At 63.5% G+C, this 224,704-nt stretch carries 223 protein-coding genes, 1 tRNA gene, 2 pseudogenes and 1 riboswitch (1 of these 227 running past the window's edge); of the genes and pseudogenes, 95 read left to right on the forward strand and 131 right to left on the reverse strand.

The annotated features are described in order from the left end of the window. Positions 1–584 carry the 3' portion of a GTPase Era gene (gene era, locus J2858_RS01750; RefSeq protein ID WP_210103026.1) on the forward strand. It extends 379 nt beyond the left edge of the window, so 584 of the gene's 963 nt are visible here — the last part of the coding sequence; the start codon falls outside the window, past its left edge; the stop codon is at positions 582–584. Positions 585–845: 261 nt separating this feature from the next. Here era and J2858_RS01755 read toward each other — a convergent pair whose 3' ends face one another. After that, positions 846–1,235 (reverse strand): hypothetical protein, encoded by a 390-nt coding sequence (locus J2858_RS01755; protein WP_210103027.1) that lies wholly within the window; start codon positions 1,233–1,235, stop codon positions 846–848. 143 nt (positions 1,236–1,378) lie between these two features. Here J2858_RS01755 and recO point away from each other — a divergent pair, with 143 nt between their 5' ends. Continuing rightward, positions 1,379–2,131: a DNA repair protein RecO gene (recO, locus tag J2858_RS01760; RefSeq protein WP_210103028.1), complete on the forward strand. Its 753-nt coding sequence runs from the start codon at positions 1,379–1,381 to the stop codon at positions 2,129–2,131. Positions 2,132–2,161: 30 nt separating this feature from the next. Here the strand turns inward: recO and J2858_RS01765 are convergent, their stop codons facing one another. Continuing rightward, positions 2,162–3,382, reverse strand: a complete 1,221-nt coding sequence (locus J2858_RS01765) for an MFS transporter (protein WP_210103029.1) — start codon at positions 3,380–3,382, stop codon at positions 2,162–2,164. A gap of 194 nt (positions 3,383–3,576) precedes the next feature. Between J2858_RS01765 and J2858_RS01770 the strand changes: the two genes are divergently transcribed. Further along, complete coding sequence (locus tag J2858_RS01770; protein ID WP_210103030.1) at positions 3,577–3,843, forward strand: hypothetical protein; 267 nt, start codon at positions 3,577–3,579, stop codon at positions 3,841–3,843. A gap of 58 nt (positions 3,844–3,901) precedes the next feature. Here the strand turns inward: J2858_RS01770 and J2858_RS01775 are convergent, their stop codons facing one another. After that, positions 3,902–4,873, reverse strand: a complete 972-nt coding sequence (locus tag J2858_RS01775) for a flagellin (protein WP_210103031.1) — start codon at positions 4,871–4,873, stop codon at positions 3,902–3,904. A 402-nt stretch (positions 4,874–5,275) separates the two neighbouring features. Here J2858_RS01775 and J2858_RS01780 point away from each other — a divergent pair, with 402 nt between their 5' ends. Then, on the forward strand, positions 5,276–5,563 hold the full coding sequence (locus J2858_RS01780; protein ID WP_210103032.1) for a hypothetical protein: 288 nt from the start codon (positions 5,276–5,278) through the stop codon (positions 5,561–5,563). Between the two features lie 86 nt (positions 5,564–5,649). Here J2858_RS01780 and smpB read toward each other — a convergent pair whose 3' ends face one another. Beyond that, positions 5,650–6,126 carry an SsrA-binding protein SmpB gene (smpB, locus tag J2858_RS01785; RefSeq protein ID WP_210103033.1) on the reverse strand — a complete coding sequence of 159 codons (477 nt, stop codon included), beginning with the start codon at positions 6,124–6,126 and terminating at the stop codon, positions 5,650–5,652. Positions 6,127–6,265: 139 nt separating this feature from the next. After that, on the reverse strand, positions 6,266–7,150 hold the full coding sequence (dapA, locus tag J2858_RS01790; RefSeq protein ID WP_210103034.1) for a 4-hydroxy-tetrahydrodipicolinate synthase: 885 nt from the start codon (positions 7,148–7,150) through the stop codon (positions 6,266–6,268). 217 nt (positions 7,151–7,367) lie between these two features. On the opposite strand from dapA, the gene J2858_RS01795 reads away from it, so the two are divergent. Both J2858_RS01795 and J2858_RS01800 read left to right on the forward strand, forming a co-directional pair. Beyond that, positions 7,368–9,434, forward strand: coding sequence for a lytic transglycosylase domain-containing protein (locus J2858_RS01795; protein WP_210103035.1), 2,067 nt, complete (start codon positions 7,368–7,370; stop codon positions 9,432–9,434). A gap of 87 nt (positions 9,435–9,521) precedes the next feature. Then, on the forward strand, positions 9,522–10,394 hold the full coding sequence (locus J2858_RS01800) for an alpha/beta fold hydrolase (RefSeq protein ID WP_210103036.1): 873 nt from the start codon (positions 9,522–9,524) through the stop codon (positions 10,392–10,394). Positions 10,395–10,624: 230 nt separating this feature from the next. On the opposite strand, the gene J2858_RS01805 is transcribed toward J2858_RS01800, so the two are convergent. The 4 genes from J2858_RS01805 to J2858_RS01820 form a co-directional block, all read right to left on the reverse strand. After that, on the reverse strand, positions 10,625–11,698 hold the full coding sequence (locus J2858_RS01805) for a porin (RefSeq protein ID WP_210103037.1): 1,074 nt from the start codon (positions 11,696–11,698) through the stop codon (positions 10,625–10,627). 888 nt (positions 11,699–12,586) lie between these two features. Continuing rightward, positions 12,587–13,618 carry a porin gene (locus J2858_RS01810; protein WP_210103038.1) on the reverse strand — a complete coding sequence of 344 codons (1,032 nt, stop codon included), beginning with the start codon at positions 13,616–13,618 and terminating at the stop codon, positions 12,587–12,589. 396 nt (positions 13,619–14,014) lie between these two features. Next, positions 14,015–14,104 (reverse strand) — tRNA-Ser (locus J2858_RS01815). 115 nt (positions 14,105–14,219) lie between these two features. Then, positions 14,220–15,437, reverse strand: coding sequence for an NAD(P)/FAD-dependent oxidoreductase (locus J2858_RS01820; protein ID WP_210103039.1), 1,218 nt, complete (start codon positions 15,435–15,437; stop codon positions 14,220–14,222). A 245-nt stretch (positions 15,438–15,682) separates the two neighbouring features. Between J2858_RS01820 and J2858_RS01825 the strand changes: the two genes are divergently transcribed. Beyond that, entirely contained in the window at positions 15,683–16,036 is a 354-nt protein-coding gene (locus J2858_RS01825; RefSeq protein ID WP_210103040.1) for a hypothetical protein, read from the forward strand. Between the two features lie 120 nt (positions 16,037–16,156). Next, positions 16,157–17,269 (forward strand): pyridoxal phosphate-dependent aminotransferase, encoded by a 1,113-nt coding sequence (locus J2858_RS01830; protein ID WP_210103041.1) that lies wholly within the window; start codon positions 16,157–16,159, stop codon positions 17,267–17,269. Positions 17,270–17,345: 76 nt separating this feature from the next. Here the strand turns inward: J2858_RS01830 and J2858_RS01835 are convergent, their stop codons facing one another. Continuing rightward, a complete protein-coding gene (locus tag J2858_RS01835) occupies positions 17,346–17,612 on the reverse strand; it encodes a sel1 repeat family protein (RefSeq protein WP_210103042.1) in 267 nt (88 codons plus the stop codon). Positions 17,613–18,119: 507 nt separating this feature from the next. Here J2858_RS01835 and J2858_RS01840 point away from each other — a divergent pair. Both J2858_RS01840 and amn read left to right on the forward strand, forming a co-directional pair. Then, the gene (locus tag J2858_RS01840) at positions 18,120–18,461 is read left to right on the forward strand and encodes a DUF2147 domain-containing protein (protein ID WP_210103043.1); all 342 of its coding nucleotides are present in this window, start codon (positions 18,120–18,122) and stop codon (positions 18,459–18,461) included. A 153-nt stretch (positions 18,462–18,614) separates the two neighbouring features. Further along, a complete protein-coding gene (gene amn / locus J2858_RS01845; protein WP_210103044.1) occupies positions 18,615–20,114 on the forward strand; it encodes an AMP nucleosidase in 1,500 nt (499 codons plus the stop codon). A 103-nt stretch (positions 20,115–20,217) separates the two neighbouring features. On the opposite strand, the gene J2858_RS01850 is transcribed toward amn, so the two are convergent. After that, a complete protein-coding gene (locus J2858_RS01850) occupies positions 20,218–21,132 on the reverse strand; it encodes a lysylphosphatidylglycerol synthase domain-containing protein (RefSeq protein WP_245365515.1) in 915 nt (304 codons plus the stop codon). A gap of 285 nt (positions 21,133–21,417) precedes the next feature. Between J2858_RS01850 and J2858_RS01855 the strand changes: the two genes are divergently transcribed. The 3 genes from J2858_RS01855 to J2858_RS01865 all read left to right on the forward strand — a co-directional run bounded on the left by J2858_RS01855 (position 21,418) and on the right by J2858_RS01865 (position 25,645). Next, the gene (locus J2858_RS01855) at positions 21,418–22,989 is read left to right on the forward strand and encodes a glycosyltransferase family 39 protein (RefSeq protein WP_210103046.1); all 1,572 of its coding nucleotides are present in this window, start codon (positions 21,418–21,420) and stop codon (positions 22,987–22,989) included. A 162-nt stretch (positions 22,990–23,151) separates the two neighbouring features. After that, on the forward strand, positions 23,152–24,144 hold the full coding sequence (locus tag J2858_RS01860) for a glycosyltransferase family 2 protein (protein ID WP_210104088.1): 993 nt from the start codon (positions 23,152–23,154) through the stop codon (positions 24,142–24,144). Next, entirely contained in the window at positions 24,125–25,645 is a 1,521-nt protein-coding gene (locus J2858_RS01865) for an ArnT family glycosyltransferase (RefSeq protein ID WP_210103047.1), read from the forward strand. Before J2858_RS01860 ends, J2858_RS01865 begins: the two co-directional genes overlap by 20 nt. 19 nt (positions 25,646–25,664) lie before the next feature. On the opposite strand, the gene J2858_RS01870 is transcribed toward J2858_RS01865, so the two are convergent. Further along, positions 25,665–27,032: an aspartate aminotransferase family protein gene (locus tag J2858_RS01870; RefSeq protein WP_348635432.1), complete on the reverse strand. Its 1,368-nt coding sequence runs from the start codon at positions 27,030–27,032 to the stop codon at positions 25,665–25,667. A 144-nt stretch (positions 27,033–27,176) separates the two neighbouring features. Between J2858_RS01870 and J2858_RS01875 the strand changes: the two genes are divergently transcribed. Further along, entirely contained in the window at positions 27,177–28,529 is a 1,353-nt protein-coding gene (locus J2858_RS01875; protein WP_210103049.1) for a glutamine synthetase family protein, read from the forward strand. A gap of 6 nt (positions 28,530–28,535) precedes the next feature. Here the strand turns inward: J2858_RS01875 and J2858_RS01880 are convergent, their stop codons facing one another. After that, positions 28,536–29,495: a diacylglycerol/lipid kinase family protein gene (locus tag J2858_RS01880; RefSeq protein ID WP_210103050.1), complete on the reverse strand. Its 960-nt coding sequence runs from the start codon at positions 29,493–29,495 to the stop codon at positions 28,536–28,538. Positions 29,496–29,761: 266 nt separating this feature from the next. On the opposite strand from J2858_RS01880, the gene J2858_RS01885 reads away from it, so the two are divergent. Then, positions 29,762–30,991, forward strand: coding sequence for an MFS transporter (locus tag J2858_RS01885; protein WP_210103051.1), 1,230 nt, complete (start codon positions 29,762–29,764; stop codon positions 30,989–30,991). A 108-nt stretch (positions 30,992–31,099) separates the two neighbouring features. Then, positions 31,100–31,513, forward strand: coding sequence for a DoxX family protein (locus J2858_RS01890; protein WP_210103052.1), 414 nt, complete (start codon positions 31,100–31,102; stop codon positions 31,511–31,513). Positions 31,514–31,546: 33 nt separating this feature from the next. On the opposite strand, the gene J2858_RS01895 is transcribed toward J2858_RS01890, so the two are convergent. From J2858_RS01895 to J2858_RS01910, 4 genes are all read right to left on the reverse strand, one after another. Further along, positions 31,547–32,173 (reverse strand): L,D-transpeptidase, encoded by a 627-nt coding sequence (locus tag J2858_RS01895; protein WP_210103053.1) that lies wholly within the window; start codon positions 32,171–32,173, stop codon positions 31,547–31,549. A gap of 118 nt (positions 32,174–32,291) precedes the next feature. Further along, positions 32,292–33,014, reverse strand: a complete 723-nt coding sequence (locus tag J2858_RS01900) for a pentapeptide repeat-containing protein (RefSeq protein ID WP_210104089.1) — start codon at positions 33,012–33,014, stop codon at positions 32,292–32,294. 133 nt (positions 33,015–33,147) lie between these two features. Then, positions 33,148–34,806, reverse strand: coding sequence for an electron transfer flavoprotein-ubiquinone oxidoreductase (locus J2858_RS01905; RefSeq protein ID WP_210103054.1), 1,659 nt, complete (start codon positions 34,804–34,806; stop codon positions 33,148–33,150). 223 nt (positions 34,807–35,029) lie between these two features. Further along, on the reverse strand, positions 35,030–35,554 hold the full coding sequence (locus J2858_RS01910; protein WP_210103055.1) for a DUF4334 domain-containing protein: 525 nt from the start codon (positions 35,552–35,554) through the stop codon (positions 35,030–35,032). Between the two features lie 200 nt (positions 35,555–35,754). Between J2858_RS01910 and J2858_RS01915 the strand changes: the two genes are divergently transcribed. The 8 genes from J2858_RS01915 to J2858_RS01950 all read left to right on the forward strand — a co-directional run bounded on the left by J2858_RS01915 (position 35,755) and on the right by J2858_RS01950 (position 44,636). Next, positions 35,755–36,021, forward strand: a complete 267-nt coding sequence (locus J2858_RS01915; protein ID WP_210104090.1) for a hypothetical protein — start codon at positions 35,755–35,757, stop codon at positions 36,019–36,021. A gap of 132 nt (positions 36,022–36,153) precedes the next feature. Then, a complete protein-coding gene (locus tag J2858_RS01920) occupies positions 36,154–36,942 on the forward strand; it encodes an SDR family oxidoreductase (protein ID WP_210103056.1) in 789 nt (262 codons plus the stop codon). Between the two features lie 162 nt (positions 36,943–37,104). Further along, a complete protein-coding gene (locus J2858_RS01925) occupies positions 37,105–38,484 on the forward strand; it encodes an efflux RND transporter periplasmic adaptor subunit (protein WP_210103057.1) in 1,380 nt (459 codons plus the stop codon). Beyond that, positions 38,481–41,615, forward strand: a complete 3,135-nt coding sequence (locus J2858_RS01930; RefSeq protein WP_210103058.1) for an efflux RND transporter permease subunit — start codon at positions 38,481–38,483, stop codon at positions 41,613–41,615. The genes J2858_RS01925 and J2858_RS01930 overlap by 4 nt, the downstream gene beginning before the upstream one ends. Before the next feature lie 197 nt (positions 41,616–41,812). Further along, positions 41,813–43,108, forward strand: coding sequence for an Hsp70 family protein (locus J2858_RS01935; RefSeq protein ID WP_210103059.1), 1,296 nt, complete (start codon positions 41,813–41,815; stop codon positions 43,106–43,108). Positions 43,109–43,178: 70 nt separating this feature from the next. Then, positions 43,179–44,054, forward strand: coding sequence for a uracil-DNA glycosylase (locus J2858_RS01940; protein ID WP_210103060.1), 876 nt, complete (start codon positions 43,179–43,181; stop codon positions 44,052–44,054). Positions 44,055–44,205: 151 nt separating this feature from the next. Then, on the forward strand, positions 44,206–44,397 hold the full coding sequence (locus J2858_RS01945; RefSeq protein ID WP_210103061.1) for a hypothetical protein: 192 nt from the start codon (positions 44,206–44,208) through the stop codon (positions 44,395–44,397). Positions 44,398–44,492: 95 nt separating this feature from the next. Beyond that, positions 44,493–44,636, forward strand: coding sequence for a hypothetical protein (locus J2858_RS01950; RefSeq protein ID WP_210103062.1), 144 nt, complete (start codon positions 44,493–44,495; stop codon positions 44,634–44,636). Positions 44,637–44,657: 21 nt separating this feature from the next. Here J2858_RS01950 and J2858_RS01955 read toward each other — a convergent pair whose 3' ends face one another. After that, positions 44,658–45,596 (reverse strand): DMT family transporter, encoded by a 939-nt coding sequence (locus J2858_RS01955; protein WP_210103063.1) that lies wholly within the window; start codon positions 45,594–45,596, stop codon positions 44,658–44,660. 270 nt (positions 45,597–45,866) lie between these two features. On the opposite strand from J2858_RS01955, the gene pepN reads away from it, so the two are divergent. Both pepN and J2858_RS01965 read left to right on the forward strand, forming a co-directional pair. Further along, positions 45,867–48,515 carry an aminopeptidase N gene (pepN, locus tag J2858_RS01960; protein ID WP_210103064.1) on the forward strand — a complete coding sequence of 883 codons (2,649 nt, stop codon included), beginning with the start codon at positions 45,867–45,869 and terminating at the stop codon, positions 48,513–48,515. Between the two features lie 227 nt (positions 48,516–48,742). After that, entirely contained in the window at positions 48,743–51,115 is a 2,373-nt protein-coding gene (locus J2858_RS01965) for a PAS domain-containing sensor histidine kinase (protein WP_210103065.1), read from the forward strand. On the opposite strand, the gene J2858_RS01970 is transcribed toward J2858_RS01965, so the two are convergent. From J2858_RS01970 to J2858_RS02070, 21 genes and pseudogenes are all read right to left on the reverse strand, one after another. Next, positions 51,039–54,035, reverse strand: coding sequence for a bifunctional [glutamine synthetase] adenylyltransferase/[glutamine synthetase]-adenylyl-L-tyrosine phosphorylase (locus J2858_RS01970; protein WP_210104091.1), 2,997 nt, complete (start codon positions 54,033–54,035; stop codon positions 51,039–51,041). The two genes, J2858_RS01965 and J2858_RS01970, sit on opposite strands and share 77 nt — an antisense overlap. A gap of 30 nt (positions 54,036–54,065) precedes the next feature. Then, entirely contained in the window at positions 54,066–55,475 is a 1,410-nt protein-coding gene (locus J2858_RS01975; RefSeq protein WP_210103066.1) for a sensor histidine kinase, read from the reverse strand. 7 nt (positions 55,476–55,482) lie between these two features. Then, a complete protein-coding gene (locus J2858_RS01980; protein WP_281067718.1) occupies positions 55,483–56,235 on the reverse strand; it encodes a response regulator transcription factor in 753 nt (250 codons plus the stop codon). Positions 56,236–56,325: 90 nt separating this feature from the next. Continuing rightward, the gene (locus J2858_RS01985) at positions 56,326–57,906 is read right to left on the reverse strand and encodes a Do family serine endopeptidase (RefSeq protein WP_210103068.1); all 1,581 of its coding nucleotides are present in this window, start codon (positions 57,904–57,906) and stop codon (positions 56,326–56,328) included. A gap of 241 nt (positions 57,907–58,147) precedes the next feature. After that, entirely contained in the window at positions 58,148–58,600 is a 453-nt protein-coding gene (locus J2858_RS01990) for a cytochrome c-type biogenesis protein (protein ID WP_245365516.1), read from the reverse strand. Between the two features lie 137 nt (positions 58,601–58,737). Next, positions 58,738–60,726, reverse strand: a complete 1,989-nt coding sequence (locus tag J2858_RS01995) for a heme lyase CcmF/NrfE family subunit (protein ID WP_210103069.1) — start codon at positions 60,724–60,726, stop codon at positions 58,738–58,740. Further along, complete coding sequence (gene ccmE, locus J2858_RS02000; RefSeq protein ID WP_210104093.1) at positions 60,723–61,172, reverse strand: cytochrome c maturation protein CcmE; 450 nt, start codon at positions 61,170–61,172, stop codon at positions 60,723–60,725. Before ccmE ends, J2858_RS01995 begins: the two co-directional genes overlap by 4 nt. Positions 61,173–61,180: 8 nt before the next feature. Beyond that, entirely contained in the window at positions 61,181–62,353 is a 1,173-nt protein-coding gene (gene ccmI / locus J2858_RS02005) for a c-type cytochrome biogenesis protein CcmI (protein ID WP_210103070.1), read from the reverse strand. A gap of 284 nt (positions 62,354–62,637) precedes the next feature. Further along, positions 62,638–63,066, reverse strand: a complete 429-nt coding sequence (locus tag J2858_RS02010; RefSeq protein ID WP_210103071.1) for a hypothetical protein — start codon at positions 63,064–63,066, stop codon at positions 62,638–62,640. A gap of 146 nt (positions 63,067–63,212) precedes the next feature. Then, complete coding sequence (locus J2858_RS02015) at positions 63,213–64,610, reverse strand: sensor histidine kinase (RefSeq protein WP_210103072.1); 1,398 nt, start codon at positions 64,608–64,610, stop codon at positions 63,213–63,215. Next, complete coding sequence (locus J2858_RS02020) at positions 64,600–65,271, reverse strand: response regulator transcription factor (protein WP_210103073.1); 672 nt, start codon at positions 65,269–65,271, stop codon at positions 64,600–64,602. Before J2858_RS02020 ends, J2858_RS02015 begins: the two co-directional genes overlap by 11 nt. A 48-nt stretch (positions 65,272–65,319) precedes the next feature. Then, a complete protein-coding gene (locus tag J2858_RS02025) occupies positions 65,320–65,574 on the reverse strand; it encodes a hypothetical protein (protein ID WP_210103074.1) in 255 nt (84 codons plus the stop codon). Positions 65,575–65,702: 128 nt separating this feature from the next. Continuing rightward, the gene (locus J2858_RS02030) at positions 65,703–65,915 is read right to left on the reverse strand and encodes a hypothetical protein (protein ID WP_210103075.1); all 213 of its coding nucleotides are present in this window, start codon (positions 65,913–65,915) and stop codon (positions 65,703–65,705) included. After that, positions 65,915–69,724 (reverse strand): baseplate multidomain protein megatron, encoded by a 3,810-nt coding sequence (locus J2858_RS02035; RefSeq protein WP_210103076.1) that lies wholly within the window; start codon positions 69,722–69,724, stop codon positions 65,915–65,917. The genes J2858_RS02030 and J2858_RS02035 overlap by 1 nt, the downstream gene beginning before the upstream one ends. Positions 69,725–70,037: 313 nt before the next feature. Then, complete coding sequence (locus tag J2858_RS02040; protein WP_210103077.1) at positions 70,038–70,478, reverse strand: NlpC/P60 family protein; 441 nt, start codon at positions 70,476–70,478, stop codon at positions 70,038–70,040. 8 nt (positions 70,479–70,486) lie between these two features. Further along, entirely contained in the window at positions 70,487–71,362 is an 876-nt protein-coding gene (locus J2858_RS02045) for a DUF2163 domain-containing protein (RefSeq protein ID WP_210103078.1), read from the reverse strand. A gap of 13 nt (positions 71,363–71,375) precedes the next feature. Then, positions 71,376–72,014: a DUF2460 domain-containing protein gene (locus J2858_RS02050; protein ID WP_210103079.1), complete on the reverse strand. Its 639-nt coding sequence runs from the start codon at positions 72,012–72,014 to the stop codon at positions 71,376–71,378. 37 nt (positions 72,015–72,051) lie between these two features. After that, positions 72,052–72,600 (reverse strand): phage tail tape measure protein, encoded by a 549-nt coding sequence (locus J2858_RS02055; RefSeq protein ID WP_210103080.1) that lies wholly within the window; start codon positions 72,598–72,600, stop codon positions 72,052–72,054. 32 nt (positions 72,601–72,632) lie between these two features. Then, positions 72,633–72,830, reverse strand: a complete 198-nt coding sequence (locus J2858_RS02060) for a rcc01693 family protein (RefSeq protein ID WP_432443228.1) — start codon at positions 72,828–72,830, stop codon at positions 72,633–72,635. 137 nt (positions 72,831–72,967) lie between these two features. Further along, a pseudogene (locus J2858_RS02065) lies at positions 72,968–73,306 on the reverse strand (gene transfer agent family protein); the annotation flags it as partial. Next, a complete protein-coding gene (locus J2858_RS02070) occupies positions 73,306–73,713 on the reverse strand; it encodes a phage major tail protein, TP901-1 family (RefSeq protein WP_210103083.1) in 408 nt (135 codons plus the stop codon). The gene J2858_RS02070 and the pseudogene J2858_RS02065, both read right to left, overlap by 1 nt. Before the next feature lie 307 nt (positions 73,714–74,020). Here J2858_RS02070 and J2858_RS02075 point away from each other — a divergent pair, with 307 nt between their 5' ends. Continuing rightward, positions 74,021–75,250: an MFS transporter gene (locus J2858_RS02075; protein ID WP_210103084.1), complete on the forward strand. Its 1,230-nt coding sequence runs from the start codon at positions 74,021–74,023 to the stop codon at positions 75,248–75,250. On the opposite strand, the gene J2858_RS02080 is transcribed toward J2858_RS02075, so the two are convergent. The 10 genes from J2858_RS02080 to J2858_RS02125 all read right to left on the reverse strand — a co-directional run bounded on the left by J2858_RS02080 (position 75,216) and on the right by J2858_RS02125 (position 81,753). Then, entirely contained in the window at positions 75,216–75,614 is a 399-nt protein-coding gene (locus J2858_RS02080) for a DUF3168 domain-containing protein (RefSeq protein ID WP_210103085.1), read from the reverse strand. The genes J2858_RS02075 and J2858_RS02080 overlap by 35 nt on opposite strands. Continuing rightward, on the reverse strand, positions 75,611–75,946 hold the full coding sequence (locus J2858_RS02085) for a phage head closure protein (protein ID WP_210103086.1): 336 nt from the start codon (positions 75,944–75,946) through the stop codon (positions 75,611–75,613). Before J2858_RS02085 ends, J2858_RS02080 begins: the two co-directional genes overlap by 4 nt. Then, positions 75,946–76,515, reverse strand: coding sequence for a head-tail connector protein (locus J2858_RS02090; protein WP_210103087.1), 570 nt, complete (start codon positions 76,513–76,515; stop codon positions 75,946–75,948). The genes J2858_RS02085 and J2858_RS02090 overlap by 1 nt, the downstream gene beginning before the upstream one ends. A 77-nt stretch (positions 76,516–76,592) precedes the next feature. Continuing rightward, on the reverse strand, positions 76,593–77,918 hold the full coding sequence (locus J2858_RS02095; RefSeq protein ID WP_245365517.1) for a phage major capsid protein: 1,326 nt from the start codon (positions 77,916–77,918) through the stop codon (positions 76,593–76,595). 4 nt (positions 77,919–77,922) lie between these two features. Further along, positions 77,923–78,495, reverse strand: a complete 573-nt coding sequence (locus tag J2858_RS02100) for an HK97 family phage prohead protease (protein ID WP_210103088.1) — start codon at positions 78,493–78,495, stop codon at positions 77,923–77,925. 65 nt (positions 78,496–78,560) lie between these two features. Next, positions 78,561–78,884 carry a DUF6107 family protein gene (locus J2858_RS02105; protein ID WP_210103089.1) on the reverse strand — a complete coding sequence of 108 codons (324 nt, stop codon included), beginning with the start codon at positions 78,882–78,884 and terminating at the stop codon, positions 78,561–78,563. A 266-nt stretch (positions 78,885–79,150) separates the two neighbouring features. Further along, on the reverse strand, positions 79,151–79,450 hold the full coding sequence (locus J2858_RS02110) for a type II toxin-antitoxin system RelE/ParE family toxin (RefSeq protein ID WP_210103090.1): 300 nt from the start codon (positions 79,448–79,450) through the stop codon (positions 79,151–79,153). After that, positions 79,450–79,713 carry a CopG family ribbon-helix-helix protein gene (locus J2858_RS02115; protein ID WP_210103091.1) on the reverse strand — a complete coding sequence of 88 codons (264 nt, stop codon included), beginning with the start codon at positions 79,711–79,713 and terminating at the stop codon, positions 79,450–79,452. The genes J2858_RS02110 and J2858_RS02115 overlap by 1 nt, the downstream gene beginning before the upstream one ends. Before the next feature lie 93 nt (positions 79,714–79,806). Beyond that, the gene (locus tag J2858_RS02120) at positions 79,807–80,985 is read right to left on the reverse strand and encodes a phage portal protein (RefSeq protein ID WP_210103092.1); all 1,179 of its coding nucleotides are present in this window, start codon (positions 80,983–80,985) and stop codon (positions 79,807–79,809) included. 120 nt (positions 80,986–81,105) lie between these two features. Further along, positions 81,106–81,753, reverse strand: a complete 648-nt coding sequence (locus tag J2858_RS02125) for a hypothetical protein (RefSeq protein ID WP_245365518.1) — start codon at positions 81,751–81,753, stop codon at positions 81,106–81,108. A 306-nt stretch (positions 81,754–82,059) separates the two neighbouring features. Here J2858_RS02125 and J2858_RS02130 point away from each other — a divergent pair, with 306 nt between their 5' ends. Beyond that, positions 82,060–82,200 carry a hypothetical protein gene (locus tag J2858_RS02130; protein ID WP_210103093.1) on the forward strand — a complete coding sequence of 47 codons (141 nt, stop codon included), beginning with the start codon at positions 82,060–82,062 and terminating at the stop codon, positions 82,198–82,200. A gap of 144 nt (positions 82,201–82,344) precedes the next feature. Here the strand turns inward: J2858_RS02130 and J2858_RS02135 are convergent, their stop codons facing one another. Then, entirely contained in the window at positions 82,345–83,877 is a 1,533-nt protein-coding gene (locus tag J2858_RS02135) for a DNA-packaging protein (RefSeq protein WP_245365519.1), read from the reverse strand. A 52-nt stretch (positions 83,878–83,929) separates the two neighbouring features. After that, the gene (locus J2858_RS02140) at positions 83,930–84,529 is read right to left on the reverse strand and encodes a hypothetical protein (protein WP_210103094.1); all 600 of its coding nucleotides are present in this window, start codon (positions 84,527–84,529) and stop codon (positions 83,930–83,932) included. A gap of 369 nt (positions 84,530–84,898) precedes the next feature. Here J2858_RS02140 and J2858_RS02145 point away from each other — a divergent pair, with 369 nt between their 5' ends. Genes J2858_RS02145 through J2858_RS02160 form a run of 4 tightly spaced genes read left to right on the forward strand, consistent with a single transcriptional unit; the run spans position 84,899 to position 89,881 of the window. After that, positions 84,899–85,423: a (2Fe-2S)-binding protein gene (locus tag J2858_RS02145; protein ID WP_210103095.1), complete on the forward strand. Its 525-nt coding sequence runs from the start codon at positions 84,899–84,901 to the stop codon at positions 85,421–85,423. Continuing rightward, positions 85,420–86,451, forward strand: coding sequence for an FAD binding domain-containing protein (locus J2858_RS02150; RefSeq protein ID WP_210103096.1), 1,032 nt, complete (start codon positions 85,420–85,422; stop codon positions 86,449–86,451). Before J2858_RS02145 ends, J2858_RS02150 begins: the two co-directional genes overlap by 4 nt. Next, positions 86,448–88,733, forward strand: coding sequence for a xanthine dehydrogenase family protein molybdopterin-binding subunit (locus J2858_RS02155; RefSeq protein ID WP_210103097.1), 2,286 nt, complete (start codon positions 86,448–86,450; stop codon positions 88,731–88,733). The genes J2858_RS02150 and J2858_RS02155 overlap by 4 nt, the downstream gene beginning before the upstream one ends. Beyond that, a complete protein-coding gene (locus tag J2858_RS02160; protein ID WP_210103098.1) occupies positions 88,730–89,881 on the forward strand; it encodes a catalase family protein in 1,152 nt (383 codons plus the stop codon). The genes J2858_RS02155 and J2858_RS02160 overlap by 4 nt, the downstream gene beginning before the upstream one ends. A gap of 276 nt (positions 89,882–90,157) precedes the next feature. On the opposite strand, the gene J2858_RS02165 is transcribed toward J2858_RS02160, so the two are convergent. Together J2858_RS02165 and J2858_RS02170 are read right to left on the reverse strand one after the other, a co-directional pair. Beyond that, positions 90,158–90,589, reverse strand: coding sequence for an endonuclease domain-containing protein (locus J2858_RS02165; protein ID WP_210103099.1), 432 nt, complete (start codon positions 90,587–90,589; stop codon positions 90,158–90,160). 502 nt (positions 90,590–91,091) lie between these two features. Continuing rightward, positions 91,092–92,582, reverse strand: a complete 1,491-nt coding sequence (locus J2858_RS02170; RefSeq protein ID WP_210103100.1) for a protein adenylyltransferase SelO — start codon at positions 92,580–92,582, stop codon at positions 91,092–91,094. A 234-nt stretch (positions 92,583–92,816) separates the two neighbouring features. Here J2858_RS02170 and J2858_RS02175 point away from each other — a divergent pair, with 234 nt between their 5' ends. Next, positions 92,817–93,452, forward strand: coding sequence for an outer membrane protein (locus J2858_RS02175; protein WP_210103101.1), 636 nt, complete (start codon positions 92,817–92,819; stop codon positions 93,450–93,452). Positions 93,453–93,568: 116 nt separating this feature from the next. Here J2858_RS02175 and J2858_RS02180 read toward each other — a convergent pair whose 3' ends face one another. From J2858_RS02180 to J2858_RS02210, 7 genes are all read right to left on the reverse strand, one after another. Next, positions 93,569–94,450: a glycosyltransferase family A protein gene (locus J2858_RS02180; RefSeq protein ID WP_245365520.1), complete on the reverse strand. Its 882-nt coding sequence runs from the start codon at positions 94,448–94,450 to the stop codon at positions 93,569–93,571. 423 nt (positions 94,451–94,873) lie between these two features. Beyond that, on the reverse strand, positions 94,874–95,080 hold the full coding sequence (locus tag J2858_RS02185; RefSeq protein ID WP_245365521.1) for a heavy-metal-associated domain-containing protein: 207 nt from the start codon (positions 95,078–95,080) through the stop codon (positions 94,874–94,876). Positions 95,081–95,146: 66 nt separating this feature from the next. Next, positions 95,147–95,581, reverse strand: a complete 435-nt coding sequence (cueR, locus tag J2858_RS02190) for a Cu(I)-responsive transcriptional regulator (RefSeq protein WP_210104099.1) — start codon at positions 95,579–95,581, stop codon at positions 95,147–95,149. Between the two features lie 8 nt (positions 95,582–95,589). Then, positions 95,590–98,175 (reverse strand): heavy metal translocating P-type ATPase, encoded by a 2,586-nt coding sequence (locus J2858_RS02195; protein ID WP_210103102.1) that lies wholly within the window; start codon positions 98,173–98,175, stop codon positions 95,590–95,592. Between the two features lie 74 nt (positions 98,176–98,249). Then, on the reverse strand, positions 98,250–99,011 hold the full coding sequence (locus J2858_RS02200; protein ID WP_210103103.1) for a hypothetical protein: 762 nt from the start codon (positions 99,009–99,011) through the stop codon (positions 98,250–98,252). A gap of 964 nt (positions 99,012–99,975) precedes the next feature. Next, positions 99,976–100,869: an NAD-dependent epimerase/dehydratase family protein gene (locus J2858_RS02205; protein WP_210103104.1), complete on the reverse strand. Its 894-nt coding sequence runs from the start codon at positions 100,867–100,869 to the stop codon at positions 99,976–99,978. Between the two features lie 1,119 nt (positions 100,870–101,988). Then, positions 101,989–102,459, reverse strand: coding sequence for a YcgN family cysteine cluster protein (locus tag J2858_RS02210; protein ID WP_210103105.1), 471 nt, complete (start codon positions 102,457–102,459; stop codon positions 101,989–101,991). 183 nt (positions 102,460–102,642) lie between these two features. Between J2858_RS02210 and J2858_RS02215 the strand changes: the two genes are divergently transcribed. From J2858_RS02215 to J2858_RS02225, 3 genes are all read left to right on the forward strand, one after another. Then, positions 102,643–104,838 carry a transglycosylase domain-containing protein gene (locus J2858_RS02215; protein WP_210103106.1) on the forward strand — a complete coding sequence of 732 codons (2,196 nt, stop codon included), beginning with the start codon at positions 102,643–102,645 and terminating at the stop codon, positions 104,836–104,838. A 73-nt stretch (positions 104,839–104,911) separates the two neighbouring features. Beyond that, positions 104,912–105,193 (forward strand): BrnT family toxin, encoded by a 282-nt coding sequence (locus J2858_RS02220; RefSeq protein ID WP_210103107.1) that lies wholly within the window; start codon positions 104,912–104,914, stop codon positions 105,191–105,193. Next, entirely contained in the window at positions 105,172–105,486 is a 315-nt protein-coding gene (locus J2858_RS02225) for a BrnA antitoxin family protein (RefSeq protein ID WP_210103108.1), read from the forward strand. Before J2858_RS02220 ends, J2858_RS02225 begins: the two co-directional genes overlap by 22 nt. A gap of 47 nt (positions 105,487–105,533) precedes the next feature. Here the strand turns inward: J2858_RS02225 and J2858_RS02230 are convergent, their stop codons facing one another. Further along, positions 105,534–105,854: a HigA family addiction module antitoxin gene (locus J2858_RS02230; RefSeq protein ID WP_210103109.1), complete on the reverse strand. Its 321-nt coding sequence runs from the start codon at positions 105,852–105,854 to the stop codon at positions 105,534–105,536. Positions 105,855–105,980: 126 nt separating this feature from the next. On the opposite strand from J2858_RS02230, the gene J2858_RS02235 reads away from it, so the two are divergent. Both J2858_RS02235 and J2858_RS02240 read left to right on the forward strand, forming a co-directional pair. Further along, positions 105,981–106,568 (forward strand): DUF1214 domain-containing protein, encoded by a 588-nt coding sequence (locus J2858_RS02235; RefSeq protein ID WP_210103110.1) that lies wholly within the window; start codon positions 105,981–105,983, stop codon positions 106,566–106,568. Beyond that, the gene (locus J2858_RS02240; RefSeq protein WP_210103111.1) at positions 106,561–107,109 is read left to right on the forward strand and encodes a DUF1254 domain-containing protein; all 549 of its coding nucleotides are present in this window, start codon (positions 106,561–106,563) and stop codon (positions 107,107–107,109) included. The genes J2858_RS02235 and J2858_RS02240 overlap by 8 nt, the downstream gene beginning before the upstream one ends. 42 nt (positions 107,110–107,151) lie before the next feature. Here J2858_RS02240 and J2858_RS02245 read toward each other — a convergent pair whose 3' ends face one another. Next, positions 107,152–107,352 carry a hypothetical protein gene (locus J2858_RS02245; RefSeq protein ID WP_210103112.1) on the reverse strand — a complete coding sequence of 67 codons (201 nt, stop codon included), beginning with the start codon at positions 107,350–107,352 and terminating at the stop codon, positions 107,152–107,154. 731 nt (positions 107,353–108,083) lie between these two features. Here J2858_RS02245 and J2858_RS02250 point away from each other — a divergent pair. Further along, entirely contained in the window at positions 108,084–109,184 is a 1,101-nt protein-coding gene (locus tag J2858_RS02250; RefSeq protein ID WP_432443229.1) for a DUF2336 domain-containing protein, read from the forward strand. Here J2858_RS02250 and J2858_RS02255 read toward each other — a convergent pair whose 3' ends face one another. After that, positions 109,185–109,523, reverse strand: coding sequence for a DUF1491 family protein (locus J2858_RS02255; RefSeq protein ID WP_210103114.1), 339 nt, complete (start codon positions 109,521–109,523; stop codon positions 109,185–109,187). A 146-nt stretch (positions 109,524–109,669) separates the two neighbouring features. On the opposite strand from J2858_RS02255, the gene J2858_RS02260 reads away from it, so the two are divergent. After that, positions 109,670–109,903 (forward strand): hypothetical protein, encoded by a 234-nt coding sequence (locus J2858_RS02260; protein WP_210103115.1) that lies wholly within the window; start codon positions 109,670–109,672, stop codon positions 109,901–109,903. Between the two features lie 36 nt (positions 109,904–109,939). Here the strand turns inward: J2858_RS02260 and J2858_RS02265 are convergent, their stop codons facing one another. Next, positions 109,940–110,920, reverse strand: a complete 981-nt coding sequence (locus J2858_RS02265; protein ID WP_210103116.1) for a peptidoglycan-binding domain-containing protein — start codon at positions 110,918–110,920, stop codon at positions 109,940–109,942. Next, positions 110,892–112,472 (reverse strand): sensor histidine kinase, encoded by a 1,581-nt coding sequence (locus J2858_RS24280; protein ID WP_210103117.1) that lies wholly within the window; start codon positions 112,470–112,472, stop codon positions 110,892–110,894. Before J2858_RS24280 ends, J2858_RS02265 begins: the two co-directional genes overlap by 29 nt. A gap of 447 nt (positions 112,473–112,919) precedes the next feature. Here J2858_RS24280 and J2858_RS02275 point away from each other — a divergent pair, with 447 nt between their 5' ends. Together J2858_RS02275 and J2858_RS02280 are read left to right on the forward strand one after the other, a co-directional pair. After that, a complete protein-coding gene (locus J2858_RS02275; protein WP_210103118.1) occupies positions 112,920–113,354 on the forward strand; it encodes a DUF5330 domain-containing protein in 435 nt (144 codons plus the stop codon). A 205-nt stretch (positions 113,355–113,559) separates the two neighbouring features. After that, on the forward strand, positions 113,560–113,994 hold the full coding sequence (locus J2858_RS02280) for a SufE family protein (protein WP_210103119.1): 435 nt from the start codon (positions 113,560–113,562) through the stop codon (positions 113,992–113,994). Positions 113,995–114,103: 109 nt separating this feature from the next. Here the strand turns inward: J2858_RS02280 and J2858_RS02285 are convergent, their stop codons facing one another. The 10 genes from J2858_RS02285 to J2858_RS02330 all read right to left on the reverse strand — a co-directional run bounded on the left by J2858_RS02285 (position 114,104) and on the right by J2858_RS02330 (position 123,039). Next, positions 114,104–115,057: a DUF6456 domain-containing protein gene (locus tag J2858_RS02285; protein ID WP_210103120.1), complete on the reverse strand. Its 954-nt coding sequence runs from the start codon at positions 115,055–115,057 to the stop codon at positions 114,104–114,106. Next, complete coding sequence (locus tag J2858_RS24285; protein ID WP_348635435.1) at positions 115,050–115,559, reverse strand: helix-turn-helix domain-containing protein; 510 nt, start codon at positions 115,557–115,559, stop codon at positions 115,050–115,052. Before J2858_RS24285 ends, J2858_RS02285 begins: the two co-directional genes overlap by 8 nt. A 669-nt stretch (positions 115,560–116,228) precedes the next feature. Beyond that, on the reverse strand, positions 116,229–116,657 hold the full coding sequence (locus J2858_RS02295; protein ID WP_210103121.1) for a MucR family transcriptional regulator: 429 nt from the start codon (positions 116,655–116,657) through the stop codon (positions 116,229–116,231). 417 nt (positions 116,658–117,074) lie between these two features. Next, the gene (gene mnhG / locus J2858_RS02300) at positions 117,075–117,413 is read right to left on the reverse strand and encodes a monovalent cation/H(+) antiporter subunit G (RefSeq protein ID WP_210103122.1); all 339 of its coding nucleotides are present in this window, start codon (positions 117,411–117,413) and stop codon (positions 117,075–117,077) included. Further along, positions 117,410–117,784, reverse strand: a complete 375-nt coding sequence (locus tag J2858_RS02305) for a cation:proton antiporter (RefSeq protein WP_210103123.1) — start codon at positions 117,782–117,784, stop codon at positions 117,410–117,412. The genes mnhG and J2858_RS02305 overlap by 4 nt, the downstream gene beginning before the upstream one ends. Further along, positions 117,784–118,257, reverse strand: coding sequence for a Na+/H+ antiporter subunit E (locus J2858_RS02310; RefSeq protein ID WP_210103124.1), 474 nt, complete (start codon positions 118,255–118,257; stop codon positions 117,784–117,786). Before J2858_RS02310 ends, J2858_RS02305 begins: the two co-directional genes overlap by 1 nt. After that, the gene (locus J2858_RS02315) at positions 118,254–119,846 is read right to left on the reverse strand and encodes a Na+/H+ antiporter subunit D (protein ID WP_210103125.1); all 1,593 of its coding nucleotides are present in this window, start codon (positions 119,844–119,846) and stop codon (positions 118,254–118,256) included. The genes J2858_RS02310 and J2858_RS02315 overlap by 4 nt, the downstream gene beginning before the upstream one ends. 18 nt (positions 119,847–119,864) lie before the next feature. Further along, on the reverse strand, positions 119,865–120,242 hold the full coding sequence (locus tag J2858_RS02320; RefSeq protein WP_210103126.1) for a Na+/H+ antiporter subunit C: 378 nt from the start codon (positions 120,240–120,242) through the stop codon (positions 119,865–119,867). After that, positions 120,242–120,661 carry a Na+/H+ antiporter subunit B gene (locus tag J2858_RS02325; RefSeq protein ID WP_210103127.1) on the reverse strand — a complete coding sequence of 140 codons (420 nt, stop codon included), beginning with the start codon at positions 120,659–120,661 and terminating at the stop codon, positions 120,242–120,244. The genes J2858_RS02320 and J2858_RS02325 overlap by 1 nt, the downstream gene beginning before the upstream one ends. Further along, positions 120,661–123,039 (reverse strand): putative monovalent cation/H+ antiporter subunit A, encoded by a 2,379-nt coding sequence (locus J2858_RS02330; protein ID WP_210103128.1) that lies wholly within the window; start codon positions 123,037–123,039, stop codon positions 120,661–120,663. Before J2858_RS02330 ends, J2858_RS02325 begins: the two co-directional genes overlap by 1 nt. Before the next feature lie 207 nt (positions 123,040–123,246). On the opposite strand from J2858_RS02330, the gene msrB reads away from it, so the two are divergent. Beyond that, entirely contained in the window at positions 123,247–123,654 is a 408-nt protein-coding gene (gene msrB / locus J2858_RS02335) for a peptide-methionine (R)-S-oxide reductase MsrB (protein WP_210103129.1), read from the forward strand. 9 nt (positions 123,655–123,663) lie between these two features. Here the strand turns inward: msrB and J2858_RS02340 are convergent, their stop codons facing one another. The 5 genes from J2858_RS02340 to J2858_RS02360 all read right to left on the reverse strand — a co-directional run bounded on the left by J2858_RS02340 (position 123,664) and on the right by J2858_RS02360 (position 126,282). Next, on the reverse strand, positions 123,664–123,966 hold the full coding sequence (locus J2858_RS02340; RefSeq protein ID WP_210103130.1) for a type II toxin-antitoxin system RelE/ParE family toxin: 303 nt from the start codon (positions 123,964–123,966) through the stop codon (positions 123,664–123,666). Continuing rightward, on the reverse strand, positions 123,963–124,226 hold the full coding sequence (locus J2858_RS02345; RefSeq protein WP_210103131.1) for a type II toxin-antitoxin system ParD family antitoxin: 264 nt from the start codon (positions 124,224–124,226) through the stop codon (positions 123,963–123,965). The genes J2858_RS02340 and J2858_RS02345 overlap by 4 nt, the downstream gene beginning before the upstream one ends. A gap of 209 nt (positions 124,227–124,435) precedes the next feature. Then, positions 124,436–124,939 carry a GNAT family N-acetyltransferase gene (locus tag J2858_RS02350; protein ID WP_210103132.1) on the reverse strand — a complete coding sequence of 168 codons (504 nt, stop codon included), beginning with the start codon at positions 124,937–124,939 and terminating at the stop codon, positions 124,436–124,438. An 85-nt stretch (positions 124,940–125,024) separates the two neighbouring features. Then, positions 125,025–125,693: a PAQR family membrane homeostasis protein TrhA gene (gene trhA / locus J2858_RS02355; protein WP_210103133.1), complete on the reverse strand. Its 669-nt coding sequence runs from the start codon at positions 125,691–125,693 to the stop codon at positions 125,025–125,027. Between the two features lie 178 nt (positions 125,694–125,871). After that, positions 125,872–126,282, reverse strand: a complete 411-nt coding sequence (locus tag J2858_RS02360) for a universal stress protein (RefSeq protein ID WP_210103134.1) — start codon at positions 126,280–126,282, stop codon at positions 125,872–125,874. 196 nt (positions 126,283–126,478) lie between these two features. Between J2858_RS02360 and J2858_RS02365 the strand changes: the two genes are divergently transcribed. Both J2858_RS02365 and J2858_RS02370 read left to right on the forward strand, forming a co-directional pair. After that, positions 126,479–127,348, forward strand: a complete 870-nt coding sequence (locus tag J2858_RS02365) for a VOC family protein (protein ID WP_210103135.1) — start codon at positions 126,479–126,481, stop codon at positions 127,346–127,348. Between the two features lie 67 nt (positions 127,349–127,415). Beyond that, positions 127,416–128,582, forward strand: a complete 1,167-nt coding sequence (locus J2858_RS02370) for an AI-2E family transporter (RefSeq protein ID WP_210103136.1) — start codon at positions 127,416–127,418, stop codon at positions 128,580–128,582. Positions 128,583–128,671: 89 nt separating this feature from the next. Here J2858_RS02370 and J2858_RS02375 read toward each other — a convergent pair whose 3' ends face one another. After that, the gene (locus tag J2858_RS02375) at positions 128,672–129,061 is read right to left on the reverse strand and encodes a DUF930 domain-containing protein (protein ID WP_210104101.1); all 390 of its coding nucleotides are present in this window, start codon (positions 129,059–129,061) and stop codon (positions 128,672–128,674) included. A 347-nt stretch (positions 129,062–129,408) separates the two neighbouring features. Here J2858_RS02375 and J2858_RS02380 point away from each other — a divergent pair, with 347 nt between their 5' ends. The 4 genes from J2858_RS02380 to J2858_RS02395 all read left to right on the forward strand — a co-directional run bounded on the left by J2858_RS02380 (position 129,409) and on the right by J2858_RS02395 (position 135,256). After that, positions 129,409–130,515 (forward strand): hypothetical protein, encoded by a 1,107-nt coding sequence (locus J2858_RS02380; RefSeq protein ID WP_210103137.1) that lies wholly within the window; start codon positions 129,409–129,411, stop codon positions 130,513–130,515. 185 nt (positions 130,516–130,700) lie between these two features. Continuing rightward, positions 130,701–132,806 (forward strand): S9 family peptidase, encoded by a 2,106-nt coding sequence (locus J2858_RS02385; RefSeq protein WP_432443230.1) that lies wholly within the window; start codon positions 130,701–130,703, stop codon positions 132,804–132,806. 308 nt (positions 132,807–133,114) lie between these two features. Then, a complete protein-coding gene (locus J2858_RS02390) occupies positions 133,115–134,818 on the forward strand; it encodes a GGDEF domain-containing protein (protein WP_210103139.1) in 1,704 nt (567 codons plus the stop codon). A 159-nt stretch (positions 134,819–134,977) separates the two neighbouring features. Then, complete coding sequence (locus J2858_RS02395) at positions 134,978–135,256, forward strand: hypothetical protein (RefSeq protein WP_210103140.1); 279 nt, start codon at positions 134,978–134,980, stop codon at positions 135,254–135,256. A gap of 47 nt (positions 135,257–135,303) precedes the next feature. Here the strand turns inward: J2858_RS02395 and dmeF are convergent, their stop codons facing one another. The 3 genes and pseudogenes from dmeF to J2858_RS02410 form a co-directional block, all read right to left on the reverse strand. Further along, positions 135,304–136,428 (reverse strand): CDF family Co(II)/Ni(II) efflux transporter DmeF, encoded by a 1,125-nt coding sequence (gene dmeF / locus J2858_RS02400; RefSeq protein ID WP_210103141.1) that lies wholly within the window; start codon positions 136,426–136,428, stop codon positions 135,304–135,306. A 60-nt stretch (positions 136,429–136,488) separates the two neighbouring features. Next, entirely contained in the window at positions 136,489–136,761 is a 273-nt protein-coding gene (dmeR, locus tag J2858_RS02405) for a Ni(II)/Co(II)-sensing transcriptional repressor DmeR (RefSeq protein WP_210103142.1), read from the reverse strand. A gap of 312 nt (positions 136,762–137,073) precedes the next feature. After that, positions 137,074–137,682, reverse strand: a pseudogene (locus J2858_RS02410) (cation transporter); the annotation flags it as partial. Between the two features lie 83 nt (positions 137,683–137,765). Between J2858_RS02410 and J2858_RS02415 the strand changes: the two are divergent. Further along, complete coding sequence (locus J2858_RS02415) at positions 137,766–138,179, forward strand: MerR family transcriptional regulator (protein ID WP_210103144.1); 414 nt, start codon at positions 137,766–137,768, stop codon at positions 138,177–138,179. 31 nt (positions 138,180–138,210) lie between these two features. Here J2858_RS02415 and J2858_RS02420 read toward each other — a convergent pair whose 3' ends face one another. Further along, positions 138,211–138,537, reverse strand: coding sequence for a type II toxin-antitoxin system RelE/ParE family toxin (locus J2858_RS02420; RefSeq protein WP_210103145.1), 327 nt, complete (start codon positions 138,535–138,537; stop codon positions 138,211–138,213). Then, a complete protein-coding gene (locus J2858_RS02425; protein WP_210103146.1) occupies positions 138,537–138,818 on the reverse strand; it encodes a ribbon-helix-helix domain-containing protein in 282 nt (93 codons plus the stop codon). Before J2858_RS02425 ends, J2858_RS02420 begins: the two co-directional genes overlap by 1 nt. A gap of 266 nt (positions 138,819–139,084) precedes the next feature. On the opposite strand from J2858_RS02425, the gene J2858_RS02430 reads away from it, so the two are divergent. Together J2858_RS02430 and J2858_RS02435 are read left to right on the forward strand one after the other, a co-directional pair. Further along, positions 139,085–139,573 carry a GNAT family N-acetyltransferase gene (locus J2858_RS02430; protein WP_432443231.1) on the forward strand — a complete coding sequence of 163 codons (489 nt, stop codon included), beginning with the start codon at positions 139,085–139,087 and terminating at the stop codon, positions 139,571–139,573. A 26-nt stretch (positions 139,574–139,599) separates the two neighbouring features. After that, positions 139,600–140,172, forward strand: coding sequence for a type 1 glutamine amidotransferase family protein (locus J2858_RS02435; RefSeq protein ID WP_210103148.1), 573 nt, complete (start codon positions 139,600–139,602; stop codon positions 140,170–140,172). Positions 140,173–140,181: 9 nt separating this feature from the next. On the opposite strand, the gene J2858_RS02440 is transcribed toward J2858_RS02435, so the two are convergent. The 6 genes from J2858_RS02440 to J2858_RS02465 all read right to left on the reverse strand — a co-directional run bounded on the left by J2858_RS02440 (position 140,182) and on the right by J2858_RS02465 (position 144,404). Continuing rightward, positions 140,182–140,520: a hypothetical protein gene (locus J2858_RS02440; RefSeq protein ID WP_210103149.1), complete on the reverse strand. Its 339-nt coding sequence runs from the start codon at positions 140,518–140,520 to the stop codon at positions 140,182–140,184. Further along, complete coding sequence (locus tag J2858_RS02445) at positions 140,517–141,335, reverse strand: CbtA family protein (protein ID WP_210103150.1); 819 nt, start codon at positions 141,333–141,335, stop codon at positions 140,517–140,519. Before J2858_RS02445 ends, J2858_RS02440 begins: the two co-directional genes overlap by 4 nt. A 123-nt stretch (positions 141,336–141,458) precedes the next feature. After that, positions 141,459–141,635 carry a CbtB domain-containing protein gene (locus J2858_RS02450; RefSeq protein WP_210103151.1) on the reverse strand — a complete coding sequence of 59 codons (177 nt, stop codon included), beginning with the start codon at positions 141,633–141,635 and terminating at the stop codon, positions 141,459–141,461. 25 nt (positions 141,636–141,660) lie between these two features. Then, positions 141,661–141,876: riboswitch (cobalamin riboswitch) on the reverse strand. Positions 141,877–141,956: 80 nt separating this feature from the next. Continuing rightward, positions 141,957–142,826, reverse strand: a complete 870-nt coding sequence (locus J2858_RS02455; RefSeq protein ID WP_432443268.1) for a c-type cytochrome — start codon at positions 142,824–142,826, stop codon at positions 141,957–141,959. A 146-nt stretch (positions 142,827–142,972) separates the two neighbouring features. Continuing rightward, positions 142,973–143,416: a c-type cytochrome gene (locus tag J2858_RS02460; RefSeq protein ID WP_210103153.1), complete on the reverse strand. Its 444-nt coding sequence runs from the start codon at positions 143,414–143,416 to the stop codon at positions 142,973–142,975. A 100-nt stretch (positions 143,417–143,516) separates the two neighbouring features. Beyond that, positions 143,517–144,404: a metallophosphoesterase gene (locus tag J2858_RS02465; RefSeq protein ID WP_210103154.1), complete on the reverse strand. Its 888-nt coding sequence runs from the start codon at positions 144,402–144,404 to the stop codon at positions 143,517–143,519. A gap of 224 nt (positions 144,405–144,628) precedes the next feature. Between J2858_RS02465 and J2858_RS02470 the strand changes: the two genes are divergently transcribed. After that, a complete protein-coding gene (locus tag J2858_RS02470) occupies positions 144,629–145,192 on the forward strand; it encodes a hypothetical protein (protein ID WP_210103155.1) in 564 nt (187 codons plus the stop codon). Between the two features lie 141 nt (positions 145,193–145,333). Here the strand turns inward: J2858_RS02470 and J2858_RS02475 are convergent, their stop codons facing one another. The 3 genes from J2858_RS02475 to J2858_RS02485 form a co-directional block, all read right to left on the reverse strand. Then, the gene (locus J2858_RS02475) at positions 145,334–145,936 is read right to left on the reverse strand and encodes a superoxide dismutase (protein ID WP_210103156.1); all 603 of its coding nucleotides are present in this window, start codon (positions 145,934–145,936) and stop codon (positions 145,334–145,336) included. Between the two features lie 225 nt (positions 145,937–146,161). Then, the gene (locus J2858_RS02480) at positions 146,162–147,037 is read right to left on the reverse strand and encodes a branched-chain amino acid aminotransferase (protein ID WP_210103157.1); all 876 of its coding nucleotides are present in this window, start codon (positions 147,035–147,037) and stop codon (positions 146,162–146,164) included. Between the two features lie 225 nt (positions 147,038–147,262). Beyond that, positions 147,263–147,421, reverse strand: coding sequence for a hypothetical protein (locus J2858_RS02485; protein ID WP_210103158.1), 159 nt, complete (start codon positions 147,419–147,421; stop codon positions 147,263–147,265). 147 nt (positions 147,422–147,568) lie between these two features. On the opposite strand from J2858_RS02485, the gene J2858_RS02490 reads away from it, so the two are divergent. After that, positions 147,569–149,122 carry a phospholipase D-like domain-containing protein gene (locus J2858_RS02490; protein WP_210103159.1) on the forward strand — a complete coding sequence of 518 codons (1,554 nt, stop codon included), beginning with the start codon at positions 147,569–147,571 and terminating at the stop codon, positions 149,120–149,122. A 37-nt stretch (positions 149,123–149,159) separates the two neighbouring features. After that, on the forward strand, positions 149,160–149,807 hold the full coding sequence (locus tag J2858_RS02495; RefSeq protein ID WP_210103160.1) for an exopolysaccharide biosynthesis protein: 648 nt from the start codon (positions 149,160–149,162) through the stop codon (positions 149,805–149,807). 22 nt (positions 149,808–149,829) lie between these two features. Here J2858_RS02495 and J2858_RS02500 read toward each other — a convergent pair whose 3' ends face one another. Next, positions 149,830–150,738 carry a LysR family transcriptional regulator gene (locus J2858_RS02500; RefSeq protein WP_210103161.1) on the reverse strand — a complete coding sequence of 303 codons (909 nt, stop codon included), beginning with the start codon at positions 150,736–150,738 and terminating at the stop codon, positions 149,830–149,832. A 135-nt stretch (positions 150,739–150,873) separates the two neighbouring features. Between J2858_RS02500 and J2858_RS02505 the strand changes: the two genes are divergently transcribed. The 3 genes from J2858_RS02505 (at position 150,874) to J2858_RS02515 (ending at position 154,104) form a co-directional block, all read left to right on the forward strand. Further along, complete coding sequence (locus J2858_RS02505) at positions 150,874–152,061, forward strand: MFS transporter (protein ID WP_210103162.1); 1,188 nt, start codon at positions 150,874–150,876, stop codon at positions 152,059–152,061. Positions 152,062–152,101: 40 nt separating this feature from the next. Next, entirely contained in the window at positions 152,102–153,139 is a 1,038-nt protein-coding gene (locus J2858_RS02510) for an aldo/keto reductase (protein ID WP_210103163.1), read from the forward strand. Positions 153,140–153,276: 137 nt separating this feature from the next. After that, positions 153,277–154,104 (forward strand): aldo/keto reductase, encoded by an 828-nt coding sequence (locus tag J2858_RS02515; RefSeq protein WP_210103164.1) that lies wholly within the window; start codon positions 153,277–153,279, stop codon positions 154,102–154,104. Positions 154,105–154,155: 51 nt separating this feature from the next. Here J2858_RS02515 and J2858_RS02520 read toward each other — a convergent pair whose 3' ends face one another. Continuing rightward, entirely contained in the window at positions 154,156–154,743 is a 588-nt protein-coding gene (locus tag J2858_RS02520) for a YqaA family protein (protein ID WP_210103165.1), read from the reverse strand. A 1,022-nt stretch (positions 154,744–155,765) separates the two neighbouring features. Then, a complete protein-coding gene (locus J2858_RS02525) occupies positions 155,766–156,224 on the reverse strand; it encodes a MarR family winged helix-turn-helix transcriptional regulator (protein ID WP_210104102.1) in 459 nt (152 codons plus the stop codon). Positions 156,225–156,426: 202 nt separating this feature from the next. Here J2858_RS02525 and J2858_RS02530 point away from each other — a divergent pair, with 202 nt between their 5' ends. The 3 genes from J2858_RS02530 (at position 156,427) to J2858_RS02540 (ending at position 158,077) form a co-directional block, all read left to right on the forward strand. Further along, positions 156,427–156,849 carry an organic hydroperoxide resistance protein gene (locus tag J2858_RS02530; protein ID WP_210103166.1) on the forward strand — a complete coding sequence of 141 codons (423 nt, stop codon included), beginning with the start codon at positions 156,427–156,429 and terminating at the stop codon, positions 156,847–156,849. A 102-nt stretch (positions 156,850–156,951) separates the two neighbouring features. Further along, positions 156,952–157,356: an MbcA/ParS/Xre antitoxin family protein gene (locus tag J2858_RS02535; protein WP_210103167.1), complete on the forward strand. Its 405-nt coding sequence runs from the start codon at positions 156,952–156,954 to the stop codon at positions 157,354–157,356. After that, a complete protein-coding gene (locus J2858_RS02540; RefSeq protein ID WP_210103168.1) occupies positions 157,316–158,077 on the forward strand; it encodes an RES family NAD+ phosphorylase in 762 nt (253 codons plus the stop codon). Before J2858_RS02535 ends, J2858_RS02540 begins: the two co-directional genes overlap by 41 nt. A 6-nt stretch (positions 158,078–158,083) precedes the next feature. On the opposite strand, the gene J2858_RS02545 is transcribed toward J2858_RS02540, so the two are convergent. Then, a complete protein-coding gene (locus tag J2858_RS02545; protein WP_210103169.1) occupies positions 158,084–158,530 on the reverse strand; it encodes a MarR family winged helix-turn-helix transcriptional regulator in 447 nt (148 codons plus the stop codon). Positions 158,531–158,596: 66 nt separating this feature from the next. Between J2858_RS02545 and J2858_RS02550 the strand changes: the two genes are divergently transcribed. The 3 genes from J2858_RS02550 to J2858_RS02560 all read left to right on the forward strand — a co-directional run bounded on the left by J2858_RS02550 (position 158,597) and on the right by J2858_RS02560 (position 160,767). Continuing rightward, positions 158,597–159,334, forward strand: coding sequence for a DUF899 domain-containing protein (locus tag J2858_RS02550; RefSeq protein ID WP_210103170.1), 738 nt, complete (start codon positions 158,597–158,599; stop codon positions 159,332–159,334). Between the two features lie 17 nt (positions 159,335–159,351). After that, entirely contained in the window at positions 159,352–160,161 is an 810-nt protein-coding gene (locus J2858_RS02555; protein ID WP_210103171.1) for a VOC family protein, read from the forward strand. A gap of 303 nt (positions 160,162–160,464) precedes the next feature. Further along, positions 160,465–160,767, forward strand: a complete 303-nt coding sequence (locus tag J2858_RS02560; RefSeq protein ID WP_210103172.1) for an alkylphosphonate utilization protein — start codon at positions 160,465–160,467, stop codon at positions 160,765–160,767. A gap of 50 nt (positions 160,768–160,817) precedes the next feature. On the opposite strand, the gene J2858_RS02565 is transcribed toward J2858_RS02560, so the two are convergent. Next, the gene (locus J2858_RS02565; protein ID WP_210103173.1) at positions 160,818–162,371 is read right to left on the reverse strand and encodes a helicase HerA-like C-terminal domain-containing protein; all 1,554 of its coding nucleotides are present in this window, start codon (positions 162,369–162,371) and stop codon (positions 160,818–160,820) included. 146 nt (positions 162,372–162,517) lie between these two features. Here J2858_RS02565 and J2858_RS02570 point away from each other — a divergent pair, with 146 nt between their 5' ends. The 3 genes from J2858_RS02570 (at position 162,518) to J2858_RS02580 (ending at position 165,820) form a co-directional block, all read left to right on the forward strand. Further along, entirely contained in the window at positions 162,518–163,486 is a 969-nt protein-coding gene (locus J2858_RS02570; protein WP_210103174.1) for a YihY/virulence factor BrkB family protein, read from the forward strand. 194 nt (positions 163,487–163,680) lie between these two features. Then, positions 163,681–164,070: a hypothetical protein gene (locus tag J2858_RS02575; protein ID WP_210103175.1), complete on the forward strand. Its 390-nt coding sequence runs from the start codon at positions 163,681–163,683 to the stop codon at positions 164,068–164,070. Positions 164,071–164,374: 304 nt separating this feature from the next. Further along, complete coding sequence (locus J2858_RS02580) at positions 164,375–165,820, forward strand: serine hydrolase (RefSeq protein ID WP_432443269.1); 1,446 nt, start codon at positions 164,375–164,377, stop codon at positions 165,818–165,820. Between the two features lie 9 nt (positions 165,821–165,829). Here the strand turns inward: J2858_RS02580 and J2858_RS02585 are convergent, their stop codons facing one another. Next, a complete protein-coding gene (locus J2858_RS02585; RefSeq protein ID WP_210103177.1) occupies positions 165,830–166,723 on the reverse strand; it encodes a LysR family transcriptional regulator in 894 nt (297 codons plus the stop codon). A 101-nt stretch (positions 166,724–166,824) separates the two neighbouring features. Here J2858_RS02585 and J2858_RS02590 point away from each other — a divergent pair, with 101 nt between their 5' ends. After that, positions 166,825–167,469: an NADPH-dependent F420 reductase gene (locus J2858_RS02590; protein ID WP_210103178.1), complete on the forward strand. Its 645-nt coding sequence runs from the start codon at positions 166,825–166,827 to the stop codon at positions 167,467–167,469. Positions 167,470–167,785: 316 nt separating this feature from the next. Here J2858_RS02590 and J2858_RS02595 read toward each other — a convergent pair whose 3' ends face one another. Beyond that, a complete protein-coding gene (locus J2858_RS02595; protein WP_210103179.1) occupies positions 167,786–168,514 on the reverse strand; it encodes a L,D-transpeptidase in 729 nt (242 codons plus the stop codon). A 160-nt stretch (positions 168,515–168,674) separates the two neighbouring features. Continuing rightward, complete coding sequence (locus J2858_RS02600; protein WP_210103180.1) at positions 168,675–169,520, reverse strand: L,D-transpeptidase; 846 nt, start codon at positions 169,518–169,520, stop codon at positions 168,675–168,677. 155 nt (positions 169,521–169,675) lie between these two features. On the opposite strand from J2858_RS02600, the gene J2858_RS02605 reads away from it, so the two are divergent. Next, positions 169,676–170,389 carry an SDR family oxidoreductase gene (locus J2858_RS02605; protein ID WP_210103181.1) on the forward strand — a complete coding sequence of 238 codons (714 nt, stop codon included), beginning with the start codon at positions 169,676–169,678 and terminating at the stop codon, positions 170,387–170,389. Positions 170,390–170,458: 69 nt separating this feature from the next. On the opposite strand, the gene J2858_RS02610 is transcribed toward J2858_RS02605, so the two are convergent. The 4 genes from J2858_RS02610 to J2858_RS02625 form a co-directional block, all read right to left on the reverse strand. After that, positions 170,459–171,406, reverse strand: coding sequence for an alpha/beta hydrolase family protein (locus tag J2858_RS02610; protein ID WP_210103182.1), 948 nt, complete (start codon positions 171,404–171,406; stop codon positions 170,459–170,461). Between the two features lie 70 nt (positions 171,407–171,476). Beyond that, positions 171,477–173,117, reverse strand: a complete 1,641-nt coding sequence (locus J2858_RS02615; RefSeq protein ID WP_210103183.1) for a cisplatin damage response ATP-dependent DNA ligase — start codon at positions 173,115–173,117, stop codon at positions 171,477–171,479. A gap of 247 nt (positions 173,118–173,364) precedes the next feature. Next, a complete protein-coding gene (locus J2858_RS02620) occupies positions 173,365–174,375 on the reverse strand; it encodes a ligase-associated DNA damage response exonuclease (protein ID WP_210103184.1) in 1,011 nt (336 codons plus the stop codon). 48 nt (positions 174,376–174,423) lie between these two features. Further along, entirely contained in the window at positions 174,424–175,932 is a 1,509-nt protein-coding gene (locus tag J2858_RS02625) for an MDR family MFS transporter (protein WP_210103185.1), read from the reverse strand. Between the two features lie 193 nt (positions 175,933–176,125). Between J2858_RS02625 and J2858_RS02630 the strand changes: the two genes are divergently transcribed. After that, positions 176,126–176,665 (forward strand): MarR family winged helix-turn-helix transcriptional regulator, encoded by a 540-nt coding sequence (locus J2858_RS02630; protein WP_210103186.1) that lies wholly within the window; start codon positions 176,126–176,128, stop codon positions 176,663–176,665. A gap of 52 nt (positions 176,666–176,717) precedes the next feature. Here J2858_RS02630 and J2858_RS02635 read toward each other — a convergent pair whose 3' ends face one another. Then, positions 176,718–178,244 carry a sensor domain-containing protein gene (locus J2858_RS02635; RefSeq protein ID WP_210103187.1) on the reverse strand — a complete coding sequence of 509 codons (1,527 nt, stop codon included), beginning with the start codon at positions 178,242–178,244 and terminating at the stop codon, positions 176,718–176,720. 483 nt (positions 178,245–178,727) lie between these two features. On the opposite strand from J2858_RS02635, the gene J2858_RS02640 reads away from it, so the two are divergent. Next, entirely contained in the window at positions 178,728–179,393 is a 666-nt protein-coding gene (locus J2858_RS02640; RefSeq protein WP_210103188.1) for a glutathione S-transferase family protein, read from the forward strand. On the opposite strand, the gene J2858_RS02645 is transcribed toward J2858_RS02640, so the two are convergent. Next, positions 179,341–179,997: a DUF2087 domain-containing protein gene (locus J2858_RS02645; protein WP_210103189.1), complete on the reverse strand. Its 657-nt coding sequence runs from the start codon at positions 179,995–179,997 to the stop codon at positions 179,341–179,343. The genes J2858_RS02640 and J2858_RS02645 overlap by 53 nt on opposite strands. A 175-nt stretch (positions 179,998–180,172) precedes the next feature. After that, entirely contained in the window at positions 180,173–181,096 is a 924-nt protein-coding gene (locus tag J2858_RS02650; protein ID WP_210103190.1) for a LysR substrate-binding domain-containing protein, read from the reverse strand. 101 nt (positions 181,097–181,197) lie between these two features. Here J2858_RS02650 and J2858_RS02655 point away from each other — a divergent pair, with 101 nt between their 5' ends. Then, on the forward strand, positions 181,198–181,419 hold the full coding sequence (locus J2858_RS02655; protein WP_210103191.1) for a hypothetical protein: 222 nt from the start codon (positions 181,198–181,200) through the stop codon (positions 181,417–181,419). Between the two features lie 35 nt (positions 181,420–181,454). Here J2858_RS02655 and J2858_RS02660 read toward each other — a convergent pair whose 3' ends face one another. After that, on the reverse strand, positions 181,455–182,078 hold the full coding sequence (locus J2858_RS02660) for a glutathione S-transferase family protein (RefSeq protein ID WP_210103192.1): 624 nt from the start codon (positions 182,076–182,078) through the stop codon (positions 181,455–181,457). A gap of 61 nt (positions 182,079–182,139) precedes the next feature. Then, positions 182,140–182,502, reverse strand: a complete 363-nt coding sequence (locus J2858_RS02665) for a DUF4406 domain-containing protein (protein WP_210103193.1) — start codon at positions 182,500–182,502, stop codon at positions 182,140–182,142. 98 nt (positions 182,503–182,600) lie between these two features. Between J2858_RS02665 and J2858_RS02670 the strand changes: the two genes are divergently transcribed. Together J2858_RS02670 and J2858_RS02675 are read left to right on the forward strand one after the other, a co-directional pair. Then, positions 182,601–183,356: a DeoR/GlpR family DNA-binding transcription regulator gene (locus J2858_RS02670; protein ID WP_210103194.1), complete on the forward strand. Its 756-nt coding sequence runs from the start codon at positions 182,601–182,603 to the stop codon at positions 183,354–183,356. A gap of 158 nt (positions 183,357–183,514) precedes the next feature. Then, a complete protein-coding gene (locus J2858_RS02675) occupies positions 183,515–183,931 on the forward strand; it encodes a hypothetical protein (protein ID WP_245365522.1) in 417 nt (138 codons plus the stop codon). 117 nt (positions 183,932–184,048) lie between these two features. On the opposite strand, the gene J2858_RS02680 is transcribed toward J2858_RS02675, so the two are convergent. After that, complete coding sequence (locus tag J2858_RS02680) at positions 184,049–185,056, reverse strand: asparaginase (protein ID WP_210103195.1); 1,008 nt, start codon at positions 185,054–185,056, stop codon at positions 184,049–184,051. A gap of 165 nt (positions 185,057–185,221) precedes the next feature. On the opposite strand from J2858_RS02680, the gene J2858_RS02685 reads away from it, so the two are divergent. Further along, positions 185,222–185,959, forward strand: coding sequence for a DUF3750 domain-containing protein (locus tag J2858_RS02685; protein ID WP_210104104.1), 738 nt, complete (start codon positions 185,222–185,224; stop codon positions 185,957–185,959). A gap of 333 nt (positions 185,960–186,292) precedes the next feature. Here the strand turns inward: J2858_RS02685 and J2858_RS02690 are convergent, their stop codons facing one another. After that, positions 186,293–187,291 (reverse strand): NAD(P)H-quinone oxidoreductase, encoded by a 999-nt coding sequence (locus J2858_RS02690; protein ID WP_210103196.1) that lies wholly within the window; start codon positions 187,289–187,291, stop codon positions 186,293–186,295. 94 nt (positions 187,292–187,385) lie between these two features. After that, positions 187,386–189,191, reverse strand: a complete 1,806-nt coding sequence (locus J2858_RS02695; RefSeq protein ID WP_210103197.1) for a bifunctional diguanylate cyclase/phosphodiesterase — start codon at positions 189,189–189,191, stop codon at positions 187,386–187,388. Between the two features lie 238 nt (positions 189,192–189,429). Here J2858_RS02695 and betI point away from each other — a divergent pair, with 238 nt between their 5' ends. Together betI and betB are read left to right on the forward strand one after the other, a co-directional pair. Then, positions 189,430–190,041 (forward strand): transcriptional regulator BetI, encoded by a 612-nt coding sequence (betI, locus tag J2858_RS02700; RefSeq protein WP_210103198.1) that lies wholly within the window; start codon positions 189,430–189,432, stop codon positions 190,039–190,041. Then, positions 190,038–191,501 (forward strand): betaine-aldehyde dehydrogenase, encoded by a 1,464-nt coding sequence (gene betB, locus J2858_RS02705; protein ID WP_210103199.1) that lies wholly within the window; start codon positions 190,038–190,040, stop codon positions 191,499–191,501. Before betI ends, betB begins: the two co-directional genes overlap by 4 nt. Before the next feature lie 202 nt (positions 191,502–191,703). On the opposite strand, the gene J2858_RS02710 is transcribed toward betB, so the two are convergent. Both J2858_RS02710 and J2858_RS02715 read right to left on the reverse strand, forming a co-directional pair. Then, positions 191,704–192,054 carry a helix-turn-helix domain-containing protein gene (locus J2858_RS02710; RefSeq protein WP_210103200.1) on the reverse strand — a complete coding sequence of 117 codons (351 nt, stop codon included), beginning with the start codon at positions 192,052–192,054 and terminating at the stop codon, positions 191,704–191,706. Positions 192,055–192,057: 3 nt separating this feature from the next. Then, the gene (locus J2858_RS02715) at positions 192,058–192,255 is read right to left on the reverse strand and encodes a type II toxin-antitoxin system RelE family toxin (RefSeq protein WP_245365523.1); all 198 of its coding nucleotides are present in this window, start codon (positions 192,253–192,255) and stop codon (positions 192,058–192,060) included. Positions 192,256–192,353: 98 nt separating this feature from the next. On the opposite strand from J2858_RS02715, the gene betA reads away from it, so the two are divergent. After that, positions 192,354–194,003, forward strand: a complete 1,650-nt coding sequence (gene betA / locus J2858_RS02720; RefSeq protein WP_210103201.1) for a choline dehydrogenase — start codon at positions 192,354–192,356, stop codon at positions 194,001–194,003. A 1-nt stretch (position 194,004) separates the two neighbouring features. Here the strand turns inward: betA and J2858_RS02725 are convergent, their stop codons facing one another. Together J2858_RS02725 and J2858_RS02730 are read right to left on the reverse strand one after the other, a co-directional pair. Further along, a complete protein-coding gene (locus J2858_RS02725) occupies positions 194,005–194,367 on the reverse strand; it encodes a type II toxin-antitoxin system VapC family toxin (RefSeq protein ID WP_348635436.1) in 363 nt (120 codons plus the stop codon). Continuing rightward, positions 194,364–194,585: a CopG family transcriptional regulator gene (locus tag J2858_RS02730; protein WP_210103203.1), complete on the reverse strand. Its 222-nt coding sequence runs from the start codon at positions 194,583–194,585 to the stop codon at positions 194,364–194,366. Before J2858_RS02730 ends, J2858_RS02725 begins: the two co-directional genes overlap by 4 nt. A 291-nt stretch (positions 194,586–194,876) precedes the next feature. Between J2858_RS02730 and J2858_RS02735 the strand changes: the two genes are divergently transcribed. From J2858_RS02735 to J2858_RS02775, 9 genes are all read left to right on the forward strand, one after another. Beyond that, on the forward strand, positions 194,877–195,428 hold the full coding sequence (locus J2858_RS02735; RefSeq protein WP_210103204.1) for an RNA polymerase sigma factor: 552 nt from the start codon (positions 194,877–194,879) through the stop codon (positions 195,426–195,428). Continuing rightward, entirely contained in the window at positions 195,418–195,924 is a 507-nt protein-coding gene (locus J2858_RS02740) for a hypothetical protein (protein ID WP_210103205.1), read from the forward strand. The genes J2858_RS02735 and J2858_RS02740 overlap by 11 nt, the downstream gene beginning before the upstream one ends. Then, complete coding sequence (locus J2858_RS02745) at positions 195,921–196,370, forward strand: periplasmic heavy metal sensor (RefSeq protein ID WP_210103206.1); 450 nt, start codon at positions 195,921–195,923, stop codon at positions 196,368–196,370. Before J2858_RS02740 ends, J2858_RS02745 begins: the two co-directional genes overlap by 4 nt. A gap of 76 nt (positions 196,371–196,446) precedes the next feature. Continuing rightward, positions 196,447–198,075 carry a DUF1800 domain-containing protein gene (locus tag J2858_RS02750; RefSeq protein ID WP_210103207.1) on the forward strand — a complete coding sequence of 543 codons (1,629 nt, stop codon included), beginning with the start codon at positions 196,447–196,449 and terminating at the stop codon, positions 198,073–198,075. 2 nt (positions 198,076–198,077) lie between these two features. Beyond that, positions 198,078–199,301, forward strand: coding sequence for a DUF1501 domain-containing protein (locus tag J2858_RS02755; RefSeq protein WP_210103208.1), 1,224 nt, complete (start codon positions 198,078–198,080; stop codon positions 199,299–199,301). 221 nt (positions 199,302–199,522) lie between these two features. Further along, positions 199,523–200,866, forward strand: coding sequence for a chloride channel protein (locus J2858_RS02760; protein WP_210103209.1), 1,344 nt, complete (start codon positions 199,523–199,525; stop codon positions 200,864–200,866). 248 nt (positions 200,867–201,114) lie between these two features. Further along, positions 201,115–202,149, forward strand: a complete 1,035-nt coding sequence (locus tag J2858_RS02765; RefSeq protein WP_210103210.1) for a TRAP transporter substrate-binding protein — start codon at positions 201,115–201,117, stop codon at positions 202,147–202,149. Positions 202,150–202,266: 117 nt separating this feature from the next. Beyond that, positions 202,267–202,806 (forward strand): TRAP transporter small permease, encoded by a 540-nt coding sequence (locus J2858_RS02770; protein WP_210103211.1) that lies wholly within the window; start codon positions 202,267–202,269, stop codon positions 202,804–202,806. Continuing rightward, positions 202,806–204,116, forward strand: coding sequence for a TRAP transporter large permease (locus J2858_RS02775; protein WP_210103212.1), 1,311 nt, complete (start codon positions 202,806–202,808; stop codon positions 204,114–204,116). The genes J2858_RS02770 and J2858_RS02775 overlap by 1 nt, the downstream gene beginning before the upstream one ends. 260 nt (positions 204,117–204,376) lie before the next feature. On the opposite strand, the gene J2858_RS02780 is transcribed toward J2858_RS02775, so the two are convergent. The 6 genes from J2858_RS02780 to J2858_RS02805 form a co-directional block, all read right to left on the reverse strand. After that, on the reverse strand, positions 204,377–205,768 hold the full coding sequence (locus tag J2858_RS02780; protein WP_245365524.1) for a GNAT family N-acetyltransferase: 1,392 nt from the start codon (positions 205,766–205,768) through the stop codon (positions 204,377–204,379). Between the two features lie 376 nt (positions 205,769–206,144). Then, positions 206,145–207,194 carry a sulfate/molybdate ABC transporter ATP-binding protein gene (locus J2858_RS02785; RefSeq protein WP_210103213.1) on the reverse strand — a complete coding sequence of 350 codons (1,050 nt, stop codon included), beginning with the start codon at positions 207,192–207,194 and terminating at the stop codon, positions 206,145–206,147. A 15-nt stretch (positions 207,195–207,209) separates the two neighbouring features. Next, a complete protein-coding gene (cysW, locus tag J2858_RS02790; protein WP_210103214.1) occupies positions 207,210–208,070 on the reverse strand; it encodes a sulfate ABC transporter permease subunit CysW in 861 nt (286 codons plus the stop codon). After that, positions 208,063–208,914: a sulfate ABC transporter permease subunit CysT gene (gene cysT, locus J2858_RS02795; RefSeq protein WP_432443235.1), complete on the reverse strand. Its 852-nt coding sequence runs from the start codon at positions 208,912–208,914 to the stop codon at positions 208,063–208,065. Before cysT ends, cysW begins: the two co-directional genes overlap by 8 nt. 105 nt (positions 208,915–209,019) lie before the next feature. Beyond that, positions 209,020–210,042, reverse strand: a complete 1,023-nt coding sequence (locus J2858_RS02800) for a sulfate ABC transporter substrate-binding protein (RefSeq protein WP_210103216.1) — start codon at positions 210,040–210,042, stop codon at positions 209,020–209,022. Between the two features lie 236 nt (positions 210,043–210,278). Next, the gene (locus J2858_RS02805; RefSeq protein ID WP_210103217.1) at positions 210,279–210,728 is read right to left on the reverse strand and encodes an RrF2 family transcriptional regulator; all 450 of its coding nucleotides are present in this window, start codon (positions 210,726–210,728) and stop codon (positions 210,279–210,281) included. 365 nt (positions 210,729–211,093) lie between these two features. Here J2858_RS02805 and J2858_RS02810 point away from each other — a divergent pair, with 365 nt between their 5' ends. The 3 genes from J2858_RS02810 (at position 211,094) to cysN (ending at position 214,413) form a co-directional block, all read left to right on the forward strand. Continuing rightward, entirely contained in the window at positions 211,094–211,837 is a 744-nt protein-coding gene (locus J2858_RS02810; RefSeq protein ID WP_210103218.1) for a phosphoadenylyl-sulfate reductase, read from the forward strand. Between the two features lie 129 nt (positions 211,838–211,966). Next, positions 211,967–212,923: a sulfate adenylyltransferase subunit CysD gene (gene cysD / locus J2858_RS02815; protein WP_210103219.1), complete on the forward strand. Its 957-nt coding sequence runs from the start codon at positions 211,967–211,969 to the stop codon at positions 212,921–212,923. Then, positions 212,923–214,413 (forward strand): sulfate adenylyltransferase subunit CysN, encoded by a 1,491-nt coding sequence (gene cysN / locus J2858_RS02820; RefSeq protein ID WP_210103220.1) that lies wholly within the window; start codon positions 212,923–212,925, stop codon positions 214,411–214,413. Before cysD ends, cysN begins: the two co-directional genes overlap by 1 nt. 357 nt (positions 214,414–214,770) lie before the next feature. Here cysN and J2858_RS02825 read toward each other — a convergent pair whose 3' ends face one another. Continuing rightward, complete coding sequence (locus J2858_RS02825; protein ID WP_348635437.1) at positions 214,771–215,796, reverse strand: LacI family DNA-binding transcriptional regulator; 1,026 nt, start codon at positions 215,794–215,796, stop codon at positions 214,771–214,773. Between the two features lie 891 nt (positions 215,797–216,687). Between J2858_RS02825 and J2858_RS02830 the strand changes: the two genes are divergently transcribed. From J2858_RS02830 to J2858_RS02850, 5 genes are all read left to right on the forward strand, one after another. Then, the gene (locus tag J2858_RS02830) at positions 216,688–217,041 is read left to right on the forward strand and encodes a hypothetical protein (RefSeq protein WP_210103221.1); all 354 of its coding nucleotides are present in this window, start codon (positions 216,688–216,690) and stop codon (positions 217,039–217,041) included. A 226-nt stretch (positions 217,042–217,267) separates the two neighbouring features. After that, the gene (locus J2858_RS02835) at positions 217,268–217,978 is read left to right on the forward strand and encodes a hypothetical protein (protein ID WP_210103222.1); all 711 of its coding nucleotides are present in this window, start codon (positions 217,268–217,270) and stop codon (positions 217,976–217,978) included. A 270-nt stretch (positions 217,979–218,248) separates the two neighbouring features. Continuing rightward, entirely contained in the window at positions 218,249–218,458 is a 210-nt protein-coding gene (locus J2858_RS02840) for a cold-shock protein (protein ID WP_210103223.1), read from the forward strand. Positions 218,459–218,637: 179 nt separating this feature from the next. Further along, positions 218,638–218,859: a hypothetical protein gene (locus J2858_RS02845; RefSeq protein WP_210104108.1), complete on the forward strand. Its 222-nt coding sequence runs from the start codon at positions 218,638–218,640 to the stop codon at positions 218,857–218,859. A 33-nt stretch (positions 218,860–218,892) separates the two neighbouring features. Beyond that, on the forward strand, positions 218,893–219,273 hold the full coding sequence (locus J2858_RS02850; protein WP_210103224.1) for a DUF6481 family protein: 381 nt from the start codon (positions 218,893–218,895) through the stop codon (positions 219,271–219,273). Between the two features lie 39 nt (positions 219,274–219,312). Here J2858_RS02850 and J2858_RS02855 read toward each other — a convergent pair whose 3' ends face one another. The 5 genes from J2858_RS02855 to J2858_RS02875 are packed head-to-tail and all read right to left on the reverse strand — an operon-like array spanning position 219,313 to position 224,574. After that, complete coding sequence (locus J2858_RS02855; protein WP_210103225.1) at positions 219,313–220,506, reverse strand: ABC transporter permease; 1,194 nt, start codon at positions 220,504–220,506, stop codon at positions 219,313–219,315. Between the two features lie 4 nt (positions 220,507–220,510). Beyond that, entirely contained in the window at positions 220,511–221,653 is a 1,143-nt protein-coding gene (locus J2858_RS02860; protein ID WP_210103226.1) for an ABC transporter permease, read from the reverse strand. Beyond that, positions 221,653–222,417: an ABC transporter ATP-binding protein gene (locus J2858_RS02865; protein ID WP_210103227.1), complete on the reverse strand. Its 765-nt coding sequence runs from the start codon at positions 222,415–222,417 to the stop codon at positions 221,653–221,655. Before J2858_RS02865 ends, J2858_RS02860 begins: the two co-directional genes overlap by 1 nt. Beyond that, the gene (locus J2858_RS02870; protein ID WP_210103228.1) at positions 222,414–223,493 is read right to left on the reverse strand and encodes an efflux RND transporter periplasmic adaptor subunit; all 1,080 of its coding nucleotides are present in this window, start codon (positions 223,491–223,493) and stop codon (positions 222,414–222,416) included. Before J2858_RS02870 ends, J2858_RS02865 begins: the two co-directional genes overlap by 4 nt. A gap of 58 nt (positions 223,494–223,551) precedes the next feature. After that, positions 223,552–224,574, reverse strand: coding sequence for a helix-turn-helix domain-containing protein (locus tag J2858_RS02875; RefSeq protein WP_210103229.1), 1,023 nt, complete (start codon positions 224,572–224,574; stop codon positions 223,552–223,554). Between the last annotated feature and the right edge of the window lie 130 nt (positions 224,575–224,704).

Genomic DNA, 224,704 nt, shown 5'->3' on the forward strand with positions numbered 1-224,704 from the left:
TTCTGGACGGGCTGAAGGATGTCCACCAGCCGAAGATCCTCGTTCTCAACAAGATCGACCGGGTGCGCCCGGAAGACCTGTTGAAGCTGGCGCAGATCGCCAATGAAAAGGTCGCCTTCGAGCAGACCTTCATGATTTCGGCGACGACCGGATCGGGCTGCACGCATCTCATGGACTTCCTGGCGAAGGAATTGCCGGAAGGGCCGTGGTACTATCCGGAAGACCAGATTTCCGACCTGCCGATGCGCCAGCTTGCGGCGGAAATCACCCGCGAAAAGCTCTTCCTGCGGCTCCATCAGGAACTGCCCTACGCCTCCCACGTCGAAACCGAAAAGTGGGAAGAGCGCAAGGACGGCTCGGTGCGCATCGAGCAGGTGATCTATGTGGAGCGCGACAGCCAGAAGAAGATCGCGCTTGGCAAGAACGGCGAGGCGATCAAGGCGATTTCCACCGCATCGCGCAAGGAAATCTCCGAAATCCTCGAGCAGCCGGTGCACCTCTTCCTTTTCGTGAAGGTGCGCGAAAACTGGGGCGACGACCCGGAGCGTTTTCGCGAAATGGGGCTGGAATTTCCGCGCGGCTGATGGGTTGGTTGGGGTGGCAAACGCCGGCCCCGCCCTTCAGGCAACTGGCCATGCTCACAATCATGGATTATGCGCCTTGCGGCCCGTTAGATTGCTGACACGGTCGTCTCATTCCCCCGGCGTCATCCTCGGCCTTGTGCCGAGGATCCATAAAGTTCAATGATATCATGGCGTTGCAGATGCTCGGGACAAGCCCGAGCATGACGGAAGAAAGCTGAAAGCTCCTTCTGCCAGCAGTCTGACGGCGTCTTGCGGCCCGTCTTACTTCTGGCGATCCATCAGCGCCTTGACCTCCAGATAGCGGCGGCGATGTTCCGGCTCGTCCTCGGTGGACGAATAGCAGGTGCTGGAGATGCAGAAGCGCGTAAGGCCGTAGGGTGGCTCGGCCTTGTTGAACTCGCATTCGATCTGATTGGTGAAATCGACCGGCTGCGGATTGTCGCGCGTCGCATAGGTGAGGCGCGCGCCGGGCGGATCGAGTTCCGGGAAGGACTGCACGACGCCGGTCGTCAGCTTGGGCGACAGGAGAAAGTTCTTCGCGACATTGACGCAGGCCTGTTCAAGCCCGGCAGATTGGGCAGATGCCGGCGGTGCGGCGACAACGATGGTCGGCATGGCGAAGAGAAAGGCGGCGGCAATGGCGTGGCGCATGGGAACTCCCTGTCTTGTTTTCGCGCCAGCAACACCCGGCACCGGCTTTTTGTTCCATGGCGCCAAGCGCCACCAGACAAATCGGTTCAATGCCGTATCGCGATGGGCTAACATGCCGATAGACTGACAGGAATTTGGCCGGCATGCAGTGGCAGGACGAAGGCATCATCATCGGCGTGCGTCGCCACGGCGAAACCAGCGTCGTGGCCGAATTGATGACGCGCACGCGCGGCCGCCACATGGGCCTGGTGCGCGGCGGACGCTCGCGCAGCATGCAGCCGGTGCTGCAGCCGGGCAACCGCGTGGAGGCGGTGTGGCGAGCAAGGCTCGACGAGCATCTGGGCGATTTCAAGCTGGAACCGGTCAATCTGCGCGCTGCCCGCCTGATGGAAAGCGCCACCGCCCTTTACGGCGTGCAGGCCATGGGCTCGCTGCTGCGGCTTCTGCCGGAACGCGATCCGCATCCGCATCTCTTCGAGGCGCTCGATCTCATCCTCGACCACATGGATGATCCGGCCGGCGCCGGCGAACTCTTCGTGCGCTTTGAGCTTGCGGTGCTGAACGATCTCGGCTTCGGGCTGGATCTTGGCGAATGTGCGGCGACGGGAACGCTGGAGGATCTGGTCTATGTGTCGCCGAAAAGCGGGCGGGCAGTCAGCCGTGCCGCCGGCGCGCCCTATGCCGACCGGCTTCTGGCGCTGCCGGCCTTTCTTGCGCCGCAGGCAAAGCGCAGCGCCGATCCGCAAAGCCTCGCCGCCGCCTTCCGCCTCAGCGGCTTCTTCCTCAACCGGCATGTCTATGAGCCGCGCGGCATCACCGAAAACGCCGCCCGCGACGGTTTCGTGCAGGCGGCGCTGAAGGCGCTTTCACGCCTTCCCGGCACGCCGCCAGAGTGAGGCTTCAGGAGTAAATCTTCGGGATGTGGCTTAGATCGCCGGCACCAGGGGCCGCTCCACCGGCCGCTCGCGGATCGGCCAGTGGACGACCGCTGCAAACAGGCCGAGGGCGACGCCGAGCCACCAGACCGCATCGTAGGAGCCAAAGCGGTCATAGAGAAAGCCGCCCATCCAGACGCCGAGGAACGAGCCGATCTGGTGCGACAGGAACACCATGCCGCCGAGCAGGCCGAGATGGCGCGTGCCGAACATGATGGCGACCAGCGCATTGGTGGGCGGCACGGTGGAAAGCCACAGCAAGCCCATGACGATGGCAAAGACGACGACGGAGGTGGGCGACTGCGGCAGAAGCAGGAAGGCCGTCACGGCAATCGACCGGGCGACATAGATCAGCGCCAGAAAGTAAGGCTTCGAATAGCGCTGGGCGATGACGCCGGCGGCGAGCGATCCGATGATGTTGAAGAAGCCAATGCAGGCCATGGCGATGACCGCATAGCGCGCGTCGATGCCGATATCGCCGAGATAGGCCGGGAAATGCGCGGTGATGAACGCCACCTGGAAGCCGCAGACGAAAAAGCCGCTGACAAGCAGGAGAAAACTCTGGTGGCCAAAGGCTTCCTTCAGCGCCCCCGCCACGCTCTGCTCGAACTGCGCCTTGCTCTGCGTGCCCGAAAGCGCATTGCCGCGCAACGGATAGGCGAGAAGCGGCACGGCGAGCATCATGACGCCCATGATGACCAGACTGTCCGACCAGCCATACAGGCTGATAAGCGTCTGGCTGATCGGCGCAAACAGGAACATGCCGGCAGAGCCCGCCGCCGTGCCGATGCCGAACGCCATGGAGCGCTGCTGTGGCGTGACATTGCGGGCAAAGGCCGACAGGATGACGCTGAACGAACCGGCGCCGATCGCCGTGCCGACCAGAATGCCGCCGCCGACATGCAGCCAGAGAGGGGCCGCCGCATGGGCCATGACGAGAAGGCCCAGCGCATAGAGCACGCCGGAAGCGGCAAGGACGCGCCCGGTGCCGTATCGATCCGCCATGGCGCCGAAAAACGGCTGGCTCAGTCCCCAGAACAGGTTCTGGAAGGCCATGGCGAGCCCGAAGGTCGAGCGGTCCCACCCCTTGTCCGCCAGCATCGGCAGTTGAAAGAAGCCCATGGCCGAGCGCGGCCCGAAGACCAGCAGCACTATCAGCGATCCGCTGGCGATGATTGGCCAGGGCAGGCCCGGCGCCGTTCTGTCCGACATTTTTTGAAGCTCCCGTTTGCGCGAACAATAGCGGAACATGCAGCGGGGCTAAAGCAAGTTTTGCTGGCGCATCCATCAGCGAAATTGATTGCAGACACGAACCGTGCCGCGCAAATACAATTTATAATTGCGTTAATGGTTGTAAATCACTATAGAGAGTGTGGGCGGATCCACTCCCACAAAAGGAAAGCCAGATGGTTTGGGTCCAAATCTATTTCAGAAATTTCAACGTGGCGCCGCTGACGCTTGGCGGAGTTGCGGTGAACGATGGCGTGGCTGTTCAGATCGACGAGCAGCCGACGCCGTGCACCTGGAACAACAATCACAGGTTCAACTACGCGGCGGGCACTTTTACCGGCAACAGCCGGCAGCCCGGCACCTATCAGATCACGCAGGCGGATGATGCGGGGCTTGTCTTCACGCCCAACGGCTCCGGCTCAAAGGTGACCTACCGACCGTGATCGCCATTGGGGGGCCGTCATCGGCCCCTCACCTTCCCGATGGCGCGTGGACCGCCGGTCAGCGGAACAGCGACAGAACGTTTTGCGGCTGGGTATTGGCGATGGAGAGCGCCTGGATCGCCAGTTGCTGCTGCGTGGTCAAGGCCTTGAGGCGGGTGGTTTCCTCGTCCATATTGGCATCAATCAGCGTGCCGATGCCGCCCTTCATCCAGTCGCGGAGTTTAAAGGTATAGTCGAGCTGGGTATCCACCCGCGACTGCACCGAACCGATGGTCGCGCCGGCATCGGCCATCATCTGCAGCATATCCTCGACAACCGTGATCATCTCGTCCAACTGGGCGTTGGTGGTGCTGCTGGTGAGCGCGATTTCCACACCCGACGTGCTGTTGCTCTGGTTGACGACCAGAACATAATTGGCGCTTGCCCCTGCGTTGATGGCAAACTGCGTGTTGGTGAAAATGCCGGCGCCGCCATTGGTACCGGTCGAGCGGTTGTCGACCAGCGTGGTGATGGTACCGTCTCGGGCCACCAGATCGAATTCGATCATATCCATGAAGACGCTGCGGTTGAGGTCGCGGTAGAAGGAGGCAGCCACCTTTGCCGTGGTGGCGGCACCATCGTTGAGCTTCAGCCAGTTGACGCCGTTGAAGCTTGCCGAATCAGTAATCGACACGAGCTGCTGTTTCAGCTGGTCGATTTCCTTGTTGACCTTTTCCTTGTCGACGCCGGGCTCTCGGGCGGCAATCAGCTTGGACTTGATCTCATCGACCACATCGATGGAGGCGGTGAGGCCGGCATAGGCGGTGTCTGCCGTGGCCGCGCCAAGATTCATCGCGTCCTGAACGGCCGCCAGCGCCTTGTCGTCGGATTTCATCGTGGCGGCAATCGACCAGTAGGCGGCATTCTGCTTCGATTGGCCGATACGCTGACCACTGGCCATCCGGTCTGCCGTCGTCTCCAGACCGCGATTGATGTCGCGCAAGGTGGCAAGCGCCGCCATGGCGCCCGTATTGGTCATGATACTCGTCATACGACACTCTACTCAAACGATACACGAACACAGGGGGGCCGAACCGGTAAAAAAACATGGTTACCGGTTCGGTAATTTGCTGATGTCCAAATTTATGCATCGCTAACCTTAATGGCCGTTTAAAGCGTAACGAGAATTCTGATCGCAGACAGGTCCGCCGTGCTCTGTGTGCTGATCAGCCCGGCACCTGCCACCTCCCCGTCGCGTGGCGGCCCGGGAGAAGAATCAATCCGGCTGATGGATATCATTCAAAACATTTGCTGGACGAATGGGTCCTTCTGCGACAATTTCCCGCAGCCGCCTCTGAGGCGACACCCGCAACCCCCAACCCATCACCGTTGCCCGCTGCCCGACCGGCAGAACGGGAACACTATTTCGTGCCTCATCGACAAGGAGTGAGCCATGCGCACGATCGACCAGACCGCAGAAATCTTGCCAGCAACCGAGACGATGCCGGGCAACCGCATCCGTCGCCTCTTTGCTTTTCCCGGCCTGTTCTGGATCGTTCGCCGCCGCACCAAGCGTAATTCGACCGTGGGGCTCAACGATTATCAGTTGCGCGATATCGGGCTTGAGGACGGCCGCGAGGGGTTTCACGACGCAAGAGACCGCGCCCGCCGGCAGGATGAACTTCTGCGCGAGGCACACCGGGCCGCATCGATGATGGCGATGGGATTTGGCGGGCGTTAAAAGGAGCCAGCTCCAAAAAACATGAAAAAGGCCGTGGGGCACATCGCACCACGGCCTTGATGATGACAGGAAAAGCGGCAGAAGCGTCAGCCGGTTTTCAAAAGCCGGCTCTTCTGCCGGTTCCAGTCGCGTTCCTTCTCGGTCTCGCGCTTGTCGTGCAGCTTCTTGCCCTTGGCCAGCGCCAGTTCCAGCTTCGCCCGACCCTTTTCGTTGAAATAGATCTTCAGCGGCACGAGCGTCATGCCCTCGCGGTTGATGCCGACGCGCAGCCGGTTGATCTCGCGCTTGTTGAGCAGAAGCTTGCGGCGTCGGCGCGGCTCATGGTTGAAGCGGTTCGCCTGCAGATATTCCGGCAGATGCGAATTGATCAGCCAGATTTCCTCGCCTTCATCGGACGCATAGGATTCGGCGATATTCGCCTTGCCGTCCCGCAGGGATTTGACCTCCGTGCCGGTCAGCACGATGCCGGCCTCGTAGGTGTCGATGATCTCGTAGTTGAAGCGCGCTTTGCGGTTTTCCGCAACGATCTTGTTTACGACGCGCTGGCTGCCCCTGGGTGCCATGGAAGCTCATCCGATCCGTCTGAGTGTCTGAGGAAGTCCGTTTGGGCCGCCGGAGCGGCCATCTTCCCCTATGTAGTGCTCCGCAGCCCCGAAGAAAAGCCGGGCCGCCAAACCGCGGCCTTTCGGCGCCGATAGGCCGTCAGTTCAACAGGCCGGCATGGCGCAGGGCGTTATCGATGGCCGCTTCCGTGGACGCTTCGAGGCTCGACATGAGCGGCGAGCGCACCGTGCGGTTCAGCCCCCGGATACGCCAGAGGGCATATTTTGCCCCGCAGACGCCAGGCTCCATGAAGATCGCCTTGTGCAGCGGCATCAGCCGGTCCTGATAGTCGAGCGCGCGCGCGTAATCACCGGCAAGGGTCGCCTGCTGGAATTCGGCACAGAGCCGGGGCGCGACATTGGCGGACACCGAGATGCAGCCGACGCCGCCATGGGCGTTGAAGCCGAGCGCGGTCGCATCCTCGCCCGAGAGCTGCACGAAAGACGGGCCGCAGGTCATGCGCTGTTCGGAGACGCGCTCGATCTTGCCGGTCGCATCCTTGACGCCGACGATGTTTGAATGGGCCTTCACCAGCGCACCCATCGTCTCCGGCGTCATGTCGATGACGGAGCGGCCGGGGATGTTGTAGATGATGATCGGCAGCGACACGGCATCGGCGATTGCGGCATAATGGGCGATCAGCCCCTTCTGCGTCGGCTTGTTGTAATAGGGGGTGACGACCAGCAGGCCGTCGGCGCCGGCCTGTTCGGCATGCTGGGCAAGCTCGATTGCCTCGCGTGTGTTATTGGAGCCGGCGCCGGCCACGACGGGCACGCGCTTTGCCGCAACCTCGATGCACAATTCGATGACGCGCTTGTGCTCCGCATGCGACAGCGTCGGCGATTCGCCGGTCGTGCCAACCGGCACGAGGCCGGTGCTGCCCTCGGTGATCTGCCACTCGACGTGAGCGGCAAAAGCATCCTCGTCCACCGCGCCTGCGTCGGTGAACGGCGTGACAAGCGCGGGCATGGACCCCTTGAACATGCGATAACTCCCGAACGACCGCTCTTCATGCTTCGGCCGTATTGTCTGATAATGTGGCGGGCACCATAGTGCGGCCAATAGGTTGAAACAAGCAGGGTCTTTCCGGTTTCTGAGCGGATCGTGATCGGGAAATCCGCCCCGCGCCGTGTTTTGGTAAGCCTCTGTTAATCATCACGTCAACTAATAGGATAGAAGAATTCTTGCCGCGGATTGAAGGATGAGAAAGTCGTTTCTGTCAGGGGGCCTGGGGCTTTGCCTTTGCGCGGGAAGTCTCGCGGCCGCACCTTTGCCGGATGGGTCCGTGCCGCTGCCGATCGAGCGGCCGGCGGCGCTGGAGCGCGTGTCCGTGCCGGAATATACTGGCTCCATATCCCGCGCGGCCGTGCGTCCCGAAGCCACGCTACCGACCACCCAGCTGAAGGCGGGCCTGGACTTTCTGTCGGCCAATGACGTTGCCAATGCGCTTGCCGTGCGCGACGGGCTTACGGAGGGATCGCTCGACCGCCATCTGATGACCTGGGCGATCGTCACCTCCGGCCTTCGCACTGTGCCCTCGCAGGAGATTGCCGCGGCCGAAAGCGAACTGCAGGGCTGGCCGGGTCTTGGCCGGCTGCGCGGCGCTTCGGAACGGGCACTGTTTAACGAGGACCCCTCGACCGGCGAGGTGCTGGCCGCCTTTGGCCGCACTGCGCCGGAAACGCCGCAAGGCGCCATTCTTCTTGCCCGCGCGCTGGTTGCGACCGGAAAAGCAGCGCAGGCATCCGCGACCCTGCGGCCGTTCTGGACGGGCTACGGCCTCGACAAGGATCTGGAGGATCGCATCCTTGCCGAATTTCTGCCGTTGATCTCGATCTCCGATCACCGGGCGCGGATGGATTACCTGATGTATCGCGGCCGCACGGCGCAAGCGAAGCGGTTTGCCGGGCTCGGCCATGCCCAGCCGCTCTACGCCGCCTGGAGCGCGGTGATCGGCAAGGCCAAAAATGCCGGTGCACTTCTTGATGCGGCCGGCTCCGGCTTTGCGCGCGATCCGGCCTACCAGTTTGCCCGCATCGAGTATCTGCGCCAGCAGGATCGCTATGCCGAGGCGGCGGCCGTGATGGAGCGGACACCGCGCGACCACAGCGAGCAGGTGAACTCCACCGAATGGTGGAATGAGCGACGCATCATCGCCCGCGGCCTTGCCGACAAGGGAGACCTCCGCGAAGCCTACCGCATCGCGGCCGGTCATGACGCCAAAAACACGGTGGATGTCGTCGACGCCGAATTTCATGCCGGCTGGTATGCGCTGCGCGGGCTGAACGATCCGGCAACGGCTGCAAAACATTTCGAACGCATCCTTTCCGCCTCCTCGCGACCGCTGTCGGCCTCGCGCGCGCTCTACTGGCTGGGCCGCGCGGCAGAACAGGGCGGCACGGGCCACGCGTCGGAATTCTACGCCAAGGCTGCCCGCTATCCGGCAACCTTTTATGGCCAGCTGGCGGCGGCACGCCTGAAGACGAAATCGATCAATGTCTCCTATCCGGTGCCGACGCCGAGCGACCGGCGGACCTTTGATGCGCGCGAGGCGGTGCGGGCGATCGACCGGCTGGATGCGAGCGGCCACAACGAGCGGGCCGACGCCCTTTACCGGGCCCTTGCCGACCAGCTGACGAGCCCCGGGGAACTCGCGATCCTCGCCGCCCGCGCCGAGCGCAATTTCAACCATGCGCTTTCGCTGCAGATCGGGAAATCGGCCTTCAACCGCGGCATCGATGTGGCGGCACTCGCCTTTCCGATCGGCGTCATTCCGGCGAGCGCCCATATCGAAGGCTCCGGCAAGGCGCTGGCCTATGCGATCGCGCGCCAGGAAAGCGCCTTCAACCCGGCCGCTGTTTCATCCGCCGATGCACGCGGCCTCCTGCAGATCCTGCCGGGCACGGCAAAGGGTGTCGCCACCCGTCACGGCATGACGTTCACACCGGCAAGGCTGACCAACGACCCCGGCTATAACGCCACGCTTGGCGCGCATTATCTCGGCGAACAGATCGACAGTTTTGGCGGCTCCTACATCCTCACCTTCATTGCCTACAATGCCGGCCCGCGCCGCGTTCCCGAATGGATCGAGCGATACGGCGATCCGCGCGGCAAGTCTCTGGACGAGGTGGTCGACTGGATCGAGCGCATTCCTTTTCCGGAAACCCGCAACTATGTGCAGCGCGTGATGGAAAACTATCAGGTCTACAAGACACGCCTTGGCCAGAGCGCCGATATCGAGGACGACCTCAGATTCGGCCGACGCTGACGCCATCCCTCAGGCGATCAAATTTGCCCTGCCCTTCCAGCCTCCGATCGGCTAGCCTTGGGGAATGGCAATGGGAGGCAGTGTGTCATGGAATGGCTGCAGCAGTATGTCACGGCCGGGGACGGCTTGAGGCTCGGCTACCGGATCTACGATGCGCGCGCCGGATCGGACGGGCTTCCCCTCGTTTGCCTTCCGGGGCTCACCCGTAACGCTCGCGACTTTCACGAGATCGCCGAAACGATTGCAGAAGATAGCGAGAAGCCGCGCCGGGTGATCGCCATCGATTACCGCGGGCGCGGCAGTTCGCAGCGCGCCACCGACCCGGCAACCTATACGCCGGTCGTCGAAGCGCAGGACCTTCTGACGGTGCTCGACAGCTGCGGCATCGACAAGGCCGCCTTTATCGGCACCTCGCGCGGCGGTCTCATCCTGCATGTGCTGACGGGTCTTGCGCCGCAGCGAATCTCTGCCGTCATCCTCAATGATATCGGACCGGAACTGGGTGTGGAGGGACTGCGCCAGATCCAGGCCTATCTGCGCTCACCGGTATGGCCGACATCCTGGGCCGAGGCGGAGGCGCTGCTGAAAAGCCTACACGGAACCGACTTCCCGGCCCTTGCCGAGGCCGACTGGAGAACCCTTGCCCACGCGGTCTATGCGGAGCGGGAGGGCGGGCTGGAGCCTGATTGCGACCCGGCGATTGCCGAGGGCTTTGCAAGTCTCGACCTCACCCAACCGCTCCCGGCGCTCTGGCCCCAGTTCGATGCCTTTCCAGACGTGCCGATGATGATGATTCGCGGTGCGCATTCAAAGCTTCTGACGCCGGAGACGGTTGCACGCATGACAGAGCACCGCCCTTCCCTCACCGTGATCACCGCATCGGGCCAGGGCCACGCTCCGCTGCTGCATCTTGGTGACCTGCCCGCCGCGATCAGAACATTTTTGTATCAGGCGAACTGATGCCCGGCGCATGAGGTCGCGGCGCCACGACGATCAGGGTGCCGAAATTGCCTTTGCATTCCTCCGTCATGCTCGGGCTTGTCACGAGCATCTCCAACGCTTTGCCTTTATTGGGCCGTCGCAACGCCGAGGATCACATCGCGGTAGGAGATAACAACAAAAAACCCGCCCTTGTGAGGCGGGTTTCGAAGTTTGGGCACTGAAGGCATCAAGCCTTCCTGAGGCTGACCTCAGAAGCCGCGCTGCAGACGGAAGAAGCCCGTCCAGGAGTCGCCGCCGCCGTTTGCACGCGAACCATCGATATCCTGATAGTTAGCAGCAATCTTGGTGGTGAGGTTTTCAGCCAGCTTGTAGTCCAGCGTTACGCCAGCGCGCCATGCATCGCGGCTGCCGGTGAAGTCGCCCGAGGAATTGACGTCAACCGTACCGAAGTACTGGAAGCCGGGGGTGATGCTGAGCTTGTCGTTGACGGCCAGAGCGTATTCAGCAGCAACCGTCCACTCGGATTCTTCGTAGTAGGCGTTTGCGCCGCTTGCCCATACAGCAGCGATGCTTGCGGTGCCGGGGCCGATCTTGGCCGAAGCGATACCACGGATTGCACCGTTTTCAGCGTCGGTGTCGTAGGAGCCGATCAGGTTAGCCGTGACCGGGCCTGCAGCAAAGCCTACCGTGCCGCTGATGCCGACATTGTTATCAGCCTTAGCAATGTATGCGCTCGGAACGCCGAGGTTGTTGAAGCTTCCCGTCACGTCGCCAGCAAGGCGGCCTTCCAGCTCTTCAGCAGCGATACCAGCGTAGAAGGCGCCAGCCGTGTAGGTGTAACGAACGGCATTGTACTGCGTCGTGTTGGACGACAGGATATCCGTTTCGCCGGACAGATCGTCATCCCACCAGCTGTAGAAGTAACCAACCTTCAGGCCAGCAACTTCGATGAAGGCCTGGTCGACGTTGACGCCGCGATCGGACGAATTGTCGGCATTGCCGCGCAGGCCAATGAAGCCACGAACGGCACCAAGTTCGGTGTCAGAGCGGGTATCGAGCTCAAGCTGAGCGCGGGTGAAGGAGTTCCAGTCTGACGTGCCCGACAGAGCGCGGCCGAAATCGGTCTGGAAACGAACGTAACCGCCGATCTTGAGGCAGGTTTCCGAGCCCGGGATGTAGAAGAAGCCGGCGCCGAAGGCGTCGCAAACACGGACATATTCCATGGGCTCAGGTTCTGCAGCCACGATGGCATCAGCGGCGTAGGAGGCGGAGCCGAACGACAGTGCGGCAACCGAGCTCAGGACGACAGCTCTAAAGTTCATGATTTTTCCTCGGGACGTTGTTTAGAAACAATCAGGTAACGAACCGTCGCCTGAATTGCTGTTATCTAACCACCGATCGCCGGACGGGGAAAATTAAAAACGTCCCGAATTTGTCGTTCCACGGTCCGCAGCAGACAATGTGTTGCGCTTTCGTGACAGAGTCACCAACGGCCGCCTTTTTTTTAGGCATCCAGCCTTATTGCAGCGCACAGTGCCGCCACATTTGCGCCTAACCTGTTAAATTCCTTAAGGATATTGTTCACCCTCAGCACATTGTGACGGCAATTCGTTCATCAATAGCGGACGCATTTTCGCAAAATTGTCAGCCGACTCGCGGGCTGCGTCTCCGGCTGCCGACTCAGTTGCACGACTCACCGGTGAGTTCAGCAAGCGGCAACGCATGCACCAGCCTCTGGCGCTCAGCCGCAAACGCATGACGTTCGTCATGCACGGCTCTCCACGCGCAACCTGCACCGCGAAGAATCGATGCCAAACACTCGACAAGATGCCATACATCCACGTGGACCCTGAACAAGAGCAAAATCCGTAAGCGTGAATTGCATAGTCCTCGCCCACGAGGTCGCAGGTGTCGGGTAAGCAAGCGTCATGGGCCTGAGGTAGCTTCGCAATGGACGCAGCCAGGCGTCTACGCGCACGACCCATTGGACACGCCGCTGCCAGCTTTTACGAATCTCAAGGGCGCCCACCAAAAAGCAGCCGATAATATTCCTCGATTTCGCCAGAGTGACGAGTTTTGGCCTACAGGCTGGCGTGAGGGCCGCCGCGCCATGGGGATTTGCGTGCGACATCCCGCCCGACGCGCCTCGATCCAAAACAAAAAGCCCGGCGTGAAGCCGGGCTTTCCGTTCATCTGATGGTTAGATCAGATTAGAATGCGCGCTGCAGGCGCAGGTAACCAGACCAGCTTTCCGAAGCGTTGTCCGGATCGAGGTACTGAACCGAAGCCTTGGCGGACAGGTTCTTGGCGAGCTGGTAGTCGAACGTCAGACCAGCCTTCCAAGCGTTGTTGTCGCCGAAGTCCGTGCCGGCAGCATTCTTCAGGCTGTCGTAGTACTGGAAGCCGGGGGTGATCTTGAACTTGTCGGTGACCTTCACAGCGTATTCAACAGCGACTGCCCACTCCGACGTGTCGTAGTAAGCGTTCGGGCCACTTGCCCATACGCCAGCCAGGCCGAGCGTGCCCGGGCCGAGGTCAGCCGTAGCGATAATGCGAACAGCGCCTTCGCTCTGGTCGGTGTCGTAGCCGCCGAGCAGCGCAACAGCAGCCGGACCGAACTTGCCACCAACGATGGCTTCGATGCCGACGTTGTTGTCGGTTTCGCCCGGACGAGCAACGCCTTCGAGTTCGTCAACAGCCACACCAGCGTATGCAGCGCCAGCCGTGTAGGTGTAACGAATGGAGTTGAATCGGGTCGTGCCAGCTGCCAGATCGTCGGTTTCGCCAGAGAGACCATCGTCCCACCAGTTGTAGTAGTAACCAACCTTCAGGCCACCGATTTCGATGAAGGCCTGATCGACGTTAACGCCACGGCTGCTGCCGTTATCCGCGTCACCACGCAGGCCGATGAAGCCGCGCAGGGCGCCGAATTCGGTGTCCGAACGGGTGTCGATTTCGAGCTGGGCGCGCGTGAAGGAATCCCAGTCCGACGTGGAAGTGGCGCTCGGCGTACCACCGTTGGAAGCGTCACGACCGATGTTCGTCTGGAAACGAACGTAGCCGCCGATCTTGAGGCAGGTTTCAGAACCCGGGATGTAGAAGAAGCCGGCGCCGAAAGCGTCGCAAACGCGAACGTATTCCATGGGCTCGGGCTCAGCAGCGACGATAGCGTCAGCAGCCTGTGCGCCAGATACTGCAGCGAGAGCTGCAGCGGAGCCGAGAAGAAGGCTCTTGATGTTCATATTGACCTCCAGTCAAAGTTTCGTAAGGGTCTGGGTTTTTTGGCTGAAGGACAGCATTCCCTGCCCCATCCCCGTCGGTTCTTTAGAAGACAACGATCCACCGCCGCTTCTGATGGTGAACATACAAGAGAGACTTACTCATGCAATCGTGAACTGAACCCGTTCCGTTCCGATGCAGATGCTTAAGAAACCCCTGTTGCGAAAAGGACACAAAAGCGTGAGGCGACGGGGAGAGAAATTTACGTTTGCTTAAGAAAGTCCTTAAGCCACAGGATGTTACGTCCGATGCGCGCTATCCGGCTTTACGGATGAGGCTCCATCATCGACGCAGCAAATCAAGATTAGGGAAAAATAGAAGAGCCGCCTTTCAAGGCGGCTTCTGCCACGGCAGTTGCGTGGCGGAGAGGATGGGATTCGAACCCACGATACCATTTCTGGTATACTCCCTTAGCAGGGGAGCGCCTTCGACCACTCGGCCACCTCTCCGGTGGGGAGGTGATTATTGCGGTCGGCCGGCGATTGCAAGGCATTTTCCGGCGTTTCGTCACAAATCCCAAAGGAAAGCCCGCAAATCCCGGTAAAGCACCGCGCCGAAAGGCTTTCAGGCCAGCAGCAGTTTCAGGTCTTGCGCCGCATCGGCCAGAATCGCCGCATCCGGCTGCCGGCCAAGCTCGAGCAGTTTCTTGCCCGTCACATAGGCTTTCGCATCATTGATGGCATCGACGGCGATGAACCGGCCCTCTCGAAAATACCAGACGGAGGCCGCCCCCTCGCGTGCGCCCGGGCGCAGGCGCGTTTCATCATATCCCTGGTTGAAGCCGGCGATCTGCAGCTTGACGTCATACTGATCCGACCAGAACCAGGGCTTGGGCAGATAAGGTGTTGCGGCACCGGCAAGCGTGGCTGCGGCCGATTCGGCCTGGTCCACGGCGTTCTGCACTGATTCGAGCCGAATCTGCGCTCCTTCATAAGGAAGACTCACGCAATCTCCGACGGCAAGGATCTGCGGATCGGAGGTGCGGGCAAACGAATCGACCGTTATTCCGTTTGCCACCTCAAGGCCGGCGGTCTTTGCCAGCATGTCGTTCGCCGTCACGCCGATGCCGACAATGACGAAATCCACGTCGAGAACCGTTCCATCGGAAAGCTCGGCGCCGCTGACATGGCCATTCGTACCGATCAGGCGCCGAAGCCCGGTCGATTCGCGCAGATCCACGCCGTGGTCCAGATGAATGGCGCGGATGATGTCGGCGGTTTCGCGGGCGGCGACGCGGTTGAGGATGCGCTCGGCCATTTCGATGAGTGTCACCTCGAGCCCCTTGTGACGGGCAACCGCCGCCGCCTCGAGCCCGATATAGCCGCCGCCGATGACGAGCACCCGGCGTCCGGCGAGCATTTCGCCGGCGAGACGGTCTGCGTCGCGCTTGTCGCGCATGACATAGACACCGTCGAGATCGCCGCCGATGGCCGCCGGCAGGGTGCGCGGCGTGGCCCCCGTTGCCAGAACCAGCGTGCCGTAATCGAGCCGCGTGCCATCCTGCAGGCGCACCGTGCGGGCGGCCCGGTCGATCTCCTCGACAAAGGTTGCAAGCCGCAACTCCACGGCATTCTCGTCAAACCAGCTTGGGGGGCGCAGCAGCAGTCTTGAAAACTCCATCTCGCCGAGGAGGTATTTTTTCGACAGCGGCGGGCGCTGGTAGGGCGGCACGGCTTCCGCGCTGATCATGGTAATGGGACGTTCGTCCTTCAGCGCACGCAACTTTGCGGCCAGCGAAAAGCCTGCCTGCCCGCCCCCGATGATCACCAGCTTGTCCGACACTGTCTTTTCTCCTTGGCAAAGCCGGTGCCGAACCGCGCGGCACATGGCGTGCACGGCCTCTGGGGTAGCGCCCTGCCCGGCCTTCGTCAACCGCGCCGCTCAAAGACAGTCAAGGCATGGAAACCACTGACAAAAACTGACCTGTTCAGCGGTATTTTATCATTCACCTTCAAGATGTATCATCACTATACGGTCAAGATCGGATCGTCGCAGTCATTGGATTGTCGCAGTCATGGGAGGGTTACATGCCCTTGAACATCGTCAGAGATACAAAACCGTTCATTCCTCATGACGAGGTGTTTGAAAAATTCGACATCGACCGCCCCGGCAAGATCATTTTCGTCGGGCATCGCCTCAGCACCGCGCAGCAGATGCGCTGCCTAGTGCGCAAGATCTCGCTGTATGGCGCCCAGCTGGAGGTGAGCCCCAGCCTCTCGGTGCCCAAAAACTTCTTCCTGGAGATCCTCGGCATTCGCGACGAGATCGGCTGCACGCTGATTCGCCGCGAAGAGGAGAAGGTGACCGTCGGCTTCAACATGCTGATCGACGCCGATTTTCTCCACCATGTGATCCGCGTGAGCTTCGATTCGAATCATTGATGCGCTGATGGGAGGCCGGTCTTGCGACGTTGGGCGAACCGCCCAGCGCCACAGCGGCCTTGCACGGGCGTCAAACGCACCTATGCTGGCGTCAGGTTTTCCTTACATCGGACGTTCAGCATGTCGGCGTTTACGCGTTTCACTCCCCTTGTCAGCCAGCTGCCCACAACCGTGCCCTTTGTCGGCCCCGAAGCCATCGAGCGCAGCCGCGGACTGAGCGTCAAGGCGCGCATCGGGGCCAATGAAAGCGGCTTCGGCCCGGCGCCTTCCGTGCTGCGGGCCATCGGCGAGGCGGCGTCCGAGACGTGGAAATATGCCGACCCGGAGAACTTTGCCCTCAAGCAGGCGCTTGCGGCGCATCTCGGCTGCGGGGCAGACAATATTGCCGTGGGTGAGGGCGTCGATTCGCTGCTCGGCCACATCGCCCGCATGATCGTTCAGGAGGGAACGCCGGTCGTCACCTCGCTCGGCGCCTATCCCACCTTCAACTTTCATGTGAGCGGCTATGGCGGCCGGCTGGTGACGACGCCTTATGTGGACGACCGCGAGGATCTCGCCGGCCTCCTCGATCTGGTGCGCCGCGAAAACGCGCAGCTGGTCTATCTGGCCAATCCCGACAATCCGATGGGAAGCTGGTGGGATGGCGAAAGCGTTGCAGCCTTTGCCAGGGCCCTGCCGGAAACCTGCCTTCTCATCCTGGACGAAGCCTATTGCGAAACGGCGCCCGCGGGCACGACGCCATCCATCGCGTCCCTTCTCGATCAACCGAACGTCATGCGCACGCGCACCTTCTCCAAGGCCTATGGGCTTGCCGGCGCGCGCGTCGGCTATGCGGTGACGACGCCGGAGAATGCAAAATCCTTCGACAAGATCCGCCACCATTTCGGCATGGCGCGGATCAGCGTGGCCGCAGCGCTTGCGGCCTTGCAGGACCAGGATTACCTCGCGGAGGTAACGGCGCGCATTGCCCGCTCGCGCGACACGATTGCCGCAATCGCGCTTGAGAACGGGCTTTCGCCGCTGCCGTCTGCCACCAATTTCGTGGCGATCGATTGCGGACGCGACGGCACCTATGCGCGTGCGATCGTCGACGGGCTGATGGACCATGGCGTCTTCATCCGCATGCCGGGTGTCGCCCCGCTCAACCGCTGCATCCGGGTGAGCACCGGGCCGGAAGCGGATATGGCTCTGTTGGCAGAGGCACTGCCGCAGGTTCTGGCCTCGCTCGGCTGAGTATCCCAAAACAGGCAAAAGCCGCGACGATGCGCGGCTTTTGAACAAGATCCGATCCGGGCGGTTGTCGCCCGGTTCAGTGCATGGTCATCCAGTCGCGGGCGGCCCGCAGCGCTTCGGCCAGCTGCATCTTCGTCATCGACTGCGACAGATCGGCGCGAAGCTCGGCCGCCCGGTCGGAGCCGCGGATGGCAGCAATGTTAAGCCACTTGTGCGCCGCCACCAGATCGACCGGACAACCGCGTCCGGTCGCATATTTCAGGCCCATGTCGCAGAAGGTCTCGGCGCGAGCTTCCGTGCCCATGGCGGTTATATCCGAATTGTTCATGTCAAAGTGTGCCATTGCGTCGATCCCTGTTTCAGTGCCTGTTGTAACGAACCCTGTTTGTCTTGCCCTTGAAGGGCGCCGTCCGGATCTGCCGTCTCTGCGGCTTTTGCGATCTTTTCGACCGGCAGGTTTTCCTGCTCGTTTGATGACTTCAGTGTGCCGCACGGGCTTCAAAATTTGTCTAAAATGCATGCTTAATTTGCTGAAAACAGAATCTAAACGGCTGGTAAACCTCGCTTTTCGTTAAACATCGCAGCCCTTGCAAATTAAGGATTTTCGGATCTGGTTTACCCGCTGTTCACCATGGCATCTTTACCCTTTGCTCACCCTGTTTTGCGCCGGGCCGACAGAGGCGAAGCGCGACACCATCGCAAAGGGCTGAAGCCACCCGCAATTCCTGTTTACCTTTACGTGAGCGTCAGCTAGCTTTTTGACGTGGGCGCTGAGACGATCTTCTGGAGGAGAGGAACGGCCACACGCGTCGATGCCGGAAGGCGGGGATGGAAAGAGAGGAGAGACGGGATGTTTCGCAAAGCAATGCTGGCCGCTGGCCTTGTCCTGGCACTGGCCCCGGTTTCGCAGGCGGCGGAGCCGATCGAGGGCAGCTGGAAAACCGCAAGCGGCGAGACGGCCGTCATCGCCCCCTGCGGCAAGTCCTTCTGCGTGACGCTGAAGACGGGCAAGTTCGCCGGCCGGCAAATCGGCCGCATGGACGGCAAGGGCAACGACTATACCGGCGAGATCACCGACCCAGAAAACGACAAGACCTATGCCGGCTCCGGCGCCGTCACCGGAAATGCGCTGAAGATGAAGGGCTGCGTGCTTGCGGTCTTCTGCAAGGCGCAGACCTGGACCAGGCTTTAAAGGCCCATCGCGGGACCCGGAAGTACAAAAGGCGTGAAGCGCGCCATGGCCGGCCTGTTGCACGGCCAGCGTCACGCAAAGCGCCATCAAAGATCCTACAAAACGACGGAAAAGCGTAATTTGCTTGTTAGCAAGAGCGCCTTATAATGCATCATGAGCAAACACATCCTGCCTTTCGCACCCGCCCACTGCATCAGCCCGGAGCCTTTCGAGGCGCAAAGCTTTGACGATCCCGTCAAGGCGGTCGATGCCCTTGCCGCCCTTTACGAGCGCAACACGGCCTTCCTGATTAGCGGCTTCGATGATCTGGCGCAGGGCGGTGCCGTGCGCGGCCGCTACCGCGCCTGCTATCCACAGGTCAGCATCGAAACCAGCAGTTTCGGCCATGTCGATTCGCGCCTGTCCTATGGCCATGTCACGGCGCCCGGCGTCTACACCACCACTATCACCCGGCCCAAACTGTTCCGCCATTACCTGAAGGAGCAACTGGGCCTTTTGATGCGCAACCACCATGTGCCGGTGACGGTGTCGGAATCGACCACGCCGATCCCCCTGCACTTTGCCTTCGGCGAAGGCGCCCATGTCGAGGCCTCGTCTTCGACGGTGCTGAACGACATGCCGCTGCGCGACCTGTTCGATACGCCCGATCTCAATACGACCGATGACCTGATTGCCAATGGCGAATATGACCAGGTGCCCGGCGAACCGGCGCCGCTTGCGCCGTTTACCGCCCAGCGCATCGATTATTCGCTGGCGCGCCTCAGCCATTATACGGCCACCAGCGCCGAGCATTTCCAGAATTTCGTGCTGTTTACCAATTACCAGTTCTACATCGACGAATTCGCGGCCTTTGCCCGCGAACTGATGGCGAACGGCGGCGAGGGCTATACGGCCTTTGTCGAGCCGGGCAATCTCGTCACCCTGCCGGGCAGCGGCACGGCACCGGAACCGATTGCCCGCCTGCCGCAGATGCCGGCCTATCACCTGAAGAAGAAGGGCCATGCCGGCATCACGCTGGTCAATATCGGTGTCGGGCCGTCCAACGCCAAGACGATCACCGACCATATCGCGGTGCTGCGCCCGCATGCCTGGCTGATGGTCGGCCACTGCGCGGGGCTTCGCAACAGCCAGCGCCTTGGCGATTACGTGCTGGCGCATGCCTATATGCGCGAGGACCACGTGCTCGACGACGACCTGCCCGTCTGGGTGCCGATCCCGGCACTTGCCGAGGTGCAGAAGGCGCTGGAGGATGCGGTGGAGGAAATCACCGGTCTTGAAGGCTTTGAGCTGAAGCGCATCATGCGCACCGGCACCGTTGCCACCATCGACAACCGCAACTGGGAACTGCGCGACCAGCGCGGACCGGTGAAACGCCTGTCGCAGGCGCGCGCGATCGCACTCGACATGGAATCTGCAACGATTGCGGCCAATGGTTTCCGCTTCCGCGTGCCCTATGGCACGCTGCTCTGCGTCTCCGACAAGCCCCTGCACGGCGAACTGAAGCTGCCGGGCATGGCGACGGAATTTTACCGCACGCAGGTGCGCCAGCACCTGAAGATCGGCATTCGCGCCGTGCAGAAACTGGCGGCCATGCCGACGGAAACGCTGCATTCGCGAAAACTGCGCAGCTTTTACGAGACGGCATTCCAGTAAGCGACGGGCGATGCCGCAAAGGCGGGGGGATCACGCCCACCCCCGTCTGCCGTTGCGAAAGACGGCACCACGCGGATGACGAAGAGGCGTGGACCCGCCGAGCCTATGGCGCGGTTTTCGTCCGCCCGGCGACCATCATCGCCAGCAGGGTTCCGGCAACGGATGTCATGATGATCATCAAATGGGCGTTGACGGCGGCCTTGCCCAGGGCCGCCATCGCCTCGCCGTCATGCGGGCTGCCGAAGGCGAGCGCACCGGCGGTGATGCCGGCTGGATAGGTTCCAACGCCGCCCGGCGCATGGAGCGGCAGGACGGAGGAAAGCTCACCGCCGAGCGCGCCGCCGAAGCCGGCGGGAACGGCAAGTCCGCCCAGAAGCACCAGCACCCAGGCCACCACGATGATCTTGACGAACCAGTTGATCAGCGTTGCGGCCCAGGCACGCAGGAAGGCGGTGGTGGTGGGCGGCAGGCCCGCCTCGATTTCCACCAGCAGCGCCTCGAGCCGTGCCGGCAGGCTGCCGTGCAACAGGCGAAACAGCGGCCTTCGGGCGGCAAAGCCGATGGCTGGCATCAGCGCAAACAGGCACCACGCCAGCCAGGCGACGGCATGCGTTGCCTGCAGCGCAAGACCGATGCCGGCCGCCGCCAGCAGCGCATGCAGGTCCAGCAGCCGCATGACCAGAAGCGCCGAACTGGCTCTGGCAATGGAAAGGCCGAATTCGCGCTTCATCAACAACGGAAAGCTCATCTCGCCGCTTCGAAAGGGCAGCATGATGTTGAGGAGGTTGTGGACCTGCACCAGCCGCAGCAACAGCCTGAAATGCCCGCCCGTCTCGCGCGGAAAATAATCGCGAATGCGCCAGGTGCGCAGCACATAGGTGACGAGGAGAAGCGCCATCGCAACCAGCGGCGTCGTCCAGCCGGTCTCCCGCCAGAGCCCGATGATCTGCTCCCAGCCAAAGAACCACTGGATGAACAGGATATAGGCCACGATGGCAATGACCGTCACGAGGGTCATCGCATGGCGCACTATCCAAGGGTTTTGGCTCGCAAGCCCATCACTCTTCATATAAAAGCCGCCTGGAATGTCAGATCGGAGATCGACGGGGACTGGCAATAGCAAAACGCCCCACCATGTATCACTGACCTTTAGGAGAAAGGCAGGGCATCGACAACTGCAGCCGCGCAGAGAGCGTGGACGGTTTTGACGCCCAAGCCGTCTTCCACCCCTGGATGCTTGCGACAAGGCCGGTGAATGCCGGATGAAGAGCCTTGTCCGCAGACGTCAAAAAGAACTGTGCTGATGAAACCTGACTTGTCTTCTCCCGCCTCCTCCGCGGACGCTTTGCCGGAACAGGCCTCTCGCCCTGCAGCCGGCGCCGGCGGTTCCGTTTCCTGGGATATCCTTCTGCCGCTGCTGCTTGCCGGCTATTTTCTGGTGAACCTGCTGGTGCGCCTGACAGTGTCCGATTCGCTGGAATACGACGAGGCCGAACAGGTCCTCGTCACGCAATGGCTGGCGCTCGGCTATGCCACCCAGCCCCCGCTCTACAACTGGCTGCAGCACCTGGTGTTTTCGATCGGCGGCATATCCATCGCCACGCTTGCCATCTGGAAGAACACCATCCTCCTGAGCCTTTACCTGATATCGTGGAAAACCGCCAAGCTGCTGCTGCCGCGCAAGGAGCATGCGGTCATCGCGACGCTCGGGCTTTTGACCATTCCGCAGGTAGCGTTCGAATCGCAGCGCGACCTCACGCACACGGTGGCCGCCATTTTCTGCGCGGTCCTCTTCCTGTCCGGCCTGTTCTTCACGTTGAAAAAACCGAGTCTCGCGAGCTATGCCGTCACCGGCCTTGCCACCGGCCTCGGGCTTCTGGCGAAATACAATTTTGCTCTTCTGCCGGCCGCCGCCTTTCTGGCGGTTCTGTCCCATCCGCAGTGGCGCCGCCGCATCTTCGACCGACGCTTCCTCCTGACCGCTGTACTGACCGTGATCGTCGTTGCGCCGCATGGCTGGTGGCTTCTGCAAAATCTCTCCGTCGCGTCGCAGGGCACCCTGTCGAAATTGCAGGACACAGGCGCGACCGCGACACGCTTCCCCTTCCTTGAGGGGCTGACCTCGCTGGTCATCGCCATCATCGGCTTTGCGGGCCTCACGATCCTCGCCTACTGGATTGCCTTCGGCCGAGATTTCGTGGCGAGCCTGCGCGCCGGCAACGACTGGACACGCTTCATCGAACGCATGCTGCTTGCCCTGGCCTTCGTTCTCATCCTGATGCTTCTCGTGACAGGCGCCGAACACATCAAGGACCGTTGGCTGGCCCCCCTGCTCGTCGTGCTGCCGCTTTACCTGACGCTGAAGCTTTCGGCCGCCGGCCGGCTTTCGGAGACAGGGGCACGGCGCTTCCTGGCGATTGCGCTCGCCGTCATGGTCATCATCCCGACCATCCTCGGCGTGCGGCTTCACCTGCCGCAATGGACCGGCTCCTACGAGAAGCTGAACTACCCCCAGCGTGAACTTGTCGAACGGCTGGTCAACGAGGTGGGCACGCGCCCAGGCCTGCTGATTGCAAACGATTCCCATATCGGCGGCAATATGCGCCTCTACCTGCCGGATGTGCCGGTCTACTCGATCTATTTTCCGGCCTTCCAGCCGAAATACGAGTTCAGCGCGCAAAGGCCGATCCTTGCCGTCTGGAACCGCCGCACGGCAGACCCGCTCACACTGCCCGACAATCTGCGCCCGTCCATCGACCGCTTTGCCGGTGCCGGCGCGCGCATGAAGACCGGCGTTGTCGACGTGCCCTACATCAACGGACGGCCGGGGGACGTGTATCACTTGGGTTACGCCGTTCTCTATCCGGCAAATTGACGATGGCCTGTGCTGGCAAGAGCGATGCTCTTGCTATACAGGGCGTCAACAAAGACGTGGTAGGCCTCGGGCGCCTGAGCCGCAGCGTGAGCCTGTGGCGGAAAGAGCAGCCCGGCGGATCAAGGAGAATGTCAGGTGCAGACAGTTGCGGAACGGGCCGGGATGCCGGCGACGGATCCTTCGGCCGTGGAGCTTTCCCTGGTGGTGCCGATCTTCAATGAAGAGGAAAGCGTCGGCCCGCTGATTGCCCGCATCGAGGAGGCCATGGCTGGCATCGCTTACCGCTGGGAGCTGATCCTCGTGGACGACGGCAGCACGGATGCCACGCTTGCCAATGCCCGCTCGGCTATCGGCCGTCCCGGCCTTGATCTGCAGGTGGTGGCGCTGCAGCGCAATTTCGGCCAGACAGCCGCCATGCAGGCCGGCATTACCCAGGCCCGCGGGCGTCTGATCGCGACCCTCGACGGCGACCTGCAGAACGATCCGCGTGACATTCCGGAGATGGTGAAGGAACTCGAGCGGCGCGAACTGGATCTTCTGGTGGGCTGGCGCAAGAACCGCCAGGACGGGCTTGTCCTGCGCAAGATCCCCTCCTGGATCGCCAACCGGCTGATCGGCCGCATCACGGGCGTGCGTCTGCATGATTATGGCTGCAGCCTGAAGATCTACCGCGGCTCGGTGATCAAACAGGTGCGTCTGATGGGCGAAATGCACCGCTTCATCCCCGCCTGGGTGGCCGGCGTCGTGCCAAGCTCACGCATCGGCGAAATGCCGGTGACCCATCACGCACGCCAGCACGGCACCTCCAAATACGGCATCTCGCGCACCTTCCGCGTCATCCTCGACCTCCTGTCGGTGATGTTCTTCATGCGCTTCAAGGCACGGCCGGGACATTTCTTCGGGTCGCTGGGGCTAGCGCTGGGTGCGCTCGCCGGTCTGATCCTCGCCTACCTGTTCGTCGACAAGTTCATCATGGGCAACAATATCGGCACGCGGCCGCTGTTTCTCGTCGGCATCATGCTGTTTCTGTCGTCCATGCAGCTGATTACCACGGGCATCCTCGCCGAAATGCTGGCGCGCACCTATTACCGAGACGAAAATTCCCTGAGCTATATCGTGAGAGATGTTTTCAGCGGTGAGCACCCGAATTCATAAATTCCTCGTCCGCCGCCCGGACATCGTCATCTGGCTTGTCCTTGGCTATTTCGTGCTGTGCGTGCTGCTGCGGGTCATCCGTTCCGACAGCCTGCAGAACGACGAGGCCGAGCAGGCCTTCCAGGCGCAGATGCTGCTTCTCGGCTATGGCCGGCAGCCACCGCTCTACAACTGGCTGCAATATGGCGTGGTCCATGTCTTCGGCCTGTCGGTGGCCACCATCTCCCTATTGAAGAACGGGCTTCTCTTTCTCTGTTGCCTGTTTTATCTCGTCGCCGCCCGCATCGTGGTGCGCGACAGGCGCCTGCCCTTCGTCGCCATGCTCGGCGTGCTGGCCGTTCCGTCGGTGACGGTCCTTGCGCAGCGTGACCTGACCCATGCGGTGGGAACGCTCTGTCTGGTCTCGCTGTTCCTGTGTGCCCTGCTCTCCGTTTTGAAGCGCCCGGGCCTCTTCGGTTATCTCGCCCTGGGCGTGACGGTCGGCTTCGGCATCATCACCAAGTACAACTTCGTCATCCTGCCGGTCGCCGCCATTCTCGCCATGCTGACCGATGCGCAGTTTCGCCGCCGCCTCTTCGATTGGCGCGTCATCCCGGCGGTTCTCATCGCAATCGCCATCGTCACGCCGCATCTGGTGTGGGTTCTCTACCACCTCGATCTTGCAACGACCGGCACCGTACAGGCCATGCACGATGGTGCATCGGGCAATGCGGCAAAGGATACGATGCGGGGTCTCATCTCGATTCTCGAATCAACGCTTGCGGGCTCCGTCCCGGTGCTCGCCCTCTTCGCGCTGGTGTTTTACCGCGATATCGGGGCCGCCTTTCGGGCGCAGAGCCGCTGGACGCGCCTCATTGGCGGCATGATCATCGCCTCGCTTATTCTGGTGGCCTTGATCGGCATCGGCTTTGGCGCCTCCAGCATCCGCCAGAAGTGGCTGTCGCCCTTCCTCCTGCTCCTGCCGCTATACCTCGTGCTGAAGTTCGATGCGATCGAAGGCGACATGCGCCAGAGCGTGGCGCGCATGGCGCCGCCGCTCCTCGGCATCGTCACCGCCTTTTCCCTCTATCTGGCGCTCAGCAACCTGATCGGCCCGCTGATCGGCGACTATGGCAAGGAACACATTCCCTACCGGTCATTTGTGGAGCAGGTCGTCAAAGAACGGGGCGAACGGCCGGCCTATGTGATCACCGACGACCTGATGCTTGCCGGCAATCTGCGCCTGCAATGGCCGGACGTGCCGGTGATCATGCCGGGCACGCCGCTTCCGGTCTCGCTTGAGTCCGCAGGTCAAAGCGGCAGCGGCCTGATCGCTTGGCCGGCGAAGGGGGGCGAGCCGCTTCCCGCATCGGCGGCCGTTCTTCTGGCGGCGCATGGCCTCATTCTCGATGCGAACGTCGGCGCTCGACAGATGGCGGTGCCCTACCTGTTCTCGCGTGGCAGGGCGACCTTTCCCTTCGGCTATGCTTTCGTAAAGCAGGCACCCTTGCCCGTTCGTTGAACCGTGGTGCTCCGCCAGCTTACCGGGAAACCGTGTCGCGCAGATGGTCGAGGCCGGCCCGCAGCGTCTCAATGATCTGGTCCACCTCGCTACGCGTGATGACGAGCGCCGGCGAGGCCAGCATGCGGTCACCGGTGGCGCGCATCACGAGGCCGTTCTCCAGGCAATGGTTGCGCACGGTCATGCCGGCGTCATCGGGCTTTTCAAAGCGCCGGCGCGTTGCCTTGTCGCTCGCAAGCTGCACGCCGGCAATCAGCCCGACCGCATCAACCGCCCCGACGACCTCGTGATCCTCCAGCGACTTGAGGGCGGCGACAAAATAGGGACCGATGTCGGTTGCCACACGCTCCACCAGGCCCTCCTCCTCGATGATGCGCAGGTTTTCGAGCGCTGCGGCGGCACAGACCGGATGGCCGGAATAGGTGAAGCCGTGGTTGAAATCGCCGGCGTCCTCGATCATCACCCGCGCAACGCGGTCGCTCACCAGCACACCGCCGATCGGCAGGTAACCGGAGGACAGGCCCTTGGCGATCGGCGCCAGATCGGGCTCGAAGCCGAAATGCTGATGGCCGAACCAGCGGCCGAGCCGGCCGAAACCGCAGATCACCTCGTCGGCCACCAGAAGGATGTTGCGCGCCTTGCAGATGCGGGCCACTTCCGGCCAGTAGCTGTCCGGCGGCACGATGACGCCGCCCGCCCCCTGGATGGGTTCGGCCACGAAGGCGGCGACATTCTCCTCGCCCAGCTCGTCGATCCGCGCCTCCAGTTCGCGGGCCATCTTCAGGCCGAATTCGTCCGGCGTCAGATCGCCGCCATCGGCATACCAGTAGGGCTGGCCGATATGGGAAATGCCCTCGATCGGGAGGTTGCCCTGCTCGTGCATGGGCTTCATGCCGCCGAGCGACGCGCCGGCAACGGTTGAGCCGTGGTAGCCGTTGCGGCGCGCAATCACATGGGTCTTCGTCGGATGGCCGAGCGTTTTCCAGTAGACGCGCGCCATGCGAAACCAGGTATCCGTCGCTTCAGACCCGGAATTGGTGAAGAAGACGTGGTTGAGGCTTCCCCCGGCATGGCCGGTGATCTTTTGCGCGAGAAGCGTGGCGGGCTCATTCGTCGTGCCGAAGAAGGTGTTGTAATAGGGCAGTTCGTTCATCTGCCGCGACACCGCGTCTGCGATCTCCCGGCGGCCATAACCGACATTGACGCACCAGAGGCCGGCAAAGGCATCCAGATATTTCTTGCCCTGCGCATCCCAGATGTGAACGCCCTCGCCGCGCGCGATGATGCGGGTGCCCTTCTCGTTCAGCTGCTTCATGTCGGAGAAGGGATGCAGATGATGGGCGGCATCGATGGCAGACAGGTTGGACAGGCTGGTCAAGGCGGTCACGGCATCCCTCCGCACATGCGCCTTTCCGCACTGAGGTGGCGGGCGATGTGCCTGATTGTAAGGCGGTTTCTGATCGGTTACGAACATGGCCTGACGACACCATGTTTGGCAAGGCTGAGCCTGCCCGACGAACCGGGGCACCGCATGACCGACACGCCTTTGTCCACACCGACCATAGCGCCCGAACCGCGCATCGAAATCCTGCTGGTCGGAATGAACGGCGACCTGCGCGGCAAGCAGATCCCGCTTTCAGCGCAGAAGAAGGTGTGGGACGGGACCGTGCGGCTGCCCTCCTCCACCCAATCGCTCGACATCTGGGGCGACGACAATGACGACATTACCGGGCTTTCGCTGACGATCGGCGATCCGGACGGGCTCTGCATCCCCGATCCACGCAGCACAGCCCCGATGCCCTGGGCGCCAGAGGGTTCGCTGCAGGTGCTGGCCACCATGCACGAGATGGACGGCAGCCCGAGCTTCATGGATCCGCGCGCCATCCTTGCCGCCATGCTCAACCGCTACAAAGCACGCGGCCTGACGCCAGTCGTGGCGACGGAGCTGGAATTCTATCTGGTGGAAGACGATTTTCGCGAGACGGGACGGCCACGCCCGCCGCAGCGCCTTACCTATCGCGGCGATCCGAACGGGTTTCAGCTCTACGACATGGGTGCAGTCGACGCGCTTGCCGACTACCTGACGACGCTGCGCGCCTGGGCAAAAGCGCAAGACCTGCCGGCCGATGCGACGACGGCCGAATTCGGACCCGGCCAGTTCGAGATCAACCTTCTCCACCGCGCCGATGCGCTGGCGGCCGCCGACGACTGCATCTACTTGAAGCGGCTTGCCGAACAGGCAGCCCGCCGGCATGACCTCAAATCCACCTGCATGGCCAAACCCTATGGCGATCATGCCGGCTCCGGCCTGCATGTGCATGCCAGCATCGTGGATGCCGACGGCCACAATATTCTGGACGCAAAAGGCGGCGAACCGGTGCGGCTCAAATCCGTCTGCGCCGGCATGCTCGACACGATGCGCGAGGCGCAGCTGATCTTTGCCCCCTTTGCCAATTCCTACCGGCGCTTCCAGCCCGGCTCGTTTGCGCCTGTCGATATCGATTGGGGTTTTGGCCATCGCGGCACCGCGATCCGCATCCCCGACAGCAACGGACCGGCAGCCCGCATCGAGCATCGCGTCGCCGGTGCCGACGCCAATCCCTACCTGCTGCTGACGGCCATTCTCGGCGGCATGCTGCGCGGCCTCGATGAAACGCTTGATCCAGGCCCCGCGACGGAACCGGGGGGCGAGCCGCCCGGCGGCCGCAAGCTGACGCATGATTTCCTGACGGCGGTCAACGAATTTTCCGCCTCGCCCTTCATCGCGGATATTTTTGGCGCCCGCTATGCGAAGCTTTATGGCGACATCAAGCGCAAGGAAGCCATCGCCTACCTGCGCACGGTGTCGGATTTCGACTATCGCACCTACCTGCCGCGGATCTGATCGCCGTCAGAGTGCTGCCGGTGCATCCGCCTGGCCTTCCTGGGCCTGAACCTGGATGCCCGGCTGCTGCGGCTGGCGCACCAGCACCTTCAGCTCGCCGGCATGGATCTTCAGAGACACATCCGGATCCATCGGCAACAGCTCGCCATCCATGACGCAGCGGATGTCCTTGTGGGCGCGCGGAAAATGCAGTTCCAGCTCCGTCACGGTCACGGCCGTTACCGCCTCATTGTCCGTCATGCGCCCGCGCAGGATATCGAAGGTCAGGCGCGCAACGCCGAGCGGTGTCAGCGCATCGGCCGTGTAGAAGCCGAGATGGCCGCCCGTGACGCTTTCGGCATACATCAGCGAATCGCCGCCGAACTCGTTGTTGGACACCGAGATGGCCGAAACCTTGCGCACGCCGCGCTTGCCTTCGGCGTTGAATTCCACCTCGAAGACCGGCGGGTTGAACATCACGCCGAGCGCGGCCCGGGCGCTCGCCCGCATTTTTCCGAGCCGCGAGGCATAGGTCATCTTGTTACGATAGCGGATCATGCGCGAATGCAGGCCGGCGGAGAACTGGTGGACGAAGCTGCGACCATTGGCGCTGGCAATATCCACCGCCAGAACCTCGCCTTCGGCCAGCACCTCCAGAGCCTGCCAGATATCGAGCGGCAGTTTCAGCGAGCGTGCAAAAAGGTTCATGGTTCCGGCCGGCACGATGCCGAGCGTCAGCCCGCTTCTCCAGGCAATGCCGGCGGCCGCCGAAATCGTGCCGTCGCCGCCGCCGGCGATCAGCCCGTCGATGCCGGGCGTGTCCGCCACCTTCTCCATCGCCTCGACCACCTCGTTACCGGCAACGACGCGGCACTCGATATCGTGGCCTCCGTCCCGGAACGCCTGTTCGGCGCGTGCACAATAAGCCTCCATGTCTGTCGTCTTGAAGGTACCGCCGTCGCGGTTGAAGATGGCAATGAGCTTCATGGCAGGGTTCCGAGTTGGCAGCGCCACAGAACGGCGCAGCCTGGGAAATGGTTGCGTCTGCCGGTCGGGGCAAGGGCCCGACAGATATAAGGCATGATCATGATAATCTCGCGATTGTCATTTCGGCTCTCCCGCACTGCAAAATAGTATGGTAGCCTTAGCAAATACTGACATATCTCTCCGGCCGCCTGCCAATTTCGGCCAGATCCCAATCACGGACAGCCCCTGAACGCCGGCCCGGCGCTCGGCTCATGCTTGCGAACACAATGACAGATATCACTGCCCCCTCCGCCACCGCTTCCGAAACGGCACGCCCCTCTGCCCCCGGCACGCTTTCGCCCCTCACCATCGCCCTGATCGAATGCGCGCTGGCCGTCGGCGGCTTCGGCATCGGCACGGGCGAATTCGCCATCATGGGCCTGCTTCCGGATGTCGCCGATACCTATGGCGTCACCATCCCGCAGGCGGGCCATGTCATCACCGCCTATGCGCTGGGCGTGGTCATCGGTGCGCCGGTGATTGCGGCGCTTGCCGCGCGGCTCAGCCGGCGCACCCTGCTGCTGATGCTGATGTCGCTGTTTGCGCTGGGCAATATTCTGAGCGCGGTTGCGCCGGAATTTTCCAGCTTCACGCTTCTGCGCTTCATCTCCGGCCTGCCGCACGGCGCCTATTTCGGCGTGGCGGCGCTGGTTGCGGCCTCCATGGTGCCGCCGAACCGGCGGGCGCGGGCAGTCGGCCGCGTCATGCTGGGGCTCACCATCGCAACACTTGCCGGAACGCCGGTTGCCACCTTTGCCGGCCAGATGCTGAGCTGGCGGGCCGCCTTCCTGCTGGTCGGCGGCATCGGGCTTGTGACCATGGCGCTTCTCTGGTTCTTCCTGCCGCAGGACAAGGTGCAGGAAGGGGCAAGCATCCGCCGGGAACTCGGGGCGCTGAAACGCGTGCAGGTGTGGCTAGCGCTTGCCGTGGCCGCCACCGGCTTTGGCGGCATGTTTGCCATCTTCAGCTATATCGCCGCCACGACGACCCAGACGGCGATGATGCCGGTCGCCATGGTGTCCATCGTGCTGGCCCTCTTCGGCATCGGCATGAATGTCGGCAATGTCGTCGGCTCGCGGCTGGCAGACCTGTCGCTCACAGGCACGATCGGCGGCGTGATGGTGTTCAACATCGTCGTGATGACCGTCTTTGCACTGACGGCGAGCAATCCGATCATGCTGTGCCTCTGCGTCTTTCTGATCGGCTGCGGCTTTGCCGCCTGCCCGGCCGTCCAGACGCGGTTGATGGACGTGGCCGCCGATGCGCAGACGCTGGCGGCCGCCTCCACCCACTCCGCCTTCAACATTGCCAATGCGCTCGGTGCCTGGCTCGGCGGGCTGGTGATCGCCTGGGGTTACGGCTTTGCCGCCACCGGCTATGTCGGCGCCGCCCTCTCCGTCATCGGCCTTCTCGTCTTCCTGGTCTCCGTGGCGCTGGAGCGCCGCCAGGCCGCGTGACAGGGGCGGTTTCCGGCGGCTTTTCTCGCGGTCAGTGTGCAGTTACCCTTTTGCAATCTGAACATTTGTCATTTATGATGTCCTCATAGAGCAGAGGGGACAACTGCCATGGCAATTTCAGAGAGCGCAAGCCTGTCGCCGGTCGCGGGCCTGTTCGGCACACGCTGGTTCGGCTATGTGGCCCGAACCGTGCTGACATTCATGTTCTGGGGAAGCGGCCTGTCGAAACTGATCGACTTTCAGGGCGGCGTGGCGGAGATGGCCCATTTCGGGCTCCAGCCGGCCGTGCTTTTCAATATCGCCGTCATCATCACGCAGCTTGGCGGATCGGCGCTGATCATCCTCAACCGGCATGCCTGGATCGGTGCCGGCGCGCTTGCCGTCTTCACCGTGCTCACCATTCCCATCGCCCATAACTTCTGGGCGATGCAGGAGCCGCTGAAGACGCTCGAATTCTACGTGGTGGTCGAACATGTCAGCATCGTCGGCGCGCTGATGCTGGTGGCTTGGAAAAGCCGCTGAGGCACCCGGCAGAGCGGGCGCCTCCCGTCTTGGTCAGACCTTCGCTTCCTGAATGACCACCACGCGGTCGCCCACCTTGACGTGGGTGTAGAGATCGATGACGTCGTGGTTCATCATGCGCACGCAGCCGCTCGACATGGCGTGGCCAATCGATTCCGGCTGGTTGGTGCCGTGAATGCGGAAATGCGTGTCATTGCCGGCGCGGTAGAGATACATGGCCCGCGCGCCGAGCGGGTTATTGGGTCCGCCCGGCATGCCGGCGGCATATTTCAGGTTCTTGTGCGGATCGCGGCGGATCATGTTGGCGGTCGGCGTCCAACTCGGCCATTCAGCCCGGCGACCCACATAGGCATTGCCGGACAGGGCAAGCCCTGCGCGGCCGACACCGATGCCGTAGCGCAGCGCGCGGCCGTTTTCCAGCACGTAGTAGAGCCGGCGCGCCGGCGTATCGACAACGATCGTGCCCGGCTTTTCGGTCGTGACGTAATCCACTTCCGTGCGGCGCAGCTCAGGCTTGATCTTGTCAATCGGAACCTGGCGCAGGGGAAATTTTTCATCCGGCAAGGCGGCGTAGTTCAGTTGCGGATTGATGGTCGTTGAAGAGCAGCCAGCCAGAAACAGCGGAAGGCCGAACATCAGGCCGCGGCGCGAGATCGACATGAATGTGTCCTTGTTGCGGTGATTTCGTGATCCGCCGCAACTTAAGGACTTCATGGTTAACGAATATCTAACGGCGGCAGGCTCGGGGTCCGACCGTTAATTTTCTTGAAGGCCAGCCCTATTCGTCAGGGCATGGCCACCCGGCTGGTGCGGTAAGGCCCTGCGGCAGCTTGGTGGTCTCGTCGCCGCAGGCAAGGGCGATCTGCTCCTGCTTGAGGCCTGTCGCGCGCGTCAGATCGACGCCCTCGATGCGGGTGAGGAACATGAAGGCGTCGGTGAAATCCACCGGGCCGGCAAAGCTCGTATTGTGAAACAGTGCCCGCGACAGATTGGCCATGGCAAAATGGGTGTTTTCGAAGGTGGCGCGATAGAAGATGGCACGGCCGAGTTCCGCCTTGGTGAAATCGGAGTTACGCAGATCGGCGCTGCTGAAATTGCCGCGCTGCAACTCGGCGGCCACGAAGCTCGCCCCTGTTGCCTTCACCGCCGTGAAATCGCTGCGATAGCCTTCCGCCTTGGAGAAATCGGCGCCGGTGAGGTCCGACTGGGCAAGCGAGGTGCGCACGAGGCCTGCCTTGGTGACGTTGGCGCCCTTCATGCTGCTGCGGCCGAGATCCGTCATGCTGAAATCGGCATTGGAGAGATTGGCGCCGTCGAAATTGCTGCCGTCGAGCATCAGCATGCGCTTCTTGCAATCGCTCCAGTCGATGGAGGGCGCGGCATCCTGGCGGCACTTGCCGACGGCGCTCGTCTGCTTGGCGGGAAAGATCACCAGAAGGCCGCCGGCCACGGCAATGACCGGCACGAAAGAGCGCAAGCGGCTGCGGCGACATGTTGCCATCCACAGCCTGAACCGTCTGCCGAACACCGCCTTTTTCACGCCAACCGTCCCTTTCAGGTTCTTGCCGCTACCTCATATCCTGTCGTCATGAAGATCTTACGGCATTAATTCCGATCTGCATAATTCTCTCGCGTCACATGCTCGGATAGACAGGACCTTCGCCACCCTGCGGCGGCACCCAGGTGATGTTCTGGTTCGGATCCTTGATGTCGCAGGTCTTGCAGTGAACGCAGTTCTGCGCGTTGATCACAAAAACCTCGTCGCCATCCTTTTCCACCCATTCATAGACACCGGCCGGACAGTAACGCGCCGAAGGGCCGGCATAGACCCCAAGCTCCGAACGCTTCTGAAGTTCCATATCCTTGACCTTCAGATGAACCGGCTGGTCTTCCTCATGGTTGGTGTTGGAGAGGAAAACCGAGGAAAGCCGGTCGAAGGTCAGGACGCCGTCGGGCTTCGGATAGGCTATTCTGCTGTGCTGTGCGGCCGGCTCCAGCGAGGCCGCATCGGTCTTGCCGTGCTTCAGCGTGAATGGCGAGGAGCCGAAAATCTGGTTGATCCACATGTCGATGCCACCAAGCGCCACGCCGAGCGCCGTGCCGAATTTCGACCACAGCGGCTTGACGTTGCGCACCCGCTTCAGGTCACGCCCGATATCGGTCGAACGCCATGCGTTTTCGATCTCGACCGGTTCGTCATTTGCCCGGCCCGCGGCAATCGCTTCGGCGATCTTGTCGGCCGCCAGCATGCCCGACAGAACGGCATTGTGGCTGCCCTTGATGCGCGGCACGTTGACGAAGCCGGCGGAACAGCCGATCAGCGCGCCACCCGGGAAGGACAGCTTCGGCACCGACTGGTATCCGCCTTCGGTGATCGCGCGCGCGCCATAGGAGAGGCGCTTGGCCCCCTCGAACGTGTCGCGAATGGCCGGATGCGTCTTGAAGCGCTGGAACTCCTCGAAGGGCGACAGGTAGGGGTTCTTGTAGTTGAGGTGGACGACAAAGCCGACCGCAACCAGATTGTCGTGCAGGTGATAGAGGAAGGAGCCGCCGCCGGTCTTCATGCCAAGCGGCCAGCCGAAGGAGTGCTGCACAAGGCCCTCTCTGTGGTGCTCCGGCTTGACCTCCCACAGTTCCTTGAAGCCGATACCGTATTTCTGCGGCTCGCGGCCCTCGTCCAGCTTGAACTTCGCGATCAACTGCTTGGCGAGCGACCCGCGCACGCCCTCGCCGATCAGCACATATTTGCCGAGCAGCGCCATCCCGCGGGTGTAGTTGGGACCGGGCTCGCCGTTCTTTTCGATGCCCATGTCGCCGGTTGCCACGCCGATGACGGCGCCGTCGTCATTGTAGAGCACTTCGGTGGCGGCAAAGCCGGGATAGATGTCGATGCCAAGGCCCTCGGCCTTTTCGGCAAGCCAGCGACAGACAAGTCCGAGCGAGACGATGTAATTGCCGTGATTGTTCATCAGCGGCGGCATCAAGGCATTGGGCAGCCGGACCGAACCGGCCGGGCCGAGAAACAGGAAATGGTCATCCGTCACCGGCGTCGTGAAAGGATGCCCCTCCTCCTCGCGCCAGCCCGGCAGCAGCCGGTCGATGCCGATCGGATCGACCACGGCACCGGACAGGATGTGGGCGCCGACTTCCGCCCCCTTCTCGAGCACGACGATGGAAAGCTCCGGATTGACCTGTTTGAGGCGGATCGCTGCCGACAGGCCTGCCGGCCCGGCGCCGACGATCACCACATCGAATTCCATGCTCTCGCGCTCAGGAAGCTCCATATCGCTCATTCTTGTACTCCGCTCGACCTGTTCCCCATTTTGTGCCCTCCTCCTTGTCAAAACAAACACCGCTTGTCGAGCCAAGTTGCGACATGGGCTCGCAGTTGTGGACAGGCTCCTCCTCGTTTTCCATAAAAAGCTATCTTACGTTTACGTTCACGTCAATATAAGGAAGTCTCAAGGGTGTTGACCGGCGCCAAAGCCTGCAAGGCCTTGCGGTAGCGAGTTTTCCTTACGCCTCCTGGCCCTTCACGCGATCAAGCCAGAAAAAGTAATGCCGCGTATAGCCCGCAATGCTCATGACGCCCAGGAGACGGTCATCATCGAGTTTGCGGAAGTGATCGATGATCGGCTGTCGGTCATAGGCCATGGCCGCGCTTGCGACGCCGCGGAAGCGCTGGGTTCTGAGGGCAGCGACGGTTGTTCGCGCACGCAGCGCCTTTATCAGATAGGAAAACAGGTTTCGCGCGATCGGGCGGCGCCCGAACCGGGCAAACCGCAGGCCAAGGCGCAGCGGCACGCCGGCCGGATCGACCGGGATCAGCCGACGATCATCCCAGAAGAACAGCAGTGCATCGGCGCGCCCGTCCGGATGGAACCGCTTGCCGTACCAGTCCAGATTTTCGAGCACGCCATCGAGCGGATGGCCGGTCGCAAGACCACGGCCGCGCCAGAGCCCGTGGATCGCGCCGGGCTCGACCGGCTGAAGACTGTCGAATAGCGCAAATGCCTCGTCTTCGTCTTTCGGGATACTCATCCTCACCCATGTCCGTTTGATGTCGCCCGTGCCGCAAACGAGCTCTATGAACGAGGCCAAACGCGCAGGCCCTCGAAAAGATGCGCGGCCCTCTTGGCATTTGGCGGCTGATAACCGGGTATCGCGTCCGCTTGCAGCTTGCAATCGTCGGGCGTTTTGCCTCCTATCGCAGCACCTATGAAATTCAGGAACGCCCCCTCATGGCCAAGGAACCGAAACTCGAACATTCCGAATTCTCCGGCGAATTCGAAGATGATGGTATCACGGTGCTTGTGGATATCTTCCGCCCCGCCGGCACCCAGCAGGACTGGCAAATGGAGGTGGTGAGCCAGGATGATGATGTCACCTCCTGGGACGAACCCTTTGCCACGGACCGTGACGCCTGGGAGGAATTCCTGGCAACCGTGGAGCGCGACGGCATTCGCTCGTTCCTCGATGCCGACGAGCCATCCGGCTCCACCCATTGATCGCCGCAGGACGCCGTCCTATGCCCCCGGCTGACGTGCCGCTGCACCGTTAGCGGGGCTGGCCGCGTTGAAACCGGAGCTGCCGCTTGGTAAGCTTGGCGCAGCAGATTTAGTCTCAGGAAGGATTATTTGATGGATTTCGGCATTTCCGGCAAGCGCGCCCTCGTGCTTGCCTCTTCGCGCGGCCTTGGCCTTGGCATTGCAACCGCTCTTGCCCGCGAAGGCGTACATGTACTTCTGAGCGGACGAAGCGGCGACCGGCTTCAGGCCAATTGCGATGCGATCAACGCCGAGGGCAAGGGCAAGGCTGACTGGATCTGGTCCGATCTCGCCGAACCGGATGCGGTCGAAGCCCTGAAGAAGGCCGTTTCCGAAAAGCTTGGCGGCGTTGACATCCTCGTCAACAACACCGGCGGCCCGACGCCGGGCACGGCCGAAGACATGAATGCCGACAAGCTGGAACTGTTCTTCCAGAGCATGGTGCTGAGCGTGATTTCGGTCACCAACGCCTTCCTGCCGGCCATGAAGGAACAGGGCTGGGGCCGCATCCTCACGGTCGCCTCCTCCGGCGTCATCGAACCGATCGGCAATCTCGCGCTCTCCAACACGCTGCGTGGGGCGCTCGTCGGCTGGAACAAGACGCTGGCAACCGAAATCGCCGGCCATGGCGTCACCGCCAACCTCATCCTGCCCGGCCGCATTCATACCGACCGCATCGATGAACTGGACGGCGCCAATGCCAAGCGCCAGGGCAAGTCGCTGGACGAGGTGCGCAGCGCCTCCATCAAGACCATCCCCGCCGGCCGGCTTGGCACGGTCGAGGAATTCGCCTCGGTCGGCGCCTTCCTCTGCTCGGCGCCGGCCGCCTATCTGACGGGCTCGATGATCCGCGTCGACGGCGGTGCAGCAAAGTCTCTCTGACGAAAGTAACCGCCGCGAAAGCACATTTCGCGGCGGTTGTTCATCTTTCTACGACATTACCGGAATTTAAGGTGATTTCGCCAGGCTTTGGGCGTTTTCTTCTGTCGACGTTTCGCAGTGCGGAAATGTCGACAGAAGATCATCGACGCACCGGGCCCCTTCATGAAAAAGCTCTGGACCTTTACCGGCATTATCGCAATCGGCGCAGCGGGCGCCTGGTATTTTCAGGATGCCCTGCCATCCTACCTGCGCATCCCCTCCGTCAAGCAATTGGCCGCAGCCGCCGGCTTCGGCGGCATTCCGGGCGACGGCTCAGCGGTGGCTTCGAAGGGCGACGGCAGTGACCAGGCCCAGGGCCAGCGTCGCAAGGGCGAGCAGGCGGCAGGCCAGGGCGGAGAACAGGCGCAAAATCAGGGTCAAGGTCAGGGCCAGGGTCAGGGCGGCGGAAAACCCGCAGGCCAAGGTCGGCGTGGCGGCGGACCATCCGTCGTCAAGACCATTCCCGCCACCACCGGCATTCTTGCCCTCGACGTTGCCGCAACCGGCTGGGCCGAGGCCGATGAAACGACCACGATTGCAGCGCTCCAGCAGGGTCTCGTCGTCTCGGTTGCCGCAAAGGATGGCGACGAGGTGAAAGCCGGCACGCTGATCGCAAAGCTTGACGATCGCACTGCTGCTGCAACCGTTGCCAAGGACAAGGCCAATATCGTCAGCGACCAGGCAAGCCTTGCGGAACTGGAAGCCGCGCTTCAGCGCGCTGAAAACCTGCTGAAGCAGAATGTCCAGTCGCAGCAGAGCTTCGAACAGGCCAAGGGAGCGCGCGACCAGGCCGCGGCCAAGGTGGATGCCGACCGCGCAACGCTTGCCGTGGATGAGGTGGCGCTCGAGCACACCGATATCCGCGCGCCGTTTGACGGGCGCCTCGGCGACATCGCCGTCAGCCAGGGCGCCTATGTCAGCGCCGGCGCCACCATCGTCACCATCACCCGCTACGACCCGATCTCGGTCGCGTTCCAACTGCCGCAGCGTTACCTGCCGCAGTTGCGTGTCGGCATCGATACGGGCGCTGCGGTCGATGCAGATCCGGCCGCAACGGGCGGCGTGGTCGACAGCGGCAAATTGGTCTTCTTCGACAATGCCGTCAACCAGAGCTCCGGCACCGTGCTGGTCAAGGCACAGTTCAAGAACGACAAGGGGCTTCTCTGGCCGGGCCAGAGCGTCAATGTCACCGCCCATTTTACTCCAAGCGACCGCTCGATCATCGTGCCGACAGTGGCCGTACGCCCCGGCGCCGACGGCTCCTTCGTCTATACGGTGGATGGCACCGGCAAGGTGCATGCAACGCCCGTCACGGTGATCCGCGCCAATGGCGACAAGACGGCGATTGCCGAGGGTCTGCGCGACGGCGATCATGTCGTGGTGGAGGGCCAGGTCCAGCTCGCCAACGGCCAGTCGGTCATTGAACAGTTCTCCGGCGACGATGCCAATCGGCCGCTGCCTGTCGCCGATGCGACCTCGATGACCGGAGGCATCAAACCATGATCCCTGCCTTCTGTATCAACCGGCCGGTTGCCACCATTCTTCTGGCCATCGGCCTTGTTCTGGCAGGCCTTGCCGGCTACCGGCTGCTGCCGGTCGCAGCCCTGCCGAAGGTCGATTTTCCCACCATCAACGTGTCGGCCTCGCTGTCGGGTGCCTCGCCGGAAACCATGGCAACCTCGGTTGCCACGCCGCTCATCAAGAAATTCGAAACGATCCCGGGTGTGAGCGAAATCAGCGCCACCAACTCGCTCGGCAATACGTCGATCGTCCTGCAGTTCGATCTCAACCGCGACATCGATGCCGCCGCCGCCGACGTGCAGGCCGCAATCTCCCAGGCCACCCGCCAGTTGCCCAGCAACATGACGACGGCACCGAGCTATCGCAAGACCAATCCGGCCGATGCGCCAATCCTGCTGCTCACCATCAATTCGAATGAAATGCCGCGCTCTAAGGTGGATGATATCGCGCAGAACGTCATCTCGCCGCTGCTGTCCACCCTGTCCGGCGTCGCGGAAGTCAGCATCTACGGCTCGCAGACCTATGCCGTGCGCGTGGAACTCGACCCGGCCAATCTGCAGGCCCGCGGGCTCGGCGTCGATACCGTCACCTCCGCCATTTCCGATGCCAACAGCCAGACCCCGGTCGGCTCGCTGCAAAACACCAGCCAGCAGCTGACGATCAACGCCCATACCCAGCGCACCAATGCCGACGAGTTCAAGTCGCTGGTGATCGCCACGAAGAACGGTTCTCCCGTCCATCTGGGCGATGTCGCGGTGGTGAAGGACAGCGTCGAGAATCTCGATGCCGGCAGCTGGTATGACGGCAAGCAGGCGATCGTTCTCGCCGTCCAGCGCCAGCCGGACGCCAACACGGTGGATGTGGTCAACGAGATCAAGGCCAAGCTGCCGGCGCTCATGCAGCAACTGCCGCCATCCGTGCATATCAACGTGATGAACGACGCCTCGACGTCCATCAAGGACGCCATCAGCGACGTGCAGTTCACCCTCTTCCTCACCATCGCCCTGGTGGTGCTGGTGATCTACCTCTTCACCGGCCATCTGACGGCGACCCTCATTCCGGGCCTTGCCGTGCCGCTGTCGCTGATTGCCACCTTCGGCGCCATGTATGTGATGGGCTACAGCATCGACAACATCTCGCTTCTCGGGCTGACGCTCTCCGTCGGCCTTGTCGTGGACGATGCGATCGTCATGCTGGAAAACATCCTGCGGCTTTCCGAAGAGGGCATGTCGATGCGCGAGGCGGCGCTGAAAGGCGCCTCGGAAGTCAGCTACACAATCCTGTCCATGTCCATCTCGCTGGTGGCCGTGTTCATCCCGATCCTTCTGATGGGCGGCGTCGTCGGGCGCCTGTTCAACGAGTTCGGCATGGTCGTCACGCTTGCCATCATGGCATCGGCGCTGGTGTCGCTGACCGTGACGCCGATGCTCGGCGCACGGCTTTCCGCCCATTCCAGCCGCCCGCCCGCAATCATCCGCTGGTTCGATGCGGGCTTCAATCGCACGCTTGCCGGTTACGGGGCAGCCGTTGCCTGGTGCCTGCGGCACCGCTTCATCGTGCTGATGAGCTTTCTCGCCTCGCTTGGCGCGTCCGGCTGGCTGTTTGCCACCCTGCCCTCCAGCTTCTTCCCGCAGGAAGATATCGGGCGCCTGTCGGTGTCCACCCGTTCGCGCGAAGACATTTCCTACACGGCCATGCGGGATCTGCAGGCACAGGTGGCGGCCATCATCGGCAAGAACCCGGCGGTCAAGCATGTCACTTCCATCGTCGGCGGCAGTTCGCGCAGCCCCCTCAACAACGGTTCGATGTTCGTCGAACTGAAGGACAAGGATGAGCGCGCGCCGCTTGCCCAGACGATTGACGAGCTGCGCCGGGCAACCGGCAAGATCGCCGGGATCAAGACCTTCATCACGCCCCAGCAGAGCCTGCGCTTTGGCGGCCGCAGCACGGCCAGCCAGTACCAGCTGGTCATCCAGGCGCTGAATGCCAGCGCCACCGACGAATGGGCCGACAAGCTGCAGACGGCCATGCGCCGGGACGGCAGCTTCACCGACGTCACCTCGGACGCGCAGAACGGTGCGATTGCCGCCGACATCACCGTCGATCCGGAAAAGGCAGCCGCCTATGGCGTTGCCAACAACCAGTTGCGCCAGACGCTGGAAATGGCCTTCGGCGGCTACACGGCCGCGCAGATCCAGTCCACCGGCGACAGCTATGACGTCATCGTCGAGTTCGACAAGGACAAGCCCTGGAACGACGAGTTCCTGCGCGACATCAATGTGCTGTCGTCCAATGGCAGCCTGGTGCCGCTCTCCAACTTCGCCTCCGTGCAGCGCAAGAAGGCGCCGGTGACCATCAACCAGACCGGCCAGTTGGTCTCCACCACCGTCTCCTTCAACCTGCCCGACGGCGTTTCGCTCAGCCAGGCAACCGCCCGCATCGACGAGATCAAGGCAGGCCTTGCCATGCCGGTGGACGTCTTCACCTCCTATGGCGGCACGGCGGCGATCTTCAAGGATTCGCAGGGCAATACCGGCCTTCTGATCCTTGCGGCCGTGCTGACCATCTATGTGGTGCTCGGCGTGCTCTATGAAAGCTTCATCCACCCGCTCACCATCCTGTCCGGCCTTCCGGCGGCAGCCTTCGGTGCGCTGCTCGCCTTGAAGATCATGAACTTCGACCTCTCCGTCATCGCGCTGATCGGTCTTCTGATGCTGATCGGCATCGTCAAGAAGAACGCCATCATGATGATCGACGTGGCGGTCGAACTGATCCGCGACAAGGGCGAGACAGCAGCCGTTGCCATCCACGAAGCCTCCGTGCGGCGCTTCCGGCCCATCATGATGACGACGTTCTGCGCGCTGCTCGGGGCCCTGCCCATCGCGCTCGGCTCCGGCGCCAGCTCGGAACTGCGCCAGCCGCTCGGCATTGCCGTGGTCGGCGGCCTGCTCGTCTCGCAGCTGCTGACGCTGTTCATCACGCCGGTCATCTTCGTGGAGATGGACCGCATGGGCCGGGCGGTGACGCGCCTGTTTACGCGCCGGCCGCATTCCGAAGCCCCGGCCAATTCCGAAGGGCTCGGCCACCACACGCCGGCAGCCGCCGCCGAATAGGGGAGCCCCAAGTCAATCCGCGCCGTCTTGGAACAAGCGCGGATTGACGCCCTTTGCAACGAGAGCGACTTGCCAAGTCCCTTGTCCTGTGCGATCAGCGCCCCCTCACCATAAAGGCGGGGCGCCGGTCGCCCCTTTGCGTTCGGCGCGCTTGCGGCGCGCCGCCTCAGGCATATTTGACAGGAAGGATGACGGCCATGGCACGTGCGCTCGGGCTCGACTTCGGCACGACCAATACCGTTCTGGCGCAGGCTGAAGCTGGCGGTAGCACCACCCGCTCGCTGGATTTCACCAGCAGCGCCGGCGTGACGGACAGCATGCGCACGGCGCTATCCTTCATGAAGGATCAAAACCTCGGCGCCCAGGCCTTGAAAGTGGAAGCGGGACAGGCGGCGATCCGCATGTTCATCGACAATCCGGGCGATTGCCGCTTCCTGCAGTCGATCAAGACCTTTGCCGCCAGCGCCGCCTTCCAGGCCACCCAGGTGTTTGCGCGACGCCAGCAGTTCGAGGATCTGATGGAGATCTTCCTGCGCCGCCTACAGACCTACGCCGGCGACGGCTGGCCTGAGGAGATCTCGCGCCTGATGGTCGGGCGTCCCGTGCGCTTTGCCGGCGGCAACCCGGATGAAAAGCTGGCGATCGAGCGCTACCAGGCGGCGCTGACCCGCTTCGGCTTTCCCGAAATCCATTATGTCTACGAACCGGTGGCGGCCGCCTACTACTTTGCCCAGTCGCTGGAGCGGGATGCAAACGTGCTGGTCGCCGATTTCGGAGGCGGCACCACCGACTATTCGCTCATCCGCTTCGAGCGCCACGCCGGCCAGTTGCGCGCCGTCCCCATTGGCCATTCCGGCGTCGGCATCGCCGGCGATCACTTCGATTACCGGCTGATCGACAATCTCGTCTCGCCGGAGATCGGCAAGGGCAGCCATTTCAAGAGCTTTGGCAAGCTGCTCGACGTGCCGGCGGGCTACTATGCCAATTTCGGCCGCTGGAACCAGCTGTCGATCTTCAAGACGACGCGCGAATTTGCCGATCTGCAATCGCTGGTGCGCTCGGCAAGCGAGCCGGAAAAGCTCGAACTCTTCATCGAACTGATCGAGCACGATGAGGGCTATCCCCTCTACCAGGCGATCTCGGCCACCAAGATGGCCCTGTCGAAGGAGGAGGAAGCAGAGTTCAATTTCTCGCCGCTCGGAAAGGCCGGCAGAAAGCTGGTGAAGCGCGCCGATTTCGAAACCTGGATTGCCGACGATCTGGCCCGCATCGAAGAGGCGCTGGACGAGGTTCTTCAGAAGACCAATACGCCGGCCGATGCCGTCGACAAGGTCTTCCTCACCGGCGGCACCTCCTTCGTGCCCGCCGTGCGCCAGATTTTCACGCGCCGTTTTGATGCCGGGCGCATCGAAAGCGGCGGCGAGCTGTTGTCGATTGCCCATGGCTTGGCGCTGATCGGCGAGAGCGGCGACATTGCGCAATGGGCCGCCTGAGGCAAGTTCGCCGGGGAGAACGGCTGCCAGGCGGGTTTAACCGGCAGGTCAGATCGGCTAGAGTGGCCGCATGATCGAAGCCAGCCACCTTGCCCCGGCAGAACTTGCAGCCCTTTTGCATTTCTATGCCGATTCCGGCGTCGAATGGCTGCTTGAGGATGCGCCCGTCGATCGCATTGCAGCCTTTGCCGAGCAACAGGCGGCCCGCGCCGCCCAGATGCGCGATCGCACGCCGCCGCCGGCAGCGGCGCCTTCGGACAACGGCCGCCGCAGCCCGGGACAGACAGAGGCGCGGGCGCCTGCGCCGCGGTCGCCGGCACCGACGGCCGCCGTTGCCATTCCCGACGCGGAAGCAGTCGCCGCCGCCCGGCTTGCGGCTGAGGGCGCAGGCTCGCTGGAGGAACTGAAGACAGCGCTTGAAGCGTTTTCCGGCTGCAACCTGAAGAACGGCGCACGGTCCACCGTCTTTGGCGCCGGCAATCCATCCTCCGGCATCATGGTTGTCGGCCCGATGCCCTCTGCCGACGATGACCGTGACGGCACGCCGTTTGCCGGACGCCAGGGCCAGTTGCTGGACCGCATGCTGGCGGCCATCGGGCTGTCGCGCGAGAGTGTTTATCTATCGAACGTCGTGCCGTGGCGCCCGCCGGGCAACCGTCCGCCCTCTCCCGCCGAAATTGAAATCTGCCGGCCCTTCATCGAGCGGCAGATCGCGCTTGCAAGGCCGCAGCACCTGCTATTGCTCGGCAATTTCACCGTGCGCTTCTTCTTTGACAGCGACGGCACGATTTTCAGCCTGCGCGGCGAATGGCGCAACCTCGTCCTGGGCGGCCTTTCGGTGAAAGCGCTTGCCAGCCTTCACCCACAGGATCTTCTGACGGCGCCGGCCAACAAGGCGCTCGCCTGGCAGGATCTTCTCAGCTTCAAGCAGGGCCTCGCAGGCTGACTGCCGCGAAATTGCGCAGCGTTAATGTTTTATGAAACGAGCCATGCGTTAGACGCAGGGCAGCGCACCGTTCTCTCCCGTTGCCGAATCCATACCGCAGTGCAATATAAACACTGTGTCTTGGGAGGAAAACGGTACAGGAACCAAGGCCATGACCACGCGCATTCGCCCCATTCATTCCGGCTTCGAGACCCTTCGTCTCGCCGGTCTTTCGCCCCGCTCCACGCAAGGGTATCACAGCTTCGGCTCTGCGACGCATGAGCAGCTGACCGCGCGCGCCTTGTCGCGCCGTAGCAGCTTGACGCGTCCGACCGCAGTCTTTGCCGATTTTCGCGAGCGCTGAAACCGGTCGAAAAGACTGAAGCACCGCAGTGGATTGCAATTTGAGGTCCGGACTAGGCTTATCAGCGCTGCCGGACATGCCGGAGACCACAGTCGATGAAGCATTCGATCCGCCCCCTGCTGCGCATGTATGATGCCTTTGCCTCCATCGGCGCTGCCGTGCGCGCCAGCCGCGAGTTCACCTGCGCGGCCAGCGCCTGCGAGCGCACCGTTACGCAGTCGAGCGGCATTCCACTCTGAACAATTATCCCGTTTAAAAAGTCAGGCCGGCGGCGCGGATGCCTTCCGCGCCGCTTTGCGTTCCAGCCCCAGCTGGTGTTCGCGGTAGATGATGAAGATGCCGGCCGAAATGGTGATCGCCGTCCCGATCAGCATGGAGAACGTCGGCACGTCGCCGAACAGCACATAGGCAATGACGATGCCAAGAATGATCGAGGAATAATCGAACGGCGCGACGGTGGAGACATCCGCATGCCGATAGCTTTCCGTGAGAAAGATCTGCCCCAGGCCACCGAAGAAGCCGGAGGCAATGAGGAAGATCTTGACCTCGGTCGACAACTCCGCCCAGCCGAAGGGCAGGCTGAGCAGCGAAAGCACCGCAGCCGTCAGCGAGAAATACACCACGATGGTCGAGGTTTTCTCGGTGCGCACCAGCTGGCGCGTCTGCACCATGGCGAGCCCCCCGAGCACCGCCGCCAGCAGCACGGAGGCAGCTCCCATGGCCGGACCGCTTTCCATGCCGCCATGGCTGAACAGCGAAAGCTTCGGCCAGGAAATGATCAGCACGCCGAAGATGCCGATGGCAACCGCCGTCCAGCGATAGACGCGCACCGTCTCCTTCAGGATCAGCGCGGCGAAGATGACCGCCATCAGCGGCGAGGCATAGCCGATGGCAATCGCATCGGGCAGCGGCAGATGAATGAGTCCGTAAAAGCCGCAGGCCATGCCGCCAATCCCGAGCACGCCGCGCTTCAGGTGTCCGAACGGGCTACTGGTGCGAAAGGCGGTGTTGAGGTCGCCGCGCATGGCGAGATAAATGAGGATCGGCACCAGCGCAAAGGCAGACCGGTAAAAGGTGATCTGGCCGGCGGGAATACCGTCGCCGGCCGCCTTGATGCATGTCTGCATGCCGAGAAAGACGATGACGGACAGAATTTTCATGGCAATCCCCCGCAAGGGATCATGGGCCTCGGGACTCATAACGCTAACTCGCCGCCGGACCTGACAGAACCGACCAAAGGAATATAAGGACTCAGGAAGTCTCGACAGTAACCCAAACTGCCGACCTGAATCATCATCTCTTGTGATGAATCGATCAATCTGGAAAAATTGCGGCTGCAGGCCTCGACATCGGTCGCCTTTGGGCCGAGTTTTAGCAATCATTCAGTTTTCAGTGCAATATTCGTGGCCGCTTCCTCACCGTCGACGAAATATTCGGCCCCATTTGCCAAGTCCAGACCAGGAAATAACATGCGCACAGATACGGGTCAGATCGTCCATCTGGCAGACTACCGCCCCACTGACTTCGTTCTGGAACGTGTCGATCTGACCTTCGAACTGGATCCGACGGCCACGCGACTGGAAGCCCGCCTTATCTTTCACCGTCGGCGCGGTGCGGACGGCAAAGCACCGCTCATCCTCGATGGCGACGAGCTGACGCTTGCCGAACTGCGGCTCGACCAGAACGAACTGCCGGCCGCCCAATTCGACGTGACGCCGGACAGCCTCGTGATCCGCGACCTGCCGGAGACGGCTCCCTTCGAGGTGACGGTCATCACCGTCATCAACCCTGAAGCCAATACGCAGCTGATGGGGCTTTACCGCACCAGCGGCGTCTATTGCACCCAGTGCGAGGCGGAAGGCTTTCGCCGCATCACCTATTTCCCCGACCGGCCGGATGTGCTGGCGCCCTACACGATCACCATCATTGCTGACAAGGCGACCAATCCGGTGCTGCTGTCGAACGGCAATTTCCTCGGTGGCGGCAATTATGACGAGGGGCGCCATTTCGCCGCCTGGTTCGATCCCTTCCCCAAGCCGAGCTATCTGTTTGCGCTGGTCGCCGGCGATCTCGGCGTCGTTGAAGATACGTTCACCACGCACTCCGGCCGCGAGGTCGCGCTGAAAATCTATGTGGAGCACGGCAAGGAGCCGCGCGCCGCCTATGCCATGGATGCGCTGAAGCGCTCGATGCGATGGGATGAGGAGCGTTTCGGGCGCGAATATGATCTCGACATCTTCATGATCGTCGCCGTGTCCGACTTCAACATGGGCGCCATGGAGAACAAGGGCCTCAACGTCTTCAACGACAAATATGTGCTGGCTGATCCGGAAACCGCCACCGACCAGGACTATGCCAATATCGAGGCAATCATCGCGCATGAGTATTTCCACAACTGGACCGGCAACCGCATTACCTGCCGCGACTGGTTCCAGCTCTGCCTCAAGGAAGGCCTGACGGTTTACCGCGATCACGAATTTTCAGCGGACCAGCGCTCGCGCGCCGTCAAGCGCATCGCCGAAGTGCGCCACCTGAAGTCGGAGCAGTTTCCCGAGGATGCCGGCCCGCTGGCACATCCGGTGCGCCCGACGACCTATCGCGAGATCAACAATTTCTACACGACGACCGTCTATGAGAAGGGTTCGGAAGTCACCCGCATGATCGCCACCATTCTCGGTCGCGATCTCTTCAAGCAGGGCATGGACCTCTATTTCGACCGGCACGATGGCGAGGCCGCGACCGTCGAGGATTTCGTCGCGTGTTTTGCAGAGGTGAGCGGCCGCGACCTGTCGCAGTTCTCGCGCTGGTATCATCAGGCGGGAACGCCGCGGGTCACCGTCTCGGCACGCTACGATGCCGCAGCCCAGACTTTTAGCCTGTCGCTGGAGCAGGCAATTCCCGCCACGCCCGGCCAGCCGGTCAAGGAGCCGATGCACATCCCCCTCTCCTTCGCGCTGCTTCTGGACAATGGCGCCATTGCCGAGCCGGCTTCGGTGTCGGGTGGCGAGGTAACGGGCGATGTCCTGCATCTTCAGGAGCGCGCGCAGACCTTCACCTTTGCCGGCATCGCCAAGCGCCCGGTCCTGTCGCTTAACCGCGGCTTTTCGGCGCCGATCAATCTCGATTTTGCCCAGACGCCGGAAGACCTTGCCCATATCGCCCGCCACGACAGCGACCTGTTTGCGCGTTGGCAGGCGCTTACGGACCTGGCCCTGCCGAACCTGATGCAGGCCGCGCGCGATGCCCGCGCCGGCAACGACATCACCTGCGATCAAGCTTTGCTGTCGGCGCTTCTGGAAGCCGTCGGTGACGAGAGCCTGGAGCCGGCCTTCCGCGCGCAGGTGCTCGCCCTGCCGAGCGAAGCCGACATTGCGCGCGAACTCGGCGGCAATACGGATCCGGACGCGATCCATGCCGGTCGCCAGGCCATCTTGGCCCTGGTGGCAGAGGCCGGCGCAAAAACCTTCGAACAGCTGTTTGACACCTTGCGCGGTTCGGGCCCGTTTACACCCGATGCCGCAAGCGCCGGCAAGCGGGCGCTGCGCAACAGCGCCCTCTCCTATCTGTCCTATCTGGATGGCGGCGTCGACCGTGCGTCGAGCGCCTTTGCAGAGGCCGACAACATGACCGACATGGTGCAGGCGCTGACGGTGCTTGCGCATCGCTTCCCCGGTCAGGCCGCCACGGCCAATGCGCTCGGAGCCTTCCTCAAGCGGTTCGAAGGCAATGCCCTGGTGCTCGACAAGTGGTTCTCGCTGCAGGCGACCATTCCCGGCAACGCCGCGCTGGCGCGCGTGCGCGCACTGATGGAAGATCCGAACTATGTCGCCGGCAATCCGAACCGGGTGCGCGCGCTGATCGGCGCCTTCGCCTTCTCCAACCCCACCGGCTTCAACCGTGCCGATGGCGAAGGCTACCGCTTCCTTGCCCGCCAGATCCTTGCCATCGATCCGCGCAATCCGCAGCTTGCCGCACGCCTCCTGACGGCCATGCGCTCGTGGCGGTCGCTGGAACCGGCGCGCGCCGAGCATGCGCGGGCGGCTCTTTCCGAGATCAGCGGCACGGCCGGCCTCTCCACCGATGTGCGCGACATTGTCGAGCGCATGCTGAAGGAATGACGTTCAGCGGGCGCCGACTGCAATCTTTTCAGTTGTAGCGCCCGTTTCCGCAGCCTCTGATTCCGCGAAAACACGCGAAATTGCGCGAAAACGACTCAAACGCAAAAACCGGACCATATGGTTAAGATTTTATGACCACATGCTCTGGACAAGGCGAATCGGCTTTGATTCACTGTGCATAGTTCGCAAGCGGCATTGCGAATCACGACGAGGGATCAATCAGAGCTATGGCGAACGTGCAGCGGGAGACCGCAGCCGAGGAACGGCTGCGCTTCAAATTTCCGGACGGCCTCACTCTACCGGCCATGGATGGAAGCATGCTGTCGGCGCTCAGGCATCGGCTGGACCGCCTGCCGAGCGCCGAGCTTTGGCTCAAACGCTCGATCCCGATCCTGATCATTGCCTTCCTGGCCGTCGTTGCCGCCTCGCGCCTGCTGGGGCTCGTGTCGGAACGGGCGCGCATGGAAGAGGCCGCGCGCCAGTCGACGGCGCTTCTTGCTGCCGCCAGTGCGGCAGCCTTTGCCGGTCACGAACAGCCCTTTGCCAGCTCCGACCGCAAGGCGGCCGAGGAGCGGCTGGCGCTCTTCCTGCCGCAGACCAAGCTGCAGCCGGGCGCCTTCATCGTCCTGGTCGATGCAACGGGACGCATTTTCGGCAGCAGCTTCCAGGCACGCCCCTATATCGGCGAGCGCCTCGACACGCTCCTGCCGGAAATGGTGGCGCTTCGCCGCTTCGGCGACGATGACGGTGTCATCGAGACCCGGTTCAACGACATTCCCCATTATGCCGCCATCAAGGCCATTGGTGGTCCGGCCGGCGGGCTCGTGGTCGCCGGCCACTCGCTGGAAGCCGCCGATCAGTTCTGGCGCCAGCAGGTTTCGCTCAACGTCACGCTGTTTACCGGCATCTCCTCGGTGCTACTCGTCATCCTCTATGCCTATTACATGCAGGTAAAGCGCGCCCGCGACGCCGACGAAATCTTTCTGGAATCCAACATGCGGGTGGAAACGGCGCTGTCACGCGGCCGCTGTGGCCTCTGGGATTTCGATCTCGCCAACCGCCGCCTGTTCTGGTCGCGCTCCATGTATGAAATGCTCGGCCTGCCGCCGGGCAACAACATGCTGTCCTTCAGCGAAGCGGCCCGCATGATGCACCCCTCCGACGGAAATCTCTTTGCGCTGGCACGCTCTGTCGGGCGCGGCCATGAAAAGCAAATCGACCAGGTGTTTCGCATGCGCCATGCCGCCGGCCACTATGTGTGGATGCGCGCCCGTGCCCAGGTGATGAAATCGAGCAGCGGCCGCACCCACGTCATCGGCATCGCCATGGACGTGACCGAACAGCATCGCCTCGCTCAGCGCTATGCCGAGGCCGACCAGCGCCTGGCGGACGCCATCGAGTGTACGTCGGAAGCTTTCGTGCTCTGGGACAAGAACGACCGTCTGGTCATGTGCAACACCCACTTCCAGCAGGCCTATGGGCTGCCGGACAGCGTGCTGGTGCCCGGGACGGAAAAGAACGTCGTCACGGCGGCCGCGGCCCGCCCCGTCATCGAACGGCGCATTGCCGACCCCGATCACAACGGCTTTTCGCGCACCACCGAAGTGCAGCTGGCCGATGAACGCTGGCTGCAGATCAACGAGCGGCGCACCGCAGATGGCGGCATGGTTTCCGTCGGCACCGATATCTCGCTTCTCAAGCGCCACCAGGAGCGCCTGCGCGAATCCGAGCGCCGGCTGATGGCAACCATCGGCGACCTCTCGTCGTCGCAGAAGAAGCTCGAGCGCCAGAAGGCGGAGCTTTCGGTCGCAAACGCCAATTATCAGGCCGAGAAGGAGCGCGCCGAGGCCGCCAACAAGGCAAAATCGGAATTTCTGGCCAATATGAGCCATGAGCTGCGCACGCCGCTCAACGCCATCCTGGGCTTTTCGGAAATCCTGCTGAACGGCATGTTCGGCCCGGTCGGCTCGCCGAAATACAGCGAATATGCCCGCGACATCCACGACAGCGGCAAGCACCTGCTGAACGTCATCAACGACATCCTCGATATGTCGAAGATCGAGGCCGGCCACATGAAGATCGTCTGCGAGACGATCGATCTGGCGCCGCTGATCGAAGAGAGCATACGTCTGACATCCATGCCGGCCGAGGAGAAGTCGATCACCGTGACCCAGCGTGTCGATGCGGGCCTGTGCATGAGCGGCGATCGGCGCGCCATGAAGCAGATCCTGCTCAACCTGCTGTCCAATGCGGTAAAGTTCACCAACGAGGGCGGCCGCGTCGAATTGCGCGCCCATCAGTCGGAGCGTGGCCTGCAGCTTACCATTGCCGATACCGGCATCGGCATTCCCCGCACGGCCATCGGCAAAATCGGCCAGCCTTTCGAGCAGGTGCAGAGCCAGTATGCCAAGAGCAAGGGCGGCTCGGGGCTTGGCCTTGCCATCTCCCGTTCGCTCGTGGCGCTCCATGGCGGCTCGATGCGCATCCGCTCCAAGATCGAATGCGGCACCGTCGTCGGCCTGTTCATCCCCCAGGAGAAGACCGCCGCGGCGATAGCGTCGACAGCAGAATTGCCCGAACCCGCTTCGACAGCCGCTTGATCTCGGCCTCGACAAGCTTGAGGCTCGGGGCGTCGGCCGCCGTCAGCAACCGCTCGATCAGCCCTGCCGGCGCATCCTTCGGCTCGAAGGAGCCCTCCACGCACAACCGCACGATCTGCGAAAGCTCCGTGTAGAGGTGCAATGCCGCAAGGCAGGTCTCCAGGTCGTCGGGCGACAGAACCGAAGGGCCGTGACGCTTGAGCGCCGCCTCGGTGCCGTTCGTCTGGCTCTCGTCCCCGCTTTCATCCTCGCCGGGCGCGGGTTCGCTGCCGGCCACCAGCCGCAGATATTGCGCCAGAAACTCGATATCGATCAGCCCGCCGGGGATGAGCTTCAGATCCCAGAGGTCGCGCGGCGGCTTCTCCTTGTCGATCAGCCCGCGCATCTCGGCGACGTCCGCTGCAATTTTTGCCCGATCCGTGGGCTCTGCCAGCACCTCGGCAATGACGCCGGACGCCTCGGCCATCAGGCTTTCCTCGCCGCACACCATGCGCGCCCGCGACAGCGCCATATGCTCCCAGGTCCAGGCCTCTTCCAGCTGGTACTTGCGAAAAGCGTTGATGCGGGTGGCAACCGGCCCCTTGTTGCCGGAAGGGCGAAGCCTGAGGTCCACCTCGAAGATGATGCCCTCGGCGGTCGGGGCCGACAGCGCCGCAATCAGCCGCTGCGTCACGCGGGTAAAATAGCGCATCGCATCGAGCGGCTTTGCGCCGTCCGATTCCGCCACGTCGTCGGGATAGTCGTAGAGCAGGATGAGGTCGACGTCGGAACCGGCCGTCAGCTCGAAACTGCCGAGCTTGCCCATGCCCATCACGGCCACCCGTCCGCCTGGATAGCGGCCATGCGCCTGCTTCATCTCGCGCATGACGGCTGAAAGTGCCGCATCGATGACAAGGTCGGCGAGATCGGTGAAGGCGCGCCCAGCCTGCTTGCCGGTAATGGCGCCCGTCAGCAGCCGGATGCCGATCAGGAAGCGCTGCTCGGCGGCAAAGATGCGCAGCCGGTCCAGCACCTCCTCGTAGTGGCGGGCCGCGCCAACGAAGGATGCCAGCCGGTCCGAGAGATAGGTCCGCGTCGGGATTTCCTGCATCAGCCCCGGATCGAGCATACCGTCGAAGACATGCGGGCGCGCCGCCACGATATCGGCCAGACGCGGCGCCGCCGACATCACCATGACGAGCAGCGAGAGAAGACCCGGATTGGTGTTCAGCAGCGAAAACAGCTGGATGCCGGCCGGCAGCGCCTTCAGGAAGCCGTCGAAGCGCAACAGCGCATCGTCGGCTCTCTTGCTGCGCCCGAACGCGCTCAGAAGCTCGGGCATCAGTTCCGTCAACCGTTCGCGCGCCTCCACCGATTGCGTCGCCCGATATCGCCCGTAATGCCAGGTGCGGATCACCCGCGACATGTCGGCCGGTCGCTCGAACCCGAGGCGTGACAATGTCTGCAGCGTTTCCGGATCGTCGTTCTGCCCGGTAAACACCAGATTGCCATCGCCGGCCGAGAGCTTGTTTTCCTGCTCGAAGAGTTTGGCATAGCGGCGCTCCACCGTACGCAGCACCGCCTCCAGCTTTTCCGAGAAGGCGGCCGTATCGGCAAAGCCCAGCATGAAGGCGATGCGCTTCAGCTCCGCTTCGCTGTCGGGCAGGCGATGTGTCTGCTCATCGCGCACCATCTGGATGCGGTGCTCCACATCGCGCAGGAACCAGTAGGCCTGCGTCAGCTCCTCGGCGATCTCGGGGCGGATCCACTGCGCATCGGCAAGAGCCTTCAACGCCGCCTCGGTCTCGCGCTCGCGAAGTTCCGGCATGCGGCCGCCGGCGATCAGCTGCTGGGTCTGGGCGAAGAACTCGATTTCGCGGATGCCGCCGCGTCCGAGTTTCACGTCATGCCCCTTCACGGCAATCGCGCCATGCCCCTTGTGGGCGTGGATCTGCCGCTTGATCGAGTGAATATCGGCGATCGCTGCGTAGTCGAGATATTTGCGGAACACGAAGGGCACCATGTCGCGCAAAAAGGCCTCGCCCGCCGCAAGATCGCCCGCCATCGGGCGTGCCTTGATATAGGCTGCGCGCTCCCAGTTCTGCCCGCGTCCCTCGTAGTAAATGAGGGCCGCCTCGACCGGCACGGCAAGCGGCGTCGAACCCGGATCCGGGCGCAGGCGCAGATCGGTGCGGAACACATAGCCGTCGCCGGTGCGCTCCTGTAGGATGCGGATCAGCCGGCGCATCATGCGCCCATAAAGCTCCGTCACCTCCAGCGGATCAATGACGCTCGCCGCATCCGGATCGAAAAATACGACGATGTCGATATCGGAGGAATAGTTGAGCTCGTAGGCGCCGAGCTTGCCCATGGCGAGCACGATCAGCCCGGAATTTTCCGCAGGATTTGCCGGATCGGGCAGTCTCAGCTTGCCGCTCTGGTGATGGGCAAGCAACAGGTGGTCGATGGCAGCGGCTACCGCGGCATCTGCCAAGAGGCTCAGCCACCGGGTCGTTTGCCGGCATTCGATGAGGCCTGCAAGATCGCCGAGCGCCAGCAGAAAGCTCACCTCCCGCTTGGCGTGGCGCAGGGTCGTCATAACCTCGCCCTCGCTAGGTATCCTGTCTTGTCCATCGGGCTGCCAGCTCACACGCGCGCGCCGGATCGCCTCTTCGATCAGGACGTCCAGAGGAGCTTTAAGCGCGCGTGCCAGAAGCTCCGGGCTGATCGCTGCAAGGTCGCGCAGATAAGGCGACAGCGAAAAGGCGGCGACCAAAAAATCCTTGAGCGCCCCCGCCTCAGCCAGCATGCCGGCGATCGCGGGCTCCCGGCTTCCCATCTCCTTCAAGGCGGCAAGAGCCGCCTTCGCCTCCGTCTGGTTGAACGGCTTCAACGCATCCGCCGCCACGTCGCCGAGGCCTATCGCCTGTGTCGCCACGATCTCTTCCTCCCTGGTCCCTTGCGGGATTAGTTAGGGCTTTTGGGCGGGAAAGACCATCGTCACGGTCAAGCCGGGGCGGCCTGCATCCTCGCCATGCGTGTCGGACAGCTCCAGCCGCCCGCCATGCAGTTCCATCACGGCCTCAACGAGCGAGAGGCCAAGGCCGGTGCCGGGCTTGGAGCGGCTCTCGTCCAGCCGCACGAAGCGTTTCTTGACCTCCGCCCGCTTGTCGGCCGGAATGCCGGGGCCATTATCGGCAACCGCAAGCTGCAGACTGTCGCCGGAGCGCGACAACAGGACACGGATTGCCGGCTCATGCCCGCCGTCGCAGGCATATTTGATGGCATTGTCGAGCAGGTTGAAGATCGCCTGCCCGATCAGTTCGCGATTGCCCTGTACGATCAGCCCCGGCTCGATCTCGGTCGTCAGCAAAAGCCCCGCCTCCTCGGCCACCGGCTCGTAGAGTTCGGCGCTGTCGGCGGAAATTGCCGACAGATCGACGGCGCTCATTTCGGCGGCGATCGAACCTGCCTCGACGCGGGAAATCATCAACAGCGCGTTGAAGGTGCGGATCAGCTGATCCGATTCGCCGATAATACCCTCGAGCGCCTGGCGGCGAATGTCGGCGCTGTCTTCGGAGAGGGCATCGGCTGCCTTATTGCGCAGGCGTGTGAGCGGCGTCTTCAGGTCGTGGGCGATGTTGTCGGAAACCTGGCGAAGGCCTTCGTTCAGCTTTTCGATGCGCTCCAGCATCAGGTTGAGCGATTCCGACAGACGGTCGAACTCGTCGCCGGAAACGCCGACCGGCAGGCGCTGCGACAGGTCACCCGCCATGATCTTGGTGCTGGCTGCCGACATCCGGTCGATGCGGCGCAGCGCATTGCGGCCGATGCCGAACCAGATGAACAGCGCACCAAGACCCATGATGGCAAGCGCCACCATCAAAGCGCGGCGCACGATGCCCCGAAATCGGCCCGGCTCGCCAAGATCGCGGCCCACCATCACGCGCAGGCCATTGTCGAGAAAGAACACGTTGGCGGTTGCCAGATGCGGACGCGGCGGGCCGTTCTCGGTATAGGGCTCGTAGCGGAACGGCATGCCCGTCCAGCCCTCCTTGTCGAGAACGCCCGGCTGCACCGATTGCACGTTGCCGGCGAGCATTTCGCCGGTCGGACCGGCAATGACGTAGAGATTGGCGCCGGGCTGGCGCGCGCGCCGCTCCATCATGCGCAGCAGCAGATTGATGCCGCCGCGATCATAGGCCCCGCGTATGTCGGTGATTTCCTGGTTCAGGCCCTCGCGCACCTGCTGCGCCAAAATCCGCTCGGACATCGCCGTCACATAGACGACGAGAAAGACGGCGCAGAGCGCAAAGAGGACGATGTAGAGCGCCGACAGCCGCACGGCGGTGGAGCGGAACAGCATGCGCAGGCGGCTCATGACGGGATCACGCCTCGTCCTTGATCATGTAGCCGGCGCCGCGAATGGTCTTCAAAAGCGGCTTGTCGAACTCCTTTTCGATCTTGGAGCGCAGCCGCGACACATGCACGTCGATGACATTGGTTTGCGGATCGAAATGGTAATCCCAGACATTTTCCAGGAGCATGGTGCGCGTCACCACCTGGCCGGCATTCTTCATCAGATATTCCAGCAGGCGAAACTCGCGTGGCTGCAGCAGAACCTCCTTGCCGCCACGGCGCACCTCATGCGACAGCCGGTCAAGCTCCAGGTCGCCGACCCGGTAGATCATGTCCTGCTCGGGTGCACCCTTGCGCCGTCCCAGCACTTCGACGCGGGCGAGAAGCTCGCTGAAGGCATAGGGTTTCGGCAGGTAGTCATCGCCGCCGGCGCGAAGCCCGGTCACCCGGTCATCCACCTGTCCGAGCGCCGACAGGATCAGCACCGGCGTGTTGATGTTGCGCTTGCGCAGCTCGCTGATGACGGAAATTCCGTCGCGGCGCGGCAGCATGCGGTCGATCACCATCACGTCATAGGTGTTCTCGCAGCCCATGAAGAGGCCGCTTTCGCCATCGCTGGCGTGGTCCACCACAATGCCGGCCTCACGAAACGCCTTCGTCATGTAGGCGGCCGCTTCAAGATCGTCTTCAATCACCAGAATCTTCATGTGTGGAACAATAGACCGAGGCTGGCCCTCGGTAAAAGCGGTTTCACCGCTCAACGGGGTCTCGGGCGAATTCATCTGCATCTGTGAATGTCTCCTCGACTGACGAAAAGGGGGCGCCGCGCTGACCAGCCCGACGCCCCCGCCATTAACCGTTGACGGGACCGGTCAGCCTTCGTTGATCGGCAGTGCGATGAAGCGGCTGCCGCTATCGGACTGAACCTGGAACAGCGCCCGGGTGCGGCCATCCTTGCGGGCCTGCTCGATCGCCTTGCTGATATCGGCGGCCGAAGAAACCTCCTGGTTGTTGACCGAGGTGATCTTCTCGCCCTGGCGCAGGCCCTTGGCGGCAGCATCGGAGTCGGGATCGACATCGGTCACCGCAACGCCCGTGCCGTCTTCGGCGGGGGCAACCGTGATGCCGAGGCTTGCCAAAGCCTTTTCAGTCGAGGGCTGTGCCTGTTCCGGCGCCTTGCCGCTGTTTTCCGCCTTGGCGGCATCGTCGCTCGCAAGATTGCCGAGCGTGACGGCGACCGACTGCGCCTTGCCGTTGCGCCAGATGGAGACATCCACCTTATGGCCGGGGCCGAAGGCTGCCACCTTCTTGGCCAGGTCGCGGGCATCCTTGATCGGCTCGCCGTTGACGGCCGTGATCACGTCACCCTGCTTGATGCCGGCCTTGGCACCCGGGGAATTCTCCTGCGGCGACACGACGAGCGCGCCCTTGGCTTCCGAAAGGCCAAGCGAATCGGCGATATCCTGCGTCACCGGCTGGATCTGCACGCCGAGCCAGCCGCGCTCGACCTTGCCATCCTTCATGAGGTCGGCGATCACGTCCTTGGCGGTGGAGGCGGGAATGGCAAAGGCAATGCCGACGCTGCCGCCGGAGGGCGAGAAGATTGCCGTGTTGATGCCCACCACTTCGCCGTTCAGGTTGAAGGTCGGGCCACCGGAATTGCCACGGTTCACGGCCGCATCCACCTGGATGAAATCGTCATAGGGGCCGGAGCCGATGTCGCGACCGCGGGCCGAAACGATGCCCGCCGTTACGGTGCCACCCAGACCGAAGGGGTTGCCGACAGCCACCACCCAGTCGCCGACGCGGGTCTTGCTGTCATCGGCAAACTTCACATAGGTGAACTTGCGGTTGGCATCGACCTTCAGGAGAGCCAGATCCGTGCGGCTGTCCTTGCCGACCAGCTTGGCGTCAAGCTCGGTGCCGTCTTCGAGCACGACCGTATAGGCCGAACCGTCGGAGACGACGTGGTTGTTGGTAACGAGATAGCCGTCTTCGGAGATGAAGAAGCCGGAGCCCTGCGCCGTCGGGCGCAGATGATGCGGACGGTTGGGGTTCTTGTCGGCGCGCTGCTGGTTGCGGCCGCCCTGATCGCCCTTGCCGCCCGGGCCATTCTGGCCGCCGAACTCGCGGAAGAAGCGCTTCAGCGGATGGTCATCCGGCAGCTGGTCGAGACCGCGACCGCCGAAATTGAACGAGAAATTGCCCGGGTCATCATCGGATACCGGCGTTGAATCCGACTGAACACGCACGGACACGACGGCAGGCGAGACGGCCGACACGACATCGGCAAAGCTCGGAGCCTGCGGTGCATTGACGGTCACCGGGTTCGCATAGGTCTGCGCGACATAGGCGGGAACACCGGTGGAGAGCATGACAGCCGCGAGGCCCGCCACGGTCGAGCCCTTCAGCACTGTCTTCAACGAGGGACGTCCGATCTTGCTCTTGAGCATTGTGAGATACCTTCTTCTTCAGGTCATTCAGACTGGGGTGCCGGAGGTCCGGCGGCGGTGGATGACTGAAGATATAGGAGCCCCGACCTTAACTGCACGTGTCCGACCCATGAATTGTTTGTAATGTTTGCCGACAACCGGAGGGACTGCCGGCTGGCCGGTGAAAACTTTGCGCAAGCCAAGGCGCGGTGTGGGTTTAAGCAACTGTATCGAAACGACTTTACGAATGGGCAGGTAAAAATCAGTCGCCCAGCAGTCTATCCAGCCGGGCCTGTTCGTCGGAGCTCAGCGCGCGTTCCTCGGGCACCTCTCTGCGGCGCCTCGACATCGTCACCACCGTCACGCCGCCGATCACCAGAAGCACCACGGGCATCGCCCACAGCGCCATCGTCTTGCCGCTCAGGCGCGGCTTCAACAGCACGAACTCGCCGTAGCGGGAAACGACATAGTCGATCACCTGGGCGTCGCTGTCGCCGCCTTGAATGCGCTCGCGCACCAAGAGCCGCAGGTCGCGCGCCAGTTCCGCATTGGAATCATCGATGGACTGGTTCTGGCACACCATGCAGCGCAGCTGTGCCGACAGATGTCGTGCCCGCTGCTCGAGCGCCGGATCCTTCAGCACCTCGTCCGGATTGACCGCAAGCGCAGGAAGCGCCGTCAGCCCGATGAGCGCAGCAACCGCCAGTCCATTCAACCACCCCCTGATTTTGTGGCGCCTCGTCAAACGCGAAAAATCCCCTCTCCCCGCCTGCGGGGAGAGGGTTAGGGTGAAGGGCACCCTCGGCGTCAGGTACAATAGGAGAGTAAGAGGCAGGCGCCCGATACGAAGCATCATTCGGCCGGCTCCAGTGCAACCTTTGCCAGCTTGGCGCGGCGACTGGGCGCACCGACGCGCAGTCGGCGGTCCGACAGCGACACGAAGCCGCCGATCATCATGATGACCGCCCCGCCCCAGATGCACAGGATGAACGGCTTCCACCAGATGCGCACGACAAGGCCACCGTCTTCCATGTGGTCGCCCAGCGAGACGTAGAGCTGGCTTGCGCCAAAGCTCAGAATGCCCGCTTCCGTCGTCGGCATGCGGCGCGCCGTGTAAAGCCGTTTCGAGGACCAGACATCGGCGATCGCGACGCCGCCGCGGCTGACGGTAAAGTGCCCGCGCTCCTCGGTGAAGTTTGGTCCGACCGCCTCGCGCATGCCGTCAAACAGCAGCGTGTAGCCGCCCGCCTCTGCCGTCTCGCCCTGGCGCATCTCCACCACATGTTCCGTCTGGAAGGTGGTGACTGCAACGATGCCGAGCACGGTGACGCCAAGGCCCAGATGCGCCAGCGCCGTGCCGAAGGCCGAGCGCGGCAGGCCCTTGAGGCGCGCAAACGCAACCTTGAAGGAAAGCTTGCCGAAATTGGCGCGGTACCAGAGATCCGCCAGTGCCCCGAAGACGAGATAGAAGCCGATGGCAAGGCCAAGCGCTGCCACAACCGGGCCGCCGCTTTGCGCATAAAGCAGGCCGAATCCTGCCGCGAGCGCAAGTCCCGCCGCCACGTAGAGCCGCTGCAGCGCGCCCAGAAGATCGCCACGCTTCCAGGCCAGCAACGGCCCGAAGGGCACGGCAAGCAGCAAGGGGATCATCAGCAAGCCAAAGGTTAGGTTGAAGAAGGGCGCGCCGACCGAGATCTTTTCGCCCGTCAGCGTTTCCAGCACCAGCGGATAGAGCGTGCCGGTCAGCACGGTTGCGGTCGAAACGGTCAGGATAAGGTTGTTCAGCACCAGCGCCCCCTCGCGAGAGATCGGTGCAAACAGGCCGCCGCTTTTCAGCGTCGGCGCGCGCCAGGCAAACAGCACGAAGGCGCCGCCGATGAAGAAGGTCAGAATCGCCAGAATGAAGATGCCGCGCGACGGATCGGTCGCAAAGGCATGCACCGATGTCAGCACGCCCGAGCGCACCAGAAACGTGCCGAGCAGCGACAGCGAAAACGTCATGATGGCCAGAAGCACGGTCCAGATCTTCAGCGCCTCGCGCTTTTCCATCACCAGCGCCGAATGCAGAAGGGCGGTTCCGGCAAGCCAGGGCATGAAAGAGGCGTTTTCCACCGGATCCCAGAACCACCAGCCGCCCCAGCCCAGTTCGTAATAGGCCCAGTAGGAGCCCATGGCGATGCCGGCGGTCAGGAACGTCCAGGCGGCGAGCGTCCAGGGCCTCACCCAGCGTGCCCAGGCCGCGTCGATGCGTCCTTCGATGAGGGCGGCGACGGCAAACGAGAAGCAGACCGAAAAGCCGACATAGCCGAGATAAAGAAGCGGCGGATGGATGGCGAGGCCGAAATCCTGCAGGACCGGGTTCAAATCCTGCCCTTCCGCCGGTGCCGGGTCCAGCCGCAGGAAGGGGTTGGAGGTCAGCAGAATGAACAGCAGAAAGGCAACCGTGATCCAGGCCTGAACGGACAGCACCGTGGCGCGCAGCGTGTCGGGCAGGTTGCGGCCGAACAGGGCGACCATGGCGCTGAACAGCGTCAGGATCAGCAGCCACAGCAACATCGAGCCCTCGTGATTGCCCCAGACGCCGCTCACCTTGTAGATCATCGGCATCAGCGAATGGGAATTGTCCCAGACGTTCAGTACCGAAAAATCCGAGACGGCATAGGCCCAGGTCAGCACGCCGAAGGCAAAGGCCACCAGTACGAATTGCACCACGGAACCGACCGGCGCGAAGGCCATCAGCGCGGCGTCGCCGCGCCGCGCCCCCATGAGCGGCAGCACCGACAGCAGAAATCCCGTCGCCAGCGCCAGAACCAGCGCGTAATGGCCGATCTCGATGATCATGGCTTTGCCCCCTCGCCTTCCTTCCAGACGCCCTTCTTCTTCAGGCCGTCCGCCACTTCCTTGGGCATGTAATTCTCGTCGTGCTTGGCAAGCACCGAATCGGCAACGAAGGCATGGCTCCCGTCGAAGGCGCCTTCGGTCACCACGCCCTGTCCCTCGCGAAACAGGTCCGGCAGGATGCCGGTATAGGTTACGGGAACACTTGCGCCGCCATCGGTCACGTGAAAGCTGACGGTCGAGCCCGCGCCACGCTTCACCGAGCCCTCCTCCACCAGTCCGCCGAGCCGGATGCGGGTGCCCGGCTGCACGGCGGCCTTCTGCAGGTCGCTCGGCATGAAGAAATAGGCAACCGACTGGCTGAAGGCGAACATCACCAGAAGCACGGCAACCAGGATGAAGCTCATGCCGCCGAGGATCACGGCAAGGCGCTTCTGCTTGCGGGTCATCCTGCGGCTCATGGCGTCACTCCCTCGGCCGAAAGGCCGGTTTCTTTGGCCAGCGCCAGCAGGCGCCTGCCGGCCTCCTGATCGGCCGGAAAGGTTTTGAGCCCGGCCTTCAGGGCATCCGATGCCTTCGCCTTGTCGCCCAGCACCATGTAGGATCGTACCAGCCGCAGCCAGCCCTCGATATTGTCGGGATCGTCGCGAAGCCTCGCCGCAAGCGTGTCGACCATGCCGGCAATCATCTGCTGGCGCTCCTGCGGCGAAAGCTGCTGCATGGCCTCGACCTGTGCCGCGTTCGGATTGCCGGGCGCCTTTTGAGCGGCCGCAGGCGCGGTCGGGGCCGCGGCAAGCGGCGCGCCGCCATTCTTGCCGATATGCTCGCTAACGAGCGAAATCCAGGCGGCACCGGGCGGCGAATCTTTGAGGATCGCCTCGAAGGCGCGGCGCGCATCATCGGTGCGGCCGGCCTGCTCCAGCGCAAGGGCTGCATAAAAGCGAGCGCGCATATTGCGGCCGTCAAGCGCCACCGCCCTGTCGAAGGCGTGGCGGGCATCCTCCGTCACCACGCCCTCGTTGGACGCCACCAGCGTCTCGCCCAGACCCGCCAGCCGTTCGGAGCTTTCGCCGTTGAGGCGGATGGCGTTGCGATAAGCCATTTCGGCATCGCCGAGCCGCATGGCGCGGAAATAGATCGGCGCCAGAAGGTCCCAGCCGGCACCGTCATCGGGCTTTTCGGCCAGATGTCGCTCGGCCTTGGCGACCAGAAGCGCCATGTTGTTGCCGGGATTGGCCAGCCGCGCTTCCAGCGGCTGGGCGGGAAGGTCGGGATTTCCGAGAAACAGATAAAGACAGAGCCCGATGAGCGGCACGCAGAGGATCACCGACAGCGGCGCCAGGCGATGGCGTGCGCGGGATGCAGCCCCGCCACCCGTTCCTTTGGCATCGGCGCGCTTGTCGGCCAGCGCCAGCAACCGCCGGCCGATCTCGGCCTTGGCATAACCCGCCTCCTCGACGCCGATCAGCCCTTGCGCCCGGTCGCGGTCCACCTCGCGCAGCTGGTCGCGATAGACCGCCGCCTCATCCTCGCGCAACTCTTCAACGGGCCGCGCAGAGGTCATCAGTGGCCAGATCAGAACCGCCGAAACGCCCGCGGTGATAACTGCAAGAAGGATCCATAAAGTCATGAAGGCCAATTACTGCACTCGGGCCCCCATTCCAATCGGAAGGCAGGCGATGACACGAATTTGAGGCCATGACGACACCGGACCCCATCCGGCATGTCCACCGGACACGCCGGGCCGCGAGGCCCGCACAGGCTCACCCCACCTCTTGCCACCGACTGTGACGGCAGCCTTGATCTACGTCAATTGGCAAGAACGCCTCACGCGCTTTGCGCGCATCACTTCGGATAAAAACAACCCAGAATTCCGCGGACGGAGCCGGTCCTCGTGGCAAAGGCGGCGCCGCCTCAGGTCAGCGGCGTCCAGGTGCCATCCTCGTTGCGGCAGGCGGCGCCCCGTTCCTTGGCTTCGCGCCCGTCGATCGTGACGGTATGGGTATACTGGCGGCAGTTTTGCGATCCCACCTGATAGGGGGCGGCCGCCACCACCTCGCCGCGCACATTGCTGCCGGTCCAGGCGACCGGCTGGCCGACGGCGGCCTGTTCCAGGGCGCGATATTCCGCCTCGAGTGCGCGCTGCCGGTCGCCGCTGGAGATCTTCACCGGAATGCGCCCGATGATGCCGCCCTGCAATGCACTGATATAGTCGACGCCGGGCGCGGCACGGCCGAAGAACATCCCGCTGCGGGAACCGCTGGTTCCCGTGGTGGAACAGCCGTTCAGAATGCTGACTGACACAAGGGCGGACAAGACGAGTGTGGCAAAGCGCAAGTGCATTCTTCTCCAACATATTCTCAAAAACAGCGATGCGGACCAGACGTCCGAACCTGCCTCACCAGTTCTTTTAGCGTTTTCGTGGGCAAGGTCGAGCCCGAACCTGCCTTACCCCGTGCTGGCACCCTGTTTATCGGCACCGCTCTTGCTCAGACGATCTCCCTGGCGGGTCCCGGCAGCGTCAATCGGGCGCGCAACCCACCGCGCTCGCCGCGCGACAGTTCGAAGGCGCCCTGATATTCCCGGGTAATTTCGCCGACAATCGACAGGCCAAGCCCGGTGCCGGGCTTGCTCTCGTCCAGCCGCCGCCCGCGCTTCAGCGCTTCCTTGATCTCGTGCGGCTCAAGACCGGGCCCGTCGTCCTCGACGATGATCTCCACCCAGCTGCGCTTGGCGGCCTCTGCCCCTTCCGGCCCCTGCGCCGGATGGACCGACAGCCAGACCGTGGTTGACGCATGGCGCGCGGCGTTTTCCAGAAGGTTGCCGACGGTTTCCTCGACGTCCTGCTGCTCCATGGCCAGCGCCAGACCGGGCGGGCTCACCTCCAGCTGGAACTCCCGCTCGGAGTTCAGCCGGCGCATCACCCGCACCAGCCGTTCCAGAACCGGCTCTGCTTCGGTGCGCGCCAGAAGCGATTCGCGCTGGGCGGCAATGCGGGCGCGGTTCAGATAGGATTGCACCTGCCCCTGCATCGCCTCGGCCTGGCTGCGCACCAGCTCGCCCTGCGGCCGTTCCAGAAGGCGCGATTCGTTGAGGAGAACCGCAATCGGCGTTTTCAGCGAATGGGCAAGATTGCCGACCTGCATGCGGGCGCGCTCCACGATGCGCCGGTTGCTGTCGATGAGGGCGTTCATCTCGACGGCAAGCGATTGCACCTCGCGGGGGAACTTGCCTTCCAGGCGCTCCACCTCGCCGCGCCGCACCTTTTCGAGAGCCCGGCGCGCCTCGTCGAGCGGACGAAGGCCGAAGAGAATGGCCAGGCCGTTCACCACCAGGCTCCCCAGCCCGAAAACGATGAGGGCGATATAGAGATTGCGGGTAAAGCCGCTGATATCCTCATCCACCACCGAGAGATTGCCGGAGACGCGAAAGCGCGCCGCGCGTCCATCGGCATCCAGCACCACCTCCGTCTCGGCCACCAGCACATGGTTTCCATAGGCGTCGGTGGCCGGGTAGAAGCGCTCGTAGCGATTGTTGAACGGCACGTTGAGGATCGACGGCACCTGGATATTGGAGGTGCCGAGCGAGGAGGAGGACAAAGGCGTGGCGGCAAAGGTGCCGAGCGGTTCGACGATCCAGTACCAGCCGGTCTCGGGCTGCGAGAAGCGCAGGTCGCCGAGCTGCGGATTGCCGGCAAGGCTGTTGTCGTCGCCGATGGTGATCGAGTTGATCACGTTGTAGAGCTGCGCCCGCAACAGGTCGGTAAAGGCGCGTTCCGAGGATTTGGCATAGAGCGCCGAGATCACCAGCGCGATCACCACCAGCGCCAGCGCCGACCAGGCGGTCGCCAGCAGCAGAACGCGCGCTGTGACCGATTTAATGTACATCGTCGGGCGCTTGCATCCGGTATCCCAGCCCGCGCACCGTATCGATGAGGTCGACGCCGATCTTCTTGCGAAGCCGTCCGACAAAAACCTCGATCGTATTGCTGTCTCTGTCGAAATCCTGGTCATACATGTGTTCGATCAGCTCGGTTCGCGACACCACCTGGCCCATATGGTGCATCAGGTAGGAGAGAAGCCTGAATTCGTGAGAGGTGAGTTTCAGCGTAACGCCGTTGACCGTTGCCTTGGACGCCTTGGTGTCCAGACGCACCGGCCCGCAGGCAAGCTCGGAGGAGGAATGGCCGGCGGCGCGGCGGATGAGCGCCCGCACCCGCGCCAGCACTTCCTCCACATGGAAGGGTTTTGCCACGTAGTCGTCGGCGCCCGCATCGATGCCGGCCACCTTGTCGCTCCAGCGGTCGCGCGCCGTCAGCATCAGCACCGGCATGCCCTTGCCGGCCTGCCGCCATTTTTCCACGACCGTGATCCCGTCCATTTCCGGCAGGCCGATATCGAGAATCACCGCGTCATAGGGCTCTGTTTCGCCGAGAAAATGCCCCTCTTCGCCATCGAATGCCTGATCCACCACATAGCCGGCCTCCCGCAGCGCATCGGCGAGCTGCCGGTTGAGGTTGACATCGTCTTCGATCACCAGAATGCGCATGAGAGACCTTTGGAAGGCTTGGGCGTGAGGGTTGTGAGCCGTCTTCTACTACATCGGCACCCGGACAGTCACCTTGCGGGGACGCTCGCCGCTGCCCTGGACCAGAACGGTGACGATGCAGGTGCGGCCATCGTTGGAAGGCTGGGCGGACAGGAGTTGCCCACCGGTGTCACGCACCACTTTGGAGGCGGCATCACCGCAATCACCGGCAACCAGAACGAGGTAATCGCGTGCTGAGGCTTGCCCTGTCGAAAGGGTAAAGAGGGCCGCGGCAAGTATCGCGATCATCCTGTTTGATGCCATGACTACAACTTTCACTCGCGGTGACGCACGGTTTATGAACCGAACCATTGGTGGAATTATGTAACGAAAGGCGGCTGAATGGCAAATGAATGCGCCATTCAGCCGTCCAACTTTGGGTCACGAATGCATTAATTCCCGGTAATGCTTGTCTTGGCCGAGAGGCGCCCGTAGACGGCCAGAAGGCCGCCGACCGCACCGGCAAGGCTGGTGGCCGCCGCCGTGATATCGCCCTGGGCAACCGGCGAAACCTCCGTGCCGGTGGCCTGAAGCACGGAGGCGGCGATTGCGATCAGGCCACCCCAGACGGCCTTCGACTGATACCAGGCTTTCGAACTTTCCATCATTCATCTCCTTGGTTTTTCACGATGATGTCCGTGACGAGAGGAAGTCCGAGCGGCACGGCCCGCCCCAGTTGGCAAAGCCTGATGCGAAACGTGCTCGTGGCTGCGCCAAAGTCGCCGATTTCATCTGCTGCCGGATAGAGGAAGGCAGGCTCTGCCACCTCCACCATCCGCACCACGGTTGCGCCGGACAAAAGTTCGAGCCGGTAGCGTTCATCCGGCTCGTCAAGCGGGATGTCGCTGGCGTCCCAGTCGTCGGCATTGACGCGTCCGCGCCGCACCCAGGAAAACAGCACGCCGGCACCCTGGCGCACCGCCCTTGGATGCACAGGCGAAAGCGGCGTTTCGGCGCGCACCCCGCCGGCAAACGAATAAGGGCCGGCCCGCCCGCCGGAGGATGCAATAGCTTCGGCAATCCAGTTGTAGACGACGCCGCGCTCGTCGCTGCCAAGGGAGAGCGACCCAACGCCCGCCCCGAGCACCACCACCGGCGCGCCGATGACGGCACCGGCCGCCATCGCATCCTCCGTGCCGGCAAGTCCCCGCAGCAGCACCGTCAGGCGAAAATGTCCCGGCGCCGTTTCCAGCGACTCGGCAAACGACAGGATCTCCCAGACGCCGTTGGCAGAGAGGATCGCCAGGCGGTTTTCGCCCGAAAGCGCCCCCGCCTCGCCCACCGATGACAGGCCGTCGAAGAAGAGATCCAGTTCGATGGTGCTCGTCCGGTCGAAACGATCGGAGACGCCGCCCGTAAGCGCCGCCGTCAACCGCCCTATCTGCGCGGGCCGGTCCAGGGTGGTGCGGGCACGGTATCCTTGCGTGGTTGCCGAACTCGAGACAAGAATGCGCCGCCACGGGCTGCCATAGGCGGCCACGCGGGCAAAGCTTTCCGCCTCCCCCGCCTCGAAGCGCGGCAGGTCCATCAGGTGAAGAATCGGTGAGAACCCGGCAGAGACCGCCCCGCCGCCCGTCGAGCGGCCGCCGGCCGCCGCCGCGCTGGCCAGAAGTGCGGCAGGCTCATGGCGCTTTGCCTCGACCCGCCGCACCGCCCCTTCCTCGATCCGCGTCACCAGATAGACACCGTCCGGTCCGTCGGTCAGCCGCAGCGCGTCGCCGGGCGCAAGTGCCATATCGGCGGGCGAGAGGGCAAAGCTCAGGCTGCGCCGCGACAGATGATTGTCGCGCAGCAGGCTTTCCGCCGCCGCCTGTGCGGCTTCCTCGTAGAGTGTCGCGGCGAGGTCAGCGCGCAGGATACGGTTGCTTGTGCCGGCAATCTTGCGCGAGCGCACGGCAGCCTGCTCGTAATCCAGAACCGGATTGGCAAAGCTTGCGACGGCCTCTGCGGCAAAATCGCTGTCATGGCCGCGCACCTCTGTCCAGGCCGGCTCCTCGTCCTGCTCGGCCAGCACATCGATGACCCGGGCGACGCGGCTTGCCTGCGTGCGCGAGCGGAACCGCAAGCCTTCCGGCTCCTCGAGGACGTCGATGAGGAAGGCATTGGTCAAGGGCTCGATGAGCGCCCGCGCCGAAACCGTGTCCCCCTGCACATAGCCGATCAGGTCGCCGCTCACCTCGGAGACGTCGAAGGCGGTGAATCCGTGGTCGGTGAGGATGGCGGCAATCGCATCGGCAAGCGTGGTGGCGCCCAGCCGGCCGTTCAGCCAATGCCCGGTCTTCCAGTTGTCGCCGTCGCTCCAGACGGACAGCTCGTTGGGAAAGGCCGGGTAAGGCCGCGTATCCCAGGACCAGAGAAAGATATGGTTCGGGTCCACCATGCCCGCCGGCGCCTGCGTGCCCTGCCACCAGCCGTGGTGGGCCTCCAGAAACCGGCGCTGCATGCTGTCGCTGCGCGCGCCGTTCGAAAAATGCGGCGTGCCGCTGTCGGCCGATTTGGCGTCCGGAAACAGGTTCGGCTGGTTTGCCGCCTTGTCGATCGCCGAACAGCCAAGCTCGGTGAACCAGATCGGCTTTGCGCCGGGAACCCAGGCGGTCGGAACCGTCCTTTCGACGCCGCCCACCCGCTCGAAATGGTAATGGCTCCACCAGCCGGCGAGGTCCTTGTAGCGAAACACCCAGGGTTTTGACGCAAGCCCGTCGGTGATCGGTGTGCGCGCACGCAGCGTGCGCGCCGTGTCGCTTGCATAATACCAGTCAAAACCCTCGCCGCTGGCAATGGCGGCGGTGAGGGCCACCGGATCGTCCGCCAGGCGCGCTCCGTCGGGATTGGCATTGCCCAGATCGCTGTCGCGCCAGTCGCTGAGCGGCATGTAATTGTCGATGCCGACCGCATTGATGGCACTTGCGGCCCAGAGCGCATCCAACGGAAAATAGACGTCACCCGAACCGTCTGCCGGATGATACCCGAAATATTCGCTCCAGTCGCTCGCATAGGTCAGCTTTGTGGTCGTTCCGAGCAGCGCGCGCACGTCACCCGCCAGTGTGATCAACTGCTCGACAAAGGGAAAGCGGCCGCTTTCGCCCCGCACCCGCGTCAGCCCGACAAGTTCGGAGGCCAGGATCAGTCCGTCGATGCCGCCCGCATCTCTTGCAAGCGTTGCGTAATGCAGCACCATGCGGCGGTAACCATCGGTCCTGTTGCAGAAGGTCTCGACCTGCAGCCGGGCGGCACTTGTCTTGTCCGGCGAGCCCGCCACGCCCGGCGCCGGATGGCAGGTGATGCGCCCGCGCCAGGGATAGGCAGCCTGCCGGCTGCCGCCATAGGGGTCCGGCAGGCTGTTTGCGGCCGGCACATCCATCATCACGAAGGGATAGAGATAGACCTTGAGGCCTCGCGCCTTGAGGTCGCGGATCGCCTGGGTGACGCTCTGATCACAGGGCGTGCCGCCAAAAGCGGGGCCATCGCCGCTGTCGCTCACCAGATGCGCGCCGGCGCGCGAGATCCCTGCCACCTGCCAGGGCATGCTGAGCCCGGAGCGGGCGGCAACCTCGACGCCCGGCAGGATACGGCACTCGCCGGCGCGCAGGTCCGTGCCGAACCAGCTGACCACCAGCGCCACCCGCTGCAGATTGGGGCAGACCGCCTGCAACTCGTCGAGCGAGGCCTGCCAGTCGGTCGCCGCCGTCAGCGTGTGGCGGTTGAGCAGCCGTGCCGTGCCCGACCCGTCGTCATCGCTGACGGCCACCGTCGCATAGCCGAATTCGGTCGCGCCGGGGATCAGCGTGACGGCCCGCACCTGGCTTTCCAGCACCCCGACCGGTCGCACCACCTCGAACTGCAGAAGCGGAATGCGGTTGCCGAAATCGTCGATCGGCAGGCGCTCGAACACCACGTAGGCAAGGCCACGATAGGCGGGCGCCTTGCCGGTGCCCTGCTTGGCCTCGATGAGGGGGTCCGGCAACTGGCTGTCGGTGCCGCGATAGACACGCATCTCGATCGCTGTCAGGTCCAGTTCGCGCCCGTCAGCCCAGACGCGCCGCACATGACCGATCTCGCCCTCGCACAGCCCGACGGCAAGGTTGGCATAGTATTTGAAGTTTTCCACGCGCGAGCCGCTGGCCTTGCCGCCCTGCCGCTCTGTCGTCACCTCCTCCTCGAAGCGCGTGGCCCAGATCAGCGTGCCGGCAATGCGCGCGGTGCCGTAGACGCGGGCAATCGGCGTGCCCTCGTCGGCCCCCGGTACACGGGCGGTGGAAAGCCGTGATCCGGTCACCGTCGTAAAGCTTGAAATGAGCGCCTGGTCGACGGCGGCGCCGGCAAGACCGCCCGCCGCCCTTCCGAGTACAGCCCCGATCGGTCCGAACACGGAACCGAGCGCAGCCCCTGCCGCCTGAAACAGAATGGTGGCCATGGCTCATCCCCCGCACGTCTTTGCGCACGCTAAAATTGTGTTAATCTGGAAAAACTCGGCAGCATGAAGCAGCACGCGGCGCGCCTGCCGCCGCATCAGCGAGGACGGGCCACACTGACCTCGGCATAGGCCTTGCTGTCGATCATGGAGGAAGTGCTATGAGGCTCACGCCGATTGGTATTTCGCTTATGCTCAGAAAAACCCGGACGGGCTGGTTACTCTCCGTCCGGATAATAGTCTGGGTATAAAGAAAGGGTGGGCGGGCTAGCCCCCGCTCACCACTCCATCACCATACCCCCGAAACCCCTTGTTTTCAAGCATCCAGCCGGTCTGGAAAGCGATGCACCGCTGCAATGCGCCTGCGCCAGGAAGGCACCAGAACGGAGCGGATGACCGATCCCTGCTCATAGGCGTGGATGAAGTGCTGCGGCCCGGTAAGGATCCCGGCATGCTTTGCCGCACATCCCACCCGCCAGCGAAACAGGAGGAGATCGCCCGCAGCCATCTCCGACGGCGGGATCGGTGATCCGAAAAGCCGCATGCCTGCCGCAAGCAGCCGCTCCTCGCCGGATCGTTCCGCCCAGTCGGGCGCATAGGGCGGCACCGCCTCCGGTTCCTCTCCATAAAGCTCGCGCCAGATGCCGCGGATGAGGCCGATGCAGTCGCAGCCGATCCCCTTCGTGGCGCCCTGATGACGATAGGGCGTGCCGAGAAAACCCTCGGCAATCGCCACCACTCTGTCGCCGGTCGTCATTGGCCCGCTCATTCAAACAGCGCGCCGCCGTCGTGAACGCGCTCCCCGTCCACATAGGAATAGGCAAAATCACTGCCGGGCACATGCGGAAAGCCGCGAAAGTTCAGCCCATTGCCATAGCGCGTGCGACAGGTGGCAAAGCTCTTGTCGCAGCCGGCGGTGATCGAGAAACTTTCGCCGGCAGAAACCGCCCGCTCGAGCGGCAGCCACAGCGTCAGGCGTGCCGTGCCGTCCGCCTCGCGCACATGCGCCTCCACCTCGGCACTGTCGCCGGAGGTAAGCGTCAGCACGCCCCGATCGAAGAAGCCGGTCGCCGAAGCGCCAAGGCCGCCGACGACGAGATGGCTGCGGTCTTCCATGGCAAGAATGGTTCCGGTGCCGCGATAGGGCGCAAGGTTTACCCCGCAGCGGCTATCCCCCAGGCTTGCATCGCAACGGCGATTGTAAAGCCTGCCCTGCGGCTGGTCGAGCCGGTTGGCGCGGCTGCGCAGTTCGGCGGTAAATTTGTCGCCCGCCCGCGTTACCTCGCCTACCTCGCGCACGCTGAGCAGCACATGCTGGGTCGGATCGGCCCAGTTCACGCAGAAAAGCTCCACCACCGCGCCGTCGTAGCGCCCGGCGGCAAGATCCGCCGCATTCATCGCCTCGCTCGAACAGCCGCCGGCGACATCGCTCGCACTTGCGGAAAAGCCCTGCTCCTCCTCCCCGTCGCTGGCCAGGAAGCCGCTTGCGGCGGAAAAGACGGTCGAGGCGAAAAAGAGGTCGCGGTCGTGATCGGTAAAGCCCTGCACCACGCCATCGCGCCGCGTCAGGCGCCAGGCATTGCAGGTGGTCGTCGCATCGCCGCCCAGATGGGCGGCAAGCGCCGGCGGGATCGTTCTCATGGCAGGATCCTCCTCACGGCAGGATTTCAGTGATGGGAATGGCGGGAATGCTGCCGGCGTTGAAGTTCGACAGGTTCACCTCGATACGGTCCGTCGCGAAACGCACCGGCACGTCGAATTCGTAACCGGCGCGCACCAGAGCACCGGCTGCCGGCACATGGCCTGCCGCAAAGGTCACGAGGCCGGTTGTCGTGTTGCAGGTAAAAGCGGTTGCGGCTTTCGTCACCCCGTTGACCGAGACGGTCACCGTGCCGGCCACCGGCTTTGCAATCGGCCGCACCGATCCTGCCGCCGCATCCGCATAGCTCTTCGACAGCGCAAAGGCCGCCGTCACGCCGTCGCCGGTGCCGATCAACTGGTCGGCCGAGGTGATCGTCGCGGCCGGTGCACAGGATTTCCAGTCAAGCGGATCGCGAAAGCGAAAGCCGTAAAGCTCGCCGCAGCGCGCCTCGAAAAACGCCAGCACCTCGTAAAGGTCACCGATCGACTTGATCCCGGACCCGGCGTCATAGCTGCGTCTCGAAAAGCGCCAGCGGGCATTGCGCTGCTCGCGACCGTTCGACAGGTTGACGATATCGGTGCGCCGCACCGGCCCGCCGGTCACCCCCAGCGCCAGCCGCAGCGGAAACCGCACCTCGTGAAAGCCGCTCATCCAAACCCTCCGTCCTGTTCCGCTTCAAGGCCCGCCCTCAAAGCCCGCGCCGCCCGCGCGACACGCTGCGCGCCAGCATGGCCGAGATCTGCCCTTCGCTTTTTCGAAAGCTTGCCGCATCCGTTGCCGTCACGTTGAAAACGATCTGCGAGGCCCCGGCTCCGCCGCCGGCTGCAACGCCCAGGCTGCCATCAGCACCGCGCTGCAGCGGCAAAATGGCCTCCGCTCCCGCCTCGCCCATCAACCCCATATTGCCACCCATCGGAAAATAGCTCGGCGCGCGCACCACGCCGCCATCGGCAAAGGCCGTTACCGATCCGGAAGCGGCCCCGAACAGACTGCCGACGGCGCCGGAAAGCGCCGTGTCCAGCGGTTTCAGAGCGGAAGACAGGGCGATATCGGTCAGCCGCGTGCCAAGCCCCTTCAGCACATCCTCCAGGCTCTTGCCGCTGACAGCCGCCGATTTGAGCGCACCGGACAGTGCCGTGCCGAAGCGCTGCGAGCGGCCTTCCAGATCACTGATCGCCGTTGCCAGCGCCTGCGTCGAGGCAAGGGTCTCTGCAACGGAACCTTCATCCGTTTCCATGGCGGTCTCCAAAGATCATGAGAAAGCTGCAATCAGGCCTTGGCCATTCCTGTATCGGGATAGGCCCGCATCAGTGCCGCAAGCCCGTCGCGGGAAAACGCCGGTGCGCGCGGCACAAGCCCACCAGATGCGGCAAAGAACTCGCGCGGCGTCATCGCCCAGAAGTCTTTCGGGGAAAGCCGCAGCAGGCAAAGGCCGGTGTGGATCACCCGCGCCCAGGGAAACGGCACGACCGCCGCCCCTTTACCCGCTGCGGCTCTCAAGGGTTTGCCACGACACCCCTGGCGCCGGGTGCGTCCGCTGCCGTCACCTCTGAAGTTCGCCGTACCTCCGGAGCGCCGGAGGCGCTGGAGACTACGTCGTCCTCGCCGCCAAACGTTGCCGCCAGAAGATCGGCCACCACGCGCGCATAGGCCGGAACGCCGCCCTCGATGCTCATCGCCGCCACGTCCTCGTCGGACAGAAGATTGCCGCCGCCGCGCAGGCCGGCGCCGATGATGCGGGCGAGATCGAGTGCCTTGAGCCGCCCCTCGGCAAAGCGCATGGCGAGCCCCGTCAGGTCGTCGACCGCAAAGGCCGTCTCCAGCTCGGCAAGAGCCGACAGCGTCAGGCAGAGGATGCGCCGCTCACCGTCGATCACCGCCTCGATCTCACCCCGGCGCCGGTTGGCCCGGCCGAGGACGCCTCCGGAAAAGGTCGCGCCCATCAGATCGCTCCGAAGGTCAGGCTGCCGGCCGATTCCAGCGTCAGCTCGAACCGGATTTCGCCGTTGTGATCGCCGGAATATTCGAGCGCGGTGATCTGGAACGGTCCGCTCACCGTTCCGAAGGCCGGGATCAGCACCTGCCAGGACAGGATCGTGCCGGCAAAGAAGGTCGACCGGACCAGCAGATCAGACGCCTGATCCTTGAAAATGCCGCCACCCGATAGCGAGGCCCGCTGCACGCCCGCGCCTGCCAGCAGTTCACGCCAGCGACCGGCGCTTTCGGCATCGGTCACATCCACCGTCTCTGCATTAAACGCCAGCCGCCGCGACCGCAGCCCCGCCACCGTTAACCAGCTGCCGCCATTATCCACCTTCAACAGCAGATCCTTACCCTTCTGCGCCACCATGCGATCTCTCCATCTGTTTCCGTTGCGTCATTGCGTGCCATCGGTCAAAAGAGGTTAAGGCAGGGCGCCCGCAGCAAACGCAGGCACAGCGAGACGAGTGCAACAAGCCAAGCCCCGCATTTCCCGCTTCCTCACTCAGACCGAATCCGCTAGCCCATCGTCCGGACAGCTATTCGCTATTCGCTATTCGCTATTCGCTATTCGCTATTCGCTATTCGCTATTCGCTATTCGCTACTGCCTACTGCCTACTGCCTACTGCCAGCTGCACAATGCACGTCCCTCACCGCCTTCCCTCGGAACCCCTCCATGTCCCTCACCTTTCGCCGTATCCGGCTGATCGCGGCCGTTTCCGTCTCGCAGATCATCGGATGGGGCACGAGCTTCGACATGCCGGCGGTGCTGGGGCCGCGGATCGGGGCAGAGCTTAGGCTGTCCAATGCAGTCGTCTTTTCCGGCCTCACCATCATGATGCTGACGAGCGGGCTTGCCGGTCCCGCGGTCGGGCGCCTGCTGGCGCGCCATGGCGCAGCAAAGGTGCTCTCCATGGGCTCCGTCTCGCTGGCGCTCGGGCTGCTGCTCTTGAGTGCCTGCCATTCGCTGATTGCCTATGCGGCAACCTGGCTGGTTTTCGGCTGGGGCGGCGCGCTTTCGCTCTCCACCGCCGCCTATGCGGCCATTGTCGAGCGGGAAGGTGCCGACGGAAAGCGCGTCATCGCGCTCACCATGATCTTTACCGGCCTGTCGGCCACCGTCTTCTGGCCGGTCAATACCTGGCTTGCGGATGGCATCGGCTGGCGCAATACGCTGATGGTGCTTTCGGCGCTGCAGCTTTTCGTCTGCCTGCCGCTGCATCTGTTTGCCCTGCCCAAACCCGTCGCGAGCCAGACGGAAAAGACCGCGCAGGACATGGCACCCGTGGCGCTATCGCCTGCACAGGCTAGCTTTGCCTTTCTGCTGATTGCCGCCGCCATCACCCTGGCTGCTTTCGTGTCCTTCGGCCTGTCGGCCACTTTCCTGCAGTTGCTCCACCAGTCGGGCGCAACGCCGGCGCTCGCGCTACAGCTCGGCATGGCGCGCGGCGTGCTTGCCATTCTGGCGCGCGGCGTCGATTTCCTCTTTGGCCGGCGCGGAAATCCCATCCTGACGGCGCTTGTCGGCATGCTGCTGACGCTTGCCTCCTACATCCTGCTTCTGGCGCTTCCCGGCTCGTCACCCGTCCTCGTCACCTTTGTCGTGTTGCAAAGCCTCGGCTCCGGCATCATGGCGGTGGCCCGCGCCGTCCTGCCGCTTGCGGTGTTCTCGCCGGCTGCCTTCGGGCTGCAATCGGCGCGCATCTCGCTGCCGCAGAATTTTGCGATCGCCGCGGCCCCCGTCGCCTTTGCGGCGCTGATGGATGGCGCCGGTGCATCGGCCGCCCTTTTCATGGCAACCCTCCTCTCCGGCATCGTCATCGTCCTGCTTCTCCAGCTTCGCCGGCTGGCAGCGGCCGCTCGCGCGGCGCCTATTCCGTCACCGCCCGGAACCGAAGATCGATGACGAAGAGCCTCGTCTTCGGCTCGCGCCGGCTGCGGCTCGATTGAAAAGTGAGGCTCACCAGAACAGCCCCTTCCAGCGCGAGCGCCTGATCGGCCAGCAGCAGCTTTACGCGTGCGGCAAGCGCTTGCGCGGTCCGGCGTCCCTCGCCGTCCGCCCAGACTTCAAGGGTTAGGAAATGCTCGGCCCCGGGCTCGGTGGCGGTCGAGTAGTCGCGCGTCTCGATCTCGCCGAAGACGATCGCCGGCAGGCGCATGCGGGGCAGCAGACGGTCGAAAATGCCGTCTGCCCCCACCTGGGCGCTCAGCGTCGCATCGGTCGAAAGCCGCGCAAAGACTGCCTTCATCAATGCGTTTTCGGCACTCATGTCGCCTCCTCCTCGCAGTCGCAGACGAGATAGCGCCCGCTTTCATCCGGGTCGCGCACCAGAAGAATGGAAAAGATCCGGTCCCCCTTGCGCAGCCGCTGTCCGGCCGCCACGCCCGTCTGGGCCGCGATCCAGATGCGATGGGTCAGGACCTGCCGCTCCGCACCGGCAAGTTCGGAGCCGGCATGCGACACCGGTTCCACCCGCGCCCAGAGCGACCCTGCTTGGGCCCAGGTCACGGTCGCGCCACCCTGCCCGTCGGGGACGGTTGCCATCATCTCGCGGATGAGGCGCGTCGTCCGCTGGCCGGGATCGAGAAACAGCGCGCCCATCAAAGCCTCCGCAGCCGATAGGCGGCAATCAGCCGCTCATAGCCGTCGGGAATGCCGGCCGGCTGCTGGTCCGGCGGCAGCACGCCGCGAAAGGCGTGCATATAGCCGACATGGATCAGCATGGCGCGTTTAAGCGGCCCCGGCACATCGGTTGCCGCCTCGCCGAAACCGGCGGAAAACGTCACCTCGATGCCGTTCAACGCACGCCCCGGCAGCGGCCGGTTTTTCAGCCACAGCCGCGCCGGCCTGTTTTGGCCGTCAAGCACATGGCCTTGAAGCGACACATGAACGACGGTGCCATTTTCATCGTAATAGCAAACGTCCTCAATGGCTTGCACCGGCCCCCTGGCAATCTGAATCACTCCCGTCGCCGGCCAGTCGTCAAGGATGAGGCGCAGGGTCTGCGCCATCAGGCAGAGGCCCGTCTCGCGCTCCAGATGTTGGCGCGCGACGGCAATCAGCGCCTGAAGGCCCGCATCCTCGTCCGTCTGGTCGATGCGCAGATGCGCCTTCACCTCGGCAAGCGTCAGCGGCTCCGCCTCCGGCGGCTCGGTCAGCACAATGGTCATGACAGGTCCTTGTCGATCGAAGGAGAAAACCGGCGGGCCGCAACCCGGCCCGCCAGACAGCAGACGACAGCCGGCCGTCAGCTTGCGGAAAACTTCACCAGCTTGATCGCCTCAAAGTTCTGCACGCCGCCGCCGACACGCTTGGTGGTGTAGAACAGCACATAGGGCTTGGCCGAATAGGGATCGCGCAGGATGCGCACGCCGGCGCGGTCGACGATCAGATAGCCGGCACGGAAATCGCCGATGGCAATCGACAGCGAGCTTGCGGCGATGTCGGGCATTTCTTCCGCTTCCGCCAGCGGATAACCCATCAGCGTTGCCGGTTCGCCGGCCGTTGCCGGCGGGCGCCAGAGGTAATTGCCCTGGGCATCCTTGAACTTGCGGATCTCCCCTTGCGTCTTGCGGTTCATCATGAAGCTGGCGTTCTGGCGATGCCCGGCCTTCAGCGCATAGACGGCGTTCAGCAGAAGATCGGAGGGATTGCTGGCCGCAAAGCCGCCTGCCACGCCGGTTGCCAGATAGCCGAGGCTCCCCCAGGTCCAGCTCGCATCGGCAACCGTCGTGTAGGAGAGGAACCCCTTCGGCTTGTTGGTGCCATCGCCGCGAATGAAGGCATCGCCTTCCTGCTCGGCAAACACGATGTCCACTTCGCTGGCAATCCAGTCCTCGACATCGACGGCGGCGTCGTCGAGCAGTGCCTGGGTGGCGGCAGGCATGGCGTAAAGCTCCATCGTCGGGAAGGCCAGTTCCACCAGCGCATTCGTCGTGGTCTGCGGCCGGCTTGCCGTTTCCGCCACCCAGCCGGTAGAAAGCCCGGCGGTGGAAAACGGCTTCTTCAGCACGGAGGCAGAGACCGTGCGCACGCTGGACAGCGCCCGCATCGGCGAAACCACCGAGACGCGCCGGCCGATCTCGCTGTCGGTCTCGGCCGGCACCAGATAGCCGCCATCGGCAGAGGTGCCGACGGAAAACGCCTTGGCCTCGATCTCGCGCAGCGCGCCCTCGTCGCCGCGGCGCATATAGGCCTCGAAGGCCGCCTTGTGCTCGGCCGCATCCGGGCCCTGTTCGCCGCGGCCCGACAGCGGCGGGCGCGCCTTCTTCAGCACCAGCTGATCCAGCACCTTCTTCTGCTCGTCCATGGCGCGGTTGATGCGGTCCATCTTGTCGCGCGTCACCACGTCGGCCGTCAGCTTCTGCTCGATTTCGCCCAGCCGTCGGTCATTGACGTCCTTGAAGCTCTCGAAGGCTTCCATGAAGTCCTCGAAGGCCGCCGTCACCGTGTCGGGCACCGCCTTCACCTCCGGCGCAATCTTTTCGGCCCGGCCCGTCCTGGTGCCTGTCTTGGCGCCCGTCTGTGAGCCCGGCACGGCCTCGGGTTCGCGGTTCATCATCATCTCGCTCATGTCGTCATCCCTTGAAGGTGGTTGCCATCATCAGTTTCGCCGTTCGCCGCAGGCTGCGGACGAGTTCGGTTTCACGGTCGCGGAAGAACCGCGCATGCTTGACGTCGGAGACCCTGGCCGATGGCAGCATCGGAAAGGTCACGACGGAAATTTCCCAGAGATCGGCTTCCAGAATGCGCCGCACGCCGGTCTTGGCGTCCTGTCTGGCCTTGACCGTGCGAAAGCCGATGGAGAGCCCGTCGAGCGCACCGCTCTTCATCAGCGCAAAGACCTCCCGCGCCCGCTCGACGCCGGGCGACAGAATGCCCTCGACATAGAGCCCACGGCTGTCCTCGCGGATCGTCGTCCAGCAGCCGATCGGCTCGTTCGGATCGTGCTGGTAGAGCATGCGCACGCCCGACGCGCTGCGCTCGACGAGCGAATTGGCGAAGGCGCCGCGCTCGATCGTGTCCTTGCCGAGATCCACCTCGCCGAACACGCTGGCATAGCCGGAAAACGTCCCGTCGCCGCCAAGCCCCGACAAAGCGAGGCTGGCAAATTTGCGCGCATTGGGCCGTGGCCCGCGATAAACGTGCATGACATGCTCCAAAATGGTGATGAGAGAAAAACAGCCCGGGCGGGGCCGGACCCGAAACGCTGCCGTCAGCCCTCGCCGGGCTTTGCCCCATAACGGCTGGCGATGCGCCCGAGCGCGCCGAGCACCCACCAGGCGGAGAGGCTTGCCGCCGCCGATCCCGTCAGCGTCACCTCAAGCGGCGACAATTGCCCGACAAGGTCCAGACGCGCCTCGAGCCAGAGCCCGGCCGGTCCGCCAAAAATCAGCCCGCAGGAAAGGCCGGTCAGAAACCGGCTTGCCGCCTCGCGCCGCCCCTGCGGCAGCATGTAGACGAGCGACACCCAGGCGCCGGCGGTCGCCCCGATCAGCTTTGCGGCCATCAGGCCGCCATCATGGCCAAGATCCGCCATTGCCTCACCTCATGATTTTCGTTGAATGCCCGCCTGCAGCGGCAAGCGGTGACCGCCTGGAAACGCCGCACGCGCTGGCCGCGGCCGGGCAAGACCGGCGCGTATCCAAAAAATCCTATGATTTCAAGGATGCTGCGGCCCGTTGCTGACAGGTTGAGTCCGCATGTTCAGAAGTTGATTCAATCCGTAAGCCCTGACCGACAATTGAAGGCGGCCACCCTCCCCCGTCAGGCTGTGGCCCCGCGCGGCCGGTCGTCATCCTGGCCTCAGTCGGCCAGGTCGTCGTCCCGCTCGAGGTCCGGATCCAGCTGGCGTCCATGACGCATGTGGGAGATGAGGATGCTCTTGGCATCGACGCGGTAGTCAATCACGTAAGCGCCGGATACGAACCGCCGCCGGCCCGGCAGGGGCAGCGGCGCCCCGATGCCGGGATAGTCCCCGATCATCCTGATGCTTTCCCGCAGCTGCTGCAGCGTGGCGACTGCCGCACGCGGGTTCTGGCTCTCAAGGTACTCTGCTTCCCGTCGCAGAAACTGTCGGACACTCTTCGACAGAAGGGTGCGCATCAGGCAGCATCGGATCTGGAGGTGCCGAGCAGTTCGTCGAACACATCCTCCGCGTCGCTGAACTCACCGTTGCGGATCTGCTCCTCACCCTTCAGGATCTGGAGAATCTCGTTGCCCTCCGCCATCAGATAGTATTTCAGCGCCCGCACGATCACCCAGCTGCGGCTGCGTTCCGTGGCTTTGGCAATCTGTTCCACCTCGGCCAGAATATCCTCGGGAATGCGAAGTGTGATCGGGTCGGAAAGTGCGGCTTTGTCGCTCATGACGGGCTCCTCTGTCATACGCCGTATTACAAGAGAATACGCCTTCACCGCCGATGTCTCAAGGCCCGCGCTTCCGGCGCGCCCGGCGCCTCGTCAATAGCCCACCGCCTGGCGCTTTTCATCATCCGTCAAAAACTCGGCAGCGCCCACCCGTGCCCAGAGCGCATCGCGTTCGCCGGAAAGCCCCGGCACCTGGTCGAGATCCGGGCGAAGGCTTAAACGATCGCCGTAAGCCTCGGAAAGCCATGCAGAAAAGCTCGCCGCCGTGCGCATCAGCAATGGCACCACCGTCAGCCGGTAGAAGGCGCGGTTGGCCTCCTGGTAATTGGCGTAGGTGGCATCGCCGGGAATACCGAGCAGCATCGGCGGCACGCCGAAGGCGAGCGCGATGTCGCGCGCGGCGGCATTTTTGGCCTCGATGAAATCCATGTCCTTCGGCGAAAGTCCCATCGCCTTCCAGTCGAGCCCGCCTTCCAGGAGAAGCGGGCGCCCGGCATTGACGGCGCCGCTATAGCCGCTTTCGAGCTCCGCACGCAGCCGCTCATACTGGTCGGGCGACAGATTGCCGCCTTCCTTGGGCTGGTAGACGAGCGCGCCGGAGGGACGCGCCGAATTGTCCAGCAGCGCCTTGTTCCAGCTGGCGGCGGCATTGTGCAGGTCAAGTGCGGCTCCTGCCGCCCCAAGCGGCGAAAAGCCGCCATGGTCGTCGAGCGGGTGAAACAGTTTCAGATGCAACAGTCCCAGCCCGTGGTCGCCACCGGCCGCCAGACGCCGCACGGCGCCGCCGACGCGGTATTCATAGGCAACCGGCCAGCCATCGGCCCCCACCACCACGCTCACCCGGTCGGGCCGCAGCAGATGCAGCTCGGCCGGCCTTGCGCCTAGAACCACCCCGTCCACATAGGCATTGCCGGAGAGCAGCAGATGGCCAAACAGCGTTTCGAGAAAATCCGGGCCGCCCATGCGCGGGTTCGGTCTTGCCAGCAGTGCCAGCGCCGGATGCGTCGACATTTCCCGGTCGCCCTCATAGGCGAGAAACGGCACGGAGGCGGAGGCTTCCGAAATCATCCGGATGGCGCGGTAGACCACCGGGTTCTTCATGAAACCCGCACGCGACAGCGCCCCATAGGACCGCCCGGACCAGTGCGCCGCCCCCTCTGCAGAGACGATGGCAAAGCCTGCGCCCTGCGCTTTTGCGTCGGAAACCGGCGTCTCGCGCACGCGCCTGTCCACCGCGGCGCGCCGCCACGGCAGGGAAAACATCGATGTCATGGAAGCTCTCTCTTTTTTCGAAGGAGAATGGTCTTGCGGGAGAACGGCCCGGACCCTCATCCGATTGACCGCCTTCTTCCCGGGAAAGAAGCGGCCGTCAGCCGGTTGAGGGGAAAACCGTCACGCCGCCTTCGTGTAGCTTATGCTGGCATAGAAGGCGCGCGCATAGCGGGCCACGTCATCGGCGCGGTCCATGCGGTTGATGATCTGGCGGGCGCCACTCCAGTCCTCGGTTCTGTCGTTGAAGAAATCGCCGAGCGATTTTCCGGTAAACCGTCCATGGATCATCCCGTCGAACAGGATGCGGGTGGCGGTAGCGTCATCGAGCGCCGCATCGGGCGTCTGTTCGATGCCATAGGTGCGGTAGTTTGCCCGCCCGGTGATCTGCACCAGGCCGCGCCCGCGAAAGGTCCAGCCATCGCCGCTTGCCTCATTGCCATTGCCCAGCCGGTTGGCATAGGCGCGATTGGCGATCTTTTCCGGCTTGCGGGCATAGGCTGCGGCTTCTGCCGGCGTGAAGTAGCGCGGAAACGTCTTCAGCAGGCCCGGCGCGCCATAATTCAGGTTCTCGCTCACCGGCTGCATGGCAGCACCGGTTTCGTGATAGGCCGTCGCCAGCACATAGGCCAGCCAGCGGTCGTCGCTCTGTGCATGCTGGCCTTCCCAATAGGCGAGGATGGCCTCAAACCCCTCGCCCTGGCTCGGCGACATTCCCGTCTTAAACAGCGTATCGGCAATGTGATAGAAGAAAAACGTGTGGTTGATCATTGCTCCCATCCCCTTTATCGCGCCTGCCTCATGCAGGGTCGTCCGGCGCCCGGCGCCGCAACCATGATGCCACATCTGCGGCCGTTTGCACGCACCATTGCGGGACGTCCGCTGCCTCTTTTCCGGTCAGCCACCTGTCTCTTTACAAGGCAGATGCCGCAGCGCAGCATTCATCGAAAAATTTCAATCGATTTTTAATTTTGCTAATCGGTTTAGACCCTTAGTCGTCCTTTACAAACTCCTAACGCTATGGAACCTAGCGGTCACAGGTTCGTTATACGGCCCGGCAATCACCAGAAGGAGATCATGATGATGCAGCAGACCGTCCCCGCCGCAGGCAGTGCCGCCAGCACCAAGCAGCAGATCCCCCAGCATCTGGTCGAGCGTCTGGAATCCGAATGGAAGCAGATGCGCGAAACTGCAGCCGTGGCGGTCCCCGCACGCTGATGTGACGCGCTGATTTCCAGCCTGAGATCGTCCGTTGCCGGCCCGCCTCGTGCGGGCCGTTTCCGTTTGGGTGGGGCCGCCTCGTGCGGGCCGTTTCCATTTGTGGTGCCGTCTCGTTGTGGGCCGTTTCCCTTGGCCGGGCCGTCAGAGCCCGCGCACCCGCGGCTCGCCCTGCCCGTCCAGCATCAGCGCCGTCAGCGCCCAGACCAGCGCATCCAGCCGGTCGGGGGAACGGCCGGACGACAGCCCGTCCGGGCCGAAGTCGCACATCTGGTCTTCCAGTTCGCGAAAGCGCGCCGCATGCAGCACGCGGCCCTGCTCGTAGAGCGCGGCCACCGGCTCGGCGCGCAGGAACTTGCCGCGCGTCGCCCTCACCTGCGTCAGCGGCAGCTGTTCGTCGATGCTTTTCAGCATGGCCGCCACCATCTCGCCGCCCTGGTTGACTTCGGCAACGACGCGATCGGCGCCGAAGCGGTGAAAGACCTTCACCACCGCCCGCGCCCAGCCGGAAGGGCTGAACCCCTCGACCGAACAATCGGCCAGCACCACCGCCCTCTGGCTGCCCTTTGCGCCTGCCCCGCCTTCCGCAACGGCCGCCGTCTCGAGCCCCGCCACGACAATGCCGCAGCACGACGCAGCCCCCATGCCGGACGGCGGGTCGACCGCCACCACGATCCGGCCGAGCGCTGCCGGCACGCGCTGCGTCAGCGCCTCCAGCTGCGCCCGTTTCCACAGCGCATCGTCCCGGTCCTCGATCAGGTCGCCATCCAGTTCCTGGCGTCCGAGCCGCGTGCCGCCATAGCGTCCTTCGAGCGCCGAGAGGAACCCGGGAGCGAGGTTTTCCGCATTGTCGCGCGTCGAGATCTTGACGAGCCGCGTGCCGGCATCGGCGATCAGCTGTTTCAGGATCGGCACCGGCCGCGGCGTCGTCGTCACCAGCTGGCGCGGATCCTGCCCGAGCCGCAGCCCGAACTGCAGCATATCGAAGGTTTCCTGCGCATGCTTCCACTTGGCCAGCTCGTCGCACCAGGCATAGTGGAACTGCGGCCCGCGCAGGCTTTCCGGATCTTCCGAGGAAAAGATCTGCGCCACAGCCCCGTTTCGCCAGACCAGCCGGCGGCGGGAAATCTCGAAATCCGGCGCTTTGCTGCCGGCAATCCGGCAGATGCCGGACACGCCGTCGATCATCACCTCGCGCGCGTCGCCCAGCGTCTCGGCCACCAGCGCAATGCGCAGCTCGGAGCGGGATCCGGCACTGGCCAGCGACTGCACCCATTCGGCGCCGGCGCGCGTCTTGCCGGAGCCGCGCCCGCCCATGATCAGCCAGGTGCGCCAGTCGCCTTGCGGCGGCTGCTGCTCCGTGCGTCCGGCAACGGACCAGCTCCGCTGCACGCGAAGCGCATGGCGCCTGACGAGCGCCGGAAGGTAAAGCACCTCGGCAACCGCCTCGACGGCGGGACCGGCAGGCACCGCGCAGGCATTTTTCGCGCTCCCGCCATCCGCCGCCCGAGCCCCGCGAGCCGCCTGAACCGCTTGAGCCTCCGGCTCTTCCGGTACGCCAGCCGTTGCGACAGGACTGGCCGCGACAAGGTTCGCGCCATGCATCTCTTGCGCAAACGTGCGGCCGGCGCCTTCCGCCGCCCTCTCCTGCCGCCAGACCTCCTGAAACGTTGTCATGTCCCGCCTATACCCGGCCAAAAGGTCCAATACGTCGTCCAGTCGCTTCTGCTCATCCGCTGTCAGCGCCACCGGGCAGGGCCCAAGCCGCACCGCCCGGCTCGCCACCATCAGCGCTCCGTGCGCGCTGCCATTCCAGAAAGAGCGCCTGCGCCCGTTCGCCGGCCCGCGCCTCGATAAGCGCCTCGACAGTGCGCATGGCTTCTTCATAACCGCCCTCGTCCGCTTGCCGCTCCGCCTCTGCGGCCCGGTCGCGCGCCAGCTGGCGCTGCAGGCTGTCGACCTTTTCGAGTGTGCGCACGATGAGCGACATGGCGTCTGTTGCCGCCTTCAGGTCGGCGCGCGCCAGCTTCTGCGCCGCATCGTCCGCTCCTTCGGTGCCACACGCGCCCGTCGTCTGTTCAGCGGCGGTACGAAGCGCGCGAAACGCTAGAAACTGCGCCCGCATTTCGCGCGTCATCTCGTTCAACAACAGCCGAAGCTCTTCGGCGCCGGATGCATCGCAGGCCGCAGCCAGCGCATCGGCCGATTTTTTCTCAAGCTGCACGCGCTCGGCCGTCTGCGCCGCCGTCTCGATGGCAAGGGGCGCGGACCCCGCGTCTGCGTCAAAGCAGCCGAACAGCGAAAGATCCACCATCGCAAAGTCCTGCATGACCCCGCATCCTTCCTTCGATCCACAGCCCACGCTGCGACACGGCCGAGCGCCGGCCGCGCACCACCGCACGCACCCTGCCATTGCCGATATCGCTGGATAAAAAAACGGCCCCAGGTCGGGAAAACCTGGAGGCCGTAGACTGGAAGCATCTGGCGTCCGGCGTCTGCGGCCGGTCGCAATTCTTCGACTATGACAAGACCCTATCAAACGACCGTCACGCCGTCAAGGATTATTTTCCTATCACGGAAAAGTTTTTTTGTGAGCCTCAATCACGACCAATGCCATTTCCGCCGGAACAAAGCCGCCGGACCTCCCGTTCTGGCTTCCATGACCCCCAAGCGCAGACCTCAAGAAAAGGATGATGCCATGGATCTCGGCCCGGCGCGCGCGCCCTCGCCCACCATTCCCGTCACGCTCACCGTCAATGGCAGGCGCCAGCAGCTGGAGCTTGCGCCCTTCGTCACGCTGCTCGATCTGCTGCGGGGCGATCTGGCGCTCACCGGCACCAAGAAAGGTTGCGATCACGGCCAGTGCGGCGCCTGCACGGTGCTGGTCAACGGCGTGCGCATCAATTCCTGCCTGAAATTTGCCGTCAGCCTGGATGGCGCCGAGATCACCACGATCGAAGGGCTCGGCACACCGGATAACCTGCATCCGTTGCAAAAGGCCTTCGTCGAGCATGATGCCTATCAGTGCGGCTATTGCACGCCCGGCCAGATCTGTTCCGCCGCGGGCCTTCTGTCGGAAGGTCACGCCCATTCGCGGGAAGAGATCCGCGAACTGATGAGCGGCAATCTCTGTCGCTGCGGCGCCTATACCAACATCGCCGATGCGATCGAGGAGGTGATGGCCGCAGACAGCGAGACCACCGTGCGGGAGGCTGCCGAATGAGACAGTTCAGCTATCTGCGCCCGACGGGCATTTCCGATGCCGTGGCAGCGCTTGCCGCCGAACCGACCGCCCAGCTTCTGGCCGGCGGCACCAATCTTGTCGATCTCATGAAATACGATGTCGCCCAGCCGAGCGCCGTCATCGACATCAACGGCCTGCCCCTGAAGGAGATCGAGACGCTGGAGGACGGCGCCTACCGCATCGGCGCGCTCACCACCAACAGCCAGGTCGCCTATGATGCGGGCATCGCGCGCGATGTGCCGCTCCTCTCCTCGGCCATTCTTGCCGGCGCCTCGCCGCAGCTGCGCAATGCCGCCACCTCAGGCGGCAATCTCTCGCAGCGCACCCGCTGCTATTATTTCTACGATCCATCGACGCCCTGCAACAAGCGCGAGCCGGGCTCCGGCTGCTCGGCCATCGGCGGCGTCAACCGTATCCACGCCATTCTCGGCGCCTCCGATGCCTGCATCGCCACCCACCCCTCCGATATGTGCGTGGCGCTCGCCGCACTCAATGCCACCGTCGAAGTCACCGGCCCGACCGGCGCGCGCACCATTCCCTTCCTCGATTTCCATCGCCTGCCCGGCGATCATCCCGAGCGCGACAACACCCTTCAGACCGGCGAGATCGTCACCGGCATCCGCGTCGAGGGTGGCCGCTTTGCCGCCCATCACAGCTATCTGAAACTGCGCGACCGGCTCTCCTATGCCTTCGCGCTGGTTTCGGTCGCGGCAGCACTTGACCTCGATGGCGACACGATCCTTGACGCCCGCGTGGCGCTCGGCGGGGTCGCCCACAAGCCCTGGCGCGATCCGCTCGCCGAGGCGGAACTGTCAGGACAGCCCGCGACCCGCGACACTTTCGAGGCCTTCGCAAGCCGTCTTCTCTCCGGCGCCAAAGGCCAGGGCCACAATGATTTCAAGATCCCGATGGCGAAGAAGGCCATCGTGCGCGCCCTGATGCAGGCAGCCTCCGGCCGTCCACAGGTGCAGTCGGAAAAGCGCGTGCGCGAAGGAGAAAGCCTATGACCAGACAGACCAGAACCGGACCGCTCGAGACCGCCGATCGCGTCATCGGCTTTCCGCTGTCGCGCATTGAGGGGCCGCTGAAAGTCACCGGCACGGCACCCTATGCCGCCGAACACCAGAGCGCCGACATGCTGCACGGCTTCGTGGCACTTGCCACGATCGCCAGCGGCCGCATCGCCCGCATCGACACCGCCGATGCGGCGGCCTTCCCCGGCGTCGTGAAAATCTACACCCACGACAACCGCCCGCGCACCGCCTGGTGGGACAGCGCCTGGAAGGATGAGGTGGCGCTTCCCGGCCATCCGTTCCGCCCGCTTGAAAACGACCGCGTGCTGTTTGACGGCCAGCCCGTCGCCTTCGTCGTCGCCAATACCTTCGAGGCCGCCCGCGATGCGGCCGCCCTCATCCGCATCACTTACGAGGCAGATCAGCCGAAGACCAGCATCGAGGTCGAAAGCGAAAAATCCTACGTGCCAAAGGAAAAGCGCTCCGGCATCGCGCCGCCGCCTTCTCCGCGCGGCAATGCGGATGAGGCCTTCGCGGCCGCCCCCTTCAAGCTGTCGTCCAACTATACGCTGGAAGGCGAGCACCACAATCCGATGGAGCTGTTCGCCACCACCGTCCTCTATGAGGGCGAGGGCCGCCTCACCATCCACGACAAGACGCAGGGCTCGCAGAACAGCCAGGGCTATGTCTGCGGCATTTTCGAGCTGAAGCCGGAGAACGTGCGGGTGTTCAACACCTATGTCGGCGGCGCCTTCGGCTCGGGCCTTCGCCCCAAGCACCAGCTGTTTCTCGCCACCATGGCCGCGCTGGATCTGAAACAATCGGTGCAGCTGGAACTCAGCCGGCGCGAAATGTTCTATCTCACCTGGCGCCCGGCCACGGTGCAGACGGTCAAGATGGCCGCCGATGACAACGGAAAGCTCACCGCGATCCTCCACCACGCCGTGCAGGCCACCTCGCTCTACGAGGATTATCAGGAAGTGGTCGTCAACTGGTCGGGGCTGCTCTACCGCTGCGACAACGTCAAGCTCACCTATGAACTGGCCGAAATGACCGTCTCCACCCCAGGCGACATGCGCGCGCCCGGTGCCGCCACCGGCGTTTTTGCGCTGGAATCGGCCATTGACGAGCTGTCCTACCAGGTCGGTCTTGATCCGCTCGATATGCGCGTGCGCAATTTCGTCCATGTCGACCAGAACCAGGATCTGCAGCTGACCTCGAAGGCGCTGCATGCCTGTTACCGTCAAGGCGCCGAACGTTTCGGCTGGGAGAAACGCCTGCACGCCCCCCGCTCCATGCATGACGGGCCGGATCTCGTCGGCTGGGGCATGGCAACCGGGGTGTGGGAGGCACAGCTGACGGAGGCGACCGCCCGGGCGCGGCTCAGTGCGGATGGCAGCGTCACCGTCTCCGCCGCCGCTTCCGATATCGGCACCGGCACCATGACGATCCTTGCCCAGATCGGCGCGGAAGCTTTTGGCGTTGACGCCGAACACGTCACCGTTCGGATCGGCGACAGCCAGTTGCCCAAGACCTCGGTCGAGGGCGGCTCGTGGACGGCAGCCTCCACCGGATCGGCGGTCGCCGCGGCTGCCACTGCCGTGCGCCAGACCCTTCTCGATGCGGCAAAGGACATGGATGCCTCGCCCTTCGGCAAGGACGTGACGGTCGAACAGACCGCGATCCGCGACGGCCGCCTCGTGCTTGAGATCAACGATCAGGTCGGCGTTGCGCTCACCGATATCCTGGCATCGAAAAACCTGACCTTCATCGAGGAAGAGGCAAAGGTCGCGCCGGATGCGCAGCAGGCGAAAAAATTCGTCAGCTACACCCATGCCGCCCATTTCGTCGAGGTGATGATCGACGAGGAGCTGGGCGTCATCCGTGTCACCCGCGTCGTCACCGCCGTGGCCGCCGGCCGCATCCTCAACCCTAAAACCGCGCGCAGCCAGATCCTCGGCGGCGTCGTCATGGGCATCGGCATGGCGCTGCATGAGGAGGGCATGATCGACCATCGCACCGGCCGCATCATGAACCACAATCTTGCCGAATATCATGTGCCGGCCCATGCCGACATCCACGATATCGAAGTGATCTTTGTCGAAGAGCATGACGACAAGGCAAGCCCGATCGGCGTCAAGGGGCTCGGCGAGATCGGCATCGTCGGGATCGCCGCCGCCGTCGCCAATGCCATCTACCACGCAACGGGCACGCGCGTGCGCCACCTGCCCATCACCATCGACAAGGTATTTTACGCCAAGGAGGCAGCCGAATGACCCGCCATCTCCCGGACAATCCGCTGCGCTACACGCCCGATGTCGAGGATATCCACCCCGACGAACCGCAACTGGCGCAGGCGCTCGCAGACACGCTCTTGTCGATTTCCTACAAGACCTATGCCGACAGCGCCCACGCCATCCGCGCCGTGCATGCCAAGAGCCACGGCCTCTTGAGCGCCGAGGTGGAGGTGCTGGACAACCTGCCGCCCGAACTTGCGCAGGGCGTGTTTGCCGAACCCGGCACCTATGAGGCGATCATCCGGCTCTCCACGACGCCCGGCGATATCCTGCATGACAGCGTCTCGGCCCCGCGCGGCATGGCCTTGAAAATCCTCGACGTGACGGGCGAGCGGCTGCCGGGCTCGGAACGGTCGCGGTCGCAGGATTTCGTCATGGTGAACGGCAAGGTTTTCAACTCACCGAGCGGCGAGGCGTTTCTGGCGAGCCTCACGCCGCTTGCCGCCACCACCGACCGGGTGGAAGGCGCCAAGAAACTCGTCTCGAAAGTGCTGCGCGGCGTGGAAGGCGCGCTCGAAGCCGTCGGACGCGAAAGCACGACGCTCAAGGTCATGGGCGGCCAGCCGCTCACCCACATGCTCGGCGAGAGCTTTTTCACCCAGGTGCCGGTCCGCTTTGGCGATTATATCGCAAAGCTCGGCGTGGTGCCGGCTTCCGACAACCTGAAGGCGCTGGTCGACCGCAGAATCAGCGTGGGAGACGATCCCGACACGCTGCGCCACCTCCTGGCGGAGTTTTTTGAAACCGAAACGGCGGTCTGGCACCTGCAGGTGCAGCTCGCCACCGACCTTGAGGCCACGCCGATCGAGGCGCCGATGACGCCGTGGGACGAGGAGAAAAGCCCCTACATCACCGTCGCCACCATCACCGCCGGCCCGCAGACCGCCTGGAGCAAGGAGCGCTCCCGCCAGGTGGATGACGGGCTGAAATTCTCCCCCTGGAACGGCCTCGCCGCCCACCAACCGCTCGGCCAGATCATGCGGCTGCGCAAGCTCGCCTACGAACGCTCCTCCGCCTTCCGCTCCGAGCGCAACCCCACTGCCGTCACCGAACCCATCACCTGCCCCTTCGCGCCCAAGACACCGGCAAGCGTGGTGGAGGAAACGGGGGCAAGGGTGTTTCCGTAAGGGGCCTCGCCCGCAGCTGCCTTACTGCCCCTCACCCTAACCCTCTCCCCGCCTGGCGGGGAGAGGGAACGAGATTGCCGATGTCGCAACAGCCTAGCTGAACCTTTCGAAAGCTGGAAAGCCATCAATCGCAAGATCAGAAGCGGGAGCCGGTAGTTAGGAGGTAGGAGGTAGGAGGTAGGAGGTAGGAGGTAGGAGGTAGGAGGTAGGAGGTAGGAAACAAAGCAGTACCCCCCACCGCAACAGGTCCCCTCTCCCCGCCAAGCGGGGAGAGGGCTAGGGTGAGGGGCAATCCTCACCCCGCAGCGGATCCAAGAAAGCTGGATAGAACCGCAGGTCATAAGCGTCGACCCTCTCCACAAGCCGCCCGTCGAGCACCGCAAGAACAGTCTCCAGAACCTGCGGCATCGCGCGCAAGACATCGACATTCCAGAACCGCAGCACCGACCATCCGCAACGACGCATGAACGCGTTGCGAACCACATCCCGGTCATTGCCGGCATGCTGACTTCCATCCACCTCCACGACCAGCAGCTGTTCGCGACAGGCAAAATCCGCGAAATAGGGACCGATCGGAAGCTGTCGCACGAACTTGCATCCGCCCAGCTGCCGATTGCGCAACTGCGACCACAGCTTCAGTTCCGCATCATTCTCCACCTGCCGCAATGCCCGCGCCCGCGCCGTGGTCGTCTCCCGTCGCCCCCGCATCCGCTCCCCCTTCCATCGCAGACCGAAGGGTACGCCGGCTCAGCCTTTTCGCAAGTGGGCACGGCATCGAGGCGCTGAAGACTGCATCCTTCTGAAGCCGGCCCCTCACCCTAACCCTCTCCCCGCCTGCGGGGAGAGGGGACGAGATTGCCGAGATCGCGGCAGCCCACATGAACGTCTCCACAGCAGGACAACCGTCACCCGTCAGGCAGGACGTAGGACGTGGATCGTAGGAGGTGGATCGTAGGAGGTGGGAGGCAGGAGGTAGGAAGTAGGAAGTAGGAAGTAGGAAGGGGAAACCGAACGGCAGCGGCAACCGCAACAGGGTCCCCTCTCCCCGTGGTGACGGGGAGAGGGCTAGGGTGAGGGGCAATCTTCAGCAGGCAGGAAGCAGAAGCAGGAAGGGGAAACCGAACGGCAGCGGCAAGCGCAACAGCGTCCCCTCTCCCCGTGGTGACGGGGAGAGGGCTAGGGTGAGGGGCACTCTTCAGCAGCCAAGAAATCACGTCCCGCAGAATGTCCGCAGCACCCGCTCCTCGTCGCGTGGCGCCTGCGTCAGGGCGGTAAATTCCGGCCGGTCGGTATAGGGGTCGGCGACGGCTGCAACCAGCGTTTCGAAGGGTGACAGATCGCCGGCCATGGCGGCGACGATCGCCTCCTCGATGCGGTGGTTGCGGGCAATGAGCGCCGGGTTGACGCGGCGCATCAGCGTGCCGGCATCGCCGTCCTCCCGGGCAAGGCGGGCGCGCCAGAGGGGAAGGAAGCGTTCCGCCTTGTCCCAGGGCGCAAAGCCTTCGAGGAAGGCGGCTTCCGCATCCAGCCGGGCCTTGTCGTCGCCACCCTGCGCATCGGCAAGCGCAAGCTTTGTCAACCGCCGGAAGGTGAGCGTAAAATCCGCCCGCCCTTCGTGCATGGCAGACAGCAGCGCCTGGATGAGTTCGCCATCGCCCTCCTCGGGCGCGCCGGCAATGCCGATCTTTTGCGAAAACACCGACAGCCAGGCAGCCTGGAACCGTTCGCCGAACGCTTTCAGCACGCCGTTTGCCGCCTCCACCGCCTTTTCCTCGTCGGCATCAAGCAGCGGCAGCAGGCATTCGGCCAGCCGCGCAATGTTCCATTGGCCGATGCCGGGCTGGTTGCGATAGGCATAGCGGCCCTGCTGGTCGATGGAGGAAAACACCTTCATCGGGTCGTAGTCGTCGAGGAAGGCGCAAGGGCCGAAATCGATCGTCTCGCCCGACACCGTCATGTTGTCGGTGTTCATCACGCCATGGATGAAGCCGACGCCGAGCCAGCGCGCGATCAGCTCCGCCTGGCGGGCCGAGACGGCCTCCAGCAGTGCAAGATAGGGATTGTCCGCCTGTTTCAGCGCCGGATAATGCCGCTCGATGACATAGTCGGCGAGCGTGCGCACTCCGTCCGTGTCGCCCTGGGCGGCAAAATACTGGAACGTGCCGATGCGCACATGGCTTGCCGCCACCCGCACGAAGACGGCGCCCGGCAGAACCGTTTCGCGCTGAACGCCCTCGCCGGTCAAAACGGCGGCAAGCGCGCGCGTTGCCGGAATGCCAAGGCCCGCCATGGCTTCGGAGACGATGTATTCGCGCAGTACGGGGCCAAGTGCTGCGCGCCCATCGCCCCGTCGGGAAAACGGCGTCGGCCCGGCGCCCTTCAGTTGGATGTCACGCCGCACGCCCGTCTCATCCACCACCTCGCCCAGAAGGATAGCCCGGCCATCGCCCAGCCGCGGCACGAAATTGCCGAACTGGTGGCCTGCATAGGCCATGGCAAGCGGTTCTGCGCCCGGCGGCAAGACATTGCCGGAAAAAATTGCTGCCAGCCGCGCCGTATCCGCCTCGTCAAGGTCGAGCTTCAGTTTTTTCGCAAGCGGCGCATTGAATTTGATCAGCACCGGCCCTTCGACGGCTTCGGGATAGACCGAGGAGTGAAACTTCACCGGCAGGCGCGCATAGGAATTATCAAAAGGAAACAATGGATTACTCCTTGATCGGCAAGAGTGGCCGCAACCCTTCCGCCCTCTGCTTCACCCCAGCATATGGGGTCGCGCGGCCCGCCCGCAAGCCATGGGTCGAGGCGCCGGCCATCGCCTTTTTCTTGGGCGTTCGATTCATTTTCGGGCATTCATGACACCCTGTTGTATTTCAGCTACAGCTTTTTCTTCGGCGTGCACTACATGCTCCCTTGTCTCCAAGAAAGGGAATGCACCATGAAAAAGATCCTCTTCCTCGCATCGAGTGTCGCACTCTTCGGCTCTTCCGCTGCCTTTGCCGCTGATGCCATTTACGAAGCACCGCAGGCGCCTGTGGCTCAGGAAGTTGCCGCACCGGCCTTCTCCTGGACCGGCGCGTATATCGGTGTTCTCGGCGGTTACGGCTGGGGCAACGGCGATTTCGACGGCGGTGTCAACGGTTCGGAAGATTTCGACGGCGGCCGTATCGGCGGTTTCGTCGGCTATAACTGGGAACTGTCCTCGGGCTTCCTGGTCGGTCTTGAAGGCGACGTGAACTACGACTGGAACGAACAGACGGTTGCTGGCGCTGATGTCGGCACCGACTTCTCCGGCTCCGTACGTGGCCGCGTCGGCTACGCCATGGACCGTGCAGTGATCTTCGCAGCCGGCGGCTGGACGGCCACCAACGGTTACGTCGACGGCGCAGGCGTTGATGAAAACAAGACCTTCAGCGGCTGGACCGTTGGCGGTGGCGTCGATTACGCCTTCACCGACAAGATGTTCGGCCGTCTGGAATACCGTTACAACGATTACGGCGACAAGAACATCGCCGGCACCAATGTCGATTTCGACCAGCACGTGGTCAATGTCGGCCTCGGCGTCAAGTTCTGATCGCCTGACTTCAGGCATCTGAGCAGAATCGGAAAAGCCGGGCCGGCACTTGCAGGCCCGGCTTTTTCGCGTCCGGATTTTTTTCCGCGGCGACGCCTCAGACCACGGTGCGGGCCTCACATCTCCATGCCGAACTGCGCCCGGCGCGCGTAATCGAGACGGCGAAGGCAAAGCGCATTGCGCAGCAGGCGGCGCGGATGCGACAGCGTCTCGCGGTTGAGGAGATGCGCCCGCAGCACCCCTTTCGAGCGGCTATGCGCCTCGCCATGGCCGACGCGGTAGATTGCCCCGGCAAACGGCAGCGGCTGAAGAGCGCATCCACGCGCGCGCAAAATACTCTCTATCTTGATATGGCTACCCATCATCGCCTTCACCCAGTCGATCGGTGCGTCCTCGGCGCGCTCCGGCAGTTCGTAAAGGTCGGCGCGCACCAGATGCGAGGTGCCGCAGAGCCTGTTGAAGCCGCTCTGGCGCATCAGGAAGGAACTGCCCTCGCTCCAAAGATAGCCGTGGTCGACATACCAGCCGGGCAGGTCCGGCTGGCCTTCGGCAAAGGAGACGATGTCGCGGCTGACGAAATCATCATCGTCCACCACCATGAAGAAGCGCGCGCCGCGCGCCGCCAGCATGCCGGCCAGCACCCGCCTGCCCTTGTCGGTGCGCACGGCCTCGTAGATCGCCTCGCGGTTGGAATGATCCATCTCGTAGAGCGGATTGGGCGGAAGATCGACGCGCACGGCAAAAAATCCGGCAGGCAGCTCCGGCAGTTGCGCCTCGCGATTGGCAACGATCACGCACAGCCAGTCGGGCGAGCGCTGCGCGGCAATCGATCGCATCGTCTCCGACAGGCGCTCGATCAGCCGCGGCCAGTCGCGGGCATTGGCGGGATGACGCACCGGAATGATGAAGGCAACGCTCTTGCCGGCGGCAAGCCGTGGCTTCGGTTCGGGCGTCGCAGGATTTGCAGGAGTTTCGCTTCTCGACAGGACATGAACCATAGGCACTTCCCCGGGTTTGCGAAGGCGACAGGCAGCAACGGGCCGCAAAAAGCCGTCGCCGGCGCGCGGTCGCACCGACGGGATGACGGCCTGTCGTCCTTCAGAACATCCTTGGCCACAAGGGGCATCGCGGATGGGTTGCGCTTCGCCACCGGATACGTGGCATGAAATATCGTACCCGAAGCAGGTAGATGAAGCCGCCGGAATACGTCAAAATCAAGCCGGCATAGAATTTCTATTCTAACGCGATGTCGCAGCTAGCGTCCGCTTGCCTCAGATTGCAGGCCCAGGCGGTCAGAAAAGCGTCGTGGGAGGGGATGCCGACAGGCGGCTGATCAAGCGTGGCCCCTCAAGATCCGGGCGCCGGGGGTCCCCAAAAACCCTCCCCCCGTCGACACGGGGAAAGGGCGTGGAAAATGCCGCTCAGGCGTTGGCGAGCTTCTCCGGCGTATAGCCGGCCTCGCGGATGGCCGCTTCCGCGACCGCGGCATTGCCGCCGTCGAGCGTCACCCGGTGTTCGGCGAGATCCACCGCCACCGGCACGCCGGGAAGCGCCTCGGAAAGGGCTGCCTTCACCGCCTTTTCGCAATGGCCGCAGCTCATGTCCGGTACGAGGAAGGTTGTCGTCATGATCGATGTCTCCTGTTCATGGTCATCCGTATGTGTTCACGTCCCGTCCCTGCCCTTGCGGGAAGGTCAACCGTCCCGCGTGTGGGCGAAAGATGGGTCGGCGCCTTCCGCCCCGTTGCCGGCGAGGTCCTCCAGGATCGGGCAATCGGGCCGCGCATTGCCGCTGCAGCAATGGGCGAGATGTTTCAAAGTCTTGACCATGGTCTGCATCTCGCCGATGCGCCGTTCCAGATCGGCGATATGGCTTGTCGCCACCGCCTTGACGGCGGCACTTTCCCGCTCGCGGTCCTGCCAGAGCGCCAGCAGGCGTTCGGTCTCCTCCAGCGAAAAGCCCAGCGAACGGGCCCGCTTGATGAAGCGCAGCACATGCACCTCATCCTCGCTGTAGATCCGGTAATTGTTGGCGGTGCGGGCACTTGGCCGGATCAGCCCGATCTCCTCGTAATAGCGGATCATCTTGGCCGAGACGCCCGACGCGCTTGCTGCCTGCCCGATATTCATCCCGATATTCATGCGGCCTCCTTCTGGACCGTGAGGCGCTTCAGCCTCAGCGCGTTGGAGAGAACGAAAATGCTGGAGAGTGCCATGGCGCCCGCCCCGATCATCGGCGACAGCTGGATGCCGAAGGCCGGATAGAGCGCGCCGGCCGCCAGCGGGATCAGCGCGACATTGTAGCCGAAGGCCCAGAACAGGTTCTGGCGGATGTTCTTCATCGTCGCCCGGCTGACCGCAATGGCCGAGACGACGCCCGTCAGCGCGCCGTTCGACAGCACCACGTCGGCGCTTTCAATGGCGACATCCGTGCCCGTGCCGATGGCAATGCCGATATCGGCAAAGGCAAGCGCCGGCGCATCATTGATGCCATCGCCGACAAAGGCGATCTTTGGGGCCGCGCCTGCCGCGTCCCGCCCGGTACGGATCGCCCGGATCGCCTCCACCTTGCCGGCCGGCAGAACCTCGGCCACCACCTCTTCGATGCCGACCGCACGGGCAATCGCCTGCGCCGTGCGGGCATTGTCGCCGGTCACCATGGCAACCGATAAGCCCATGGCCTTCAGCTCAGCAATCGCGGCCATGCTTGTTGGCTTTACGGGATCGGCAACCGCCAGGATCGCCGCAAGCCTGCCGCCGATTGCCGCATAAAGCGGTGTCTTGCCCTCGTCGCCGAGCCGCGCCGCCCCTTCCGCAAACTCTGCCACCGAAAGCCCGAGTTTTTCCATGAAGCGATCAGCACCCACGGCAACAGTCACCCCGTCCACCACGGCTTCGATGCCATAACCCGGTTCAGCCTTCACCGCCTGCGCCTCGCCGATCGCAAGCCCGCGCCTTTTGACCGAGGCGACGATCGCCTCTGCGACCGGATGTTCCGACCGCGCCTCGACGGCGGCCACCTGGACGAGAACCGCGTCCGTCTGAAACCCGTCCGTCACCACGATATCGGTGAGTTCCGGGCGTCCCGCAGTCACCGTGCCGGTCTTGTCGAGCACCACGGTGGTGACACCGGAGAGCGCCTGCAGCGCATCGCCCTTGCGAAACAGCACGCCGAGATCGGCCGCCCGCCCGGTGCCGACCATGATCGAGGTCGGCGTTGCAAGCCCCATGGCGCAGGGGCAGGCAATGATCAGCACGGCAACCGCCGCCACCAGCGCATGCGGCAGCACCGGCTCCGGCCCGACCAGCAGCCAGATGGCGAAGGTGAGCAGCGCCACCGCAATCACCGCCGGCACGAACCAGCCGGTCACCCGGTCTACCACCGCCTGGATGGGCAGCTTTGCCCCTTGCGCCTGTTCCACCAGCGCGATGATCTGCGAAAGGACCGTGTCCTTCCCGACTTTTTCGGCGCGAAAGCGAAAACTGCCGCTGCCATTGATGGTGCCGCCGATGACGTTTGTGCCAACCCTCTTTTCCACCGGCAGCGGTTCGCCCGACATCATCGATTCATCGACAGAGGAGGCGCCATCGATCACAGTGCCATCCGCCGCCACGCGCTCGCCCGGCCGGACGATCACCACGTCTCCCGGCACCACCTCGTCGGTTGCAATGTCGAACACGGAACCGTCGCGCTCCACCCGCGCCGTCTTTGCCTGCAGGCCCATCAGCCGGCGGATGGCAGCGCCCGTGCGTCCGCGGGCACGCGCCTCCAACAGCCGCCCGAGCAGGATCAGCGTCACGATGACGGTTGCTGCCTCATAATAGACGAAGCGCGATTGTTCGGGCAAAAGCTCGGGCAGGAAGGTCACCACCAGCGAATAGAGATAGGCGGCGGTCACACCGACGGCCACCAGCGAATTCATTTCCGGATGGCCGCGAAACAGGGTCGGAAAGCCGGCCTTCAGGAAACGCCATCCCGGCCCGAAGATGACGGCCGTGGCAAGCGCCGCGTAGATGTAATAGAGCACCTGCGTGTCCACCGCGCCCATCAGGACATGGTGGAAGGGCGGATAGAGGTGGCCGGCCATTTCCAGCGCAAAGAGCGGCAGCGTCAGCACGGCGGACAGTACGAGATCACGCTTCAGAAGGCCGGCATCCTCGTCATGATGGTTGTGCGCGTGGCCCTCTGCCGTTCCGTCATGACCTTCAGCATGGGAAGATCCGGCGGCCATGCCCGTCTCGGCCCCGGTGGCAGCCTTTGGCGCGGCGAGCGCAAACCCCGCCGCCTTGAGTGCCGTAATCAGCGCCCGCTTGCCGTCGCGGCCAAACATTTCGGCTGCGATCTCGGCCCGTCCGGGCGCGATGTCGGTCAAGACAACGCCCTCAACCGCCCTCAGCGTTGCCTCCAGCCGGGCAACTTCCTCGGCCTGCGGCGCCTTTGCAAGCGTCAGCGCGATACGCTCCGCCTTCGGCTCGTAGCCGGCCTTGCGAATGGCGGCGGCAAGTTTTTCGGCGGAAAAACCGGCGCCGGGCTCCACCGTCAGGCTTTCGGTGGCAAAATTGACCGCGCTTGTAGCAACGCCTTCCACCTTGGCCGCCGCCAGTTCCACGCGGCGCACGCAGGAGGCGCAGGTCATGCCCTCGACCGGAATGACGATCGGGTCTTGCGTGGGGCGGCCGGCGGGTGCGGCAGTGAGGGATAGGTGGGACGGCACGGAAGTCATGGGCGGGGTCCTTGGATTACCCGCCCCATGTAGGGCTTCCCATCATGGGAAGGTCAAGGGCATCGGCGCAAAAACTATCCCATGCGATAGAGAAAGAGCTGCGTGCGGCGCCGGTCGGAAAGCTCCCAGACTTCGTCCGGCTCGACACCGTCCACGGCAAAGCTGTTGGAGACGAGCAGGCTTTCGGGCTTCATTTCGGCGCGGGCCTTTGTGTAAAGCGCCGCCATCGGCTCGGGCGACAGAAAGGCGTAAGCGACATCGATCTCGGCAAGATCGGCCGCCCACAGATCCTGCCGCCGGATCGTGCCCCGGTGCGTCAGCGCCGACAGCGCGCGCGCAATCATGAAGGCCATGGGCGCCGTCTCGACGCCCGACGCCTGAAATCCCGCCGCACTCAGCGCCCGCACCACGCCGCCAAAGCCGCAGCCGAGATCGATGAAGCGGTCTGCCCCCCGGTCGCGCATCAGCTGGCAAAGCGCCTGCGCGGTCGCACGGTTGCTGAGGTAGAGCGGCACGCGCTCGCGCGCCGTGTTGGAAAAGAACAGGTAGAGCAGCACGAACCCTGCCGCAAACGGCCAGGCCGGCAGATCGCCGAGATGAAGCCCTAGAAAAACCGCCGGCGGAAACAGAAGCGCAATCCACAGCCACCAGACCGGCAGGCGCAGCAAGACACTCACCCCCGCAGCAACACAGGCCTGCACGGCAACGAGCACCGCCATCCCCACTCCCGGCGCCAGCCGCCCCGCCAGCATCACCGCCAACCCAAACGTCACCACCCCCGCCATCAGCTGGGCAAGGGTTGCGGCAAGAATGGGATAGCGGCGAATCGTGTTCATCGGGCAACCGGCGTGTGTCTGCCACGGTTGTGCGAAAACGCAGGGCGCAACACAAGGGGTTTTGCGGCTGTGGCTCTTCGGGGTGATCGCGCGGGTCTTGGTGACGCATTGGTAACCGAACAGGCGTTGGCGCCAGACGCTACACCGTCAACCAAACCGGCCTTCGCGCGAGAGGTTACCCCCCCCCTGCCTTGCCAGGCATCTCCCCCACAAGGGGGGAGATCACCGTGCTGAAACCTCTTCGGCCTCATTGGCCGGGGTGCAAAGGCCTCGTTGCTTGGACCCAAAAGCCACATTGCCGGGGCGAAACAGTCTCATTGCTTGGACGGTAAAAACTTCGTTAGCTGGGGACGTGAACGACAGCCACTCTGCTGATCTCCCCCCTTGTGGGGGAGATGTCCGGCAGGACAGAGGGGGTAAACCCCGCATGCCAACACAAGAGGCCTTCGCGTGAGAGGCTACCCCCTCTGCCTTGCCAGGCATCTCCCCCACAAGGGGGGAGATCACCGTGCTGAAGCCTCTTCAGCCTCATTGGCCGAGAGGCAAAGGCCTCGTTGCTTGGATCCCAAAGCCTCATTGCGTGAGCGCTTAATCACTTCGTTTACCATGGACGTGAGAGGCCAGCCGCTCTGCCGATCTCCCCCCTTGAGGGGGGAGATGTCCGGCAGGACAGAGGGGGGTGAACCCCGCATGCCGACCAAACCAGCGTCCGCGCCAGAGGCCAACCCCCTCTGCCTTGCCAGGCATCTCCCCCACAAGGGGGGAGATTACCGTGCTGAAACCTCTTCGGCTTCATTGGGCTGGGCTCAGAAATGCTCATTGCTTAGATCCACAAGCCTCATTGCTGGGCCGCCCCAAAAACCTCGCTTGCTGGGGACGTGAGCGCCAGCCGCCTGCCAATCTCCCCCCTTGAGGGGGAGATCAGAAGCGGGGCACCCTTACGTTTCCCCCGACACGTTCCTCATTAGTCGTTCACATACTTGCGCCAATCATGCTCCTCGACAAAGCCCAGCACGGTGCGGATCTTGGCATTGCTGATCGGCGCGGCATAACCTTCGAGTTCGCCGGTGATCGGCGTGCCGGGGGCGTATTTGGCCAAAAATTCGCGGGTGGGTTCGCGCGCGGTGATGGTGTCGTTGACCGCGTTGAACACCTGGAACCCCAGGCCGTCCGTCTCAAGGCCGCGCCAGACGATCTGGCCGAGATCGCGCGCATCGATATAGCTCCAGGCATTGCGCTTGCGGCTTTCCGGCTTGGCGAGGAAGCCCGGGAAATTCGCATAGTCCTCCGGCGAGATGACATTGCCGATGCGAAGCGCGTAGATATCGGCCTTGTAGCGCATGGCAAAGGCGCGGGCGGTCTTTTCGTTCACCACCTTGGAGAGGCCATAGCTGTCCATCGGGTCGACATCATACTCTTCGGTGAGCGGAAACTGGTGGTAATCCTTGTCGCCCTCGGCAAAGCACACACCAAAGGTCGTCTCGCTGGAAGCGATGATGACCTTGCGGATACCAAGCTTCATCGCCGCCTCGATGACGTTGTAGGTGGAGAGCGTGTTGGCGGCGAAGGTGGTGTTGTCGGGCTTCAGGAGAATGCGCGGCACGGCGGCAAAATGCACCACCGCATCGACCGGCGCCGGCCCCTTGCCGGTTTCGAGGCCTGAAAAATCAAAATGCATGGAGAGCGCATTGAACACCTGCCCGCTGTCGGTCAGGTCCACATTCAGCGTCGTCACGCCCTCGCAATCGAGGGGCACCAGATCGAGGTTGAACACCTCATAGCCCTTGGCCGTGAGATACGGCACCGCATGACGCCCCGCCTTGCCGCTGCCGCCGGTAAAAATGACCCGCTTGCCCATCACCAAAAATCCTCCCGTATGTGTCTGGCTGGGCAAGACATAGGGTGCCGGGCGCAAAATGGGAATGGCCGAGCGGCGGATGACCGCTTGCCATGGACGTGAGCGGCCAACCGCTCTGCCGATTTCCCCCCGTGTGGGGGAGATGTCCGGCAGGACAGAGGGGGGTGAACCCCGCATGAGACCAAACCAGCGTCCGCGCCAGAGGCTACCCCCTCTGCCTTGCCAGGCATCTCCCCCACAAGGGGGGAGATCACCGTGCGGATGCCTCTTCAGCCTCATTGGCCGGGGCGCAAAGGCCTCGTTGCTTGGACCTTAAAGCACCGTTGCGTGGCCCTAATCACTTCGTTCGCTAGGGACGCGAGCGGCCAGCCGCTCTGCCGATCTCCCCCCTTGTGGGGGAGATGTCCGGCAGGACAGAGGGGGTGAACCCAGCATGCCAACCAAACCGGCGTCCGCGCCAGAGGTTACCCCCCTCTGCCTTGCCAGGCATCTCCCCCTCAAGGGGGGAGATCAGCGTGCGGATGCCCCTTCAGCCTCATTGGCCGGGGCGCAAAGGCCTCGTTGCTTGGGTCCAAAAGCCACATTGCGCGGACGCGTAAATCACTTCGTCTGCCATGGAGATGAGCGGCCAACCGCCTCCCGATCTCCCCCCTTGAGGGGGAGATGTCCGGCAGGACAGAGGGGGGTGAACCCCGCATACAAACCAAACCAACGTTCGCGCGAGAGGTTATCCCCCTCTGCCTTGCCAGGCATCTCCCCCACAACGGAGGAGATCACCGTGCCGAAGCCTCTTCAGCCTCTTTGGCCGGGGGGCGGAAAGCCGCATGCTTGGACCCAAAACCCATATTGCATGGGCGCCTAATTACTTGGTGTGCCATGGACGCGAGCGGCCAGCCGCTCTGCCAATCTCCCCCCTTGTGGGGGAGATGTCCGGCAGGACAGAGGGGGTGAACCCCGCATGCCAACCAACTCGGCGTCCACGCCAGAGGCTACCCCACATGCCAACCAAACCGGCGTTTGCGCCAGAGGCTACCCCCTCTGCCTTGCCAGGCATCTCCCCCACAAGGGGGGAGATCACCGTGCCGAAGCCTCTTCAGCCTCTTTGGCCGGGGCGCACTCTCATCGCCGCGCCTGCGCCGTTTCGCCCACATGCAGCGGCCAGTCGATGAGGTAGTCCTCGAAATCCTCGACATCCACATCCAGCTCGCTCACCGTGCGGTTCCTCGCCGAAATACCGGCCTGGTGGACGGTGTCGGGGCTGCCGGAGACGAGCGGGTGCCACCAGTAAAGATCCTCGCCGTCGCGCACCAGCCGATAGCCGCAGGTGGGCGGCAGCCAGCTGATCTCGTCGACGGCGGACGGTGTCAACTGGATGCATTCCGGAACGGTCGCCTGGCGGTTCTCATAGTCGGAGCAGCGACAGCTTTCCCCGTCCAGCAGCCGGCAGGCAACGGACGTGAAGGCCACTTCGCCGGTGTCCCAGTCCTCCAGCTTGTTCAAGCAACAGAGACCGCAGCCGTCGCAGAGGCTTTCCCATTCCGCCTGGCTCATCGCCTCCAGGCTTTTCGTTTTCCAGAACTGATTTTCCATCTTGTCTTTTTTAGCACCGGCTGAACATAGTTTGCCGAACGGTTTTGTGAATGGCTCGCGCCGGCGGCATAAACCCCGCGTCAACCATTTATAAGCCATTGCTGCCTAAAGCAGTCCCCGAGGCTTTTCGTCGTTTGTTTGCCAAGCGTCAAGCTCTTGAGGTCCAGACGAGGAAGATCCACGGTGCAGGACGATCCCGCTCCCCCGCAACGATCGAAGAGACCGCGCACCCGGCGCCACCTTCTGCTGCGCGCCGACAGCTGGATCGATTCCACCGTCTGGAACCTCGGCTTCAAGCTGTCCGAGCTCTGGGAAGAGATCACCATCTTCTCCCGCAAATTTCGCGTGCGCGGCTGGAAGCGCGTGGTGGTGGAGCTCGCCGACGAGGCGATGACGTTCGGCACCGCCGGCTTCGTGCTACTTTTGGCCTTAGCGCTTCCGGCCTTTGAGGAAACCAAGGAAGACTGGCGCTCGCGCGGCGATTTTGCCGTAACGTTTCTCGATCGCTACGGTAACACGATCGGCCATCGCGGCATCATCCACGAGGATTCGGTGCCCGTCGACCAGTTGCCGGATCATCTGGTGAAGGCGGTTCTGGCCACCGAAGACCGCCGCTTCTTCAGCCATTTCGGCATCGATTTCTTAGGACTTGCCCGCGCGCTCAATGAAAACGCCAAGGCCGGCGGCGTCGTGCAGGGCGGCTCTACGCTGACGCAGCAGCTGGCGAAAAACCTCTTCCTCACCAACGAGCGCTCGCTGGAGCGAAAGATCAAGGAAGCCTTTCTGGCGCTCTGGCTGGAAGCGAACCTGTCGAAGAAGGAAATCCTGTCGCTCTATCTCGACCGCGCCTATATGGGTGGCGGAACCTTTGGGGCGGCGGCCGCCGCGCAGTTCTATTTCGGCAAGAACATCACGCAGGTGAACCTCGCCGAGGCTGCCATGCTTGCCGGCCTCTTCAAGGCGCCGGCGAAATACGCTCCCCATGTCAACCTGCCCGCCGCGCGCGCCCGCGCCAACGAGGTTCTGACCAATCTCGTGCAGGGCGGGCTGATGAGCGAGGGACAGGTGATCGCTGCCCGCCGCAACCCGGCCAGCGTCATCGACCGGGCCGCGACCACCGCGCCTGACTATTTTCTCGACTGGGCATTCGAAGAGGTGCAGAAACTTGCCGATGCCGGCAAGCTGAAGAAGCATTCCGTCATCGTGCGCACCACCATCGACATGGGCCTGCAGCAGGCCGCCGAAGAGGCGATGGAATCGGGCCTTCGCGAATATGGCGAGAGCTACCGCGTCAAGCAGGGCGCGCTGGTGATGATCGAAAACGGCGGTGCCGTGCGCGCCATGGTCGGCGGGCGCGACTATGGCGAAAGCCAGTTCAACCGCGCCACCAAGGCGCTGCGCCAGCCGGGCTCCTCCTTCAAGCTCTATACCTATACGGCCGCCATGGAGAAGGGTTTTACACCGGAAACGATGATTTCGGACGCGCCGATCACCTGGCGCGGCTGGTCGCCGCAAAATTATGCCCGCTCCTACAAGGGCCGCGTCACGCTTCTGTCGGCCATGGCGCAATCCTTGAACACGGTGCCGGTGCGCCTTGCCAAGGAGGAGCTCGGCACGGAAATCATTGCGGAAACGGCGAGGAAAATGGGCGTCGAGACGGCGCTTCGCACCGACAAGACGATTCCGCTCGGCACGTCGGAAGTCACCGTGATGGATCAGGCGACCGCCTATGCGGTGATGCCGGCCGGCGGCGTGCAGTCACGCCGGCACGGGGTGGCGCAGGTGGTCGATTACGACGGCGACGTGCTTTACGATTTCGAGCGCGACGAACCGGCGCCAGTCCGCATCGTCTCCGAGCAGGCCACATCGTCGATGAACCGCATCCTTACCCAGATCCCGGTTATCGGCACCGCCAAGCGCGCAGCCCTCGACGGCGGCATCGTCACCGGCGGCAAGACCGGCACCTCGCAGAGCTACCGCGATGCCTGGTTCATCGGCTTTACCGGCAATTACACCGCCGCCGTCTGGTTCGGAAACGATGATTTCACCTCGATGAACAACATGACCGGCGGCTCGCTGCCGGCCATGACCTTCAAGAAGCTGATGGACTACGCCCATCAGGGCATCGAGCTGAAACCCATTCCGGGCATCGACAATCCGTTGCCTTCCGGCACCCATGTCAAGGGTCCGGCGCTCGCCGACAAGGGCGAGGCAAACGGCCTGCCGGCGCTGTCCCGCCCCCGCTCGCTCTCTGCCGATACCACCCGCCTCCTGCGCCGCCTCGCCCAGTCCTTCGCAGCCGCCCCTCCGCTGAAGGCCCCGCCGCAGACGCTTGCCGGCGGCAAGGCGCAGGTGGTGAAGGTGAAGGGCGCGCCGTGAGGGAATCTCCGGCAATGACCGCCCGGGCTTTCAAAAACCTTGCAAAGCCAATTTAATGTAGCTACATTAAATCATGAAAGTCGTGTGGGACGAGCGCAAGAGACTGATCAATCTTTCCAGGCATGGTCTGGATTTTGCGGATGTTGTCGACCTCGATTGGACCACCGCGCTGGTGGAAGATGCCAAGCCCGACGCCAACGGGAAACGGCGACTGAAAGCGATCGGCTATTTCCGGGATGGAACTGCGGCCGTGATTTTCGCCAACCTAGGTACTGAGGCAATCTCGATTATCAGCTTTCGCCCAGCCAGCGCCAAGGAAGCAAGGAGACTGGTATGGCAAGGACACCGGCAGTAAAGACCCCGCCCGCTAACACAGAGTATAGCCGCGACGAATGGGATAGCGTCGATTTTCCGGAACTGACCGATGCGGAACTGGATGCGATGCGCCCTGCGCGCGAAGTTCTTCCGGAAGCGTTCTTCAAAGCCATAGAAGAGCAACGGAGAGGGCGTGGGCGCCCGGTCGTGGAAAACCCCAAAAAGCAGGTAACGCTAAGGCTTGACGAAGAGGTAGTTGCCCGCTTTCGCGAGAGCGGGAAAGGCTGGCAGGCGCGCATGAATGATGCATTGCGCAAAGCCGTGGGGCTTTGAGCGACACCGCTGGAACCTTGACTTGAGGCGAAGGGGATGCGCTCACCTCACGCAGCGCAGGGCTGGATACGCTGCAGTTGTGCCCCAAGCGCGCGGCGGCGGTTCATCAGGTCGTAATCGCTCTGCAGGCCGAGAAAAAAACCGTCGGACATGCCAAACAGACGCGCCAGCCGAAGATCCGTGTCGGCCGTCACCGCCCGCTTTCCAAGCACGATCTCGTTGATCCGGCGCGGCGGCACGGTAATGGCGCGGGCAAGCCCGTACTGGCTGAGCCCCATGGGCTTGAAGAACTCCTCCAGCAGGATTTCGCCCGGATGCGGGTTGGGCAAGAGTTCGTCATCAGCCATGATAATCGACGATTTCGACATGTGAGGCGCTTCCGGATCTCCAGAATGACGCATCGCCTTATCAATGGCAAACGCTCCCTTCGCCATTTTCTCGACCCGTAAACAGTGCTATCCGTCTGAGCTGATTTGCAAAAGGTTTTGCCGCGCTTGTTTCGCCTTCCCTTTCTCGTGCTCGTCGCGCTGGTCGTCGCCTTTGGCGGTGGCATCTGGTCGACGCTGGTGGCGCTCGATGCCACCACCGGCTTCGGCGCGATCAGGCTCGGGGCCTGGGAGGCGTTTCCGCAGGCGCAGACGGCAGATGCCGATCCTTATGCCAAGGCGCACCGCGCCAATGGCGGCCGCCTGCTCTATGGCACGGCCGAGGGCTTGAGCTTTACCGCAAGTGTCGACCAGACCGGTCAGCGGCTGTCTGGCCGCTGCACCTATCTCCTCTCCGGCCAGACGCCGGTGGCCCGCGCCTGGACGCTGTTTGCGGCCACCGTCAAGGGCGCGGCGCCGCTGACCGGTCAGGATCTGCCGGTGGCGCTCAATTCACGCACGGTTCTGCGCGATGCAACGGGCGCCTTCATTATCACGCTGTCGCCAGACGCCAGCGCCGGAAACTGGCTGGCGGTGCCGCGGGACGGACCGTTTTATCTGACGCTGACCCTGCTCGACACGCCGACTGCCGGCAGTTCCGGCCTCATCGACCTTGCCATGCCGCGCATCGACCGCATCGGATGCGCCCATGCTTAAGCTTATGCTGGCCGTCATCATCGGGCTTGTCGGGGCGGGCCTGCTGCATCTCGTCATCATCCTGTCGCTGCCGGCCTTCAGCGAACGCGATGCCTATAGCCGGGTGCTCGGCGAAGGGCCGCCGCACCGCTTTCATGCGCTTGCCGCGCGGGAGGATGCCGCCGGCCTGCAAAAGACCGATCCGTTTCTGGATCTGGCGGTCTGCGCCTTTGATCTGTCGGAAAATCCGGTGCGGCTGACGGCCCGCGGCGCCCTGCCCTTCTGGTCGCTCTCCGCGTTCGACAGCGCCTCAAACGAGATCTTCAGCATCAACGACCGCACCTCGGTCGGAAGCGGGCTCGATGTGCTGCTGGCAACGCCGGTGCAGGCAACGGCCCTGCGCAAGGCGCAGCCTTCGCCGCTTGCGCAATCGATCATTGTCGAAACCCGCGCCGTCCAGGGCTATGCGGTGCTGCGTGCCATGGCGCCTCAGGCGAGCTACAGGCCGATGACGACACAGTTTCTCGCCGGGGCGGATTGCAGCCCCGTGGAACTGCGCTGACCCATTAACGCAACGCGCACCTTAAAATCCCCGCGGCAGCGCTCAATGGCTGTCGAGGCGCAGCGCCGTCTCATCGAGGACGCGATGCGTCAGCTCCGCCGGCCGCTCGTAGCGCACGCCGGTAAACATCAGCAAGGCCGCGCCCGATCGGGTGGTCACCACCGTCTTGTCCTGCCGCTGCGACAATGGTCCCCGCTGCGGGTGGGCATGCCGCCATGTGTTCATGCAAACAATTTCTGCCATGCTCGTCTCCTCAAAAGGGTTCGAGACGGATGAAGGACAAGAACCGATTTCACCCTGCCCGCAAGGGGCCGGCGCATCCTCCTCAAGAGGCATTCTGCGCCTTTCTCGTCGGGCCTGTGGCAAATTCTGCCACAGGCACCAGCGACTCCAACAACACATGAAACGGCAGGCGGTTTCACCAGGATGGAGCGGGACAGGCGACCGGGTTCAAACCGGGTCTCTTGCCGCGCTGCAAAGCTATTTTAAGCCCTCATCCAGGCCCGAACGGCCTTGATTCGTGTCATGCTGTCTGTCGCGGATTGGGCCACAGGCAGGTTAACGACAAGTAAATGCTCATAAACCCCGGCGCACCCGTAAGAACTTGGGGAGAGCGATGTTGCCGGGCTTTCCCTAGGGCCGTTTCGCCGCTGCCCTGCCTGTCCTGCCGCGCGATCGTCGGCGTAATCCCCTCATGCGCATCAAAGAGGACGGCACGTGTCGGTAAAAATCGCTGCCGCGCTTTGAAACGGCGGCTGGGGATAAGTCCCGCTCTGCCACACTCCTTCACCAGACATTAACCTCGTTCCGGTAGCGTGTTTTTAACCATGCCGGAATGTGAAGGACGCCGTGCCGCGCCGCCTGTCGGCCGCCCCAGTGCTTCCTTCGGCCGGCATGCCCGCATGAGCATCTTCGTGGCGGTCCCCGCCACGCCGAACCTTGAAGTCTGTATCTTGTGTAGTGCGTCGGTGGATATGACCGTGGATCGGTATCGTGAACTTGAAAGGCCGCAGGCCATGCGCAGGAAGGATGTGGTGCTCATGGCGACCGTCACGAGTTTCGAGGAACTCGAGCATCCGACACGATCCGAACTGCGCCAATTCGCCGAGCTGTTCCTGCCGCTGTTTCACGCCTCCAGCGACGAGGCAAGACGCCAGGCGGTGGCGGCTCTGTCGCAGTCGCGTCATGTGCCGCCGGCCGTTGCCTTTTTCATTTCCAGCCAGCCGATCTCCATTGCCGCCCCCTTCCTCGTCAGTTCCGCCTGCCTCGACGACGAGACGCTGATTGCCATTGCCCGCATGCAGGGGGCAGAACATGCCCGCGCCATCGTGCGGCGCGAAAACCTGTCGCCGATGGTGATCGATGCGCTGGTCGGCATGCGCCACGCCCGCCAGACGGTGGCAGAGATCCAGGACGATCTGACCGGCCAGCTGGCTGCCGGCACGCAAGGAACGCCAGACGCCAGCCTGACAGACGTAAGCCTGCCGGATGTTGCCCCGCCGGAGCGGACGGCCGAGGAGGCAGAAGCCGAGGCGCGCCGTGAGCGCGAAGAGGTTCTTCGCCAGCAGATCAAGCGCATGGCAGCCCATCTTCACCGCGCCCCGGAGGATCGGCTGGGGCTGCGCACGTTGACCGACGTGCAGGAGGCACTGCTGGTGCGTTTTGCCCGCGCCCGCGAGGCCGATGGCTTTGCCACCACGCTTGCCGATACGCTGTCGGCCAGCCGCTGGCTTGCCGAACGCATCATGCTCGATCTGTCCGGCCTGCAGCTTGCGACCACGCTGAAGGCGCTCGGCATGCGCGAGCCCGAAGCGCTTGCCGTGCTTCAGCGCTTTTACGAGCCCCTGCAGGAAGAGATCGGCGGCACGCGCCGCAGCCGGATCCTGTGGCAATCGCTGCAGGAAGACGAATGCGCACGGCGCGTGGAAGCCTGGCGCCGCGCCGACCGCCACAGCACGGCGGATCCGGCAACCGGCGCCGAAGATCAGGGTTTTGCCGGCACTGCGCCGGCCAATCGCGGCACGGTCATCCGCACCGAGGCCACACCCGTCCCCCGCCTGCGCGCCGCCCGCTGATCACGTCCCGTCGATCACCGTCAGCAGGTCGCCCAGCGCATCCGTTTCGATTTCCACCAGCCAGAGATCGCTGTCGAAGCGGCGCTCGCGCGCGATTGCCGCATCCACCTCGTCCCGCTCGGCAAGGCTCAGGCGCTTTTCGAAACGCCGCTCCCCATCCTCCTCGATCATCATCTGCGGCGCCGGGCCATACAGATCCTCGCGGCCGTCGCGAAAACGCAGGCGCACGAAGATGGCGCCGGCCTGATCGGCGCCACGCTGTTCGACGGCGGCAAAGCCGCCTTGCGAAAACACGCGGCGGGTGAGCGCTGCCACAAAGATATCGGATCTCAAACGCATGAGGTTACGCTTTAGAGGCTTTTGAAGGCAAAGGAAATGCCGGCGCCGCCCCCCGCATCTCGCATCGCGCGCCTCGCGCCTCGGGCAAGCTTCGACCGCTATGGCAGGGAAAGCCGCAGGCTCCGCATCCCGAACCAGGAGGTGACATGGCGAAATACAAATATGACGAGCATCTGGTCCAGACCAATGTTCCGGCCTTCGACAAGCAGTGGCTGCCGGGCCAGACGCCGCCGAATGCCGGCATCTATCGCTGCAAGAACTGTGGCGACGAGATTGCCGTCGCAAAAGGTCAGCCGCTGCCGAACAGCCATCACCAGCATACAGTGCTTGGCCCCGTCATCTGGACCATGCTGGTCTTTGCCCAGGAACACCCGAAATAAGGCCAGCGCCTTATACCAAGTGTCGCGAAGCCGGCGTTACAGCGCGCCGATGGATTTCAGCTTGGCCAGCACCGCCTCGGAGGGCTCACCGTCCACCGGCAGGCGGTAATGCTTCTGGAAGTGGCGGATGGCGGCACGGGTCTGCTCGCCAGCAACACCATCGATCGAAACATCCGAATAGGCGATGTTGGAGAGGCCCTGCTGGATCTGCAGAACAAGCTCGGCTTGCGAGCCCATCGAAACCGGCATGGCCTTGAGATCGGCGCTCTCGCGCGCCTTGCTGGCACGGGATGCGGCCGGAATGTCGGCGGGCGGCACGCCGACCGATTGGGCAAGGGCGGCTTTCGGAGAGGACGGCCGCTGAGATTGGCCAGCCGGTGAAGGGGTGGCGCCTGACCCGGTGCGGGCAACCGGCACCGGCAGATTTCCGGCAGCCCGGATGGCCGCAGCCACCGGATCGGCATCGGCAGGGGCGTGTGCGCCGGCCGATTTTGCAGCCGGGGCCACAGCGCCGGCGGGCGCCGCATTCGCCACAGCGGGGCGCGGCAGCGGAACGACCGAGGCACCGGCAGCCGGCGTATCGTCGCTGATCACCGTCTGTGGTGTCATCGGCGCGGCATGGCCGGACGTCCCGCGTGCGCCTGTCCCGGAAGGATCCGTAGACGGCGATGCCGGGGCGCCCGCCACCTCGTCAGTCGGCAGATCCGCTGCCCGCTCGATGCGGAATGTCGTGACGGTTTCGGGCGCTGCGCGCCGCTGCGGCCGATAGCCGGCAATCGCGTTCGGATCCAGCGGATCGCGCGTGGCGAGGAAGGGATGGGGATGGTTGCGCGGTTGATACCAGAGCGCATTGGCGGCGATGAAGGAAAAGATCACGAAAAGCGCGGTGCTTCCGCCGAGCGTGCGCGGATAACGCGCGCCAAGCCCTGCCACCCCCGAAAGGGCCCGCAGGACAAGACCCGGCCGCTTGGCCGGCGCCCGTCTGCGTTCAGCCGGTTTTCGCTTTCGCGCGGTCATGCGCCAATCCCTGTCTACCCGTTACGCTGCCCTTTGCCGGTTGGCGCAGGCGTGGCGGAAACTCCAGCGGCTCCACGCTCCGTGGCAGGCCGTCCGGCGCATCCGCACCGTCGAGCGGCCGCTCATCGGCCGGTTTTCCATCGAGTGGAAAGCTCACCGTTACCACAGTTCCCTCGCCAAGGCGACTTTCGATGCGCATCTGTCCACCGTGCAGAGAGACGAGGCCCTTGACCAGCGACAGGCCAAGCCCGGTTCCCTCATAGGCGCGGGCAAGGTTGCCTTCCACCTGCATGAAGGGCTGGCCGAGAAGCTCGATCTTGTCGCTTGCAATACCGATGCCGGTATCGCTGACGATGAGCTTCAGCAGACCCTCTTCCGCAAGCGCATCGATGGTCACGGCGCCGCCGGCCTCGGTAAACTTGATGGCATTGCCGGCAAGATTGATGAGGATCTGCTGCACGGCGCGGCGATCCGCCACCACATCGCCCAGCCCGCGCGCGATGCGGGTGGCAAGCGTGACGCCCTTGGTGCGGGCCTGCAGGTCGAGCATCGCCCGGCAGCTTTCCACTGCGTCCGCAATCCGGAACGGCTCGGTCAGCAGCGCATAGCGGCCGGCCTCTATGCGGCTCATATCCAGCATGGTGTTGACGACGGAGAGAAGATGCGCCCCCGACTGGCGGATCAGCGCCACATATTCCCGCTGACGGTCATTTTCCAGCCGGCCGAAATATTCGCCCGCCAGCACATCGGAGAAGCCCAGAATGGCATTGAGCGGCGTGCGCATTTCATGGCTGACGGCGGCGAGGAAGCGCGATTTCGCCTCATTGGCCGATTGCACTTCGATGGCGCAGGCTTCCACCTCGTCGCGCAGGCACTGCTCTTCGGACATGTCGGTCAGTTGCACCAGAACCTGCTGCAGGCACCCGTCGCTGCCGGCAATCGGCGACAGGTCGAGCCGCACCGCCAGAAACTGCCGGCCGCCGATGGGGCACATGCCCTGCTCGATGCGCACATCCGCAACGGCAGACGCCTCCCCCTGGCGCAGGCTGTCCAACGCCTGCAGAACGGTAATGCGATCCGAGACATGCACGAGTTCGGCAAGGACCAGCCCCTGGCGCTCGCTCAGCGCAGACGGCAGGAGATAGCGGTCGCGGCCGCCGGTGCGCAGGATGTTTCCCTGCGGATCGCAGGCAAAAACAACGCCGGGGCAGGCTTCAAAGACAAGATCGGAGATGTCAGTCGGCTCGGCGGCCACATCCGCCGGCTCGCTGCGGCAAAGCCTGGACAGGGCAAGGGCGGCGGCGGAAACGGAGAGCATGCCGGCCATCACGACCGCGGCCCCAAGCGGCAGCGCAAGGGCTGGACTGACGACAAGGGCGAGCGTCGACGGCACGGCGACAAGGCAGGCAATCCCCGCGCCCGCCACCACGCGCAGTGTCGTCACGTCGGATGCACGCGGTGCATCGCGATCGCCAAGCTGCTGCAGCCAGCCGAGCGCCAGATGATCCAGACCCTGGATTGCCCTTGCGCCGATGGAATTGAATACGCGCACGCCTATACCTTACCGCGAACTCTGTGAGGCCCGACCATAGGCGTCATCGACTTAAGGAAACTATAAAAATCGCCGCCGCGAAGGCTCCGAAAGCCGCCAAACCGGCGCTTTGGCTGTTTCGGTACGATGCAGTTTCCAATATGGTTAACAGGGCGTAAGCATTGGAACTTTTTCAGTTTTATCGATCGTGTTAGGTTTTGACGCAGGCGCCGGAAAGAATCCGATTGTTTTTTGGCACAACTGCCATATTTATGGTGAACATGAACGTGTAAAGTTTGATTGAAATGCCGCTTGAAAGGGTTTGGGCGGCGGATATTTAAAATGCAGATCAAATTGCGATTAAACTTTAGCGGGCGTTGTAACGGCGTGTTTTTCCAATGTTCCTAAGCTTCACGACAGGGTTCCGGGTGAGACCGGAGGGCTTCTGAAGCGGGCAGGTGAAGGCGGATGTGGTTTCTGATCAAGGGTAGCGTGTTCTTTGCGATGGGTCTGGTGGTGCTGTCTTATTTCAGCACGAACCCGCACATCGCTGCGCCCGACGAGAAGCCGGTTCCGCTGACCGACACGCTGTCGGCGTTAACCGATGCCTATCACTATGTCAGCGCGCTCTGCGTCCAGAAGCCGGATGTCTGCGAAAAAGGTGCCGAAACCTTCACTGCTCTTGGCTACCGCGCCAAGGAAGGCGCCCGCGTTGCCTTTGAATTGCTCGACAGCCAGTTCTCCAGCGGCGAGACAGCAAAGCCCGATGCCCTCGGCCAGGCCGTGCGCCAGCCCATGCCCGACAAGCTGGTGAGCAACCAGAACTTTGGCCAGGCGGCCGCGACCGGCGACGGCCTGTCGACCGGTTCCGTGCCGGTGCCGCTGAAGCGCCCGCTGCACTAACGCATGCGCGTCCCCCCTATCGCGCCCTTCGGCTCAGCTTTCCTCTTTTTCGTTTCCGTCACGGGCTTTGGTCCCTATATGAAGGCTCAAACCCAAGACCGCGTAGCCATCCTGCGGCGACGCCTTCCGCTTGGGACCGTGACGTGACTGAGGCCCGTTCCGCCCGATGCGGCGTGAAGGGGTGAGCCCAAAGCTGGAGCCTTGCATGACGACCCCTTCCCTTCCCGGCATCGACCAGATCATCGACGATTTCGCCTATCTGGAGGAATGGGAAGACCGCTATCGCTATGTCATCGAGCTCGGCAAGGCGCTGCCGGACCTGTCCGAGGACAAGAGGACGGCGCAGAACAAGGTGAACGGCTGCGCAAGCCAGGTCTGGCTCGTGTCCCATCGCGGCGAAGGCGAGGATCCGGTTCTGACTTTCGAAGGGGATTCGGACGCCCATATCGTGCGCGGTCTGGTGGCCATCGTGCTGGCCGCCTATTCCGGCAAGCATGCCTCCGAGATCGCCGAGCATGACGTCATCGACACGTTCAACCGCATCGGGCTCGTGGAAAACCTGTCGGCGCAGCGGGCGAACGGGCTGCGTTCGATGGTGAAGCGCATTCGCGACGAAGCCCGGCTGGCAGCGGCCGCCTGATGGGTAAGGCGGCCGGTGCGCGCCTTTGCGCATCGGCCCTCCCGGCCTTCGACCCCTCTTCCACCGCCTTCGTCCACCCTCGCCTTCCCGCGACCGCAAACTCCTGCCGTCAAAGCTGCGGGCGAAAACCGTCCGCACCCCAACTGCGGGTGCCGGCCCGCACCGGTGGCGGCGCATAATGGCGGGCAAGCGCCAGAAGTGCGGTGCGCAGCATCAGCTTTGCCGAACGCACCGGCCAGCCGCGCTCCCGCTCCACCAGTTCCAGCCCTTTTTCGAAGCAGCAGATATCGAGCGCCACGCCGGCAAGCTCCGGCCCCATGGCATCGATGGCGCGGTTGACGCGCGTCCTTGCCGCCATAGCGCTTTCGGCAAGCTCCACCTTGCCCCCTGCCCCGCCCTTGCCGCGCACCGACAGCCGCGGTTCCCAGCGGGCGGTGATGCCGGGCTGCAGATGGCCGCGGTCGAAATCGCACGCCAGCCGCTCGCCGGCGGCGATGGCATCGGCGCTCAGAAACGGCGCGCCGTCGCGGTCCTTCAGACGAACAAGCGCTGACAGCGGCGATTCCAGGCGGTTGCGCCGCACGGTTTCGCGCCGCCCGTCGTCCAGCGCCACCGTGTCGGGAACGATATCGCGGTGCTGGTCACCATAGAGATTTTTGGCTGTTTCGGAAGAGATGTCCGCCGTCAGGCTTTCAGGCGGATGTCCGCTCCCGGCCCTGCCACTGGCCGTCCCGGTAGAGTGTTTTCCCGCGGCGAAGGCTTTGTTCATCTGATCTGCGTCGGGCGAGCCCGGATCACCCAGATGCCGGCGCAGATAGGTCAGGGTTTCGGGGCGGCGGAGAAGTTCCGTGCCCCGCCGCTCGGCAAGACCTGCCGTCACCGCCGCCTCGATCAGCCGCGCGGGATGCCTGTGACGGACATCGCCGCGCGAGAGGATCACCTCCGCTGTCCCTTCGCCCGGCTCGATCCTGCAGGTGCCGCGCGAGACCTGGCGCAGGAGGCGCAACAGCGGGCGGCTCGGCTGCAAAAGCCCGCTTTCGGGCGCGTCGCCTTGCCTAGTCATGCCGCGGCACCTCGCTCAACCCGAACATGGCGTTCGCGATCCGCTCGATGGTGGCGACAAAATCGTCGAAGGCGGCATTTTCACGCCGCTCCTCCACCACGGCGCAGGCATGGCCGACGGTGGTGCGATCGCGACCGAAGGCCTCGCCGATCTCGCTCTGCGGGATGCCGAGCGACACATGGCAGACATACATGGAGATCTGGCGGATATGGATGAGCGCGCGGCGACGGTCGCGCCGCATCTGCGGGCGGTCGCCCATCAGCATCAGCACCTCGCCGACGAGGTGGCGCACGACGCCGCAGGCCCGCTGCGGCGGCATGGCAGAGGGCAAGGCAAGCGGCACCGGATCCGAGAGGCCAGTCGCATCGCCTTCTGCCTGCGCCTGGCCGGCAAGATCAGACACCGGCCCCTCATCGGGGACGGCAAGGGCCGCACCGCCATGGGCGATGGGAGGGCCAGGGCGGGGGGACACAAAGGCCTCCGATTTTGCTTCAAGAGACATGAACAACTCCTTTTATAGGAATTAATTCATACACCCTATGCACAGAGCGGGGATGAACGAAAGCCCTGCTCAGAAATTTCCCATTGTTTTTCGTGAACTATTTCGTCCGGCGCGTGAAAAGTATGGGATTATTTTCCTCACCCTCGGAAGCCGCCTCCGCGATCGCTGCTCTTCTGCCTCTCGTCCGGATCAGTCGGCAGAGGGCCTGCTATGCGGCGGCAATCGCGCATGGGCGCGGCCTTGCGCGACCCTCAGCCGTCGATCGAACGTGAGGCGCAACGGAGCGGGAACGGGCACTGCCCAAGGGATCGGCAGGTAGGACAAAGGGACTAGAGGGCTGGACGCGGCAGATGTATCAACCGTTCGATGCCGGCCGCTTCCACCGTTGCGGCAAGGGCGCTGGTGCGCAAAGACAATGAGGTATAGAGCCGTCGTCAGGACAACGACCAGCGAGCGGAGCATGCTGACCTGCGGTGTACACGACGGTGTCGCCCGCCTTCACTGCTGGACCATCTTCGCCAAAAATCTCGCCGGCCAGGTTGCCTGGTCCGGGCGCGCAACGTGCGAAAAAGCTCGCATGCGACGGAAGGAAACCGTGTGCTGGCCTCAGAGCCAGCACCGGTGAATGTCAAAACAGCGCGGTTATTCGGCGCTGTTTACTGGCGCGACTTACTTGGCGCGCTTGCGGCGCTGGCCGAGGCCCATTTCCTTGGCAAGGCGCGAACGGGCTTCGGCATAGGCCGGTGCCACCATCGGATAGTCGGACGGCAGGCCCCACTTTTCGCGATATTCTTCCGGCGTCATGTTGTAATGGGTCATCAGGTGGCGCTTCAGCGACTTGAACTTCTGGCCGTCTTCCAGGCAGATCAGGTAGTCGTCTTCGATCGACTTGCGGATCGGCACGGGCGGCTTCGGCTTTTCAACGGTGGCGGGAACCGCAACCGGCGACGCCGTATTGTTCAATGCGCCATGAACATCCGAGATCAGGCCGGCAAGATCGCCGACCGGTACAACGTGATTGCTGACATAAGCAGCAACAATATCGGCGGTCAGTTCAACGAGAAGATCCGACGCCTTGCCTGCAATTGATTCTGTCATGTGTTATCTCCTGTTCGTTCCACTGGAGTTGTATCACCTTGATACACAAACTCCGTAGAGCGACGTTGGAAAGGCCTGAACCGCATTCCGTTCTTCCCGCAGGAAGCGGGATCCACCCCTAGATCCCGACTGATACGGCCGTTCTTACCAACGTTTTCGGCAATATCGACCTTTTGAAGGCCTCGTCTTTGCTTCAGACCATCGCGCAGGATGCCATTTCCGCAGAGAGAGGCACGGCGAATGTCATCGATATTCGTGCTCTACTGACATGCGATTAACATTGTTTGCCGCAAAGTCCAAATACAATCTTCGAATATTTACTCTATTGTGGAGATGAGCGGGCGTTCTCCACACTTACTGATTGATTATCGGACAGGAGCGGGAGGGAACAAGTAATTGTGTCAGGACCCCCGATAATCAAGGGGAGCCATTCCTCAGTTCATCGATCACCGTCGAGGAATGCAGCGGATAGCCCACGTGATGGGCGGCGCGGGCGAGCAGATGGGCCGATATCGGGGCTGTCAGGATGAAGAAGACGAAGCCGGCCAAGGCTCTGACAAATATGGATATATCGCCTGAATGAACGCCAACGGCAATCAGCAACAGCCCCGAAGCGACGGTTCCCGCCTTGGAAGCGGCATGCATGCGCGAAAAGACGTCGGGCAGCCGCAAAAGCCCGATGGAGGCAACAAGCGCAAACAAACCGCCAGTAATAATCAAAACGACTGTCAGAAAGGTAAAGAACCAGCTTATCATCTGTGATCCTGTATCGTTTTGACGCGATCCGGCGCCGGTGAACCGGCCGATCCGCCATCGAGCTGGCGGCCGTGCGCCTCTCCCTCCTCGTCGGCGGTGCGGCGCGACAGGATGAAGCGGGCAAAGGCGACCGTCGCCAGGAAGCCGACAAGGCCAAGGGCTATTGCAACATCGATATAAAGCACGAAGCCGGTCTTGATGGCGATGAGCGCAATGAAGCCGATGGCGATCCCCACCAGCATGTCGAGCGCCACTACCCGGTCGGCGAGCGTCGGGCCGCGCACCACGCGCGCCACGGTAAAGAGGAAGGACAGCGCCAGCAGGCCGTTGGCGACAAAGATGGCGGCGGTGAGCAGAGCCTGTTCGGTCATCAGCGGAAGGCCTCCATGATCTTGGCCTCGAAGCCGTCGCGAATGTCGCGCCTGGTGCCCTCGACATCGGAGCAGTCGAGCGCGTGCACATAGAGGAAGCGGCGATCGGACGAGACATCGACCGACAGCGTGCCGGGCGTCAGCGTGATGAGATTGGCAAGAAGCGTAATCTCGAAATCGCGGTCCACCGTCAGCGGATAGGCAAAGATGCCGGGCTTCACGTCAAGCTTTGGCCGCGTGACGAGGACGGCGACCTTCCAGGCCGACAGCGCCAGTTCCTTGAGGAAGAGAATGAGCAAAGAGACGATGCGCCGGATGCGCTTCAGATAGCTGACACCCTGTGCCTGCTCGCGGATGAGGCCGATGGACAGCGCGGCGATGAGGAAGCCGAAGGCGAAATTGAGCAGCGTCGCGCTGCCGCTCACCGCCACCCAGACCACAGCAAAGACAACATTCATGGTAAAGGCGGTCATGGGCGCCCTCCTGCGGGAAAGACCGAGCCGATATAGGCGGCCGGTTCCATGAGCCCGATCGCCGCCGTCTGCGACAAGGACATCGGCGCTTCGGGAAACAGGCCGAACAGGGTGATGATCACGGTGAGGCCGACAAGCGGCCCGAAGGAGAGCCAGCCGGCGCTGCCGCCCGGGCGATCCGGCCCGGCCGCCGCCGCCGGCATTTTCCCCTCAGCCTGCGCCGGGGCCGGTCGCCAGTAGGCGATGAGAAACACGCGCCCCAGCGCGACCGTCGACAGGAAGCCGGACACGAGAATGCCGGCCGCCAGCCACCAGGCGCCGATATCGATGGAGGCCTTCACCAGCATGATCTTCGGCCAGAGCCCGGAAAACGGCGGCAGACCGGCAACCGCCAGCATCAGCGCCAGCGAGACGAAGGCAAAGCCCGGCGCACGCTGATAAAGCCCGCCGAGAGACGAGAGGGTGAACTGGCCGGAGAGCGCCGCGGCGCGGCCGACGGCCAGATAAAGCGCCGTCATGGCGAGGATCGAATGCAGCGCATAGAGCACGGCACCGGCCAGCCCGGACACGGTGCCCGTCGCAATGCCGGCCAGCATGTTGCCGATGCCCAGAATGACGGCATAGCCGGCGAGCCGGCGCAGATCGTTCTGCGCCAGCATGCCAAGGCTTGCCAGCACCATGGTCAGAAACGCCACCACGCCGATGACGAAGCTCCAGGCCTCATGCTGCACCGGAAACAGCATGATCATCACCCGCATCAGCGCGTAGATGCCGACCTTGGTCAAAAGTCCGCCGAACAGCGCAGAGACGGTGAGGCGCGGCGTGTGATAAGAGGCCGGCAGCCAGAAATTGACCGGAAAGGCGGCCGCCTTCATGGCAAAGGCCAGAAGAAACAGCCCGGCAAGCGTCATCAGCGGCGCGCCGGAAACCTCCCGCGCCCGCACGGCAAGGTCTGCCATGTTGAGCGTGCCGAAGATCGCATAGGTATAGCCGACGGCAATCAGGAAGAAGGTCGTGCCAAGCAGGTTGAGCAGGGCATATTTCAGCGCCCCATCGATCTGTTCGCGCTCGGATCCCAGGATCAGGAGGCCGAAGGAGGAGATCAGCAGAACCTCGAACCAGACATAGAGGTTGAACAGATCGCCCGTCAGGAAGGCGCCGGAGACACCCGCCATCAACAGCATCAGGAAGGGAAAGAAGCCGTAGCGACGTCCCGTCTCGCTGATGTCGGAGAGGGCGGCGATGCCGGCGGCAAGGGCGGCCATGGCCGAAACGAGCGCCAGCAGCGCCCCGAACACATCCACGGTAAAGGCGATGCCGAAGGGCGGCAGCCAGCGGCCCATCACCATGGTGATCGGTCCCTCCACCGCGACCTTCCACAACAGAAGCGCATCCAGCACCACCAGCGCCGCAAGGCCCGGCACGGCCACCAGCCCGTGCAGGCGGGTGGCGTGGCGCATCATCATCAGCACGGCGCCGAGCGTGATCATCAGCACCGGCGGCAGAATGACCAGCCAGTTGCCGAGCGGCGGCGGCGTCAGGATGAAGGCGAGAGACAGATCGACGGGCGTCGAAGGCGTGGCAGCCATGGGTGTGTGAAAACCTCCTCAGTAGCCGATGGGCGGCATGGGTTCATCCTTCGGCTCGGCCAGCCGCATCTCGTCAGTGTTGTCGGTGCCAAGCTCCTGATAGGCGCGGTAGGTCAGCACCAGCAGGAAGGCAAAGAAGGAAAACGAGATGACGATGGCCGTGAGGATGAGCGCCTGCGGCAGCGGATTGGCGGCACCGGCCGGCAGCGTCTCCATGCCCGCCCCGATGATCGGCGGCACTTCACGCGTCAGCCGCCCGCCGGTAAACAGGAGAAGGTTGACGGCATTGCCGAGAATGGCGATGCCGAGCAGCATGCGCACCGAATGTTTGGACAACATCAGATAGATGGCGGCGGAAAAGAAGGTGCCGACCAGGATGGCGAGCGGAAACTCCATCAATCGCTCTCCTTTTCTTCAAGCGCCAGCGCAATCGAGGTGATCGCCCCGACCACGACGAGATAAACCCCAATATCGAAGGACATGACGCTCGACAGCGCGATCTCGACTCCGAACAGATGCGGCGTGATCCAAAGGCCCGTCATGAAGGGCACGCCGGCAAGGATCGACAGCAGACCCGACAGTGTGGAGACGAAAAGCCCGAAGCCGGCAACCGCCATCGGATGAAACCAGAGGGCCCGGCGCACGGCCGCAACGCCATAGGCAATCCCGTAGATGGCAAAGGCAGAGGCGGCGATCAGCCCGCCGATAAAGCCGCCGCCCGGCTCGTTATGGCCGCGCAACAGCACGAAGACGGAAAAGACCAGCATCAGGGCGGTGAGAAATGGCGCGATGGTGCGAAAGATCAGCGTGTTCATCAGCGTCCTCCCGTCTGCCCGGCCGGCTCCGGCCTATGGTCCGGTTCATGGGCATCCGGATCGTTGTCGGCCGGCTTCTGGGCACCGACGCGCACACGGATGAGCGCCAGGATGGCAAGTCCCGTCACCATCACCACGGCGATCTCGCCCAGCGTATCCGTGCCACGAAAATCGACGATGATGACGTTGACCACATTGGCGCCGTGGGCGATCACCTTCGAATAGGTGTTGAAGAAATCGGTGAGCGCTGTGTTGAAGACCCCTTCGACGGACTTCATCAGGAGAAGCATGAAGCCCAGCCCGCAGGCAATGGCGATCGCTGCATCCCATAGCATCTGGCCGATCGGCCGGTGGTCCGACGGCATCAGGCGAAGCCGCGTCATGGCAAGTGCCAAGATGACCACCGACAGCGTCTCCACCATGAACTGCGTGAACGACAGGTCCGGCGCGCCAAACAGCAGGAAGAGGACGGCAACCGCAAAGCCCTGGATGCCGAGCGAGACGATGGCCGTCAGCCGGTTGCTGGCGCGCAGCACCGCGACAAGCCCGATCAGCGCAATCGCCAGGAAAGCCCATTCCTGCACCATCATGTCGCCCGGCCAGGAGGGCATGGCCGGCAGTTCGCCATAAAGCACCGGTGGCACGAGAAGGGTGAGCGCCAGAAGCAGGAAGGTCGCCGTCACATAGATCTCGAGGCGTCCGGGCTGGACAAAGCGCGTCACCTTGACCGAAACCTTCACCAGGCCCGCGATGGCCGCATCGAAACCACGGTCCGGCCCCGGCCCCAGCGCATCGATGAAACGCACCATCAGGGCGCGGACGCGGGCAAGCTGCAGATAGACGACAAGGCCGAAGGCAACCGTCACCAGCGACAGCGCAAGGGCTGCCCCCCAATGCGGAATGGTCGAGATCGTCACCTCGACCGGCACGCCCTTGACGGCGCTTGCCATGGGCGAGGAGACGAAGCGGTGCGCAAAGCTTGAAAAGACGCCCGCCAGCAGGCCGAGGGCGGACAGCACCAGCGGCCCGATCCAGAGGAGCGCAGGCCCCTCATGGGCGTGCTTCGGGGTTTCGAGCTTCTGGCCGACGAAGGGTTTCAGGCCGACGGCAAAGGCGAGCGCAAACATCAGCCCGTTGCCGATGACGGCAACCGTGGTGAAGAGGATGGAGCGCAGGTCGCCGGCATAGAGCGCATGATAGATTTCTTCCTTGGCGAGAAAGCCGAAGAACAGCGGCAGGCCACCCATCGACAGCGCTGCCAGAAGGGCCGCCACGAAAGTGATCGGCATGGCCTTCGCAAGTCCCGACAATCTGGTCGCGTCGCGCGTGCCGGTCTCGTGGTCGATGAGGCCCGCCACCATGAACAGCGCACCCTTGAAGAGAGAATGCGCCACCAGATAGAGCACGGCGGCTGCAATGGCATGTTCGGAATCAAAGCCGGTCAGCATCACCAGAAGCCCGAGCGAAGCCATGGTCGTATAGGCGAGCATCAGTTTCAGGTCGGTCTGGCGAAGCCCGAGAAACGTGCCGACGATCAGCGTCACGCCGCCGAAGAAGGGCAGAAGGATCTCCCAGGCGGGCGTGCCGCCCAGCGTCGGGTTGAGCCGCATCAGGAGATAGACGCCGGCCTTCACCATGGTCGCCGAATGCAGATAGGCAGACACGGGCGTCGGCGCTTCCATGGCGTTCGGCAGCCAGAAATGGAAGGGAAACTGCGCCGACTTGGTAAAACAGCCTCCGAGCACGAGCAGAAGGGCTGCCAGATAGAACGGGCTCTGGCTGACCACATCGCCCTGGTGGACGATGAGCGACAGCTGCGTGACGCCGGTGATGTTCCACAGGAAGATGAGGCCGGCGAGCAGGCAAAGCCCGCCGCCGCCGGTCACCACCAACGCCTGAAGCGCCGAACGGCGCGCCGCTTCGCGCGTGTGATCAAAGCCGATCAGCAGGAAGGAGGTGATCGAGGTCAGTTCCCAGTAGACGAAGAGCATCAGGAAACTGTCGGAGACGACCACGCCCAGCATGGCGCCCATGAAGAGCAGGATAAAGGCGAAGAACCGGCCCTGCTGCGGATGACCCTTCAGGTAACCGCCGGAATAGAGCACGATCAGCGTGCCGATGCCGGTGATGAGCAGCGCAAAGGTGAGCGACAGGCCGTCGATGAACCAGGAAAACGACAGGTTGAAGCTCGGAACCCAGGCATAGCCGCCCGTCACCACCTCGCCTGCGGCAATTTCGGGAAGGTATCCGGTGAAATAGGCGAAGGAGACGGCCGGCGCCAGCGCCAGAACCCAGGCGGCATTGGCGCCGAGCGCGCGCGTCAGAAAAGGAGCAGCCAGCGCCGCGACGAATGGCAGAAACAGACAGACCATGGTCATTGCGGCGATATCGGCCTCCTGTCGGCACGCGGCATCATGCTTTCAATCTCCGCAACCGGGCAGCGAGAGGCAACCGGACCGAGACAGCGTGACCCTACTTAAGCCAAGGGTTTGCCAGCCTCAACGCTTGTTCGATGAAAAACGACGGAAACACCACCTTTTTGATCGATCCGTGAACGCCTATATCAAGACAAACAGGAGTGACCGATGACAGACATCAACACAACCAAGGTTGAAAAGAGCGATGCGGAGTGGCGCGAACAGTTGACGCCCGAGCAATACCGCATCCTGCGTCAACAGGGCACGGAGCGAGCCTTTACGGGTCCTTACTGGAACAGCAAGGACAAGGGTCTTTACCGCTGCGCCGGCTGCGACGCGCCGCTGTTCATTTCCGATACCAAGTTCGATTCCGGCTGCGGCTGGCCAAGCTATTTTGCGCCGGTGACACCCGATGCGGTGGTGGAACTGAAGGACATGAGCCACGGCATGGTGCGCACCGAAATCCGCTGCGCCACCTGCGACGGCCATCTCGGCCACGTCTTCCCGGACGGCCCCAAACCGACCGGCCTGCGCTACTGCATAAACGGCCATTCGATGGTGTTCGAGCCGGTGTAAGGTAGCGGCTCACTCGCCTTCGCCAAACAGCATGCGGTCAATGTCACGGGCCGCATGCAGCACATGGATGATCTCGATGCGATCGGCCAGCACCCGATAGAAGATCAGGTAATTGCCGTGCGGCACGCGGCGAATGCCGCTTGCCGAATAGCGCCTGACTTCGGCAAAGCGAAAAGGCATTGTGGCGAGGCTTTCCGCCAGATCGATCAGTTCTTCGACGAAGCTCGTCGCACGGCCCGGATTTTCGTGAGCAATCGCCTGCCAGATTGTCTCCAGATCGTCTCTGGCACGATCTGAAAAGACGACCGTCATCGGGTTGTCCGGGTGACCGCGCCTTGCCGTTTCGCGCGAAAATGGGCCCGCATATCCGCAGACGCGGTGACGCGTCCGGCTTCTGCGTCGGAAATCCCCTCCGCGATGGCAGCATCAAGCTCTGAAAGACGTTTCTCCTGCATCTCCAGCAACCGGACGCCCTCCTGAAGCGCTTCGTCGCGCGAGCGAAACCGCCCTTCCCTGACGAGGGAGGCTACAAAGTCTTCCAGCGGTGGACCAAGGTCTGCCTTGATGCTCATCTTAAGCTCCTCAGAGCGCCTGGCGTCGTTTTTGACGCGCAAAGGTCGGTCCGATATTCGCACTCACGCGTCGTGTTTTCGAAAATCGATTGGATTTTCGGACCGATCCGCTGGGAGCAAGCGTAACACCAAAGGCGATGCCGTCAAAGCGCTCGTGCACCGCGCTGTTCACGCCGTCAATGAAACTACGGGACGCCTTGTCCCCCTGATCAGCCCAGCCGCTTCTCCATGCAGGTCAGATCGAGCCAGCGGCCGAACTTGGTGCCCACTTCGAAAAACGTGCCACTGGTGCGAAAGCCGAGGCTTTCGTGGAGCCTGATGGAGGCGTGGTTTTCCGCCTCGATGCAGGCCACCATCACATGGATTTGCCGCTCCGTGGCGCGCACGATCAGCGCCTGCATCAGCTGCCGGCCAAGGCCGAGGCCCCGGTGATCCTTCTCGACATAGATGGAATGCTCCACCGTATGGCGAAAGCCTTCGAAGGCCCGCCAGTCGCCATAGGAGGCGTAACCGCCAATCACCCCGTCCACCTCGGCCACCAGAACCGGAAAGCCGCGCGCCATGCGCGCCGCATACCAGTCGCGCCGGTTGTCCAGATCGACAAGCGTGTCGTTCCAGATCGCCGTCGTGTTAGCGACCGCATCATTGTAGATGTCGCGGATCGCGTCGAGATCTGCCGGGGTCGCGTCGCGGATGAGAAGGTCGGCCGCCATGGGATGTCCACTATCATTTACGGATCGTCTCCCATAGCAGACGATCCGCCCGCGCGTCCAGCGGCGTGCGGCAGAACCGCTCCGGTCAGATGGTCGGAGACGGCAGGCTGAAGCAGGTGATGACGGCCGAATAATGCACGGCGGCGGCGGCGATGACGAAGGCATGCCAGATGGCGTTCTGGAAGCGCAGCCGTTCCCACACGTGGAAAATCACGCCGAGCGAATAGATGATGCCGCCCGCCACGATCAGCCACAGCGTGATCGACGGCAGCAGTTCCGACAAGGGGGAGATCACCACCACGCCGCTCCAGCCCATGCCGAGATAGAGCAGGATCGTCAGCCGGTCGAAGCGGCCGGGAAAGACGCATTTGAGCGTGATGCCGAACAGCGCCACCGCCCAGACGAAGATCAGCATGAAGAAGACCAGCGGATCGGACGAACCGCGTTCCAGGAACGGCGTATAGGTGGCGGCGATCAGCACGAAAATCGCCGAATGATCGAAGCGTCGCAGCAGCCATTTGGTGCGCGAATGCGGCCAGATATTGTAGGTAAACGACACGGAGAGACACAGGACGAGGCCGATGCCATAGGTCCAGGCGGCAAACAACTCGCCATGGCTCGACCAGACGGTGGCATAGAAAATCAGTGCCGTTGCGCCGATCAACGCCAGCACGATGCCGATGCCGTGGACAACGCCATCGGCAACGATCTCGTGAAAATCATAGGTCCGTCCGAATCGCAACAGGTCGCTCATGAATGCCGGGTCTCCTTGCCCCCACCATGAAGGTCGGGGGCCAAAGACGCAACCGGCGCGGCGCGACCGGCGCCATCACATTCGGTAATCAGCGTTTACGACACTTCAACAGGCCGTGAGGTGTCGTTCAGGCTGTCTTCATATTACCGTCACGAAGGCTGGCGGGCATGTCTGCCGTTCAGCGCTCCACCAGCACCGAGCAGCGGGCATGGCGCACGACACGGTCGGCCGTTGCCCCGATCAGGTAGTTGGAAAAATCCGGCACATGCGAGGCGAGCATGATCAGATCGGCGTCATTGGCGGCTGCGGCGGCAAGGATTTCATGGGCCGGCGCGCCCTGCCGTATCTCCACCTGTGCCTTGAGGCCGAATTTGTCGCGCAGGGCCGTCAGCTTTGCCTGGCCATCGGCCCGCGCCTGTCCCATCAGATCGGCAGGAATGTCGATGCTGAGATAGCCGGGCACCTCCTCCACCACATTGACGAGCGTGATCTTGCCGCCCGCATCGACCAGCGTCGCCGCCTTGACGATCAGCCGCTCGGCCTTTTCCAGTTGCGCGACATCGACGGCAATGAGGATGGATTGGTACATGGTTCGCTCCCTTGACTGTATGCCGGGATCTTGCGCGCCTTGCATGTCTGCGCCTTGAGCCAAGTCAAACATCGGGAACGTCCCCGCGAAGACCGTTCTCTATTGCTGAACGATTCGTCTTCCACTTGGGATCTTCCGTGAACGACGGTGAGCGGGCATAGTCAAGGCTGACCCTCTCTCGAGTGAGACCTGCCGCATGACCGAGACCGCCGCTGCCAAAGCCTTTGCCCTCACCCGCCCTGCCCATGTCGGCACGGCCCATCTGCAGGTGACGGATCTCGACCGCACGGCCGCCTTCTATCGCCAGATCATCGGCCTGTCGGTGCTGGAGGAAGCCCCAAGCGGCACGGTGCTCGGCGTGGATGGCACGCCGCTCCTGACGCTGTCGACGGGCAAGGACGTCGCGCGCGCCCCGCGCAACGCCGCCGGCCTGTTCCACACTGCCTTCCTCGTGCCGGACCGGGCCGAGCTTGGCGCCTGGCTTGCCCATGCGGTGCATCACGGCGTGCGCCTCGACGGCGCCTCCGATCATCTGGTGAGCGAAGCGATCTACCTGTCGGACCCGGAAGGCAACGGCATCGAGATCTACCGCGACCGCGCGCCGCTCGAATGGTCCTACCAGCCGGACGGCACGGTGACCATGGCCACCAACCGGCTCGACCTGCAGGCGCTTTACGACGGCGCCCGCAAGGAGGGCTGGGCCGGCATGGCGGCGGGCACCGCCATCGGCCATATCCATCTGCAGGTGGGCGCCATTCCGGAAGCAGACGCCTTTTACCGCGACGTGCTGGGACTGAAGATCATGGCGCGCTATCCGGGCGCCAGCTTCTTTGCAACCGGCGGCTACCACCACCATGTCGCGGCCAATATCTGGAACAGCCGCGGCGCCGGCGCACGGCAGAAGACGATGAGCGGCCTTGCCGGCTACACGCTGAAATTCGAAGACAAGGCAGCGCTTGAAACAGCCCGCCAGGCGCTCGAAAAGCTGGAGGTTGCCACCAGCCGCAGCGCCGAAGGCCTCTCGCTCGTCGATCCTTGGGGGATCGGTCTCACGCTTGCCGCCTGAACCTTTCGCAGCCTCTGGAACCGCTGCAACCCTCGCGCGTTGAGGGCGCGCAAGAGGGATCCCGAACATGGCAACCATAGCGGCCCGACAGGGCAGGCAGAACGTCAAGAGCAAGCGGCGCACGATCGAGCACGAAGGTGCGCGCCAGGACGAAATCGCCGGATACAGCAGCGACACCACCGAATTCATGCCACTTGGCCGCGATGCGCTGGAAGTGGCCAAGGCCTGGGCGGTCATCGGCATTTTCCTCGTCATCGGCTTTTCCGTCATCCACCAGTTGTCGCTGGTGATGAAGCCGGTGGCGCTTGCCATCGTCATCGGCATGATCCTCGGCATGGTGGCCGACCGCATGGGCGAATTCGGCATTCCCCGCTTCGGCATCGCCCTCATCCTGTCGACGCTGGTCATGGCGTGCCTGTTTTTCCTCGCCAATGCGCTGGCCGAGCCGGTCGGCACGCTGATCCAGGACGGGCCGCGCGTCGTGCAGGAAACCCTGGATCGCGTGACACCCTTCCTGGAGCGGCATCACTGGCTGAACATCACGCCGGCAAGCTTCAACAGCGGCCCGATGTCGATGGACAAATTCCTCGAAAACAGCGGCAATGTGTTGAGCGTGCTGTCGGCCAACCTGACGCCGGCGATCGTGCAGGGCCTGATCTTCTTTGCCGCCCTGCTGCTCTTCCTCTATGGACGCCTGCGCCTGCGCCGCACCATCATCATGGCCTTTCCGACGCGCCGCCAGCGCCTGCTCGCCATCCGCATCTTCAATGCGGTGGAAGAAGTGCTCGGCTATTATTTTGCCACCGCCAGCATGATGTATCTCGGGCTTGGCGTGGTCATGACGCTGATTGCCTATGCGGGCGGGCTTGCCATGCCGCTGCTCTGGGGCGTCTTTGCCTTCCTGTCGAGCTTCATCCCGTTTCTCGGCATTACCGTGATGACGCTGTCGGTTGCGATTGCCGGCATCATCACCCATGACACGCTGATCATCGGGCTTCTGCCGGCAGCCATATTCTTCCTCGTCCACCTGGTGATGGAAAACCTGCTGTTTCCGGCCGTCATGGGCCGCCAATGGGAAATCAATCCCTTCGTGGTCTTCGTCGGCATCCTGTTCTGGACCTGGATGTGGGGAGCCGTCGGCGCCATGCTCGCCCTTCCCATCCTGCTCATCATGATGACCATGTTCAACGAGCTGTTTCCCGACCGCAAGACCGTGCCGCAACTGCCGGCCTGAGACGGCAGACCTCTCGACGACAAAGCCCGGCGATCCAGATGGACCGCCGGGCTTTCGTTTTGCGTGCCCCTGCCTGAGGCGGCAGATGCTCAATCGTAGAGATAATATTCCGGCCACTGGTCGCGCGGAATTTTCGAACCCACCTTGTAGTCGAAGGTGGTAATCGCCAGGCCATCATTGGCCGTCTGGCACTTGTATTTCAGGCGATACCAGTCGCCGCCGCTGCGGAACACCGCACCGGGCGCGCGGATCAGGTCGCCTTTTTCGATCGTGTCGCCAAACGTGTAGGCGATCACCTTGTCGGGCTTGAAGCCGGCTTCCTCCTTGGCGATGCGGTTCATCGCTTCGATATCGCACCGCTGCTCGCGCCGCTCCTCCGGCGTCAGGGCATCGAGCTGACGGGCAATGCGGCTGTCGATGGCATGGGCTGGAAGGGCTGCAAAAGATGCGATCGTCAGGAGGACGATCCTTGCGGTCATTGTCATGGCATTCTCATCCAATAGAGGTCGGACGCGGGGGAAACTAGGAAAGCGATGGCCGCTTGACCACCCACCGGAGCGAGAATTCCCGCCTTGACACCCGCTTTGCACCGGAAACTGCAAGAGGTCCGGCAGAGCCCGCTTACGGCGCGCCGCCAGCTCGGACAGCCGGACGACACGTCTTATTTCAGCCGAATGGAATACAAAGACGGCCATATTGAGATCGCCGGTCGCGCCTCTATATGCCGCCGCTCCTGCCTTTGCACACAACCGCCCGGCTGCCGTTGAGGCCGGGTCATGCCGTTCTCGCGGGGACTTTTCCCTGCCGCATATTCGTGGCCAGACCAATGACAGTTCACATTCCGGACCTTCCCTCGCGCCCGCTGCGGCTCAACCGCAGCGCTGTTTCCATCCCCCTTGCCAGCTATTTCGCGACGCCCGTGCTCATCGTGATCATCGTCTTCATGGTCCTGAGCGAAGGCCCGGGCCTGCTGCGCGATTACGAGATCAGCCGCAATCCTGTCGTCGTCGAGGATGCAACCATCGTCGACGGCAAATGCACGACGCGCAAGGCGGTCTTCACCACCTGCAAGGCGGCCCTCGTCTATGACCGGGACGGGAAGCGTCACGAAAGCGATGTGGAGATCATGTTCGTCGATCTCCATTCCGGCGATTACGAGACGGAGGTGGTGGTCTCCGGCGACAATCCGGCGCTGGCCACCTTGAGCCTTGGTCTCGACAAGCTGGCAAACCGCGCCATCAGCTTCGCGATCCTGCTGTTCCTGCTGGTGTTCGGCATCATCGCGCTTGTGCTGCAGACGTTGCGCGCAGCCGCGACACGTCGGCGCATCGCAACACCGGCCCGGCTCACACCCATCCCGGTGCTCCTCACCTCCGTGCAGCGCAAGAACGGGCGCCTTGCGGTGGCCTATGCCGACCGGCTGGCGGTGGACAAGACCGGCCGGGTCGCCAATACCCGGTTCGCGCGGGGCGAGGAGCCGTTGATCATCGGCGAGGAGGGCAACACGCCGGTGGCGCTTGCCGTGCGCCATCCGGCAGCGCCGCTTCCCGTTCTCCTCGACAGCGACCTTGAGCGCATCGACCTCACGGACCAGGAGCGCAGCGCCCTCATCGGCGCCGAAGAGATCGGCGACACGGCCGAACAGCCGGTGCAACTGTCGCAGACGAAGCAGTACCGCAAGCCGGGCCAGACGATCGGCCAGCGCATCGGCGTGTTTTTTGGCGTCCTCCTGATGATCTTCGTCGGCGTCATCGGCTACTGGCTCTGGTATGTGCTGGCTTCGCCCTCGCAGTTCAATTCGCCGGGCATGGATCTCAACCACATGATGCCCGCGCCGATCAACCGCTGGGGCTGCGAGCGGCTGCAGAGCCGGTTCGGCTCCGAGCGGGCGCCCTTCGGCTGCACCGCGCCCGATCACATGAACTGGAAGTAACGCGAAATGCCGGCCTCCCGCACCTTCATGAAAGCCGGAGGCCGGCAGCCGCCGCGCTTGAAAAAAATCTCCTTACCCGACACAGCCGGCCATGCTTTTGGCCGGCGGCGGCAGCGGGCGCCTTGCCCTTCGTGTCCGCCCCGCCTATCTCTGGCTCTCCCGATCCCCTGATGCCGGAGTGTCCCTTGGCCCGTTCCAAAGCCGTTTTCCAGAACCTCCCCACCCCGCCGAATGCCCCGAAGAAGCCGGTGAGCGATACCCATCACGGGATCACCCGCACCGATGACTATGCCTGGATGCGCGCCGACAACTGGCAGGCCATGTTCAAGGATCCGAGCCTGCTCGATCCAGCGATCCGCGCCCATCTGGAGGCGGAAAACGCCCATATGGAAGCAGCACTCGGCGATACCCAAGATCTGCAGAAGACGCTGTTTGCCGAGATGAAGGGCCGCATCAAGGAGGATGACAGCTCGGTTCCGATGAAGGATGGGCCCTATGCCTATGGCACGCTGTTTGTGACCGGCGGCGAGCAGGCACATTACTTCCGCACCCCGCGCGACGGTGGCGACCGCGAACTGCTGCTCGACGGCGACCGCGAGGCTGCGGGCAAGGATTATTTCCGCCTGTCCGGCATCGACCATTCCTCCAACCATGCGCTCGGCATCTGGGGTTATGACGACAAGGGTTCGGAATATTTCACCCTGCGGGTGCGTGACCTTTCGACCGGAGAGGATCTGCCGGATGTCATCGAAAACACCGCCGGCGGCGGCGTCTGGGCGCCCGATGGCAAAAGCTTCTTCTATACGCTGCAGGACGAGAACCACCGCCCGTCCAAGGTTTTCCATCACATTATCGGTGAGCCGCAATCGGCCGACCGACTGGTGTTCGAGGAAACCGATCCGGGCTTCTTCATGGGCGTCGGCGGCTCGCTGCTCGACGATGTCATCTATATCGACATCCACGACCACGAGACGTCGGAATACCGCATTCTCTCGACAAAGGACCTGACCGCCGAACCGCTTCTTGTCGCCGAGCGCGAAGAGGGCATCGAATATTCGTTGACCGAGGGCGGCGATGTCTTCTACATCCTCACCAATGCCGATGGCGCCAAGGACTTCAAGATCGTCGAGGCCCCCTTCGAGGCGCCGGGCAAGGAGAACTGGACGGATCTGGTGGCGCACGAGCCGGGCCGGCTGATCCTTTCCCACATGGCCTTTGCCCGCCACCTCGTCTGGCTGGAACGCCGCGACGGCCTGCCGCGCATCGTCGTCCGCGACCGCCGGAGCGGTGAGGAACATTCGATCGCCTTTGCCGAAGAGGCCTATTCGCTCGGCCTGTCGGGCGCTGCCGAATACGATACCGACGTCATCCGCTTTTCCTATTCCTCGATGACGACGCCCTCGCAGCTCTTCGACTACGACATGGCCACGCGCCAGCGCACGCTTTTGAAGACGCAGGAAGTGCCCTCGGGCCACAATCCGGACGACTATGTGACGCGCCGGGTGATGGCGACATCGCATGACGGCGCGCTGGTGCCCGTCTCGCTGCTCTACCGCAAGGACACGCCCCTCGACGGCTCCGCGCCCTGCCTGCTCTATGGCTACGGCGCCTATGGAATCAGCATTCCCGCCTCGTTTTCCACCAACAACCTGTCGCTCGCCGATCGAGGCTTCGTCTATGCCATCGCCCATGTGCGCGGCGGCAAGGACAAGGGGTTTTCCTGGTACGAAGACGGCAAGATGGCGTTGAAGGAAAACACCTTCAAGGACTTCATTGCCGCAGCCGACCATCTCGTGGCGCAGCGCTTTACCGCTTATGACCAGATCATCGCCGAGGGCGGTTCTGCCGGCGGCATGCTGATGGGGGCGATTGCCAACATGGCGCCGGAAAAATTCGCCGGCATCATCGCCGCCGTCCCCTTTGTCGATGTGCTCACCACCATGCTGGACGACACGCTGCCGCTGACGCCGCCGGAATGGCCGGAATGGGGAAATCCGCTCGAATCAGAAGAGGAATACCGCTGGATCGCGGCCTACTCGCCCTATGACAACGTAGGAACAAAATCCTACCCGCCCATTCTCGCCATTTCCGGGCTCACCGATCCGCGCGTGACCTACTGGGAACCGACGAAGTGGGTGGCCAAGCTGCGGGAAAAGGCCCCAGAGGCTGGCCCCTACCTGCTGAAGACCAACATGGCGGCAGGCCATGGCGGAAAATCCGGCCGCTTCCAGCGGCTGGAGGAAATCGCCTTCGAATATGCCTTTGCCCTGAAGGTCGCCGGCCGGATGTAATCCGGACCACAGCAGCCGGTGGCGCCCGCCACCGGCCGAACCGCCGAACGACCATTTTCTTGCACCGGGACAGGTGGCTGCGGCCACCCGTCCGCCCTGAGACACACGCCCTACGCTTGGCTGACGACCTGTCTGCAACCTTGCCGATCCGGCACCCTGTGCCGCAAGGACACCTGTCTTGACACAGCCATCGCCGAGGCATGTACTCGGCGACGTTCCAACAAATCATGCAGTGATTCATCGGTCGTGCTATAGGGCTGGCAAGACACGGCCGGATCAACGGTTGGGCAAGGGCGGGGTTCAAGGTTTTGGGTGGTGTTTCGATCTGGCTGCTTGTCGCAGCGATCGTGATGGGCTTGGTGATCATTGCCGGCACACTGCGTGCGCCGAATGCACCGGGGCGCAAGGCCTTTGCCCTGTCGATCCTGATGGCGCTCTGGTGGATGAGCTGCGTCCTGCTGCGCCACAGCGTCGAGGATTTTTCGACCAAGCTCTTGCTCCTGAAGCTCACCTGGCTCGGCATCGCGGGCACGCCGCTGTTCTGGTCCCTGAGCTTCCTGGCCTATGCGCGCGGCCGTGATTCGGAAAAGCCGTGGCAGCTGCTGGCCATTGCCGTCACCGCGGTCTTCTTCTGCGTCATGGCGCTGACCAATGACTGGCACCATGGGCTTTACCGCGAACTGATCGATCCGGCCAGCATGCGATACCGCCACGGCTGGGTCTATTCGCTGGCCATGCTGGTGGCCTATTCCGCCATGGCGATCTCCTGCTGTTCCGGCATCGTACTGACCTTGCGCTCGCGCGGCATTCATCGCTGGCAGCTCTGGGCGCTTTTGATGTCGGCGCTGTTACCGCTAACGGCCAATGTGTCCTACACGGCCTATGGCTTCATGCTGTTCAACGACGACCCGACGCCCTTCGTGTTTGCCGGTACCGGTGCCTTCATGCTGGGGGCGCAGCTGTTCGGCCGGCTGTTCGTGCTGCCGCCCATCGGCCGGGATGCCATCTTTGCGCTTCTGCCCGATCCGGTGATCGTGCTGGACGAGGCGGGGCGCATTCTGGAACTCAACCCCGCGGCGGCAAGCCTGCCCGGAATTCCGGCCCAGCCGATCGGCAAGTTCCTGCGCGAACCTTTTGAAATCACCCGCTTTCTCTTCACCCTTGCCAACGGCGACGGCGAACGCCACGAGCTGAAACTCTCCAGCAATGGCTGCACTTACGAGCTCTCCTGCCATTCGCTGAGGCCCTGGGGCCGCATCGGCGGGCGCATGCTGGTGATGCGTGACATTTCGCTGCGCAAGGCCGACCAGATGCGGCTTGCCGATCTGTCACGCGATCTGGAGGAGCGGCTTTCGGACAATCTGCGCCTGCAGGCGCTGTTGCGCGAAGAGGCCATCCGCGACCATCTGACCGGACTTTACAACCGCCGCCATGCCCAGGACATTCTGCCGGCGGCGATGCGACAGCCTGTCGAGCCGGCGCCGGCAGGCATGCAAGCGGCCGCGTCTCCGCTGCTGGCCCTTGCCATTGTCGACATCGATCACTTCAAGTCGTTCAACGACCGCTTCGGCCACCAGACCGGCGACCAGGTGCTGCAGGTGTTTGCACGCCTTCTGCAGGAGAAGCTCGGGCCCCTCGACAGCCTGTTTCGCTGGGGCGGCGAGGAATTTCTGGTGCTGATGCCGCAGACCAGCCGGCTTGAGGTGGAAGCGCGCTGCGCGCAGTGGAAGGCAAGCCTTGCCCGGACAAGCCTTGCCGGTCTCGACGATGCGAAGCTGACCTTCTCCGCCGGCATATTCCTCTCTGCCGGCGGCGCAACCAGCATGGACGAGGCCGTGAAGGCCGCAGATCTGGCGCTTTACCGCGCCAAGGCGACGGGACGCGATTGCTACTGCATCCATGGCGATGAAGAACCGGCCGCCGAGCCGGTGTGCGGCCCGGCTTTGTCCGTGGTGCCGGCACTCGCCATGATAAACGACGATGCCGCAGCCACCCTTGCCGCATCCGGCTGATCGCCCGCCCCTCACCGATCTTGGCGAAGCAGGCCGCGCAACCGTCAGAAGCGAGCGCCTGTCAATGGCCGCTTCCTTGAGTTTGCGAGCACCCGCAAGCCTCGCACAAGCTTGATCCATTAACACATTCTTAACGATAACAACCACGGACAGACCGCCATGCAGATTGACAGCGGACTGAGCGGGTATGGATATTCCGGGCGAACCTATGGTGTCGACCGCCGGACCGAAGAACCCGCACAAAGCCAGCCGGAAACGCGCAAGCGTTCCGCCTCAGCGCTCACCGGCAGCAGCACGCTTCTGTCGTCCTCGCTGTCCAACGCGCTTTGGATGGTGGAAAACGCGCGTGCCGGAACGGATGCGCCCGACGCCTCCCCGATCCACCAGGCCCCTGCGCCATCGGTGGCGCAGGTGGAAGACGTCTATTCCGAATTCTGACTGAAGACAGGCCTTGGCGGATACCAGTCTCCCCGGCCTGCGGCGCGTCATCCCGGCTGCAGGACCCCACCGGCCGGCACGCCACCAACCTCCCCATCGTCTGAAATCCGCGTCACCTCCACGGTGACATGCGACAGGCTTTGGAGATCCCGCAGCCTTTCCTTGTAGACTGAAGGCTGCAGCGGTTCGCGGGCGCAGACCGCAAGAATGGCCGCGTGATGGCCCGGCCCCACCTGCCAGACGTGCAGGTCCGTGAGCCTCACATCGGGATTTTCCACGCGGGCGCGGATCTGGTCGGCAAGCCTGCCTTTTCCCGGCACGGCATCAAGCAGAACCGACGACGTATCGCGCACCAGCCCGAAGGACCAGCGGGCAATCACCAGCCCGCCGACAATGCCCATCACCGGATCAAGCCAGATCCAGCCATAGGCGCGCCCGGCAAACAGCGCGACGATCGCCAGAACCGAGGTCAGCGCATCCGCCAGCACATGCAGATAGGCCGCCCGCAGATTGTTGTCGCCAGCCCTGGCGGCGCCATGGTGGCCGTGATGACCGTGATGACCGTGATGACCGTGATGGCCGTGGTGGCCGTGGTGGCCGCCGTGATCGCGGTGTGGGGCGGACGCATGAGGATCATCGGCGTGGTCGTGGGCGTGATCTTCGGCGTGGCCGTGATGATGGGCATGATCGTCCTTCAGCAGCCAGGCGCTCACAAGGTTGACGCCAAGCCCGAGGGCGGCGACGATAATGGCCTGATTGAATTCGATGGCCACCGGATCGGCGAGCCGCACCAGGCTTTCGCCGGCAATCAGAAGCGCAATCAGGGCCAGCACGACGGCGCTCGCAAAACCCGCCAGATCTCCCAGCTTGCCGGTGCCGAAGGTGAAGCGGCCGCTCTCAGCCTCGCGCCGCGCATACCAGTAGGCAAGCGCTGCAATCAGCATGGCGCCGGCATGGGTGGACATGTGCCAGCCATCGGCCAGCAGCGCCATGGAGCCGAACAGCGTGCCGGCGACGATTTCCGCCACCATCATCGTGGTGGTGAGCCCGATCACCAGCCAGACCTTTTTGGCATTGCGGTCATGGTCGTCGCCCAGGAAGACGTGGTCGTGGGACGCGGGATCGAACTTCCGGGAGGCTTCCGGCCGGTGCGTGTGCGGGGTGGAGTTCATGGGCAGTTCTCCGGACATGAGCGCGGATTGAATGGGTGAGGTTCGGGCGCGGACAGGGCGTCAGCGGATATAGCTGCGCAATGCGGCGGCCAGTTCCTCGGCAGCATGGGCCCGCTCGACCTCGTCGCCAGCATGCAGCACATGCTCGTGCAGATGCGCCTGCATCACCTCGCCGGTGAGACCGTTCAGCGCGCCGCGAATGGAGGCGAGCAGCTGCAGCACCTCCCCGCACGGCTTTTCCGCTTCGAGCGCCCGCTCCACGGCCTCCATCTGGCCCTTCAGGCGGCGCACACGCGCCAGAAGCTTTTCGCCATCGCGAATGGTGTGGGACATGCGGCCTCTCCAATAATATACCCCCCTACCCTATCAGCCCGATCAGACCGCGCAAGGATTTTCTCCTCACCCGCACACGGCAACGCCTCCCCCGATGAGGAGAGGCGCCGGCTGCCGGGGCAAAGCTGATCAGTGTTGGTGGGCGTGGCCGTCACGGCCGGCACGCGCGTGACCTGAATGATCGTGGCTGGCGTGATCGTGGGTGGCATGATCGTGGCCGGAATGATCATGACCGGCGCAGCAGGCATCGGCATGGCCGGCAGACTCGCTGCCATGGTCATGCGGATCGAGATTCGGGTCGATGCTGCCCTTGGCTGTCCACTCTGCCCAGGACTGGCGCACGATCTGCACCGCCGAGGTCAGGAAAAGCCCGGCCATGACGCCGGCAACCACGAGATCCGGCCAGGCAGACGCCGTGCCCCAGACGCCTGTTGCCGCCAGCATGACGACGACATTGCCGATTGCATCGTTGCGCGAGCAGAGCCAGACGGAGCGCACATTGGCATCGCCATCCTTGTAGTTGATGAGCAGCAGCACGCTGAGCAGGTTGGCGGCGAGCGCCAGAAAGCCGATGACGCCCATCACTTCCGCCTGCGGCACCCCCACCGCAAAGACGCGGTAGACGGTCGATCCGAACACCCACAGGCCGATGAAGAACAGGCTCGCACCCTTGGCGGCGGCGGCCAGCGTGCGCACCTTGAGAGACGCGCCGATCACCGCAAGCGAGATGCCGTAGGTGACGGCATCGGCAAAGAAATCCAGCGCATCGGCCTGCAGCGCCTGCGAGCGGGCCATGTGGCCGGCCGTCATTTCGACGAAGAACATCGCCGCATTGATGATGATGACCGCCCAGAGGCGGCGCCGATAATCATCGGAAAGCCCCTCGAACGTGCCGTGATGATGCCCGCAGGACGCACTCATGATGTCACCTTTTGCTTGATCTCTCGTGGTGACAGCCTACATAATTGCTCTAGCCACTAGAGGTTCAAGCGGAATTTTTAAAAATGCTGTCGATTGGCGAACTTTCCAAACGCACCGGCGTCAAGGTGCCCACCATCCGCTACTATGAGCAGATGGGACTGCTGGCCGCGGTCGAACGCTCCGGCGGCAACCAGCGCCGCTATAGCCGCACGGATCTCGAACGGCTGGCCTTCATCCGCCATGCCCGCGACTTAGGCTTCGAGATCGAGCGCATCCGCGAACTGATCGCACTTAGCAACCACCCGAAGGACGCCTGTGAGGGCGCCGACCGCATCGCGCTTGCGCATCTCTCAGACGTGCGCGACAAGATCGACCGGCTGAAGAAGCTGGAACACGAGCTGGAACGCATCGTCTCCCACTGCTCCGGCCACACGGTGGAGGATTGCTATGTGATCCGCGCGCTGTCGGATCATGGCCTGTGCGACCACGAGCATTGAGGGTGAGCGGGGAAACGACACAGGCTGCGTCCTATTCGTCCTCCACCTCGTCCGGCCGATAAAGCGCCTCGAAATCCCGCCCGCCATAGAAGACATTGGTGATCTGAACGCAGTCCTCCCGCACGACATAGGCGATCACGGCCGAGTGCTCGAACGGAACGGTCCTGAGTCCGGGCGCCAGATCGTCCCGCAGGCGGCCACCGCGCGGCGCGTCGCCGATCTTGCGGCATCGTGCCATGATGCGCTCGACAAAACCTTTGGCAGTATGGGCGTTCCGGCTGAGTTCCACGACAGCGTCATAGATGTCGCGAATGTCATCCAGCGCCTCGGCGCGATAAACGACAGGCAAACGCTGCATCAGCGTGCGGCGCGACCGCGCGCTTGCATGTGGCGTAAAATCTGCTGCTCCGCATCAGCGCAATCCACCACGGGACGCGGATCCTGCAGCGAGCGGGCAATCCGGGCGCGGATCTCAGACAGTGCATCGGACCGGCTGTCACGTGCAGGATCAGGTAACTGGCGCACGGCATCTTCCACGGCCTCGCTGATCGAGGCGTAATGCCCGGCGTCGACGTGCTCCTGAAGCTTGGACAGCGTATCGGCTGCGATGTCGATGCTGAGTTTGTGCGTCGAGGCCATGTCCGGTTCTCCCCATCTCTGCCTGATGGTAACACAAAGGCGTTGTCGGCAAAATGGCTCCCTCAAACTCCCCCTTGACATCCGCCCTAATCCGGCGCATCCATCCCGTCATGATGATCGTACACGCACCCATCGCTGCCATGTATTTTTGGGCCTACCGGTAACGGGCGGCTCGGACAGATCACAATGTCAACAAGCCGCCGTCAGGCGGCTTTGTTGTTTCAAGACGGCACCTGACGGCACGAATGAACCAGAGGATGCCGCACATGCCTGAAGATACCGAAATTTCGCTGATCCGCCCGCCCGTGGTCAACATCCGGGCGGCCAAGCCGCGTGACCTGCCGCAACTGAACGAGATGATTGCGCTTCTCGCAGCCCATCACGGCGATGCCGCCGCCATGACGCCGGAAACGCTGGAGCGCGACCTGTTCGGCTCCCATCCCTGGATCCAGGCGCTGGTGGCCGATACCGGCTCGGAGCTCATCGGCTATGCCATTCTCGTGCCGCTCTACCGCGCCCAGGAGGGCAAGCGCGGCATGGACCTGCACCATCTCTTCGTGCGCGACGGCCATCGCGGCCACGGCATCGGCCAGCATCTGGTCAACCGGGCGCGCGATTGTGCAAGGGCACTGGGCTGCGGCTACCTGTCGGTGAGCGCCGCCACCGGCAATTTCGCCGCCCATCGCTTCTACGAGCAGATGGATTTCACCGCGCGCCCGGTCACGGGCATGCGCTTCCTGCAGGCGCTCGCCTGAACGTCGATACCCCCCAGGAGGACGACATGACACGGATTGCGATTGCCCTGACGCCCGACTATGCGGATTGGGAAATCGGGCTGCTGACCGCCGTTGCCCGCAGCTTTCTCGGCACCGATATCCTCACCGCCTCGCCGGACGGTGCGCCACTCACCTCGATGGGCGGCTTGCGGGTGACGCCCGACCTTGCCTATCGCGACCTGGCAGTGGGCAACTTCGACGCGCTGGTCCTTCCGGGCGGCATGAGCTGGGAAAAGGGCACCGCACCGGATCTTTCCGAACTGGTCGCGGCCTTTGCCCAGCGCAAGGCCGTCATCGGCGGCATCTGTGCTGCCGCAAGCGCGCTTGCCGGCACCGGCCTCCTCAATGACGTGGCCCATACCGGCAACGCCCTCTTGGCCCACAAGGCCTATCCCGCCTACCGGGGCGAGGCGCTTTACCGCGACCAGCCGCAGGCCGTCAGCGATCAGGGCATCATCACCGCTCCCGGCACCTCTCCCTTCACCTTTGCCGTGGAAATCCTGAAAGCGCTCGATCTTTGGACGCCGGATGCGCAAGCGGAAATGGTGGGCTTTTCCGCCGAGCATCATCCGGGCTGATAACCCGTCTCAGCCGGTCAGCACCCGGCAGGCCTTCGGTAAACCATCGGAAACGTCACCCGCTATTGCGCGGCGGATATCGCGACTATTGAGATGAAGGTTATGGCCGGGGGCCAAGCCGAGGCGCGTCACTTTTGACTTGGCGGCAGCTTCGAAATGTCGGCTTTCCCTGAAGAAAAATTCAAGGCAGGCCTGCCGGGAAAGACCTTCCGCTGGGGCTGACGGCAGAAGTGCCCGAAAGGCGAGCCGATGCACAAGGCAGAGACTGCCCTCTCCCGGCACGCCAAATTGCAGGGCGTCAAGATCGTCGCGCCAGGTGGCGCGCCGATCCGGCTCGGTCTGGCTCACCGTGCCGCCTCGAAACGCTGCATCAGGAGGCCGCTCAGCGAACCGAGAAGCGCCCAGAACAAGAGGCTTGTGAGCGTTGCCGCCACGATGAACTGGCGTTCGAGCCCAAGCGGAGCAAGCGCATGCTCGCCATCGGGCGGCAGCGGTGCGCCGATGGCATGTGGTGCCGCGATGAGCGCGATGGCCGCGACCGCCGATACCGCATCGCGTCGAAACGCCAGCAGCGCGATGCCGAGTGCCGTCGCAAAGGCCGTCGACAGCCACCAGATCTGCCGCGCGCCAAGATCGCCGGCCGGAGATCCCGGCAGTTCCGGCGGAAGCCCCACCATGGGCGCCAGCATCACAGAGGCAAAACCGGCAAGGCCGAAGAATAGTCCCGTGCGCCAGTCGATGGTTTTGGCAAGCCCGCTCTGGCTCGCAACCGCCAGCAGCCCCGAAAGTACCAGCGCATAGCCGATGGCCGTCAGGATATTGGCCGCGGCCGTATAGGACAGCCGTTCGAGACCGTCGGCGGGCGTCCAGCCTGCCCCGTGGTCGTGCCCTCCATGATCATGACCTTCCTGATCATGACCTTGTGCATGTTCATGCGCTGCCGTTCCGGCGGCATGGCTATGAGACGTGGAGTTTTCGGCAACAGGCGGCGCGGCAAGCGGGGCCTCTGTCGCCGGCGCGTGATCATGACCGACGGAAGCCGCACTTTCATAGGTTTCGGCAGACAGAATGAGCGGCGTGGTGCCGACCATCTGAATCAGCGAGACGGCAATACCGCTCACGATCCCCACCATCACGGCGGAGAATACAATGGATCTGAACATGGAGAAAAACCTTATCCCCGGCGGCACCGGCCTTGACCGCGCTCGGCCTCAAAAGGCGCGATGCCCCGAAATCACAATGCAGGAATGGACTTCAAGCCTCTTTAAAAGAGGCAGTGGAGCGCGCTAGTGGCAGGGAAAGGCATTGGCGTGGCGCGTATCGTGGGCGGCATTGTGAACAACCTCCGCGTGGGAGAAGCCGACGAAGCCGACGATGAACAGGCCAAGCGCGACCGCAAAGACGGCCTGAAGCAGGGATGTGGATTTCGCCGAAGTCCCGGCGACGGATGTTTGGATCGACATGCAAAAACCCCTCGTTGCATATGCGTTGACGACAGATGCGGCGGCAGGTCTCCTGGCTCGCGGGTCGCTGTTCAACGACCAGACCTTCCCGGTTTCCCAGTGGCCAGAACAGTCGATGAACTCACCGCTCACAGTTGCGGGGGCAGCCACGAATGAGGCACCGCTGACAATGCCCTATCGTATTCCCTTTTCATCCCGACGGATCTTTCATCCGGCAGGAACCGTCACACGCCCTTCTTGTCGCCTGCCACCGGGGGTCTGTCAATACGCGTCGCAACCCTCCGGTTTCTTCGCTTGTGCGCAGGTCCGCAGCTGCGCTGTTCAGCGCGCCGGAACCGCCTTCAGATAGGCCGCGATTGCCGCAAGATCGCTCTTGGGCAGGTGCGACAGGTTCTGCTGCACCTCGACCATCGAGCCGCCGGCGCTGTCGAAGTCGGGCGTGAACCCGGTTTCCAGATAATTGGCGATATCGCCCTCGCTCCAGCTGCCGATGGTCTGCGAGCCCGGCGTGATGTCGGGAATGCGTCCCTCGCCTTCCGGGTTGGGGCCGCCGGCCAGCCACTGGTCCGTCTGCAGCCCGCCCAGCGCATTGCGCGGCGTGTGGCATTCGCCGCAATGGCCGGGGCCTTCCACGAGATATTGCCCGCGCTTGACGATCTCGCTCGGGGCGTTCAGCGCCACCCGCGGTTCGGCACTGAAGAACAGCAGTTTCCAGCCGCCGAGCGTCACGCGCAGGTTGAACGGAAAGGAGAGATCATGCGGCGATGCGACATTCGGGCTTGCCGGCAGCGTCTTCAGGTAACCGAAAAGATCGTTGACGTCCTTTGGCGTCATGCGCGCATAGGAGCTGTAGGGGAAGGATGGATAAAGGTGCTCTCCCTCCGGGCCGACGCCGCGCGTCATGGCATTGCCGAACTCCGCCAGCGTCCATGCGCCGATGCCGGCCTTTGGGTCGGGAGAAATATTGGGCACGTGGAAGGTGCCGAACGCCGTCGGCAGCGCGCGACCGCCCGACAGCACCTTCTGCTCTTCGCCCTTGGCATCCTTTTGCGCATGACAGCTGACGCAGCCGCCCGCCCAGAACAGCGTTTCGCCATTGGCGAGATCCGGCGCCGCAAGCCCTGCCCAGTGCTCGGCGGGATAAGGCTGCGGCCGCGTCAGCCCATAGGCGACGGCAGCACCTGCCACCACGACAATTGCGCCGGCCAATGCCAGCTTGGCTGTTATCGATGCCACGGCCGCACTCCGCTACCGAGAAAGATTTACTGTGAAAGGATTGGCAGACGGGCACCCCGCCGCGCAAGACGAAAATGCGCGGCGGCGATGGCAGGGGGCCCTTACCGCTTCAGGCGATAGGCCTGGTGGCAGGTGCCGCAATCGGCGCCCAGCGTCTGCAGGGCCTGACCGACGGAGGCCTGATCGGTCGGCATGGAGGCAAGAACCGTATCGGCATCGGTGGAGAGCTTCATCGCCTTGGCCTTGAAGTCCGCCATGTTCTGCCAGATCGCCGGCGAGGCAGCCGTGTCCATGCCGGTTTCGGAGCCGGCCGGGAAATGGTTGGGAAAATCCTTGGCCGAAGCGCTGATCGTCGAAACGGCCGTCTTCACGGTTGCCGCATCATAAGGCTTCTGCCCCTTGGCGATGGCGCCCAGTTCGCCCATGGAACCGCCGATCTTCTTCATCAGCGCCTGACGCTCTGCCTGCGGCTCGCCGGCGGCAAAAGCCATGCCGGCGCCAAGACAGAGGGCCATCACGGCCGTGGAAACCCGCTTCAAATTCATGTCCATACTCCCTTGTGCGCAAGCCTTAGTGTGGCGCGACGCTCTGATGACGGCGCCATGATTACACCGTATGCATTTGAGAGAAATGGCATTTCAGCACTCACACAGAGATGTGAAGAGCTGCGACATCATGCATCAGGCTGGCGGGACGGCAGGCCAGCACGTGAGTGCCCTGACGCCCGTAACCCTTGATTTCAAGCCGGTCGCCATACACGTCCACGAGCGCAAAGGCATTGCTCGCCTCGGTATCCACCATGCCGCAGAAATTGACGAACCAGCAGCGACCGGCGCGGGCGATCCGGCCCGCATGATAGTGCCCGCAGAGATAGGCGACCACCTGCGGCGAGGCGGTGAGAAGATCGACCAGTTCGCCACTGTCCCAGAGCGCATGGTCGCTTTCGGGATAAAGCGGAAAATGCCCCATGACGATCACCGGCTGGGACTTCTCCTGCGCCTGCTGAAGCTCGCGGCGGATCCAGGCAAACTGCCGGCGGGAAATCCCGGCATTCCAGTCCATGGCATTGATGGCGCCGCAGGCGCGCAGCCGCGACAGCCGGGCCTTGGCTGCCGCATGCGCCTGCGGATCGGCAACGGTTGAAAACAGGCTTTCCTCGCAGCCGTCGATGACCAGGAAGCGGATGCCCGAGCGGGTAAAGGCATAGTACGGCGCCGGCATGCCGAGCTTTTCGAACACCTGCGGCAACCGTTCAGGTGCGACGAGAAAATCGTGATTGCCGGGCAGGAACAGGCATTCGTGGCGTGAGCGGCCATAGATTTCAAGCGGCGCCTCAAAACTTGCGAAATCGCGGTCGATGAGGTCGCCGAGCGTCATGACGAAGGAGAGATCCTCCCCCTCGAAGGTCGCGATCGCTTCGGCAAGCTTGCCAAGGCTGTTGCGAAAATGCCGGTCCAGACCCGTGTTCGGCTCCAGATCGGCATATTGCGGGTCGGCGATCACGCCGAAGCGAAGAAGCGGCTGATGTGACATGGCGTTGCCATAGCCGGACGGCGTGACAGGGACATGACAGGGGAACGGATGAATGAGGGTGGCGGCGCGAGCGAAATCCTCATCCACATTTAGCTGCAGAAGCCAACCACAAATGCAAAGTATAGCTTATTTATCAAAGACGCCTAGCAGCAATGGTTGGACTCACCATGGCAGACGAAAAATGACTGCTACACAACTCCCGATAATTCAGGTTTACTCTTGAGATGAGAAAAATTCTTCGACTTTCCGTTTCAGGAATCGCTACGTTTGCGGTGTTCATCTCGGGTGTACTCGCCGTCTTTACGGCAGAGATCGCAGCGGATGAGCTTGGTTATTCGGGTTTCATTCGAGGAATTATCAAACACGGTTGGGCAATGATGCTTCAAACCGGCTATTTCGAACTAGCGTTATGGGCGACGTTTTTTTTCTGCGGAGCAACTGCGGCCCTTTGGGCCGATCACTTTTTGAGGCCCATCAACGCTCATATTAAGACGAAGACAAAAATTGAAAGCAGGGTGACAGGCAAAACCCTTCAAAATATCGAAATTACTTTGGATGGAATTGCATATGAGAAGTGCGTTTTCCGCAACGTGACCTTCATATATGACGGCGGAATATTGGAATTTACGAACAATGAAGTTATGGGGTGTCAGGTTAAAACGAACATACCTGAAACAGAACAATACGTCAGATTCCTCGCGGAATTAGGGTTTATGAGAGTCCCGCTTTATGGCGACAAAGGCAAAATAGAGCTTACGGGCTTTAAAACATCCAAAGGCCCTGACTGAAGTTTCGATAACTGCAGTGCTTACCTCTTCCTGCAACGTAGAGTCGTTTTCCATTGCCCCCAAGCCTGCCCCCAAAAAATGCACAAAAACGCCCGGCGGGAAAACCTGCCGGGCGCTTTGCATTCGACAGAAACGAGCGACTTACTTGGAAGCGGCTTCGTACATTTCCAGAACGTAGTCCCAGTTGATCAGGCTGTCGACGAAGGCTTCGAGGTACTTCGGACGGGCGTTGCGGTAGTCGATGTAGTAGGAATGTTCCCACACGTCGACGCCGAGGATCGGGGATGCGCCGTGGACCAGCGGGTTCTCGCCGTTCGGGGTCTTCGAGATGACGAGCTTGCCGTCCTTCACCGAAAGCCAGGCCCAGCCGGAGCCGAACTGCGTGGTGCCGGCGGCGATGAAATCGGCCTTGAACTTGTCGTAGCCGCCGAGATCACTGTCGATGGCGGCCTGCAGCTTGCCGGGCAGCTTGTTGCCGCCGCCGTCCTTCTTCATCCACTTCCAGAAGTGGATGTGGTTGTAGTGCTGGGCGGCATTGTTGAAGAGGCCGGCATTGGTGCCAAACGACTTCTTCACGACTTCTTCCACCGACAGATCGCCATAGCCTGCTTCAGCGGCCAGCTTGTTGCCGTTGTCGACATAGGCCTTGTGGTGCTTGTCGTGGTGATATTCGAGCGTTTCCGCCGACATGTAGGGGGAAAGCGAATCGTAGGCATAGGGGAGTTCGGGAAGTTCAAAAGCCATGATCTTACTCCTTTTCGGCAAAACGGCAGTCTGAGTGGTGATCGGGAACATAGGTGTGCGCGCCCCAAGAGGCAACGGGCCACGGCGCAAAATTACCGGACGGAACCGTTCTTTAGAGAACGCTGCAACGGGCCTTCGGTTCACCCGGTGTCTGCCGATTTTCCTGGCGCCTGGACGCGCAGGGCGAAGGCGGTGGCCACCTTCGCGCCGTCTGCCGTGAGGCCATCAAGCCGCCGCGCGGGCCCAGTCCATGTAAAGTTCCAGTGCCTTGCGGGCGAACGGCCCCTCCTGGAATTCCTGGTCGTCGAGCCGGTTGACCGGCACGATCTTGGAATAGTTGCCGGAGGTGAAGATCTCGTCGGCGGCCTTGAAATCCTCCACCGTCAGCGTGCATTCACGCACTTCGACGCCGGCGCTGCGCAAGAGGTTGATGATGCGCGAGCGGGTGATGCCGGCGAGGAAGGTGCCGTTGGCAATCGGTGTCATCACCACGCCGTCCTTGGCGAGGAAGACATTCGACGAGGCGGTTTCGGCGACATTGCCGTTCATGTCGCGCGCCAGCGCATTGTCGAAGCCGCGGGCGCGCGCCTCGATGATCATGCGGCCGCTGTTGGGATAGAGGCTGCCGGTCTTGGCGCCGGTCATGGCCACTTCCGGGTTGGGGCGGCGATAGGGCGAGACGGTGAGCGAAGACGGCTTTGCCGTGTGCATCGGCGCCTCGAACAGGCAGAGCGCAAAGCGGGTCGATTCGGGATCCGGCGCCACGACCGAATAGGGCAGACCATGTTCGGCCCAGTACATCGGCTTGATGTAGATCGCCGTCTTGCCGTCGAACTTCTTCACCCCTTCCAGCGCCAGCGCCTCGATGGCCTTGGCTTCCATCACCGGCGTCATGCCCATGTTGATCGCGGACCGGTTGACGCGCTCGCAATGCAGATCGAGATCGGGCGAGATGCCGTCGAACCAGCGCGCGCCGTCAAACACCGTGGAGCCCAACCACATGGCATGCGAGGTGGGGCCGATCAGCGGCGGATTGCCGGCCACCCAGTCCCCATCGACAAAGGTGAAGGTGGCACTGCGGGGCGCGGTATCGACGGGCATGTCATTCTCCTTGAAGCGGCTATTTTGGCGAGGATGAAGGCGCGCACCGGCCGCAAGGTCAAGGATTTTTTAATCCCGCCGCAGTGATCGAAAGATTATTGCTTGAAGCATGCCGCCGGCGTTCAAGGACGTGCATAAGCCAGCAGCCACTGACATGAAACCATCACCGAATGTGATGGTATGGCGCTCGCGGCCCCAGGCCGCCCCAGGACGCCTCAGAGCGCGTCAAGGACGTTGCTGTTGCGGCACGGGCAAAAGCGGCGCTTCCTGACCCGGCGCGGTTACCGTCGAGCGGGATGGCAGCACGCCCCGTTCGATCAAGGGAATACAAAGGACAATGGCGATCAGCACCGCCAGCCACACAATACACCAGGAAATCCTCATCAGCCCTCATGCTTTCTCATCAACGCCACCCTAGCCGCCTCATGCGGCATAAATTCGATGGTCCCGTCTGATTTCCCGGAACAAAGCTGCAGCGATGCGCGTCTTGGCACCAACCTCCGGTTCACCATAGCAGCTTCGGAACCCATCATGACATGCTTTCCCGCAAAGGGAACATCCGATCCGGCCAAGGCGACGCCCGATTTGTCCCCCGAGAGCCTTGTCGTGGAAAACGAGACCTGCTGGCGCATCGCCCGAGCCGACAAATTGTCGGTGATCGTCGATGCCGCAGACTTCTTTCGCCATGCCAAGGACATGATGCTGCAGGCGCGCCGCTCCATCCTGCTGATCGGCTGGGATTTCGACACGCGCATCCGCCTCGTGCCGGGCGCGGAAACCAGGGACCATCCGGATAAGCTCGGCCGGCTTTTCGAGCATCTGTCGAAACGGAATCCGGACCTGCAGATCCGCATTCTCAAATGGGATGTCGGGCTCGTCCACTCCATCACGCGCGGCGAAACGCCGCTGCACATGCTGCGCTGGATGTTTTCAAAGCGCATCAACCTGAAACTCGACCGCGCCCATCCGGCAATGGCCGCCCACCACATGAAACTGCTGGTCATCGACGATGCCGTGGCCTTCTGCGGCGGCATCGACATGACCGTCGGGCGCTGGGATACGCGCGACCACATGGACGACGATCAGAACCGCCTCTCGCCCTATGGCCGGCCGGAGCCGCCGTGGCATGATGCGACGAGCTGCTTTTCCGGCCCCGCCGCAAAGGCACTCGGCGACCTTGCCCGCGCTCGCTGGCAGACGGCAACCGGCGAGACGCTTCAGCCGGTGTCCGCCACCGGCCCGCTCTGGCCAAAGGACCTGCCAGCCGATTTCAACGGCATCGATATCGGCATTGCCCGCACCGCCCCCGAATATGGCGAGCATCAGCAGGTGGTGGAAATCGAAACGGCGACACTCGCCATCATCGCGGCGGCCCGAAAGACGCTCTACATCGAGAGCCAGTATTTTGCCTCGCGCCGTATTGCGGAAGCCATGGCCAAGCGGCTGGAGGAGCCGGACGGCCCGGAAATCGTCATCGTCAACCCGATGAGCGCCAGCGGCTGGCTGGAGGAAAAGACCATGGATACGGCCCGCGCCCGGCTGATCAAGCTGGTCAAGGCCGCCGACCGGAACGGCCGGTTCCGCATCTTCTATCCGGTCAATCACGCCGGCAAGGAGATCTATGTCCACGCCAAGATCATGATTGCCGATGATCGCATCCTGAAGCTCGGTTCGGCCAATCTCAACAACCGCTCGATGGGCTACGACACCGAATGCGACATTCTGGTGGAGGCCGCAGAGGGCGGGACGGCGGACAGCCGCACCATCCTTGCCCGCCGCAACGATCTTTTGGCCGAGCATCTCGGCGAGACGCTGAAGACCGTCGAGGAAACGCTCAAGCTGCATGGCGGATCGGTGGTGAAGACCATCGAGGCTCTGAACACACCGGAGGGCGCGCGCGGCCTCAGACCCGTCGAGGAGCGCGAGATGGGAATGGACGACGAATGGGTAGCCGAATCGGATCTCGTCGATCCGGAGCGCCCGGCCGGCCTGCGCTACCGCACCTCCGCCTATCTGCGCCAGCGCTTCGGTCGTCGCCTGTTTGGCCGGCACAGCGAAAAGCCGATTGCCGAGGCAAAGACCTGACGCCCGTCCCGGCGCACTCAAAAGGATGACGCCTGCCATGGACGCAAGGACGAACGACACTGCGCCCGGACAAGCCCCCAGCCGCCCGCCCGAAGACGCTCACGAGCCGCAAAGCCTGACCGAGGTGCTGGATGCGATTGCCGGCCTTGCGGATGACAGGGACACGGTCAGCATCCATGACGTGCGCGAAGAAGTCGGCGAGCGCAGTTTCGGGCCCTTCCTGCTTGTGCCGGCAGTGATCGAGATCAGCCCGATCGGCGGCATTCCGGGACTTCCGACGGCCATCGCCGTGGTCATCGCGCTGTTTGCCGTGCAGATCCTGATCGGGCGAAAGCACCTGTGGCTGCCGGGCTTCGTCGAGCGGCGCACCATCGGTGCAGGCAAGCTCGGCAAGGCGATGGAGAAACTGCGGCCGGTGGCGCGCGTCACCGACAGGCTGTTCAAGCCGCGGCTGAAACGGCTGACGAAACCGCCATGGCTGCAGGGGATGGCCGCACTCTGCATCGCGCTCTGCTTCACCGTGCCGCCCTTGGAGCTCATCCCTTTTGCCAGCACCGCCCCGATGGGCACGATCGCCCTCTTCGGCCTCTCGCTCGTCGCCCGCGACGGCCTGATTGCAAGCCTTGCCGCCCTCACCTCGCTTGCGGCGATCTACCTCGTCTCGACGGTGGTCTTCGGCGGCTGAGGCCAGTCGAGCTTGCACCCGCTCATGGCCCGACGCGGCCGTGCTCCGCCAGGAAATCGAGAAGCGCGCGCACCCGCGACGGCAGCGGACCGCCCTGCCCGACATAGACCGCATAAAATGCCTCGCGATGGCCGGGATCATACTCTTCGAGCAGAGGAACCAGACGCCCGGCCGCGATATCGCTGGCGACGGCAAAGGCGCCCATGCGGGCAATGCCGATGCCGGACAGCGCCAGCTGACGCATGCCCTCGCCATCATTTACCTGCACGGCGCCCGCCGGCGAGATCGAAAACTCCTCCTCCTTGAGCCTGAACGTCCAGTCGCGAATGCTGCGCGTATAGGAAAAGCGCAGGAGCGAATGATGGGCAAGCTCTGCCGGATGGCGCGGCGTGCCGGCCCGTTCCAGATAGGCCGGAGAGGCCACCAGCATGAGGGGCGTCTCGCCAAGCTTTCGCGCCACAAGGCTGGAAGTCTTGAGCGGCCCGGTGCGCACCGCCACATCCGCATGGTCGGCCAGAAGGTCGATCACCGCATCGGTCTGGGCGATATCGAGCGTCACGCCCGGATAAAGCGCCAGGAATTGCGGCAGCAGGTGGTTGAGCACATGGGTGCAATAGACCGAACTGCTGTTCAACCGGATGCGCCCCACGGCCTCGACGGCCGCGCCGGCCGCCCGCTCGGCATCCTCGATGCTCGCCAGGATGGCCGTGGCGCGATCGAAGAAATCCTGTCCCTCCGGCGTCAGGCGGAACTGGCGGGTGGAGCGGGCGATCAGCCGGGCGCCAAGCCGCTTTTCCAGCCGCGTCACCAGCTTGCTGACTGCCGACGGCGTCATCGACAGGCGCCGGGCAGCCGCCGAAAAGCCTTGCGCCTCCACCACCGCCACAAACACTTCCATTTCGCCGGAGCGGTTGATGTCGGGACGCGCCATTGGTGAACCCATGTCACAAGTGCTGTTCTTGACGGCATTCTAGTTCACATCGCGCCCCGGGTCTATCTCAAGCCTCGAACCCGATCTCTGCGCCCCCCGAAACGGAGCGCTTCCTCATCGTTTGAGAGAAATCCGATGCCTGCTGCCCTTCTTGCGCTGACGATCGCCGCCTATGCGATCGGCACCACCGAATTCGTCATCGTCGGCCTTTTGCCGACGGTCGCCTCCGATCTTCACATCACCCTGCCGCTTGCCGGCATGATCGTCTCCATCTATGCGCTCGGCGTCACCTTCGGTGCGCCGGTGCTGACGGCGCTGTCCGGGCGGATCGCGCGAAAGCCGCTGCTGCTGGGGCTGATGGCGCTGTTCATCCTCGGCAATCTCGTCGCAGCCTTTGCCTCCGGTTACGGCATGCTGCTCGTCGGGCGGGTGCTGTCGGCCTTTGCCCATGGCGTGTTCTTCTCCGTCGGCGCCACGATTGCCGCTGACCTCGTGCCGGAAAACCGCCGCGCCTCGGCAATTGCCCTGATGTTCATGGGGCTGACGGTTGCCATCGTCACCGGCGTTCCGCTCGGCACGCTGATCGGCCAGAATTTTGGCTGGCGCGCGACATTCCTCACCGTTTCCGGCCTCGGCGTCATCGCCTTCCTCGCCATCCTGGCGCTCTTGCCGTCCAAGCTGTCTAAGGCGGTGCCGGCAAGTCTCCTCGATCAGGTGCGCGCGCTTGGCTCCGGCCGGCTGCTCATCGTCTACGCAATGACGGCCTTCGGCTATGGCGGCACATTTGTCACCTTCACCTATCTGGCCGTGATGCTGCAGGAAGTAACTGGCTTTTCGGAGGCAAGCGTCAGCCTGGTGCTGGTGCTCTACGGGCTTGCCATCGCATTCGGCAACCTGGCCGGCGGGCGCATTGCCGACCGCAATCCGGTAAAAGCGCTTGCCATCCTGCTTGCGCTGCAGGCGCTGGTGCTTGCCGTCTTTACCCTCACCGCCCATTACGCCATGCCGGCCCTGGTGACGCTTGCAGCAATCGGCTTCCTGTCCTTTGCCACGGTGCCCGGCCTGCAGCTTTACGTCGTCCAGCTCGCCCGCATCCATCGCCCCGGCGCTGTCGACGTCGCCTCTGCGCTCAACATCGCCGCCTTCAATCTCGGCATTGCCGGCGGCGCGTGGATCGGCGGGCTGGTGGTTGCCTCGCCGCTCGGCCTTGGCGCCACGCCGGCGGTCGGCGGCGCCCTCGTTGCCATCGCCTGCGCACTGACGCTCGTCAGCGGCGCCCTCAACAGACAGCCTGCCAAGGCTGCCGCCGCCCCCGCCGCCTGACCTTTCGTCACGCCCATTCCCTTAAGAGAAGGATCCTGCCATGGAGTATCGCAATCTCGGAAGATCCGGCCTGAAAGTGCCGGTCCTAAGTTTTGGCGCCGGCACGTTCGGCGGCTCCGGCCCGCTGTTCGGCGCCTGGGGCAACACGGATGTCGAGGAGGCGGGCCGCCTCGTCGACATCTGCCTGGAGGCGGGCGTCACCCTCTTCGATACCGCCGACGTCTATTCCGACGGCGCCTCCGAAATGGTGCTCGGCAAGGCCATCAAAGGCCGGCGCGACCGCGTGCTGATCTCCACCAAGGCCGGCCTGCCGACAGGGTCTGGCCCGAACGACTGGGGCACCTCGCGCGCCCGCCTCATCGCAAGCGTCGATGCGGCACTCCGGCGGCTCGGCACCGACCACATCGATATCTTCCAGCTGCATGCCTATGATGCCTCGACCCCCGTCGAGGACGTCGTCTCGACCCTCGACCAGCTGGTGAAGGCCGGCAAGCTGCGCTATATCGGCGTCTCGAACTTTTCCGGCTGGCAGATCATGAAATCGCTTGCCGCAGCCGATCGCCATGGCCTGACGCGTTATGTGGCCAATCAGGTCTATTACTCGCTTGCCGGGCGCGATTACGAATGGGATCTGATGCCGCTCGGGCAGGATCAGGGGCTCGGTGCGCTGGTCTGGAGCCCGCTTGCCTGGGGCCGCCTCACCGGCAAGATCGGCCGAGCCAAGCCGCTCCCGGCCGGCAGCCGCCTGCACGAAACGGCCGGTTTCGGCCCGCCCGTCGAGACGGAATACCTCTACCGTGTCATCGATGCGCTGGAAGACGTGGCGGTTGAGGTGGAAAAAACCGTGCCGCAGGTGGCGATCAACTGGCTGACGCAGCGGCCGACCGTATCCTCCGTCATCATCGGCGCACGCAACGAGGCGCAGTTGCGCCAGAACCTCGGCTCCATCGGCTGGCAGCTGACGGGCGAACAGATCGCAAGGCTGGATGCCGCAAGCGCGGTGACGGCGCCCTACCCGCATTTCCCCTATCGCCGGCAGGAAGGCTTTGCCCGCCTCGATCCACCGCTTGCCGGCTGAGCCACGGACTTATCCCGGGCCGAACGGGGTGGGGCCCGCGCGGGCAGGGTTGAAGTCCGGCCGCGCCTGCCCATGTAGAACACACCGCCTTTCCTGCGGCAAAGTGCAGGAAAGGCCAATTCCCAAGGAGCATATCCATGCATACAGTCACCGCCAATGGCGCCCATATTCCAGCGCTCGGCTTCGGCACGTTCCGCATGCCGGGCGCCGATATCCTGCGCATCCTGCCAAAGGCGCTCGAGCTTGGCTTCCGCCATGTCGATACCGCCCAGATCTATGGCAACGAGGCCGAGGTGGGCCAGGTGATCGCCGGCTCCGGCATCGCCCGCAGCGATATCTTTCTCACCACCAAGGTCTGGGTCGACAAGTACGCCAAGGCCAGTTTTGCAGCCTCCGTTGATGAAAGCCTCAAGAAGCTGAAGACCGATTATGTTGACCTTCTGCTGCTCCACTGGCCGCAGAGCGATGTGCCGCTTTCCGAGCGGATGGAGAGCCTGAACGCGGTGAAGAAGGCCGGCAAGGTGAAAAACATCGGCATTTCCAACTTCAACATCGCCATGATGGAAGAGGCCGCAAAATTGTCGGAGGCGCCGATTGCCACCAACCAGGTGGAATTCCATCCCTATCTCGACCAGTCGAAGCTTCTTCAAGCCGCGCGGGAAAAAGGCATTGCGCTCACCGCCTATTACCTGATGGCTGACGGCAAGGTGCCGAACGATCCGCTTCTGAAGGATATCGGCGCGCGTCACGGCAAGACGGCAGCGCAGGTGGTTCTGCGCTTTGCCGTGCAGCAGGAGGGCATCATCGCGCTCTCCAAGACGGCAACGGAAAGCCGGCTTGCCGAAAACTACGACATCTTCGACTTTACCCTGTCAGCCGACGAGATGGCGGCGATCAAGGGCCTGGCACGGCCGGATGGCCGCATCGTCAATCCCGGCCATCTGCGCCCGCCGCACTGGGATTGATCGACGTCGAAGCCTTTTTCACGCGGCAGGCCCTGCCGCGTGAAAAGCCGCTCAATGCAGCAGGACGTAGGCGCCGTAGACGACGATGAGCGCCCCGGCGACGATGGCCGAGATCAGCGACAGGCGCTTTTCGATGAAATGGCGCATCTCCTCGCCATAGGTGTTGAGCAGCCAGGCGAGCGCAAAGAAGCGGCCGCCGCGCGCGATGATGGCCGAGACGATGAACAGGCCGAGATTGAAATTGGCAACGCCCGACAGGATCGTCACCACCTTGATCGGCGGCAGATGCGCAAGGCCCGACGTGACGAGCAGGATGAGAATGGTCTTCCAGTCCACCGACTGCGCCAGCCCCTCAAAGGTCTCTAGCTTGCCGTAGAAGACAAGCACCGGACGGGCAATCGCCTCGAAGGCATAATGCCCGATGGTCCAGCCGAGAATGCCACCCAGCACCGAGGCGATGGTGGCAATGGTGGCATAGAAATAGGCCCGGCGCGGCCGCGCCAGCACCATGGGCACAAACAGCACGTCGGCCGGCACGAGGAAGAATGAACTTTCGACAAAGGCAATGATGGCCAGCCACCAGGCGGCGGCCTTTCGCGCGGCAAGCGCCATGGTCCAGGCGTAAAGATTGCGAAGCATCGGGAAAAATCCTCTGGCATGGGCAAAAAGGCCGCAACGGCGCTTGGGCTCACCGGCGGCGGTTTCATCATCAAAAACGCATGGTCACGGTTACCTGCCGCTCCGGCCCGATGCAAGACGCCACGGCAAACAGCGCCGGGTTGGCCGCGATTTCGGCTTTTGCGGCGGGATGCAGGGCTGGCCCGGACTTCCCGCGTGGCAGATCGGGCAATCGCGGCAGAAAGAAAGTCCCCTCCCAAACCCTCCCCACAAGGGGGAGGGCTTAACCCGGCCGGCACCGTTTGATGCAGGAAGAGGAGGCTTTTGACGCCGCTTCTCCCCCCTTGTAGGGAGATACCCGGCAGGGCAGAGGGGGACTTGTCTGAAATGCAACAGACCTCCTCTGGTTTGGGAGAGGACTTTCTTGCTGGGGCTTAACCCGGCCGCACCCTCTGATGCAGGAAGAGGACGCTTGTCACGCCGCTTCTCCCCCTTGTGGGGGAGATGCCCGGCAGGGCAGAGGGGGACTTGTCTGAAATGCAACAGCCCTTCCCCTGTTCTGGGAGGGGACCTTCTTGCTAGGGCTTAACCCGGCCCCACCGTTTGATGCAGGAAGAGGAGGCTTTTGACGTCGGTTCTCCCCCTTGTGGGGGAGATGCCCGGCAGGGCAGAGGGGGACTTGTCTGAAATGCAACAGCCTTCCCCTGGTTTGGGAGGGGACTTTCTTCCTAGGGCTTAACCCGGCCGCACCGCTTGATGCAGGAAGAGGACGCTTGTCACGCCGCTTCTTCCCCCTTGTGTGGGAGATGCCCGGCAGGGCAGAGGGGGACTTGTCTGAAATGCAACAGCCCTTCCCCTGTTTTGGGAGGGGACCTTTTTGCTAGGGCTTAACCCGGCCGCACCCTCTGATGCAGGAAGAGGACGCTTGTCACGCCGCTTCTCCCCCCTTGTGGGGGAGATGCCCGGCAGGGCAGAGGGGGACTTGTCTGAAATGCAACAGCCCTCCCCTGGTTTGGGAGGGGACTTTCTGAGTGACCGCGCCCCTACCGGCTGCCGCTTTCGACCAGCACCGTCTTCAGCGTCGCAAGGCTTTCGCGCAGATCCTCCGCCTCCTGGCGGGTGCAGCCCGTGGCGGCGGCGATGGCCGAGGTGACGCCCGCCGCCTCCTGTTGCAGGCGGCGGCCCTTGTCGGTGAGGAAGATGATCACCTGCCGCTCGTCCTGTTCGGCGCGGGTGCGGGTGACGAGGCCCGCCTGTTCCAGCCGCTTCAGAAGCGGCGACAGCGTGCCGGAATCGAGATCGAGTGCGGCGCCCAGCCCCTTTACCGGCTGGCCATCCGCCTCCCAGAGGCTGACCATCACCAGATATTGCGGATAGGTGAGCCCGAGCGGCTCCAGGAGTGGCTTATAGGCGCGCGAAAAGGCGTGCGAGGCGCCGTAAAGCGCAAAGCACAGCATCTCATGCAGGCGGATGCCGCTTTTTTCTGCCAGATCCTCGTCCATGTTTTCCCAATCTTTCCGGGCATTTGCCGGCGCTTGGCCGGACTTTTGCATGCATGCGTCCTGACATCCGGCCAAAGCGCCCTAACTTTCCGATTGTCGCAGGCTTGACGCGGGACTTCAATGCGCATAATTATATTGTGCGCAATTCAATAATACACAATACATCATCCCGCGACAACGGACATCAACCAAGGAGACGATCATGGCTATCCTCTACACGACCAAGGCATCCGCAACCGGTGGCCGCGCCGGCCGCGCCGTATCCGAGAACGGCGTCCTCGACGTCACGCTGACGGTTCCGAAGGAACTTGGCGGTGACGGCGCGACCGGCACCAATCCCGAACAGCTGTTTGCCGCCGGCTATTCCGCCTGCTTCCTCGGCGCGCTGAAGAATGTTGCCGGCAAGGCAAAGGTGAAGGTGCCGGAAGACACCAAGGTCACGGCTTCCGTCGGCATCGGCCCGCGCGATGACGGCACCGGCTTCGGCATCGAAGTCTCGCTCGTCGTCGACATCCCCGGCATGGACAAGGCCCAGGCCGAAGACCTCATCGCCAAGGCCCATATCGTGTGCCCCTACAGCCACGCCATGCGCACCTCGACCGAAGTTCCGGTCTCGGTTGCCTGAGCAGAAAACCTCACCTGATTTCGGAAGGGCCGCCATCCGCGCGGCCCTTCTTGCATTTGAGGGTTTTTGGTCTACATTCTTTCTGAGGAAAGAAGGTGGCTGATGTACGACCTATCCCCTGTTCACGAGCCGGACGCGCCGGCGCACCGACAATCGCTTGCGGATGCTGCTGTGGTCGGCAAGGCTGCGGTGCGCGCGGCAGAGCGGCTTGGCCTCAACGGCCGGCGGCTCGGCGCCATTCTCGGCCTGTCGGAAGCCTCGATCTCCCGGTTGAAGCGGCAGGAGCTGGCGCTCCAGCCGACAGACAAGGCCTTCGAACTGGCGCTTCTGTTCATCCGCCTGTTCCGGTCGCTCGATGCCGTCACCGGCGGCGACGAAGCCACGGCACGTGCCTGGATGCAGAACCGCAACACCGCGCTGGAAGCCGTGCCGGCCGACAAGATCCTCACCGTTTCCGGGCTCATAGATGTCCTTGCCTATCTGGACGCCAGACGCGCTCTCGTCTGAAAAGTCACCCGTTCACGGATGTTTCTGGCGCCTGGTCGAAGCGCAGCATCAGGTGTCGACGATGAAGCTGGTCGATACCACCGACGAGCAGTCACGCCTGGAGGACCTGCTGGAGAACACCAAGCCGACCCTGCCGCCGGATGCCCGCGGGCTTGATTATCTGCTGGCAACGCCCTTCCGCTACGGCGCGCCCTACCCGACCGGATCACGCTTTCGCCGGGCGGGAAAAACACCGGGCGTCTTCTACGCTGCCGCCACGCTGCAAACGGCTGTGGCGGAAATGGCCTTTTACCGGCTGCTGTTCTACGCCGAATCTCCCTCAACCCCGCTGCCGGCCAATGCCAGCGACTACACGGCGTTTTCTGCCCGCATCGACACGGAAAACGGCCTCGACTTGACCTTGCCGCCGCTCTCACGCGATGCAAAAGCCTTCGAGTATCCGACCGATTATACCGCCTGTCAGGCGCTTGCCGATACGGCCCGCGCGGCAGGTCTCGACGCCATTCTCTATCGGTCCGTGCGAGACCCTTGCGGCGGGCAGAACCTGGCGCTTCTCGAGCCGCGTGGCTTTGGCGCCCGCGAACCGGTGGAGCGGCAGGCCGTGCGCCTGCACCTGTCGGCACGCCACGTGCAGGTGCTTTGCGATTTCCCGCGCCAGCGCCTCGGCTTTGCGCTTGCCGATTTTCGCGCCGATCCGCGCATCGCCGCCCGATTTGGCTAGAATACCCTAGCGGATATTGGAGAGATCGCCGCGCAGACGCTGCGGGCCGCCCTCGCCCAGCCCCTCATCCACCTGCGCATGCGTGGCCGTCCAGATCGGCACGGCAGCGGCAAGGACTGCCATGCCCTCCGGCGTCAGCGTCAGGAGCCGGCTGCGGGCATCCTTCGGATCGGCCACCACATGGACCAGCCCGCGCCGCTGCAGCGGCTTCAGCGCCGCCGTCAGCGTCGTGCGGTCCATGTCAAGCAGCGTCGCGACCGATCCCATCGGCGCCGGCTGTGGCCGGTTGAGCGACATCATCAGCGAGAACTGACCATTGGTGAGACCGAGCGGGCGAAGCGCCGCATCGAATCTGCGCGCAAGCGCGCGGGCGGCGCGCTGCACATGCAGACAAAGGCAGGTGTCGCGAACATGAAGGGTTGTCGAAAAAGGAATCACATGGGGGTTTGACATGACTGATTTATGTTGATATCAACCTAAATGTCAAGACGAGCCACACATCATTGCCGGGAGGGCGATATGGAGCATGCCGTAGTCTCGAAGGAAGAATGGCTGGAGGCGCGCAAGGCGCTTCTGCTGAGGGAAAAAGAGGTGACGCGCCATCGCGACGCCGTCAACCGCGAGCGCCTTGCGCTCCCCTGGGTGAAGATCGACAAGGACTACCGTTTCGAGACGCCCAAGGGGCAAAGGTCGCTCGCCGACCTGTTCGACGGACGCAGCCAGCTGATCATCTACCATTTCATGTTCGGCCCCGACTGGGAGGCCGGCTGCCCCGGCTGCTCCTTCTTTGCCGATCATGTCGACGGCACGCTGGTGCATCTCAACCATCACGATGTCACGCTCGTCTCGGTCTCTCGCGCACCGCTTGCCAAGATCGAGGCCTACAAGCGCCGCATGGGCTGGCAATTCCCCTGGGTCTCGTCCTTCGGCAGCGATTTCAATTTCGATTTCGGCGTGTCGTTTACCAAGGAACAGCTGGCGAGCGGCTCCGTCATCTACAATTACCGCGAAACGCCGAGCGACAAGGCCCATGACGAACTGCCGGGGAGTTCCAGCTTCTACCGCAATGACAAGGGTGAAATCTTTCACACCTATTCGAGCTATGCCCGCGGCGGCGAGGAAGGGATCGGCACGCTGATGATCCTCGATCAGGCGCCGCTCGGGCGCAACGAAAGCTCGACGATGAATTTCGTCCGGCGCCACGACGAATACGAACCCGCGCCCGTCTTCATTCCCCCCGCCAGCTGCTGCCAGTGACAAGAGGATCCCGCTCCATGCCGTCTGAAACCCACGGAAAATTCATCTGGTGCGAGCTGATGACCAGCGACACCGACGCCGCCGCCCGCTTTTATCAAGCCATAACCGGCTGGACGGTGGGCTCCATGCCGATGCCGGCCGCAGCCGATGGCATGCCCGGCATGACCTACCACATCTTCAACACGCAAGCCGGAAGCCAAACCTGCGGCGTGGCGGGCATGATGGACATTCCCGAGGCGATGAAAGGCCAGCTGCCGCCGAACTGGACGGGTTACGTCGCCGTGGACGATGTCGACGGCATGGCCCGGGACTTTGCGCAGGCCGGCGGCGCGATCATGCGGCCGCCGGAGGATATTCCGGGCGTCGGCCGCTTCTCGGTGGTGGCCGATCCGCACGGTGCCGTCTTGTGCCTGATGACGCCCGCCCCGATGGACACGCCGCCGCCCGAACCGGAACCGGGCACGCCCGGCACCTTCGGCTGGCACGAACTGATGGCCGGCGATGGCGAGGAAGCCTTTGCCTTCTATAGCAAGATGTTCGGCTGGACGCTGGACCATGCGATCGATATGGGCGCGATGGGCCGATACCTGATCTTTGCCCATCAGGGCCAAGCCATTGGCGGCATGATGACGCGACCCCCGCATGTGCCCGTTGCCTGCTGGTCCTATTACATCAACGTCCCCGCCATGGCCCCGGCCGTCGCGGCCATTACCGAAGGCGGCGGCCAGGTGGTGAACGGCCCGATGCCGGTGCCCGGCGGCAGCGTCATCGTCAATGCGCAGGACCCGCAGGGGGCCTATTTCTCGCTGGTGGCAAGCGCCGCGTGAACCATTGGGACAGACCGGTGATGCCGCTTGCAGCAACCTTGCGCCTGCGGCCATCGCCGCCCCACCCGAAGCGCATGCCCCGACCGCCCGCCGTTTGCATGTTCTGACGGCCCGAGCAATTCCCCGCCGGTCTGCCCGCACCCCCTTGTCGGTGCGGGCATCGCGCTGCGTCCCGCTGCCCCAGATCTCTCCTGGGCCCTCCCCGGGCCATCCTTGCAAAAGGCCCGCTTTGACTTCTGCCCTTCAGGCGCTTAAGCCCGCTTATCCGATTTTTCCGCACAAGCGATCAGGGAGCACGCGGCTATGGCTGGCGATGACGACGACTACATCTATGACGAAGCAACCGGCGAATGGCGCCCGGCCTCGGAACTGGCCGCAGCGGCAGCCAAGGCTGCCGAAGTGGTCGATTCCGCCGGCACCGTGCTGCAGAACGGCGACAGCGTCACCCTCATCAAGGACCTGAAGGTCAAGGGCGCCGGCCAGACCCTGAAACAGGGCACCGTGATCAAGTCGATCCGGCTTACCGACAACCCGGAAGAAATCGACTGCCGCCACGACGCCATCAAGGGCCTTGTTCTGCGCACGGAATTCGTGCGGAAGCGGTAAGGGGGATTTTGGCGGTCGGGACTGAACGCGCACGGTTCGTCTTTGCCACCCTACCGCTTCAAGCTCCCCAAGATCCCGCGCACCAGTGCCCGGCCCACCTGGCTTGCAACGGAGCGGGCGGCACTTTTCATGGCGGCCTCTATGATGGTTTCGCGTTGAGAGCCGCCGCGTCGGGCGGGTGGGGTGCGGCGGTCGGGCTGTTCGTCGCCGGTGTCGAAGCCGGGCAGTTTCCAGCGGCTGGCGGCGCTCTCGTCTTTCGCCGGCGCCTCCTCGCCGGTGGCGCTGCCGGAGCGCGTGGCTTTTCCCGCTCGCGCCGCCAGGATCTCGAAGGCCGATTCCCGGTCGAGGTCTTCGTCGTAGAGGCCGGCGACCGGGCTTTTGCCAAGGACTGCGGCGCGCTCAGTGTCCGTCAGCGGTCCGATGCGGGCCGATGGCGGGCGGATCAGCGTGCGGGCAACGATCGAGGGAGCGCCCTTGTCCTCGAGCGTCGAGACCAGCGCCTCGCCGGTACCAAGCGTGGTGATCACCTCTGCGGTTGAAAAATCCGGATTGGCGCGAAACGTCTCGGCCGCCGTCTTCACCGCCTTCTGCTCGCGCGGCGTATAGGCGCGCAGCGCATGCTGCACGCGGTTACCGAGCTGCGCCAGCACGGTTTCGGGCACATCGAGCGGGTTTTGCGTGATGAAATAGACGCCGACGCCTTTGGAGCGGATGAGGCGCACCACCTGTTCCACCCGCTCCAGGAGCACCTTCGGCGCCTCGGAAAACAAAAGATGCGCCTCGTCGAAGAAGAAGACGAGCCGCGGTTTTTCCGGATCGCCCACCTCCGGCAGTTCCTCGAAGAGTTCCGACAAAAGCCAGAGCAGGAAGGTGGCATAGAGCCTCGGGTTCATCATCAGCCTGTCGGCCGCAAGCACGGAGACTACGCCGCGCCCATCGGGCGCCACGCGCATGATATCCTCGATCCTCAGGGCCGGTTCGCCAAAAAACTGCTGGGCGCCCTGCTGTTCCAGGACGAGCAGCCCGCGCTGCAGCGAGCCGATCGAGGCTTTCGAGACGAAGCCGAAGCGCGCGGAAATCTCCGACGCCTGTTCGGCCATATAAGAGAGCAGCGCCTGCAGGTCCTTCAGGTCCATCAGCGGCAGGCCACCCTCGTCGGCAATCTTGAAGGCGATGTTGAGGACGCCCTCCTGCGCCTCGCTGGCATCCATCAGGCGCGCCAGCAGCAGCGGCCCCATTTCGGCGACGGTCGAGCGGACGCGGTGGCCCTTTTCGCCGTAGAGATCCCAGAAGATCACCGGAAATGCGGCATTGTCATAATCCGAAAAGGCAATCTCCTCGGCGCGCTTCAGCAGAAAGTCCTTCGGCTCGCCAAGAGCTGCAATGCCTGACAGATCGCCCTTGATATCGGAGCAGAAGACCGGCACGCCGGCCTCTGAAAAGCCTTCGGCCAGCACCTGCAGCGTCACGGTCTTGCCGGTACCGGTGGCGCCGGTCACCAGGCCATGGCGGTTGGCGAATTTCAGCGCCAGATACTGCGCCTTTGCCAGCGTATCATCGGGATTGCGGCTGGCGCCGATGAAGAGTTTTCCCTGATCGACCATGCAACCGGCCTCCTGACGTAAGCGTTAGCGGGTATTCGGTTTTATAGGGGCGACAGGCATGTTCGGCAATGTGAGGTGTTTTGGAGACAGGCGTTTCGGCGCGGCAGTGCCAGCGGCGGCGTTTCGGATGTGAGGAGGACGCGCGCATGAACCAGACAGGCGAGGCCGATCTTCGCGGACGAAGCGCCAAAACCCCCTCGGCGATCCCCTGGAAGGGGCTGCTCGATGTCGCCTACCGCGTCTATCTGTCGATCATCGAGGACCGGGTGATGCTGGTCGCGGGTGGCGTCACCTTCTATCTGCTGCTCGCCGTCTTTCCCGCCATGACGGCGCTCGTCTCGCTCTATGGTTTCGTGTCCGATCCGGCAGCGATCACCGAGCGTCTCGGCTTCCTGCGCGAGGTCATGCCGTCGGACGGGCTGGAGATCTTCTTCAAGCAGTTGCAGACGCTCGCCAGCGAGGAGCGCAGTTCCTTGAGCTACGGTTTGGTGATCGGTCTTGGCATTGCGCTGTGGAGTACCAACAATGGCGTCAAGGCCATGTTCGAGGCGATGAACATCGCCTATGGCGAGGATGAGAAGCGCAGCTTCATCCGCCTGAACCTCGTCTCGCTGTTCTTCACCTTCGTGGCGCTGATTGCCGCCATCGTGCTGCTTGTCGGGCTCGGCGTCATCCCCGCCATGATCGCCTTCCTGCCGCTCGGCGGCTTTGCCGAAACGCTTCTGTCGCTTGCGCGCTGGCCCGTGCTTCTCCTCATGGCCGCCATCGGCATCAGCCTGCTCTATCGCTATGGTCCGAGCCGCGAGCCAGCGAAGAAACGCTGGATCAGCTGGGGGGCATCGCTTGCCGCCCTCTTCTGGCTCGGCGGTTCGCTCGGCGTGTCCTTCTATCTCTCGCATATCGCCAATTTCAACGTCACCTACGGCACGCTCGGCGCGCTCATCGGCTTCCTGTTCTGGGTGTGGATCTCCTCGATCATCATCATCCTCGGCGCCGAGATCAATGCGGAGCTGGAGCACCAGACGAAGCGCGACAGCACCACCGGCCCCGAACAGCCGATGGGCCGGCGCGGCGCCTATATGGCCGATACGCTTGGCAAAAGCTGGGGCAGCTGACCCGGTGGCCGCCGTCCCGGCACTGTCTTCAAGATCGAGATGGGGATCGCCGCCGCTCGTCCCATGATCGCGGTGGCAGGTTAGGCCCGGCGGTGATAGCACGCATTATTCGCAAGCCATAGGCAGCCTTCGGCTTGCATCCGGTCGCGCCATAATTTACGTTGACGTTAACGTCAAACATCGAGGAGAATGTGATGAACGAGCTGGTCACCCGCGTGGCGGACAAGGTGGGCATTGCGCCCGAAATCGCCGAAAAGGCCGTCGGCATGATGCTGGGTTTTCTGCAGCGCGAAGCCGATGACGCGGCCGTGGCGCGCATGATCGAGGCGATCCCCGGCGCGCCCGCGCTGGTGGCGCAGTTCAACGGCGAAGGTTCTGGTGGCGGCGGCCTGCTTGGCGGTCTGATGTCCACCTTCGGCGGCGGCGTCATGGCGCTTGGCCAGCAGCTGATGTCGCTCGGCCTCGGCATGGGCGAAATCACCGCGCTCGCCCGCGAAACCATCGCCGTTGCCCGCCAGCATGCCGGCACCGACACCGTGGACGAGGTGGTCAATTCCGTTCCGGGCCTTTCCCAGTTCGTCTGACACGCCGACCATTGCGCGCCTGCCCCGCATGAAGCTGGAGCAGGCGCTGCCCTTGCGACAGGGTGTCCAGGAGCGGCTTTCGCACGACGGGCGGTGATCGACCCCGCCAGCGGCTGGACGATGCGGCTTGGATGCGCCGAAAAGCATCAGAATGAAACAGCGTCCCGGCCTGGTTCATCCTTTGTTAAGCCCATCGATAATCTCTAAAATTGTTTCTACTGTCCCGCCATATTGTGCCGTTATGCGTCGTATGGACGTCACAGCGGGGTATGGAATGTCGATCACAGCGCGCGCCTACGCGATCATGCCATCGCTCGCCCTCGGGCTTGCCTTGATGTTGAGCGCGCTTGCCGCCTTTGCCGGTCCGGCACGGGCCGGTTACGCGCATTTCGTCGTGGATGCGGCAACCGGCAAGGTGCTGGCGGCGGAAAACGCCGATACGCTCAACCATCCGGCGTCGCTCACCAAGATGATGACGCTCTACATGGTGTTCGAGGCGCTGCGCGATGGCCGGCTGCGCTGGGACCAGCAGATCGTCATGTCCCGCAATGGCGCAGCCACCATCCCCACCAAGCTCGGCGTTCCGGCGGGCAAGACCTATACGGTGCGCGAGGCCGTCTATGGCATGGCGGTCAAATCCGCCAATGACGTTGCCGAAGGCATCGGCGATCATCTTTACGGATCGCAGGAAAAATTCGGTCAGGCCATGACGCGCAAGGCGCGCCAGCTCGGCATGAGCCGCACGGTGTTCCGCAACGGCTCGGGCCTGCCCGACGAGAGGCAGGTGACGACGGCGCGCGACATGGCCACGCTCGGTCTGGCGCTGATGCGGGATTACCCGAAGGAATACCAGGTCTTTGCGCTGCGCTCCTTCAGCTTTCGCGGCAAGACCATTCGCGGCCACAACAATCTCATGTACCGCTACAAGGGCATGGACGGCATCAAGACCGGCTTCATCAATGCAAGCGGCTTCAATCTGGTAAGCGCCGTCAACGACAGGGGCCGCCGCGTCGTCGGCGTCGTGTTGGGTGGGCGCACGGCAAGTGCCCGCGATGCCCGCATGGCCGCCCTTCTGGACGATGCCATGCCGCGCGCCACCGTGCGCGGCGGGGCTCTGGTTGCCGCGATCGGTGCGCCGAGCCTGCCCCGCTCGGGCGTGCCGAAACCCGTCGGCCGCACGGTCTCGGAACCGGACGCGACGCTCACCGACGCCATGGATCCGGTGGCCGCACAGATCGCCCATGCCGAAACGCTCGCCCGCACGCAAGCCGGGGAAAACCTCGGCATGACGGCCGGCGCAACCGATCATTTCCCCGCCGTGCCGGATCGCCCGGCCGCTGAGACGCGGATGCGCAAACGCGCGCCCGTCGCCCGCACCGTCGCCATCGAGCCGGCCGCGCCGCCGGCGGGACAGGCCTTTGCCTATGCGAGCGGGCCGGTGCCGCAGGCTGCCATTCCAGCCCCGCCCGGCGGCCTGCCCTTTGCGATCGCCTCCCATGCCGGCTGGACCGTGCAGCTTACTGCAGCCCCAAGCCAGGCGGAGGCGATTGCACTTCTGTCGCGGGCGCTTCCAGCGCTCGATCACCGCTTTTCCGGCATCACGCCCTATACGGAAAGTGTTCAGGGCCCCTCCGGCCTGCTGCACCGGGCCCGGCTCTCCGGCTTTGAGGATCGCGCCGCCGCCCAATCCGCCTGCAAGGCGCTCACCGCCCGATCCTTCTCCTGCCTGGTGGTGGACGGCAACGGCTGACAGTTCGGTTCAGGCTGCGCCGAATTCCTCAACGACGGCCTCGACAAAGCTGCGCACCTTGACCGTCGGGCGGCGTCCGGCCGGATAGAGCACATGCATCGGGCGCACCGGCCCTTCATAATCGCCCAGCACCCGCACCAGCCGACCGGTGGCAATTTCACCGCTCAGCACGCTTTCCGGCCCAAGCGTCACGCCAAAACCCTCGATCGCCGCATGCAGCAGCGCCTTCCAGTCATTGCTGCGCATGCGCCCGCTGGCGCGCACCTCTTCTTCCCGGCCATTGCGGGTAAACACCCAGCGGCAGGGAATGGACGGCGACCAGTAGGCATAGGCCAGACAATCATGGCGTTCGAGATCGGCAGGCGTTTCTGGCACGCCGCGCGCGGCCAGATAGGCGGGGGCGGCACAGGCGATCACCCGGTAGGGCGCCAGGGCATGGGCGATTAATCCGCTTTCCTCGACAGGGCCGATACGCACCATTACATCGAACCCCTCCTCCAGCGGATCGACAAAACGGTCGTTCAGCGTCAGATCCACCTGCATGTCCGGATAGCGGGCAAGATAGCGGGTGACGAAGGGCGCCAGGCTGAAGGCACCAAAGGTCATCGGCGCATTGACGCGCAGCATGCCCTGAGGGCGCGAGCGCATGTCGCTTGCCAGCGCATCGGCGGCATCGGCCTCGGCCAGCACCAGCTTGCAGCGATCGTAATAGGCGCGCCCGACATCGGTGAGGCTCTGGCGCCGCGTGGTGCGGTGAATGAGGGCGGCTCCGACACGGTCTTCCAGAAACACCACATGCTTGGCCACCATCTGCGGCGACATTCCCATGGTTTCGGCCACCGCCGCAAACGACCCCAGATCGGCCGCGCGCACGAACACCGCCATACTGGTCAGGCGATCCATGCCATTATCCCCTCTGAGTGTTGAATGTCGGTTGATCTTGATGATTTATCACCATCTGGAAGGCAATTAAAGCTCTCTCATCCAAGCAATGGAGAGACGAGATGAACATCGGAATTATCGGCGCCGGCTTTGTCGGGCGCGCCATCGGCAAGCTTTCTGTCAAGGCCGGCCATCGGGTCATGCTCAGCAATTCGCGCGGGCCGCACACCCTGTTCAGCCTGCGCCACGGCGTGGGGGCGGAGGTCGGCACTGTGGAGGAGGCGATTGCGTTTGGCGACATTGTCGTCATCGCCATCCCGCTTGCGGCCTATCGCAGCGTGCCCGCAGATGCGCTTGCGGGGAAAATCGTCATCGACACCAACAATTACTATCCGGACCGCGATGGCCGGATAGCGGAACTCGACGCGTTTGAAACGACCACCAGCGAGCTGCTGGCAGCGCACCTGCCACAGTCGCGCATCGTCAAAGCCTTCAATGCGATTACCATGAACGACCTGGAAAAGGACGGCCGCGCCCCAGGCTCCGCCGACCGGCGCGCCTTGCCGCTTGCCGGTGACGACGCGGATGCAAAGGCCGTGGTGCTGCGCCTTTACGAGGAATTCGGATACGACGCGGTGGATGCCGGCCCGCTTTCGCAAGGTTTTCGCTTCGAGCGCGCCACGCCCGCCTATTGCGTGCCGCTCACCAAAACGCAGCTTGCAGAGACGCTGGCGCAGACCACCCGCGAGGGCAAGCGCGCTGCATAATCTTCCGCGCGGTAAAAAGGCTTCAACCGGCGCCTTCGGACTGCCGGCAAAGTCAACGACATCGCCGGGATCGGCATTGAAGACGTCTTTGCCCCCTCGCCCCGCGTGCGGGGAGAGGGCTGGGGTGAGGGGCTTTAAATTGTTGATTAGGCAGCGAATTAGCCCCTCATCCCGCTGCCGCGACCTTCTCCCCGTCAAGACGGGGCGAAGGGCCCTTGCAGCCGCCCGTCACTCCAAATCTTGAGGTTAAGAAGGTTTGTCAGCAAGCTGAAGGCGCCACGCGGCGCCTTTTTATCTATCTGGGGAAATCTCTAGCTTACTGCCAGACGACGATGCGGGCCTTGTTCGGCACGCGTTCGTAGAGGTCGATGATGTCCTGGTTCATCAGGCGCACGCAGCCGGACGAGACGGCCTTGCCGATGGAGTTCCATTCGGGATTGCCGTGCAGGCGGTAAAGCGTGTCCTGGCCGTTGCGGAAGATGTAGAGCGCGCGCGCGCCGAGTGGGTTCATCAGGCCGGGCGCCATGCCGCCATTGCCGGCGGAATATTTGACCAGTTCCGGCTGGCGGGCGACCATTTCCTGCGGCGGGGTCCATTTCGGCCATTTCTGACGCCACTGGATGACGCCCTCGCCTTCCCAGGCAAAACCTTCGCGACCGATGCCGACGCCGTAGCGCATGGCCGAACCGCCGGCTTCCACCACATAGAGGAACCGCGAGGCCGTATCGACGACGATGGTGCCGGGACGCTCGCCGGTCGGGTCGACGACGCGCTGGCGATAGAAGCGCGGGTCGATGCGCCAGTAGGGAATGGCCGGAATAACGAAGCCGCCATCCACCATTTCGCCATACATGGCGTCGAGTTCGGGCGTGCGGCCGCGCATGGGCGGGCTTGCCGGTGCAAAGGCCTCACCGCCATCACGGTAGGTGATGCTGAGGCCGCCCGGACCGGGTCTGGACGAGGCGCAGCTCGCAAGTGTGGAAGCAGTGCCGACGGCCAGAAGACTGAGGAGGCGGCGGCGGCTGAAAAGATCGGATGTGGTCATGAGGGCGGTTTTACTTCTTTACTGGAAAGGCAGGGCACTCGGAATGCGCATCAACGAACGTTCCCGAAACTTGTTCCCGCATTATGTCTGAAAGAAGTATAGGCAGCCACAGTTTGGCGGCCAGTGTGGCCGCCAGCACCTTATCGTGACGCAGGTGTGATCAGATAACCACAATCGGCGTGCCGGCCGGCACCCGCTCGAACAGATCGATGACATCCTGGTTGAGCAGGCGCACGCAGCCGGACGAGGTTGCGCGCCCGACCGATTGCCAGTCCGGCGTGCCGTGGACGCGGTAGAGCGTGTCCTTGCCATCCTTGAAGATATAGAGCGCCCGGGCGCCGAGCGGATTGTTGAGGCCCGGCATGGCGCCACCTTCGGCGGCGGCAAACGGGCGAAGATCCGGCTGGCGCGCCACCATCTCGGCCGGCGGCGTCCAGCGCGGCCATTTTGCCTTCCACTGGATGACGCCGCGTCCCTTCCAGGCAAAGCCGTCGCGGCCAAGGCCGACGCCGTAGCGGATGGCGCGGCCATTCGGCTGCACGAGATAGAGGAAGCGATCCTTCGTATCGACAACCAGCGTGCCGGGCGCCTCCTGCGACGCATAATCCACCTCCTGGCGCAGATAACGGGCATCGATGCGCGAGAAGGGAATGGCCGGCAGCGTGTGACCATCATCCCGGATGGCGGCGTAATAGATGCGGTGCACGGGGTTGGACACCGGCAATCCGTAACTCTGGTGGAACTGCGTCTGGTAAAGCTGGCGTTTCTGCGGAATGGCCTGCTGTTTCTGTGTCGGCTGCGGCTGCGCTTCCGGCGGCGCGGAGGGATTGTAGAACACCGGTGCGGTTTCCTGCACGAAGACATCCGGGTTCATGCGGCTGGTATCGGTCACCAGGATGCAGCCCGACAGGCTTGAAGCGCTAAGGAGAAGAAGCGCAAGCGGGGACAGTCGGGCGACACGGCGCAGGATCTGGAACATGAGAACGAAACTTCCGACAGATGACATCGGCTGCCACCCTGCACGCTGCGGCTGGCGCGAGGCTTTCCATCACTCCGCGGAAGACCTTTGGCCAAGTGTGGGCAGAAAGTTTCATGCCGCATTCAGGCTTGCCTGCCGGCGCCGGCGGTGAAACAGTCCGCTTCAAAACGGAGGACGACAGCATGAGCGATAAGACGGGCGACAAGGTTGCCATCATCACGGCGGGCGGAAGCGGCATGGGTGCGGGGGCGGCGAGAAAACTCGCAGCCGACGGATTCAAGGTTGCCATCCTCTCCTCCTCCGGCAAGGGCGAGGCGCTCGCCGCCGAACTCGGCGGCATCGGGGTCACCGGCTCCAACCAGTCGAAGGACGACCTGAAGCGGCTGGTCGATCTCACCATGGAGCGCTACGGCCGCATCGATGCGCTGATCAACAGCGCAGGCCACGGTCCGCGGGCGCCTCTGCTGGATCTTTCCGACGAGGACTGGCATCGCGGCATGGATGTCTATTTCCTGAATGTCGTGCGCCCCACCCGGCTGGTGACGCCGATCATGCAGGCGCAAAAATCCGGCGCCATCGTCAATATCTCCACGTTTGCCGCCTTCGAGCCGGATCCGGTCTTTCCGACCTCCGGGGTTTTCCGCGCCGGCCTTGCCGCCTATACGAAACTGTTTTCGGACCGCTATGCGCCCGACAATATCCGCATGAACAATGTGCTGCCGGGCTTTATCGACAGCCTGCCGGAAAAGGCGGACTTCAAGGCACGCATTCCCATGGGCCGCTACGGCACGGTGGATGAGGTGAGCGAGCTGATCGCGCTGCTGGCGTCCGACCGCGCCGCCTATATCACCGGGCAGAATATCCGCATCGACGGCGGCATCACCCGCTCCGTCTGATGGCAGGACCGGGCGGGAAATCCCGCCCTCTCCTTTTCCGCAACGCCGACGCGGAGGCCGGGTGCGATCTCAGGCGCCGTGGCTCTTGAAGAAGCGGATGCTTTCGGCAACGGCCCCCGGCACGACGCCATTATGCGTGCCGGGCAGGATCTTCTTGTCGATGGAGATGCCGGCCGATTGCGCGCGCTCGATGAAAAGCAGGTGGTTCTGGTCGAACGGTCGCTCCTCGCTGCCGCGCAGAAGCAGCGTCGGGCATTTGAGGCTCGGGGCAAAACACACCGAGGAGCGCATGACGAATTCGCGCGGATCATCCCAGTCGAAGCGGATTTCCTTCTCGTAGCGGCCGAAATAGCGCCAGGCATCGACGCCGGCCGACATCGGCGCTGCCGCCTTGAAGCCGCGCGTCATGGCCGCGAGAAGCGCCAGCGTCCCGCCATTGCTGTGCCCGGCAAGGAAGAAACGGTTCTTGTCGACACCGGGCAGATTTTCGAGGTAATCGGCGGCCGCCAGCGCATCGGCCGTTTCGTCATAGAAGCCGGAATAATTGCCGGCCTGGCCGTTTTCGCCGCGAAACGACGGCAGCATGGTGACGAAGCCCGCCTCCGCATAGGCCCGGATCTGCTCCCAGTGTCCATCGCCGGTGGCATTGCCGCCATGCAGGAAGAGCACCGCCGGCTTTAGATCGGCCGACGGCTCGTAATGCGACACCCAGCCGACCAGCTGCAGCGAGCGATCCGGCCCGCCGGGATAGGTGACGCGGGTGGCGCCGGGCGGTGTACCAAGCGGCGGCGCCGTTTCGGGCGACGGCCCCTTGCGCAAAAGATTGGTGCGAAAGGCGCGACGCGCCTCACCGTAATCCGTGGCCTCGAGCGGCGGCACCTGAGGGACCGGAAAGGGCGTATCTATGACCGGCGGCGATGAAGCCGTCTGCGCGCGCGCCCCATGGCTCACCAGGGAAGGCGCAAGGGCTGCGGTGGCACTCAATCCGAAAATCATCTGTCGGCGGGAAAACGGCATGAAATCACCATGTTGAACACGCTAGGCCGGATCGTAGCATTCACATTTACGCTCGCAAGTCCTTGCCGGATCACGCTTTCTCGATGGGCGGCGGCTGGGCATCCATCATCGCAATCAACGTCGACAACCGGTCGGCATCGCGGGGCTGTTTGTCGGCGCGAAGCCTTGCGATGCGGGGAAAGCGCATGGCGACGCCGGATTTGTGGCGCGTCGAGCGGTTGATGCCCTCGAAGGCGACTTCCAGCACGAAGCCGAAATCCGGTTCGGCGCGCACGGCCCGCACAGGTCCAAACCGTTCCGTCGTATTGTCGCGCACGAATTTGTCGAGCACGTCGAGTTCGGCATCGGTAAAGCCGAAATAGGCCTTGCCCACCGGCACCAACTGATCGCCCGCCTCGCCTTCAGCCCAGACGCCGAAGGTGAAATCGGAATAATAGCTCGACCGCTTGCCGTGGCCGCGCTGGGCATACATCATGACGGCATCGACATTGAACGGATCGCGCTTCCACTTGAACCACGGACCTTTCAGGCGACCGGCCTGATAGACGCTGTCCTTGCGCTTGATCATCACGCCTTCAACGACCGGATCGGGCGGGGCAAGGCGCAGCCGGTCGAGCGTTTGCCAATCACTGAACGGCACGAGGGCGGACAGATCGAAGCGGTCATGCGGGGCCTTGTCGATGAGGGCGGACAGGCGTTCGCGCCGGGCAAGAAAGGTCTCGGCCCGGATATCCTCGCCGCCCGCGAACAACAGGTCATAGGCGCGCACGAAGGCCGGATAATCAGCCAGCATGCGCGCATTCACCGTCTTGCGGTTCAGCCGCTGCTGCAGGTCGGAAAAGCTGCGCGTGGCGCTGTTGGAGCGCGCGGTGCCGCCGACCAGCAGTTCGCCATCCACGACGCCTTCGAAATTGATCGCCGCGATGACATCGGGAAAGGCGCCAGAAATATCGTCGCCGGAGCGGGAATAGAGTTTTCGGGTGCCGCCATGGCTCGACATCTGCACGCGGATGCCATCCCATTTCCACTCGGCGGCATAATCGGCCGGATCGAGCTTTTCCAGATCGCCGTCCTCCACCGGATTGGCGAGCATGACGGAGTGGAAGATGGCGGGGCTTGCCAGAACCGGCTTCTCCGCCTTGCCCTCCAGCCAGGAAAACAACGAGACGTAGGGCGGCTCCAGCCCGTGCCAGAGCGTTTCGATTTCGGTGACATCGCGCCCGCTCATCTGCGACAGCGCCTGCTTGGCAAGCCGGGCCGAGACACCGATGCGAAGCCCGCCGGTTGCAAGTTTCAGGAAGGCAAAGCGGCTGGAATGATCAAGGTGATCGAGCAGATCACGCACGGCGGCGCGCACTTCAGTGCGCCCGAGCGCATTCATCCGCGCCACCACGTCGCCGAGCCGCGGCTGGCCGCCTTCCGCCACTTTTTCCTTGGCACCTCCATCCCAGACAAGCGCAATGGTTTCGGCAAGGTCGCCGACATAATCATAGGAATACTGGAAGAGAACCGGATCGAGCCGCTCCAGCGCCAGTTCCTTCAGGAGCGCCGGTTTGACGCCCTTGAGGTCCAGCGTTCCGGCAAGCGCAGCAAGACCATAGCCGCGATCCGGATCCGGGGTATCGCGAAAATAATCGGCCAGCAGCGTGAGCTTGCCGTTGCGCGATGGCGTGAGAACGAGGCGGTCGAGGAGGGTTGCGAAGGGTTTCATGGGCGCCTCCGGGTGGCGATGGCCGGCGACGGGAGGCGTTGGGAGATGTGAGCGCGAGAAAGATTGCCCCTCACCCTAACCCTCTCCCCGCACGCGGGGAGAGGGGATGCGTTGTGCCTAAGGAAAAGTCTTCTCCTGCAAAGAGCGGTGCTGGAGAAACACGGTGCGGCATATCCCCTTCTCCCCGTCAAAACGGGGAGAAGGTGCCGGCAGGCGGATGAGGGGCCAAGCCGAACCAGATGCATCCTCAATCCCCCTCATCCTCGTAGCCCACCAGATGCAGCGGCTTGGCGGCGATGCCCTGCATGTCGCACCAGCGCACCAGCGCTTCCTCGCGCCCATGCGTCACCCACACTTCGGAAGGGGCGATTTCGGTGATGGTATCGAGAAGTTCCGGCCAGTCGCAATGGTCGGAAATGACCAGCGGCAGTTCCACGCCGCCCTGCTTTGCCCTTTGCCGCACCATCATCCAGCCGGAGGCAAACGAGATCAGCGGTTCGTTGAAGCGGCGCGCCCAGCGATCCTGGAAGGCCGATGGCGGGCCGACGACGATGGCGCCATGGAAGGCGGAAGGATTGCTCTTTTCGAGAGTTGCCGGGCGAAGCTCGCCAAGGTCGATCCCTTGGGCCCCATAATAATCGCAGAGCTTTTGCAGCGCGCCGTGGATGAAGATCGGCCGGTCATAGCCACAGTCGCGGATGAGGCGGATCACGCGCTGCGCCTTGCCGAGCGCATAGGCGCCGACCATGTGCGTGCGCTCGGGAAACTGCAGAAGCGAGGCGAGCAGCTTTTTCGTCTCGGCCTTCGGGTCCGGGTGGTGGAAGACCGGCAGTCCAAAGGTCGCTTCGGTGATGAAGACATCGCAGGCGACGGGCTCGAAGGGCGCACAGGTCGGGTCGATGCCGCGCTTGTAATCGCCAGACACGACGATGCGCAGGCCATCCTTTTCGAGCGCGATCTGTGCCGAGCCCAGCACGTGGCCGGCCGGATGAAAGGTGACCGCAACACCGTTGACGTCGATCGCCTCTCCGAAGGCTGCGGCCTGCTCGGCGCCTGTAAAATCGCTGCCGTAGCGCAGCGCCATGATATCGAGCGTCTGGCGGGTGGCAAGCACATGGCCGTGGCCTGAGCGGGCATGGTCGGAATGGCCGTGGGTGACGAGCGCCCGCTCGACCGGGCGCACCGGATCGACATAAAACTGGCCGGGCGGGCAAAAAAGCCCAGCCGGTGTGGGGTGAAGGAGCGCCTCGGGTTTCATGCCTTCAAAGATAGGCGCAAATTGCCCGAGGAAAAGAAGCGGCGCGGCTTATCCAGCGCGTTTCGCATCCGCCGTCGGCAGGCGCACCGGCTTCAGCATCAGGGCGGCGATGAGGCCGACGGCTGCAAAGCCGGCCGCGGTCAGGAACATCGGCTCGAAGGCCTGGCCATAGGCGGTGGCAATCGCAGCGCGTGCCGCCTGCGGCAGCGCCGATAGCTGGTCGGGCGTCATGGCGCTGGGATTGCTAACGCCCTCCACCTGAACGCCTTCCATATGCGCCGCAATGACCGCGCCATAGACCGAGATCGCAATGGCGGCACCGCCCATGCGCGTCAGCGTCACCGCGCCGGTGGCCGAGCCCATGTCAGCCCGCGGCACGGAATTCTGCACGCCGATGATCGGGGCCTGCTGGCCAAGGCCGACGGCAAGCCCCTGGAACAGCAGCACCAGCGCCACCAGCCAGAGCGGGGTTGCTGCGGAAAACTGTGAGAACACGACAAGCATCGCAACATTGAGGATGAGGCCCGCCACGCAGAAGGGCTTGTAACGCCCATGGCGGGAAATGATGCGCCCGGCCGACAGCGAGCCGACGACCATGCCGCCGGTGACGGCAATGAAGAACAGGCCGGCATGGGTGGGCGACAGGCCGCCCGTCGTCTGCAGGAAGAGCGCGAAATAGTTGACCATGCCGATCGCCACCCCGCCGGTCATCAGCGACACGATGAGAAACAGCGAAAACGTGCTGTCCCTGAACAGGCGAAGCGGAATGATCGGTTCCGGCGCGCGCCGTTCAACCACGATCCAGGACAGGATTGCAGCGACCCCGATCGCAAGCACCGTCAGGCTCTGCCAGGAGACGAGCGAGCCGAACAGCGACAGGCCGTCGGTCAGGAGCACCACGGCGGTGCTGGCCATCGCCAGAAGCACGGCGCCGAGATAATCGATCTTCGGCTGGCGGGCAGGCCGGCGGTTGGGCAACAGGAAGATGAGACCGGCCAGCACGAACAGTCCGATCGGCAGGTTGATCAGAAAGATCGAACGCCAACCGAAGAGATCGCTCATCGTGCCGCCGATGAGCGGCCCGACACTGCCCGACGCCATGATGACGAGGCTGGAATAGCTCTGGTAGCGGGCGCGCTCGCGCGGCTCGAAGAGATCCGCATTGACGGCAAAGATCGACACCATGATGCCGCCGCCCCCGAGCCCCTGGAAGACGCGCGCGGCAATCAGCGAATTCATCGACCAGGCAAAGCCGCACAGCGCCGATCCGATGGTGAAGATGGTGACGGCCGCGATCATCACGTATTTGCGGCCGAACAGATCGCCGAGCTTGCCATAGACCGGCATGACGGCCGAGGTGGCAAGCAGGAAGGCCGAGCCGACCCAGCCAAACCGCTCGAAGGCGCCGAACTCGCCGACAATGGTCGGCAGCGCGGTGGAGACGATCTGGTTGTCCAGCGTTGCCATGAACATGGCCGTCATCAGAAAAAGAAAGAGGGTCAACCGCAGGCGCTTGTCTGTGACGAGCGGTTGCGGGGCTTGCAGCGGCATATCCATGGGGCGTTCCTGGGCGGCAGTCGTAAGGCAGGGGCGACGGGATGTCGTCATGGCACGCAGCCAGCCATGGGGCTGGCCACTGTGGTCCTGCGCTGCGCAAATTCATGTGCTTTTAGCATATAATTGTCAACCGCAGATTTTTGATGAGGGCATGTGCTTGAATGCGGGCAGACATCTGATATACGACAAACCCATGACGCAGGATCACGCCACACTCGAGCCACTGGAGCTCTCAGAAGACATCGCCCGCATCGGGCACAGCATGTCGATGATGCGCGTGATGATGGGCCGCCGGGTGATCGGCCGCATGGCAATTGCCCGTGCCGCTCCCGGCATAGACCTGTCGCAGCTCGATATCCTCGACGCCGTCAATCGCATCACGTCAGACGGCGGTGAGCCGACCGTCGGCGCCATTGCAGAGGCCATGCGCATAGACCCCTCGCGCGGCAGCCGGCTGGTGGCGGAACTGGTGACGCGCGGTCTTCTGAAACGCGACGCCTCGCAGGAGGATGGCCGCCGTTCGCTGATCCTGCTCACACCGTCGGGTGCGGCCGTGCTCGCCGAAATCCGCGCTGTAAAACATTCCATTATCGAATCGGCGACCGCTGACTGGTCGGCGGAGGAACGCACCATCTTCGGCGAGCTGTTCGAACGCTTCATCGCCGGCTTCTACCAGGCCGCGCAGGGCACGGACCGCAGCGAGTGCGAGGAGACGGTGCAGGCCGCCTCCTGACCCGACGGGGATTGCCGTCGTGCAATAGGCCAGCGGGAGCCGGCCCACGCCCTTAGCCGAAGGCTGGATCCGGGGTGCGGCTCACCTGCAGCGCATCGCGGCCCATGGCCTTTGCTGTATACATGGCGCGGTCGGCGGTCGCCAGAAGCTCTTCCGGTGTGTCGCCGTCGCGCGGATAGAAGGCGACCCCCATGCTGCAGGTGATGGGGATCTCGATCCCGTCGACATCGACCGGCTGCGACAGGGTGGAGCGGATTTCGCGCAGGCGCTTCAGCACGCTCGCCTCGTTCTGGTAGATATGGCTGAAGACGATGGCGAATTCGTCGCCACCGAGCCGCACCACCAGATCGGCCGCCCGCACCAGATGGGTGAGGCGCCCGGCAAGCTGCTTCAGCACTTCGTCGCCCAGCGCATGGCCAAAGCTGTCGTTGATCCCCTTGAAATTGTCGAGATCGACATAGGCGACCGTCACCTTGCGGCTTTCGCGCGCGGCCTCGCTCAGCGCGCGGCTGAACTGCGCCCAGAACAGCGTGCGGTTGGGCAGGCCCGTCAGCGGGTCGTGATAGGCCATGTGCTGGATACGCGCTTCGTTCTGCGCCCGCTCGATGGCAATGCCGCCGAGATCGACCGCCACGGCGGTAAGATCCATTTCGCGCTGCGTCGGCTGGCGGATCGTTTCGGAATAGAGCGCAAACGTGCCGAGCAGCCGCCCGTCGGCGCTCATGATCGGCGTGGACCAGCAGGAGCGCAGGCGAAACACGGCCGCAAGATCTCTGAAATCCGACCAGAGCGGATCGGTCTCGATATCCTCGACCACGACGGCGGCGCGCCGCCAGGCGCAGGTGCCGCAGGAGCCGACGCGCGGGCCGATCGCCACCCCGTCGACCAGCTTGGTATAGGCCATCGGCAGGCTTGGTGCTGCACCATGGCGCAAATGCTCGCCGGCGTCATCGAGCAGCAGAACGGAGGCGGAAATGCCCTCGAGCTGGCCTTCGATCACCTGGCAGAGGGCATCCAGCACCAGAGGCAGCGGCTTGCCGCGCGCCACCATTTCGAGCACGCCCGCATGGCCGCGCTGCAGGTCCGCATGGCGCCGCGCCTCGGTGATGTCACGTGACAAAACCATCAGGCCGGCGATGGCGCCATCACTGTCGCGCAGGCAGGTGCGGGTCGTTGCAAGCCAGAGTTCGCGGCCGTCCGCCAGCCGCAGCAATTCCTCGCGCTCGCTGTTTTCGCCGCTCGACATCAGCTGCTGTTCCAGCGTGAAGCGTTCGCGTGCAACCTCATCATCCAGAAAATCGAATTCGGTGCGCCCGATCACGCCGGACAGACGATAGCTGCCGGCAAAGGCCAGCACCGCGGCATTGGCGAAGATGAAGCGGCCACGGCGATCCTTCAGGCAGAAGAATTCCGGAAAACTATCCAAGAGCGTCGTAGTCTCGAGCGAACGCAGCAGCGAGGCACTGTCGATCCCGTCGATATCATGGGAGGTGGCGACCTGAACCAGATACCGGCAAAGCGGATCGAGCAGATCGGCAGACGCATCCTGCCCCGCCCGCTGCCCCATGGGTTCGTTCATCCCTCAGTCTCCCTCATTCGCCTGCCTTGTCCCCGCGCACCAGCCTTGTGGTCGGTGCAGGGTTACATGAGAAGTCCGAAATAAGTCTTAGGCTCCATGGTTTGCCGAAGATTGGGATGGAATGGCTTATGCTTTCTTAACATCCGACCACCCCGGACCGGCCGCTGCGGCGCGACCGGGGGAAGGACTAAGCGGTGCCGTACCGGATCGGCACAGCGGCGCGGGCGCCAGTGCCTGCCCGTGCCCGACCGCCCGCCGGAACCCGACGCATCATTCGAAACATTGAAGATGATGCGCGCCCCGCAGCGACGATCCGGCATGAAAAAATCCTGCCGCATGGCAGAGCGAGGCGGGGTTTCCCGGCTTGCGATCCGGCGCCAAACATTCTCTAACACTGTTTCGCGCCGGCACGCTGCGACAGCCCGCTCCGGCTCTTGCGCGAGACCGTAACGACCGGCGACAACTGACATGAGGGTTTGATCCATGCTGAAAATCTATGGTGCCTATCGTTCGCGGGCTACCCGCACGCTGTGGCTTGCCGAGGAACTGGGCCTTGCCTTCGAGCATGTGCCGGTGCTGCAGGCCAAGCGGCTCCCCGACCCGACAGGCGCCGATGCGCCGATCAACACGGCCTCTGCCGCCTTTCTTTCCATCAACCCGATGGGAACCATCCCCTCGATCGATGATGACGGCGTGATCGTGCATGAATCGCTCGCCATCAACCTTTACCTTGCCCGCAAATATGGCGGCGCGCTTGGGCCGAAGGATCTCGTCGAAGAGGCCGCCATGCTGCAATGGTCGCTGTTTGCCGCAACCGAAATCGAGGCGGTGGCGCTGAAGATCTCGTCCGCATCGACGCTTGCGCCCTCCGACGAGACGCAGGCAGTGATCGAGACGGCAGCAAAAAGCCTCGCCAAGCCCTTCGATGTTCTGGAAAAGCATCTTGCCGACAAGAGCTTCACCGTCGGCGACCGCTTTACCGTCGCCGACGTGAACCTTGCCGAAATCGTCCGCTATGCCCAGCCGCATGCGCCGCTGTTTGAGGAACGGCCGGCCCTGAAAGGCTGGCTGGAGCGGGTGCAGGCCCGCCCCGCCTTCAAGGCGATGTGGGCAAAGCGGCTGGCCGAGCCGGCGGCCGGGCCTGTCTGAACTCCGCTCTCAGATCCGGCCGGTTGGAGACCCTCGGCACTGCCCTTGCCCTTATGCGCGCTTGCAGATGCTGGATCAGCACAAGGGCGTCGGCCGGCGGCCGGACTTCCGTTCGCCGGTAGAGCCTGCAATCGGTCGAGCGGGTCATCATGCCCCAATCGACCATTTCGCGGCGCATCAGCACATGATCGCCAAAGCCGTTCAGCCGCTTGAGGAGGTCGTTGACCTGCGGTTCCGGCAGTTCGGTGCGCCCCGGCACCAGCGACCAGCACCACCAGAGCGCCAGTTTCTGCTGCTGCGTCTTCTTCGGCCAGCGGACAAGCACGCCGTTCTCGTCAAAGCAGCGCAGCACCTGCTCGATGCGCCGGTGATCGACCGCCTCCGGTTCCGGCTGCGGAGGCGGTTCGGGCGCGGCAAGGCGCATCTCGGCGCTGTGCGAGGCCTTCAGGTGCTGGAAATTGCGAAAGCCCGCACCGCGCGCCAGAATGTTGAGCAGCTCGACATGGCCGGGCTTTCGGCTCTCGTCGGCCTCCAGCGCATGGCGGATGGCTTTCGCCAGTGCCGACACATCCGGCACGGTGATGGACAGGGGAATTCTCGACATCGTTTCATCCTCGATATCGTGCCGGACATTCTGTCGGTGGTCACCGTCTTTCCGACCCGGCACGCGGGGACAAACCTCATGCGTTTTCGGGAAAAGATCCTGGCAGGTTTAGCACTTGACTCTGCGACAAGCGGTGACGCCTGGGTGAACTGCCGACCCCTGGACGAGGATGTTTCTACAAGGTGGCGGCCTTTGCGTCAATCTGGGCCCAGTCGGCCATGGCGTCTGCGAGTTCCTGACGCAGCCAGGCGTCGAAAACGCGCACCTTCTGCGGCCGCCGCGCACCGGCGCGGGTCACCAGATAATGGCCCATTCCCGTCGGCGCGCGTTGAGGGAACGGCACGACAAGGCAGTTCTGCCGCACCGCCGCCAGCGCCAGCAGATGCCAGGCGAGCATCACGCCCTGCCCGGCAATCGCCGCTTCCAGGCAGAGCGATGCCTCGCTGAACACATGGCGCGGCGTCACCCGGCAATCGCCAAGGCCGGCCGCGTGAAGCCAGAGATCCCAGGAAAACATGGCCTGCCCATCCATCAGGATCGGCAATGTCAACAGATCAGCCGGCTGCGTCAAACCTTTGGCGAGCGCCGGCGCGCAGACCGGAAACACCACCTGCGGCAGCAGCAGATCCGCCGTGACGCCGGGCCATTCCCCGCGCCCGATCCGCACCCCGACATCGACATCGTCACGGGTGAAATCGGCAAGCTTCGACGTCGCGTCGAGCCTGAGGCGGATATCCGGGTAAAGCGCTGCGAACCGGTCGAGCCGCGGCAAGATGAAACGGGAGGCAAAGACCGGCGCGACCGTGACGGTGAGCAGCGTATCATCCGTTTCCCGCCCGATGGCGACCGCCTGCGACAAGGCTTCGAAGCCGTCCCGCAGCCGCGCCACGAGCGGTTCGGCACCGGGCGCCAGCACCAGCCCGCGCGAGGTGCGGCCAAAGACCGGCCGGCCCAGCTGCGCCTCGGCCTTGATCACCTGCTGGCTCACGGCGCCGACGGAGACCCCAAGCTCGGCGGCGGCCGCCTGCATCGAGCCGAGACGGGCAACGCTTTCCAGCGCCCGCAGACCGTTGAGATGGACGAGGTTGAGGTTCTGCATATAGTTTTTCTACAGCAGGCGCCTGCTTTCTTCAATTGAAGACGATGCCCGGTTCGCGGATAACGAGCCTGCAAATAACTCTAATTTGCGAGGTAGCCGCGATGGCAATTTCAACCCTTTTCCGCAACATCCTGACCTTGGCAACGTGGGCGACCCGCATCGACGGCGCGAACGGCGAGGACATCCTGCAACATCCGCAGATCCACCGCATGAGCCTGCGCGATCTCGCCGATCTTCCGCTCGGCCAGGTCGCTTTTCAAGTCACGTCTCAGGCCGCGCCGCCGGCCGCGCAAAACTCTCTGCCGCTGTCACACTGCGCTTGAAGAAAATCTGAACCGCCCGACGGACATCTGTCCGCTCAGGCAGCCGCCTCGTCGGCGAGCGCCTTCTGCACCGACGGACGCTCCTGCATGCGCCGATAGTGATCCTCGACGCGCGGAAACTCGGCGATATCGACGCCATCGCCCTTCAGCCAGCCGGACATCACGAAGAGATAGGGGTCAGCGACGGAATAGGCTTCGCCCAGCACCCAGGGGCCCGCCAGCATGCCCTCCTCGATCAGGCGGAAGCAATCGCGCATGGTGGCGGGCACCTTGCGCTTCATGTCCTCGATCGAGGTCGGCTCATCGGCCCAGCGGGTTGCGCGGCGGCCATGCGCGTGGTTCACATGCACGGTGGAGGCGATGAAGCTGTTGAAGCCCTGCAGCCGCGCCAGCGCGAAAGGATCGTCGAGCGGGGCCAGCCCCTTGTCCGGCGCCGTCTGGGCGATGAACAACAGGATCGCCAGCGTTTCCGTCAGCGTGCCCTTCTCCGTCACCAGCGCCGGCACGCGGCCCTTCGGGTTGACCTTCAGATAATGTGCCGAACGCTGCTCGTTTTCCGCAAATTTCAGCCGATGCAACGTGAAGGGCAGACCGGAATCGATCAGCGCGATATGGGCGGCAAGCGAACAGGCGCCGGGCGAAAAGAAGAGCGTCAACATCAGCAGTCCTCCAGAATATCGAGGGCAAGGAGTAGCCCATCACCCGGCGCCGGGAAAGTGCCTATTCCGTGACGACGCCCGGCACATCCTCCAGCCGGTACCAGACGGGCAGGCCCCGCTCCCGGGCAATGCGCACGTCATTGTCGGCCCCCTTGGATTCGCCCGGAAGGCGCAGCACGCCCTCGCAAAGCGCCAGAAGCCGGTGCGCCACGGGATAGAAGATGTCCTCGTAGAGCGCATCGCCCACCCTCTGTCCGCCGGCGGAGCGCCAGATCGGCAGCGCCACCCATTCGCCGATCATCGGCACATGGCCTGCCTTGAACAGGGCATGCGAGGGCGCCTCAAGGCGGTGCAGGTTCTCCGCCATCTTCCGGGGATCATCCCCGGTTCCGGAACGATAGGGGCCGGCAATCAGGATCAGCATGATGTGTATCTCCGCACGAAAAATCTTGTTTTCTTGCCTTCAGGACTCAATTCAGGCAATATCACTAGGTTTCGTGCAATTTCGTGAAGAGTCAAGCCATGCTGACCAGCCAACGCAAAGCCGTGATCCTCGACCTGCTGCGCCGCGACGGCCAGGTGATTGCCCGCGATCTGGCGCAATCGCTCTCTCTGTCGGAGGATACGATCCGCCGCGACCTGCGCGAGATGGCGGCGGAGGGACTGTTGACCCGCGTGCATGGCGGGGCGCTGCCGCTAGCGCCGGGGCTGCCGGACCTGACGGCCCGGCGTGGCCTTGCAAGCGACGTGAAGGATCGGCTCGGCCGCGCCGCCGTGACGCTGGTCCGGCCGGGCATGACGATCTTTGTCGATGGTGGTAGCACGCATGCCGCGCTGCTGCGGCACCTGCCGCGCGACATGGCCGTCACCATCCTCACCCACAGCCCGACGATTGCGGCGGATCTGGAGCATCATGCGGCCAGCGTGGTCCTGATCGGCGGCACGCTCTACAGGCATTCCATGGTGGCGGTCGGCGCGCAGGCCGCCGCGCAGATCGCGTTTCTCAGCCCAGACATCTTCTTTCTCGGCGTGACCGCGATCCATGCGACACGCGGCCTCTCGACCGGCGATTTCGAGGAAGCCGCGATCAAGCGGCAGATCGCCGGCCGCGCCGGGGAAACAATTACGCTTGTTACACTGGAAAAGCTGGATGCCACCTCACCGCACGTGATCATGCCCACCGCTCAGCTTTCGACCCTGGTGGTGCCGGCGGAGACCCGCGAGGATCGCCTTCTCCCCTATCGGCAGGCCGGCATCAAAATCATCGCCGCCGACTGATCCGGCACCGCAACGTCTGCGTTAGTGAGCGCATCCGGATGGTTTGCGACGCCTGGCCCCAGGTCGGCGGTGGCATGGCGTCCGGACGATCCGCGGCGCATCGGGACGTCTGCCCCGGACCGCGGCGCATGATGCGCCCCTGCCACAGGAGATTGCCGATGTTGACCCGCCTGCCGCCCCTTCTTCGCACCCTGCCGCTGGTGCTTGCCATTCTCACCGCTCTTGCGCTGCCGGCGCGGCCCGAGGGGGACCGATTTTCCAACAGCGACATAGAGCGACTGATCGTCGGCAAGCGCATCTATCTGGCCGCACCGCTGGGCGGCGAGTTTCCGCTCAACTATCGCCGCTCCGGCACGGTGGATGGCTCCGGCGAAGCGGTCGGCCTCGGGCGCTTCGCCAAGCCGAACGACACCGGCAAATGGTGGATTCGCGAAAACCGCCTCTGCCAGCAGTTTTCCACCTGGTACAAGGGCGCGCCGATGTGCTTTGAACTCTACCGGACCGGCGAGCGGACGCTGAAATGGATCCGCGACAACGGCCAGACCGGAACCGCCCGGATCGGCGAGACGATCTGAATTTTTACGGTATCCATCCTTGGCGACCGCGCCAGCCCCCCACATCGCGTCTCCCGCGGTGAGAAGATGCCGGCAGGCAGATGAGGGGCGGCACGACGCCTGAAGCCCCCAATAGCATCACGCAAACAGCGCATCCGTCACGCGGATATCGCCCACGGGAATACCGTTCCAGTTCTTCATGGTGCGGTTGGCCATGCCCAGCAATGTCTCACGGGTCTCGCTGCCCGGCTCGAACTGACGGGCGATCAGCGCAAAGATCATGGCCTCGGCGGCGCGTGTCGTGCCGTCCTCGCATTTGACGGCAATGGCCACGCCCTGGTCCGGCAGCGCTGCGACGAAGACGCCTTCGGCGCCGGTCTTGGCAAAGATCTTTCCGGGCGCCACCTGCATCAGGCGCGTGCAGGCGCGCCCGGTGCCGGCCACGTAAAAGGGTTCGGCCATGCAGGCCTCCATCAGCCGGCGCGACGCCTTTGCCCGCGAGGCTGAAATCCCTTCGCCGGTCAGCATCCTAGCAAAGCCATGCGCAAGGCCCTTCAGCGGCACGGCATAGGTTGGGATCGAGCAGCCGTCGGTGCCGCAATTATCTGTGCCGAGGGATGCACCGGTCAGATCCGCCATCACGGCGCGGATTTCCGCCTGCAGCGGATGATCGTAACCGACATAGCCCTTCTGATCGAAACCGGATTGAACGCAAGTGCAAATGAAGCCGGAATGTTTTCCCGAACAGTTGTTGTGCAGCGCCGTCGGCGCATCGAGCGTGCGGGCCTGGTGGATCAGCGTCTGCTGGTCGGATGACCAATGGGCGCCGCATTCCAGCACGGTGAGATCATGGCCGGCCTTTTTCAGCATGCCGGCCGCCGTTGCCACATGCGCCTCCTCGCCCGAATGCGAGGCGCAGGACAGCGCAAGTTCCGAGGCCGTCAGCCCAAAGGCGTCGGCAGCTCCGCTTTCGATGAGCGGCAGCGCCTGCATGGCCTTGCAGGCCGAGCGGGGAAACACAGGCTGATCGACATCGCCGAGCGAAAAGACGCTTCTGCCCGCCCCATCCACCACCACGGCAATGCCGCGATGGCGGCTTTCGACGCGATTGCCGCGGGTGACTTCGACGGTAACGGGATTTTGCATGGGAATGCCCTGATGTTGCTGCTTTCATCAGGTCATAGCGCGATTGCGTAAGCGGCGCAAAACGATATGGCGGGTGCGCTGGACCTCCCACCCCCGAAGGCACATGCCGGACGGTTGCCCGGACCGCGCGGCTGTCAGCGACGAACGGACATGGAAACGCTCAAGATGAAGGCTGTGAAGCGGTTGTTGCTGGCCATTCTGGTGATCTATCTTCTGCCGACCTTCGCGGCTGCCGGCTGGTGGGCGCTGCAGGACCGGCCGGCGCGCTGGAGCGAGGCGAACTGGGGTTCGGCCGGCATTCTGCCGAGGCCGGATGCCGACGAGGACGCCGCCATCTATGTGTTTTCGGCCGCAACCGGCGGGCTGAAAGGCTCCGTGGCCAGCCATGCCTGGATCGTCACGAAGGAAAAGGGCGCGAACGCCTATATGCGCTACGACAAGGTGGGCTGGGGCAATCCGATCCGCCGCAACCATCGCCCCGCCGATGCCTTCTGGTATTCCAACCGGCCGCAACAGGTGGTGGCCATCACCGGCCGGCAGGCCGAACTGCTGATCCCGAAGGTCGAAAGCGCCATTTCCGCCTATCCGTATGCGGAACCGGGCGGCTATACGATCTGGCCGGGGCCCAATTCCAACACCTTCGTCGCCTTCGTGCTGCGCAGCGTGCCCGAGCTTGGCGCGGTGCTGCCGCCGCATGCGGTGGGACGCGACTATCTGCCCGACGGCGAATTTTTCCACATTGATGACGACTGGCGCGACGTGCATGTGACGCTGCGTGGCCTCATCGGCCTGTCGGCCGGCCTGCGAAGCGGTTTCGAGGTGCATTTTCTGGGGCTGGTCGCGGGTCTCGATCTTGCCCGTCCCGGCATCAAGATCCCGGCCTTCGGCCGGATCGGCGTGTAACGCTGCCAAACGGGAAGCCTGAAAAAGGAAAAGGGCCGCTTTCGCGACCCTTCCATGAGTTTGGTCTGTATCACCAGACCGGGACGGCAGCCAGGCTGCGGGCCCCGAGGAAAGTGTGGATCAGGCCGAGGGCTGCCCCGTCAAAACCGTAACCTTTCCATTGTCCGACTTGCAGACCGAAATCTCACTCGACATTGGATCACCTTCCTTTCGTTACGTTGCTGTTGAGAAGAAGGTAGGATCGATCGGGCTTCCATGCAAGGCACGTTATATGACAAAGTTCGGAAAGGCGTTACCGACCGATCCGGCGCGCCCCTCTGCGGGGGCGCCTCATCAAAGTTTCAGCACGATCTTGCCGATATGGTTGCTCGTCTCCATCAGCTCATGGGCTTCAACGACGGCGTCGAACGGCAGCACCGTATGGATGACCGGGGCAACGGTTCCGGCTTCCAGAAGCGGCCAGACATGGGTGGCGAGATCATCGCGGATCGCGCGCTTTTCTTCTGCCGTGCGCGGGCGCATGGTGGAGCCGGTCACCGTCAGGCGCTTGACCATGATCGGCGACAGATTGACCTTGTCGGCCACCGCCCCGCCGAGGAAGGCGATGATCGAGAGGCAGCCGTCCTTGGCCAGCACGGAGAGGTTCTTTTCGAAATAGGCGGCCCCGATCATGTCGAGCACCACATCGACGCCGGCATCGCCGGTCACATCCTTCACCACCGAGACGAAATCCTCCGTCTTGTAGTTGATCGCCTTCGTCGCGCCGAGGGTTTCGCAGGCAGCACATTTTTCCGCGGAACCCGCGGTGGTGAAAACGGTCGCGCCAAACGCCCGCGCGAGCTGGATCGCGGTGGTGCCGATGCCGGAGGTGCCGCCATGGATGAGCACGCTTTCGCCCTCCGTCAGCCCGGCCATCTGGAAGAGGTTTGCCCAGACGGTGAAGAAGGTTTCCGGAACGGCAGCGGCCCTCACCGCATCATAGCCATTGGGGAAGGCCAGCGCCTGGCCAGCCGGAATGACCGCATATTCGGCATAGCCGCCACCATTCGCCAGACCGCAGACCGGATCGCCGAGGGAAAAGTCGCTGACGCCCTCGCCAAGCGCTGCCACCGTGCCGGCAACTTCGAGCCCGAGAATCGGGCTTGCATCCTTCGGCGGCGGATAGGTTCCCTGCCGCTGGGCGACATCCGGGCGGTTCACGCCCGCCGCCTCGACCTTCACCAGAATTTCGCCGGCGCGCGGACGCGGCACCGGCCCCGTGGCAAAGGTCATCACCTGAGGCGCGCCGAAGGACGGCAGGTCGACATGGCGCATGGTGTCGGGAAGGGTCATCAGCTTGTCCTCTCGTTCGGCTTCCTGATGTAGGACAGGGACGACTGGTTGGAAAGGCGGCGCGCTGACGCGGGGGGCGGCCGGCGGTGTCGCCTCAGCCTGCCCCGTGCAGGAGCGAAAACACCAGCCCGCTCTCGCAATCCTTGGCCTGCGCCTTCACCGCGGCAATGGCCGCGCTGATGGGCCCGACATCATCGAGCAGCAGGCCGGCCGGCAGTTCCACCACGCCGATGGAACAGCGCAGAAGGGGAAAATCCCGCTCGGTGCCGCTGCGGTCATGGGCGCGAATGCTGCCGGCAGCGCGATCCTCGGCCGAATACAGCTCCACGACATCCGCATGGAAATCCGACAGCAGGCGCCCGAGGATTTCCGACAGTTCCTCGCGCGTCCAGTCGGAAAGGCCGATGAAGAAATCGTCGCCGCCGACATGGCCGAGAAAATCGCCTTCGGAGAAGAAATAGCGCTTCATCAGCGCAGCAAACAGCGAGAGCGCATGATCGCCCCTCTGGAAGCCGTAATGATCGTTGAACGGCTTGAAGTGGTCGAAGTCGCAGTAGCAGAAGAAGCGCGTCTGGTCGTCGTCGCGGCCCACTTCCTGCATGAAATCGCGGATGGCGCGATTGCCGGGAAGGCCGGTCAGCGGGTTCTGGTCCTGCGCCACCTTCAGCTGCTTCTCGTTGATGACCTTGATCAGCGAGGCGGCCGACACGATGCCGGCATAGCGCATGTTTTCGGTGAGGATGACGCAATCGCTGCCATCCATATTGGCAAATATATGCATCAACCGCTCGGCATTGGCATCGAGCCCGACAATCGGCGCACCCTCGACGAAATGGGCAATGGAGCGCTCGTAGATCTTGTTCTTCAACAGGTCGCGGCCGAAGGGACGGTAGATATATTCCTTCAGGTGATATTCGCTGATGATGCCGCGCGGCTCGCCATTGGCGTTGAGCACCGGAAAGAAGGCCTGGCGCGGATTGGCGCGAAACAGCTCGAACACCGTATCGACGCTGTCGTTTTCGAACACCGTCGGCAGCATCTCGATCTGCTTGCGGATAAGAATCTCGTCCAGCGACTGGCTGGAACGGCGCCCGCGCCCGAGATGGACGAGATGGGGAAAGGCCGGCTGCAATTCGCTGAGAAAGGCGGTGGGCCGAGCAATGAACCAGCCCTGCACCAGATCCACCCCGAATTCGCGACAGGCCAGGCACTCCGCCTCGCTTTCCACCCCTTCGGCAATCACCCGCACGCCGAGCACATGCGCAATGTTGACGATGTTGCGCACCAGGTGGCGCTTGCGCGGGCTGGTCTCCAGTCCGTTGATGAAATGCCGGTCAATCTTCAGGTAATCGACGGGAAATTCGCACAGGAGCTTCATTTCGGCGTGGCCAACGCCAAAATCGTCGATGGCAAGCTTGAAGCCCGATTTGCGCATGGTGGCGATCAGGGCGGCAAATTCCGGCGCGCTGGTGTTGTCGAACCGCTCCGACAGTTCAAAGCAGATGGAGGATGGCGGAATATCGGCCTTCGAGAGGTGGTGCACCAGCTTTTCCACCACGAGCTGACCCTCGCGGATGAGGCGCGCATCCAGATTGATGAACAGCGTGTGGCTGGCAAAATCGGGCAGCGTGGCAAACTTGGCAAGCGCCCGCCCGGCCATCATCTGCTCCAGCCCGAGCAGCTGGTTGGCTTCGGCTGCCGTATCCAGAAGCTCCAGCGGCGAGCGGAAGCCCAGCCGCTCCTGTCCGCGCATCAGCGTTTCGTAACCGAAGACCCGGCCGGTCGCCAGTTCCACGATCGGCTGGAAGGCGTTTTCCAGCGCAAGCTTGGCAAGCGGCAACAGCTGGTCGTTCGCATAGCGTCTCAAGACAGGGTCTTCCGGCGTGACAACGCGCGACATAACGATCTTCCAGGCTCGGACGCAAACGATAAAAATACGACAGACAATCGCCTGTCATTCGTCAAAGAAGTCTTGCCGCCAGATGAAGGTTTGATGACAGTCCCCAGTTTCGTTCGAGCATGCCGGCCCTCCGGCGGAGGCGGGAAGCTTGCGGCCGCCTGGCAGGCCGAAATCCTGCGCGATTTTTTATTGATTGATCAGTCAATCAAAAATATACTGCCGGCATCAGGAGACACAGATGCCCAAGCTTGGAATGGAACCGGTGCGCCGCAAGGCGCTGGTGGAAGCGGCCCTGCGCACCATCGGCAGCCAAGGTTCGCTGGATGTCACGATGTCGCAGATCGCCCGCGAGGCCGGCGTTTCGGCAGCGCTTGCGCATCATTATTTCGGCAGCAAGCAGCAGCTGCTGATCGCCACCATCCGGACGCTGCTGAGCCAGTTGCGCGCCGATGCGGTTTCGGCGCTCGCTCAGGCATCGACTCCCCGGGAGCGTATCTCGGCCGTCATTCGCGTCTCCTTCGACGCCGACCAGTTCGCCCCTGACGTGGTGGCCGCCTGGCTCGCTTTCTATTCCGAGGCGCAGCGTTTTGAAGAGGTGCGCCGCCTGCTGATGCTTTACGCGCGCCGGCTTCATTCCAACCTGATGTCGGGCCTTAACCCGCTCTGCGGCCGCGCCGAAGCCGGACGCATTGCCGAAGGGGCCGCAGCCCTCATCGACGGGCTCTACATTCGCCGCAGCCTGCGCACCGCCACGCTCTCCATCGAAACCTCCGTCACACTGGTGGAGGATTATGTAAGCGGGCAGCTCGCCCAAAAGACCGCCCCTTCCCCGTCTGGAGACCGGATATGAAAGCCCAACCGCCCGCCTCCCATTTCATCGATGGCGCCTATGTCGAGGATACCGCCGGCACGGTGATCGAGAGCATCTACCCGGCAACCGGCGAAGTGATTGCCCGCCTGCATGCGGCAACGCCTGCGATTGTCGATGCGGCCGTCGCGTCCGCAAAACGGGCGCAAAAGGAATGGGCCGGTTTCAGCCCTGCCCAGCGCGGCCGCGTGCTGAAAAAGGCGGCCGACCTCATCCGCGAGCGCAACCGCGCACTGTCGGAACTCGAAACGCTCGACACCGGCAAGCCGATCCAGGAAACCATCGTCGCCGACCCCTCCTCCGGCGCCGACAGCCTGGAATTCTTCGGCGGCATCATCGCCACGGCGCTGAACGGCAGCCAGATCCCGCTCGGCGGCGATTGGGCTTATACGAAACGCGTGCCGCTTGGCGTGGTCGTCGGCATCGGCGCCTGGAACTATCCCCAGCAGATCGCCTGCTGGAAGGCAGCACCAGCGCTTGCCGCCGGCAATGCCATGGTGTTCAAGCCCTCCGAAGTGACGCCGCTCGGCGCCCTGAAGATTGCCGAGATCCTGATCGAGGCCGGCCTGCCGAAGGGCGTCTTCAACGTCATCCAGGGCGACCGCGACACGGGACCTCTGCTTGTCAATCACGCAGACGTCGCAAAAGTGTCGCTGACCGGTTCCGTACCGACGGGCCGCAAGGTGGCGGGGGCCGCCGCGGCCCAACTGAAACACGTGACGATGGAGCTTGGCGGCAAGTCGCCGATCCTCGTCTTTGACGATGCCGATCTGGAAAGCGCCATCTCCGGCGCCATGCTCGGCAATTTCTATTCGTCGGGCCAGGTCTGCTCCAACGGCACCCGGGTCTTCGTGCAGAAAAACCTGCGCGACACATTCCTCGCGCGCCTGAAGGAGCGCACCGAGGCGATCGTCATCGGCGATCCGGAAGATCAGGCCACCCAGATGGGGCCGCTCGTTTCGTTCACGCAGCGCGAAAAGGTGCTGGCCTATATCGAAAAGGGCAAGGCGGAAGGCGCAACGCTCATCTGCGGCGGCGGCATTCCCAACACCGTTTCCGGCGAAGGTTTTTACATCCAGCCGACGGTGTTTGCCGATGTGACCGACGAGATGACCATCGCGCGTGAGGAAATTTTTGGGCCGGTGATGTGCGTCTTGGATTTCGAGACCGAAGAAGAGGCGATCGCGCGCGCCAATGCCACCGAGTTCGGCCTTTCCGCCGGCGTCTTTACCCGCGACATCACCCGCGCCCACCGCGTGGTGGACCAGCTGGAAGCGGGCACGCTGTGGATCAACACCTACAATCTCTGCCCGGTGGAAATTCCCTTCGGCGGATCAAAGCAATCTGGCTTCGGCCGGGAGAATTCGGCCGCAGCGCTGGAACATTATTCGGAACTGAAGACGGTCTATGTCGGCATGGGACCGTGCGAGGCGCCGTATTGAGATGCAGCTGGCCGTCGCGACCGTTTGCCCCCCTCTGCCCTGCCGGGCATCTCCCCCACAAGGGGGGAGATCGGATGGGGTCGACCTTTCGCCGGTCTTCAATGGGGTCGGGCCTGCTGGGAGAACGCGGCTTGCCGATCTCCCCCCGTGTGGGGGAGATGTCCGGCAGGACAGAGGGGGGTATGGCCAGCGCACCCGCCCCTCACATCACGATATCGTCGAGATCCACTTTCAGGGCCGCCGCAATGCGCTTCAACACATCGATGGAACCGGTCTTCTTGCCGCTTTCGATCTCGGACAGGTAGGGCTGCGAGATGCCGGCGGCTTCTGCAAGCTCGGAGACGGTGAGTTTGCGGTAGGTGCGGTAGGTGCGGATGCGGCTGTCGGTTTGGCTGAGTTCGTAAACGAGTTCCGCCGGCCAGGTCTCCTCTCCGGCTTCGATCCGAGCCATGATTTCCTTGGCCATAATGATATCCATCATGTCCTCGAACTCTTCCTCCGGGACGAGGACAAATGGCTGACCGTCGATGACCGTTCTGTTGAAAACACCCATGGCCTAATCCTTATAGATCCCACCTCTTGGGCCGATATTGACCACGAGGACGAGGTTCGTACGTTCGTCGATGATGACCCGGTCGTCGCCGACCCGGATCCGCGCCAGCGAGCTTCCGGCCAATCGCTTCAGATCGACACGCTCCCCACGGGCGAACGCATCGACCTTCGCCTTGATGGCAGCCTCTCGCTTCGGCTGCATCCGGCTCAGGCTCTTCTTCGCGGCGTTAGAATACTCAACCGGCTTCATCGCATCAACATAGCCCACAGCTATAATTAACGCAACCATGGATTGCTGACATGCAGGCAGATTTCGTCATCATCGGTTCCGGCTCCGCAGGGGCGGCCATGGCCTACCGCCTGTCGGAAGATGGCAGGCACAGCGTCATCGTGCTGGAATTCGGCGGTTCCGATGTCGGACCCTTCGTACAGATGCCGGCAGCGCTTGCCTACCCGATGAACATGGAGCGCTACAACTGGGGATACCTCTCCGAACCCGAACCGCATCTCAACAACCGGCGCATGATCGCGCCGCGCGGAAAAGTGGTCGGCGGGTCCTCCTCGATCAACGGCATGGTTTACGTGCGCGGCCATGCGGAGGATTTCAACCGCTGGGAGGAGATGGGCGCGCAGGGCTGGGCGTATGCGGATGTGCTGCCCTATTTCAAGCGGATGGAGCATGCGCATGGTGGGGAAGACGGCTGGCGCGGCACCGATGGGCCGATGCATGTGCGCCGGGGTGCCGCCAAAAACCCGCTCTACAGCGCCTTCATAGAGGCCGGGCGCCAGGCCGGTTTTCCGGTGACGGAGGATTATAACGGCCGCAGCCAGGAAGGTTTTGGCCTGATGGAGCAGACGAGCTGGCAGGGCCGCCGCTGGTCCACCGCCAATGCCTATCTGAAGCCGGCGCTGAAACGCGACAATTGCCACCTGATCCGCTGCTTTGCCCGCAAGGTGGTGATGGAAGGGCGGCGAGCCATCGGCGTGGAAGTCGAGATGGGCGGCAAGATCGCGGTGATCCGCGCGAACCGCGAGGTCATCGTCGCAGCCTCCGCCTTCAACTCGCCCAAGATCCTGATGCTGTCGGGCATCGGGCCCGCCGCCCATTTGAAGGACATGGGAATTTCCGTCGTGGCGGACCGGCCGGGCGTCGGGCAGAATCTGCAGGACCACCTGGAATATTACCACCAGTTCAAGTCAAAGCTGCCGATCACGCTGCATTCGAAGAACAACTGGTTCTGGAAGGGCGTGGTCGGGGCCGAATGGCTGTTCTTCAAGACCGGGCTTGGCACGTCAAACCAGTTCGAGGCCGCCGCCTTCATCCGCTCGGGCGCCGGCATCAAATGGCCTGACATCCAGTATCATTTCCTGCCGATAGCGGTGTCCTACGACGGAAAATCCTCGGCCGAGGGCCATGGTTTCCAGGCCCATGTCGGCTACAACATGTCGAAATCGCGCGGCGCAGTCACGCTTCGCTCGCCGGATGCGAAGGACGCGCCGGTGCTGCGCTTCAACTATATGAGCGACCCGGACGACTGGGTGAAATTCCGCCATGCGGTGCGGGTGACCCGCGAGATCTTTGGCCAGAAGGCGTTCGACCCCTACCGCGAGGCGGAATTGGCGCCGGGCGACCGTGTGCAGAGCGACGAGGAGATCGACGCCTATCTCGCCGAACATCTGGAAGGCGCCTACCACCCCTGCGGCACGGTCAAAATGGGCCGCTCAGATGATCCGATGGCGGTGGTCGATCCGCAGTGCCGGGTGATCGGCGTGGAAAACCTGCGCGTCGCCGACAGCTCCATCTTCCCGCACGTCACTTACGGCAACCTCAACGGCCCCTCGATCATGACCGGCGAAAAGGCCGCCGACCATATTCTCGGGAAAGATCCCCTGCCGCGCTCCAATCAGGAGCCGTGGATCAACCCGCGCTGGCAGGTGAGCGACCGGTAGATCAGAGCTGATAGGGAATTCGGATACCCGGGTGCCCGGTCGGCATATCCTTGCTATCCCGGCTTACCAGGATGCGATCCTGCACCTGGGCGCTTGCCCATACAATGGCATCCGGCAGTTTCAAGCGATGCTGCCGGCGCAAGGCAACTGTCTTTTCTGCAACAGGACGGTCGATCTCAACCAGAACGAAGCGGGCAAGGAATGCCTCAGTTGCCTCGCGGTGCGGCTCGCGCGCACCCACCATCACCTCCATCCAGGTGACCATGCTGATGGCGATGTCGTCGTAGAGGCTCATTTCCTGCCGCGCCGCCTCTATTCCGTTCAGGTAATCGATCAGGATATTGGTGTCGACAAGGGCCTTCACCACTGCGCTCGCAACTCGCGCTGATAGCGAAGGCCATCCTCGCTCGCTTCTTCCGATGCCCAGAGGCCGAAGGCTTCGTCAAAATCGGGCTTCACGCGTCTTTCGATCATGGCGGCGACGGCCTCGCGCACCAGTGCGCTGCGCGACACCTTTTCCTGCCGGGCAATGCGATCAAGAGCCGCAATTGCGGCATCGTCAAAATCGATGAGGGTGCGCACGGTAGCCTCCATGGCGTATATCATCGTATGATATACGCGTTTTGGCTTTCTTCCTCAAGCGAACTGCTGCCGAGCAAATTTATTTGCCCGAAGCCCGAAGGCCGCCGACGGATTTTTGTAATTGCGGCGTTCAACAGGCATGATGCTGACCGAAGGGTCACGATGCGGCAGGAGAATGGAGATCGCCATTCAATCGAGACGGGTGCAAGGGAACCGCGACCGGCGGGGTATCCGCATGCGCGCCGGGCCATGCTGCCCGATCGAGCGGTCTATGGACAGGTGTCTTTCCCTATGAACCCCGATCCCGATGCAGATCTCGTCAAGGCCGTGGCGTCAGGCGATGCGGCCGCCATGCGGGCGATGGTTCAGAAAAAGCTGCCGCGGCTGCTGGCGCTGGCCAGCCGCATGCTGGGCGATGCGGCGGAAGCGGAAGATGTGGCGCAGGAGACTTTTTTGCGCATCTGGAAACAGGCGGGCAGCTGGCGGCAGGGGCGTGCGCGGTTCGATACCTGGGCGCACCGGGTGGCGCTCAACCTGTGTTACGATGCGCTGCGCAAGCGGCGCGACGTGCTGGTGGCAGAGCCGCCCGAGCAGATCGATGACGCCCCCTTGCCGGATGACGGCGTTGTGGGCCGGGAAGCGGAAAGCCGGCGGGTGGAGCGCGCGCTGCAGGCCATTGCGCCGCGCCAGCGCGAGGCGATCATCCTGGTCTATTACCAGGAGATGTCGAATATCGAGGCGGCCGAGGTGATGCAGGTGAGCGTCGATGCGCTGGAAAGCCTGCTGTCGCGTGGCCGGCGCGCGTTGCAGGCCATCCTGAAGGGAGAAGACGATGACGAATGAGACGCCCCCAATGACCCCGCAGGAATTTTACGCGCTTGTCGATGCCTATGGTGCAGAGGAGCGCCGCTGGCCGAAGGAGAGGCGCGCCGCCGCCGGGAGGTTTGCCGAAACCCCGGAGGGGGCGGCCTATCTGCAAAAGGCCGCAGGGCTGGATGCCATCCTGTCGCGTTATCAGGCACCCTCGCCTTCGCCCTCCCTTGTCGCCCGCGTGCTGCCGCCGGAAGCGCTTGCCGCAGCCTCCCGGCGTGCGACCTGGCAGAGGCGGCTGCGCGCCTCATGGATGGGGGCGGGCCTTGTCGGCCTTGGCCTTGCCGGCGGGCTGACGGGGGCTGTTGCGGTCTCCGTCATCATGCCCGGCCAGCCGTTGCCCTTTTCCGATGGCGTGGTGCCGGCCGCACTGACGCTTGGAACGGCGGGCACGGCCGAAACCGCCTTCGGCACGATTGACGGCGAACCGGCCGGCGAGACGAATGGGATGATCGGAACGATGCAATGAACGAGACGCGTTTTCGCCGCCTGACTGTCGGCCTTCTTCTGGCCAATACCTTTCTTCTCTGCGCGCTTGCCGGTGCAGGCGCCGTCTACCTCAACGCCCGCGGTGCAGCCCCCCTCACCCGTATGCCGCTCGCCGGCGAGCAGTTGCCGAGCGATGTGCGGGGCGACTTCCAGAAGGCGCTGTCGGATGCACGCCGCGAGGTGCGTTCCACCGTGCAGGAGGCGCGCCAGGCCCGCGTCGAGGCTGCTGCCCTCATGGGCAAGCCGGTTCTGGATGCTCAGGCGCTGTCGGATGCGCTGGAGCGGGCGCGTGATGCGGAAATGGCCGTGCGGGCGGCCACGGAAAAGCGCGCCGTGGACTTTGCCGCAGGCCTCACCCTCGATGAGCGCCGGCGCCTCGCCGACGGGTTGGTCCAGCGCGAGGCACCGCGCCCCGCCACGAAATGATCACATTTCAGAACCGACGGATTTTTAGCGCGCTGCCCGTTGAAGGAGCAGTCACGCAACGGAGTTCGGTTATCTCATGGCCAATCCTCAGGATATCGATGCCGCCCTTGCGCTCTGGCGTTTCGGGCTCGGCGCACAGGAAGGCAGCATCGCTGCGATCAAGGCGGATCCGCGCGATCTGCTGAGACAGGAAATCGTCGAACAGGCGGTACCGACGCCTGTCGGCGCGGAGCTGCGCTCTCATGCGGACCTTCTGGTCTCGCTTTACGACTACAACGAACAGGTCAAGGCCGAGCGCGAGCGCCCGCAGCCGACCCAGGTTTCCGCAAAACCCGGCGAGGCGGCAATGGCGGCTGCCGGATCTCCTCCGCCCCCATCTGCCGCAAAACCCGCAAACGCCGGCCCCGGAATGGGTGGTGCGGACATGGCCGCGGGCGCCATGGGGGCTGGGGGAATGGGCGCTGGCGGAATGGCCGGGGGTGGAATGGGTGGAGGCGCAGCGGCTCCCGGCAACAGCGCGGGGCAGACCATGCCCGGCGCAGGGACTGCGAAACCCGCCGGGCAACAGGCCGATTCCGTCTCAAAACGCCCCTATTATCCCCAGCAGATCCTGCTTGCCGAAACAGAAGCGCGCTTCAACGGCACCATTCACCAGCCGCTGATCGGCTTTGGCGAGCGGCTGGCGCAGTTCTGGGCGAACCACTTTTCCATCGCTGTCTCCAAGGGCGGCGAGGTGCACATCCTTGCCGGCTGTTTCGAGCGGGAAGCCATCCGCCCGCATGTGTTCGGCCGTTTCGAGGATATGCTGGTGGCGGTGGAAACCCATCCGGCCATGCTGGTCTTTCTCGACAACCGCCAGTCCATCGGCCCCAATTCGCCCGCCAACAAGAACGGCAAGCGTGGCCTCAACGAAAACCTCGCCCGCGAGATCATGGAACTGCACACGCTCGGCGTCGGCAGCGGTTACTCCCAGGCCGATGTCACCTCGCTTGCCCGCATCATCACCGGCTGGACGGTGTTTCGCGATGAGAAGAAGCCGGGCCCGCAAGGCACCTTCGTCTTCAATGCCTATGCGCATGAACCGGGCGACCATGCGGTGATGGGCATCACCTATGCCGAAGGCGGCGAGGAACAGGGGCGCTCGGCGCTGCGCGATCTTGCCCGCCACCCGGCAACCGCCCGCCATCTCGCCACAAAACTGGTGCGCCATTTCGTGGCAGACCAGCCGCCGCCGGCACTCGTGGCAAAACTGGCCGCTGCCTATACCAAGACCGGCGGCGATCTCTCGGCGGTCTACATGGCGCTAGTCGATGCCGAGGAAGCGTGGAACCCGCAGCTCACAAAGATCCGCACGCCACAGCAATATGTCACGGCCGTGCTGCGCACCACCGGCATCAAGCCGAAACCGCAGCAGGTCATTTCGGTGCTGAATGCGCTCGGCCAACCCTTGTGGAACCCCTCCGGGCCGAACGGTTTTTCCGACGCAAGCGACGCCTGGGCCTCCTCTGAAGGGCTTGCCACCCGCATTGATGCGGCAAGCCTGTTTGCCGGCCAGGTGCCGGCAGCCATTGATCCACGCGCCTTTGCCGGTGACCGGTTCGGGCCGCTTCTCTCCGATGACACGCTGCAAGCAATCTCCCGGGCGGAAACGCGGCCGCAAGGCCTTTCCATCGCCTTCCTTTCCCCCGAATTCCAGAGGGCCTGATCATGCTGTGCGAAAACATTTCTCCCACCCGCCGTGCCGTGCTCGGTGCTTCCGGCGCTCTCTTTGCCTGGGCCTTCATGCCGCGTTTTGCCCATGCGGCGGGCGGGCGTGATCCGCGCTTCGTCACCATCATCCTGCGCGGTGCGCTGGATGGGCTGACCGCGGTGCCGCCGATCGGCGATCCGAACTACGAGGGCCTGCGCCAGCAGATCGCGCTGCGGTTCGATGGCGACAAGCCGGCGCTGCCGCTCGACGGCTTTTTCGGGCTCCACCCGTCCATGCCGAAATTCCAGAAAATGTTTCAGGCAAAAGAGGCAGCCGTCGTCCATGCCAGTGCCACCGCCTATCGCGAGCGCTCGCATTTCGACGGGCAGGACGTGCTGGAATCGGGCTATTCAACGCCCGGCCATGTGGAAACCGGCTGGCTGAACCGCCTGCTGGAAGGCCTGCCGGCCGGCGAAAAGATCGCCCCCGGCGCCTCTGAGCGGGTGCGCGGGCTGTCGGTCGGCGCCAATGCGCCGCTCGTCATCCGCGGCAAGGCGCCGGTGCTCGGCTGGGCGCCCTCTGTGCTGAAGGCCGCCGATGGCGATCTTGCCCCGCGCCTTGCCCAGCTTTACGGCAAGACCGATCCGCTCCTGTCGGAGCTTTTGAAGGAAGGCATCGAAACCGGCAAGATCGCCTCCGGCCTCGACGTGAAGGCACGCGGCGGACCGGGCGATCCGAACGGCATGGAGCAGATGGCACGCGGGGCGGCACGGCTTCTCGCACAACCGGAGGGACCGCGCGTCGCAGCCCTTGCCTTTGAAGGCTGGGACACGCATGCGCAGGAAACAGAGCGTCTGGCAAAACTCCTGTCAGGCCTCGATAATTCGCTCGCCGCCTTCCGCGAGGAACTGGGGCCGGTGTGGAAGGATACCGCCATTGTGGTCGCCACCGAATTTGGCCGCACCGCCCGCATCAACGGTACCGAAGGCACAGACCACGGCACCGGCACCACGGCCTTCCTGGCCGGCGGGGCGGTCGCCGGTGGCCGCGTCATCACCGACTGGCCGGGCCTCAAGGACAGCCAGCTGTTTGAAGCCCGCGACCTTGCCGCCACCACCGATATCCGCGCGGTGGTGAAGGGCATGGCGGTCGATCTCTTAGGCGCCAGTGCCGGCCATCTGGCCGATGTCGTCTTCCCCGGCTCGCAAGCCGTTCAGCCGATGAAGGGGCTGATCGTCTGACGGGAGGCCGCTGCCGGTCTCATCCCCTGCCCCGAGACCGGCAGCCGCTCATCTGGAACCGTCAACAGGGCGCCATTCGGAGGCTATTTCCCTTTGAAAAGGGCAAATCTGCCTTTAAGATCCGTCATATAAGCCGCATCGCTGCGGGATAAGGCTTGCATCCCCCTGCATCGGAGGCGTTAAAGGGGCCTGCCTTTCCGAAAATAAGCCCCGAGCCTGCCATGCCCCTTTCCTATCGCAAGTCCAGAATGTTTCGCCGGTCGCGCGTCATGCGCGGGTCATGGCGGGTGTGGAAGCCGCGCATCGTATTCTGGATCGGGGCGGTGGCGATCGGGGTGGTAAGTGTCGGCTTTGCCATGGCCGCCGATCAGGCGCAGCATCTGTTCAAGGCGCTGACCTCGGCCGGGCCTTACGCCTTCCTCCTGCCGCTTCTTCTGACGCCGGCGGGGTTTGCGCTCAGTGCCTTCATGGCGCTCTCCTGGTTTCCCAATGCGCAGGGCAGCGGCATTCCGCAGGCGATTGCGGCGCGGCACCTGAGCCATGATACGGCCCGCGGTGCCCTGTTGTCGCTGAAGCTTGCCGTCGGCAAGGTCATCCTCACGATTGTCGGACTGTTCTGCGGTGCTTCCATCGGGCGCGAGGGGCCGACCGTGCAGGTAGGCGCGGCAATCATGCTGGCAAGCGGTCGCATCGGCGGCATGGCGCAGGCGAAGGGGCTCATCCTTGCCGGTTCGGCGGCCGGTATCGCTGCGGCCTTCAACACGCCGCTTGCCGGCATCGTCTTTGCCATCGAGGAAATGAGCCGCAGTTTCGAATCCCGCGCCAACGGGCTGGTGCTGGCCGCCGTTATCCTGTCCGGCCTTGCAGCGCTCGGCCTTGTCGGCAGCTACACCTATTTTGGCGAAACCTCCGTTGCCGCCTCGGGCACGCGCGACTGGCTGCTGGTGCTCGTCTGCGGGCTGGCGGGCGGCGGGCTGGGCGCCTGCTTCAGCGCCGGCGCACTTTCCGTTGCGCGCCGCGTGCGCCGTTTCGTGCAGCCGAACCCGCTGAAGAAGACGGTGATGCTGGCGTCCGTCTGCGGGCTGGTCGTCGCCGTCATCGGCATTTTTTCGCACGGCCAGACCTTTGGAACCGGCTATGAACAATCGCGCGCCATCCTGAACGGCGAGGCGCCCGATCCCTTGCTCTTCCTCGAAAAATTCGCCTCCACCTTCCTCTCCATGGCCTCCGGCATTCCCGGCGGCATCTTTGCCCCGTCGCTGACGGTCGGCGTCAGCCTCGGGGGAACGCTGGCCGGCCTCATCGGCGGCAATATCGCGCTCGGCGCCATTCTCGGCATGGCGGGCTATTTTGCCGGCGTCGTGCAGGCACCGATGACCGCCTTCGTCATCATCATCGAAATGACCGGCAACCATCAGGCCGTCATCCCGATCATGGCTGCCTCGATGCTTGGTTACGTGACGTCCCGCATCATCAGCCCGGAACCGCTCTATCACGGCCTGTCGCGGGCGTTTCTGGCTCAGGCCCTGCGCGCCCAGCGCAACGAGCAGCGCGCCCTTCCGTGACGACAGTGGCCGGCCATCGCCCGGTTCGACCGGTAATACATATCCATATCGTTATGTATTGCGTGATTGTTTTTATTTGCGCGGCCGGTTTGCTTCTGTAAGCATAACCAGCATGGGGGAAGGATGCGACCGTGGAGGGGTCCGTCCGGTTCGGGACATGGCACGGGGCCCATCGAGGCACCGGAAGCCGCCGGCAGGATGGAACAGCAGCAGATCTCCCCTGACATTCAGCGCGATTGGAGGAGATCATGTTGCGCAAGTTTCTGTTGGCCGGGCTAGCCGGTGCCGCCGTTTCCCTGACATCCTACGCGGCCTTTGCCGCTGACGTGGTGCTGAAACTGCACCATTTCCTGCCGCCGCAGGCGACCATTCCCTCCAAGGTGCTGACACCGTGGGCGGAAAAGATCAAGGCCGACAGCGGCGGCCGCCTGCAGGTGGAAATCTATCCGGCCATGCAGCTGGGCGGCAAGCCCGGTGAAATCGTCGACCAGGTCAAGGACGGCGTGGTGGATCTCGGCTGGACGCTGATCGGTTATACGCCGGGCCGCTTCCCCAAATCTGAAGCCTTTGAGCTGCCCTTCATGGTGACGACCGGCGAGGCCACCTCGCTTGCCTTCAACGATTACTACGAAAAGCACCTGAAGGACGAGTTCAAGGACTTTCACGTTCTGGCCGTCCACACCCATGGGCCGGGCCTTCTGCACACGATTGCCGCCAAGCCGATCAAGTCCCTGTCCGACATGAACGGGCTGAAACTGCGCGGCACTTCCAAGGTGGTCAACCAGATGCTGGAAGCCATGGGCGCCTCTGCCGTCGGCATGCCGGTGACGACGGTTCCGGAATCGCTGTCGAAGAGCGTCATCGACGGCACGGTCGTTCCCTGGGAAGTGACGCCGTCGATCAAGATTGCCGAACTTGCGCCCAACCATACGGGCTTTTCCGGCAAGACCGGGCTTTACACGGCCGCCTTCGTCTTTGCCATGAACAAGGACAGCTATGACGCGCTGCCGGCGGATCTGAAAAAGGTGCTGGACGACAATTCCGGTGCAGCGCTCGCCGCCAAGTTCGGCGCCGCCATGGATGCCGGCGACGTGCGCGGCAAGGAACTGGCCGACAAGGCCGGCAACAAGACCTATGTGCTGGACGAGGCCGAAACCGCCCGCTGGAAGGCCATCGGCGACAAGGTGACCCAGAAATGGGTGGCGGAAATGGATGGCAAGGGCCTCAATGGCACCGCGCTTTACAAGGACGCAATCTCGATGATTGCCGCCCACTCGAAGTAAATCCGCCCTCTGCCCTGTCCAGGCGCCACCCCGCGCCTGGACAGCCGTGTGCGGACCGATCTTTTTCGACACTCACGTTTCGACACACTCAAGTTTCGACAATCAAGGATGTCTCCCATGGCAACCGAAACTTCCTCTTCCTTCGCCGCCCTGGAGCGCGCGGCCCACCGCCTGGCGGGCGTGCTCGTCGGTTTCGGCGGGGTCTGCCTCGTCATCGCCTGTGCGCTCACCGGCTTTTCCATTCTGGGTTCGCTCACCATCCGGCCCATTCCCGGCGAGATCGAGCTGGTGGAAGCCTTTTGCGGCCTCGCCGTCTTTGCTTTCCTGCCCTATTGCCAGCTGAAGCGCGGCCATGTCGGCGTCGACCTGATGATCGCTCCCTTCGGCACCCGGGCGATGAACTTCACGCAGCTTGCCGGTGACATCATCATCGCCATTCTGTTTGCGCTTCTCACCTGGCGCCACGGCATCGGCCTCATGGACAAGTTCGGCAATGGCGAAACCACGCCGCTGCTGCTGCTGCCGGTCTGGTGGGGGCTTGCCATCGCCATGGTTCTGCTCGTCGCCAATGTCCTCATTTGTCTTTTCGTTCTTGTGGCCGACCTGCGCGACATCCGCCAGGGCCGAGCCATCACCGTCTCCATGGGAGCCCATTGATGAGCAGTATCGAAATCGGGCTCTGGTCGTTTCCGGTTCTTATTCTCCTGATTTTCCTGCGCGTTCCGATCGGGGCCGCCATGCTCGGCACCGGCATTGTCGGCACCTATATCGTGCTCGGCAAATGGGTGCCGATCCTGTCGCAGCTGAAATCGATCAGCTGGGCGACGAATGCCAATTACTCGCTGTCGATCATTCCGCTGTTTTTGCTGATGGGCCAGTTTGCCGCGCGCGGCGGCATGAGCCAGGCCTTGTTCAATGCCGCTGCGGCCTTTGTCGGCCACCGCAAGGGCGGCGTTGCCATGGCGGCCGTCGGTGCAAGCGCCGGCTTCGGCTCGATCTGCGGCTCGTCGCTGGCAACGGCCGCCACGATGGCGCAGGTCGCCCTGCCGGAACTGCGCCGCCATGGCTATGCTGGCGGCCTTGCCACGGCAACGCTTGCCGCCGGCGGCACGCTCGGCATCCTCATTCCGCCCTCGGTCGTGCTCGTCATCTATGCGATCCTGGCCGAGCAGAACATCGCAAAACTGTTTCTGGCCGCCTTCGTGCCCGGCATCATTGCTGCGATCTCCTATCTCGTCGTGATCGCCATCTATGTGCGCCTGAAGCCGGAAAGCGCCGGCCAGGCGCCGCGCGTGCCATGGTCTGAACGGCTGCCGGCCGTGATCGCCGTCTGGCCGGTCGCCGCCATCTTCTTCCTCGTCGTCGGCGGCATCTATCTCGGCTGGTTCACGCCGACGCAGGCCGCAGCGGTCGGCGCCGCCAGCGCCGGGCTCGTTGCCTGGAAAAACGGCGGGCTCGACCGCGCCTCGCTTCTTGCCTGCTTCAAGGAAACCGCCGTCTCCACCGGCATGATCTTCTTCATCGTGCTCGGCGCCTCGGTGTTCAACTCGTTCCTCGCCTTCTCGCGCCTGCCGCAGGTGGGCGCCGAATGGGTGACCGCGCAGGGCTTTGCGCCGATGACGGTGCTGATCCTCATCCTCGTTCTCTACATCATCTTCGGCTGCATCATGGATTCGCTGTCGATGATCGTTCTCACCATCCCGATCTTCTTCCCGATCGTGACCGCGATGGATTTTGGCCTCTCGCCGGAACATTTCGCCATCTGGTTCGGGATCCTCGTGCTGATGGTGGCCGAGATCGGCATGATCACACCGCCTGTCGGGCTCAATCTCTTCATCATCTCGGCAATGTCGCGGGAGGTGCCGGTGCGTGACACCTATCGGGGTATCGTCCCCTTCGTCACCGCCGACCTGTTGCGCATCATCCTGCTCACGGCCTTTCCGATCATCTCGATCTTTTTGGTGTGACGGGGGGGGGGTAGCGTAGCGGCTGGGGTTTCACCCCCTCTGCCCTGCCGGGCATCTCCCTCATACCGGGGGAGATCTGCCTGAAGCCGGCGCAGAATTCCAAAGCCGCCTCATCAATTGCCGCAAACGCTCATAAGGGACGCAGACATCGGCCGCACGATAATCTCCCCCCGTGTGGGGGAGATGGCCGGCAGGCCAGAGGGGGGTAACCCCAGCCGCAACGGCAACGGCAGCAGCAACCGTCCCACCCTAAAATTACCTCACCGCCGAAGCATGTTTTTCAACCCGCCGCCGATCAGCATGGTGACGTCGTAGAGCGAGGCGATCGGCACGTCGCCGCCCACGGCGAGATAGCGCGGCTGCCAGGCGGGATCGAATTTCGACTTGAACGACAGCACGCCCTGGAAATTGTAGAAGCGCTCGCCGTGGCGAAAGATGCGGCGGCCGATATGGTTCCACAAGGGGGCGGCCTGGTGGTCGCTGAGGCCGGCAAGCGGCGCCATGCCGAGGTTCATCGTCGAAAAGCCATTGGCCTTCAGGCGCTCCATGGTGCGCACGAAGAGAAGGTCCATCATGCCGCGATGGGTGCCGGGCACATGGCGCATCAGGTCGATGAAGGCTTCGCGGCCGTTATTGGCGGTGAGGATATTGGCGAAGGCGACGATCCGGCCTTCGATGCGCACCACAGCCACCGGACTTGCCGCCACATAGGCCGGCTGGAAGGTGCCGAGCGAAAAGCCCTTTTCGCCGGCCTTGTGGGCCGCCAGCCACTGGCGCGAGACCGACAGAAGCTCGTCCAGCACCGCCGGCACCTCGCACGGCTGCAGAAAGGCGAATTCCAGGCCGTCGCGTTCGGCGCGGTTGATCGAGCGGCGCAGCTTCAGCCAGGCGCCACCCTTGAGGTCGAAGCGCGTGAGATCCACCACCGCCTGTTCGCCGAGCTTGTAGGGCTTGAGCCTTGCATCGACGGCCGAGGGCAAAAATTCCGGCGAGACCTGGTAGAAGACCGGCCGGCAGCCATCGGCACGGGCGGCGTCCATGAATTTCATCACAAGCGCCGGCCATTCGGACCGTGGCCCGACCGGATCAAACAGCGCGACCCATGAGCGGCCATGGCAGGCATACATGATGAAGGTCTCGCGGCTATCGGAAAACAGCACATGTTTGTCACCGAGCCGCACGAGGCCGGCGCTGGCGTTGGGTTGGCCGGCGACGATTTCGGCGGCGCGCGCCAGATCCTCGGGCGCGGGGCCGCGTTTTGGCTCCGGCGCCGGGCGCAGGAGGCGCCGTCCCGCCCAGGCGCCGGCAAGAAGCGTCAGCGACAGCGTCGGACCGGTGCCATCCGGCAGCGTCTCGGAAAGATTGAGCGGCAGGGCAAGCACGCCCTCATCCAGAAAGAGGTCGCCCAAGACGCTTGCGGTAAAGGCCAGAAGACAGGCAAAGCCGAAGGTGGGGCGGCCGGGCCGCACACGCAGCAGCAGGGCGGCGAAAGCCAGCAGACCCGCGACCATGCGCAACACTTGGCTCGGCGGTCCGGATGGCGCGCGAAACGGACGGCCACGCGCAAAGCCCGGTTGCCGCCCAGGCGCCTGCGGGTCGTGCATGTCATCCAGCAGCATTATCTCGTCAGGATCTGTCGAAAGCATATCCATGTCTGGCCCGTCAAAGCGTCAAGTCCGGCAGTGGCCATAAAGGTCCTGCATGGTCTCAAGCTTATCGCACGCAGACGTAAACCAAGGCGTAAGCGCCAAGGTTTCAAATGCGTGAAAGCCGGCCGCCAGCATGGTCCCCATACGCCGCGTCACTGGTACTGCGCCATTCCCCCAAGTCTTGGCCCGCGACAATGCTGTGGCAGAACACGCGCAGACAGACCGTCACCAGGCGCTATAGGCATAAGACATCGTTAAAGACAGTCAATATCTGACCACCGTCGATCTTGAACATCTTATACTGCGCTGCACGCTTGGACGCCGTGCGGCACCCCGCCAAACCGGGCGCGAGACACGCACAAGACCGGCGGCCCGCAGATCAGCTTTCGAGAAACAGGCGCCAGCGGGTCGGGCGGAAGGACAGATCGCCGCCCAGCGTCACCGGTGCATCGAGCGGCACCTCGATTTCGACGTGATGGGCCTTGTCCGAACTTCCCGCACCATGGGCGATGTCGATCTCGGCAATGCGCGTGCCGGCAAGGCGGCGGCAGGCGGTGACCTTGCCCGACAGCGCCTCCGCGCCATCGGTCAGCACCACATCCTGCGGGCGGAAGAACAGGCGCGCGCGCCCCTCTCCCTGATCCGCGATGCCGATCGGACGATCGTTGAAATGAACGGCACCCTGCTTCAGCGTCACCGGCAGTTCCGACGAGGATCCGATGAAGGAGAAGACGAAGGGTGAGCCCGGCCGGTCATAGACATCGTCGGCAGTTCCCACCTGTTCGATCTTGCCCTGGCTCATGACGACGACGCGGTCGGCAAGCTCCAGCGCCTCTTCCTGGTCATGGGTCACGAAGACGGTGGTGTGGCCGGTGCGGTCATGAAACTCGCGCAGCCAGCGGCGCAGTTCCTTGCGCACCTTGGCATCCAGCGCGCCAAAGGGTTCATCCAGCAAAAGCACGCTCGGCTCGATCGCCATGGCACGCGCGAGGGCCACGCGCTGCCTCTGGCCGCCGGAGAGCTGGTTCGGATAGCGCTTTTCCAGCCCGGACAACTGCACCATGTCGAGAAGATCGGCGACGCGTTTGCGGATCTCGGCCTTTGGCGGACGGGTGGCGGATGGGCGCACCTTGAGACCGAAGGCGATGTTTTCAGCGACCGTCATATGGCGGAAGAGCGCATAGTGCTGGAAGACGAAACCGATATTGCGCATCTGCACGCTTTTCAGCGACGCGTCCTCGTTGCCGAAGAAGATCTGGCCTTCGGTGGGCTGTTCCAGGCCGGCGATGAGCCGCAGCAACGTGGTCTTGCCCGAACCGGAGGGCCCCAGCAGCGCGATCAGTTCACCGGAGGCGATGTCGAGCGACAGGTCATGCAGGGCCGGAAAGCGCGCGAATTCCTTGCGGATATTCTTGATTTTAACGTCCATCGTCTTCAAAAATCCTCAGTGTTTCCGGCCAGCCGCGATCTCGTCGCCATAGCGCAGTTCCAGAACGGTCTTCAGCGCAAGCGTCACGAGGGCGAGCAGTGCAAGCAGGGTCGCAATCGCAAACGCGGCCGCGAAGTTGTACTCGTTGTAAAGGATCTCGATGTGCAACGGCATGGTCTCGGTCAGGCCGCGCACATGGCCGGAGACCACGGACACGGCGCCGAACTCGCCCATGGCGCGCGCATTGCAAAGCAGCACGCCGTAGAGCAGGCCCCATTTCACGTTCGGCAGCGTCACGTACCAGAAAGTCTGCCAGCCGCTGGCGCCCAGCGACAGCGCCGCCTCCTCATCGCCGGTGCCCTGCTCCTGCATCAGCGGGATCAATTCGCGCGCGATGAAGGGAAAGGTGACGAAGATGGTGGCGAGCACCATGCCCGGCAGCGCGAAAATGATCTGGATGCCCTGCGATTTCAGGATCGGCCCGAGATAGCTTTGCGCGCCGAACAGCAGCACATAGACCAGACCGGAGATGACCGGCGAGATGGAAAACGGCAGGTCGATTAGCGTGACCAGAAAAGTCTTGCCGCGAAATTCGAACTTGGCGATTGCCCAGGCGGCGGCCACGCCGAAGACGAGGTTGAGCGGCACGGCAATCGCCGCAACCGTCAGCGTCAGCCGGATGGCCGCAATGGCATCCGGCTCGTCAAAGGCCGCGATGAAGGCGCCCGTTCCCTTGCGGAAGGCCTCGTAGAACACGGTCACCAGCGGCAGGACAACGACAATGCCGAGAAAGGCGACCGCAAGCAGGATGAGGATCAGGCGCCAGGACAGCGTTTCGCTGGCCGGATCGCGATAGCGGGAGGCGACCTTAGACATTCGAGTACCTCCTGCGGCTCCACATTTGCAGCATGTTGATGATCAGCAGCATGACAAATGAAATGATCAGCATGATGCAGGCAATCGAGGTGGCGCCCGCATAATTGAATTCTTCCAGCCGGATGACGATCAGGAGCGGCGCGATTTCCGACACGTAAGGCACATTGCCGGCAATGAAGATGACGGAGCCGTATTCCCCCACGGCCCGCGCGAAGGCGAGCGCGAAGCCGGTCAGAATGGCCGGCACCAGCGTCGGCAGCACAATTCTCGTCAGGGTCTGCAGGCGGCTGGCACCCAGCGTGGCCGCGGCCTCTTCCATCTCGCGGTCCAGTTCCGCCATGACCGGCTGCACCGTGCGCACCACGAAGGGCAGACCGACGAAGATCAGCGCGATCACGATGCCGAGCGGCGTGAAAGCGATCCTGATGCCGAGCGGCGCGAAGATTTGCCCGATCCAGCCCTTGGGCGCATAGAGCGCCGCAAGAGAAATGCCGGCGACGGCGGTTGGAAGCGCAAACGGCAGATCGATGATGGCATCAAGGAGACGACGGCCCGGAAACTGGTAACGCACCAGAACCCAGGCGACAACGACACCGAAGATGACATTGATGGCAGCGGCAATGAGGGCCGCCCCGAAACTGACGCGCAGCGCCAGAAGCGTGCGCTGATCGAAGGCAAGCGCCCAGAAAGCATCCCATCCGATCCCGGTGGAACGCCAGACCAGGGCTGCCAGGGGAACCAGGATGATCAGCGTCAGATATAATATGGTGTATCCCAGCGTCAGACCAAAGCCTGGAAGGATGCTCGGCTGGCGCCAGCTTTTCATCAATCTACCTGTCGTCATGGATCGGGGGCCGCAGCCCCCATATTGCCCGTCTTTACACATGCGACAAGACCCGGCTTGACACCGGGGCTTCTCGCGTTCTGCCATGGGAGGCGTTTGGAAGGATTACTTGCCCGGCTTGTACAGCTGGTCGAAGACGCCGCCATCGTCGAAATGCTTGGCCTGCGCCGTCTTCCAGCCGCCGAACAGCGGATCGTCGATCGACACAAGATCAACCTTGGGCAGGGCGGCCGCACCAGCCTTCACCAGCTCCGGCTTGGAGGGGCGATAGAACCACTTGGCAGCCAAGGTCTGGCCTTCGGCAGAGTAGAGGTAGTTCAGATAGGCTTCCGCGACCTTGCGCGTGCCCTTGGCGTCGGCATTGCCATCGACCAGCGAGACCGGCGGCTCGGCCAGGATCGAAAGCTTCGGTACGACGATCTCGAAATCGCCATCGCCGAATTCCTGTTTGGCGAGATAGGCCTCGTTTTCCCAGGCAAGCAGAACGTCACCCAACTGGCGCTGCGCGAAGGTGACCGTGGAGCCCCGCGCACCGGTATCGAGAACCGGGGAGTGCTTGTAGATGTCGCCGATATAGGTCTTAATCCTGGCATCGTCATTATTGTACTGCTTGGCAGCCCAGAGCCATGCGGCCAGATAGTTCCAGCGGCCACCGGCAGAGGTCTTCGGGTTCGGCGTGATGATCTGCACGCCATCCTTGACCAGGTCCGACCAGTCCTTGATGCCCTTGGGGTTGCCCTTGCGCACGAGGAAGACGATCGTGGATGTGTAGGGAGCCGAAGCATTCGGCAGGCGCTTGCGCCAATCGGCCGGAATCTTCTTGGTCTTCGAGGCGATGGCGTCGATGTCGCTTTCCACGCCAAGTGTTACGACATCGGCATCAAGACCATCGATGACAGAGCGCGCCTGCGCGCCGGAACCGCCATGCGACTGCTGGATGGTGACGGTCTCGCCCGTCTTCGTCTTCCAGTCGGCGGCAAAGGCAGCGTTGAATTCCTTGTAGAACTCGCGGGTCGGGTCGTAGGACACGTTGAGCAGCGTGGTGGCGGCAAAGGCCGGTGCGGCAGCACCTGCGATCAGCGAAACGCCAAGGGCCAAGACGCCCAGTCCTTGGATGAAATTGCGCATGTGGAACCTCCGGTTGACGTGACGGTAATGTCTACCGGAGTGGTCGACTTGGTCAATCGGGGGCCGGAAGAAGGCAAAACTGTTTCCCCCCGTCCGTGAACGCGGCAAAGAATGCCGTGGGTGATCTGCCGATCACGGAAGATATATTCGCGAAACGAAGCGGGAGTGCAAAGTCTATCCGGCCAGCCGGCGGGTTTTGCCCGTTTTCGCAGAAGATTTTTCCGCAAAATGTCCGTTCAGGCGCTCATCAGCTCCGTCGCCCTGGCCTCTTCGACGCCGCCCAGCGCATCGGCGATGGTGGTGGAAAACAGCACGTCACGGCTGGCCGTCGCGACCCGGGCAAAGACGTGGCGGATTTCGCAGAGATGTTCGCCATCGCAATCCTCGCAGCGGCGATAGGCCGTCTGAGACAGGCAGGGCAAGGGCGCGATCGGCCCGTCGATCAGCCGCAGGATTTCGCCGAACGTGATGTCGCCGGCCGGCTTCAGCAGCAGATAGCCGCCCTGCTTGCCGCGCCGGCTGTCGACGATGCCGTTGCGCTTCAACTCCAGCAGGATCTGCTCGAGGAATTTTTTCGGAATGGCCTGCTGCGTGGCGATCTCTGAAATCATCAACGGCCGTTCGGTATCGGCTTGCGCCAGGGCCGTCAGCGCCCGTAGGGCATATTTGGCTTTCTGCGAAATCATCAAAATTCCATCAGCGAGATCGACATGCACCTAACCTCAAGAAAACTCCGGCGACGGCATCGGCGGAGGGACTGTCGGCAGGGTGTGGAGAGGCATGCGGACGGCCCGTCCTGCACCGCCGGGCTGCTGCCGGACACGCATTTGAACCGCGACTTCGCACTAACCCAAATCCGCCGGAAATACAAACGGATCAAGCCCCTCAAATCTAAGGGATGCGGGCTTTTGGGTGCCGCGCCCGAAGTTTTCTCGCCAAGCGGCGTTTTCTAGAGATATTTGCTCTCGCGCACGTATGCATGAAATCCCTGTTTCTGTCCGCGCCGGCCGCCCCATGGCATAAGGTCAGGCAACACAGCGGATTTGACCTCATGACCTTGCATCAGACATTGCCGGATATCGCCTCACTCGATGCACAACTCGCAGCCCTTTCCCTGGCCGGCCGGCTGTCGCTCGCCGCAAGCCTGGGGCGGGCGGTGTTTACCACCTCTCTCGGCATCGAGGACCAGGTGATTACGGCAGAGATCGGCACGCACCAGCTGCCGATCGCGGTCTCGACGCTGGAAACGGGCCGTCTGTTTTCCGAGACGGTGGCGCTGATCGGCGAGACCGAGGAGCGCTACGGCCTTGCGATAAAACGCTTTCATCCCGATGAGGCCGATGTCGACGGCTTTGCCGCGCAATACGGCCTCAACGGCTTTTACGACAGCGTCGAGGCCCGTCATGCCTGCTGTCACGTGCGCAAGCTGAAGCCGCTTGCCAAGGCTCTGGCTGGCGCCGAGATCTGGATCACCGGCCTTCGTCGCGGCCAGTCCGGCAACCGGGCGACCACGCCCTTTGCCGAGTATGACGCCGAGCGCGGCCTCATCAAGATCAACCCGCTGGCCGACTGGTCGCTCGAGGCCATCAAGGCGCATGTGGCAGCACTCGACATTCCGGTCAACCCTCTGCACGCCCGCGGCTATCCCTCCATCGGTTGCGAGCCCTGTACGCGCGCCATCAAGCCCGGCGAAAGCGAACGCGCCGGCCGATGGTGGTGGGAAAACGACGAAAAGCGCGAATGCGGCCTGCATGTAGCTGAGCCCGCCGCCTCAAAAATCCCGACACCCGCCTGACGAGGCCAGATTTTACTGTCCTTCCCTCCCCCTCCCGCCGGGATCTTGTCCCGGGCGACACGAGGCCGGCGCAGCGGAGGGGCTTCACTGAACACGACATGGGGGCGAAAGCTCTTAAGGAAAGCAAAGATGCATATCCATACATCCGAATACGATCCGCATTCCAAGGACCAGATTGCCAAGCCGCCGCTCGATCCGCACCTCAAGGCACTTGAAAACGAAGCGATCCACATCTTTCGCGAAGTGGCTGCGGAATTCGACAAGCCGGTCATGCTCTATTCCATCGGCAAGGATTCCTCCGTCCTCCTGCACCTGGCGCGAAAAGCCTTCTTTCCCGGTCGCGTGCCCTTCCCGCTCCTGCACATCGATACCGGCTGGAAATTTGCCGAGATGATCGCCTTCCGCGATCTGATGGCGGAAAAATACGATCTCGACCTCGTCACCCACACCAATCCGCGCGGCAAAAGCGAGGGTGTGACCCCGTTTACCCACGGCTCGGCGCTCTATACCGACATCATGAAGACCGAGGCGCTGCGCCAGGCGCTCGATGCCGGCGGTTATGACGCAGCCTTCGGCGGCGCGCGCCGCGACGAGGAGGCAAGCCGCGCCAAGGAGCGCATCTATTCCTTCCGCACGCCCGAGCATCGCTGGGACCCGCGCAACCAGCGCCCGGAACTGTGGAACATCTATAACGGCATGATCCGCAAGGGCGAAAGCGTGCGCGCCTTCCCGCTGTCCAACTGGACGGAAGTGGATATCTGGCGCTACATCCAGGCGGAAAACATTCCGCTGGTGCCGCTCTATTACGCCGCCGAACGCCCTTACGTGGAACGCGACGGCATGATGATCCTGGCCGAAGACCCGCGCCTAGAACTTCTGCCCGGCGAGACCGTGCAGCACGGCATGATCCGCTTCCGCACGCTCGGCTGCTTCCCGCTCACCGGCGCTATCCGTTCGACGGCAACGACGCTCGACGCCGTCATCGCGGAACTCGAAATCGCAACCGTCTCCGAACGGCAGGGCCGCGCCATCGACCGTGACCAGTCCGGCTCGATGGAAAAGAAGAAGCGCGAAGGATATTTCTGATGACAGCCCCGAAATCCGCAACCGCGCCGCTTTCCGCCAGCAATGTCGTACCCTTCGTCGAACCTCTGAAGGCCGTGCGCGACAGCCGCCCGCTGCGCCTCATCACCTGCGGCTCCGTCGACGACGGCAAGTCGACGCTGATCGGCCGCCTGCTGTGGGACACCAAGGCGGTGAAGGAAGACCAGGCGGCCACGCTGAAGCGCGACAGCGGCAGCCAGAACGATCTCGGCCTGCCCGATTTCGCCCTCCTGCTCGACGGCCTTCAGGCCGAGCGCGAACAGGGCATCACCATCGATGTCGCCTATCGCTATTTTGCGACCGACCGCCGTTCCTTCATCGTGGCGGATACGCCCGGCCACGAACAGTATACCCGCAACATGGCAACCGGCGCCTCGACGGCGGATCTGGCCATTCTGCTGGTCGATGCACGCGCCGGCCTTCTCGAACAGACCCGCCGCCATGCCACCATCGCCTCGCTGATGGGCATCAAGCAGTTCGTGCTTGCCGTCAACAAGATCGACCTCGTCTCCTACGACAAGGCGATCTTCGAGAAGATCAGCCATGATTTCAAGGAGCTGGCGCTGTCGCTCGGCGTGCGCCACGTGACCGCCATTCCGATGTCGGCCCTGAAGGGCGAAAACGTCGTCTATGACGGACGCGCCGCCATGCCCTGGTACGACGGCCCGACGCTCGTCGAAACGCTGGAGCTTGCCACCACGCGCTCGGCGCAGGCCGGAGCGTTCCGCCTGCCCGTGCAGCGCGTCTCGCGCCCGGGTGAAAGTTTTCGCGGGTACCAGGGCACGGTTGCCGGCGGCTCGGTGAAGCCCGGCGACAGCGTCACCATCCTGCCATCGGGCATGGTGGCGAACGTCAGCCGCATCGTCACCTTCGACCTCGTGCGCAATGCAGCCGTGGCGGGCGATGCTATCACGCTGGTGCTCGACCGCCAGGTGGACGTGTCGCGCGGCGACATGATCGTTTCCATGGACGGCCAGCCGATGACCGGCCTCAATTTCGATGCGCATCTGGTGGCGCTGCAGCCGGGCGGCATCGAGCCTGCCAAGCGCTACTGGCTGAAGAGCGGCGCGCGGCGCCAGCGCGTCACCATCACGCCGGTCTCGCAGCTGGAGCTTTCCTCGGGCAAGTGGAAGCCGCATCACGAAACGCTCGCGATGAACGCCATCGGCAAGGTGCATCTGAGTTTTGACGAAGTGGCCGTCTTCGACCCCTACGAGCAGAACCGGGCGACCGGCGCCTTCATCATCATCGATCCGGACACCAACAACACGGTGGCCGGCGGCATGGTGACGGCCAAGCGCGCCGATCTCGGCGGCATTCACCGCGAAGGCGAGCGCGTGCTGCTGTCGCTTCCGGCCGATCTCGCCGACGAACTGATGGCAAGCGAGGCCTTTTCGGCCCGCCGCGACGACGTCGACATCCGCCGCGTAAGCGCCGCCCGCGCCGCCGACATTCTGGACGAGATCGAATAGGGTCTGCCACCGAATGATCAAGCCGGCCGAGACAGTGCTTCGGCCTGCTCAGACCGGTGACAAAGTCAGAGACCTGGCCCGGAGCGGCATCATCGACGCTTCTTCCCCCTCTCCCCGCATGCGGGGAGAGGGCTGGGGTGAGGGGCTCCAAGCCGTTGACCAAGAACGAGAATGTGCCCCTCATCCCGCTGCCGCGACCTTCTCCCCGTCAAGACGGGGCGAAGGGCCTTCGCGGCCACCCCTCACACCAAATCTTGAAGTGAGGAAGGTTTGCCAGCAGTCTGAAACCGGCCGCAGCAGTGCTTCGGCCGGTTTTTTGCTTCCAACAGAAAAATTCAAGCGGCCGGTCGCGTGCCTTTACCCGGCAGGGCGGCGGGTGGTGCGACGCTTGATCAGTTCGAAGCCGAGCCTGATTGTCTGGCGTTCCATGGTGCGGCCGTCGGCGCTGCGGATCAGAAGGTCGCCGGCGCGGTATCCCATTTCGAAGAGCGGAAGCCGCACGGTGGTGAGCGGCGGGTTCATCACGGTGGCAAAGTCGAGATCGTTGTAGCCGCAGATGCCAAAATCGTCCGGCACGCGCCTGCCCAGACGCTGCGCCTCAAACAGCACGCCGAGCGCCAGGTCGTCGTTCTGGCAGAAGACGGCATCGATATCCGGGCGCGCCTTCAGGGCCCGGCGCAGCAGGCGGCAGCCCATTTGCGTGGATGTCGCGGCATTTTCCGTGTGAATGAGGTCGGGGTCATAGAGGCCGGCCTGCTGCAGGACGCGGGCATAGCCTTGCGTGCGACGGCCTCCGCGCACATCCGGCGCGACCCCGAGAAGCGCGATGGCGCGGTAGCCGCAGGCCAGCAGATGCCGGGTCGCCGCTTCGGCAGCGGCGGCGTGATCGACGGCAATCGCCGTGGCTGCCGTCTCGATGCCGACATCCACCACCTGGATGACCGGGCAGTTGGCACGGCGGATCAAGTCGCTGACTTCCTCGAGGCCCTCAAGACCGCCGAGCACGATGCCGGCGGTGTTCTGCGACATCAGGAGACGCACCTGCCGCTTTTCCTCCTCCACGGAATTGTGGGTATTGGCATACTGGATGCGGAACGTGCTATCGCGCACCCGCTCCTCGACGCCTTGCATGAAATTGAGGAAGGCACGGCTGGTCAGCGAGGGGACGAGGACGCCAAAGGTGGAATTGTGGCGGCTGGCCAGCGCCCGCGCCGCCTGATCGGGCACATAGCCCATGTCCTCGATGAGATCCAGAATCCGCTGGCGAAGGCTGGGGGAGACCTTTTGCGGTTCCCGCAGAACCCGCGAGACGGTGATGGCGCTCACCCCGGCCCGAACCGCCACATCCATCAATGTCGTGCGCTCGCTGCGTCCCCGCCTCACCGCACACTCCCGTTGCTGCAGGAGCGACCGATTCGCGGGAAGCGAGCGATCCCACCCGCATGGCAACGCGCACTCACGGCGGAAGATGAAGGCCGCTCGGGCGCCAGTGAACAAAGTCTATCGAACATGCGTTGCCTACCGGGCCATCATCGCAACCATAGGTGATTGCAACCAGTATCTCCGGAAGCCGGCAATACGCAACGCTAAGCTGGAAGAAAAAAACAGGACCCTCAGTAATCCTGTTGACAACAACGTGAATATTAATATGTAATTTTACAATTACGTATCCGTGATGCACTTGTATCGGTCAAGAATGTTCGCCATTCACGAGTATTGACACAGTCTGCATCACGGAAACTTGGCATTCACTGTCAGGCATGCACCGCGGTCAAAAGACCAAACGGTACAGGGACCATATGATCACCGCCCACATCAGAATCGAGATGTTGAGCGAGAGAACATAGGGGGAGTGGTAAAGTTTCAGCATCATGATTTATCCTCCTCCGCAACGGCACGCCTCCACACGACGCCGTCACAGAAATGAAATATAGCCGCAAAGGTTCCACGACGCAACAATAAGAGCCTTACATAGCAGTCATTTCGACACAGCCACAGCCGGCGATTGCCTCAGTGTGATACGGCCATCCGCCGGGCGGAAATGTCAACCAGCGCGACAAAAATGCGCCAGCGCCCAATAAAAATGCAGAACCTGCAGTTTATTTTCCGCGAGCGCCCGTCGCCCCCTCGGCAAGCCCGCCTCAAATCTGCTAGTGCGCCTGATCCGGCGCGACGGCCGGGCGCCGGCATCCCTTGCGCCCTGCCCTGCCGCGTCGATGCGCTGCCGACGGCATTATGAGCGCCGTCTTACGAGATGAGAAGGGTTTCCAGGACATGAACTACCGCTTGATCGCGCTTGCAACGCTTGCCGGCGTGCTGACCGGCTGCGCCACCACGCCGACGCCACCCTCGCCGATCGAGACGCGCTGGAAAGGCCAGTCGGCCGGCGCCTTCTTTGCCCGATTCGCGCCGCCCTACAGCGACACGACGGAAGGTGGCGAGACGACCTATAGCTGGCGCGGCGGTTTCCAGCGCATCAAGACGAAGGAAGGCCAGTCGATCAGCGTCAGCTGCAGCGCCCAGATCGTCACCGACAAGGACTACCGCATCCGCGCGATCCGGGTGCTGGCCGACCGCCCCGGCGCCAACGGCCCGAGCTACTGCACCGAACTTCTGACCGCACAGTAAGTCTTGGACGGCTTCCGGCGGCGCGAGACCTTGCGCCGCCGGAGGCCGGTTCAAAAACCGGCCGGCCGGCGGCCACGAAAAAGCCCGGAAGCCGCCGATGCTGGCTCCAGGCGAAACGGCCGCAATCGCGCCCAAAAAACGCCCTGCAGAGGTGGAGATGGTGTGTAGTCCTCTATGCATCCGGCAAGACTGCGCGGCAGGTGCTGCGGCAGAAGAGGACCAAGGCTTGACGCCGGAGCCTGTCGCCGCCGGGCGCTCCGCCTCACGCCCGACCCTCGGACAGGCAGCCCAGAAGGGCCGCCGCCTCGGCCTTGCTCTGGCCACTCTCGCCCTGACCGCTCTGGTCCCCCTCCCCGGCCTCACATCTACGGCATGGTCCGCCGAGGTGTCGGCGCAGGAGATTGCCCCGAACTTTGCCCTGATCAGCCTTCGCGGCGCAATCGAATCCGGCGACGACAAACGCTTTGCCGCCGTTGCCGGCCGCTACCGGGCAGCAACGGTGAGGCTCGAGAGCCCGGGCGGCGAGCTGGAACCGGCACTTGCGATCGGCAGGCTGATTGCGGGCAAGCGGTTTGCCACCAGCGTTGCCCCCTCTCGCCTATGTGCCTCGGCCTGCGCGCTTGTGTGGCTCGCCGGCGCACCGCGCATCCTGTCCACCACATCGCTGATCGTCTTTCACCGATCCTACCGCCTGCAAGCCGACGGTCAGGTCGTGCGCAGCGAACGCGGCATCGCCCGCACCCGTCAGTATCTTTCCCGCCTTGGCCTGCCACCGGACGCCATCGCCTTTGCGACGCAGGAGGATGCCCGGCGCGCGCCCGACGAAAGCCTTGCCGCACTTGACCCGCGCACGGCAAAAACCCTTGGCCTTGCCGTCACCCTGCAGGACGCTCCGATGGCCGGTGCGCCCTTTCCCGAGCGGCCGGCGCGGCGCTGACCGGGGCGTGACCGGCTGCGGCTTGCCCGCCTTCAGGCGATGGACCGACGGCCGCCTCATCCGGCATTTTCGAAAATAGCAAAATAAAAATTTGACATCGGCACCTCAAGCCCTTAGTTATGGGTCATCGATATTTTGCTTGCTGAGCTTTGGTTACTGCGCGATTGGCACCGCGCCCTGAACGAACCTTTCCTTTCAAAACAATCGCTATCACCGTCCGCGGGGCTTTCTGTCCTGTGGTTCCTCACGCATGCTTTGAAAGGGTTCATCATGACCACGGGCACAGTTAAATGGTTCAATTCCACCAAGGGCTTCGGCTTCATTCAGCCTGACAACGGCGGCGCTGACGCCTTCGTTCACATCTCGGCTGTCGAACGCGCCGGAATGCGCGAAATCGTCGAAGGCCAGAAGGTGTCTTACGAACTGGAGCGCGACAACAAGTCGGGCAAGATGTCGGCCTGCAATCTCCAGGCTGCCTAATTCGGTATCTGCTTTCCCTTGACCACGGATGTACTGGCACTGTTGAAAGCACGGGTACCAAGCGAGGTCAGGCAAATCATTGCCTGGCCTTTTTTATTGCCGCGGCCGCAAAGGCCCGGCCCTCCTCCTGGATACTTCGGCCGCGCGCCTTCGCCGGCCCTTCCCGGGAAAGGACCATGATGACACAAACATACAGCAAATCCCGCCAGCGGGCCGAAATCGCCTTTGGCGCCACGCAAACGCAGATCCTTGCCAAGGCTGATGCCGTGGACGAACAGACCTCGCTTGCGAAGTCCCGCGAGGACAAGACGGCGCGGTTGCGCCAGGCGCGCCTCGAGCGGGATCGCATCGACAGCCAGAAGCCGGCGGCAACGCCATCGAAACGTGTCAGGACCCCCTGATTTTTGGTCAAGACACACAACCGGGATAGAGATTTGAAAAACATTCGAAACAAAGAGATATCCGAGCGTCGCGGCACGGCCGCCGAGGCAAAGGCGGCCCAGCTTGCCGCTTACCGGGCCGCAAAGGAAGCCGCAGAACCGAACCGCGAAGCGCGCATGGCTGAACAGCGTGCCATTGCCGAAGCCCGCGACGCGCGCCGCGCCGAACGCGAGCAGGCAAAGCGTGACGAAAAGAACCGTCTGGAAGCGGAAGCCGCCGAACGCGCCGCAGCCCTCGCCGCTGCCGAAACGGCAGAAGCCGATGCCCGCGAAGCCGCCAACAAGACCCGCGTCAGCCGCGTACTCGACGACGAAGCCGCCCGCAAGGCAGAACGCGACCGCCGCTATGCCAACCGCAAGGCGCGCCAGCGCTGACGCGTCAGGGCCTGAAAACGTCAGCCCCTTCGCCAAAGGTCAGCCCCTTCCCCCCAAAGCCGCCGCAAGCGGCTGGCGCGTGGCGGCAAGGGCTGGCAAGGCGCCGCCGACGAGGCCGATCACAAGGCCGATGAGGCCGGCCGACAGCATCACGTCGGGCGTGACGGCGAGATCAAACGCCATGCGCGCATTGTTGGCGCCGATCGTGCTCGCCTGCCAGCCGTTGAAGGCGATCAGCGAGAGACCAATCCCTAGCACCGTACCAACAAGCGCCAGCACCATGGCCTCCACCCCGGTGGCGATGAAGGCGGCAAGCCGGCTGAAGCCGAGCGCCCGCACGGTTGCGATCTCCACGGCCCGCTCAGAGACAGAACTCATCATCGTGTTGAGCGCCCCCGCACTGGCGCCAAAGGCCATCAGCCCGGCAAGCGGCCAGCCGAAGAGGCGGATGAGGCTTGCCGTTCGCGCCGATTGCCCCGCATAGAGATCCGCTTCGCTGACAGCGACAAGCGGCGTTTCGGCAACGCCCGCAAGGTACTGTTGCAGACGCTCGAGCGCCATCGGATCGTTCAGCCGCAGCTTGACGCTCTGCACCTCGCCCTGCCGGTCGAAGGCGGCGCGCACAGCCTCCAGATCCGCCCAGATTTCACTTTCAAACGCACTGCCGCCGGCCGAGAATTCGCCCGACACCGTCCAGTCGACCGGGCCGAGCCGCAGCACATCCCCGACATACAGGCCAAGGGCGCGCGCGATCTTAGCGCCGATGACGATATCGCGCCGACCGCCTGAAAACATCAGGCCCTGGGTCAGCGTGACGGTATCGCGGATGGCGGCACCGGTCGCATCCATGCCGCGCAGTGCAAGCGTGCGGGAAGCGCCGCTCTTGACGTCTGCCACATCGACGGGAACGACGATTTCCCGCGACAGGAGGAGATCACCGGCGGTATTGCGTGCAAGGCCCGGATCACCGCTCAGCGCCGACAGCGCGTGAAGGGCGCCCGGCGGAATGGCCGAGCCGCTTTCCTGGTTGGTGCCGCCGCCCAGAATGACGGCCACGCGTGGCGAGCCTGCGCCGGCAAGCGCCACCTCAAAACCCTTGGCCATGGCGAGAAAGCCGGCAAGGGTCATCACCACCAGCGCCACCGATAGCGCCATCGACGCCGAGAGGGCAAAGCGCCGGGGAAGGCTTGCAAGGCTTGCGTGGATCATCACGCGGGTTTGCTGGAAGAGCATGCGGTCACCTCGTTCTGAAAGCGGAAACAATGGGCATGCGCCAGGCGCCAAGCGCCGGAAGGGCGCCCGCCGCAAGGCCAAGCCCGATGATGAGGCCAAGCGCCCGGGCGAGGATGGCGGGCGTCAGCACAAGGCCAAGTGCCGGCCCGGCGGCAAGCGTGCCGAGCTTTGCAAGCACAAGGCCGATTGCGCCGCCAAGCGCCAGCAGGAACAGCGTTTCGAAGAGGATAAGCGTCAGGATCGTCCTTTGTGGAAAGCCGAGCGTCTTCAGGACGCCGATCTCGAAGCGGCGTTCGCGCACGGCAAACACCATGGTGTTGACGACGATCATCATCAGCGTAACGAAGGCCGCCCCCACGACAAGATTCACGATCAGGCCGACATCGGCATACTGGCGCAGGAACGCCTCGAGAAACTGCTTTTCCGACTGCGTGCGCGTCGGCGAGGCGGAATTTCGAAACAGCGCATCGATGCGCGCGGCAAGGCGCCCCACATCGGCGCCGGCCTTCGGGCGCACCACGAAGGCATCCACCGTATCGCTGCCCCTGGCGCGTGCCGCATTGACGTAATCCAGGCGGGCAATGGCGAAATAGGTGTCGGTGGAGGCGTTTTCGCCGTCGAAAATGCCGGCAATGGTGAAGCGCCAGTCGCGTCCGCCCTCCTTTTTCAGCATGTCGAAGGCGCTCACCGTCACCGACTGGCCGACCTTGAACCCTTGCGCCTCGGCAAGCGCCCGCCCGACCAGCAGCGTGTCGCGCGCCGCGCCCAAGGCTTCGATCTGAGGCGTGCCGAGGCCGAGGCCCTTGCCGTTCACCGCCATCATCCGCACCGGATCGGCAGCGCTGACGGCCACAACATTCCTTTCCGTGCCGACAAAACCGCGCATCCGCACGAGAGGGGCAATATCTGCGACATCGGGATCACCCTTCAGCCGCTCGCCAAGAGCCATCGGCAGCGCCTGGCCGCGTCCGCCCGCACTCATGACGCCGAGAATATCCTCGTTTGCGGCCGAGGCACCTTGCGAGCCGGCGAGAAAACTCGACGTCAGCCCGTAGATCAGGAAGGCAATGGCAATGCAGACGAGGAGCAGCACGGTGCGCATCGGCTTTCGCCAGGCATTGCGGCGGGCAAGATCAAACAGCGTCATCAGGCGGCCCTCGCCTCTTCGATGAAACGGCCCTTGTCGAGGATGAGCGTGCGGCGGGCATAGAGGGCGGCCTGCGGATCATGCGTCACCATCACGATGGTCTTCTTCATCTCGCTGTTGAGGAAGCGCAGCATGTCGAGCACCGCATCGGCCGAGGCGCGGTCAAGATCGCCGGTCGGCTCGTCGCAGAGCAGAAGCGGCGGATCAGACACGATGGCGCGCGCAATGCCGACGCGTTGCTGCTGGCCACCGGACATCATGCCCGGTCGATGGTTTTCCCGCCCGGCAAGGCCGACGAGATCAAGCACCCTCTCAACCCGTGCCCGCCGCTCCCGGCGCGACAGCGGCTTCAGGAGGAGCGGCAGCTCGACGTTTTCCGCCGCGCTCAGCATCGGCAGAAGATTGTAGAACTGGAAGACGATGCCCATGTGGTGCGCCCGCCAGGCCGCCCGCGCGCCCTCCCCCATCTGGTCCAGACGGCTGTTGCCGATGCGCAAGACACCGCCATCCGGCCGGTCGATGCCGGCGAGCAGATTGAGAAGGGTCGACTTGCCGGACCCGGACGGCCCCATGATGGCGACGAAATCACCTTCCGCTATGGCAAGGTCGAGGCCGGCAAAGATCGGGATCGCCTGCTGGCCGATCCGATAGGCCTTCCGCAGGTTTTCCAGCGCAATGTAGGGCGCGTCCGGCAGCGGTTCCGGCAGCGATTCCGGTACTGGCGACGCGGGTAAGAGGGTATCGATGGTGTCCGGTTGGCTCATGGCAGTCGGTCTCCGGTGTCGTTGAGGAAAAGGCGGATGCGCGCGGCCATGTTCGGCCGGATGCCCGCGGGCGGATTGGAGAGGGAGAGGCGCAGCGACAGCGTGCCCTTCTCCGCCGAGGCGACGGGGGAAAGCCGGCGGACGGTGACGGCAAACGGCCGGTCTGGAAATCCATCCAGCACCGCCTGCCCGGCAAGGCCCGGCACAAGGCCGGCAATCTGGCGTTCGGCCACATCGGCATCGATCACCAGATCCGTCATGTCGGTGAGTGCAAGAAGGCTCTGGCTTTCGCGCACGCTGTCGGAGCGAGAGAGAACGCTATCGCCGACATGGGCATCGAGCCGGGTGACGGTGCCGGCAAAGGGCGCGCGCACGGTAAGTGCATCGACCCGTTCCTGCGCGACCCGAATGGCGAGATCCGCGCTGTCGATCGACTGGCGCGCCTGCGCCAGGGCGTTTTCGGCCTTCAGCATCGCCGTCTGCGCCTCTTCCAGCGCCTGGCGCGTGGCCGCATCGCGCAAGGCAAGATTTTTTGTGCGCGAGAGGGAGGTCGTTGTCTGGGAGAGATCAAGAGCGGCGGCCTTTGCCTGCAGCTCTGCCTTTTGCCGGTCGAGAAGCGCCTGATCGAGCGTCGAGCGGGCAGTGGCATCGTCCAGCACGACGAGCACGTCACCGGCCGAGACGAGATCGCCTGTCGCCACCGCGACCCGGACGAGCTGCCCCTCGTATTTGGAAAACACCAGGGTTTTCTGCGGCGCGGTAACGAAACCGGACCCGGTGATTTCACGCGCGGCAGGCGGCATGGGCGCCACGGCTGCGGGTTTGTCCACCACCGGTGCCGGCGCCGGGACGGGATTGCGCAGGGGCAGGATAGGCGGCTGGAGGATCAGCACCAGGCCAGCCGCAGCACCGGCAAGCGCCATGGCCAGAGCAGCGAGAGAGAGGCGCCGGCCTGTGCGTGCCGGCGGCTCGGGTTTTGGTGAAACGGGCTCTTCAAAGAGAGACCGGAGTGCCGCATCGCGCGACACGTCGCGCGGCGGGACAAAGGGGTGCGGACTGCGATTTGGCGTGTTCATGCCGCAAGACTGACGGCATGGCAGCCACTGCGCGACCTGAAACGCGATGTGCTGCGTGCTAGATCGCGTTCAAGGACGCTCTCTTCGCCCGCCATTCGAGCGGCGTCGTGTCGGTCACGCGGCGGAATTCGCGGTTAAAATTGGATTTCGTCTGGAAGCCGACGGCAAACATGATCTCGGTCACCGGCCGGTCGCTCTCCTCCAGAAGCGCACAGGCTTCCGCAATCCGCTGCTCGTTGACATATTGCGAGACATTCTTGCCCGTCGCCCGGTTGATGGCCGCAGAAATCTGCCGGGACGGAATGCCGGCCTTGCGTGCCAGCCGGTCGAGACTGAGATCGGCATCGCGATAGACGCGCTTGACGCGCATCAGGCTCTCGATTGCGGCAAGCGTCTGGCCATCCTCCGGCAGGGCGGCATCCGCCACAGGCTCTGCCTTTTCCACCGGTACGACGGGGGCGCCAGCGCTGGCTGCTGCGACAGAGAGGATGGCAAGCAGCGCCAGATTGCCGACGGCCACCACCGGTCGCACATAGGCGCCCTGGGCCATGGCAAAATCGAGAAAGACCAGCGTATCGATGGTGGCGGAAAACAGGAGGGCAAAGGCTGCAAACAGAATGGCGCGATAGGCCCGCGCGCTGCCCTCGAACGGCGCAAGCTTCAGCGCATCCGCCCCCTTGCCCATCAGGAGAAGAATGGCCACCGCATAACCGACAAAGATCGCCACCAGCACAAGGTCGATCGGTTCGCGGCCGAACAGCAGCAGCACGACGATGATGAGCGCCGGAAGCGCATGCAGGAGAAGCCGGCGCGTGACCGGTGCCCGGCTTTGGCGCACCAGCCGCAGCACGCCCGCATAGGCAAGCGGCGGAACCATCGCCGCCCCGACCGGCGCCAGATACATGACCGCCGTCACCCCATAGCCCCAGCGCAGGCCCGAGAGGATCGACTGGAAGACGCTCAGCAGAATGAGCGCCAGGAACGGCCCGTTGCGCACGCCCTCCTCGTCACGCCGGATGACGTGCACGAAGACGAGGGTGAGAAGAATGGCAACGACAAAGGGAAGCGGAATGAACGGCATGAAGGACACTGTGACAGATGCAATCTGCCCATCATGACCGCGAACCGAGCCGAAGGCGACCTCAAACGTGATCGAGAACTTTTAGGCGACGCTGTAAGCGATGTTGCACATGGAGCGGGTCCCGGAAAAG

This window comes from Neorhizobium galegae, from assembly GCF_017877135.1.
Taxonomy (GTDB): domain Bacteria; phylum Pseudomonadota; class Alphaproteobacteria; order Rhizobiales; family Rhizobiaceae; genus Neorhizobium; species Neorhizobium galegae_A.

Bases quoted from the DNA above. Each gene is read 5' to 3' on its own strand.
- J2858_RS02450 (WP_210103151.1), bottom strand. From the start codon at position 141,635: ATGTCGATCCAAACATCCGTCGCCGGGACTTCGGCGAAATCCACATCC.
- J2858_RS01995 (WP_210103069.1), bottom strand. From the start codon at position 60,726: ATGATCATCGAGATCGGCCATTACGCGCTGGTTCTGGCGCTGGCGACG.
- J2858_RS02735 (WP_210103204.1), top strand. From the start codon at position 194,877: ATGAACCCCGATCCCGATGCAGATCTCGTCAAGGCCGTGGCGTCAGGC.
- J2858_RS02515 (WP_210103164.1), top strand. From the start codon at position 153,277: ATGCATACAGTCACCGCCAATGGCGCCCATATTCCAGCGCTCGGCTTC.
- J2858_RS02230 (WP_210103109.1), bottom strand. From the start codon at position 105,854: ATGTCGAAATCGTCGATTATCATGGCTGATGACGAACTCTTGCCCAAC.
- ccmI (WP_210103070.1), bottom strand. From the start codon at position 62,353: ATGACTTTATGGATCCTTCTTGCAGTTATCACCGCGGGCGTTTCGGCG.
- dapA (WP_210103034.1), bottom strand. From the start codon at position 7,150: ATGTTCAAGGGGTCCATGCCCGCGCTTGTCACGCCGTTCACCGACGCA.
- cysN (WP_210103220.1), top strand. From the start codon at position 212,923: ATGACAGCCCCGAAATCCGCAACCGCGCCGCTTTCCGCCAGCAATGTC.
- J2858_RS01935 (WP_210103059.1), top strand. From the start codon at position 41,813: ATGGCACGTGCGCTCGGGCTCGACTTCGGCACGACCAATACCGTTCTG.
- J2858_RS02675 (WP_245365522.1), top strand. From the start codon at position 183,515: ATGTTGACCCGCCTGCCGCCCCTTCTTCGCACCCTGCCGCTGGTGCTT.
- J2858_RS01955 (WP_210103063.1), bottom strand. From the start codon at position 45,596: ATGAGTCCCGAGGCCCATGATCCCTTGCGGGGGATTGCCATGAAAATT.
- J2858_RS02105 (WP_210103089.1), bottom strand. From the start codon at position 78,884: ATGGCGGATCTTGGCCATGATGGCGGCCTGATGGCCGCAAAGCTGATC.
- J2858_RS01910 (WP_210103055.1), bottom strand. From the start codon at position 35,554: ATGAGTATCCCGAAAGACGAAGACGAGGCATTTGCGCTATTCGACAGT.
- J2858_RS02340 (WP_210103130.1), bottom strand. From the start codon at position 123,966: ATGACGGTCGTCTTTTCAGATCGTGCCAGAGACGATCTGGAGACAATC.
- betB (WP_210103199.1), top strand. From the start codon at position 190,038: ATGAAAGCCCAACCGCCCGCCTCCCATTTCATCGATGGCGCCTATGTC.
- J2858_RS01850 (WP_245365515.1), bottom strand. From the start codon at position 21,132: ATGACCCTCGTGACGGTCATTGCCATCGTGGCCTATATCCTGTTCATC.
- J2858_RS02080 (WP_210103085.1), bottom strand. From the start codon at position 75,614: ATGAGTGCCGAAAACGCATTGATGAAGGCAGTCTTTGCGCGGCTTTCG.
- dmeF (WP_210103141.1), bottom strand. From the start codon at position 136,428: ATGAACTCCACCCCGCACACGCACCGGCCGGAAGCCTCCCGGAAGTTC.
- J2858_RS02805 (WP_210103217.1), bottom strand. From the start codon at position 210,728: ATGATTTCGCAGAAAGCCAAATATGCCCTACGGGCGCTGACGGCCCTG.
- J2858_RS02275 (WP_210103118.1), top strand. From the start codon at position 112,920: ATGTGGTTTCTGATCAAGGGTAGCGTGTTCTTTGCGATGGGTCTGGTG.
- J2858_RS01950 (WP_210103062.1), top strand. From the start codon at position 44,493: ATGAAGCATTCGATCCGCCCCCTGCTGCGCATGTATGATGCCTTTGCC.
- J2858_RS02175 (WP_210103101.1), top strand. From the start codon at position 92,817: ATGAAAAAGATCCTCTTCCTCGCATCGAGTGTCGCACTCTTCGGCTCT.
- J2858_RS02580 (WP_432443269.1), top strand. From the start codon at position 164,375: ATGCCATCGCTCGCCCTCGGGCTTGCCTTGATGTTGAGCGCGCTTGCC.
- J2858_RS02845 (WP_210104108.1), top strand. From the start codon at position 218,638: ATGACACAAACATACAGCAAATCCCGCCAGCGGGCCGAAATCGCCTTT.
- J2858_RS02200 (WP_210103103.1), bottom strand. From the start codon at position 99,011: ATGAACACGATTCGCCGCTATCCCATTCTTGCCGCAACCCTTGCCCAG.
- J2858_RS02525 (WP_210104102.1), bottom strand. From the start codon at position 156,224: ATGGACGAGGATCTGGCAGAAAAAAGCGGCATCCGCCTGCATGAGATG.
- J2858_RS02660 (WP_210103192.1), bottom strand. From the start codon at position 182,078: ATGTTGACGCTCTTCTTTTCGCCCGGCGCCTGTTCGCTTGCCGCCCAT.
- J2858_RS02570 (WP_210103174.1), top strand. From the start codon at position 162,518: ATGAACCAGACAGGCGAGGCCGATCTTCGCGGACGAAGCGCCAAAACC.
- J2858_RS02115 (WP_210103091.1), bottom strand. From the start codon at position 79,713: ATGAGCGACAAAGCCGCACTTTCCGACCCGATCACACTTCGCATTCCC.
- J2858_RS02670 (WP_210103194.1), top strand. From the start codon at position 182,601: ATGCTGACCAGCCAACGCAAAGCCGTGATCCTCGACCTGCTGCGCCGC.
- J2858_RS01860 (WP_210104088.1), top strand. From the start codon at position 23,152: ATGCCGGCGACGGATCCTTCGGCCGTGGAGCTTTCCCTGGTGGTGCCG.
- J2858_RS02585 (WP_210103177.1), bottom strand. From the start codon at position 166,723: ATGGATCGCCTGACCAGTATGGCGGTGTTCGTGCGCGCGGCCGATCTG.
- J2858_RS02685 (WP_210104104.1), top strand. From the start codon at position 185,222: ATGAAGGCTGTGAAGCGGTTGTTGCTGGCCATTCTGGTGATCTATCTT.
- J2858_RS02605 (WP_210103181.1), top strand. From the start codon at position 169,676: ATGAGCGATAAGACGGGCGACAAGGTTGCCATCATCACGGCGGGCGGA.
- msrB (WP_210103129.1), top strand. From the start codon at position 123,247: ATGACAGACATCAACACAACCAAGGTTGAAAAGAGCGATGCGGAGTGG.
- J2858_RS01755 (WP_210103027.1), bottom strand. From the start codon at position 1,235: ATGCGCCACGCCATTGCCGCCGCCTTTCTCTTCGCCATGCCGACCATC.
- J2858_RS02055 (WP_210103080.1), bottom strand. From the start codon at position 72,600: ATGGAAACGGATGAAGGTTCCGTTGCAGAGACCCTTGCCTCGACGCAG.
- J2858_RS02305 (WP_210103123.1), bottom strand. From the start codon at position 117,784: ATGACCGAACAGGCTCTGCTCACCGCCGCCATCTTTGTCGCCAACGGC.
- J2858_RS02640 (WP_210103188.1), top strand. From the start codon at position 178,728: ATGCTGAAAATCTATGGTGCCTATCGTTCGCGGGCTACCCGCACGCTG.
- J2858_RS02075 (WP_210103084.1), top strand. From the start codon at position 74,021: ATGTCCCTCACCTTTCGCCGTATCCGGCTGATCGCGGCCGTTTCCGTC.
- J2858_RS02130 (WP_210103093.1), top strand. From the start codon at position 82,060: ATGATGATGCAGCAGACCGTCCCCGCCGCAGGCAGTGCCGCCAGCACC.
- J2858_RS02460 (WP_210103153.1), bottom strand. From the start codon at position 143,416: ATGAATTTGAAGCGGGTTTCCACGGCCGTGATGGCCCTCTGTCTTGGC.
- ccmE (WP_210104093.1), bottom strand. From the start codon at position 61,172: ATGACCCGCAAGCAGAAGCGCCTTGCCGTGATCCTCGGCGGCATGAGC.
- J2858_RS01930 (WP_210103058.1), top strand. From the start codon at position 38,481: ATGATCCCTGCCTTCTGTATCAACCGGCCGGTTGCCACCATTCTTCTG.
- J2858_RS02295 (WP_210103121.1), bottom strand. From the start codon at position 116,657: ATGACAGAATCAATTGCAGGCAAGGCGTCGGATCTTCTCGTTGAACTG.
- J2858_RS02255 (WP_210103114.1), bottom strand. From the start codon at position 109,523: ATGCGTTTGAGATCCGATATCTTTGTGGCAGCGCTCACCCGCCGCGTG.
- J2858_RS01985 (WP_210103068.1), bottom strand. From the start codon at position 57,906: ATGCTCAAGAGCAAGATCGGACGTCCCTCGTTGAAGACAGTGCTGAAG.
- J2858_RS02380 (WP_210103137.1), top strand. From the start codon at position 129,409: ATGACAGTTCACATTCCGGACCTTCCCTCGCGCCCGCTGCGGCTCAAC.
- trhA (WP_210103133.1), bottom strand. From the start codon at position 125,693: ATGAGCGACCTGTTGCGATTCGGACGGACCTATGATTTTCACGAGATC.
- J2858_RS02120 (WP_210103092.1), bottom strand. From the start codon at position 80,985: ATGACATCGATGTTTTCCCTGCCGTGGCGGCGCGCCGCGGTGGACAGG.
- J2858_RS02135 (WP_245365519.1), bottom strand. From the start codon at position 83,877: ATGACAACGTTTCAGGAGGTCTGGCGGCAGGAGAGGGCGGCGGAAGGC.
- J2858_RS02645 (WP_210103189.1), bottom strand. From the start codon at position 179,997: ATGTCGAGAATTCCCCTGTCCATCACCGTGCCGGATGTGTCGGCACTG.
- J2858_RS02690 (WP_210103196.1), bottom strand. From the start codon at position 187,291: ATGACCCTTCCCGACACCATGCGCCATGTCGACCTGCCGTCCTTCGGC.
- J2858_RS02025 (WP_210103074.1), bottom strand. From the start codon at position 65,574: ATGGCATCAAACAGGATGATCGCGATACTTGCCGCGGCCCTCTTTACC.
- J2858_RS02770 (WP_210103211.1), top strand. From the start codon at position 202,267: ATGGCAACCGAAACTTCCTCTTCCTTCGCCGCCCTGGAGCGCGCGGCC.
- J2858_RS02505 (WP_210103162.1), top strand. From the start codon at position 150,874: ATGCCTGCTGCCCTTCTTGCGCTGACGATCGCCGCCTATGCGATCGGC.
- J2858_RS02710 (WP_210103200.1), bottom strand. From the start codon at position 192,054: ATGGGTGTTTTCAACAGAACGGTCATCGACGGTCAGCCATTTGTCCTC.
- J2858_RS02265 (WP_210103116.1), bottom strand. From the start codon at position 110,920: ATGACCGCGCGAAAGCGAAAACCGGCTGAACGCAGACGGGCGCCGGCC.
- J2858_RS02655 (WP_210103191.1), top strand. From the start codon at position 181,198: ATGGCAATTTCAACCCTTTTCCGCAACATCCTGACCTTGGCAACGTGG.
- J2858_RS01825 (WP_210103040.1), top strand. From the start codon at position 15,683: ATGCCCTTGAACATCGTCAGAGATACAAAACCGTTCATTCCTCATGAC.
- cysD (WP_210103219.1), top strand. From the start codon at position 211,967: ATGCATATCCATACATCCGAATACGATCCGCATTCCAAGGACCAGATT.
- J2858_RS02090 (WP_210103087.1), bottom strand. From the start codon at position 76,515: ATGACCATTGTGCTGACCGAGCCGCCGGAGGCGGAGCCGCTGACGCTT.
- J2858_RS01840 (WP_210103043.1), top strand. From the start codon at position 18,120: ATGTTTCGCAAAGCAATGCTGGCCGCTGGCCTTGTCCTGGCACTGGCC.
- J2858_RS02830 (WP_210103221.1), top strand. From the start codon at position 216,688: ATGAACTACCGCTTGATCGCGCTTGCAACGCTTGCCGGCGTGCTGACC.
- J2858_RS02240 (WP_210103111.1), top strand. From the start codon at position 106,561: ATGCTTAAGCTTATGCTGGCCGTCATCATCGGGCTTGTCGGGGCGGGC.
- J2858_RS02855 (WP_210103225.1), bottom strand. From the start codon at position 220,506: ATGCTCTTCCAGCAAACCCGCGTGATGATCCACGCAAGCCTTGCAAGC.
- J2858_RS02050 (WP_210103079.1), bottom strand. From the start codon at position 72,014: ATGAGCGGCTTTCACGAGGTGCGGTTTCCGCTGCGGCTGGCGCTGGGG.
- J2858_RS01810 (WP_210103038.1), bottom strand. From the start codon at position 13,618: ATGAACATCAAGAGCCTTCTTCTCGGCTCCGCTGCAGCTCTCGCTGCA.
- J2858_RS02610 (WP_210103182.1), bottom strand. From the start codon at position 171,406: ATGCCGTTTTCCCGCCGACAGATGATTTTCGGATTGAGTGCCACCGCA.
- J2858_RS01980 (WP_281067718.1), bottom strand. From the start codon at position 56,235: ATGAATTCGCCCGAGACCCCGTTGAGCGGTGAAACCGCTTTTACCGAG.
- J2858_RS02865 (WP_210103227.1), bottom strand. From the start codon at position 222,417: ATGAGCCAACCGGACACCATCGATACCCTCTTACCCGCGTCGCCAGTA.
- J2858_RS02195 (WP_210103102.1), bottom strand. From the start codon at position 98,175: ATGACTTCCGTGCCGTCCCACCTATCCCTCACTGCCGCACCCGCCGGC.
- J2858_RS01965 (WP_210103065.1), top strand. From the start codon at position 48,743: ATGGCGAACGTGCAGCGGGAGACCGCAGCCGAGGAACGGCTGCGCTTC.
- J2858_RS02325 (WP_210103127.1), bottom strand. From the start codon at position 120,661: ATGAACACGCTGATCTTTCGCACCATCGCGCCATTTCTCACCGCCCTG.
- J2858_RS01830 (WP_210103041.1), top strand. From the start codon at position 16,157: ATGTCGGCGTTTACGCGTTTCACTCCCCTTGTCAGCCAGCTGCCCACA.
- J2858_RS02595 (WP_210103179.1), bottom strand. From the start codon at position 168,514: ATGACCACATCCGATCTTTTCAGCCGCCGCCGCCTCCTCAGTCTTCTG.
- J2858_RS02150 (WP_210103096.1), top strand. From the start codon at position 85,420: ATGAGACAGTTCAGCTATCTGCGCCCGACGGGCATTTCCGATGCCGTG.
- J2858_RS02650 (WP_210103190.1), bottom strand. From the start codon at position 181,096: ATGCAGAACCTCAACCTCGTCCATCTCAACGGTCTGCGGGCGCTGGAA.
- J2858_RS02635 (WP_210103187.1), bottom strand. From the start codon at position 178,244: ATGAACGAACCCATGGGGCAGCGGGCGGGGCAGGATGCGTCTGCCGAT.
- J2858_RS02155 (WP_210103097.1), top strand. From the start codon at position 86,448: ATGACCAGACAGACCAGAACCGGACCGCTCGAGACCGCCGATCGCGTC.
- J2858_RS02125 (WP_245365518.1), bottom strand. From the start codon at position 81,753: ATGATCAACCACACGTTTTTCTTCTATCACATTGCCGATACGCTGTTT.
- J2858_RS02225 (WP_210103108.1), top strand. From the start codon at position 105,172: ATGGCAAGGACACCGGCAGTAAAGACCCCGCCCGCTAACACAGAGTAT.
- J2858_RS02870 (WP_210103228.1), bottom strand. From the start codon at position 223,493: ATGAACACGCCAAATCGCAGTCCGCACCCCTTTGTCCCGCCGCGCGAC.
- J2858_RS02630 (WP_210103186.1), top strand. From the start codon at position 176,126: ATGACGCAGGATCACGCCACACTCGAGCCACTGGAGCTCTCAGAAGAC.
- J2858_RS01975 (WP_210103066.1), bottom strand. From the start codon at position 55,475: ATGAGCCGCCTGCGCATGCTGTTCCGCTCCACCGCCGTGCGGCTGTCG.
- J2858_RS01765 (WP_210103029.1), bottom strand. From the start codon at position 3,382: ATGTCGGACAGAACGGCGCCGGGCCTGCCCTGGCCAATCATCGCCAGC.
- J2858_RS02510 (WP_210103163.1), top strand. From the start codon at position 152,102: ATGGAGTATCGCAATCTCGGAAGATCCGGCCTGAAAGTGCCGGTCCTA.
- J2858_RS02345 (WP_210103131.1), bottom strand. From the start codon at position 124,226: ATGAGCATCAAGGCAGACCTTGGTCCACCGCTGGAAGACTTTGTAGCC.
- J2858_RS01890 (WP_210103052.1), top strand. From the start codon at position 31,100: ATGGCAATTTCAGAGAGCGCAAGCCTGTCGCCGGTCGCGGGCCTGTTC.
- pepN (WP_210103064.1), top strand. From the start codon at position 45,867: ATGCGCACAGATACGGGTCAGATCGTCCATCTGGCAGACTACCGCCCC.
- J2858_RS02010 (WP_210103071.1), bottom strand. From the start codon at position 63,066: ATGCACTTGCGCTTTGCCACACTCGTCTTGTCCGCCCTTGTGTCAGTC.
- J2858_RS24285 (WP_348635435.1), bottom strand. From the start codon at position 115,559: ATGTCTCTTGAAGCAAAATCGGAGGCCTTTGTGTCCCCCCGCCCTGGC.
- J2858_RS01805 (WP_210103037.1), bottom strand. From the start codon at position 11,698: ATGAACTTTAGAGCTGTCGTCCTGAGCTCGGTTGCCGCACTGTCGTTC.
- J2858_RS02715 (WP_245365523.1), bottom strand. From the start codon at position 192,255: ATGCAGCCGAAGCGAGAGGCTGCCATCAAGGCGAAGGTCGATGCGTTC.
- J2858_RS02680 (WP_210103195.1), bottom strand. From the start codon at position 185,056: ATGCAAAATCCCGTTACCGTCGAAGTCACCCGCGGCAATCGCGTCGAA.
- J2858_RS02250 (WP_432443229.1), top strand. From the start codon at position 108,084: ATGACCGTGGATCGGTATCGTGAACTTGAAAGGCCGCAGGCCATGCGC.
- J2858_RS02435 (WP_210103148.1), top strand. From the start codon at position 139,600: ATGACACGGATTGCGATTGCCCTGACGCCCGACTATGCGGATTGGGAA.
- cueR (WP_210104099.1), bottom strand. From the start codon at position 95,581: ATGAATATCGGGCAGGCAGCAAGCGCGTCGGGCGTCTCGGCCAAGATG.
- J2858_RS02100 (WP_210103088.1), bottom strand. From the start codon at position 78,495: ATGCACGTTTATCGCGGGCCACGGCCCAATGCGCGCAAATTTGCCAGC.
- J2858_RS02665 (WP_210103193.1), bottom strand. From the start codon at position 182,502: ATGCTGATCCTGATTGCCGGCCCCTATCGTTCCGGAACCGGGGATGAT.
- J2858_RS01880 (WP_210103050.1), bottom strand. From the start codon at position 29,495: ATGAAGCTCATTGCCATCTTCAACCGCGACGGCGGTACCTTCAAGACG.
- recO (WP_210103028.1), top strand. From the start codon at position 1,379: ATGCAGTGGCAGGACGAAGGCATCATCATCGGCGTGCGTCGCCACGGC.
- J2858_RS02110 (WP_210103090.1), bottom strand. From the start codon at position 79,450: ATGCGCACCCTTCTGTCGAAGAGTGTCCGACAGTTTCTGCGACGGGAA.
- amn (WP_210103044.1), top strand. From the start codon at position 18,615: ATGAGCAAACACATCCTGCCTTTCGCACCCGCCCACTGCATCAGCCCG.
- J2858_RS02475 (WP_210103156.1), bottom strand. From the start codon at position 145,936: ATGGCTTTTGAACTTCCCGAACTCCCCTATGCCTACGATTCGCTTTCC.
- J2858_RS02375 (WP_210104101.1), bottom strand. From the start codon at position 129,061: ATGACCGCAAGGATCGTCCTCCTGACGATCGCATCTTTTGCAGCCCTT.
- J2858_RS02550 (WP_210103170.1), top strand. From the start codon at position 158,597: ATGGAGCATGCCGTAGTCTCGAAGGAAGAATGGCTGGAGGCGCGCAAG.
- J2858_RS02750 (WP_210103207.1), top strand. From the start codon at position 196,447: ATGGCCAATCCTCAGGATATCGATGCCGCCCTTGCGCTCTGGCGTTTC.
- J2858_RS02530 (WP_210103166.1), top strand. From the start codon at position 156,427: ATGGCTATCCTCTACACGACCAAGGCATCCGCAACCGGTGGCCGCGCC.
- J2858_RS02765 (WP_210103210.1), top strand. From the start codon at position 201,115: ATGTTGCGCAAGTTTCTGTTGGCCGGGCTAGCCGGTGCCGCCGTTTCC.
- cysT (WP_432443235.1), bottom strand. From the start codon at position 208,914: ATGACGACAGGTAGATTGATGAAAAGCTGGCGCCAGCCGAGCATCCTT.
- J2858_RS02615 (WP_210103183.1), bottom strand. From the start codon at position 173,117: ATGAAACCCTTCGCAACCCTCCTCGACCGCCTCGTTCTCACGCCATCG.
- J2858_RS02590 (WP_210103178.1), top strand. From the start codon at position 166,825: ATGAACATCGGAATTATCGGCGCCGGCTTTGTCGGGCGCGCCATCGGC.
- J2858_RS01900 (WP_210104089.1), bottom strand. From the start codon at position 33,014: ATGGCAACATGTCGCCGCAGCCGCTTGCGCTCTTTCGTGCCGGTCATT.
- J2858_RS02625 (WP_210103185.1), bottom strand. From the start codon at position 175,932: ATGGATATGCCGCTGCAAGCCCCGCAACCGCTCGTCACAGACAAGCGC.
- J2858_RS02095 (WP_245365517.1), bottom strand. From the start codon at position 77,918: ATGAGCGAGATGATGATGAACCGCGAACCCGAGGCCGTGCCGGGCTCA.
- J2858_RS02365 (WP_210103135.1), top strand. From the start codon at position 126,479: ATGACCGAGACCGCCGCTGCCAAAGCCTTTGCCCTCACCCGCCCTGCC.
- J2858_RS02430 (WP_432443231.1), top strand. From the start codon at position 139,085: ATGCCTGAAGATACCGAAATTTCGCTGATCCGCCCGCCCGTGGTCAAC.
- J2858_RS02810 (WP_210103218.1), top strand. From the start codon at position 211,094: ATGACCTTGCATCAGACATTGCCGGATATCGCCTCACTCGATGCACAA.
- J2858_RS02020 (WP_210103073.1), bottom strand. From the start codon at position 65,271: ATGCGCATTCTGGTGATCGAAGACGATGTCAACCTCAACCGGCAGCTC.
- J2858_RS02040 (WP_210103077.1), bottom strand. From the start codon at position 70,478: ATGACGACCGGCGACAGAGTGGTGGCGATTGCCGAGGGTTTTCTCGGC.
- J2858_RS02620 (WP_210103184.1), bottom strand. From the start codon at position 174,375: ATGAAACCCGAGGCGCTCCTTCACCCCACACCGGCTGGGCTTTTTTGC.
- J2858_RS01940 (WP_210103060.1), top strand. From the start codon at position 43,179: ATGATCGAAGCCAGCCACCTTGCCCCGGCAGAACTTGCAGCCCTTTTG.
- J2858_RS02310 (WP_210103124.1), bottom strand. From the start codon at position 118,257: ATGACCGCCTTTACCATGAATGTTGTCTTTGCTGTGGTCTGGGTGGCG.
- J2858_RS02520 (WP_210103165.1), bottom strand. From the start codon at position 154,743: ATGCTTCGCAATCTTTACGCCTGGACCATGGCGCTTGCCGCGCGAAAG.
- J2858_RS02495 (WP_210103160.1), top strand. From the start codon at position 149,160: ATGGACGCAAGGACGAACGACACTGCGCCCGGACAAGCCCCCAGCCGC.
- J2858_RS02740 (WP_210103205.1), top strand. From the start codon at position 195,418: ATGACGAATGAGACGCCCCCAATGACCCCGCAGGAATTTTACGCGCTT.
- J2858_RS02245 (WP_210103112.1), bottom strand. From the start codon at position 107,352: ATGGCAGAAATTGTTTGCATGAACACATGGCGGCATGCCCACCCGCAG.
- cysW (WP_210103214.1), bottom strand. From the start codon at position 208,070: ATGTCTAAGGTCGCCTCCCGCTATCGCGATCCGGCCAGCGAAACGCTG.
- J2858_RS02745 (WP_210103206.1), top strand. From the start codon at position 195,921: ATGAACGAGACGCGTTTTCGCCGCCTGACTGTCGGCCTTCTTCTGGCC.
- J2858_RS01775 (WP_210103031.1), bottom strand. From the start codon at position 4,873: ATGACGAGTATCATGACCAATACGGGCGCCATGGCGGCGCTTGCCACC.
- J2858_RS02140 (WP_210103094.1), bottom strand. From the start codon at position 84,529: ATGCAGGACTTTGCGATGGTGGATCTTTCGCTGTTCGGCTGCTTTGAC.
- J2858_RS02500 (WP_210103161.1), bottom strand. From the start codon at position 150,738: ATGGCGCGTCCCGACATCAACCGCTCCGGCGAAATGGAAGTGTTTGTG.
- J2858_RS02755 (WP_210103208.1), top strand. From the start codon at position 198,078: ATGCTGTGCGAAAACATTTCTCCCACCCGCCGTGCCGTGCTCGGTGCT.
- J2858_RS02350 (WP_210103132.1), bottom strand. From the start codon at position 124,939: ATGGCGGCCGACCTTCTCATCCGCGACGCGACCCCGGCAGATCTCGAC.
- J2858_RS02045 (WP_210103078.1), bottom strand. From the start codon at position 71,362: ATGAGAACGATCCCGCCGGCGCTTGCCGCCCATCTGGGCGGCGATGCG.
- betA (WP_210103201.1), top strand. From the start codon at position 192,354: ATGCAGGCAGATTTCGTCATCATCGGTTCCGGCTCCGCAGGGGCGGCC.
- J2858_RS02540 (WP_210103168.1), top strand. From the start codon at position 157,316: ATGTCCTTGCCTATCTGGACGCCAGACGCGCTCTCGTCTGAAAAGTCA.
- betI (WP_210103198.1), top strand. From the start codon at position 189,430: ATGCCCAAGCTTGGAATGGAACCGGTGCGCCGCAAGGCGCTGGTGGAA.
- J2858_RS02445 (WP_210103150.1), bottom strand. From the start codon at position 141,335: ATGTTCAGATCCATTGTATTCTCCGCCGTGATGGTGGGGATCGTGAGC.
- J2858_RS01945 (WP_210103061.1), top strand. From the start codon at position 44,206: ATGACCACGCGCATTCGCCCCATTCATTCCGGCTTCGAGACCCTTCGT.
- J2858_RS02485 (WP_210103158.1), bottom strand. From the start codon at position 147,421: ATGAGGATTTCCTGGTGTATTGTGTGGCTGGCGGTGCTGATCGCCATT.
- J2858_RS02860 (WP_210103226.1), bottom strand. From the start codon at position 221,653: ATGACGCTGTTTGATCTTGCCCGCCGCAATGCCTGGCGAAAGCCGATG.
- J2858_RS02320 (WP_210103126.1), bottom strand. From the start codon at position 120,242: ATGGAGTTTCCGCTCGCCATCCTGGTCGGCACCTTCTTTTCCGCCGCC.
- J2858_RS02085 (WP_210103086.1), bottom strand. From the start codon at position 75,946: ATGGGCGCGCTGTTTCTCGATCCCGGCCAGCGGACGACGCGCCTCATC.
- dmeR (WP_210103142.1), bottom strand. From the start codon at position 136,761: ATGTCCCACACCATTCGCGATGGCGAAAAGCTTCTGGCGCGTGTGCGC.
- J2858_RS01795 (WP_210103035.1), top strand. From the start codon at position 7,368: ATGAGAAAGTCGTTTCTGTCAGGGGGCCTGGGGCTTTGCCTTTGCGCG.
- J2858_RS02800 (WP_210103216.1), bottom strand. From the start codon at position 210,042: ATGCGCAATTTCATCCAAGGACTGGGCGTCTTGGCCCTTGGCGTTTCG.
- J2858_RS02360 (WP_210103134.1), bottom strand. From the start codon at position 126,282: ATGTACCAATCCATCCTCATTGCCGTCGATGTCGCGCAACTGGAAAAG.
- J2858_RS02490 (WP_210103159.1), top strand. From the start codon at position 147,569: ATGACATGCTTTCCCGCAAAGGGAACATCCGATCCGGCCAAGGCGACG.
- J2858_RS02785 (WP_210103213.1), bottom strand. From the start codon at position 207,194: ATGGACGTTAAAATCAAGAATATCCGCAAGGAATTCGCGCGCTTTCCG.
- J2858_RS02555 (WP_210103171.1), top strand. From the start codon at position 159,352: ATGCCGTCTGAAACCCACGGAAAATTCATCTGGTGCGAGCTGATGACC.
- J2858_RS01920 (WP_210103056.1), top strand. From the start codon at position 36,154: ATGGATTTCGGCATTTCCGGCAAGCGCGCCCTCGTGCTTGCCTCTTCG.
- J2858_RS02775 (WP_210103212.1), top strand. From the start codon at position 202,806: ATGAGCAGTATCGAAATCGGGCTCTGGTCGTTTCCGGTTCTTATTCTC.
- J2858_RS02420 (WP_210103145.1), bottom strand. From the start codon at position 138,537: ATGCAGCGTTTGCCTGTCGTTTATCGCGCCGAGGCGCTGGATGACATT.
- J2858_RS02185 (WP_245365521.1), bottom strand. From the start codon at position 95,080: ATGACGACAACCTTCCTCGTACCGGACATGAGCTGCGGCCATTGCGAA.
- J2858_RS02030 (WP_210103075.1), bottom strand. From the start codon at position 65,915: ATGGAAAGTTCGAAAGCCTGGTATCAGTCGAAGGCCGTCTGGGGTGGC.
- mnhG (WP_210103122.1), bottom strand. From the start codon at position 117,413: ATGATAAGCTGGTTCTTTACCTTTCTGACAGTCGTTTTGATTATTACT.
- J2858_RS02560 (WP_210103172.1), top strand. From the start codon at position 160,465: ATGGCTGGCGATGACGACGACTACATCTATGACGAAGCAACCGGCGAA.
- J2858_RS02465 (WP_210103154.1), bottom strand. From the start codon at position 144,404: ATGTCACATCAGCCGCTTCTTCGCTTCGGCGTGATCGCCGACCCGCAA.
- J2858_RS02480 (WP_210103157.1), bottom strand. From the start codon at position 147,037: ATGCCCGTCGATACCGCGCCCCGCAGTGCCACCTTCACCTTTGTCGAT.
- J2858_RS02470 (WP_210103155.1), top strand. From the start codon at position 144,629: ATGAGAAAAATTCTTCGACTTTCCGTTTCAGGAATCGCTACGTTTGCG.
- J2858_RS02145 (WP_210103095.1), top strand. From the start codon at position 84,899: ATGGATCTCGGCCCGGCGCGCGCGCCCTCGCCCACCATTCCCGTCACG.
- J2858_RS01770 (WP_210103030.1), top strand. From the start codon at position 3,577: ATGGTTTGGGTCCAAATCTATTTCAGAAATTTCAACGTGGCGCCGCTG.
- J2858_RS02220 (WP_210103107.1), top strand. From the start codon at position 104,912: ATGAAAGTCGTGTGGGACGAGCGCAAGAGACTGATCAATCTTTCCAGG.
- J2858_RS02280 (WP_210103119.1), top strand. From the start codon at position 113,560: ATGACGACCCCTTCCCTTCCCGGCATCGACCAGATCATCGACGATTTC.
- J2858_RS02210 (WP_210103105.1), bottom strand. From the start codon at position 102,459: ATGGAAAATCAGTTCTGGAAAACGAAAAGCCTGGAGGCGATGAGCCAG.
- J2858_RS02695 (WP_210103197.1), bottom strand. From the start codon at position 189,191: ATGTCGCGCGTTGTCACGCCGGAAGACCCTGTCTTGAGACGCTATGCG.
- J2858_RS02840 (WP_210103223.1), top strand. From the start codon at position 218,249: ATGACCACGGGCACAGTTAAATGGTTCAATTCCACCAAGGGCTTCGGC.
- J2858_RS01905 (WP_210103054.1), bottom strand. From the start codon at position 34,806: ATGAGCGATATGGAGCTTCCTGAGCGCGAGAGCATGGAATTCGATGTG.
- J2858_RS01875 (WP_210103049.1), top strand. From the start codon at position 27,177: ATGACCGACACGCCTTTGTCCACACCGACCATAGCGCCCGAACCGCGC.
- J2858_RS02330 (WP_210103128.1), bottom strand. From the start codon at position 123,039: ATGACCATGGTCTGTCTGTTTCTGCCATTCGTCGCGGCGCTGGCTGCT.
- J2858_RS02415 (WP_210103144.1), top strand. From the start codon at position 137,766: ATGCTGTCGATTGGCGAACTTTCCAAACGCACCGGCGTCAAGGTGCCC.
- J2858_RS02575 (WP_210103175.1), top strand. From the start codon at position 163,681: ATGAACGAGCTGGTCACCCGCGTGGCGGACAAGGTGGGCATTGCGCCC.
- J2858_RS02205 (WP_210103104.1), bottom strand. From the start codon at position 100,869: ATGGGCAAGCGGGTCATTTTTACCGGCGGCAGCGGCAAGGCGGGGCGT.
- J2858_RS02395 (WP_210103140.1), top strand. From the start codon at position 134,978: ATGCAGATTGACAGCGGACTGAGCGGGTATGGATATTCCGGGCGAACC.
- J2858_RS02035 (WP_210103076.1), bottom strand. From the start codon at position 69,724: ATGGCCACCATTCTGTTTCAGGCGGCAGGGGCTGCGCTCGGTTCCGTG.
- J2858_RS02260 (WP_210103115.1), top strand. From the start codon at position 109,670: ATGGCGAAATACAAATATGACGAGCATCTGGTCCAGACCAATGTTCCG.
- smpB (WP_210103033.1), bottom strand. From the start codon at position 6,126: ATGGCACCCAGGGGCAGCCAGCGCGTCGTAAACAAGATCGTTGCGGAA.
- J2858_RS02565 (WP_210103173.1), bottom strand. From the start codon at position 162,371: ATGGTCGATCAGGGAAAACTCTTCATCGGCGCCAGCCGCAATCCCGAT.
- J2858_RS02780 (WP_245365524.1), bottom strand. From the start codon at position 205,768: ATGGATATGCTTTCGACAGATCCTGACGAGATAATGCTGCTGGATGAC.
- J2858_RS02285 (WP_210103120.1), bottom strand. From the start codon at position 115,057: ATGACTAGGCAAGGCGACGCGCCCGAAAGCGGGCTTTTGCAGCCGAGC.
- J2858_RS02070 (WP_210103083.1), bottom strand. From the start codon at position 73,713: ATGGTGGCGCAGAAGGGTAAGGATCTGCTGTTGAAGGTGGATAATGGC.
- J2858_RS01855 (WP_210103046.1), top strand. From the start codon at position 21,418: ATGAAACCTGACTTGTCTTCTCCCGCCTCCTCCGCGGACGCTTTGCCG.
- J2858_RS02165 (WP_210103099.1), bottom strand. From the start codon at position 90,589: ATGCGGGGGCGACGGGAGACGACCACGGCGCGGGCGCGGGCATTGCGG.
- J2858_RS01780 (WP_210103032.1), top strand. From the start codon at position 5,276: ATGCGCACGATCGACCAGACCGCAGAAATCTTGCCAGCAACCGAGACG.
- J2858_RS02015 (WP_210103072.1), bottom strand. From the start codon at position 64,610: ATGTACATTAAATCGGTCACAGCGCGCGTTCTGCTGCTGGCGACCGCC.
- J2858_RS02160 (WP_210103098.1), top strand. From the start codon at position 88,730: ATGACCCGCCATCTCCCGGACAATCCGCTGCGCTACACGCCCGATGTC.
- J2858_RS01915 (WP_210104090.1), top strand. From the start codon at position 35,755: ATGGCCAAGGAACCGAAACTCGAACATTCCGAATTCTCCGGCGAATTC.
- J2858_RS01925 (WP_210103057.1), top strand. From the start codon at position 37,105: ATGAAAAAGCTCTGGACCTTTACCGGCATTATCGCAATCGGCGCAGCG.
- J2858_RS02370 (WP_210103136.1), top strand. From the start codon at position 127,416: ATGGCAACCATAGCGGCCCGACAGGGCAGGCAGAACGTCAAGAGCAAG.
- J2858_RS02425 (WP_210103146.1), bottom strand. From the start codon at position 138,818: ATGGCCTCGACGCACAAACTCAGCATCGACATCGCAGCCGATACGCTG.
- J2858_RS02600 (WP_210103180.1), bottom strand. From the start codon at position 169,520: ATGTCATCTGTCGGAAGTTTCGTTCTCATGTTCCAGATCCTGCGCCGT.
- J2858_RS02875 (WP_210103229.1), bottom strand. From the start codon at position 224,574: ATGCCGTTCATTCCGCTTCCCTTTGTCGTTGCCATTCTTCTCACCCTC.
- J2858_RS02545 (WP_210103169.1), bottom strand. From the start codon at position 158,530: ATGTCAAACCCCCATGTGATTCCTTTTTCGACAACCCTTCATGTTCGC.
- J2858_RS01800 (WP_210103036.1), top strand. From the start codon at position 9,522: ATGGAATGGCTGCAGCAGTATGTCACGGCCGGGGACGGCTTGAGGCTC.
- J2858_RS02315 (WP_210103125.1), bottom strand. From the start codon at position 119,846: ATGGCTGCCACGCCTTCGACGCCCGTCGATCTGTCTCTCGCCTTCATC.
- J2858_RS01835 (WP_210103042.1), bottom strand. From the start codon at position 17,612: ATGGCACACTTTGACATGAACAATTCGGATATAACCGCCATGGGCACG.
- J2858_RS01895 (WP_210103053.1), bottom strand. From the start codon at position 32,173: ATGTCGATCTCGCGCCGCGGCCTGATGTTCGGCCTTCCGCTGTTTCTG.
- J2858_RS02180 (WP_245365520.1), bottom strand. From the start codon at position 94,450: ATGGTTCATGTCCTGTCGAGAAGCGAAACTCCTGCAAATCCTGCGACG.
- J2858_RS02535 (WP_210103167.1), top strand. From the start codon at position 156,952: ATGTACGACCTATCCCCTGTTCACGAGCCGGACGCGCCGGCGCACCGA.
- J2858_RS02760 (WP_210103209.1), top strand. From the start codon at position 199,523: ATGCCCCTTTCCTATCGCAAGTCCAGAATGTTTCGCCGGTCGCGCGTC.
- J2858_RS01885 (WP_210103051.1), top strand. From the start codon at position 29,762: ATGACAGATATCACTGCCCCCTCCGCCACCGCTTCCGAAACGGCACGC.